Source organism: Streptomyces sp. NPDC021212 (assembly GCF_044332925.1).
GTDB lineage: Bacteria > Actinomycetota > Actinomycetes > Streptomycetales > Streptomycetaceae > Streptomyces.
Genome location: NZ_JBIRPZ010000012.1, coordinates 112,744 through 316,323 on the forward strand (window position 1 = coordinate 112,744; position 203,580 = coordinate 316,323).

Consider the following 203,580-nt stretch of genomic DNA (forward strand, 5'->3'; position numbering starts at 1 on the left):
GCGGCCGCCGTCGAGAGCGGACCGGAGCTGACGCGGGCGCTGGCGGAGCTGAAGCCGGACGTGGCCGTGGTGGACGTACGGCTGCCCCCGTCGTTCACCGACGAGGGCCTGCAGTGCGCGCTGGAGGCCCGGCGGGAGCGGCCGGGGCTGCCCGTGCTGGTGCTGTCGCAGCACGTGGAGCAGTTGTACGCGCGGGAGCTGCTGGCCGACGGGAGCGGCGGGATCGGCTATCTGCTCAAGGACCGGGTCTTCGACGCGGACCAGTTCATCGACGCGGTGCGGCGGGTCGCCGAGGGCGGTACGGCGATGGACCCGCAGGTGATCTCGCAGCTGCTGTCCCGGCGCTCGCAGGACCGGCCGATGGGGCATCTGACGCCTCGGGAGCGCGAGGTGATGGAGCTGATGGCGCAGGGGCGGTCGAACGCGGCGATCGCGGCGCAGCTGGTGGTCACCGAGCGGGCCGTCGCCAAGCACACCTCCAACATCTTCGGGAAGCTGGGCCTGCCACAGTCCGACGACGACAACCGCCGGGTGCTGGCCGTGCTGGCGTACCTGGACCGGGGGCGTACGGAGGCAAGCGGGGGCTGACAAGCGCTTCCCCCGGCGCGCGCGCCCCATTGCTCCCGCCCCGCATCGCTGGTTAAGTGCCCTGCGCACTACAACCGTTGGCTTTGTCCGTTGGGGGGCGCATGAGCGACCTGAGCAGACGCACGCTGATCGGAACCGCCGGAGCACTCGGGGCCGGTGCCGCGTTAGGGGCCCACTCCCCCGCGCTGGCCGATACGCCACAGCCACCACAGAACGCCGCACAGGACACCGCCGTGACCGCCTTCTCCACCGCGCCCGCGCACGCCGCGCTGCGACGGCTGCTGCCCGAGCACGCCGGGCAGTTCCGGCTGGAGGCGCTGCCGAAGGGGACGAAGGAGCGGTTCGAGGTCACGGGGTCGGCGGGGCGGATCACCGTGGCGGGGACGAGCCCCGCGGTGCTGCTCACCGGCGTCCACTGGTACCTCAAGTACACCTGCCACGCCCAGATCACCTGGGCGGGCGATCAGCTGGAGCTGCCGAAGCGGCTGCCCGCGCCGGACGCCACCGTCGAGCGGTCGACCGCGCTGCCGCACCGCTTCGCGTTCAACGACACCCACGACGGCTACACCGCCCCGTTCGCCGACTGGGACCGCTGGGAACACCTGATCGACGTCGCGGCCCTGCACGGCTGCAACGAGCTGCTGGTCACCGCGGGCCAGGAGGCCGTCTACCACCGGCTGCTCCAGGACTTCGGCTATACGGACGCGGAGCTGCGCGCCTGGCTGCCCACCCCGGCCCACCAGCCGTGGTTCCTGATGCAGAACATGAGCGAGTTCGGCGGCCCGGTGTCCACGGCGCTCCTGGAGAAGCGGACCGACTTGGGGCGGCGCATCGCCGACCGGCTGCGGGAGCTGGGCATGCGGCCCGTCTTCCCCGGCTACTTCGGCACCGTCCCCGACGGCTTCGCCGACCGCAACCCGGGGGCGCGCACCGTGCCGCAGGGCGACTGGAACGGGCTCCGGCGGCCCGACTGGCTCGACCCGCGCACCGACGCGTTCCACGAGGTGGCCGCGGCCTTCTACCGCCACCAGCACGACCTGTTCGGCGCGTGCGACCTGTTCAAGATGGACCTCCTGCACGAGGGCGGCAACGCCGGTGACGTCTCGGTGCCGGACGCCGCGCGCGCCGTCGAAAAGGCCCTCCAGACCGCCCGCCCCGGTGCCATCTGGGTGATCCTGGGCTGGCAGGCCAACCCCCGGCGCGACCTCCTGGACGCCGTGAACCACGACCACATGCTGGTCGTGGACGGTCTGTCGGACCTGGACACGATCACCGACCGGGAGAAGGACTGGGGTTCGGTGCCGTACGCGTTCGGCACCATCCCCAACTTCGGCGGCCGTACGACGGTCGGCGCCAAGACCCACATCTGGGCGCAGCGGTTCACCGTCTGGCGGGACAAGCCGGGCAGCAAGCTGGCAGGCACGGCGTACATGCCGGAGGCGGTCGAACGCGATCCGGCGGCGTTCGAGCTGTTCAGCGAGTTGGCGTGGCGGGATCAGGCGGTGGACCGGGACGAGTGGTTCCGTACCTACGCCGATGTCCGCTACGGCGCGCCGGACGGGAAGGCGCGGGAGGCGTTCGCGGCGCTGCGCGACACCGCGTACCAGATCAGCAGCAAGGACGGCCGCCCCCACGACTCCGTCTTCGCCTCCCGGCCCTCGGTCGCCGCGCGCTCCGGCACCTACTACGCCACCCATGTGCCCGCCTTCGACATCGCCCGCTTCGACGCGGCCCTGGCGGCGCTGCTGGGGGTGCGGGCGGGGCTGCGCGACAGCGACGCGTACCGCTACGACCTCGCCGACACGGCGCGGCAGGCGCTCGCCAACCGCTCCTGGCAGCTCGCCCCGCAGCTCTCGGACGCGTGGGCCCGCAAGGACCTGGAGACCTTCCGGGCGCTGTCCCGGCTGTGGCTCAAGCTGATGCGGCTGAGCGACGACATCACCGGCACCCACCGGCGTCTTCTCCTCGGCCCCTGGCTGGAGGACGCCAAGCGGATGGCCTCGGGCGAGGAGGAGGCCGTACAGCTGGAGTACGCGGCGCGCGCCCTCCTCACCACCTGGGCGGACCGGGGCGCCGCGGACGGCGGCAAGCTCGCCAACTACGCCAACCGCGACTGGCACGGCCTCATCGGCGACTTCCACGTGCCCCAGTGGCAGACCTACCTGGACGAGCTGGAGGACGCGCTCGCTCAAGACCGCGCGCCGCGCGCCTTCGACTGGTACACGGTCGAGGAGCCGTGGACGCGGGAGCGCAAGAGCTATCCGGTACGGCCGGTGGCGGACCCGTGGCGTACGGCGCGCCGGGTGCACGACGTGCTGGCCAAGGCCCCGTACCAGGGAACGCTGACCGTCGGCACAGAACCGGGGACGCTGCCACCGGGCGGCGCCGCGGTCATCACCGCGACCCTGCGCAACGTCAACGGGCTGCGGGCCACCGGCCGCGTCGACTTCGACCTGACCGTGACCACCCTCGACCCGGCGCCGCAGGGCCCCACCTCGCTGCCGTCGGTGCCCGCGGCGGGCAGCGGCGAGGTCCACTGGCGGGCCACCGCGCCCGACGACCCGCCGGCCGATCCGCTGAAGCCGTATCCCTACGAGCTGGCCGTGCAGTACGGGCCGCGTGGCGAGGACCGGGTGCGGGCGGTGCGCACCGGCTCCCTGTGGGTGGCGGGTCCGCTGGCCGACGGCTGGAAGACGGTCACCAACAACGGTGCGGTCTTCGGGCAGTTGGGCGAGCGGTTCGCGATCGACGGGGCGGGCCAGGACCTGTGGAAGGCCACCGCGGAGTTCGGCGCGGCGTACCGGGAGGGCGTGCTGCGGACGGGGGCGGCGGTGACGGTGAAGGTGGACGCGCAGGCCGTCACCGGGCCGTGGGCCCGCGCCGGGATCATCGTCCGCAACGCGCTGGCGACGGCGGGCTCGCCGGGGTTCCTGAACCTGTCGGTCACGCCCGCCAACGGGGTCGTCCTGTCCTACGACGCGAACGGTGACGGCACGCTGGACACCTACCAGCGGGTCACGGGCGTGAAGGCGCCGGTGCTGCTGCGGCTGACGCGCGCCTCCGCCACCTCGTACACCGGCGAGCTGTCGACCGACGACGGCGCGAACTGGCGCAAGGTGGCCACGGTGACCGTGCCGGGCGCCACGGCCGCGCAGGACGCCGGGCTGTTCATGAGCGCGGCCCACGGCGGCAGCGGGGCGCGCGGCACGGTCGAGTTCAGCGGCTGGCGCGTGAGCTGACGTAACGCTCACCCTCAGGGCTCCGCCGCCGCTTCCGGTGGCGGAGCCGCCCGCTTTGTGACCTACTCGTATGGCCGCTCGTTTACGCCACGTGGAGCAGCAGCAGGCGACAGCCATCCCCGACGATGACACCGATGCCGACACCGCGGGCCCGATCGACGTCGAGCAGGCCGAGGCCGCCATCGTCGAGCACTATCCGCGGCTGGTGCGGCTCGCGTATCTCATCCTGCCGCCCGGAATGGGCCGCACCCGGCGGGTGCTGGCCGCGCACGCGCTGGCGCAGCGGGCCCTGCCGCGCAACCAGGGCAGGCCCGACGCCCAGGAGGTCGACCTGCCGTGGCAGCGCGGCACCAAGGGGTCGGCGGGCGACGCGGGGTACGCCTATGTGCGGCTGCGCGTGCTGCGCTCCGCGCTGCGAGCCGCGCGGCCGCGGCGCCCGTGGACGCTGTCGGCGCCGCTGCCCGTGGTGTGGGGGCTGCGGCTGTTCCCCCGGTCCGGCGGGGCCGATGAACTCGCCCTGGACAAGGCGCTGTCCGAGCTGTCGGGCCCCGGCCGCGCCGCGTACGTGCTGCGCGAGCTGGAGCGACTTGACGACCGCGAGGTGCGGGCGCTGCTCCACGCCGCGGGCGTCGAGGACGCGCGGGACGCGCTCGACGAGGCGGACGAGGTGCCGGAGCCGGCGGGCAGCCGGGACGACGGTTCGCTGCTGGAATCGGCCGAGTTCGACCCGTGTTCGCTCCAGGCGCGCCCCACCGATCTGATGCGCCGCCGCCAGCATCTGCGCGCCCTGCTGGTGGCCGTCGTGGCGCTGGTGGTGTGCGGGTCGTTGCTGGGGATGCCGGGCGAGGGCTGGGGGCGCGGCGGCGCGGCGGCACCGAGTTACGCCCGTAACCCGTCCTCCGAACGGGCCTTGGACCCGGACCGGTTGACGCGCGCCGAGCCCTTCGCGTGGCGCACCGCGACCCGCGCGGACTTCTCGTCCTGGCCCGCCCGCGGCGACCGGCTCGGCGACACCGCGCTGCTGCGCCGCGCGCTGGCGGTCTGGGCGCGGCCGGGGCGCTCTGTGCGGGTGTCGTCGACGGCGGGTACGCAGTCGGGGCCGCCGTCCGGGCCGCCGCAGCTGCTGTACGCGGGCGTGGTGGACCAGGCGGCGGTGGTGCTGCTGTACGACGGGCTGCGGGTCGCCCGGTACGCGGAGGGGAACGGCGGCGAGGGCGGCACGGTGGCGCTGGACCTCGCCCGCCTCGACGCGGCGGACGCGGCCGCGTCGACCGCGCTCGTGCTGGGCCGCGCGGACGGCAACGTCCGCTATCTGACCGCCCCCTGGGTGCGCCACGCCTCCGTACGGGATCTGCTGCACCCCGCCGGGCGGCCGCGCCCGGTGCGCCTGACCACCGACGGGGTGACCGACCCGGTGCGCACCGTGCCCCGGCTGCGCCCGTGCCGGGGCTGGCCCGCGCTGCAGCTCGGCTCGCGGCTGGTGGCCGACCTGGGCGAACTGGCCCCGGCCCGGCTGACGTACGGCACCCCCGGAGCCGCGGCGCGCGACGTGGCGGGCCGGGCGGCCCGGCTCGGCTGGGCGCGGACGGCCTGCCGGCTGCCGCTGATGACGGGGCGCGGGGTGCGGTCCGTGAACGTCTGGCAGTTCGGGACCCAGCGGCTGCCCGAGGCGGGCGGCCGGGCGGCCTGGCTGTGCACCCGGGCCGAGACCTGGCGGGGCGCGGGCAGCCGGGTGCTGGCCCAGTTCCAGCCGTGGAACACCCGCCGGGGCTCGGCGGGTGCGATCGCCTCCGCGGCGGACGGCTCCCCCGCCTGCGGGCCGCGTGAACCGCGCGTCCTGGCGGGCGTGCTGTGGAAGGCACGGTCCGGCCACTGGTTCCTGCTGGCCGCGGGCAGCCGCCAGGTGACCGCGATCGCGGCGAGCGGCGGCGTCCACGGCCGGTCCCACGGCCGCGCCCTGACCGTCCCCGCCAAGCCCGGCGCCCACGCCACCCTCAAGGCCCGCCTGACGAACGGCACCCACCTGGGCCCCCTGCGCTGAGCGACCTTGATTGGTTGTACGGGCTGACACCGTCCTTCGCCTCCCGTTGATCACCGATTTATTACCGACGGCATCTGGTCCCCGTTGCTAAATTGGGAGTCCCGCCGCGTGCGCGCGGGTTGGCGGTATCCGCTTACGGGGGAGGCGCGATGAGCCACGAAAATGCCGGGGCCGGAAGCGCGGAAGAGGACGACAAGGCGGCTCTGGCGATGGCCCGGCACCTGGTCGAGCACATGGCACCCGGCGAGCTGCCGCTGTTCGAGGAGACCGCGGCGGCTCTGCGCCGGGAACGGCGAGCGAAGGCACGCCGGGAGGACCCTCTCGGGTTCGGCGTCATGGAAACCTCCTCGGTCCTGCTCACCGCCGTGGCCTACGGCGTCACCCAGGAGGTCGTCAAACGCCTCGCCGAGAACGCGGGTCGGCAGACGGTGACCGGCCTGCGGGGATGGCTCCGCGGGCGGCGGCGCGGTAACGCCACGACTGAACCGGGGCCCGACGGCACGGAGCCCACGGCAGCCCTGCCGCCCCGCCTCCTCGCCGAGGTTGAGGGCATCGCGCAGCGCAGGGCCGTTCTGCTCGGTCTGCCCCCCGACCGCGCCGATCTGCTGGCGGAGGCTGTCGTCGGGTATCTGCGCGAGCAGTCCGGCGCGTCGGACTGACCCGCCGTGGACACGGGACGCCGTGCGCGTGCGCACGGGCGGCCGGGGCCGGTCCCGACGGGTATGGCAGCCCTGGAGCGGCGCTCACTGCCGTTCCTGCTGCCGTCCGCGACCCTGACCGCCTTCGTATTGCTGATCGTCGCCGTGCTGGCCTTCACGGTGACCCTGCACCCGGACTACTACAACCTCATCGCGGGGAACGCCGGCACCGGTTCGCTGCACGACTGTCAGGGAGCGGCCGTGGCGCGGGCCGGGGGAATCGACGCCGCCGCGCGCCAGTGGGTGGCGGGCGGCCGGGTGCCGGGGTTCGCGGCTTGCGGCACCTCCGACCACTGGACCGCTTCTTATCTCATCGGGTGCGGGCTCCTGTGTACGGCGACCGCTCTCCACTACTGGTTCCGTTCCGGCCGTCGCGCCCGCCGGGGCGGTGTGCGGTCCATCGGCCCGGATCTGCTGCCGGAACTCCATGGCGAACTGCTCCGGCTGGCGGACCGCACGGTCCCCGGAACACATGTGCGCTTCCTGCTCGACCTGCTGGACCCGGCCGCGAGCGGAGTGGCGTTCGGCCGCGCGCGCAGACGCCATGTCCTCCTCGGCAGGGGTGTGATCACGCTGCGCGAGCGCGACCCCGACGCGTTCGAGGCGCTGGTCCTGCATGAACTGGCGCATCTGCGCAACCGCGATGTGGACCTCACGCTGATCACACTCGGTTTTCTGCGTGCCTACGCCGTTCTGGTCTTCCTTCCCGTCGCCCTCGGCAGGCTGCTCGCCCTCGCTCTTGACTACCGTCCGCTGCTCTACGGGGCGAGTGCCGCGCAGCTGGCCGGACTGGCGGCTCTGCTCGTGGTCGCCCGCGGTCAGGTGCTGCGGATCCGGGAGTACCAGGCCGACGCGCGGGTCGTTCGATGGCAAGGGCGCTCCGAGCCGCTGCGCCGCCTCCTCACGGTCGCCCACGCCGAAGCCGGGGCGCGGGCGGCCCACCGCGCCGGGGTGCCCCGCCCGGCGGTCCGGCGACGCACAGGGACCTGGCTGAGGCGGGTGACCGGCCTGCACCCCACCGCCGCGTCGCGGGCGGCGGCACTCGACGCACCCGCTCCGTTGATGTCCCCCGGGTTCGGCTTCGCGCTGGTGCTCGGCGCGTGCCTGACGCTGGTCTGGGACCCCAGCGCCTCGCCCACGGCCCACTTCAGCGTCGGCGAGGTGTGGGACTGGTGGCGGCCCGAACCGTTCACGATCCTGCTGATGACCATCCTCGCGCTGGCGACCCTGCGCGCCACGATCTACCACTGCGCCTGCCTCGGGAGACCCGCGCCGCCGCCGCTGCTGCGGCTGCGCTTCGGTCTGCCGCTGGGCTTGCTCACCGGGATCGCCGTGGCCCCGAACCTGACTGCCCAACAGACGATGATGCCGAGTTCCTTGGGTGTCGAAGTGGGCTACGGACTGCTCCAAGCCGGTCTCGCCTGGCTGCTCGTCATGTGGAGCGAATACCTGGCTCAAGCGTGGGCGGAGGCCGTGGCCACGGCCCGGCGGCCCTGGCTGACCGCCCTCGTTCCCTGTGCCGCGGTCGGGGCCGTGGTGCTGCTCGCCCTGCCACCGGTGTACGAGCTGCACGGGCAGCTCACCTTCTCCTTGCATTCAGGCCAGGTGATGAGCGGGCTTCCCGGGCCCCTGCGCGTGCTCTTCTGGTCCGAAGCCGTCTTGTCGACTCAGTACTTCATCCACACCGGGTGGGTGCTGGGTGCCTCGGCGCTCCTGCTCGGAGTGCCGGCTCTGGGCCGGTACCTCGGCCGTCGGGCACCGGGGCCGGTCACCGCGGTGGCTCCCGGTCCCTTACCGGGGCCCCACCCCCTGCGGCGCAGGCTCACGGCGGCCGGGGTCGGCTGCCTGACGTTCTTCGCCACGTCGTACGCGATCGTCTGCTACTTCGACGTCATGTTCGGCCTGCTCCCGCAGCCTGTGGGTCTGGTGGTGGCCGGTGCCACCGCGGCGGCGGGCGCTGTGGCGGCCGTACTCGCCCGTCGGCACCGGGTGTTGCTCCCCATGGCCGTGTCGGCCACGACTGCCGTCGGGCTGGTCTACGCCGTCGATTCCTCCTCCCTTGCCCGGCCGGGCCTATGGGCGGCCTACGGCATCCAGGGCGCACTCGCGGCGTCCCTCGTCCTGTCCGCCGTACCGCATATCGCACAGGCGCTGCGTGGCCGCGCCGGCACGACCAGGCCGAGCGCCCGGTAGCCGAAGGGCGCCGGTAGCCGAAGGGGCGGCCCCGGGCGCCCCTTCTCCCCCGCTATCCCCCGGCGAAGACCGCGACCGTGCGGGCTGGGACCGTGAAGGTGCCCGACGGCCGGTCGTACGAGGAGGTCTTCACCATGGCGTCGGAGCCGTGGGCCTGCACCGGGTGGAGAGCGTACGGCGTGCCCGCAAGGGCCGGGACGCGCTGGGACCGCCGGTCCGGGGTGGCGTTGAAGACCACGAGGAGCCGATCGAGCCGCATGGTGATGACACCGGGTGTCTCCCCGGTCCCGGACAGCGGGAAGGACAGCGCGTCCTGCACCCCTTCCGCCGTGGCCCGGCTGAACGCCTTCTCGGTCGTGCGGATCCGCAGCAGATCCCGGTAGGCCCCCGAGACGCCCGTGATCTCGGGGCAGCCGGGGCGTACTGCGGGGTTGGTCAACAGGGGCTTGGAATATGGCCACTTGGGCTCGTTGTCGGCCGCCGGGGGGAGTCCCCGTCCGAAGCCGTTGCCGGACCCGCAATCCCAGTGAAGGGCGTTGAACCAGTCGCCGCTGTCGTAGGAGTTGCGGTCCAGCGACTTGGAGCGCAGCAGATCGGTGCCGGCCTGGCTGAGTGCCGGGCCCTGGGAGAGGGTGGCGGTGGCGAGGGCCAGGACCTGCGCCCGGGCCCGGTCGGCGGCCGGGGTGGTGGCGGGCAACTTGTAGGCGAGCGCGTCGTAGAGGGTCTCGTTGTCGTGGGCGTCGACGTAGGCGAGCGCGTCGCCGGGGGCGGCGGCGTAACCGGCCGGGGAGCCGTTGTAGTCGACCTCGGAGCCCTTGACCCGGCGTCCGCCGGTGTCGGTGAAGGTGTAGTCGGCGAGGTTGCCGGAGAGCCCGACCTTGATCAGGTCCTGTGCGTGCAGCAGCCGGGCCCGCTGCTCGTCAGGGGTGCCATGAGCGGGTGAGCCGTTGGGGTCGGTGAAGAGGCCCGAGGCGAAGCCCTGGACGCGGGGGTCCTCGTCGAACGGCCCGCCGCCGCGCACCGCGTCCCGCGCCCGGTCGCTGAAGGTGGCGATGCCGGTGCCGGCCATATGGCGCTGGGTGGCCTGGACGAAGCGGGCGTCGTCGGCCACTTCGCCGAAGTTCCAGCCCTCGCCGTAGAGGATGATCGACTTACCGTCCACCCCGTCCTTGGCGGGGGTCAGCGCGTCGAGGGCCCTGCGTACGGCCAGGATGTTGGCCTTGGGGTGGTGGCCCATGAGGTCGAAGCGGAAACCATCGACCTTGTACTGCCTGGCCCAGGTGACGAGGGAGTCCACCACGAGCTTGCCCATCATCGCGTGCTCGGGCGCGGTGCCGGGACAGCAGGTGGAGGTGGCCACGCTGCCGTCGTCCAGCAGCCGCTGGTAGTAGCCAGGCACGATCCGGTCGAGGACCGACTTGTCGTCCTGTCCTGCGGCCACGGTGTGGTTGTAGACCACGTCCATGACGGTGCGCAGCCCGGCGTGGGCCAGCCCCTGCACCATCCGCCGGAACTCGCGGGTGCGGGCCGGGCCGTCCGGGTCGCTCGCGTAGCTCCCCTCCGGCACGGTGTGGTGCAGCGGGTCGTAGCCCCAGTTGTAGCCGTCCCTGGCGGCAGTCGCGGCCACGCACTTCTGCTGCTGGTCGGAATCGGCGGGCAGGGCAGCCAGCTCGCAGCCGGGCCGGGCCTGGTCGGACCGCCGCTCCGGGACGGTGCCGAAGTCGAAGGCGGGCAGGAGGTGGACGTACGAGGTGCCGGAGCGCGCCAGCCGCCGCAGGTGCCGCATCCCGTCCGAGCCCTGGTCGGTGAAGGCGAGGTACTGGCCGGGGTGGGCGCTGGTGCGGTCCGCGATGGAGAAGTCGCGGATGTGCAGCTCCTGGACGCGGGCGTCGCGCAACGGGACGGCCCTGGGCTTCTTCAGCGAGTCCCAGCCGGCGGGGGCGAGCCGGGGATCGGCCAGGTCGGTGACCAGGCTGCGGGCGGAGTCGGCGGTCAGGGCGGTCGCGTAGGGGTCGGTGACTTCGTTGGTGACGGTTCTCCCGACGCTCGGCGCCCAGACCCGGACCCGGTAGCGATAGGGCTTGTCCCGCCAGCCGGAGGTGCCGGTCACGCTCCACACCCCGCTACGGGCGTCCCGCCGCAAGGCGACGGTGTGCCCGTCCAGGTCGAGCGAGACGTTTTGGGCAGTCGGCGCCCAGACGGAGAGGGTGGGGCGGCCCTTGTGGAAGACCGGGCCGAGTCGGGCCCGGCGGGCCCGGGCGGCGTAGAGGTCGTCCAGGACACCGGGGATCTGCACCCCGGTGCGGTGCAGTACGTGGCCGTCGGCCGCGCGCTGCACGGCGGCGAGGGGCCCGCGCAGCGCGGTGGCGGCCTTGTCGCGGTCGCGCGGGTCGAGGCGATACGCCGGGCGACCGGCCAGGTGGGGGTACGCGGCCTTCTGGTCGTCGGTCAGGGAGGCCGGGGCCAGCCGCAGGGTGCCGCCGCCCGCGTAGCGCAACTCCTCGGCGGTCGCGGCGGTGTGCTCGACTTTCCAGACGACGGTGGCCCGGTCGATCCACTGCGCCTCAGCGGCGGGCACCGCGGCCCGGGCGGTCCCCGACACGGGGGGCAGGGCCGCCGCGCCCAACGCCAGGGCGGCGAGCGCGACAACGGCGCGAAGAAGGGGCACTTTCACGACTCCTCGGCCGATTCACAGTCACGCGCATCCACGTGCAGTGCCACCGCCGTGTTCGCGGCCAGTGTGGCGGTGAAGCGGCCCGAGGAGTCGACCGTGACGGTTCTGCCGCTCTGCACGTCGCAGTAGCCGCCCGGCGGCAGCGAGGTCCGGAAGGTCCGGGTGAGGGAGCCGCTTTCGTGGTTGATGGCCACGTACGCCTTGTCGCCGCGTCCGAAGGCGATGGCGTCGTTGCCGTTGTCCCACCAGTCGGTCACCGGCGTGCCCCGGGCCGTGTTGCGGAGGGCGACCATGCTGATGATCTCGGGCCACTTGTGCTGGCACTTCCAGCCGTCCTGGTAGCAGGCGCCCACCGTGCCCCCGCCCGGCGGACCGGCGTCGTTGTCGCTGAACTCGTAGCCGGAGTGGACGTCCGGGGAGCCGTAGGGCCAGGCCAGCATGAAGACGACTCCCAGGGTGTAGTCGGCGCCGTCCTTGTAGCTGAGGGTGGAGCCGTTGCGCTCGGTGTCCCAGTTGTCGACGAAGACACCGGACTGGCCACTGGCCGTATATCCCCAGCCCTCGCCGAAGTTCTTCAGGTACGCCAGCTTCTCGTTCCGGAACACCCGTTTGAGGTCACGGCCGTAGCGGAACTCCTGCACATCGCCGGTGCCCAGGTACTCCGTCGGGGAGACCGCCTCGCCCTCGCCGTGAATGACCTCCTGTTTCCAGTACACGCCGGGGTCGCTCAGCCGGCTCTTGATCGCGGCCAGGTCCTCGGCCGGGATGTGCTTGGCGGCGTCGATACGGAAGCCGTCCACACCGAGCGAGAGCAGGTCGTCGAGGTACTGCGCGAGCCGGGTCCGGACGTAACTCTCACCGGTGTCCAGGTCCGCGAGGCCCACCAGCTCGCAGTGCTGCACGTTCCAGCGGTCCTGGTAGTCGCTGATCTGCGCGGTGCAGTCGTCCATGTCCTGGGGCTGGTAGATCCCGGGGTAGGTGTACTTGGTGTACGAGGAGCCGCCGGTGCCGGTGCCGGATCCGGCGGACATGTGGTTGATGACGGCGTCGGCGACGACCTTGACGCCCGCGGCATGACAGGTGTCGATCATGTTCTTGAAGGCGGTGCGGTCACCGAGCCGCCCGGCGATCCTGTAACTGACGGGCTGGTAGGACGTCCACCATTGGCCGCCCTGGATGTGCTCGGTGGCCGGGGACACCTCGACGTAGCCGTATCCGGCCGGGCCCAGGGTGCCGGCGCACTCCTTGGCGACGGAGGCGTACGTCCACTCGAAGAGTTCGGCGGTGACGTCCTTGGGGCCGGGCGGTGCCGCCCGCGCGGTCTGCGGGGGTACGGCGACGAGCGCCGTCGCGCCCGCCGCGAGGGCGAGCGCGGTGGCGAGGGAGGTGCGGCTGCCGGTCATCGTTCCTCCGTGGGGGGAGTTGCGTACCGTGGGGGGAGTCTCGTCATGACTTGGTCGCTCCGGCCGTGAGCCCCGCCACCAGATGGCGCTGCACCCAGGCGAACACCAGCGCCGCCGGGGCGGCGATCATGACGGCGGCGGCGGTCATGGAGCCCCAGTCCGAGGTGTACTGGTTGACGAAGGTCTGGAGGCCCGCGGCGAGCGTGAGGTTGTCCTCCCCCGTCATGAAGGCGGAGGCGTAGGCGACTTCGGCCCAGGCGGTGATGAAGGTGTAGAAGGCGGTGACCGCGATGCCCGGCTTGGCGAGCGGGACGACCAGCCGCCAGAAGGCGCCGAAGGGGTTCAGCCCGTCGACCCGCCCCGACTCGTCGATCTCGGCCGGGATGGTGTCGAAGTAGCCCTTCATCATCCAGGCGCAGAACGGCACGGCCACCGTCAGATAGGTGACGATGAGCGAGATCGGCTGGTTGAGCCAGCCCAGCGTCGACATGATGGTGTAGAGCGGCACGATGAGAATGGCCACGGGGAACATCTGGGTGATCAGCAGCAGCCACATCAGCGGGCGCATCCCGGGGAAGCGGAAGCGGCTGACGGCGTAGCCGGTGGTGGCCGCGATGAACACACCCAGCACGGTCGTGCAGCCGACGACAAGCAGTGAGTTGCCGAACCAGGTCGGGAACTCCGTGTCGCCCAGCACATGGCCGTAGTTCCCCAGCGTGGGGTCCTTGATCACGTCGGTGCTGAACGCCTCGCCCTTGGGCTTGAACGAGGTCGCCAGCAGCCACAGCGGTGGGAAGACCGCGACGGCCGAGGCGAGGATCAGGGTCGTGTGCAGCCCGATCGAGGCGAGCGGGCCGCGTCGCCGGTCGCGCATGGCGGTCACACCTCTCCCTGCTTGCGGAGCGCGCGGCGGTAGACCACCGCGAAGAGCATGAGGATGAGCAGGATGAGGACGCCCCAGGCGGAGGCGCCCGCGTAGTCGCGCGGACTGTTGACGAAGGAGATCCGGTACGCGTACGTCACCAGGATCTCCGTGGTGTCGCCGGGCCCGCCCCGGGTGAGCAGGTAGATCACCGGGAACATGTTGAAGGTCCAGATGGTGGAGAGCAGGACCACGGTGGAGGAGACCGGCCGCAGCCCGGGCAGGGTGATGTGGCGGAACCGCTGCCAAGGGCTCGCGCCGTCCATCTCGGCGGCCTCGTACCGCTCGCCGGGGATGGACTGGAGCCCGCCGAGCAGGGCGACCAGCATGAACGGCACCCCGATCCAGACGTTGACGGCGATCACCGAGACCTTGGCCAGGGTGGGGTCGTTCAGCCAGGGCACGGCGTCGATGCCGCCGCCGTCGAGCAGCTTGTTGAGGATGCCGTTGCGCTCGTTGTAGAGCAGCCGCCAGGCGAAGACGGACACGAAGGCGGGCACCGCCCAGGGCAGGATGAGCAGCGAGCGGTAGACGGCGCGCCCGGCGAAGCGGCGGTTCAGCAGCACGGCGAGGCCGAGGCCGAGCGCGAAGGTGACGGCGACGCAGGAGACGGTCCAGGTCACGGTCCACAGGAGCCGGTCGAGGAAGACCTCGTCCTTCAGGACCGCGGTGAGGTTGTCGAGGCCGATGAAGCGATAGGTGGCGGGGAGGTGGTTGATCCCGATGGTGCGCTCGACATTGGTCTCGTCGGCGTCGGTCAGCGACAGATAGACGCCGCGGCCCAGCGGATAGCCGATGATCAGGCCAAGGACGATCACGACGGGCGCGACCATGGCCCAGGCGTACCAGTGGCGGGCCAGTGCGGTGCGGATCCGGCCGGTGTCGACGGTCATCGTCACCGGCCCTACTTCCAGTCGCCCTTGAGGAGCTTGCGGTACGCGTCCCCGACCGATGTCGCGGCCTTCCTCGGCGACGTCCTGCCGGCGAGCACGTTCGGCAACTGGACCAGGATCGCCTGGAAGAGGCTGTTGCCCTCGGGGATCCACGGGCGCTCGACGGCCTTGTCGACGGCGGCCTTGAAGAACTTCACGTTGGGGTTGGCCGCGACCGTCTTGTTCCGGTAGACGGAGGCGCGGGTGGGCAGCAGGCTCAGCTTCTCGGTGGTCTTCGCCTGCACCTCGGCCGAGCTCATGTAGCGGGCGAAGGCGTACGAGGCGTCGAGGTTCTTGGAGCCCGCGTAGACGGTGAGGTTGTGGCCGCCCTGTGGGGCGCCCTGGCCGCCGCTGCCGGCCGGGACCGGGACCACGCCGAGGTTGGACGGGTCCTTGAAGGCCTTTCCGGCGAGGGTGTCCTCGATCGCCCAGGGCCCGTTGACGGTCATCGCCACGTCGCCGTTCTTGATGGCGTGCTGCATGGTGTCCCAGCCGTCGGTGGCGTCGGTCTCCGCCGCGCCGGAGGCGACCAGGTCGCGGGCGGCGGCGAACGCCTTGACGCCGGGCTCGTCGTCGACGGTGACCTTCTTGGCGCGGGTGTCGAGCAGATCGCCGCCCTCGCCGTAGAGGAAGGGCAGATACCAGTAGGCGTCGTCGCCACGCAGGTAGAGCCCGGTCTTGCCGGTCTTCTGCTTGATCTTCTTGGCGGCGGCCTTCAGCTCGGTCCAGCTGGTGGGCGGTTGCACCCCGGCCTCCTTCAGCATCTTCTTGTTGTAGAAGAGGCCGAGGGTGTCGATGACCTGCGGTACGCCGTAGGTCGCGCCCTTGAACCTCGTCCCGGCGGCCGCCTTGGGCAGATAGTCGGACTGGTCGGCGAGGGCGGGGGTGCCGTCCAGCTTGGCGAGATAGCCGATGTTGGCGAGGTCCTGGGTCCAGGCCACCTCGGCGCGCAGCACGTCGGGCGCGCCCGAGCCGCCGGAGCCGGCGGCGTTCTTGAACTTCGCCAGCGCCTCGCCGAACGGGACGTTGACGTAGTTCACCTTCACGTCCGGGTACTTCTTGCGGAAGCCGAGGGCGAGCTGTTCGTACGTGCCCTTCTCGGCCTCGTTCGATGTGTCCCAGTAGGTCACGGTGCCGGAGATCTTGCCGTCGGATCCCTTTCCGCCGCCGTCCCCGTCGCCACCGCCGCACGCGGTCCCCGTGAGCGCGATGACCGCGACGAGCGCGGTGGCCGCAATGCCATGTCGCATCTGAACCCCTCCCCGAGCCGACCGGCGGCGCCATGGCGGCCGCCGGATTGCGCAGGAACGTAACAGCGCCAGGGGTCCCCGGAAAGACCTCCGGAAAGAACTTGCGAAGGATTTCTGCAAGCGAATCGGATCGTTACGCCCGCGTGTCCCGTCGGTGGCCGCTCAGGCGCTTGACAGGGCGCCACAAGGCCCCGTAGTGCGCCTTTTGGGTGCCCTCCACTCCTGCAAGCTCTTCCGCAAGCCATTGCAGAGCTGTTACGTTCACCGGCATGACCCAGGAGCTCACGACCTCCCCCCAGGCCGGCCTCCGGACCGGGCCGGCGCGATCGTCCGAGGACACCAACTGGTGGCGGGACGCCGTCATCTACCAGGTGTACGTCCGGTCCTTCGCCGACAGCGACGGCGACGGCATCGGGGATCTGCGCGGCGCGCGCGAGCGGCTGCCGCACCTCGCCCGGCTCGGAGTGGACGCCGTCTGGCTGACGCCGTTCTACGCCTCGCCGCAGGCCGACGGCGGCTACGACGTGGCGGACTACCGTGCCGTCGATCCGCTCTTCGGCACGCTCGGGGACGCCGACGACCTGGTGCGCACCGCCCATGAGCTGGGGCTGAGGGTGATCGTCGATGTCGTCCCGAACCACACGTCGGACCGCCATCCGTGGTTCGTCAGCGCGCTCGCGGACCGGCCTCGGGGGGCGGCCCGCGAGCGGTACCACTTCCGTCCCGGCCGGGGCGCGGACGGTGAACTGCCGCCGAACGACTGGGAGTCCGTCTTCGGCGGCCCCGCCTGGACCCGTACCACCGGCCCGGACGGCAATCCGGGCGAGTGGTATCTGCACCTGTTCGCGCCCGAGCAGCCCGACCTCAACTGGGACTGTCCGGAGGTCCGCGAGGAGTTCGACTCGGTGCTGCGCTTCTGGCTGGACCTGGGCGTGGACGGATTCCGTATCGACGTCGCGCACGGCATGGTCAAGGCCCCGGGGCTGCCCGACATCGGCCGCACCGAACAGGCCAAGCTGATCGGCTCGCAGGTGCTGCCGTTCTTCGACCAGGACGGGGTGCACGAGATCCACCGCGGCTGGCGGCGGCTGCTGGACTCCTACCCGGGGGCACGGATCGGCGTCGCGGAGGCGTGGGCGCCCAGCGCCGAGCGGCTCGCCCTGTACGTACGCCCGGACGAGCTGCACCAGGCGTTCAACTTCCAGTTCCTCAAGTGCCCGTGGGACGCGGCCGCGATGCGCGAGGTGATCGACGAGTCGCTGGCGGCCACCACCTCGGTCGGCGCCCCCACCACCTGGGTGCTCTCCAACCACGACGTGGTCCGGCACACCACCCGGTACGCCGACGGCGGCCCCGGGCAGGGGCTGCGGCGGGCCCGGGCCGCGGCCCTGCTCACCCTGGCGCTGCCGGGTTCGGCCTATCTCTACCAGGGCGAGGAGCTGGGCCTTCCCGAGGTGACCGACCTGCCGGACGAGGCCCGCCAGGACCCGGCGTTCTTCCGCACCTCCGCCGAGGGCCAGGACGGCCAGGACGGTCAGGAGGGCCGGCGCGACGGCTGCCGGGTGCCGCTCCCCTGGTCCCGTTCGGGCCCGTCGTACGGGTTCGGGCCGGGCGGCAGCTGGCTGCCGCAGCCCGCCGGCTGGGGCGCCGCTTCCGTGGAGGCGCAGACCGGCGACCCGGAGTCCACACTGGAGCTGTACCGCGCCGCGCTCGCGCTGCGCCGGGAGCTGCCGGGCCTGGGCGACGGGCCGATGAGCTGGCTCCCGGCCCCGGCGGGGGTGCTCGCGCTGTCGCGTCCGGGCTTCGTGTGCACGCTCAACACCCTCGGGGAGGAGGCCCGGCTGCCGGTCCCGGGGCGCGCGCTGCTGTCCTCCGCGCCGCTGGCGTACGACGCCGGTACGGTGCGCGTTCCCGCCGAATCCTGCGCCTGGTGGGTAATCTGACATGCGACCGGTAAGGTCCCGGCACATGACCGCACGGCTTGCTGACATCGCAGCCCAGGCGGGGGTCAGCGAAGCCACCGTCAGCCGCGTCCTCAACGGCAGGCCGGGGGTGGCCGCGGCCACCCGCGAGTCCGTCCTCGCCGCCCTGGACGTCCTCGGCTACGAGCGGCCGGTGCGGCTGCGGCAGCGCAGCGCGGGGCTGGTGGGGCTGATCACGCCCGAGCTGGAGAACCCGATATTCCCCGCGCTCGCCCAGGTGATCGGGCAGGCGCTGACCCGGCAGGGCTACACCCCGGTGCTGGCCACCCAGACCCCCGGCGGCTCGACCGAGGACGAGCTGACCGAGATGCTGGTGGACCGGGGCGTGGCCGGGATCATCTTCGTCTCGGGGCTGCACGCGGACACCTCGGCCGATATGCAGCGCTATGACCAGCTGCGCGGGCAGGGCGTGCCGTTCGTGCTGGTGGACGGCTTCTCGTCGAAGGTGCGGGCGCCGTTCATCTCCCCCGACGACCGGGCGGCGATGCTGCTGGCGGTCACCCATCTGGTCTCCCTCGGACACACCCGGATCGGGCTCGCGCTCGGGCCCAAGCGGTTCGTTCCCGTGCTGCGGAAGATCGAGGGCTTCCAGCACGCGATGCGGGACCGGCTGGGGGTGCCGCCCGAGGAGTCCGAGGAGCTGATCCAGCACTCGCTGTACACCCTGGAGGGCGGTCAGGCGGCGGCGGGCGCGCTGATCGACCGGGGCTGCACGGCGGTGGTGTGCGCGAGCGACATGATGGCGCTGGGTGCCATACGCGCGGTCCGGCGGCGGGAGCTGCGGGTCCCGCAGGACGTCTCGGTGGTCGGGTTCGACGACTCCCCGCTGATCGCCTTCACCGACCCGCCGCTGACCACCATCCGCAAGCCGGTGCAGTCGATGGGGCAGGCGGCGGTGCGGGCGCTGCTGGAGGAGATCGGGGGCACTCCGGCGCCGCCCAGCGAGTTCGTCTTCCTGCCCGAACTGGTGGTCCGGGGGTCCACCGCCTCGGCGCACGGCGACCGCTCGTAACGGGACATAAGCGCACCCCGTATCGGACATCTCTGGCAGACTGTTGCCCTATGGGTGAAGCGACATCTCGGACCGCGATGGACCGGCTGCGGACGCCGCGGCGGCCCCGGCTCTGGTTCGAGATCGTCCTGATCGCGGCCGCCTACTGGACGTACTCGTTGATCCGCAACGCCGTCCCGGAGCAGCGCGCCAAGGCCCTGCGCAACGCGGGCTGGATCTGGGACTGGGAGCACCGGCTCGGGATGGGCTTCGAACGCGGCGTCAACCATGCGAGCGACTCGATCAGCTGGCTGATCGTCGGCATGAACTACTACTACGCCACGCTCCACTTCATCGTGACGCTGAGCGTGCTGGTGTGGCTCTACCACTGGCATCCGGGCCGCTACGCCGCCATCCGGCTGGCCCTCTTCGCGACCACCGGCGTGGCCCTGCTCGGCTACTACCTCTTCCCGCTGGCCCCGCCCCGGCTCATGCACGGCGGGCACTTCATCGACACGGTCGTGGCGCACCACACCTGGGGCTCGATGGCCTCGGGGAACCTGGCCGGCATGTCCAACCAGTACGCGGCGATGCCCTCGATGCACATCGGCTGGTCGCTGTGGTGCGGCCTCACCATCGCCACGCTCGCCCGCCCGGTGTGGGTGCGAATCCTGGGACTGCTGTACCCGACGGCGACGCTGCTGGTGATCGTCGCGACGGCGAACCACTTCTGGATGGACGCGGTCGGCGGCATCATCTGCCTCTCCTTCGGCTTCGGGCTGTCATACGCCTGGTACGGAGCGCTGCCGTACCGGCTGCCGAAGCAGGTGGCCGGGCGGCGGCGGGCGCCCGAGGGCGAGCTGCGCCCGGCCTGACCGACAAGACACCCCCTGGCGCTGATCGGCGCCTGCCTGCACGGTTTGATCGTCTCCGGCCGACCCGCCATTCTGATGCACCGTGTACCTCACCGACGCCACATCCGCCCCTCCCGCCCCTGCCGTACTGCCGCGCCCCCGGGCCGCGGGCCCGCGCTTCCGGCTGGTGGCCACCGACCTCGACGGCACCCTGCTGCGCGGTGATCTGACGGTCTCGCCGCGCACCCGTGCGGCGCTGGCCGCCGTGGGCCGCGCCGGGGCACGGCATCTGGTCGTCACCGGGCGCCCGGCCGCGTCCTGCCGGGAGTTCCTGGTGGCGATGGACTACCGGGGGCTCGCGGTGTGCGGACAGGGCGCGCAGCTGTACGACGCGACCGCGGACCGGCTGCTGGTCTCGGCCGCGCTCGACCGCGACCTGGCCCGGTCGGTGGTGAAGCGCACCGAGGAGGCGCTGGGCGCGGGCCCGCTGGAGCTGGCCGTGGTGACCGCCGCACCGGAGAACCGCTTCGTGGTCACGGCCGGGTTCGCCGAGCGGCGGCGGCCGGGGTGGGACGCGGTGGTGGCCCGGGAGGCGCTGTGGGCACAGCCGATCGAGAAGGTGCTGATGCGCCACCGGGAGGTGGCGGACGACCGGGTCGCGGCGGCCGCGGCACGGGTGGGCGCGGGCGAGGTGTCGGTGACGCACTCGGAGAAGGGCATGATCGAGGTGCTGCCCGCGGGCATCACCAAGGCGGTGGGCCTCGAGCTGGCCGCGGAGCGGATGGGGTTCGCCCCCGCGGACACGATCGCCTTCGGCGACATGCCCAACGACATACCGCTGCTGGGCTGGGCCGGATACGGGGTCGCGATGGGCAACGCGCACCCGGATCTGATCGCGCTGGCCGACGAGGTGGCGCCGCGCAACGACGAGGACGGGGTGGCGGTGGTGCTGGAACGGATGTTCGCGCACGTCGCGCCCGCTTGAGCGGGCCTTGTTCCCGGGTTGTCTCCCGCTTGAGCCGCCCCCAGGAGCCTTGACGGTTGTTACACAACTAAACAGAATGTCCAAGGTGCGAGCCGAACCACATTACGCAGACGAGCGCTCCGGCGCCTCGTATCCGATCGACGAGCCGCGCTGGTGCGGCGACGACGGCGCACCGCTCACCGTCTCCGCGCTGCCCGGCATCACTCCCGCGCAGGTGGACACCGGGGCCCGGTCGCTGTGGCGCTACCGAGCGGCCCTCCCGGTGCGCGTCGACGCCCCGGTGTCCCTGGGTGAAGGATGCACACCGCTGGTCGAGAAGGACTGGGGCGAGGGTCGGGTCCACTTCAAGCTGGAGTGGTTCAGCCCCACCGGCAGCTTCAAGGACCGCGGCACCAGCGTGATGATCTCCCTGCTGGCCCAGCGCGGCGTCCGCGAGGTCATCGAGGACAGCTCCGGCAACGGCGGCGCCTCCGTCGCCGCGTACTGCGCCGCCGCCGGGATCCGGGCCCGGATCCTCGTCCCGGAGTCGACGTCCCCCGCCAAGGTCCTGCAGAGCCGGGCGTACGGCGCCGAGATCCAGCTCGTGCCCGGCGACCGGGACGCCACCGCCGCCGAGGCGCTGCGCCAGTCGGCCACCACGTACTACGCGAGCCACAACTGGCACCCCTTCTTCCTCCAGGGCACCAAGACCCTCGCGTACGAGCTGTGGGAGGACCTGGGCTTCACCGCCCCCGACGCCGTGGTGACGGTGGCCGGCGCCGGATCCACCGTGCTCGGCTGCGACCTCGGCTTCGGTGAGCTGCTGGCCGCCGGCCAGATCGCCCGCCGGCCACGGCTGCTGGTCGCGCAGCCCGCCAACTGCGCCCCCATCCACGCCGCGTTCCACGGCGAGACGGCCGCCCCCGCCTTCTCCCCCACCATCGCCGAGGGCACGGCCATCCGCGAACCCGTCCGGCTGCCGGAGGTGGTGAGCGCGGTCCGCCGCTCGGACGGCGACATGGCCGCCATCCCCGAGGACGCCATCGTCGCCGCGGTCCGCAGGCTGGCCGCGACGGGGCTGTACGCCGAGCCGACCAGCGCGACCGCCGCCGCGGCGATCGACGTCTTCCGGGCCCGTGGCGCGATCCGCCCCGGGGAGACGACCGTCGTCGTGCTGACCGGCTCGGGGCTGAAGGCGCCGACGGTGATGGGCGCCCTGTTCGCCCCCGAGGGTGGTGAGCCGCGATGACCGAACAGCAGGGGTGCGGCAGCGCCGAGGACGACGTGCTGCTGCGCGAGGCCGAGAAGATCGTCACCGCCCTCGGCCGGATGTTCCCCGGGCTGTGCGAGGTGGTGCTGCACGATCTGCGCCGCCCCGACCGGGCCATCCGCGCCATCGAGTCCAATCTCTCCGGCCGGTCGGTCGGCGACCCGGCCACCGAACTCGGCCTCGCCCGCATCGAGGACCCCGAGTTCCCCGGCATCGTCCAGAACTACTCCAATCGCTTCCCGGACGGCCGCCCGGCCAAGAGCACGTCCATCGGCATCAAGAACAGCGCGGGCACCTACATCGCCGCCATCTGCCTCAACCTTGACGTCTCCCTCTTCGCCAGCGTCACCCGCAGCCTCAGCAACCTGATCCGCACCGACGATCAGGAAGCGCCCCTCATGGAGACCCTGCGAGCCCGGACCGTCACCGAACTGCGCGCCGTCGTCGAGGAGTTCGCCGCCGCCCGGGGCCACACCCCGCGCGGGCTCGGCACCGCCGCCAAGAAGGAACTCGTCCGCTCCCTCCAGACCCGAGGCTTCCTCCAGGTCAAGCACTCGGTGCGGGTGGTCACCGAACTCCTCGGCGTCTCCCGCGCCACGGTCTACAACTATCTGCGCGCACCGTGAATCAGTCCGGTGCGGCCGTGCACTGTTCGGACGGCGGGTGGTCGTCAGGCCAGGCCAGCTTCTCGAACTCGATGTGCCGGTCCTTCCTGGGCGACAGCTTCACGATGGCCACCGCCTTGTCGTACGGCGTCCCATAGCCGTTGAGGCAGATCCAGCCGCTCGCCCCGCGCACCATCTGGTCCCCGTGCAGCCGTGGCCACGCCGCCGCGATGGAGTCCAGGCCGGGCACCTGCCCCTTGGTGGTGGTGCGGTTGCGGATGCCCGCGATGGCCGTCGTCGCGGAGTCGTAGGTGGTGATCGTCCGGCCGTCGGCGAGCCCGGTCGGGCCGATGTCGCCGGCCGCGGAGGACTTGGCCCCGTCGCCCACCAGCTTGCTCAAGCCCCGGAAGTCGGCGGCCGAACCGCCCGTCGCGGGCGGATTGCCGGTGGTCCAGGCGCTCTCGTGGGTGATGGTCGCGTACTCGACGGTCAGCCCGGCGCCGTAGGAGAAGGCGCCCCAGTCCATCGAGGGGTCGTACGCCAGCGTCGACGCGCCCGAGACCGTGACCACGCGGTAGTGCCGGTCCGCGCAGCCCCGCTTGCCCAGTGCCCTGATCAGCTGGGCGAGCGCGGGCGGGCGGCCGGAGAAGTAGACCGTGGTGGCGCGGGAGTCACAGAGGTTGTTGACCATCTGGACGAAGTCGTTCGGGATGGCCTTCGACGAGTCGTACTGCTCGGAGTACGGCGTCCCTTGCGTCTCCGCGCGGAAGGCGGCGCGCAGCGACCTCGCGTAGAGGTCGTCCGCGTGGGTGTCCTCCACCAGGAAGGTGTCCCGGGACCTCACCTTCAGATGGTGGGTGAGCGCCCGCGCCTGGTCGCGGTTGGACGGGACGACCTTCGCAAGTCCCGGGTATCTCCGGGGATGCTCACGGTCGTTGCCCAGGTCGTCCGCGGTGATCGGGCCGCCGACCACCGCGATGCCCTTCTCCCTGGTCAGATAGGCGATGGTCTGCGCGGTCCGGGTGACGCTGAGGTTGAACCCGAACACCGCGCGCAGCCGGTCCTTCCCGGAGTGCGCCATCTCCGCGAGCTGGTCGGACACCTCCTTCCAACGGGTCATCTCGCGGCCGGGGTTGGCGAGCACCAGACGGATCGGCGGTTCGTCGCCGCTCTCGTGGTTCGCCCGGTACTGCGCGAGATAGGCGCCCTGGACCTCCCGTACCACCTGGGCGCGCTCCGCCACGTCGTCCTCCGTGAACGTCATGGGGATCATCAGGGCGACGGTGGCGTACGCCTTGCCGCTCCGAGTGACCTTCGTGTTCTCGGCCTTGATGCGGTCCGACACCGGGCCCAGTGCGGCCATGAAGGCGTAGCCGCCGTCGGTGACGCCCGTGCACTCGTCATCGCCCGCGCGCTTGTCGACCCCGGCGCCGCACGAGTGGTCGGGCGTCAGCGTGACGATGCCCACCGCCACGAGACCGGCCGCGACCAGCCCGACCAGGGCCCAGTTCAGGACGCGGCGGATCGGCGGAAGGGCCGAGTGCCAGTTCCGGACACCTCTGAGGGGACGGGCCAGGGAATGGGTCACGGCACGGCTCATCGGCTACTTCCCTTGACTGGGAGATCAGGGGCCTGCACCCCGCTGACCAGGGCGGCGATCCAGCCGCCGTCGGCGACGGCGTCGACGTACGCGTTGTACGCCCGCTCGCGGCGCGGGCTGCCGCCGTAGTCGGAGCACAGCGCTTCCAGCGCGGTCCGCACATGCACCAGATCGGCGTCCCCGTGGCCCGACGGCACCGCCGACAGCGGCGCGGACAGCCGCCATACGGTGGCCAGCAGCAGGCGGATCGCGGCGTGGACGCGCTGAGCGGCATCGCCGGACTCACAGGACGCGCAGACGGGCACATCGTCGTCAAGCGGATCCTCGGGGGCGAACCCGGCCCACGCCCGGGGCGCGGCCGCGATCAGATTGAGATCGCCCAGCCACTCGGCGGGGGTGCGGTGCAGATAGCGGTGGTGCATCGCCCGCACCACCAGGGTGTCGATGCGGCCCTGGGCGAGCGCGTGGTGCAGATAGCGCGGATCGTGCCGGTCCGAGTCGCGGGCCCGCACATCGCCGTCGTTGTAGCGGGCGGCGGGCAGTGCGTGCAGACGGGTCCAGGACGCCTCGTCGGCCCCGGCTCTCAAGCAGTGCAGCAGAAGCGCGCGCAGCGCCCGGTCGGTGATCAGCGGCGCCGGCCCGGAGCGCGCCGACGGCCAGGGCCGATGGTCCCAGTACGGCCGCTCCAAGGTGGTGTCCCGCAGCCGTCTGACGCGCAGCTCGGGGCTGAGGCCGGGCAGCGCCGCCCGGTCGGCCCGGAGCAGCCGCGCCGCCGCCTCCGCGTCCAGCGCGGGCGCGAGCCGCAGCACCTCCTCCCGTACGCCCCCGTCGGGCAGCAGCCGCGCCAGCAACCGGGCGCCCACGGGTTCGGCCGAGCCGGGCGCCGGAAGGGACAGCAGCTGATCGAGGGCGAAGGGGCCCGGCTCGCGCAGCCGCGCCGTAGCGGCCCCGGCGAGCGCCAGGGCGTCGCCCGTACGCCCGCCGCTCAGCCGGGCGATGACGGTGGGCAGCGACGGCGGGTACGCGGCGTCGCCGAGCATCGAACGGATCTCCGCCTCACCGATCCTGGGGATGCCGAGCCGCAGCAGCCACGCGTGCGGCGGGCACCGCTCCGGCATCGTCCACGGGGGCGCGTCGGTGGTGAGGGACGTCGGCGCGGAGCCGTCCCCCAGCGAGGTGGCGAAGACGACGGGGAGCATGACGCGCCCGCGCCCCCGCCACTCGCGGGTCTCCCGCGCGTACCGCTCGACGAACGGGTGGAGGAAGCGCTCGCGCAGCGCCTCGTCCACGTCGTCCAGCAGGATCAGGGGCGGATGCTGGGTCCTGCGTGCCCAGGCGCCGTACGCGCCATTGATGTCCGCCAGCAGGGCGGCGATCAGATCGGCCTCCACCTCGGCCCGGTCCGCTCCCCCTCTGCGGAACTTCCGCACCAGCGCGAACAGCCGCTGCACGGCGTCGCCGTCGATGCGGTCCAGATGGGTGCGCCACCACGACGAGCCGTCCCGGCCGTCGTCGCCCCGCGCGAGCAGGGTGTCGGTTGCGGCGCTCAGCACCTCCTGAAGGCCCGGCACCCCGGGCAGCAGCCCCGCCACGACCCCGCCCAGCGCGTTCAGCCAGCGCCCGATGACCACCTTGCGCGCCTGCGGGTCGGGGTTCCGCTGCCCGAGGATCTCCCCCAACTCCTCCTCGGCCGCCACCAGGTCGGCGGGCGCCACGTCGTCCCCGTCCCGGCCGTCACGGTCCTGGGCCTCCGGCCGCCAGGCGCTGATCACCAGCAGCGCGGGCGAGAGCCGGGGGAAGGTCAGGACCCGCTTGTTGCCGTCACGTTCGTAGCCGAGCTGATGGGAGACGGTGAAGAGCAGATTGGTCACCGGGGACGCGTTCGCGGTGTCCAGCCGGGCGCGGTCGCCCTGATCGTCGGCCGAGTACGGGGCCTCCCCCAGATCCACCCGGGCCGTGGGCACCCAGGCGTGGTAGCCGTCGTACAAGGCGTCCAGCAGCGCCGTCTTGCCGGTGGCCCGCCCGCCGACGACCTCCACCACGGGCTCGCCCGCCGGAAACCGCCGATTCACCCACGGCCCGCCGCCCGGCGGCATCCCCAGCAGCGCCGGGGCCAGCGTGTCCATGACGCGGCTGAGGTTGTACAGGCCGCTCCCCATCGTGCCCCCCGTGGCTCGCCCTATCCACCCGCTATACCCGGGAACGCCCCGCCATACCCGGCCTCAGGTACGAACCATCAGGCGATCCAGCGGTAGCGGTGCTCGGGGCGGCCCGTGCCGCCGTAGCGCAGGGTGACCTCGGCCTGGCCCGTATCGGCGAAGTACTCCAGGTAGCGGCGCGCGCTCACCCGCGAAAAGGCCCCGGCCGCGGCGCATTCGGCGGCGGACAGCCCGTCGGCGTGGGCCCGCAGGGTCCGCTCGACGAGGTCGGCGGTGTGCGCGGCCAGCCCCTTGGGCAGCTCGCGGGAGGCGCGCGGGCGCCCGCTGAAGATCTGGTCCACGTCCTCCTGGCGCGCCTCGCCGAGGGTGTCGAGCCGGGCCCGCAGGGCCGCCGCGTGCCGCAGCTGGTGCTCGAGCGCGGCCCGGTCGAACGGCTTGATGAGGTAGTGCAGCGCCCCCGCGCGCAGTGCCTCCCGCACGACGTGCGCGTCCTTGGCTGCGGTCACGAACAGGGCGTCCACATGATGCCCGGTGCCCCGCCTCGCGCGCAGCTCCCGCAGCACGCTGATGCCGTCCATGTCCGGCAGATAGATGTCGAGGAGCACGAGGTCGGGGCGCAGCTCCTCGGCGGCGCGCAGCGCCTCGGCCCCGGTGTGCGCGACCCCGGCGACCGTGAAGCCCTCCGTGGCCGCCACATAGCGGCTGTGCAGCTTGGCGACCATGAAGTCGTCCTCGACGACCAGCACTGATGTCACCGGCCGGCCCCTTTCCCGCGAACAAGCCCGCGGCACACCCGCGAACTCAACGACCTCAACGTCTTTTAATACCGGAAGCGAGACAGCCCGGTAACCCATAGGCAACATGTGGCCCACCTCACACGCAAGTCCGAAAGGTGGTGTCACCAGGTGCGACAGCGACCGAGTCTGCCGCTGCCTTCCGCCCTCCGCACCCCGATCGCCGTGCTCTCGGCGGCCCTGCTCGTCCTCCTCGCGCCACCGCTGCTCAGCTCAGGGGACGGCTCCGCGGGCGGCACCCACATTCCGGGCCTGCGCTTCATGGTGCCCAACACCCCGGGCGGTGGCTACGACATCACCGCCCGTACGGCCGCCAAGAGCGCCGAGGACGCCGACCTCGCCAACAACATCGAGGTCTTCAACCTCCCCGGCGCCGGCGGCACGGTCGGGCTGAGCCAGCTCGTGGCCGAGCGCGGCAACGGCAAGCTGGCGATGTCGATGGGGCTGGGTGTCGTCGGCGCCGTCCAGACCAACCACGCGCCCTCCTCGCTCGCCGACACCACGCCCATCGCCCGGCTCACGGAGGAGCCGGACATCGTGGTCGTCGCCAAGAACTCCAAGTACAAGACCTTCAAGCAGCTCCTCGCGGACTGGCGCAAGAAGCCCCACGGGCTCCCGGTGGGCGGCGGCTCCTCGCCCGGCGGCCCGGACCACATGGCGCCCATGCTCATGGCCAGGGCCGCCGGGATCGCCCCGAAGACCGTCAACTACATCGCGTACGACGGGGGCGGCGAGCTGCTCGCCTCCGTCCTCGGCGGCAAGGTCGCCTTCGGCGTCTCGGGCATCGGCGAATACCTCGACCAGATCAAATCCGGCGACCTGCGGGTGCTCGCGGTCACCAGCGCCGAGCGGCCGAAGGGACTCGACGCGCCGACGCTCAAGGAGTCCGGGCTGGACGTGACCTTCACCAACTGGCGCGGCATCGTCGCCCCGCCCGGTCTGAGCGACAGCGAACGCGACAAGCTCAGGGGCCTGATCTCCAAGCTGCACGCCTCCCAGGAGTGGAAGGACGCCGTCAAGCGCAACCAGTGGACCGACGCCTACCTGCCGGGCGAGGACTTCGGGCGCTTCCTCGACGCGCAGGACAAGCGCGTGGACACCGTGCTGAAGGAGCTGGGACTGTGACCGACACCCCCAACGCGCCCACTGTCGCGGAACGCCTGCGCGGCCGCTCCGAACTCGGCGTCTGCGCGCTGCTGCTCGTCCTCGGCGTCCTCGTCCTCACCGACGCCCTCACCATGGACACGAGCTTCGCGCAGCGCGGCCCGGTCGGCCCGAAGACCGTGCCGATCGTGGTCGGCGCCGGGCTCCTCCTCGTCGCCGTCCTCCTCGCCGTGGACGTCCTGCGCGGCGGCCGCGGCGAGGCCGAGGGCGGCGAGGACATCGACCTGAGCGCGCCCGGCGACTGGCGCACCGTGCTCCTCCTCGGCGGGGTCTTCCTCGGCAACGCCGTCCTCATCCAGCCCCTCGGCTTCCCCATCTCCGGCGCGCTGCTCTTCTGGGGCTCCGCGTACGCGCTGGGCAGCCGCTCCTTCCACCGTGACCCGATCGTGGCGGCCGTCCTGTCCGTGGTCACGTTCTTCGTCTTCGACCGGCTGCTCTCGGTGCCGCTGCCCGGCGGCCCGCTCATGGGGGTGCTCTGACCCGATGGATTCCCTGAACCACCTCCTCGACGGCTTCGGCACCGCCCTCTCCCCCATCAACCTGCTGTGGGCGGCCGTCGGTGTGCTCCTCGGTACCGCGATCGGCGTGCTGCCCGGCATCGGCCCGGCGATGGCGGTCGCGCTGCTGCTGCCCGTCACGTACGGGCTGGACCCCACGGCCGCGTTCATCATGTTCGCGGGCATCTACTACGGCGGCATGTTCGGCGGCTCCACCACGTCGATCCTGCTCAACACCCCGGGCGAGACGGCGGCCGTGGTCGCCGCCATGGAAGGCCACCCCATGGCCAAGTCCGGGCGCGGCGCGCAGGCCCTCGCCGCCGCCGCCATCGGGCACTTCGCGGGCGGCATGATCGGCACGACCCTGCTCGTCTTCCTCGCCCCGACCGTCGCCGACCTCGCCGTCGACATCGGCGCCCCCGACTACTTCGCCATCATGGTCCTGGCGTTCGTCGCCGTGACCTCCGTCCTCGGCAGCTCGCGCATCCGCGGCTTCGCCTCCCTCCTCATCGGTCTCACCCTCGGCCTCGTCGGCCTGGACCGGCTGACCGGGCAGCAGCGGCTCACCTTCGGTTCGCTGCAACTCGCCGACGGCATCGACGTCGTGATCGTCGCCGTCGGGCTCTTCGCCATCGGCGAGGCGCTGTGGGTGGCCCTGCACCTGCGGACCCGCCCGGACAAGCCCATACCCGTCGGCCGCCCCTGGCTCGGCAAGGCCGAACTGCGCCGCACCTGGCGCCCCTGGCTCCGCGGGCCCGCGATCGGCTTCCCCTTCGGCGCCATCCCCGCGGGCGGCGCCGAGATCCCCACCTTCCTCTCCTACGTGACCGAGAAGCGGCTCTCCAAGCACCGCGACGAGTTCGGCAAGGGCGCCATCGAGGGCGTCGCGGGCCCCGAGTCGGCGGCCTCCGCGTCCGCCGCGGGCACGCTCGTCTCGATGCTCACGCTCGGCCTGCCCACCACGGCCGTCGCCGCGGTGATGCTCGCCGCGTTCCAGCAGTACGGCATCCAGCCAGGACCGCTGCTCTTCGAACGCGAACCGGACCTCGTCTGGGGGCTGATCGCCTCGCTCTTCATCGCCATGGGCCTGCTGATCGTCCTCAACCTGCCGCTGGCCCCGGTCTGGGCCAAGCTGCTCCGCATCCCCCGGGCCTACCTGTACGCGGGCATCCTCTTCTTCGCGGCCGTCGGCGCGTACGCGGTCGGCGGCGAGCCGCTGGACCTGGTCATCCTGCTCATCATCGGCCTGCTGGGCCTGCTCATGCGGCGCTACGGCCTCCCGGTACTGCCCGCCGTCATCGGCGTGATCCTCGGCCCCGGCGCGGAACTCCAGCTGCGCCGCGCGCTCCAGATCAGCGACGGCAGCCTCACGGGCCTGGTCAACACGCCCTTCGCGGTGACCGTGTACGTGGTGATCGCGCTGATCGTGGCCTGGCCGGGGATCCGCACACTGCTCCCGCGCGCGAGGACGGGGGCCTGACGGCCGCTGCCGGGTGGCGCGGTGACGGTCTTGCCGCTCGGAGCGGACCGAGGCAGCATCCCGAGCCATGGGACACCCTGCCGAAACGCTCCGCAGCGGCCAGGTCGAACTGCGCCGCTGGCGCATGAGCGACCTCGAACCCCTGCGCCGGGCGATCGAGGAATCGCTTGATCACCTCAAGCCGTGGATGCCCTGGGCCGCCGTCCAGGAGCGGCAGCGGACGGCCGCGTACCTGGAGCGCAGCGAGCGGGAGTGGGAGGCGGGCGAGTCCTACGGCTACGCCATCATCACGGAGGGCACGGTGATCGGCGCCTGCGGGCTCATGCGCCGGATCGGTCCCGGCGGGCTCGACATCGGGTACTGGCTCCATCCCGCGTGGACGGGCCGGGGCCTGGCCACGCTGGCGGTGGCAGCGCTGGTCCGGCAGGGGTTCGCGCTGCCGGGGATCGACCGGCTCGAGATCGTCCACGACGAGGCCAACCGGCCCAGCGCCGCCATCCCGCGCCGTCTGGGCTTCACCGAGGTCGCACGCCACCAGGTCCCCGGCGGCCCGACCGCCCCCGGCGAGGTGGGAGTGGATGTGATCTGGCGCTTGCACAAGCCGGTCACCGCGTGAGCGGAACGGACCCCATACCCATCGCTTCTCGCCACGAGAAGAACCAGCTCTTGGACTTATACCTCTGACCCTCGCCACTCTGGAACACGTGGAGACAACAGGGGACTTCAGAGACGCGATCGCGGCCGAACGGCGGGAGCTGGCCGACCTGTTGGACACCCTGACCCCCGCACAGTGGGACGCCCCCTCACTGTGCGCGGGGTGGCGGGCGCGGGAGGTCGCGGCGCACATGTCGCAGGGGTTCCGCTACCCGCTTCCCCAGACGCTGCTCGAACTCCTCAAGGCGCGCGGCAGCCTGCACCGCATGACCGACCGCCTGGCCCGCGCGGACGCGGCCACAGCGTCGACGGATCAACTCTCCGCGTACCTGCGCGACAACGCCCACCACCCCTGGAAGCCGCCGGTCGGCGGCATCACGGCGGCGCTGGGCCACGACGTCATCCACGGGCTGGACATCACGGTCGCGCTGGGCCTGGACCGCCGGGTCCCGGAGGACCGCGTACGGGCCCTGCTGGATGCCGTCAACGCCAGGACCCTGAAGTTCTTCGGCGCCGACCTCACCGGCGTCCAGCTCCGCGCCACCGACCTCGACTGGTCCTACGGCACGGGCGCCCCCGTGACCGCCGCCGCCCAGGACCTCCTCCTGCTCGCTTACGGCCGCAAGCTCCCGCCGGGCCACCTCCACGGCGACCCCGGCGCGCGCTTCGTCACCGCCTGACCCACGGGCGCCTCCGTCCCCTTCGGCGGCGTACTGCTGGGGCGCGTGGAAAGAGGACAGCGGGCCGGGCTTCCTGAGCGGCGAGGCAGCGGAGGAGGACAACGCCGACCGCACGTCCGAGGAGACCGCGCCGGCTCCGGAGCGGCAGCGCGGCCGGTGCACCGTCGCGCTCCACGTCGAGGACGTCAGCAGCAGCGGCGAGAAGAACGTCGACGAGACCGAGATCAGGGTCAGTTACGGTCCCGCGCCCAAGGATGCCGCGCGGCGCATGAAGTGGGCCGCCGGATATCTCAGCGGCCGTGCGATGCCACTGCCGGACGGGCTGCCGGGCGTCGCCGACGGCAAACACGCGCTGTTGGTGCTGCCCGAGCGGTGCGACACGGGTGACGGCCGGCCGACCGCCGTCACACTGGACGCGAAGGCGGAAACGACCTGGAGCGATGGCACGCTGCCGACCGACCCGGGGCTCGGCGGCACCCGCTCCGTGGCCGAGTTGCTCGTAGCGGCCGCCAACCGGGGCATGGAGGCGGCGGGGTGCGCCGGGTCGAAGCCGCTGCGGGTCGTCTCGCCGGTGCTCACCCTGCCCAAGGACGCGGAGTCCTACCGCTCCCCCATGTGCCGGATCAGGGGACTGGACCTGGGCAAGGCGGCGGAGTACCTGGAATACCAGGTCGGCGCGGTCACCCGGGACCTCCAGCTCTGTTCGGTGCGGACACGGCCCGGCGGGGACCAGTACTTCGATGCCCTGATGGTCGCCCAACCGCGGCTCTCCGCGCTCTTCGACGGCGCCACGGGCGGCAAAGCGCCCGCGCGTGGCTGGCGCGGCACGGGGGTGTTCGCCGACGACTACAAGGTCGTACGGGCCGACTGCGCGGGGCGCCCCGCCACCTTTCTGATGCTGGCCCCGTCCCTGCGGCGCCAGACCGCACCGCACTTCGTCAGCTTCACCAACGCCGTGACGCAACGCCTCGGTTGCGCACCCGTCGCACCCGGGGGGTCCGGCCGATGACCGACGCCGAGGACACAGAGAGCACAGAGGACGGCCGGTGGTGGCACTGGCGGACCCTGACCCGCGGGCGGCTGCGGCTCGCCGTGACCACGGGGGTGGCCGGAGCCGTCGCCGGGGCGCTGCTCGGCGGCGCGGGGGTGGCCTGGCAGGCGGCGGCGGGTCCGTTCGCGGACGACCGGGCCTGCTGGGGCGCGCTCGGCCGGGACGATGTGGCGGCGCTGTTCGACGGCAAGACGGACATCGAGACGTCCGAGGTACCCCTCACCGTCGGCCGCGCGGGCAGCGAGAGCCCGTCGGGCATCTGCCGTCTCACCTCGCCGCGTGGCTGGCGGATCACCGTCCAGGCGCACCGGCTGGACCCCCGGTTCGGCGGCGCGGGCGACCGATGGGCCGATGAGTACTTGTCCTCCCGGCTCACCCCGCTGGGCGGCGGGCTGCTGGGCATGGCCTCGGACACCCGGGCCTGGCTGGCGGTGCCCGAGGGCTGTGCCGGCCGACAGAGCGATATCGACGGCCCGGTCGTGATCGACATGGATGCCGGCTGGACCATCTACGACGGCGAGATCAATACCGCGGCCCGCGATCAGCTGGCCCGCGCCGTCGTGAAGCTCGTCAACGGCTACATGGCCGACCAGGGATGTTCCGGCGCCCTCGCCGACCCGGTGGACCGGTTGCCGAAGCCGGCGCGGTTCCTGGACGAGAAGCCGGGCGCCCTGTGCGGCATCGAGGGACTGCGCGTCCCGGGCGAGCGCTATGCGCTGGCCCGCCCCATGGTGACCCGGGGCGCGGGCCCGGTGCGCACCTGCGACCGCGATGTGGTCTTCGGCCACCCCGAGCTGCGGCTGATGACGGTCGAGGATCCACGGCTGGCCGCGCTCTACCAAGGTCTGTCCCTGAAGGGCGCCGCCCACCGGATCAAGGCCCGTGATCATGACGGAACCGGGTTCGTCCGCGACGACATGGGCCTGTTCCAGGCCGAGTGCCAGACCGGTCAGGTCACCTTCCTGGTCCGGGCGGACGACGGCAGCCGCCCCAAGGACATCCGTACGCTCCTCCCTCGCTACGTGGCCGCGGAAGCCGACCGCATCGGCTGCGGTCCGCTCCGTATCACCGTGCCCGGGGACGCCTGACGGGCCAGGACTCCGGGGCCGGACCTGCCGCGGCGCGGGGTCGGTCGCTTAGGCTCGGCTGCGGGCCTTGATCACGGCAGGGCGTGAGACGCCAGACACGGGACGGAGGCGGCACGCATGGCCGTACCGCAGGGACGCAGGAGCAGCACCTTCACCCGGCTGCTCCGGCACGGCTTCACCGACCCCTCCGCCGCTCAGCGGCTGCTGGACTCGCCCGAGGTGGCGGGCGTACGGGCCGACTCGGTGCTGCTGGACGCGCTCGGCGGGACCGCCGATCCGGATCTGGCGCTGCTCGGGCTGGTGCGGCTGGTGGAGGCGCTGCCCGAGGAGGCCGGGGACGGGGAGGAGACGGGGTCGCGGCAGGCGCTGCTGGACACGCTGGTCACCGCCAAGCCGCTGCGGGACCGGCTGCTGGGGGTGCTGGGGGCCTCCGAGGCGCTGGGTGATCATCTGGCGCGGCATCCGCAGGCCTGGCATTCGCTGGTGACGTACGAGCCGGCGGATCTGCATCCGACGACACCCGAGTTCGAGCAGGCGCTGGCCGAGGGGATCTGGGGCGGGCCGGGGGCGGGGATGCCGCGGCCGGACGCGCTGCGCGTCGCCTACCGCCGGGCGCTGCTGGCGATCGCGGCGCGCGATGTGTGCGGGACCACCGATGTCACGCAGGCGGCGGCCGAGCTGGCGGATCTGGCGACGGCGACGCTGCGGGCGGCGCTGGAGATCGCGGCCGAGGAGCAGCCCGAGGACGCCGCGGCGTGCCGGCTGGCGGTGATCGGGATGGGGAAGTGCGGCGGGCGCGAGCTGAACTACGTCTCGGACGTCGACGTGATCTTCGTGGCGGAGACCGTGGACGGCGTGGAGGAGGGCAAGGCAGTGCAGGCGGCCACCCGGCTGGCCGCGCGGCTGATGCGGATCTGCTCGGATGTGACCATCGAGGGCACGATCTGGCCGGTGGACGCCAATCTCCGGCCGGAGGGGCGCAACGGGCCGCTGGTGCGGACGCTCTCCAGCCATCTGGCCTACTACCAGCGGTGGGCCAAGACCTGGGAGTTCCAGGCGCTGCTGAAGGCCCGGCCGGTGGCGGGCGACGGCGCGCTCGGACAGGCGTACGTGGACGCGCTGGCGCCGCTGGTCTGGCAGGCATCCGAGCGCGAGAACTTCGTCCCCGATGTGCAGCAGATGCGCCGCCGCGTCGTCGAGAACATCCCGGTCGCGGAGATCGACCGGGAGCTGAAGCTGGGCCCTGGCGGCCTGCGGGACGTCGAATTCGCCGTGCAGATGCTCCAGTTGGTGCACGGGCGGTCGGATGAGTCGCTGCGCAGCGGCACCACGCTGGACGCGCTCGCCGCGCTGGCCGCGGGCGGCTACGTGGGGCGCTCGGACGCGGCCGCGCTGGACGAGGCGTACCGCTTTCTGCGCTCGATGGAGCACCGGATCCAGCTGTACCGGCTGCGCCGCACCCATCTGGTGCCGGAGGACGAGGCGGATCTGCGGCGGCTGGGCCGGTCGCTGGGCTTCCGTACGGAGCCGGTGGCCGAGCTGGGGACGGCGTGGCGGCGGTACGCACGCGAGGTGCGGCGGCTGCATGAGAAGCTGTTCTACCGGCCGCTGCTGGACGCGGTCGCCCAGCTGGAGCCGGGCGAGGCCCGGCTCAGCTCCGAGGCGGCGCGGCAGCGGCTGGTGGCACTGGGCTACGCGGATCCGTCCGGCGCCCTACGTCATTTGGAGGCTTTGGCGTCCGGTGTGACCCGGAAAGCGGCGATTCAGCGTACGCTACTGCCCGTGCTGCTGGGCTGGTTCGCCGATTCCGCAGATCCGGACGCCGGGCTGCTGGGCTTCCGTAAGGTCTCGGACGCCCTGGGCAAGACGCCCTGGTACCTGCGGCTGCTGCGCGACGAGGGCGCGGCCGCGGAGAATCTGGCGCGGGTGCTCTCGGCCGGCCGCCTCGCCCCCGATCTGCTGCTGCGCGCCCCGGAGGCGGTCGCCCTGCTCGGCGATCCCGGGGGGCTGCGGCCGCGCGGCCGGGACCATCTGGAGCAGGAGGTGCTGGCCGCGGTGGGCCGCGCGGACGGCGCCGAGCAGGCGGTGGCGGCGGCGCGCGGGGTGCGGCGGCGGGAGCTGTTCCGTACGTCGGCGGCGGATGTGATCGAGAGCGCGCGGCTGGCCAACGGGGCGGTACGGTCCACCGTGAGCTGGCCGCCGCCGGGCGAGGAGACCGGCGCGGCCGCCAAGGCCGCCACGTCCACGGGTGCGCCGTCGAAGGCGCCCGAGGTGCCGCGCGCGCTGCGCGACTCGGAACCCCACGTTCCGGCCCGCCCCGCCGGCCATGCGGCGCCGGCCGAGGAGCCGGCGCCGGACGCGGCGGCGCTGGCCGACATGGTCGGCGACGCCGTCTCCGACCTCAACGCGGCGACCATCGCGGGCGCGCTGCGCGCCGCGGTCCGCGACACCTGGGGCGATGAGCTGCCCACCCGCTTCGCGGTGATCGGTCTGGGCCGGTTCGGCGGCCATGAGCTGAGCTACGGCTCGGACGCGGACGTGCTGTTCGTCCACGAGCCGCGCGAGGGCGCCGACGAACAGGAGGCCTCCCGGGCCGCGTTCGCCGTGGCCAACGAGATGCGGCGGCTGCTCCAGCTGCCCACCGCCGATCCGCCGCTGCTCATCGACGCCGATCTGCGCCCGGAGGGCAAGTCCGGCCCGCTGGTGCGCACCCTCGCCTCGTACGCCGCGTACTACCGGCGCTGGTCGCTGGTCTGGGAGAGCCAGGCGCTGCTGCGCGCCGAACCGGTCGCGGGCGACCCGGAGCTGGGGGCGCGCTTCATCGACCTGATCGACCCGCTGCGGTATCCGGCCGAGGGGCTGGGCGAGGACGCCATCCGCGAGATCCGCCGCCTCAAGGCCCGGATGGAATCCGAGCGCCTGCCCCGCGGCGCCGACCCGACCACCCACGCCAAACTGGGCCGCGGCGGGCTCAGCGACGTGGAGTGGACGGTTCAGCTGCTCCAGATGTGCCACGGCTGGGCGGAGCCGGGGCTGCGCACCACCCGCACCCGCCGGGCCCTGGCCGCGGCACACGCGGCCGGGCTGATCGGCACCGAGGACGCCCAGACCCTGGACGAGGCCTGGGTGCTGGCCACCCGGGTCCGTAACGGCGTGATGCTGGTCCGCGGCCGCCCGGGCGACACCTTCCCCAGCGACTCGCGCGAACTGGCCGCGGTGGGACGCTACTTGGGCTACGGACCGGGGCATGTGGGCGAGATGCTGGACGACTACCGCCGCACGACGCGCCGTGCGCGGGCGGTGATGGAGCGGCTGTTCTACGACTACGAGGACTGACCCGCCCCGCGGGTGAGCGGGTGGGCGTCAGCCCGAGGCGCCCGCCTCGGAGCGTTCCCCGTCCGACCGGGCCGGGGGCTTGACGGCGACGACGGGGATGGGGCTCTGCAGCAGCAGCCGCTGGCTCACGCTGCCCAGCAGGGCCTTGCCCACCGCCGAGCGGCGCCGGATGCCGATGACGAGCCGGTCGATGCCGGGGCGGGCCTCGATCTCGTCCAGGACGGCGTCGACGGGGTCCCGGTCGCCGGGACCGCTGCGCTCGACGAGCGTGATGGTGACGTCGTCGGGCAGGCCGGAGTGGTCCAGCGCCGACAGCCGCAGGTTGACGACCACCAGATCGGTGCCCAGCAGCCGGGCTTCGGCGATGCCCGCGACCAGCGCGTGGTCTCCTTCGCGGCCCTCCGCGACGGCAGTCATGACGGTCATGATGGGTGAACCCTTCTCTCACAAGGGGATGGATCAGGAGTAACGCGCGCGGAAGTGGTCCTCCAGCTCCTCCAGCGAGCGGTCCTTGGTCTCGGGGACGCAGGTCCCGATGAAGATGAGGGCCAGCACGCCGAAGGCGGCGAAGGCGAGGAAGGTGTTCGCGATGCCCAGGGCCTTCACCACGGGCGGGAAGCCGAGGGCGACCAGGGCGTTCGCCATCCACAGCACGAAGATGCTGATGCCGATGGCCATGCTGCGGATCTTCAGCGGGAACATCTCGGAGAGGATGAGCCAGACCAGCGGGCCGATGGTGGCCTGCATGGAGAAGACGAAGAGCACGACGAACACGAGGATGAACCAGGCCTTCGCGCCGCCGTCGGGCATCAGCATCGCGGAGAGGCCGACGAGCAGGTGGAACGTCGTGGTCAGGGCGAAGCCGCCGAGCAGCATGGTGCGCCGCTTGATCTTGTTGATGACCGCCAGGCCCACGGTGATGCCGATGACGCTGAAGGCGCCGTTCAGGGTGTTCGCGATGATGGCCGAGTTGCCCGAGAACCCGGCGTCGCCGAGGAGCTGGGTGCCGTAGTACATGACCGAGTTGATGCCGGTGAACTGCTGACAGATGCCCAGCGCGGCCCCGATCAGGATGAGTACGCGGACCCAGCGCACCCCGAGGTCCACCGCACCGGCGGTCTTGGACGCGCGCTCCTCCTCGGCGAGCCGGTGGACCTCGGCCATCTCGGCCCGGGCGCGTTCGGCGGTGCGGACCTGGGAGAGGACCGCGAGCGCCTCGTCGTCCCGGCCCTGGGCGACCAGCCAGCGCGGGCTCTCCGGCAGCCGCAGCATGCCGATGAACAGCCCGATCGCGGGCAGCACGGCGACCAGCAGCATGAGCCGCCAGATGCCGTCGGTCTCGCCCCAGACGTTGAAGATGAGCGCGTTGATGACGAACGCGGCGAACTGACCGCTCACGATCATCACCTCGTTGCGGGTGACGATGCTGCCGCGGCGTTCGACCGGGGCGATCTCGGCCAGGTAGACCGGCACCGTCGCCGAGGCGCCGCCGACGGCGAGCCCGAGGATGAACCGGAAGAGCGCGAGGACCTGCCAGTTCGGTGACAGGACGCAGCCAAGGGTGCCGAGCATGAACACCAGGGACAGCATGATGATGTTGTGGCGGCGGCCGTACTTGTCGGACAGCGAGCCGCCGACCATGGCTCCGAAGGCGGCGCCGAAGACCAGAATGCTGACGACCACTCCCTCGGTGAAGGCGGTCAGCCCGAGGTCGGCGGTGAGGGGTTCGAGCGCGCCGTTGATCACGCCGGTGTCGTAGCCGAACAGCAGGCCGCCGAAGGTCACGATGACGGAGACCAGGCCCAAACGTCGCGAGTGGGGCCCCGGTGCGTCCGGGGGCAGTCCGTGGGAGGTGGGGCTCGGGCTGGTCCTGGTCATGCCTGTGGCTCCTCTGGGGACGTTCGTGAGGGAGGGCGAGGGTCTCCGGGGCGCGGGAGGGGAACCGTTCGTTCCACGGCGCCGTCCGGGCTCGGGGCAACAGCGGTGAGACGGCTGGCCTCGACGGGTGCGGTTGTCCCGGTGCCGCGTGGGTGCGGGCATGGTTCAGCCGCAGCAGACAACGCCCACGCGTCGTGTGTGACGAACTACCGGGCGCTTGTTCGTACTACTAATACGTACTAGTCCCCGGTACTATGAGCCGCGGTGTTATGCATGTCAACACCTGAAGCGGGAGGCGCACATGCGGGATCCAGGGGTCACCGACCGTCCGGGCGAGCCCGATTCTCCTCCAGCGCGCCCGAAACGCCCCACCATGTCCGATGTCGCGGCGCGCGTCGGGGTCTCACAGGCCCTCGTGTCCCTGGTGTTCCGCAATCAGCCCGGCGCGAGTTCCCAGACCCGTCGGCGCGTGTTCGAGGCGGCCGAGGAGCTGGGCTACCGCCCCGACACCGCCGCCCAGCTGCTGCGCCGCACGCGCAGCCGCCAGCTGGGCGTGCTGTTCACCATGCGCCACCCGTACGACGTGGACTTCGTCGAGGCCCTCTACCCGGCCGCCCAGAAGCACGGCTACAACCTCGTGCTCAGCGCCATGAGCGACACCCGTGACGAGCGTCAGGCCGTGGAACAGCTGCTCGGTCTGCGCTGCGAAGCCATCATCATCATCGGCGCCGCGTCCAGCCCGCGGCACCTGGTCACGGCCGCCGGTCACACACCGCTGATAGAAATCAGCCCGCGCACGCGGGCCGCCGGTGCGGACGTCGTCCGCACCGCCAACAGCCTGGGGATACGCAAGGCCGTCGACCACCTCACCGGACTCGGCCACCGCGCCATCACCCACATCGACGGCGGCATGATGCCCGCCGCCGACGAGCGGCGGCGCGGATACCGCAGCGCCATGCGGCGCCATGGGCTCGCCGAGCACATCCGGATCATCCCCGGCGACTACACCGAGGAGTCCGGAGCCCGCGCGGCCCGGGAACTCCTCCGGGACGGCGAGCTTCCCACCGCGGTCCTCGCGGGCAACGACCGCTCCGCCCACGGCGTGCTCACCACGTTCCTGCGCGCCGGACTCACCGTGCCCTCGGACGTGTCGATCGTCGGCTATGACGACAGCCGGCTCGCCCGGCTGTCCTTCATCGACCTCACGTCCGTACGCCAGGACGCCCCCGAGGTGGCCGGACACGCCGTCCAGGCGGCCGTCGAACGGCTCGACGAGGGGCGCACCGCCGACCGGGACATCATCGTCAACCCCGTCCTCGTCGTCCGCGGAAGCACCGGCCCGCCCCGCCTGCAGTGACCCCGCCGCCGTGCCGTGACCCCGGCGCGGGCTACGGCACGGCGGCGGGCGCGGACTACAGCACCGGCAGGTTCTTGCGCAGCTCGAAGGGGGTGACCTCGGAGCGGTACTCCTCCCACTCCTGCTTCTTGTTGCGCAGGAAGAAGTCGAAGACGTGCTCGCCCAGCGTCTCGGCGAGCAGTTCGCTGCGCTCCATGAGGGTGATGGCCTCGCCGAGGTTCTGCGGCAGCGGCTCGATGCCGAGCGAGCGGCGCTCGGCGTCGGACAGCGCCCAGACGTCGTCGTCGGCACCGGCCGGGAGTTCGTAGCCGCCCTCGATGCCCTTGAGGCCGGCGGCCAGCAGGACGGCGTAGGCGAGGTAGGGGTTGGCGCCGGAGTCCAGGGAGCGGACCTCGACCCGGGTGGAGCCGGTCTTGCCGGGCTTGTAGAGGGGGACCCGGACGAGGGCGGAGCGGTTGTTGTGGCCCCAGCAGATGTACGACGGGGCCTCGCCGCCCGCGCCCGCGGTGCGCTGGGAGCCGCCCCAGATGCGCTTGTACGAGTTGACCCACTGGTTGGTCACGGCGGAGATCTCCCCGGCGTGACGGAGCAGCCCGGCGATGAAGGAGCGGCCGACCTTGGAGAGCTGGAACTCGGCGCCCGACTCGTAGAACGCGTTGCGGTCGCCCTCGAAGAGGGAGAGGTGGGTGTGCATGCCCGAGCCGGGGTGCTCGGAGAACGGCTTCGGCATGAAGGTGGCCTGGACGCCCTGCTCCAGCGCGACCTGCTTCATGACCAGGCGGAAGGTCATGATGTTGTCGGCGGTGGAGAGCGCGTCGGCGTAGCGCAGGTCGATCTCCTGCTGACCGGGGGCGCCCTCGTGGTGGGAGAACTCGACCGAGATGCCCATCGATTCGAGCATGGTGATGGCCTGGCGGCGGAAGTCCATGCCGATGTTCTGCGGGGTGTGGTCGAAGTAGCCGGAGGAGTCGGCGGGCACCGGGCGGGTGCCGTCCATGGGCTTCTGCTTGAGCAGGAAGAACTCGATCTCGGGGTGGGTGTAGAAGGTGAAGCCGAGGTCGGAGGTCTTGGCGAGGATGCGCTTGAGCACGTAGCGCGGGTCGGCGAAGGAGGGGGAGCCGTCCGGCATCAGGATGTCGCAGAACATCCGGGCGGTCCCGGGGGCCTCGGCGCGCCAAGGTAGGATCTGGAAGGTGCTGGGATCCGGCTTGGCGATCATGTCGGACTCGTAGACCCGGGCGAAGCCCTCGATCGCGGAGCCATCGAAGCCGATCCCTTCGTCGAAGGCGCCCTCCAGCTCGGCGGGTGCGACGGCCACGGACTTGAGGAAGCCGAGGACGTCGGTGAACCACAGCCGCACGAACCGGATGTCGCGCTCTTCGAGGGTACGGAGCACGAACTCCTGCTGCTTATCCATGGTCCCCTATCCTTGCAGGTCAAGCGGCTCTTTCGACGGGCACGGGGCACATCGACGGCCCCAGTATCACGCGGCGGGGTTTCGGCGAGGTTTCGGACCCGCACGGACCCGCTCCTCGCGCTCCGACACGATGTGTGCATCGTACTTTCATGGGGCCCGCTCACGGACCCGTCCGTTCGCGGCACGGGGACGCCCCGGCTCCGCCACGCCCACTTTTCCACCCCCTTGGGGATAAAATGCCCCGTATTATCACGATCATCAGAGGATGAGACCGGGGAGGCGGCGGTGCGCGAACGCCACCGGCTGCTGGTGCGGCGCATAGAGCGGCGCGTCCACCCGCTTCCCGCCCCGATGCGGCGCGGGACGCGGCGGACGCGCGGCCGCCCATGCGCACATTTCCCACCAGCATTGGGGTGCTCTCACTCATGCACGAACCCTCTCGCCTGCACGAACCCTCTCGCCGCGCCGTGCTCGGCGCGGGAGTCGCCGCCGCGGGCGGCGGTCTGCTCGGCGCCTGCAGTTCCCCGGGCGGCGAAAACGGAATGGACGACTCTGGGCTGGGAGGGCATGCGGGACCGGCCGCGGCGACCCCGTCGGAGTACATCTCCCCGCACGGCACGGAGGTCCAGGACCGCGAGCGCCGGCGGGGGCCCGGCCCGGTCCGGCGGCTCCAGCTCACCGCCACCGCCACCACGCTGGACCTCGGCGCCCGCAAGGTGAAGTCCTGGGCGTACGAGGACCAGGTGCCCGGCCAGGCGCTCCGGGTCACCGCGGGCGAGACCCTCGCCCTCACCCTCGTCAACCAGCTGCCGCAGCCCACCACGCTGCACTGGCACGGCGTCCGGCTGCGCAACGACATGGACGGCGTCCCGGGCATCACCCAGCCGCCGATCAAGACCGGCACGGCCTTCGACTACCGCTTCACGGTGCTCCACCCGGGCACGTACTGGGTCCACCCCCACTCCAGCGTCCAGCTCGACCGGGGGCTGTACGCGCCGCTGATCGTCGAGGACCCGCGGGAGCCGCTGGCGTACGACAAGGAGTGGATCGTCGTCCTCGACGACTGGCTCGACGGGGTGGGCGGCCGCACCCCGGACAAGGTGCTGCGACAACTGAACGGCGGCCGCCCCATGGCCCACGGGACGGACGCCATGACCCACGGGGCGACGACGGGCGCGAGCGGCCCACCGCCGATGTCCCGGCACGGCGGCAGGCCGACCCCCTCCCCCACCGCACCGTCCCGCCCGCTGACCGGCGCCACGAGCGAGCTGCTGGGCGGCGAGGCGGGCCATGTCGCATACCCGTACTACCTCATCAACGGGCGCACCCCCGACTCCCCGCAGGTCTTCCGGGCCAAGCGCGGCGACCGCATCCGGATCCGGATCATCAACGCGGGCAGCGACACCGCCTTCCGGGTTGCCCTCGGCGGCCACAAGATGACCGTCACCCACACCGACGGCTACCCCGTGCGGCCCACCACCACCGACGCGCTGCTGCTGGGCATGGGCGAGCGGTACGACGTGCTGGTGACCGCGAAGAGCGGGGTGTTCCCGTTCGCCGCCCTCGCCGAGGGCAAGAGGCGGTCCACGCTGGCCGTGCTCCACACCAGCGGCCAGGGTGCCAGGAAGTTCAAGCGCCCCAAGGAGCTGAACGGCAAGCTGGTCCAGGCCGGCCGGCTGAAGGCGGCGGAATCCGTACGGCTGGAGCCGCGCCTGCCGGACCGCACGCTCCGGCTGCGGCTCACCGGCTCGATGCGGAAGTTCGACTGGGCGATCAACGGCAGACCGTACGACCCGACGCAGCGCTACCCGGTGCGGGAGGGCGAGCGGGTGCGGCTGACCTTCATCAACGGCACCGACATGTGGCACCCGATGCATGTGCACGGCCATACCTACGCGCTGCCGGACGGCGGGCCGCGCAAGGACACCGTGATCCTGCTGCCGCACCGGAAGGTGACCCTCGACTTCGACGCGGACAATCCGGGGCTGTGGATGGTCCACTGCCACAACGTCTACCACTCGGAGTCGGGGATGATGACCATCCTCGGCTACCAGAAGTAACCACGGCCCGCCGGGTCCCGGCCCGTCCGGGTGCCCGGGCCGGGACCTGGCCTTGTGAGATGTGGGACACGCACCGGCCATCGCGTCAGACAGACGATTACACTGGGCGCCGTGCCTCAACTTCGCCTCGCTCTGAACCAGATCGACTCGACCGTCGGTGACCTCGCCGGAAACGCCGAGTCGATAGTCCACTGGACCCGGCACTCCGCCGAGCAGGGCGCCCATCTGGTGGCGTTCCCCGAGATGGCGCTGACCGGGTACCCCGTCGAGGACCTCGCCCTGCGCTCCTCCTTCGTCGAGGCGTCGCGCGCCGCGCTGCGGGCGCTCGCCGAGCGGCTGGACGCCGAGGGCTTCGGCGAGCTGCCGGTGATCGTCGGCTATCTCGACCGCAGCGAGCGGGCCCGGCGGTACGGCCAGCCGGCCGGCTCCCCGCAGAACGCCGCGGCCGTGCTGCACCGCGGCTCCGTCGTCCTCACCTTCGCCAAGCACCATCTGCCGAACTACGGCGTCTTCGACGAGTTCCGCTACTTCGTGCCCGGCGACACCATGCCCGTCGTCCGCGTCCACGGCATCGACGTCGCGCTCGCCATCTGCGAGGACCTGTGGCAGGACGGCGGCCGGGTGCCCGCCGCCTGCTCCGCCGGGGCCGGACTGCTGCTGTCGATCAACGCCTCGCCGTACGAGCGCGAGAAGGACGACACCCGGCTGGACCTCGTCCGCAAGCGCGCCCAGGAGGCGGGCTGCACCACCGCGTACCTGGCGATGATCGGCGGCCAGGACGAGCTGGTCTTCGACGGCGACTCGATCATCGTCGACCGCGACGGCGAAGTGATCGCCCGCGCCCCGCAGTTCGCCGAGGGGTGCGTCGTGGTCGACCTCGACCTGCCCGCCGCCGACCCGGACGCGGTCCCGGAGGGCATCGTGGACGACGGCCTCCGCATCGACCACCGCACCCTCTCCGCCGCCCCCCTCCCCGCCTACGACCCGGAGCCGGGTCTCGCGGGCGGCGAGGCCGAGCGGCTCGGCGACGACGAGGAGATCTACACCGCGCTGGTGGTGGGCCTGCGGGCCTATGTCGCCAAGAACGGCTTCCGCAGTGTGCTGATCGGGCTCTCCGGCGGCATCGACTCCGCCCTCGTCGCGGCGATCGCGTGCGACGCGGTGGGCGCGCAGAACGTCTACGGCGTCGCCATGCCGTCCCGCTACTCCTCCGAGCACTCGGTCGCCGACGCGACGGAGCTGGCGCGGCGCACCGGGCTCAACTTCCGCACCGTCCCGATCGCCCCGATGTTCGACGCCTACATGGGGTCGCTGCACCTCACCGGGCTCGCCGAGGAGAACCTCCAGTCGCGGCTGCGCGGCACGATGCTGATGGCGATCTCCAACGAGGAGGGCCACATCGTCCTCGCCCCGGGCAACAAGTCCGAGCTGGCGTGCGGCTACTCGACGCTCTACGGGGACTCGGTCGGCGCGTACGGCCCCATCAAGGATGTCTACAAGACGTCCATCTTCCGGCTGGCGAAGTGGCGCAACCGCGCCGCCCACGAGCGGGGCCAGACCCCGCCCATCCCCGAGAACTCCATCACCAAGCCGCCGAGCGCCGAGCTGCGGCCGGGCCAGGTCGACACGGACTCCCTCCCGGACTACGACGTGCTCGACCGCATCCTGGAGCTGTACGTGGACCGCGACCAGGGCCGCCAGGAGATCGTCGCGACGGGCTACGACGATGAGCTGGTGACGCGGATCCTGCGGCTGGTCGACACGGCGGAGTACAAGCGCCGCCAGTACCCGCCGGGCACGAAGATCTCCGCCAAGGGCTTCGGCAAGGACCGCCGCCTCCCCATCACCAACCGCTGGCGCGAACGGAGCTGATGTCCCCGGGGGCTCCGCGGGGTGCGCTGCGCGGTCGCTGGGGTGGTGGGTGCCGGGTGCGGCGCCTCCGGGGCGGCGCCCTGGACCCCCGCCCCACGGCCCGGCTCCGCTCCGCCCCCCTCGCTTCCCTTGGCGGCTACCGGCCCGGTGGCTCCGGCGCTTGTCCGGTTTCGGGGTACGCCGAATCCAGCCCCCAGGGGACACCGCCTGGCGTTAGCGGGGCCGGACGAAGATGCCCCTCCCGCAGCCTCTCCGGCGCTTGAGGAGCAGGGTCCGGGCGGCGATGCCCCACCACCCAGCCCCTCCGGCGCTTGAGGAGCGGGGGTTTGGGGGCGGAGCCCCCAACCGGGGGCCGGGGCTTGCCCCCCCCACGCGGCGGAGCCGCATATCCGGTGCTGCGGGAAGGGGCGGGTGGGGGAAGAACCGCCCCTCCCCTACCAAGCCATCGGCACCGGCGGCGGCAAAGGCGCGGGAGGGTCGGTGGGGTGGGCCTGGAGGGACTGGAGCAGCAGGGCCACCAGTCGGCGGGAGGCGGCCCGCGCGGCGGCGGGGGACTCGGCGCCGACGCCTCCGTTGGCCATGATCAGCAGCTTGATGTCGTCCGGTACGAAGTCCCGGCGCAGCTGTCCGCTTTCCTTGGCGCGCCGCGTCAGCTCGGCGAAGCGGCGTACGTGGTGGTCGCGGAGGCGCGCGAAGTCGGTGGCCAGCGAGTCGGGAAGGGTGGCGAGGAAGGCGGCGGTGAAGCCGCGGTCCTCGGCCTGCATCGCGCAGACCTTCTCGATGAACGTGCGGAAGCCGTGCCAGGGATCGGGGTCGGCGAGGGCGGCGTCGAGGGTCGCCACACAGTGGGCGAGCTGATCGGCGAAGGTTTCGGCGACCAGGTCTCCCTTCGCGGGGAAGTGGCGGTAGAGCGTCGCGGGTCCGACCCCGGCGCGGCGGGCGATCTCGCGCATCGGCACATCGAGTCCGTGGGCGGCGAAGGTCTCGGCGGCGACCTCGATGATGCGGTGGCGGTTGCGGCGGGCGTCGGTGCGCTTCCGAGACGGTTCGTCGATCACCTCTCTCACTTTACGTGCAAACGGACGCCCTGTTCCGGTTCGTTGTTAACGTCGGCCACATGTTTGCGCTTCAGTACTCAGAACTGGGCCCGCCGGACGTTCTCACCGTCGGCGAGGCCGAGGAGCCGCACGCCGGGCCCGGTGAGATCCGTATCGCCGTACGGGCCACCGGCGTCACCCCGGCGGACTGGAAACTGCGCTCGGGGGCGATTCGGAGCGAGTTCCGGCCCGACCTGCCGCTGCCGCACATTCCCGGGATGGACGCCGCGGGGGTCGTGGACGAGATCGGGGAGGGCGTCACCGGGGTCGCGGTCGGCGATGCCGTCTTCGGGGTGGTGGACCTCGCCAAACTCGGGGGCGCGGCGGCCGAGTTCGCCGTGCTGGCCGCCTGGGCGGCCAAGCCGGACGCGCTGAGCTGGGAGGAGGCGGGCGGGGCGGCCGGCAACGTGGAGACCGCCACCCGCGCCCTGGACCTGCTGGGCGTCACCGCGGGGACGACGCTGCTGGTCGAGGGCGCGGCCGGGGGCGTCGGCACGGTGACGGTCCAGCTCGCGGCCGCCCGCGGGGCCACCGTGATCGGGACGGCCCGGGAGGCGAACCACCACTTCCTCACCGGCCTCGGGGTGACGCCGACCACGTACGGCCCCGGCCTCGCGGAGCGGGTGGCGGCGCTGGCGCCCCAGGGGGTCGACGCGGTGCTGGACGTGGCGGGTTCGGGCTCGCTGCCGGATCTCGTCGCCATCGCGGGGGAAGCGCGCCGGGTGGTGTCGGTGGCCGACATGGACGCGCGGGAGCACGGCGTGCACCTGACGTGGGCCGGTAGCGGCGACGCGCCCGGCCTCGACGGGCTGGCGGTGGCGGCGGACCTGGCCGCCGAGGGGCGGTTCACGGTGCCGCTGGGCGGGGTGTTCCCACTGACGGACGGGGCGAAGGCGCATGAGCTGAGCGCCACCGGTCACGTCCGGGGGAAGATCGTGCTGACGGTGCCGTAGACACGTATGCGCCCCCGCCGTGCGGCGGGGGCGCATACGTACGGAAGAAGAGGCTCAGCGCACCTCGGACAGCGTGGGCACCGAATCGCTGCTCGCGACGACCCGGGACTTCTGCGAGGACGCGCGGTCCAGGAAGCCCGCGGTCACCGCTATCGCCAGGCCGACCACCGCGAGGACCGCGCCGACCAGGGTCGGGGAGGTCCAGCCCCAGCCGGCGGCGATGGCGACGCCGCCGATCCAGGCCCCGCCGGCGTTGGCGAGGTTGAAGGCGGAGTGGTTGGAGGCGGCGGCGATGGTCGGGGCGTCCTTGGCCTTGTTCATGACGAGCATCTGCAGCGGGGTGGTGGTCATGAAGCCCACCGCGCCGAGCAGGACGACCGAGACCAGCGCCGCCCACTTGATGTGCACGGTGAAGTCGAACACCACGAGCATCACGGCCAGCGCCGCCAGCGACCCGTACAGCGTGGGCCGCAGCGCGCGGTCGGTGAGGGGCCCCGCGACCAGCGCGCCCAGGGTCATGCCGATACCGAAGAGGGCGAGCACGATCGTGACGGAGGACTCGGCGAAGCCGGTGACCTCGGTCATCATCGAGGCCAGGTAGCTGTAGACGGCGAAGACACCGGCGAAGCCGAAGACCGCCGTGAGCAGGCCGAGCAGCACCTGCCGGTTGCCGAGGGCGCGCAGCTCGCGGGCGAGACCGCCGTGCTGGTCCTGCGGCACCTGCGGGACGAGCCGGGCGAGCGAGGTCATGGCCAGGACGCCGATGCCGGTGACGACCAGGAAGGTGGCGCGCCAGCCCAGACCCTGGCCGAGCGCCGTGCCCACCGGCACGCCGACGATGTTGGCGATCGTCAGGCCCAGGAACATGGTGGCGACCGCGCGGGCCTGTTTCTCCTCGCTCACCAGCCGGGAGGCGACCACCGCGCCGACGCCGAAGAACGCGCCGTGCGGCAGCCCGGCGAGCACCCGCCCGGCGAGCAGCAGGCCGAACGAGGGGGCCAGCGCGGAGGCGAGGTTGCCGACCGTGAAGAGCCCCATCAGCAGGACGAGCATGCGTTTGCGCGGGATGCGCGCGCCGAGCGCGGCGAGCAGCGGGGCGCCGATGACGACGCCGATGGCGTAGGCGGAGACGAGGTGGCCAGCGGTCGGCACCGAGGTGCCCAGATCGTCGGCGACGTTGGGCAGCAGGCCCATCATCACGAATTCTGTGGTGCCGATACCGAAGGCAGAGATCGCGAGAGCGAGCAGTGCCAGGGGCATGAGAGACCTTTCACAAGCGGAAGGAGGAGGACGTGCGTATGTTCGCTACCGGAACAAAGTCTCCCACGCGCTTTATTTCCCGTGCACCATCCTCAAGGTGAACAGCTTGTTAGATCTTCGATCGGCAGGCTCAGAACGTGACCGACGCCGCCACCGGAAGGTGATCACTGCCGGTCTGCGGCAATGTCCATGCCGAGACGGGGTTCACCCCGCGCACCATGATCTGGTCGATGCGGGCCATCGGGAACGAGGCGGGCCAGCTGAAGCCGAAGCCGTCGCCCGCCGCGCCCTGCGCGGAGCGCATCTGCGAGGTGACCGGGGCCAGCGCGCGGTCGTTCATCGTGCCGTTCAGATCGCCGAGCAGGATCACCTTGTCCAGCGGCTCGTCGCGGATGGCCTCGCCCAGCGCCTCGGCGCTCCCGTCGCGCTGCCCGGCGGTGAAGCCCGCGTTGAACTTCACGCGCACGGAGGGGAGGTGGGCGACGTAGACGGCGACCTCACCGCTCGGCGCGGTGACCGTGGTGCGCAGCGCCCGGGTCCAGCCCATCTTGGTGTCGACCGGCTTGGTCCCGGACAGCGGGTACTTGCTCCACACCCCGACCGTGCCCTGCACGGCGTGGTAGCGGTAGGTGCCCGCGAGCGCCTTCGCGTACGTCGGGACGGCCTTGGCGGACAGCTCCTCCAGCGCCACCACCTGCGCACCCGAGGCGGCCACGTCCTTCGCGGTGGTCACCGGGTCGGAGTTGTCGGCGTTGACGTTGTGGGAGACGACGGTCAGGTCGCCGTCGCCGCCGGACTTGTCGGAGAACATCAGCCCGCCGAAGAGATTCAGCCAGACGGTGACGGGCAGTACCAGCGCCACCAGGGCGCTCGCCGACCGCCGCACCAGGCCGAGCACCAGCAGCACCGGGAGGAACACCCCCAGCCACGGCAGGAAGGTCTCCAGCAGGCTGCCGAGGTTGCCGACGCGGTTGGGAATGTCGCCGTGGAAGACCATGATCAGCGCGAGCAGGATCGCGAACGCCGCGAGCAGCAGACCGCGCCGCCAGATTCCGCGGTCGCGCAGGCGGTCGAACCGGGAGCCGGTCCACTGGGGGGCGCCCCCGGACTGTCCCGTTTCCTGCGTGTACGCCTGCACCATGCGTTGCCCGTCCCTCACTTGCCGCTGCCCGCCTATCGGTCAAGACCCTAGGCGATGACCAGGGCATTCCCGACGCCCCCACCGGGCGTCCCTGCCCGGTGGACGCCCCTGCGGTACGCACGGGTTCCGCATCCCGCGACAACGGGGGCGGTTGTGACGCAACAGGCACAAAGACATAGGGATGCGCGGTCGGTTTCAGCCGTCCGTCCTACGCTCGCATACGCCGTCCCGGCCGCGTGCCGAGACCCCCTCCAGAACGGTGTCCACGATCCGCTCGGCCAGCCCCTCCGGCAGCTCCCGCCACTCGTGCAGGATCGCGCGGGACAGCATCGGCCCGGTGAACAGATCGGCCAGCAGCTCGGGATCGGTGTCCGGCCGGATCTCACCGCTGGCGACGCCCCGCCGCAGCACCGAGCGCAGCAGTTCCCGGCGGACCTCGATGACCTTCTCGTCGTACGCCCGCCACAGCTCCCGGTGGGCGTGCATCTGGGCCAGGACGCTGCGCAGCAGGGCGGAGTTGCGCTTGGCCAGCCCGCGCCGCCGCATGAACTCCAGGATGGTGACGAGGTCGTCGCGGACCGAGACCCCGGCCGGTTCGGGGCCCGGCTCCTCCAGCGACCGCAGGACGTCCAGCATCAGCGCGTCCTTGCCGGACCAGCGGCGGTAGACGGTGGCCTTGCCCACACCCGCCGCGCGGGCGATCCCCTCGATGGACAGCGCGCCGACGGATGAGCCCTCCTCCAGCAGCCGCAGCGCGGCCTCGATGATCGCGGCGTCGGTGGCGGCGCTGCGCGGCCGCCCGCGCGCGGGGACACCGGCCGGGGGTGCGCTCATCGGTCGGCCCCCGCCCCGGCCTTCTGCCGCGGCTGCCCGCTGCCGGGGCCGCCGCCGTTCCCCTCCTTGCCGGGCAGGAAGGCCGCCACGACCAGCGCGCCGAACAGGGCGACACCGGACGAGCCGAGCGCGGTGAGGTGCATCGCGTGGATGAAGGAGTCGTGCGCGGGGCCCACCAGGGCCCGCCCCGCGGGCCCCAGATGCTGGGCGAGGCCGAGGGTGGCCTCGACGGACTCGCCCGCCGTATGCCGTGCGGAGCCGGACAGCCCGGGGACGGCGGCGAGGGTGCTCTGGATGCCCTCGCGGTACGTGGCGGAGAGCACCGAGCCGAGGACGGCGACCCCGAGCGCGCCGCCGACCTGCCGGAAGGTGTTGTTCAGGGCCGACCCCGAACCGGCCTTCTCGCGCGGCAGCGCCTGCATGATCGCGGTGGTGACCGGCGGCATGATGTGCGCCATGCCCGCGCCCTGGAAGAAGAACAGCACCTCCAGCACCCACAGCGGCGAGTCGGTCTCCAGCAGCAGGAACCCGGCCATGGTGGCGGCCACCAGCAGCATCCCGCCCGTGCACACGGCGCGGGCGCCGAACCGCTCCACGACCAGCCGGGCGCGCGGCGCGAACAGCAGCTGCGCGGCGGCCAGCGGCAGGAGCAGCAGCCCGGAGTCCAGGGCGCTGAAGCCGCGCACGCTCTGGATGTAGAAGACCATGAAGAAGGTCACACCCATGAGCGCGAAGAAGACCAGCGCGACGGCGGCGATGGCGGCCGAGAAGGCGGGGTTGCGGAAGTAGTCGACATCGATCGCCGGATGGTCGCTGCGCTTCTCGTGCCAGACGAACAGGCCCAGGACGAGAAGTCCGGCGCCGATCGTGGACAGCACCTGGGCGTCGGTGAAGTCGGCGAGCTGGCCGCCCTTGATGATCCCGTACACCAGCAGCACCAGGCCCACGACGGACAGCAGCACGCCCAGCGGGTCCAGCCGGCCGGGCGCCGGGTCCCTGGAGTCGGGGACGAGCAGCACCATCGCGATGATTCCGGCGGCCACGACGGGGACGTTGACGAAGAAGACCGAGCCCCACCAGAAGTGCTCCAGCAGCAGACCGCCGGTGATGGGCCCGATGGCGATGGCGAGGCCGACCGCGGCGACCCAGATGCCGATGGCCTTCGCCTGCTCCTCGCGCTCGAAGACGTTCACCAGGATGGCCAGGGTGGCGGGCATCACGAAGGCCGCGCCCAGGCCCATCAGCGCCCGGAAGCCGATCAGCTCGCCGGGCGAACCGGAGAACGCGGCGAGCACCGAGCCCATGCCGAACACGGCCATGCCGCCGAGCAGCACCTTCTTGCGGCCGAGCCGGTCGCCGAGGAGCCCTGCGGTGAACAGCAGCCCCGCGAAAACCAGCGTGTAGGCGTTGATGGCCCACTCCAGCTGGCTCTGAGTGGCGCCGAGCCCGGTGGGTTTGGGGGTGGCGATGGTCTTCATCGCCACGTTGAGTATGGAGTTGTCCAGGACGACGACCAGGACGCTGATCATGAGGACGACCAGGATCGCCCACCGTCTGCGGTGGACCGCCTCGGCGGTCGGTACTGCTGCCATGCGGCCCAGGCTAAGACCGTTTCGATACGGTCCCGTCTCGTATGGGAAAGACTTTGCGAGCCTTTGTCCATCGAATGTCCATCCGGGTACGAATGTCCCCACTTTCGAAGCGTCGGGAGCCGTGCCAGCATGGGAGTGGTCCGGGGACGCCGTCAGGGCGCCTCGAGATGACGAACAGGAGCCGTCGTAATGACGCACGTCAGCCCTGCGCACAACCAGTCGCCGAAGGCGCTGTACGGGGGGACGAGTTCCCGCCGCATCACCGTCCGTGACATCGCCGCCGCCAAGGAGCGCGGCGAGAAGTGGCCCATGCTCACCGCCTATGACGCGATGACCGCCTCCGTCTTCGACGAGGCGGGCATCCCCGTCATCCTGGTGGGCGACTCGATGGGCAACTGCCATCTGGGCTACGAGTCCACCGTGCCCGTCACGATGGACGAGATCGCCCTGCTGTCCGCCGCCGTCGTACGCGGCACCAAGCGCGCCCTCGTCGTCGGCGACCTCCCCTTCGGCTCGTACCAGGAGGGCCCGGTCCAGGCGCTGCGCAACGCCACCCGGCTGGTCAAGGAGGCCGGGGTGGGCGCGGTCAAGCTGGAGGGCGGCGAGCGCTCCGCCCACCAGATCGACCTGCTCGTCCGGTCCGGCATCCCGGTCATGGCCCACGTCGGCCTCACCCCGCAGTCCGTCAACGCGTACGGCGGCTACCGGGTGCAGGGGCGCGGCGAGGAGGCCGCGCAGCAGCTGCTGCGCGACGCCAAGGCCGTCCAGGACGCGGGCGCCTTCGGCGTCGTCCTGGAGCTGGTCCCGGCCGAGCTGGCCGCCGAGGTCACCCGCTCGCTGACCATCCCGACCATCGGCATCGGCGCGGGCGCGGAGTGCGACGCCCAGGTGCTGGTGTGGACGGACATGGCGGGCTTGACCAGCGGCCGGGTGCCGCGCTTCGTCAAGCAGTACGCGCAGATGCGGGAGGTGCTGGGCGACGCGGCCCGCGCCTTCGCCGAGGACGTCGTCGGCGGGGCGTACCCGGCCGAGGAGCACTCGTTCCACTGAGGCACAAGAGCCATCGCGGTACATCGACAGCCCGCCGACCGTCCCCCGTCGGCGGGCTGTCTGCCGCTTGTCGGTGATCTGTCGGCAGCGGGTGTCACTCTGACGACATGACGCGACAGGAACACAAGATCAGGGACGGCAACGCCGTCGAAGTACGGGGGCTGGTCAAGCACTTCGGCGACACCAAGGCGGTCGACGGGGTGGATCTGGACGTTCCCGAGGGCACCGTGCTCGGTGTGCTCGGCCCCAACGGAGCCGGGAAGACCACCCTCGTCCGCTGTCTGTCCACCCTGCTGGTGCCGGATGCCGGCACCGCCGTCGTGGCGGGGTACGACGTGGTGCGGCAGCCCCGGCAGCTGCGCCGCACGATCGGCCTGACCGGGCAGTACGCCTCGGTCGACGAGAAGCTTTCCGGCTGGGAGAACCTCTACATGATCGGGCGGCTGCTCGATCTGTCCCGCAAGGACTCCCGGGCGCGCGCGGACGCCATGCTCGAGCGGTTCTCGCTGACGGAGGCGGGGAAGCGGCCCGCGGCCACCTACTCCGGCGGCATGCGCCGCCGGCTGGACCTGGCCGCCTCCATGATCGGCCGGCCCGCGGTGCTCTATCTGGACGAGCCGACGACCGGTCTCGACCCGCGCACCCGCAACGAGGTGTGGGACGAGGTCAAGCGCATGGTCGCCGAAGGCTCCACGGTGCTGCTGACCACCCAGTACATGGAGGAGGCCGAGCAGCTGGCGAACGACCTCACGGTCATCGACCGCGGCAAGATCATCGCCGAGGGCCGGGTCAACGAGCTGAAGGCCAAGGTCGGCGGGCGCACCCTCCAGATTCGCCCCTCCGATCCCGGTGAGCTGAACCGCATGGTCGGCGCCCTCGCGCAGGCCGGGCTCGACGGCGTCGGCGGCGCGACCGCGGACGTGGAGGAGGGCCTGGTCAACGTGCCGATCGTCAGCGACGAGCAGCTGACCGCGGTGATCGGGCTGCTCGGCGAGCGCAACTTCGCGATCGCCGGGATCGACACCCATCTGCCCAGCCTGGACGAGGTGTTCCTGGCCATCACCGGCCAGAAGACCTCGACCCCCGAGGACACGACGAAGGACGACAAGTCCCTTGAGGAGGTTGCGGCATGAGTGCGGCAACGATGACCGCGCCCACCAAGGATCTGCCCGGCGAGGGGCGGATCGGGCTGCGCGCCAATCTGCGGCACATCGGCGCGCTGGTGCGCCGTAACGCCCTGCAGATCAAGGCGGACCCGGAGTCGATGTTCGACGCGCTGATGATGCCGATCATCTTCTCGCTGCTGTTCACCTACGTGTTCGGCGGCGCGGTGTCGGGCGGCGACCGCAGCCAGTACGTCAACTACTTCATCCCCGGGATGATGGCGATGGGCGGGCTCAACATCGCGATGTCCGTCGGCACCGGAGTCAACGACGACTTCCGGAAGGGGGTGATGGACCGCTTCCGTACGATGCCGATCGCCCGCTCCTCGGTGCTGATCGCCAAGCTGATCGTGGAGACCGGGCGGATGCTGGTGTCCACCCTCATCCTGCTGGCCATGGGCTTCATCATGGGCTTCGAGCTGAAGACCGGCCCGGCCGAGCTGGCGATCGCCGTGGTCCTGGCACTGGCCTTCGGGTCCTCGCTGACCTGGGTCTTCATGCTGCTGGGGCTGTCGCTGAAGACGCCGCAGGCGGTCCAGGGCATCGGCTTCATGGTGATCATGCCGCTGCAGTTCGGCTCGTCGATCTTCGCGCCGACCAACACCATGCCGGGCTGGCTCCAGTCCTTCACCGACTACAACCCGCTCTCCCAGCTCGCCGACGCGGCGCGGTCGCTGACCAGCGGTCACGGCCCGCTCGCCCATCCGGTGACCGTCGCCCTGGTGTGGGCGGTGGCCATCACGGTGGTCACGGCGCCGCTGGCGGTGCGCAAGTTCCGCACCAAGACCTGAGCGGCGGTACGCAGTGGTTCAGACGAGGGCGGCGGCCTCCTGCACGGTGAGGCCACCGCCCTCCGCGTACGCCCGCTCGTAACTCCCCTCGTCGAGCCAGGCCCGCACCGCCGCCTCGCCCGCCTCCCGCTCCGCCCGCTCCTGGACGGGGACCCGGTTGACACCGGGTCGCAACGCGTCGTACGTGCCGATCAGCCGCGCCGCGATCCCGGCCCGCTCCGCGCCGCCGAGGGCGGCAAGCGCCCGCGCGGCCGTCATCAGCTGGACCACGGGCAGATGCGGGGCGACCACCTCGGTCAGGTAGTCGCCGGTCTTCGCCAGCGCCCCCCGGATCCCGGTGAGCGCCTCCGCGGGCCGCCCGTCGATCAGGTCCAGCCAGGCCATCATCCCCTCGACCATGCCCTGGAACAGGTCCAGCGCCCGGCTGCCGAACTCGCCGTGCAGCACCGTCAGATGCTCCCGCGCCTCGGCCACCCGGCCCGTGAGGCCGCACCGCTGGGCCAGGTGCATCCGGACGTACGACGCGGCCTCGGCGCCCGCCTGCGGCGGCTCCGCCAGCAGCTCGCGCAGGATCCGCTCGCCCTCCGTCGCCTCCGTCTCATCCCCGTACTCGGTGTACAGTCCCGCCAGCCGGGCCCTGAGCAGCGCCACCTGGGCGTGCGCGTCCAGCTCCTCGGCGTACCGGATCGCCGCGCGGTAGTCGTCGGCCGCGCCCCGGCCGTCGCCGATCAGCTCCAGGGTCTCGCCGCGGCCGGACAGCGCCTCGGCCACGCCCCAGGCGTCGCCGAGGCTCCTGAACAGCTCCAGGCTCTCGTCGGCGTCCCTGCGCGCCTCCTCCCCGTGGTCGCTGCCGCTGCCGCGGCGCTGTGTCATCACCTTGGCCCGCAGCTGGAGCGTGAAGGCCAGCTCCCAGGTGTAACCCAGCTCCCTGCTGGTGCGCACCGCCGCGTTGGCGACCTCCCGCATCAGGGCGAGGTCACCGGTCAGCAGCACCGCGAAGAACCACATGACGCCGGGGACCCGGCAGTTCTGTGGCAGCCCCGGCCGGTAGGACTCGACGATGCCGCGCATTTCCCGCTGGGATGCCTCGTCGTCCATGGCGCGCATGTCGCCTTCGAGGTTGGCCAGGGCGAGCAGCCGCACCCCGCGCCGCGCCTCCTCCAGCACCTCGGGTTCCATCGGCGGCGGTTCGGCGGTACAGCTCTGGTACAGCGGGGGCGCCGGGGTGACGGGCTGCTGGAACGGGTTGGGGCCCAGCCGCGCCGCCGCCGTCGCCCAGTGACGGGCGTCGCCGCGGTGGCCGCGCAGATTCCAGAACCAGCCGAGCGACAGCACCAGGCACAGCGCCTCGTGCTCGTCGCCCGCCGCGACGGCCCGGCGCAGCGCGGTGCGCAGGTTCTCGTGCTCGGCCTCCAGCCGGGGCAGCCAGACGCGCTGTTCGCGGCCGCGCAGCAGGGGGTCGGTGGTACGGGCCAGCTCCCGGTACGCGACCAGGTGCCGCCGTTCGACCGCCGCCCGCTCCCCCGCCTCGTCCAGCCGCTGCGCCGCGTACTCGGCGACGGTCTCCAGCAGCCGGTACCGCATCTCGCCGTCCGCGCCGGGCGCGGCGACCACCAGCGACTTGTCGACCAGGGAGCCGAGCAGCGCGGCGACGTCCCGGGGGTCGACCGGGGTCCGGTCGTTCGGGTCGCCGCAGACCGCTTCGGCCTCGGTGAGGTCGCAGCCGCCCGCGAAGACGGAGAGGCGGGCGAGGACGGTGCGCTCCCGCGCGTCCAGGAGGTCCCAGGACCAGTCGACCACGGCGCGCAGCGTCTGCTGGCGGGGCAGCACGGTGCGGCTGCCGCTGGTCAGCAGGCGGAAGCGATCGTCCAGGCGGTCGGCGATCTGCCGTGGGTTGAGCAGCCGCAGCCGGGCGGCGGCCAGTTCGACGGCCAGCGGCAGCCCGTCGAGGCGGCGGCAGATCTCGGCGCACGCCGCCGGATCGTCGTCGGTGCGGAAGCCGGGGCGGGCCGCCGCGCCGCGCTCCTGGAACAGCCGCAGCGCGACCGGGTCCGGCAGCGGCTCCACCGGGCGCACCAGCTCGCCGGGGACGGCGAGCGGTTCACGGCTGGTGGCCAGGACGGTGACGCCGGGGCAGCGGGCCAGCAGGGAGTCGGCGAGCCGGGCCGCGGCCTCGACCAGGTGCTCGCAGTTGTCGAGCACGATCAGCATCCGGCGCGGTTCGCAGTGCTCCACGAGCCGCGCGAGCGGATCGTGGGCGGTCAGGTCGGCCGCGGCGCGCAGCCCCTCGGCGGCGCTGCCGCGGATGACGGTCTCGCGCGCGCCGAGCGCGGTGAGCACCGTCTCGGGCACGGTCTCCGGGTCGTCCACGGGGGCGAGTTCGGCCAGCCACACCCCGTCCGGCCAGGCGGCCGCGACCGACTCGGCGGCCTCCTGGGACAGCCGGGTCTTCCCCGCGCCGCCGGGCCCGAGGAGGGTGACCAGCCGATGCGCGGACAGATCGGTGCGCAGCGCCGCCAGGTCGGCCTCCCGGCCGACGAAGCTGGTGAGCCGGGCACGCAGATTGCCGCCGCGCGCGGGGCGCTCCGGGAGCCCTGTCCGTTCCTGCCGCTGGAGCAGCGGGGGCTTCGGCGGTTCGGTGTCCAGCAGCTCCGCGTGCAGGGCGCGCAGCTCGGGACCCGGGTCCGCGCCCAGCCGCTCGGCGATCTCCACCCGGATCGCCTCGTACGCCGCCAGCGCCTCCGCCGGGCGGCCGGTGTCCCGCAGGGCGCGGATGCGCAGCGCGTGAAGCGGCTCGTCCAGGGGGTGCGCGTCGCACAGCTCGGCGAGCGCGGGGAGGGTCTGGGCGGCGTTGCCGAGGGCGAGACCGGCGGCGATCCGGCCGCGCCGCGCGTCCAGCCGCTGCGCCTCGGCACGGGCGGCCGCGGCCATCCCGTCGGGGAGGTCGGTGAGCGCCGGGCCGCGCCACAGGGCGAGGGCGTCGTCGTAGCGTGCCGCGGCCTTGGCCGGGTCGCCGTCGGCGAGGGTGCGGGCGCCCTCCTCCGCGAGCCGTACGAAGCGGTGCAGATCGACGTCGTCGGGCTCGGCGCACAGCCGGTAGCCGCCGGGGCCGGACGCGATCGCCTCCCTGCCGATGGCCCGCCGCAGCCGCCCGACGAGGGCCTGCAGCGCGCCGTTCTCGTCGGCGGGCGGGTCGGTGTCCCAGACCTCGGCGATGAGCGCGCCGTTCGTCCGCAGCCGCCCCGGGGTCAGCGCGAGCGCGGTCAGCAGGGCGCGCAGCCGTGCGCCGCCGACGTCGACGGGGGTGCCGTCGTCATGGTGGGCCTGGGTGGTGCCGAGGATGGCGTAGCGCACGGCCCCATTGTTGTCGATGCCCCGTGCGCCAGGGGCATCCGCCTCAGGACCGCACCACCCGCACGAACTCCGATGAGTCGAGGACCAGTGTCTGGTCGTCCACCGGGATCTCGATCTTCTCGCCGAAGTCGCCGGTCACGGTGTGCCGGTAGGTCCCGTCCTGCGGGCGGGTCAGCAGCGTCCAGCGGGCGGTGAGCACGTTGACGACGAGGTACGCCTCGATACCGCGCAGTGCGTAGTGATCGGCCTTGGTGCTGTAGTCGCGCTCCTCGCTCTCCGGGGAGACGATCTCCACGACGAAGCGGAGCAGATCTTCTGGGAACGCACTGGCGTCCCAGGCCATCTGGCCGCTGGGAACGGCGGACAGTCCGGTTCCGGGCTGTGGCCCTCCCGCGGCGGGAGCACACCAAACCTGCCTATAGGCGTCCAGCCCGCCAGGCGTTCCTCGATCTGGTTCGCGATGCGCCACTCCGTGCGCAGCTGCGCCTGGGAGGGCGGGACCCACGTCGGGCCATCCCGTGTCAGCCGAAGCCGAGCGCTCTTCGGAACCCCGGCTGGTCTCTTTGCGGCTCGCACCCGGCCAACCTAGCCGCTGGAGACCCCGCGCGCGTGGCGCTGATCACGTCTGTTCTCTCATGCCCGGAACTCCGCGCACACTGATCATCGTTCTCCCGTCAGTGCCCACTACCCCGTACGGAGACCTCACTCGATGACCACCGCCATCAGCCGCCGTGAGCGGCGGATCAGCCCCGTCTTCCTCGGTCTGGTCGCCATCATGGCCGTGTCCGCGTGGGCGGTGTGGACGGACTACTCCTCCAGCCCCGGCTTCGCCGTCTTCCTCTTCGTGGTCTCCGGCTGGGTCGTCTCGCTGTGTCTGCACGAGTACGCGCACGCCCGCACCGCGCTGCACGGCGGTGATCTGTCGATCGAGTCGAAGGGCTATCTGACCCTCAACCCGTTGAAGTACACGCATGTGGCCCTGAGCATCGTGCTGCCCGTCATCTTCGTGATCATGGGCGGGATCGGGCTGCCGGGCGGGGCGGTCTTCATCGAGCGGCACCGGATCCGGGGCCGCTGGCGGCACAGCCTGATCTCGGCCGCGGGACCGCTGACGAACGTGCTGTTCGCCGCCGCGCTCACCGCCCCGTTCTGGCTCGGCAGCGCGGAGCAGGTGCCGCTGGTCTTCCGCTTCGCGCTCGCGTTCCTGGCGCTGCTCCAGGTCACCGCCGCGATCCTGAACTTCCTGCCGGTGCCGGGGCTCGACGGCTACGGGGTGATCGAGCCGTGGCTGTCCCACCGGATCCGGCGGCAGGTCGAGCCGTACGCTCCGTTCGGGCTGCTCGCGGTCTTCGGCATCCTGTGGATACCCGAGGTCAACCAGGTCTTCTTCGACGCGGTCGACGCGATCATGCGGGGGCTCGGGGTGACGCCGTTCGAGACCTACTTCGGCCAGGAGTTCTTCCGCTTCTGGCAGGGCGCGCCGCAGTTCCCCGGGATCAGTTCGTAGCGCCCGTGGCCTCGCGCTCGGCCTTGGCCTTGCGTACGGAGAACCAGGCCATGTTGGACGAGATCCCGGCGAGCAGGACCCAGACGACGCCGAGCCAGCTGCCCCGCGCGAACGAGACGACGGCCGCGGCGACGGTCAGGGCGCAGACGAGGAGGGCGTAGACGGCGAGGCGGGGCATGGGGGTGGCTCCTGTGGGGTCCTGTCGGGGGGCACGCTTCCGACATTGTCGCCCATGCCCCGCGCGCCCGGGGCGTACGGGTCGCCCTCGGACGTCCGGCTCGTACGTCCCGCTCAGACGTCCGTGACGCGCAGGCCCGCGTGGGCCTTGTAGCGGCGGTTGACCGAGATCAGGTTGGCCACCAGCGACTCGACCTGGTGGGCGTTGCGCAGCCGGCCGGCGAAGACGCCCCGCATTCCGGGGATGCGGGCGGCCAGCGCCTGCACCAGGTCGGTGTCCGCGCGGGACTCGCCCAGCACCATCACATCCGTGTCGATCTCCGCGATCTCCGGGTCCTGGAGCAGCACGGCCGACAGATGGTGGAAGGCGGCGGTGACCCGGGAGTCCGGGAGGAGGGCCGCGGCCTGCTCGGCGGCGCTGCCCTCCTCCGGCTTGATCGCGTACGCGCCCTTCTTGTCGAAGCCCAGCGGGTTGACGCAGTCGACGACGAGCTTGCCGCTCAGCTCCTCCCGCAGCGACTCCAGCGTCTTGCCGTGGCCCTCCCACGGGACCGCGACGATCACGATGTCGCTGCGCCGCGAGCACTCGGCGTTGTCCGCGCCCTCGATGCCCAGCTCCGCGCCGCCCAGTTCCTCGGCGGCGGTCCGTGCGCGCTCGGCCGCGCGCGAGCCGATGATCACCTTCTGGCCGGCCCGGGCCAGCCGGTAGGCCAGGCCGCGGCCCTGGTCGCCGGTGCCGCCGAGCACGCCGACGACCAGGCCGGAGACGTCCGGGAGGTCCCAGGGGTCCTTGGCGGGGGCCTTCTTGGCGGGGGCTTCGTTCGTGGCGGTCGTGCCGTCAGGAGTAGTCATGACAGCGATACTGTCACGCCCACGTCAGGCCTTCACGCTCCCCTCCGTCAGCCCCGTGCGCCAGTACCGCTGGAGGACGCCCATCAGCACCATCAGCGGCAGTACGGACAGGAACGCGCCCCCGACCGTGTACTGGTACAGCTCCGGCTGCCGGTCCGCGTACCCCGTCCAAGAGGTCAGGCCGAGCTGGATCGGATAGAGGTCGGAGTCGGAGAGCATGACCAGCGGCAGAAAGAAGTTGTTCCAGATGTGCACGAACTGGAACAGGAAGACGGTGACCAGGGCCGGGGTCATCAGCCGCAGCCCCACCGTGGAGAAGATCCGCGCCTCGCCCGCCCCGTCGATCCGCGCCGCCTCCATCAGCGAGTCGGGGACGGCGGCGGCCGCGTAGATCCGGCAGAGGTAGACGCCGAAGGGGCTGACGACGCTGGGGATGAGGACGGCCCAGTAGGTGTTGGCCAGGCCGATGCGGCTGAAGAGGAGATAGAGGGGCAGCGCGAGCGCGGTGCCGGGGATGAGGACCCCGGCCAGGATGACGTTGAAGATCCCCTCCCGCCCGGGGAAGCGGAACTTGGCGAGGGCGTACCCGGCGGCGGCCGACAGCAGCGTGGCGGCGAGGGCGCCGACGCCCGCGTACATCAGGCTGTTGGCGAACCACCGTGCGTAGATGCCGTCGTCGTACGTCAGTACCTGGTGCAGACGGCCGAAGAGATCCGGGTCGTGGAGCCAGAAGCCGAACGTGCCGAAGAGGTCGCTGCTGGACTTGGTCGAGGAGACGACGAGCCAGTAGACGGGCGTGAGGAAGTACACGGCGGCGACGCCGAGCAGCGAGACGGTGATGATCCGGTACCGCAACGCGGGCCGCTGACCGCGCTCCGCGCGGCGGCGGTCCGGGAGTGCCGAGCCCAGTGCGGGGCCCTCACCGGGGCCCGTCCCGCCCACGGCGGCGTTCCCGGTAACAGCCGGGGCCGTCCCGGCCATCGCGGCCACGCCCGTCGCGGCCAGGTCCGTCGCCGGGCTCTCCCGAGCCGAGGGACGCCCGGCCCTGGCCTCGGGAGGGCCACCGCAGTGCGCGTCCCGACCCGCGTCGGCTGTCCGACCGCCGCGCTCGCGCCCCGGGGGTCCATCGCTCGCGCTCGCGCCGTCAGCGTTGCCCGCGTCGGCCGGGCCCGCCGCGCGAGCGGGCGGCTCGGAGGCGCCCGTGTCCGGGCCGGCCGATGCCCCCGGCGCCTCGCCCGGGGCGGTGGCCGATTCCGCGCCGGTCCCGGGACGGGGCCGTGGTGCGGGCACAGCGGGCACGTCCCCGGGGCGTCCCGGGGGGGACGCCTCCGGGGGCCGGGCGTCCCGCGGCTCGGCGCGCTCGGGGCCGCCGGGCCCCGGTGCGCCGCGTCCACCCGGGTCGTTCGGCCGGCTCACCGGTCCTCACCGCCCTTCCCGCGCCGGCCCACCAGCCGCAGGAAGCCGAAGGACAGCACGCACGCCACGAGCGCGAGCAGCACCGCCTCGGCCGCGGCGATGTGCTGGTTGTTGCTGGTGAACGCCTCGTTGTAGGCGGCCAGGTTGGGGGTGTAGCCGGAGTCGATCGAGTTGCTGAGCGGCTTGAGCACCTTGGGCTCGGCGAAGAGCTGGAGGGTGCCGATGAGGCTGAAGACCGTGGTGAGGACGAGGGCGGGCCTGATCAGGGGGAGCTTGATGTGCAGGACGGTCTGCCAGGCGCTCGCGCCGTCGATCTTCGCGGCCTCGTACAGCTCCCCCGGTACGGCCCCCAGCTGGGCGATCAGCACCAGCATGTTGTAGCCGGTGAACTGCCAGGTGACGATGTTCGCGATGGACCACAGCACGGTGGAGCGGCCGAGGAAGTCGACGTCCCAGCCCGCCGAGTGCGCCATCTCCACCAGCGGGCTGATCCCCGGTACGTAGAGGAAGCCCCACAGGATCGAGGCGATCACCCCGGGCACCCCGTACGGCAGGAAGAACGCGGTGCGGAAGAAGCCGACCCAGCGCGCCGACGCCGCCTCCAGCAGCAGCGCGAGCGCGGTGGCGAACGCGATCATCACGGGGATCTGGACCGCGCCGAAGAGCAGCACCCGCCCGAATCCGGAGGTGAAGTGGCCGTCCTGGAGGGCGTGGATGTAGTTGGACAGGCCCGCCCAGACGTCCTTCGTCTCCCCGCCGAGGCCGAGCGGCCCGGTGCGCTCGACCTTCAGCAGGCTCTCGTAGAGCGCGAAGCCGATGGGGGCGATGAAGCAGAGGAGGAACAGCGCGAGGAACGGCAGCAGGAAGCCGGCCGCCGCCCGCGCGCCGCGCGCCTCGGCACGCGTCATGCGCCACACCCGGCCCGAGGCGCGGCCCGTCATCCGGCCTCCGCCTTCAGGCCCTTTTCCTTGAGGTCGCCGATCGTGTCCCGCTGCACCTTCTTCAGCACGGACCGGAACGACGACCCGTCGCCGATGGCCGCCGTGAAGGCGTCGCCGAGCCGCTGGTAGAGGGTGTCGGTGGCCGGTCCCCACTTCCAGCTGGTGTCCACGCCCTTGCTCGCGTCGTCGAACACCTTGCTGTACGCCTGGCCGCCGAAGAAGTCCTTGTGGACGTCGAGGTCGGAGGTGGCGTAGCCCTGCTTGGCGCCGGGGGTGCCGTAGCCGTTCTCGATCAGCAGCTTGATCGACTCGGGGTCGGTGTTGAGCCAGACCGCGAAGGCCAGGGCGTCCTTGGGGTACGTGGACTTGGCGAAGACGGCGGTCGTGGAGCCGCCCCAGTTGGCGTACGCCGCATCGCCCCGCTTCCACTGCGGCATGGGGACGACCCGCCACTTCCCGGCGGTCTTGGGGGCGTTGCCGACCAGCAGCGCGTCACCCCAGCTGGCGCCGAGCCAGGAGGCCATGGCGCCGGTCTGGACGTCCTTGTACCAGGCGTTCTGCCGGTCCGGGATGGTCTTGATCAGCTTCTGCTTGACCAGCGCGTCCCAGTAGTCGGCGACCTTACGGGTCGGTTCGTCGTCGATCGAGACGGTCCAGGTGTCGCCCTGGGCGCCGAACCAGCGCGCCCCGGCCTGCCAGGCGAGGCCCGCGAAGCGGTTGCCGTTGGTCGCGGAGAACGTCTCGATCCAGGCGCCCTTCTTCCGTATCGCCTTGGCCGCCGCCTCGTACTCGTCCCAGGTGGCGGGCGGTTCGACGCCCCACTTCTCGAACAGGTCCTGACGGAGGAACAGCCCCATCGGCCCGGATGCCTGCGGCACGGCGTACACGCCCTTGCCGAACACCGACTGCTGCCACTGCCAGCCGACGAACTTGTCCTTGTACCGGTCGATGCCGTACTTGGTGAGGTCCAGCAGCCCGTTGTCGATCAGGAAGCTGGGCACCACCGGGTACTCGATCTGGCCGAGGTCCGGCGGGTTGCCCGCCTTGATCGCGGCGTGCATCTTGGCGTACTGGGCGCCCTCGACCGCCGACACCTTCTCGACCTTGACCCGGACCTCGGGATTCTTGCTGTTCCACAGGTCCACGGGCTTGTCGATGCCCGGCACCCAGGACCAGAAGGTCAGGGTGATCTTCTGGCCCTTCTTACGGCCCTTGGGCTCGTCTTCCCCGCCGTCGTCCCCGCCGCATCCGGTGAGGGCGAATCCGGCCGCCGCGGCGGCCGCACCGCCGAGGACGGCACGCCGCCCCGGCCCCTGCACACCTGACCGCATTTCTGACATGCTCATACCAGCTCCTCCACCGGAATGCGCCGGAATGTGATGGTCGAGTAGGCGCTGAAGTCGCCGGTCTCGTAGAGCAGTCCGACCGTGTCCTGATCGATCCTGACCAGGTCGGAGTAGGCAGCGGGCAGCCCGTCCACGGTGTGCACCGGCTGCCAGGTGACCCCGCCGTCGCGGCTCGCCCGCACCGTCATCAGGGCCCGGAAGCCGGGCGCGGCGGGACCGGAGTACAGCAGGAGATCCGGGTCGCCGAGGTGCAGAACGCAGCCCTCGACCACGGGCGTCACCAGCCCGGCCTGCGGCCGGAAGGGGGTGGCCAGGGTCTCGCCGCCGTCGCAGGAATAGGCATCGGCGCGGGTGCCGGGCGCGGTCGCGTCGTTACGGGTGTTGAAGTAGACCCGGCCGTCGGGGAGTTCGGCGGCTGTCGTCTCGTTGACGTTGATGTAGCCGTCCGGGTTGTCGTCCACGTACCCGATCCGCCAGGTCTCGCCGTCGTCGTCGCTCAGCAGGTCGTGCCCGCCGTTGTACCGGCCCTCGGTGCCGATGTCGCCGGGGGCCGTCGGGGGGAGGGAGTGGTTGGCCGGTACGACGATCCGGCCCGCGTGATCGCCGTGACGTAACCGCAGCGCGTGGCCCGGGGTGGTGGCGTACCAGCGCCACTCGGGGCGCTTCGTCCGCTCGGTGATCTCACGGGCCGCGCTCCAGCTGACGCCGTCGTCGTCGCTGTACGTCAGCCACACCCGCCGCCCGTCCTCCGCGGACACCTCACCGCGCCGGATCCGGCCCTCGGTCGCGGAGGCGGCGCTGCGGACGTGCACCAGGACGACCCGTCCCGCGTGCGGCCCGTCCTCCAGCACCACGGGCGCCGGATTCCCCGCCGTGCCGTTCCCGTTGCGCGCCACGACCTCGGGCGCGCCCCAGGTGCGGCCCCCGTCGGCGGACCGCTTCAGTATCAGGTCGATGTCCCCGTGATCGGCGGACGACCCCACCCGCCCCTCGGTGAAGGCCAGCAGCGTCCCGGCGCGCGTCACCACCACCGCCGGAATCCGGTAGCTCGCGTATCCCCCGGCCCCGGCCCGGAACGGGACGGAGACCTCGTACGGGCGTGCCATGCGGACCCTCCCGATGCGCCGTTGCAATCGATCGAGTGCTCAGCCGGAAAAAGGGGACGTAGGACGTCCCTTGTGTCCGGCGACCATAGGGTTTGCCTCACAGAGCGTCAAGAGACGGCGCAATGAACAGTTTTCGGCGTGCGCGACGGATACCGCCGGGCGGATGCCCCCAAAGGGGTGAGCGTCCCCCCGAACCCCGGCCACCGGGACCCCGGCCACGGCAGGATCCGGGTGTCATGGACGCCGTACGGGTCGCGCTGCTGCGCGAAGTGCTCGCCGGAACCGAGTGGTTGCAGTCCACCCGCCGCTTCGCGGGCTCCCTGCGGGCCTCGGTCGGCTCGCGCGAGAGTGGATTACTGCTCGTGGGCAGCGAGGAGTACGAGCCCTGGCACTTGGCCGCGCACCTCGACGACGAGGCCGCCTGGTCCGGGCTGCCCGAGCTGTCCCCCACCCTGGTCCGCCACCGGGTCCCCGCGGACCGCGCGGTCCCGGCCCACCTCGCGGTCGGCCTGGGCCGCCTGGAGGCCGCCGGACGCGGCGAGACGCTCCTCGTCGTCACCCCCGGCGACCCGGGCGCCGGACTGCTGGAACGCGTCAACGACGCCCGCCGAGGCGGCGCCACCGTCCTCGCCCTCGACGGCGGCGACCCCGAACTGCACGCCCTGGCCCACGACGCGCTCTCCGCCCCCGAGGGCGCCGATCTCGACCTCGACACGGTCCAGCACCTGGTCAGCGCGGCCGCCGGAGAGAACAGCCTCCCACCCCGCCCCGGCCGCCGCCGCTTCCGCGACCGCCTGGCCCGCCTGGCCGACCAACTGACGTCGCCGCCCCCACCCGGCTGGTGAGCCCCGCCCCTCCCCGCGGCATCGGCGGCTCCGCCGCGTGGCAGGGGCTCCGCCCCGGCGCCGGACCGGTCGGCCGCCGCGCCACCCCCGGCGCCTCTGCGGTGGGCCGCCGGGCCGGCCCGTCCGCCGTGCCCCCGTCGAGACGGCCGCGCAGAACGTCGGCGCCACCGGCGACCAGGCGCGGGCGGTGTCTCCGCCGGACGGGCCGCAGACGCAACGAGTCCGAGCCGCGGGCATGGGGCCGCCGTCGCGCGGGCCGATTCGGGCCGGGCCGGGGGTAATTCGGTTGCCGCGTGGGGCGGCGCGCCCGGACCATGTGCACTCGTGACCTTGACCGACGAAGACGGCCAAACCGCGCCAGAGCCCCCGCGCCGGAGGCGTACCCGCGCGCTGCTGCCCGACCTCGCGCCCTGGCGCTCCTCCCGCGACTTCCGGCTCATGTGGACGGCGGGCCTGGTGACCGCCTTCGGGAGCTTCCTGACGGTGGTGGCGTTGCCGCTGCAGATCAAGGAGCTGACCGGTTCGACGGTGGCGGTGGGGGCGATCGGTGCGGTGGAGCTGGTTCCGCTGATCGTCTTCGGCCTGTACGGCGGGGCGCTCGCCGACGCCGTCGACCGCCGGAAGCTGATCCTGGCCACCGAGGCCGCGCTCGGGCTGCTCTCCGTCCTGCTGCTGGTCAACAGCCTGCTGCCGGACCCTCTGCTGTGGCCGCTGTACGTCGTCGCCGCGCTGAGCAGCGCACTGATGGGGCTTCAGCGCCCGGCCCTCGACGCGGTCGTGGCCCGTATCGTCCCGCACGACCAGCTCACCGCGGCGGCCGCGCTGAACTCCATGCGCTGGCAGCTGTCGGCCATCGCGGGCCCCTCGCTCGCCGGTGCGGTCGTCGCGTACGCGGGTCTGCCGCTCGCCTACGGCCTCGACCTGCTCACCTTCATCGCCTCCTTCCTCCTCGCGCTCGGCCTCACCCCGGCCCCGCCCGCCCATGACGCCGATCCGCCATCCCTGCGGGCCATCGCGGAGGGCGCGCGGTACGCCTGGCGGCGCAAGGAGCTGCTGGGGACGTACGCGGTGGACATGGCCGCGATGTTCTTCGCCTTCCCGAACGCGATCTTCCCCTTCCTCGCCGACGACCTGGACGCCCCCTGGGCGCTCGGCCTGATGTACGCGTCGGGCTCGGTCGGCTCGGTGGCGGTCAGCGCGACCAGCGGCTGGACGTCCCGCGTTCACCGCCACGGCCGGATGGTGGTCCTGGGCGCGGCGGTCTGGGGCGGGGCGATGGCCGCCGCCGGGTGGCTGTCGAACGTCTGGGTGGTGCTGCTGTGCCTGGCGGTGGCGGGCGGCGGCGACATGGTGAGCGGGCTGTTCCGCGCCACGATGTGGAACCAGACGATCCCCGACAAGCTCCGGGGCCGCCTGGCGGGCATCGAACTGCTCTCGTACGCCACCGGCCCCCAGCTGGGCCAGGTCCGCGCCGGAACCGCGGCCGGTGTCATGGGCGTACGGGCCGCGGTGTGGTCGGGCGGAGTGGCCTGCGTGGCCTCGGTGGCCCTGCTGGCCCTGGCCCTGCCGCGGCTGATGGCCTACGACGCGCGAACGGACCCCCACGCGCAGGCCGTCCGCGCGACCACCCCCGCGACGGGCTGATCCCGCCCCCCCTGGGCCCCCGGTCAGCCGCGATCGGTGGGGGCGTCGTCCTGCCAGCGGGGGTCGTTCTGCCACTGGGCGTTCCGCTCCTGCGCCGTCTCCAGGGCGCGCGCCGCCTCCTCGGGGCTGCCGTACGGGCCCAGGCGGTCCGCCGCGCGGCATTCCGGGCCCTCCTCGACCTTGTGATGCTTGACGCAGTAGTACCACTCGCCCGGCTTTCCGACGGGACCCTTCCTGAACAGCGCCATCCCGGCCTCCTCTTCCTCGCGGCCATGGTGCCCGATCCGGCGCCGATACACTCGCTGATATGTCTGGCCAGTCACTCCTTGTTCCGGGGGACATCTCCCCCACCCGCCCCGTCCCCGCCTCGATCCCGCGGCCCGAGTACGTCGGGAAGGAGGGCCCCGCACCATACGAGGGGCCCGAGGTGCAGGACGCCGAAACGATCGAGCGGATGCGGATCGCGGGGCGGATCGCCGCGCGGGCGATGGAGGAGGCCGCGAAGCTGATCGCGCCGGGGGTGACGACGGACGAGCTGGACCGGGTCGCGCACGAGTACATGTGCGACCACGGCGCGTACCCGTCGACCCTCGGCTACCGCGGCTTCCCGAAGTCGCTGTGCTCCTCGGTCAACGAGGTCATCTGCCACGGCATCCCGGACACCACCGTCCTGCGCGACGGCGACATCGTGAACCTCGACGTCACCGCCTTCATCCACGGAGTGCACGGCGACAACAACGCCACCTACCTGTGCGGCGACGTGGACGAGGAGTCGCGGCTGCTGGTGGAGCGGACGCGGGAGTCGCTCAACCGCGCGATCAAGGCGGTCAAGCCGGGCCGGAAGATCAACATCATCGGCCGGGTCATCGAGTCGTACGCCAAGCGCTTCGGCTACGGCGTGGTCCGCGACTTCACCGGCCACGGCGTCAACACGTCCTTCCACTCCGGCCTGATCGTTCCGCACTACGACAGCCCGCACCACACGACCGAGATCAAGCCGGGCATGACGTTCACGATCGAGCCGATGCTGACGCTCGGCACGTACGAGTACGACATGTGGGAGGACGGCTGGACGGTCGTCACCAAGGACCGCAAGCGGACGGCTCAGTTCGAGCACACACTGGTGGTGACGGACACCGGGGCGGAGATCCTGACACTCCCCTGAGCCGGGAGGGGGTTTTGCCGACAGGGCGTCGGGAAAGGGTGGGGTCAGGTCGCCCTCACCCACCACGGAGGCCGTTTTGGACGCCCCGCCCACACCGTTCTCCGCACTCCTCCGCGCCGCCTCGCACGAGCAGCACACCCAGGTCGCCGGGTCGGCCTTCATGGGCGACCTGCTCGGCGGGCGGCTGGGCGTGGACGCGTACCGGGAGTACACGGAGCAGCTCTGGTTCGTCTACCGGGTCCTGGAGTCGACCCCCGCCGGTCTCGCCGAGGACCCGGTCGCGGGCCCGTTCCTACGGCTCGACCTGGCCCGCACCGGGGAGCTGGAGCGCGACCTGGCCCACCTCGGCGGCCCGCGCTGGCGCTCCGGCCTGGAGCCGCTGCCCGCCACCGCGGCGTACGCGGCCCGGATCGAGGAATGCGTGCGGGACTGGCCCGCCGGGCTGGTCGCCCACCACTACACCCGCTACATGGGCGACCTCTCCGGCGGTCAGATCGTCCGCGGGATGGCCGAGAAGACGTGGGGCTTCGACCGCAAGGGCGACGGGGTGCGGTTCTACGTCTTCGAGTCGATCGACAACCCGGCCGCCTTCAAGCGGGAGTACCGGGCCCTGCTGGACGCACTGCCGGCGGACGACCTGGAGAAGCACCGGATGGTCGACGAGTGCAAGCACGCCTACGGCCTCAACACCGCGATCCTCGGCGAGCTGGGCCGCCGGTTCCCGCTCAGCGCCTGAGCCGGGCGACACCGCCACAGCAACGTCACGTGACGATAACGCCTTCATAACGAGACCCGGTCATTTGGCCGAAACTTTGCCATGCGATAGCCGATCCTTGGAATTACTCAGGCTTCGCACAGGCAAGGCTCAGTTAAGTTAGGTCCGCCTTATCGGGGCAATGACGCACCCTGCCCTGATGGGCCCGTCCCGTCCCTGAGCCCCGTCTGGAGCCTGCATGCGAGCCGCCCGCGCCACCGTCGTCGCCACCATATCGGCGGTGACGGCACTCACCGCCGTCTCCGGCTGCGCCGAGAAGTCCGACGCCAAGGGCTCCGACGCCGTCCAGGTCACGGCGTCGGACAGCGCGTGCAAGGTCTCCAAGACGTCCTTCCCGGCCGGGCACGTGAAGCTCGCCGTGGAGAACAAGGGCTCCAAGGTCACCGAGGTCTATGTCTACGCCCCCGGCGACCGGATCGTCACCGAGCGGGAGAACATCGGGCCCGGCACCAAGGCCGTGATCAACGCCGAGGTGAAGACCGGTTCGTACGAGATCGCCTGCAAGCCCGGGATGAAGGGCCACGGCATCCGCCAGAAGGTGTCCGCTACGGGTAAGGGCGCGGCGGCCGAGCGGGATCCGAAGCTGGACAAGGCGGTGGCCACGTACCGCGCGTACGCCCAGAAGCAGGCCGACGAGACGCTGCCGAAGGCCCAGGCGTTCGCCGACGCGGTCAAGAAGGACGATCTGGAGGCCGCCAAGAAGGCGTACGCGCCCTCCCGCGTCGGCTGGGAGCGCACCGAGCCGGTCGCCGAGTCCTTCGGTGACATCGACCCGAAGGTCGATGTGCGCGAGGACGGGCTGGAGAAGGGCCAGAAGTGGACCGGCTGGCACCGGCTGGAGAAGTCGCTGTGGCAGACGAAGAAGATCACCAAGGCCGACCATGACCTCGCCGACCAGCTGATCAAGGACCTCAAGGACTGGCAGAAGCGGGTCGGCACGGCCGAGATCACCCCGACCAGCATGGCGAACGGCGCCAAGGAGCTGCTGGACGAGGTGCAGACCGGCAAGGTCACCGGCGAGGAGGAGCGCTACAGCCACACCGACCTGGTGGACTTCGAGGGCAACGTCGAGGGCGCCCGGACCTCGTACGAGCTGCTCAAGCCCGTGGCCGGGAAGAACGACCCCGCGCTGGTCAAGGACCTGGACCGGCAGTTCTCCGCGGTGACGAAGCTGCTGGACAAGTACCGCGAAGGCGACGGCTTCGTCTCGTACGACACCGTCTCGGAGAGCAAGCGCAAGGAGCTGTCGGACGCGGTCAACGCCTTGGCCGAGCCGCTGTCCAAGCTCGCCGCCGCCGTCGTCTCGAAGTAGGAGAAGGGTCATGACCGACGAGGCCACGACCTCCCATTCCCGCCGCGCCCTCCTCGGCTGGGGCGGTGCCGGGCTCGCACTCGGCGCCGCGGCCGCCGGCGGCACCGCCGCCGCGCTGAGCGGCGGCGACGAGCCCCGGCCGGCGGCCGACAGCGGCGGCGCGGTCCCCTTTCACGGGGCCCACCAGGCGGGCATCGCCACCGCCGTCCAGGACCGGCTGCACTTCGCGGCCTTCGACGTCACCACCGACGACCGCGCCGAGCTGATCGATCTGCTCAAGGAGTGGACGAAGGCGGCGGCCCGGATGACGCAGGGGCGCGCGGTCGGCGACGGCGCGGTCAGCGACCTCGTCGAGGCGCCGCCGGACGACACCGGCGAGGCGCTGGGCCTCAAGCCGTCCCGGCTCACCCTCACCTTCGGAGTCGGGCCGAGCCTCTTCAAGGACAAGAAGGGCAAGGACCGGTTCGGGCTCGCGGGGCGCCGCCCCGAGGCGCTGATCGACCTGCCCGCCTTCCCCGGCGACAACCTCGACGCGGCCCGCAGCGGCGGCGATCTGTGCGTACAGGCGTGCGCCGACGACCCGCAGGTGGCCGTGCACGCGATCCGCAACCTGGCCCGCATCGGCATGGGCAAGGTCGCGGTCCGCTGGTCGCAGCTGGGCTTCGGCAAGACGTCCTCGACCACCCCGGACGCGCAGACGCCGCGCAACATGATGGGCTTCAAGGACGGCACCCGGAACATCCCCGGCACCGACGCCGCCGCCCTGAAGAAGCACGTGTGGGTGAGCGAGAAGGCGGGCCCGGCCTGGCTGGCGGGCGGCTCGTACCTGGTGGCGCGCCGCATCCGCATGCACATCGAGACCTGGGACCGCACCTCGCTCAAGGAGCAGGAGGACGTGTTCGGGCGGGACAAGGGCGAGGGCGCGCCGTACGGCAAGCAGCACGAGCGCGATACGCCCAACCTGAAGGCGATGCTGCCCGACGCGCACGTCCGCCTCGCCCACCCGGACTCCAACGGCGGCATCCGCATCCTGCGCCGCGGCTACTCCTTCACCGACGGTACGGACGGCCTGGGGCGGCTGGACGCGGGGCTGTTCTTCCTCGCGTACCAGCACGACGTACGCGAGGGCTTCGTACCGCTCCAGCAGCGGCTGGCGCGCAGCGACGCGCTCAACGAGTACATCCAGCACGTGGGTTCGGCGCTGTTCGCCATCCCGCCGGGCGTCCGGGACGCGGACGACTGGTGGGGCAGGGCGCTGTTCACCTGATCTCCCACAGCGCAGGACAGAGAACGAGAGGAAGGCGAACCCCGTGTTCGGCAACTACCTGATCGGGCTGCGCGAAGGGCTCGAAGCCAGTCTGATCGTGTGCATCCTGGTCGCTTACCTGGTCAAGACGGACCGCCGGGACGCGCTGCGGCCGGTGTGGCTGGGCATCGGCGCGGCGGTCGCGCTGGCCCTGTCCTTCGGCGCGGCGCTGGAGTTCGGCTCGCAGGAGCTGACGTTCGAGGCGCAGGAGGCGCTGGGCGGCTCGCTGTCCATCATCGCGGTCGGCCTGGTGACCTGGATGGTGTTCTGGATGCGGCGCACGGCCCGCCATCTGAAGAGCGAGCTGCACGGCAAGCTGGACGCGGCGCTCGCCATGGGCACCGGCGCGCTGGTGGCCACGGCGTTCCTCGCGGTGGGCCGGGAGGGCCTGGAGACCGCGCTGTTCGTGTGGGCCGCGGTGCGGGTGGGCAACGACGGCTCGGCGGACCCGCTGATCGGGGCGGCCCTGGGCCTGCTCACCGCGGTGGTGCTGGCGTGGCTGTTCTACCGCGGCGCGCTGCGGATCAACCTGGCGAAGTTCTTCACCTGGACGGGTGGCGTGCTGGTCGTGGTGGCGGCGGGCGTCCTCGCGTACGGCTTCCACGACCTCCAGGAGGCGAACTGGCTTCCGGGGCTGCACTCCCAGGCGTTCGACATCAGCTCCACGATCTCGCCGGACACCTGGTACGGCACCCTGCTCAAGGGCGTCTTCAACTTCCAGCCGGACCCCACATGGCTCCAGGTCACAGTGTGGCTGCTGTATCTGGTCCCCACGCTGACCTTCTTCTTCGCCCCGGGTAGGGTGGCGCCGTCCAACGCAGCCCCGAAGGAGCCGCAGCCCCATGACACGCAGGTCACCCCGTCGGCCGTCCGTCCTTCCGACCACAGCGGCGGTACTGGCGCTGGGGATGACGCTGACGGGTTGCATGACGGTGCACGGCGAGCGGGAGAACATACCGTCCGTGGACAAGGCTGAGGCCGCCGAGGCGCTCAAGAAGTTCACCACCACGTACAACAAGGCGTACCGCGAGCTGGATCCGTCGGTGGCGAGCGAGGTGGAGACCGGTCCGCTGGAGGCCATCACCACGGCCGATCTGAGGGCGCAGCACTCCAACTCGCCGCAGGGCAACCCGAAGTACCCGGCGCTGAAGCTGTCCGACGCGAGCTTCCACATTCCCCGGCAGATCGGGTGGCCGAAGTTCTTCGTGGCGGAGACCGACAGCAACCGGGACTCCAACCGGTGGCTGGTGGTCTTCACCCGGCAGGGCGCCGACAAGCCGTGGAAGGCCGCGTATCTGTCGATCCTCAGCCAGGACGAGGTACCGGCCTTCGCGACCGACAAGGACGGCTGGGCCAAGCCGGTCAAGGCCGCGGGCGCCGCGCCCCGGCTCGCCGTCCGGCCGGACAAGCTGAGCGGCGCGTACGTGGACTACCTGATGACGGGCAAGGGCGACACCTTCGCGGACGGCTCGTCGACGTCGGGGCTGCGGGACTCGCGGGCGAAGTTCAAGAAGACGCCGAAGTTCTGGACGCAGTACATCGACACCCCGGCGGCCGGCGGCGGCTCCGAGGCCCCGGTGGGTCTGCGGACGAAGGACGGCGGCGCGGTGGTCTTCTTCACCTCGCACCACCGCCAGAAGCAGACGATGGCGAAGGGCTTCCGGCCCAACCCGGACCCGCAGGTCAAGGCGCTGATGACGGGCGAGGCGAAGCGGGCGGTGACGCTGACCCGGGTAGCCGAGTCGGCCGTCCGCGTCCCCGCGAACGACGCGGCCGATCCGAAGGTGGTCTTCCTGAACCGCCTGGAAGGTGTAACAGGAGCCAAGGGCGAGTAACGGGGGGGGGGAGGAACGGGTGGGCACAACCCACCCACCGGCCCGCACCCGGCAACGAAACCTCAGACCCCGAAAACCGCTACCGCCCTATGGGCCAGGCGGCCGACGCATGGTCGTCCTGGTCCTCCTGCGCGGCCAAGCGCCCCGCGTCCGTCAACGCCTCCAGCAACGTCAACGGATCCGGAAGAGGCCGCTCCGGCCCGAGGAGCCACGCCACCCGCCCATCCCCCGGCAGCCGCGCCGGCGGCACGAGCACATAGCTGCCGCGGCAGTGCCACCGCAGCCCCGGATGCTCGTCCATCGTCTCGGGGTGGCAGTCCAGCTCGCACGGCCACCACTCGTCCTCGTCGTCCGGCGTACCGCGCGTCGCCGTGAAGAACAGCATCCGCCCCTGCCCCAGGTCCGCGCCGCTCGTCGCGACCGGCCCGACCTCGACCTCCGAGGCCCCGAGCCGCTCCAGGGCCTCCCGCCCCACGTCGACGGGGACGTCGAGTACATCGTGGACGAGGCCGGTGGCGGTGATGAAGTTGGCCTGCGGATCGGCGCGCAGCCACCGGACGACCTTGTCCGGGTCGGTCGTGGCCTGGGTCGCCCAGGCGAAGGAGACGGGGTGCCGGGCGGGGGTCGGACAGCCGATGCGGTCGCAGGAACAGCCGTAGCCGGAGGGGTACGCGGCGGGCGCGAGCGGGAATCCCGCGGCGGCAGCGGCCATGAGCAGGTCCTCGCGGGCGCTCGCGGCGACCGCTCCCGAGCCGCTATCGCCGCCCGTCGCGCTCCTCGGCCGGCGCAGCCACTGGGTGAACCTGCTCTTGCGTTCCATCTATCGCCTCGCTTCACCGCCGTGACCGGCGGCACCGCCGGTACCCGATCAATGCTGCCACCATCCTGCTCCCGAGGTGGCCGGTGTCCGCATCCGGGGTGACGCCGGGACCCACGTCCGGGTGCCGATATCAGGACATAACCGAACGAGCACCCCTAGCGTTCCCTTTATGATCACCAGGTATTTTCTGACCGGTGTGGCGGTCCTCACCCTTTCCATACCTGCGGCCGTCCTGGCGCACCCCGCCGTCCGCCCGCCGGAACGGCACCTCGGCGATCAGCCCGCAGCCGCCCCCGAGGCCGCCGAGGCCACCCCGGCACCCCCGCGGATCATCTACACGGCCCACCGCGGCGGCGCCCTCGAAGTGCCCGAGAACAGCATGACCGGGCTGACCACCGCCCTCGGCCGCAAGGACGCCCAGGTCCTCGACTTCGACATCCGCACCCTGCACGACGGCACGCTCGTCGTCATGCACGACGCGACGCTGGACCGTACGACGTCACAGGCCGGACCCGTGAACGCCCTGACCGCCGCCCAGTGGCGCACCGTACGGCTTCGCCCCGCCCCCGCCCTGCGCGGCGCCTGGAAGCCCGAGCGGCCGCCGACGGTGGCCGAGGCGCTGGACCGGCTCGGCGGCCGCACCACGCTCATGGTCGAGACGAAGGACCCGGCCGGGCTGCCCCGGCTGGCCCGCATGATCCGCGACCGGGGGCTGACCCGCTCGGTCTACGTGAACTCCAACCACCCGGACGTCGCCCGCGAGGCCCACCGGATGGGGCTGCTGGCCCAGCTGTGGCGGTCCGCCGGGCAGATGCGCCACGACCGTCCGGGCGAGTGGCGCGGGGTCGTGGACCTGCTGGACATCGACTACCGGGCGCGGGACGCGGACATACGACGGGCCGTCGCCTCCGGCGTGCCCCATGTGTGGGCGCACACCGTCAACACCCCCGGGCAGCGCGACCGGATGGTCCGGCTGGGATGCGACGGGATCATCACGGACGCGCCGAGCCTGATGATCACCACTCCCGTACGGGCACAGCTCAGCGGGAGCCTCAGCGGGGGCTGAGACCGCTCAGCGCCATCTCGACCACGGTGTCCGCGTACTCATGGCTGAGCGGCAGCGTCCGCAGCAGCCAGCGGGCGGTGATCGGGGCGGTGATCAGCTCCAGGGCGATCCGCGGATCGAGGTCCGCCGCGACCTGCCCGGCCGCCTGCGCGGCGCGCAGCCGCTCGACGTAGAGCTGGAGCGGGGGCTCCAGCACCCGGCTCACGAACTCCGTGGCGATCTGCGGGTTCACCATGCCCTCGGCCGCGAGCGCCCGGTACGGCAGGTCGTACGTGGGCGACAGCAGCTCGTCCACCGTCGCCCGCAGCACGAGCTTGAGATCGGCCTCGAGGTCGCCGGTGTCGGGGAACGCGTACGGCTGCTCGCCCCCCGCCTCCCGCGCGGCCCGCTCGCCGAGGGCGACGAACGCGTCCAGGAGGACAGCCGCCTTGGAGGGCCACCAGCGGTAGATCGTCTGCTTGCCGACCCCGGCGCGGGCGGCGATGGCCTCGATCGTGAGTTTGGGATAGCCCACCTCGGCAACGAGTTCGAGTGCGGCGTCGAGGATCGCGCGGTGCGAACGTTCACTGCGGCGGGTCGCGTTGGGAGCCATGCCGGTCAATGTAGCGGCCCCCTTTCGACCCCGTAGAATCCAGGGAATGCACGCCCCGCACGCCGCCCCCACCGCCGAGACGCTGCGCGCCGCGCTCGCCGGGCTCCTCGACGGACTGCCGCCCCGCCAGGCGGCCCAGGCGGTCGACCGGCTGATCGCCAACTACCGGGGCCGCACCCCGACCGACGCGCCCGTGCTGCGCGACCGCTCCGACGTCGCCGCGTACGCCGCGTACCGGATGCCCGCGACCTTCGAGGCCGTACGCGCCGCCCTCGACGCCCTCCGCGAGCGCGCTCCCGAGTGGGCACCCGCCTCGCACCTCGACATCGGCGGCGGTACGGGCGCGGCGAGCTGGGCCGTGGCCGCCGCGTGGCCGGACGGCGGCCACACCACCACCGTCCTGGACTGGGCCGAGCCCGCCCTCGCCCTCGGCCGCGAACTGGCCGGGCAGTCCCCCGCCGCCCCGCTGCGCGACGCCCGCTGGGAGCGCCGGGCCCTCACCGTGGACCTCACCCTCCCCGACGCGACGGACCTCGTCACCGTCTCCTACGTGCTGGGCGAACTCACCCCGTCCGACCGCCGCGCGGTCGTCGCCGAGGCGGCCCGGACGGCCCAGGCGGTGGTGCTCGTCGAACCCGGCACCCCGGACGGCTATCTGCGCATCCGCGAGGCCCGCGACCAGCTCGTATCGGCCGGCCTGAATGTCCTGGCCCCCTGCCCGCACAGCGCCGCCTGCCCCATCGAACCGGGCGCCGACTGGTGCCACTTCGCGGCCCGGGTGAGCCGTTCGTCGCTGCACCGCCAGGTGAAGGGGGGCTCGCTGGGGCACGAGGACGAGAAGTTCGCGTACGTCGCGGCGACCCGCTTCCCGGCCCCGGTCGCTCCGGACCGCGTCACCCGCCACCCGCAGACCCGCAAGGGCCAGGTCCTGCTGGATCTGTGCACCCCCGACGAGGGCCTCACCCGCCGCACCGTCACCAAGCGCCACGGCCCCCTCTACCGCGCCGCCCGCGACGCCGCCTGGGGCGACGCCTGGCCGCCGCCCGGCGACTGACCTAGAGGGCGCGGGCCAGGGCGGTGGCCGCCGCGGCGCGCGGCGTGCTGTCGGCGGGGCGGCGGCGGGGGTGGACCGTGGTGGCCAGCAGGATCAGGTAGCAGTCCCGGGAGCGGTCCAGGACCAGGCTGGTGCCCGTGAACCCGGTGTGCCCGGCCGCGCCGCGGCCCGCCAACTCGCCCATGAACCACGGCTGGTCGACCTCGAAGCCCAGCCCCGGGGCGGTCAGCAGCAGGTCCACGGAGGCGGGTGAGAGCACCGGTCCGCCGCCCGCCAGCAGGGCGCGGCACAGCGCGGACAGGTCGGCGGCGGTCGAGAAGAGCCCGGCGTGGCCCGCGACGCCGCCGAGGGCGTACGCGTTCTCGTCGTGCACGACGCCCCGCAGCATGCCACGGTCGAGCTTGCCCCACGGGAGCCGCTGGTCCTCGGTCGCGGCGATGCGCAGGCGCCAGGACCGGGGCGGACGGAAGCGGGTGGACGCCATGGCCAGGGGGCCCGTGACGCGGTCGTGGACGAGGTCGTCGAGCGAGCCGCCGGTCACCCGCTCCAGCACCCGCTGCATCAGCAGCAGGTTGAGGTCGGAGTAGCGGCGGGCGGCGCCGGGTGGGGTGGCGGGCGGTTCGGCGTACAGCCGGGCCCAGCGCTCCTCGTGGCTGACGTACTCGTACAGCGGCAGCTCCGGGATCAGGCCGGAGCGGTGGGTGAGCAGGTGGCGCACCGTGATGCCGTGGTGGGCGGCGGCCGTGCACTCGGGGGCGTAACGGGCGACCGGGGCGTCCAGCTCGATCTCCCCGCGCTCCAGCGAGCCCACCGCCACGATCGCGGTGAACAGCTTCGTCAGCGAGGCGAGGTCGAAGACCGTATCGGCGTGCGCGGGGACCCACTCCCCGCGCGGCAGCTCGCGGTCGTGCGCGGCGTACCGCACCGCCCAGCCGAAGGCGCCCTCGGCCAGGGGCCCGGCGCCGGTCCCGGCGGTCACCACCGCGCCCGCGCACCAGGGGCGCTCCCCCTCGGGGAGCGCCTCCACGGTGCGCAGGAGGAGGCTCAGGCCACCTTCATGCTCTGCCGGGGGTGTCGCTGCCACGGGCGGCAGAGTCCCATGAAGCAGGCCATGGCGGCCAGCGCGCACACCAGCTGGACGACGGCCATCGGCACCGCCGTGGTCTCGCCCGCGATCCCCACCAGCGGCGAGGCGGCGGCCCCGAGCAGGAAGGTGGAGGTGCCGAGCAGCGCGGACGCGGAACCGGCGGCGTGCGGGGTGCGCATCAGCGCCGAGGCGTTGGTGTTCGGCATGACCAGGCCCATCGACGACATCAGCACGAACAGGCAGGCCGCGACCGGCACCAGACCGGCCTCGCCGAAGACCCCGGCGGACAGGGCCAGCAGGACGGTCGCCGCGAGCGCGGTCAGCGTCAGGCCCACGGCCAGCACCTTGTCCATGCTGACACGGCCGACGAGCACCCGGCCGTTGATCTGGCCCGTGCCGATGAGGCCGATCGAGTTGAGCCCGAAGAGCAGGCTGAAGGTCTGCGGCGAGGCGCCGTAGATCTCCTGGACGACGAAGGACGAACCGGAGACATAGGCGAAGAGGGCCGCGAAGGCGAAGCTGCCCGCGAGCATGTAGCCGGTGAAGACGCGGTCGGCGAGCAGCCCGCGCATCGTCCGCATCGTCTCGCCGAACCCGCCGTCATGGCGGCGCTCGGCGGGCAGGGTCTCGCGCAGGAAGCGCCAGACGACGAGGGTGAGCAGGGTGCCGATCACGGTGAGGACGACGAAGACGCCGCGCCAGTCGGTGAAGCGCAGGATCTGCCCGCCGATGACGGGCGCGGCGATGGGCGCGACGCCGGAGATCAGCATGAGCGTGGAGAAGAAGCGGGCCATCGCGATGCCGTCGTACAGGTCGCGGACGACGGCGCGGGCGATCACGATCCCGGCCGACCCGGCGAGCCCCTGGAGCAGCCGGAACCCGATGAGCAGCCCGGAGGTGGGCGCGAAGGCGCAGATGGCGGTGGCGATGACGTAGATCACCATGCCGATGAGGAGGGGGCGGCGGCGGCCCCACTTGTCGCTCATCGGGCCGACGACGAGCTGGCCGAGCGCCATGCCCATCAGACAGGCGGTGAGGGTGAGCTGGGCGGTGGCGGCGGAGCTGTGGAGCGCGTCGGTGACCTCCGGCAGGGCCGGGAGGTACATGTCCATCGAGAGGGCGGGGAGAGCGGTGAGCCCGCCGAGGACGAAGGTGACGAGGAGGCTCGTACGGCGCTGCGCGGTCAGTGGGGCGGTGACCTGGGGCGCGGCGGCGGAGGAGGGAGAAGAAGAGGGGGCGGGTCTGTGAGCCCGGGAGGGAGCGGCGGCCGTGGGGCCGGGCTGCTGCATGCTGACCTTCCATGAGTCGTTGAATCGTTGTCTATGCTCTCAGCTGAATTGGTGTGCTCACGACCGAATAAGCCAGGGGTGAGGATGTCCGGACCGAAGGCGGAGCCCGTGCGGTGGGGAATCCTCGCGACCGGCGGGATCGCCGCGTCGTTCACCGCGGACCTGCTGGACATGGCAGACGCGCAGGTCATGGCGGTGGGATCGCGCAGCCCGGAGTCGGCGAAGCGGTTCGCCGAGCGGTTCGGGATACCCCGCTCGTACGGCGGCTGGGCGGAGCTGGCCGCCGACGACGACATCGACGTGATATATGTCGCTACCCCGCACGCGGCCCACCGCGCCGCGGCCGGCCTCTGCCTGGAGGCGGGCCGGGCGGTGCTGTGCGAGAAGGCGTTCACCCTGAACGCGCGCGAGGCGGGCGAGCTGGTCGGCCTCGCCCGTTCCTGTGACCGCTTCCTGATGGAGGCGATGTGGACGTACTGCGATCCGGTCGTCCGGCGCATGGTCGGCCTCGTCCGGGACGGCGCGATCGGCGAGGTCCGCGCGGTGCACGCGGACTTCGGTCTCCCCGGCCCCTTCGACCCCGCTCACCGGCTGCGCGACCCGGCCCAGGGCGGCGGCGCGCTGCTCGACCTCGGGGTGTACCCGGTGTCCTTCGCGCAGTTGCTCCTGGGCGAGCCCGCCGACGTACGGGCCCGCGCCGAGCTGTCCCCGGAGGGCGTGGACGTGAACACGGGCCTGCTGCTGGGGTGGGACAGCGGCGCGGTGGCGCTGCTGAGCTGTTCGATCACCGCCGATACCCCGATGACGGCGGCGGTCACGGGCTCGGCGGGCCGCATCGAGTTCCCGCGCGGCTTCTTCCACCCCGAGCGCTTCGTCCTGCACCGGCCGGGCCGCGACCCGGAGGAGTTCACGGCGGCGGACGGCCTGCGCGCGTACCAGCGCGAGGCGGCGGAGGTGATGCGCTGCCTGCGGGCGGGCGAGCGCGAATCGCCGCTCGTGCCGCTGGCGGGCAGCCTGGCGGTGATGCGCACGCTGGACGCGGCCCGGTCGGAGATCGGCGTCCGCTATCCCAGCGACGGCTGATACCCCGGCGACGGCTGAGCCCGCGGCGCCGGTCGCGGCGCCGCGGGCCCCTAGTGTCTTGCCGGTCAGACCTGCTGAAGCCCGGGGTTCCCGGCTTCGCTGACGAACGACGCCGCCGTGGTGAGCGGTGCGCCCGGGGTCGTGACCGCGGAGACCGTCTTGTAGTCGGCCCGCGCCTGAGCGCCGTCCAGCGTGACCGTCACATAGCCGCGCCGGCCGTTGTAGAACTTCATGTGCGGGTTGGCGGCCGTCATCGTGGACCAGTTGGCGGGCTTGTCGGCGCCGTCCTTCCCGCTGGTGATCGACGTGCCGACGAACTCGACGCCCAGGGTCCGGGACGACGGGTTGTTGAAGTCCTTCTTGATGTCGAGGGCGTAGTGCACGTGGACGTCGCCGGTCAGGACGACGAAGTTCTCGATGCCCGCCTGTTCGACACCGGCCAGGACGCGGTTCCGCGAGGCGGGGTAGCCGTCCCAGGCGTCCATGGAGAGCTTGGAGCGGTCGGCGGTGGTGTTCTTCCGCTGCGAGAAGGTGACCTGCTGCGGGAGGACGTTCCAGGTGGCGGTGGAGCGCTTGAAGCCGTCCAGCAGCCAGCGCTCCTGGGCCGCGCCGGTGAGCGTGCGGGAGGGGTCCTCGGACTCGGGTCCGGGGTACTGCCAGCCGTCGCCGTACGCCTGGTCGGAGCGGTACTGGCGGGTGTCGAGGATGTCGAACTGGGCGAGCCGGCCGTAGTGGAAGCGCCGGTAGAGCCGCATGTCGGGGCCGTCGGGCCGCTGCGGCATGCGCAGCGGCATGTTCTCCCAGTACGCCCGGTAGGCGGCGGCCCGGCGGATCAGGAACTCCTCGGGCGGGTCGTTGTTGTCGTCGATGTCGCCCGCGTAGTTGTTCTCGGTCTCGTGGTCGTCCCAGGTGACGAACCAGGGGAAGGCGGCGTGGGCGGCCTGGAGGTCCGGGTCGGACTTGTAGAGCGCGTAGCGCAGCCGGTAGTCCCCGAGCGTCATGGTCTCGGTGTTGAAGTGCGCGGGGAGGGTGCGGTCGGTGTAGTTGCGGGCGCCGCCGACCGCGCTGACGGCGTACTCGTACTGGTAGTCGCCGACGTGGAAGACGGCGTCCAGGTCCTCGGCCGCGAGGTGCTTGAAGGCCGTGAAGTAGCCGTCGTGGTATGCCTGGCAGGACACCAGGCCGAACCGGACGTCACGGACCTTGGCGCCGGTGGCCGGGGCGGTGCGGGTACGGCCGACGGGGCTGATCCACTTGCCGGCCTTGAAGCGGTACCAGTGGACGCGGTCGGCCTCGAGGCCCTTGGCGTCCACGTGCACGGTGTAGTTGAACTCGGCGTGGGCGGTGGCGGTTCCACTCCGGACCACCTTGCCGAAGTGCTCGTCCCGGGCGATCTGCCACTCGACCCGGACGGCGCCCTCCTCGGGCAGTCCGTTGCCCGGCTCGTAGGCGCGGGGCGCGAGTCTGGTCCACAGCACGACGGCGTCGGGCAGTGGATCGCCCGAAGCCACGCCGAGTGTGAAGGGGTCTTCGGTGAGCGCGTCCGTGCGTACCTGCGCCGCCTGGGCGGTGGGCAGGTTGGTGGAGAAGGCCAGTGCGGCGGCTGCTCCGGTGACGGTGAGGAAGCGGCGGCGGCCCAGGTGTGCTGCCGCGGCTCGTATCGCCTGCTGGTGTGCGACGTGTGCCATGTGCTCTCCCCTGGCTCGTGGCGTCAGAGGAATTGGAGTGTCAGGGAGCGGCCACACACTTGCCTATACACGACGCACACATGTCGGCTGGGTGAGGTCCGTTTCCGGATAGGACGTTTGCCGCCATATACCTTCGCTGTGCAGGCATGTGACGTGGCGTACGCTGCCGCCCCATGAACGGAACCGAAGGTGTGCCGGTGGTGTCGAGGGTCGCCGTGGTGACGGGCGCGGGCTCCGGGATCGGCCGGGCGGTGGCGCTCGAACTGAGCGATTCGGGCTGGTCCGTGGTGCTCGCGGGGCGCCGCGAGGAGACCCTGGCGGAGACGGCGCGGCGGGCGGGCGACGGTCCCTCGGTCCTCGCCGTCCCGACGGATGTGAGCAGGCCGGCGCAGGTGGACGCGCTCTTCGCGGCCGTACGGGACCGCTTCGGCCGGCTCGATCTGCTGTTCAACAACGCGGGCAGCTTCGGCCCGCGCGGGGTGCCGGTGGAAGACCTCCGCCCCGAGGACTGGCAGGCGGTCGTGGACACCAATCTGACGGGTGCCTTCCTGTGCGCCCAGGGCGCCTTCCGGCTGATGCGAGATCAGGATCCGCAGGGCGGAAGGATCATCAATAATGGCTCGATTTCCGCCCATGCTCCCCGACCGCACAGCGTCGCCTACACGGCGACCAAACACGCGCTGACCGGGCTGACCAAGTCGCTGTCGCTGGATGGGCGGGCGTACTCCATCGCCTGCGGTCAGATCGACATCGGCAACGCGGCGACGGAGATGACCGGGCAGATGCAGACCGGTGTACTCCAGGCGAACGGGGAGGTGGTGGCCGAGCCGGTGATGGACGTGACGGACGTGGCACGTACCGTGCGGCACATGGCTTCGCTGCCCCTGGAGGCGAACGTGCAGTTCGCGACGGTACTGGCGACGGCGATGCCGTACATCGGTCGCGGCTGACGGGCGATGGTTCATCACCGATCGTAGATAACCCCCGGCTCGATCGAATAATGTGGCCGAGCGGAAATTCACCCCAAGAGATCAGCCCTGCCCGTAGATCCAACCGGATCCGAACATCCCACGATCGAAGAAGACCGCATTGCGTTCTCTCCCGCTCACCCTGGTCGCCCGCATACTGCCCGTCGCCGTCCTCGCCGTGGCAGGCGTGGCCATGACCTCCCCCGGGTCCGGCGACTCGGACGACACGCGTCCCCAGGCGGGCGACGCCTCCGCCTCCCCGTCCGCCGCCGCTCCGACCGGGGGCGGGGGCGGGGCAGCGCTCACCCCGGACGGGGGCGGGGGCGGCGCGAGCGCGGCGGGGCGCTACCCCAAGGCGCCGGCCGAGGCCTGCGCCACGATTCCGGACGCCACGGTCAAGAAGCTGGTGCCGGGCGCGAAGACCAGCGGAAACGAGCTGAAGTCCAGCGACCTCTCCCGCCGTTCCGGCTGCTCCTGGAACGCCCTGGACGGCTTCGACTACCGCTGGCTGGACATCACCTTCGACGTCACCGGCAAGGCGTCCGCGGGCTCCGGCGACCCGGTGCCAGGACTCGGCGACAAGGCGACCGTCACCGACAAGCTCACCAGCGACGACGACCAGAAGGTCCGCGAGGCGGTGGTCACCGTCCGCAAGGACAACGCGACCATCGTGGCCACCTACAACGGTGGCGACTTCGAGAACCACACGGCCCCCTCGTCCAAGGTGGTACGCGACGGAGCGATCAGCGCGGCGAAGAATGCGCTCTCCTCGCTCGATAAATGACCACTTTTGCGCAAGTCGATGAACATGCGCCGTGCTTCGACAGGACACCGCGGCGACTGGTTACGATCACCGCACCGTAACCAACCCCCTGGAGTTCCGCCGTGTCCGCACCACGCCTGGGCGTCGCCATCCTGACCATGGGCAACCGGCCCAGAGAGGTGGCCGCCCTGCTGGAGTCGGTCGCGAAACAGGACGTGGCGCCCACCCGCATCGTCGTCGTGGGCAACGGCTCCCCGCTCCCCGAGATGCCAGAGAACGTGACCGCGGTCGAGCTGGACGAGAACCTCGGCGTCTCCGGCGGCCGCAACGTCGCCTGGCAGCGGCTGCGCGCCTTCGGTGACGTCGACGTCGTCATCGACCTCGACGACGACGGGCTGCTCGTGGACGCGGACGTGTTCCGCACCGTGCGCGACCTGTACGCGGACGATCCACGGCTGGGCATCGTCAGCTTCCGCATCGCCGACGAGACCGGCGAGACCCAGCGCCGCCACGTCCCCCGGCTCCGGGCGGGCGACCCGATGCGCGGCGGCGAGGTGACCACGTTCCTCGGCGGCGGACACGCCCTGGCCGTGCCGATGCTGGACCGGATCGGCGGCTGGCCGGACGAGTTCTTCTTCACCCATGAGGAGACGGACCTCGCCTGGCGGGCGCTCGACGCCGGGTGGAAGGTGCTGTACGCCCCCGAACTGCTCCTCCAGCACCCCCGCACCTCCCCCGCCCGGCACGCGGTCTACCACCGGATGACGGCGCGCAACCGCGTCTGGCTCGCCCGCCGCCACCTCCCGCTGCCCCTGGTCCCCGTCTACCTCGGCAACTGGACCCTCCTCACCCTCGCCCGCACCCGCGCCCTCGACGGGCTGCGGGCCTGGGCGGGCGGCTTCCTGGAGGGCGTCCGCACCCCGTGCGGCGACCGGCGGCCCATGCGGTGGCGCACGGTGTGGCGGATGACCAGGCTCGGCCGCCCGCCGGTGATCTGATCACACTGACCCGTCGGGCTCCGACGCCTCCAGCAGGGCGGTCACCTCCTCTGCGGACGTCTCCCGAAGCTCCTCGCCGACGAGCAGCCAGCGGGTGATGCCGACCGACGTGAGGAACGGCAGGTCGTGGCCGGCGATCAGCAGCGCGCCCCGGTAGGACGCGAGCGCGCTGGTCAGCTGGCGCACGCTGGCCAGGTCGAGGTTGTTGGTCGGCTCGTCCAGCATCAGCAGCTGCGGGGCCGGGGCGGCGAGCATGGTGGCCGCGAGGGCGGCCCGGAAGCGCTCACCGCCGGAGAGGGTGCCCGCGGGCTGTTCGGCGCGCGCTCCCCTGAACAGGAACCGGGCGAGCTGGGAGCGGATGTGGTTGTCGGTGACGCCGGGCGCCATGCGGGCCACGTTCGCCGCGACGCTCAGCTCGTCGTCCAGCACGTCCAGGCGCTGCGGCAGGAACCGCAGCGGTACGAAGGCCGTGGCCTCGCCGGACAGCGGGTCCAGCTCCCCGGCCAGGGTGCGCAGCAACGTCGTCTTTCCCGACCCGTTGCGGCCGACCAGGGCGACGCGTTCGGGGCCGTGCACCCGGAGGTCGCCGCCGCGCAACCGGCCGAAGCGGGGGCGCAGCGCGCTGAGGCTCAGCACGTCACGGCCCGCGGGGACGGCCGTATGCGGCAGGTCCACGCGGATCTCGACGTCCTCGCGGACCCCCTCCGCGGCCTCCTCGCGCCGCTCGCGCGCCTCCCGCAGCCGGTCCTCGTGCAGTCCGCGGAGCCCGGCCGCCGACTCCTGGGCGGACCGTTTGCGTTCCCCCGCGACGATGCGCGGGGCCCGCCGCTGGGCGTCCATCTTCTTGCTGTACCGCTCCCGGTGGGCCACCTTGACCTGGGTTTCCGCCAGGTCGCGCTTCTGGCGGCGGACATCCGCCTCGGCGGCCCGCAGCCGGCGCCCGGCCGCCTCCTGCTGGACGGAGAGGGCCTGCTGGTACGCGGACCAGCCGCCCCCGTACCAGGCGACCTCCCCGGACCGCAGCTCGGCGATGCGGTCGACCCGCTCCAGCAGGTCACGGTCGTGGCTGACGACGATCAGCACTCCGGAGCGCCAGGAGTCGACGGCCTCGTAGAGCCTGCGGCGCGCGAACAGGTCGAGGTTGTTGGTCGGCTCGTCGAGCAGCAGCACATCGGGGCGCTCCAGCAGCAGCGCGGCCAGCCGCAGCAGTACGGTCTCGCCGCCGGACATCTCGCCGACCGTGCGGTCGAGGCCGAGGCCGCCGAGTCCGAGCGAGCCGAGCGTGGCCAGCGCCCGTTCCTCGACGTCCCAGTCGTCGCCGACCGTCTCGAAGTGTTCCGCCGCGACGTCCCCGGCCTCGATGGCCCGCAGCGCGGCGCGCCGCCCGGCGATGCCCAGGGCCCGGTCGACGCGGAGTGCGGTGTCGAGGGTGATGTTCTGCGGCAGATGGGCGAGGCCGCCGCTGACGGTCACCGACCCGCGTCCGGGGCGCAGTTGACCGGCGAGCAGCCGCAACAGGGTCGACTTTCCGCTGCCGTTGGTGCCGACAAGGCCGGTGCGGCCCCGGCCGACATTGAGGGACAGTCCGTCGAAGAGCGTCGTGCCGTCGGGCCACTGGAAGGAGAGGTTGGAGCAGGTCACGGCGGCGCCGGTGGTATCGGTCATGGTGATTCTCGCAGTCGTCAGCGCTGGGTCAGGGCGTCGTATGCGAGCACCACGCGGCGGCCGGGCCGGGAGAAGCGAGGGAGTGCGGGGCCTGTCGGGGTGAGGGACGGCTCATGCACCGAGGTCGCATCCACGCGTACGGCAACGCCGTACCGCGCGATGATCGCGAACCTCAGATGCGCAACGTCCACCTCTATCGGAGACAACAGGACGCGGGAACTGTACCGCGGCCGGCCCTGCCGGGGGATGTGTTTTACCGCGGATGGGTTTTTCCGCGACCGGGTCTTCTGTCCTCCGGCCGGAGGACAGAAGGCCCGGGGAACGACGTCCTACCAGGTCCACAGGTGGTTGGCGTCCGCGTTGCACGGCTCGATGGCCAGTGAGGCGGCGGGGTCACCGGTACCCTTGTCGCCCTTGACCGCCAGGCACTGCTGGTTGCTGGCGTAGTTGTGGATCCAGAACTTCTTGTCGCCCCGCTTCTCCAGCCACCACAACTGGTTGTCGTTCGTGGTGCCGTCGCAGCGGAACTCCGTGACCTTCTGGCCGCTGCCCGCACTGCCGTAATACGGCAGGTCCATGCAGTAGCCGTCCTTGGCGTTGCGGATCTGGAAGAGGTTGGTGGAGTGGGGCCCCTGGGCCTTGTACCGCACCTCGAAGTTCCAGACCTGGTTGTCGGCGTCCGTGCCGTCGCAGTCGAACTGCTGGAGCGGACCGTCCACCTTGCCCTTGCCGTAGCCAGGGATGTCGGCGCACTTGCCGGTGGTCACGCTCTTGAGCACGTGGTTCTTGGAGTTGGAGTAGTCGATCGGGGCCAGGGCCCTCTTCGGCGAAGCCTTCTTGCCCTTCTTGGGGGCAGGGTCGGACTTCTTCCCCTCCTTCTGCGCCTCCTTCGCGCTCGGACTCGGCTTCGCCGGGCTCTCGGGGGCCTTGGCCTTGTCCTCGTCCTTGGGCTTGGCGCTCGACTCGTCGTCCGACGGCGACTTGGGGGCGTAAACCCCGGGGGCTTCGTCCTGGTCGTTCGCCGACATGGTGTGGGACGACGCCTTCCGGGCCATCCCCGCCGGTTCGCTGTCGTCCTTGCTGTTGGTACCGGCGACCAGGAACGGTATGGCGATCAGCAGCGCACCGCCGATCCCCGCCGCGGCCAGCAGCGCCTTGGTCGGACGGCCCGAGGGAGGCTCGTCGCCGCCCTCCCCGCCGTCGCTCTTGGACGCGCTGCCCGGGGGGTCGCCGCCCTCGGTGGCCACCAACGAGCCGACGTCGGCGTCTGCCTGCTCGTCGCTCCGCTTGGCGGAGGGCGAGGCGGCCGGCTCGGACGTGGCCTTGTCCGACGACGCCTTGGCCGACGAGGACCTCACGGCGGCCGTCACCGTCGCGGCGGAAGCCGCTTCGGAGCCGACGGACTTCTCCGGCTCGTCGGCCTTCTCGCCCTCGGTGGCCTTGGGCTCGGTGGCCTTGGGCTCGGTGGCCTTGGGCTCGGTGGCCTTCGTGATCTCCTTGGTCTCGTTCGCCTCGTCGGGCTTGTTCGCCTCCTCGGATTCCTTCTCGTCCTTACGCCCCGCCCGGGGACGGAGCGCGGAATCCGGATCGGCCATCGTGCCAGGCATGCTGACGGCACGGCGCACCGTGGGGCCTATGGGCCCCGAGCGGTCCTGATGGGGCATCGAGTCTCCGTTTCTGTAGTGCTGGATCGGTGGTTCAGGAGGCCGCCGACCGGTCTGCGGCACGTCCCAGCGGACCGTCGCACAAGGCCGGCCAGCTGAAGGGTCCCGGCGCCACCGGGTGGCCGCCCAGCGCCTGCTCCAGCCGGCCGAGCGCGGCCCGGTCGTCGGCGTCGAGCTCCACGGCACCATGCGGGGGCTGCGCGCCCGGCGTGAGAAGGATCTCGCGCAGCAGGATCAACGGTGTTCCGTCGTCCTCTCGGACGTCGAGCACCCGCAGCACCGTGCCCGGGGAGAACACCACCTCGTCCCGCGCGGGGACCGTCCCCGGACGGTCGGTCAACTGACGCACCCGCCGCCCGGTGACCGACCAGACCGCGTACCGCGCACCGCGCGGGCGCGGCGCGCCGGCCGCGAGCGGCAGCGCGCACACCGGCGCAGGATCCCGCAGCAGGTCCCCGGGCGCCAATCCGCCGTCGATGCCCTCCGCCCCGGCGCCGCGCAACGCCACACCGCGGTACGAGGGCAGTCGGCGCAGCCCCGAGGCGAGGCAGGCGGCGTACGGCAGCAGCGGCTTGTCGCCGTCGCGGAGCGCGCGCGCCAGTTCGTCGTGGCCCAAAGGTCCTTCGGGGGTGTGCAGATAGAGATGCAGCGCGATCAGGTCCGCGCGCGCCGCCTCCTGTTCGTGCCCGCGCAGCGCGGGCATCCGGGTGAGCATACGGCCCACTGCGGTCCCGTGCCGGTCCCACACCGTGTCCGCGAGCGCCCGGAACGCGCTGCGTTCGGCCTCGGTACTGACGTGGCCGGGCTGCACCGGAACCGGCGCCAACGGAGCCACCACCCGCCGCACCGGCGGTGCCGGTTCCGGCTCCGGTTCCGGTTCCGTGGCAGGCTCCGGCTCCGGGGCAGGCTCCGGCTCCGGCTCCCGCTCCGGCTCCGGCTCCGGCTCCGGCTCCGGCTCCGGGGCAGGCTCCCGCTCCGGCTGGGCGGGCTCGGTGGGCTCGGTGGGCTCGGGCTCAGTGGACTCGACCCGCTTCTCGTCCGGGTCCCCGGAGCCGGAGGACACGCTCATCATCGGCGGACGCGCCGGGGCCGGCGGCGGCTCGGGCACGCTCTCGGCGGGCTCCGACTCCGACTCCGACTCCGACTCCGACTCCGCCCCAGGCGTGGACGTGACGGACACCGGCGGGGTCCCGGGCTCCGGGGGCGAACCCGCGTCGGTGTCCGCACCGGACCCCGCGTCCCCATCGGGAGGCGGGACGGAGTCGGACGCCGACGACGTGTCGGGAACCGAGAACGAGCCGGCCGCGGCCCAGGAATCGGGCCCGAACCGCGGTCCCGATTCCGGATTCACGCCGGGGGACGGAGTCCGACCGGGCGCGGGCCGTCCACCGATCCCGGAGGGGCCGGGCCCGGGCCCCGTACGGGATGCCGAGGGCGCGCCGGTTGCCGGAGCCGGATCAGTTGTGGACCGCGCACCGTTCGTCGGGAGCGTCCCGGAGGCCGGAGTGGGCCCGTCCGGGCCGGGACGCGGCGCACGAGGCGCACCCGGCCCCGAGGGCGCGTCGACCGACGGGAACGGGCCGGACGCCGGGCGCCCACCAGGCTCCGGAGAGGGACCGGACGCGGACCACGGACCAGGCCCCAGCCTCGGCCCCGGGGTCAGGTCCGCGCCAGGCGGCAGCGGCCTGCCCGGCACCGGGCGGTCACCGGGCGCCGGGGCCATGCCGGGGGCCGGCGGTGCGTCACCGGCCGGACGCGGACCTGCCGGGCGCGGGCCGGGGTTGTGGCCCGCACTGGGTTGCGGGCCGGAGCCGGGGGCCGGGCGGCTGCCGTGCGGTGGGGGTGTGCTGCGGGCCGGACGCGGACCGGCTGCCGAGCCCGTGGCGGCGGCCGCCGCGGCCGTGCCGGTCGCGGAGACCCCGGTGACCGGGCCGGTCACGGAGGCCCCGGTGGCCGGGCCGGGCTCGGCGGCCGCGCGAAGGCCCAAGGGCGAGGGTGCGCCGACGGCAGGGGCGGGGTGGGTGCCGGTCGTGGGGCGGGCGACCGGGGGTGGGGCGGTGCTCGATGTCGGGCGGGGGGTTGCTGCCGGGGCCGGGCGGGGGGTGAAGCGAAGGGTCCGGACGCCGTGCCGCGCCGCGATCGCGCGCAGTTCGCGGCCGCCGTCCGTGGCCGTGCCGTGTACGTACAGCCGCGCCCGGCCGCGCAGATCGGCCCCCAGGCTCTCGAAGAGCCGGGTGAGTTCGGGCCACAGGGACGGGTCCAGCTCTTCGCCGGGGCGGCCGATCTCGATGGCCGGGCCCTCGGCGTCCACCGCACGGGTCGAGCCGGGGGGCGCCTGGCCGCCGCGTTCGGTGATCCACAGGCCCGCCCGGGTCACCGCGGCCTGCCATCGGTCGGAGAGCCGTACGATGCCGTGCTCGACGTTGCCGGGGCCCGGCAGCGGCGGGCTCCAGCGCAGCAGGCGCGGGGCCGGGATGGGCCCGTCCTCGGAGGCCGGGGCGCACACCACGGCGTCCACGAAGGGCCGCCAGCGCGGGTTGCCGTCGGCGCCGACGAGCACCGCCCGTGCGGTGCCACGGTCCGCGGGGCCGCTGGGTGCCAGGAGCGGCAGGCCCGTGTAGACCACGATCTCGGTGTCGAGGATCTCGGCGGCCAACTGACCCGTGCGCAGGATGTCCCGGGGGCTCCCAGGGGCGAGGCGGACCCGGGACCACAGGGACACGGGGAGGGCCGACAGCACCTCGCCGACGTCGGACGCCGAGACGTCCCCGCCCTCGGGGACGCCGACCAGTACGGTGGGCCCCCGGGGGTCGACCGGCACCGAGTAGCACAGGTCGCCGCGCTGCGGCGCGGTGGCGTGGGGTGAACGGGCAAGGAGCCCCGCCGGGATCTGCTCGACGACACATCCGCTGTCGGTCTGCGCGGGCACCTGCTCGACGCCGGGCTGCCACGCGGGGGCGGGCTGACGCGTGCCCAGGGCCACCGGCTGCACACCCGGGGAGAAGCTCCACCAGCCCCTGCGCTCCTGCGGATCGGGCTGGACGAAGAGCGAACCGCCGGGGACCATCTGGACCTCACCGTCCGGGGCGATCACCTCCAGCTCCCACGCGTCGGCGACCCGCCGGGCCACGGAGGGGCGGTCCGGCCGCTCCTCCCCCGCGCCGGACATGACGAGCCGTACGGTGCCGGTGCCCGCCTCGCGCAGCGAGTCGAACACCTCCCCCAGGCGCTGCCAGAACTCCTCCGCCGGGGCGCCGGAGGCGGGCACTTCGCCGGTCACGACGGTGGCGATGCCTGTCTCGGAGCCCAGCAGATCGACCAGTTCGTCCAGGTGCGTCTGGCTGATCGTGGTGTCCCGGGCCGAGCGGAGCAGGATGAGCGCGCCGTACTCCTCGGCGAGCAGCACCTCGTCCGGCTCGGCTTCGGCGGCCTCGGCGCCGAAGCCACCGTTCGGGTCGGGGGCGGGGGCGGCGGCGCGCTGTTCCTTGCCGCGACCGCCGAACCACCGCGACCGGCCACCGGAACGGGTCACGTCGTCTCTCCTTCGCACCTGAGCGTGTCACTCATGCCGTTGTCACCTGGTGGCCGATGGGCTGAAGTGGCCTGCCATACCAGCGGGCTTGGAGTGTACGCAGTGAATATGGCAAACGGATGTCCGTGTCCAGCCGACGGCCGAACAACTAGACGTTCCCCTCGTGGTCATCACCGGCACGACACCGTTGGATCTCGAATCGGGTGCTGTCGGCCACCGCCGGGGAAGCCTTCCGGCGGCGCTCGGCGGTGTCGTCCGCCTCGGTCACCGGCTCTCGCCCTCTCCGGAGTCGGGCAGCTCCACGTCACTGACGCGCTTGCGGCGGGCCGCCGCCTTGCGGGGCGCCGCCGTACCGCCCGCCGTCGCCTCGGCCGCCGCCGGGGTGTCCTGCGCCGGGCCGTCCTCCGCCGTGGCCGGTGCCCCGGCCTCCTGCGCGGTGGCCTCGCGGGTCACCATCGTCGGCCACTCCGCCTCGGAGTTCTCCTCCGCGGCCTCATCGGCGGGCGCCTCGGCCGCGGCCGCCATGATGTCCGCCAGGCCGTCCGTGGTCATCACCATGCTGACCGGGGCGGAGCTGTTGATGCACAGGCTGTGCCCCTCCGGCAGCCGGTCGAGCAGCGCGGGCACCCGCACCCGCTCGAAGCCCAGACGTCCGGCGGCGTGCAGGTAGGGCGGCGAGGTGAAGATCGGGACCACCGCCGTGCCGTCCGGTGCCGACGCGCTCACCGGTTCGCCGTTCGCCGTGACCAGCACCGCGACCTCCGCCTTGGCCAGGGCGGCGGTGACGTCCTCCGCCGGGCCGTAGCCGGTGGTGGCGAGCTGGATGGCGGCGTCCACGTCGTCCTCGGGCTCGGGCCAGCCGAGCGCTTCCGGGGAGGGCTGGTAGTTCTCGTTGTCCTGCCACTCCACGATCTCGCCGTCGTCGTCGGAGCGCCACTGGCCCACCACGGCCCAGTCCGGCGGGGGGCCTTCGCCCTGCCACGCGGGGTCGGTCAGGTACAGCCAGTGGTTCGGCGCCAGCTTGGCGGCCTTGACGAACTCCTCCGGCGGCTCCGGCACTTCGGTGTCGTCGGTCGCCCCGGTCGCCGGGGCTTCGGCGGTCGGCTCGAACTCCGCGAAACCGGTCGACGGCTCGGCCGATTCGGATGGGGTGACCGCGGCGGAAGCGCCGTTGTCGCTCATGCTGTCCTCGCTTACTGGGCCGGCTGGCTCACTGCTGGAAATGCTCGGCATGGTGGATGATGTGGGCGCACCCGTGCGGGGTTGCCCGGTGTACCTACTCCGTCCCCCGAGGCGCGTCGCGCCCGTTCCACCCAGCTCTCCCGCAACTCACTCTCCGGTAAGGCCCGGGCCACCGGGGCGGAGGAGCTGAGGTACACCAGATCCCGGTCCTCGGGCAAGCGACCGAGGAGATCGGATACCCGCATCATCACATGGGCGGGCAGCATCTCGTCCATCAGCTGAGCGGATCTTGAGATTACGGCCACCACCGCGTGGCCGCCCGTGCGTTGCCGAAGCCGCCGTGAACCGACCTCCGGGCCCCTCACCGGCCGGGCCCCCCGCGGCCGGTGCGTACGGGGTTACGGGGTGGGCTCGTTCACCGTCACCCACGGCAGTGGCCGCGGCCCGCTGAGCGTTCCGGTCCAGCAGCATCTGGGTTCTGTTCCGCAGCGATTCGGCGGGCTCGTTGAGGGAGACGGACATGTGCCCGGCCGACGGTCGGGGCCGAGACCGCCGGGGCCCTGAGCGGTCAGCGGTTGGCCCCGTGGGTGGGCGCCGGTGTCCCGTACGGGCCGGTGGCCGGCTCCCAGGCGCGCAGGCCGGCGTACCGCTGGGTCAGGTCGAACCCGGACAGCTCCAGGACCCTCCCGAGGGAGCCGGCCGCCGAGACCATGGCGAAGGGCAGCGCCTGCGGCAGCGGCGGCATCTGGGTCCCGAGTCCGGCGAAGTACGCCCCGACCGCCTGCCGCAGGCCCCGCCACGTCAGCGGGGAACGGTCGCCCCGCAGCGCCCGCTCCTCGTCCAGCGCCCGGAAACCGTGCAGCAGCGCCTCGAACGCCGCGGTGTCCTCCTCCAGCATCGGCCCGTAGACCAGCCGGATCGCCCGCACCCACCGCAGCACGTCCCCGGCCCGCCCGCGGTCACCCGTCACCCGCTCCGCCAGCCGGACCCGCTCCGTCGACGACAGCTCCGGACGGAACCCCACCCACCAGTCACCCTCGGCCAGCTGGAACCGCGGGCCCAAACGACCGTCCCCGGGGACGATGACCGGCCGGCGCCCACTGCCCGTGGCCCACACCCAGCCCGCCCAGTTGGCCAACCGCTGGCCCGCGATCGGCCGCTCCAGCGGATCGAACGGCGCCGGACCCGCCACATCCGCACCCGTCACCACGACCGCCGTCTCCGCGTCCAGGGCAACCAGATCGGGATCGGCGGCGTACAGGAAGTCCACACCCCGGGCGTAGTCGAACGCCTTGCCCGAACCGTCCCGCATCCCCAGCTCGGCCAGCGCGCCATCACCACCGATGTCCACGAGATACGCCTTGGCGAAGGGCAGCGCGAGCGGATCGCTCTCCGGCACCACCACCCCGTTCGGCGTCTGATACGCCTGGGACCGGAGCTGATACGTGAACTGACGCACTTGGGGCAGCAGTCCGTAGGTGTTCTCCCGGCCGTCCCGGTCCCCCGCCGGACGCGAGGAGAAGGCCACCGGCTTCCCCTCCCGGTCCCGGTGCTTCACCCCCTCCATCTGATCCACCGGCACCCGCGTGCCGTCCGCCGCGACGATCTCCGGGGCCATCGGCACCACCGGGGGCGTCCGGGAGGGATCGGCGAGGATGTGCAGCGCCTGCCACGCGCCCTCGACGGTCTGCCGGACCTGCGCCTGCTCCCCCGGGGGCACCTGGCCGAGGACGTCGGCCGCTGTGCGGACCACGTGTTGGAGCCACCGGTGTCCGTCGGCCGTGAGCGGGGTTCCCAGGGCGTAGGAGCCCAGTCGTTCCGCGGCGGCCTGGGTGTCGGAGACGGACAGCAGCTTCCGGGCCGGGCCGCCTGCCTGCGGCACACCCGTCCGGGCCAGGTTCAGGAAGGGGAGGAACGCCCGCACCACGGGGTTGGTCAGGATGCTGGTGACGGCGAGGCGCAGCACCTCGGGGGAGAGCGGAGCCGAGTGCCTCAGCGCCCGCTCATAGGACTTCCGGATCAGCACCGACAACTCGACGACGGCTCGGCGTATCTCCTCCCGGGTCATGAACTGGTTACCGAACCCGTAGTGCCGCAGCTCGTCCAGGAGCAGCGCGACCGCCAGCCGGCCTTCGTCGGTGTCCAGGACCGGGTAGTCCTCCATGCCGACGGTCTGGTACTGGCCGACGGTCTTCCCCTCGGAGGTGCGCCCGGTCAAGGTGGCGGTCAGGTGCTCGCGGGGCGCGGGGGCGTCGGCGGTCGGGGTGTCGAAAACCCCGTCCTCGATCTGCTGGCGGAAATACCCCTGGTAGGTGTGCAGGACCGAGGTCAGCGCCTCCGTGAAGATCTGGGTGATCTCGTCGTGGTGGGCGTCGAGGAATTCCCGTGTGCGCGGCCGCAGGGCCCGCAGCACGCGGTCGAACGGATGCCGGCCCGCCACCGGCAGCAGGTTCTTGGTCAGCATCGCCGGCGGTGGCCACATGTCGGCGGCCGGCCGCGCGGCGACATGGCTGAACAGCAGTCCCCCGTACCCCCAGATCTCGTCGACCTCCGGAATGGCCGAGAGGAACGGAAGGAACGGGAAGTAGTCCGCCGGGACGCCGCCCCCCATGACGTCGCGCAGGTAGTCCGTGGCGATGAGCTGTCCGAAGTTCCTCGCCGTGTCGACCACCGGCCGGTACACCTCCACCGACAGCCGCTTCGCGGCGAGCTCCTGAAGCGCTCTGAGGCCGATGGTCGGAACGCCCGGGGTGGCCTGGGTGTACGAGCGGTGGTGGTGATCCGGGGTGTGGGGGGCGACGACGGTCCGCCGGCCGACGTCGGTGACCTCCCATCCGTCGAGGTCCGCCAGGAGGTCGGGGAGCGGTGTGAAGCCGCGCTCGTTGGTCCGGTCCAGGGCGCGCATGGCCACGTCGAGCCTGGCCAGCGCCTCCTCTTCGGACTGCCGGCTCTCTCCCCCGAGCATGGCCATCGGGTCGAGGACGAACTCCGTGATGTAGTGCTTCTCCGGGACGGGCTGCGGCGCTCCCGGCGCCACCTGGGGCTTCCGCTCCAGCAGACGCCCGGTGGCGGGGTCGCGCCAGAACGTCATGCTGTCGGTGAAGAGGGCGACACCGGGCCCGAAGGCCAGGAGCTCCGCCCCGGTGCCCTCCTTGAGGACGAGAAGATCGGGACGGTCCGGGAGCTGGGGGACGATTTTCATCGACTGACCGGACTCGGTGGCCTCCCAGCCCGGCATGCCGTCCAGAAGGGCCGTCAGCTTGATGGGGTCGTCGAAGTCGTGGACGCCCAGGTCGCGCAGCGCCGACTGGGACCGGGCCAGCGCCTCCTGCGGTGACATCACCGGCGCTCCGGCGGGGGCGGCCGTGGGATCGGCGACGATCCGCGCGAAGTAGTAGTCCTCCGGGGCGGTCCCCAGCGCTCCCTGCGGCTCCTCGGGCGGCTCCGGGCTGATCTGCCCGGTGTCGGGGTCCCGCCAGAATCCCTTGGCGTCCATGACGAGCCGGACACCGGGGCCGGTGGCCACCGTCCTGGGCCCTTCCTCGGGCGCGATGAGGAGGATGTGAGCTTCCTCGACCTCCAGGCCGAGGGCGCCGTACTCGTGCTCGACGGGCCGGTCGACCAGCGCGTGGCCGAGGGAGGTCGACTCGGTGAACCCGGGCAGCGCGTTCTCCAGGACCCGCCCCGACCGGTCGATCACCACGGCCTGGGCCTGGAGGGGCGCCATGTCCGGCGGCGTCGCCGACACCCGGCGGCCCTCGCGGGCCGACGGGTCCAGCGCCACCACACGGTTCCGCCCGCCCAGGTTGTACGCGGCCCATACGTGCCCCAGCGCACCGCCCTGACGCCGCGCCAGCACCAGCGCCACCGCGCCCGGCCCGGCGTTCGCCACCGCGCGCGCCACCTCGTCCCACGCCCGCACCGGCCGCCAGCCCGGCCCGGCCACCAGGCTCCTCGCCGCCGCGCCCGGGCCCGGGACGGTCGCCGCGTCGTCGACCGTGCCGGCGATGCGCACCCCGCCCAGGTGCAGCGCGTCCCGGAGAGCGGCCACCAGCCGCAGGCACCGCTGTACGGACAACGGCCCCGCCGGAATGGTCGCCGCCAGCCGGTCCGCCACTCCTGTCAGCTGCCGCCGGGTCAGCACCGGACGGGCCACGACGGGGGTGACCAGCCTGGTGCCGGCGGTACGGTCCGGCGCCGGCTCGTTCCGCGGGGGCGTCACCACGGTCTCCGGTACCGGCTCGGTCACCTCGACCGACGGCACCGGCAGCTCGGAGGCCCAGCCGTGCAGCGGGCCGGGGGTGAAGGGCAGGTGGACCGGGCCGCCGAGGGTGCGCAGGACGAGTTCGACGCGCCGCTGTGCGGCGTCGGCGGCGCGGGCCGCCCCTTCCAGGGCGAGCCGGATGTCGGCGGGGAGGGTGACCCCCCGGGTGTTCAGGGCCTCGTCGGAGTCGACGCCGTCCAGCAGCGCCCGGCGTACGGCGATCAGCGTCCGCCGGGTGTCGGCCGTGACCTCGCCCGCGTCCAGCCACACCTGCGGCCGCGCGTCCTGGCCGGCGAAGCCTTCGGCGAGCCGGAGGCCGATCGTCTCGGGGCGCTGCGCCCGCCAGTCGCCGATGCCCCGTTCGGCCAGGGCGGCCGGGGCGTCGTAGACCCCCTGCGACGGGCGGGCCGGGGTGATGCCGAGACCCAGGACGTCCTCCAGGGTGGGGCGCAGCACCAGGTTGCCGGTGACCCAGCGGGTGCCCTTGGGACCACTGACCTCCAGGACGGTGTGGGCGGTGAGGGTGTAGCCGAGCACACCGCTGTCGTCGGGCTCGCCCTCGGGGTTCTCCGAGGTCGGCGTGCCGTACTTGAGGATTTCGCGGCGCAAGCTCGTGCCCCCGGTGGCCTGGCCCAGGGCGGTGTTCTCCCCCGCTACGGGCACGGTCCCGGCGAGGGTGTCGGTGTTGTCGCCGGTCAGGCCGCCCTTGACCGGAGCGGTCACCGACGGGCTGAGCGTCCGGCTACCGGTGGTCGCGTAGGTGGCGACGGTGGTGCGCAGCCGCTGGGACAGCACGTCCCGGCTGGAGGTCTCCATCTGCGGCCGGTACAGCGCGAGCCCGATCCGGGCGGAGCCGCCGGAGGGCTGCTTGCCGGTGTACCGGGACGCCTGGGCGGGCGTCAGCTCGATCTTGCCCCGGCGGATGAGGTCGCCGATGCGGCGCATGGTGTTCTCGGCAGAGGTGGAGGTCTTGGGCAGGCCCTCGCCGCGCAGTTCCGGGTCGACCGCGCGCAGCGCGTCGGCGAGTTCGTCCATCGCGTCGAAGTCGTAGACGGTGATGGGCTGCGTCGGCGTCCACCGGTCGGTGCCGGACAGCCGGTCCCGTTCCGGATCGCCCACCGGGGCGGCGGTGGGCCGGGGATCGGCCCGGTGGACGTCCGGCGTGATGAGGACCGGCGGCGGGGCGGGCAGCTCCGGGGTGCCGTCCTCGCGCCGCCGCGGGGCCTCGCTGCCGGGGAAGCGGAGCGTCACGGTGGCGGGCGTGCCGGGCGCCGGGGCGGGCGCCGGAGGGGCCGTACGGGCGGCCCCGTCGCGGCCGAGCGCCCGGTCCATCCAGCGGGTCAGCCCGGCTGTGTCGGCCGCCGACACCGCGCCGTCCAGCAGCCGCTCCACCAGCTGGCCCACCGAGACGGCCCGGTTGGCCAGGAAGCCCAGCGCCGAGTCGTTCAGCCGGGTCGAGGTGACCTCCACCCGGAACTCGTACGGTACCTCGAACTGCGCGGTGGGCCGGAAGGTGCGCGGCCACTCCTGGTGGTTCCTGGTGACGGTGCGGGAGGTGCCGCGGGTGCCGGCGGAGGTGAAGGAGGCCGTGCCCCCGGCACTGCCGGTCCGCTCCGTGCCCGGCGTGAGGGTGAAGCCGCCCGTACCGCTGAGGGTGAGGGTGAAGCCGGTGCTGCGGGAGGCGGCGACGGTGAGGGCACTGGCCGAGGCGGAGTTGATGTTCTCCATGCCCGAGTAGGCCAGCAGCGCGCCGCGCAGCGCCGCCAGGTCGGTGCCCGGCGCCGGGCGGGCGTTGAGCGCCACCTCCACCAGGTGCAGACCGGTGCGCCCCCGGTAGGGGAAGTGGAAACGCCGCCAGTGACCGGCGCCCGAGGACGCCAGCGACCGCATACCGGTCACGGCGCCGGCCTCCGCGATGCGGGTGTCGAGCCCGCGGACATGGCGGCCCATCCCCGGAATGAGCGAGCCGGGCGCCTCGCCCTCGACGGCGGAGCGGATCGCCTCGGTGAACTCGTCCAGCGAGCCGGCCGGCAGCGCTTCGGGCACGGTGGCGAAGCCCAGCGACCGGCCGCCGGCGCGGGCGAAGTACCGCGGCATCAGCCGGTCCATGGGCAGCCGCAGCGGTTCCAGACCGGCCAGCGCCGCGAGCCGCGGATCCTGCCGGACCAGGGTTTCGGTGGCCCAGAACACCACGCCGCCGGGCACGGTCACGGCGTACGCCACCGAGCTGTGCGGGCCGACGCCGACCGCGTTCGCGACCGCGTTGCGGTGGCCCTTGCGCAGCAGGACGAGGTACGTGGCGTCCACCCGGAAGCCGTGGAACCGGTCCTTGGCATGGGCCTCGGCGGTGATCCGGTCGGTGAACGCGGCGTCGGTGTCCGTCCGGCTCTGGGTCACCGCGGTGTTCCGGCCGCCGCTGCCGGCGACGCTGCCGGGCCGCTCGCCGGTGTGCGAGCCGGTCAGGCTGGTGCCGATCTGCTCGGAGCGGCCGGAGGTCGTGCCGCGCCAGGAGGAGTCGGTGCTGGTGAGGTCGTTCTCCGCGTAGGTGGCGGCGTCGGGGTTGTCGCTGGGGCGACCCGTCCCCTCGTAGACCGCGTTGTGCAGGTAGCCGCGGATCTCGCCCTGGATCTCGGTGCCCACCAACGAGCCCGAGGCGTCGGCGTCGACGACGTAGACGCCGCGGAAGATCTGCGGCGAGCGGGAGATCAGACTGGTCGACGACGACGCGGCCCGCAGCATCTCCTGGACCGGGCTCTCGGCGTCCGTCATGGACTTGCCGACGGTCATGTCCTTGAGCCAGTGGGCGGGTTCGGCGAACGCGGTGATGGCCGAGGGCAGCTTGTCGATGAGGTCGGAGCCGTGGGAGGCCGCCCACTGGAGGATCCGGGCGAGCGCGCCGGGCTCCTTGGCCTCCGGGTCCACGCCGCCCAGCAGCTGCCGGAACGCCGTGGTCAGCGCGCCACTGCCCATCGCGAGGTTGACATGGGCCTGGCCGGGGAGCAGCACCACGTCCTGCGGGCGGTTGCCCTCGGCGTCCGGTGCCATCCGCGCCTTGCGGAAGTCCTCGCCCTTGGCCCGGCGGATGGTGACCGGGCCCAGCGGGGCGGGCGGGGCACCGAGGGTGCGGCTCAGCGGGACGGCGAGGGAGACGATGCCGTCCGCGGTGAACGTCGCCAGCGGGGTGTCGCCGTTCTCCGAGTACACCGGCATGGTGAAGGTTCCGGGGATGTCGAAGACCCCGAGCCCGGACTGGGCGTAGGTGAGCAGGTCCAGGCTGTACCCGGCGGCGGACCCGGAGGTGTCGCCGGTGATCTGGCGGGTGGCGGAGGCGCTGGCGGGGATGCCGCCCGCCACCGTCCAGTTGTGCGGGGCCGGGCCGCTGATCTCGGCGGAGACGTTGCCGAACAGCGACTGGCTGGAGCTGCTGGACTCACTGCCCGCGACCCCCATGCCATTGGCGTTCATCAGCGACCAGCCCGGCAGGTTCTTACGGTGGACGGGGGACGTGCCGGCCTGCGGCACCACGGACAGGTCCGCGTTGACCCGCCAGACGCCGTATTCCAGGGGCAGATCGAAGTAGAGCGGATGACCGCCGTCCATGATCGTGCCGAGCGCGCCGCGCAGCCCGATCTGGGAACGCGCGATGGTGAGCTTGGAGGCGTTGGCGAGCCACGCCATCAGGATCGCGTTGTCGTTCAGCCAGTCCAGGCGCTGCGGAGTGGAGGGCGCCAGGAAGCCCATCTTGCGCAGCAGGGTCTCCAGCTGGTCGAAGAGCGGCTTGGTGCCGGTGACCTTCAACGGAGTGGCGTCGACCCCGAGGGCGCGCAGGGCCGCCAGCTCCGGCGGCAGGTACTGCTCCTGGCCGGGTTCCACGGGGGTGCCGGTCACATCGGCCTGCGTCGGCACCCGCATGGACTGCCCCCGGGGGCTCGGCAGCACGAAGGGCGCGGTCCGGCCGCCCTTGGGGAGCACGAGCGTGGCGGTGTACGTGATGTCCGCGTCCGTCAGCAGATGCGGGTTCTCGCTGACCAGGCTGAACCAGTCGTACGCCGTGCCGCCGGAGTTGAAGGTGCGCGACCGCTGGTGCTTGTAGCCGCCGCCGAAGACGAAGTTGCCGTCCGGGCTTGCGGCGCCCTGGAAGGTGGTGGCGAGGGTGAACTCCGCCTTCTCGGCGTTGGAGACCGTCAGCGTGGTCTTGGCGCCGACCGTGTGCAGCAGGTCGCTTTCCAGGACCAGTTTCTTGCTGCTCCTGGCCAGCGCGTCGGGGCTGAAGGAGTTGATCCGCGCCGAGACCTCCAGAACGCCCAGCGGCGCACCGCTGTGGTCCAGCAGGATCGGCGAGGGGTACGCCCCGGCCAGCATCAGCAGCAGGCCCGGGCGTCGGCTGCTCTCGCCCAGGAACGACCGCAGCGCGGCGGCCGACTCGTCCGACATGCGGCGCAGATGCGGACGCAGCTGCGGGGCGGCGAGGAACGCGTCGAGCAGCTCCGACGGGTCGTGGATGGTGTCCATCCGGTGCAGCGGCAGCTCTTCGGTGACGGTCCGCGGGTCCGCGGGGATGTCGTGCGGGGACACCGGGCCGAACGGGCGCGGCGGCATGGCCTGGGTGAGGTAGTGCGGGAACCACGCCGTGACCCGGCCCGGCGAGGTCTCGGCGTCGCTCCAGTCGTCCTCGGCGTGGGGCGTGGGCGCCGTGGCGGGCCCGGCCAGTACGGCCGTGAACTGCCAGCTCATCCCGTAGTCGTAGGCGTGCGAGGGCTCCGAGGAGAACGCCAGCGCGGACATCGCCGTGTAGTTCTCCGGGACCGTCATGGTGACGGTCTGCTGATTGTGGGTCAGCGTCAGCTTCGGGGTGAACGTCTGCGAGGCCACGGCCGGGTTCCTGGGGTCGTGGACCAGCCAGGTGCGGCCGTAGGAGAGCGGCAGGCTCCGGACGTTCCCGGTGCTGCTGGTGTCGCCGGCGTCGACCGCGGTCCGGTTGCGCTCCTCGATGTGTACCCGGCGGCCCTCGGGCGTGTCGTCGGCCATCGTGGGGGCGGGCCGGTGCCCGAAGAGCTCCAGCCGCGGCGACACCTGGTACCTCCGGCCCCGGTAGGTCACCGTGCGGGACATCCCCTTGCCGCTCAGCAGGTACGGCAGGGCGTCCAGCACCTCGTCGCCGGAGTACTGGGCGGCGATGTCCTCCTCCAGCGCGGCGATGTCCTGCGGGTCCTGCGCCTCCAGCTCACCCTGCCGGAGCTGGGCCGCGGCCTCGGCCCGGACCGTCCGGCTCAGTTGCGCGTGCACCCAGGTGAGGGTCTCCTCCGGGAACGGCATGAGGTGCACCGACCCCAGGAGCCCCCGGTGGCCGCGGCCGAAACCGGTGACGAGGGGACTCTCGTCGTCGGGTTCCTCGGACGTGTCGGAGTCCGAGTCCGACTCCGCGCCGGAATCGGAGTCCGAGCCGGAATCCGAGTCGGGGTCCGGGATCGGCTCGGGGTCGGAATCCGGGTCCGAGTCCGGCTCGGAGTCTGGGTCCGAGTCCGGGTCCGAGTCCGGGTTCTGATCAGCGGCCGTGAGGACGGCCGGGGGCGTCGCCGGGATCCCCGCCGCGAGAATGGTCACGGGCGGCAGCGTGTCCAGGCCGACGGAGCCCTCGGCCTCCACACCGGCTGGGTCCTGTCCGTCCTGCCCGTCCTGCCCGCCGTCCGCGAGCTCCCCGCTCGGGGGTGGCGTCTGCGGGCGCGTCCGGGGAACCGTCAGGCGGGAGGGGCCGCCGCTGGCCACGGGTGGGACCGGGAGCGGACCGTCCGTGGGGGGCATGGGTTGCGCCGGTTCCTTGATGTGCCAGCTCTTGGCGGTCGGCTTGGCGTTCCGCGGCGAGGGGGACAGGGACAGCACCGGGTGCTGTGTCCCGCCGGGGCGGGCGATCCCCGTCAAGCCGAGGGTGAACGTCACGGGGTGGCCGAGCCGCCTCCTCAGCATGTCCGCCAGTCGGGAGCTGTAGAGGCCGGGGATCTCCAGCACCAGGGCGCCGTTGAGTTCCCGGTCCAGGAGGTCGGGGTGGTAGGACATCAGCTCCACGAACTCCGCGAACGGCACCCGGAAGACGCGTGGCTGGCTGCCGAAGCGCACCCGGAGGGCCCCCGGGTCCGTCGGCTCGTAGGCCGCCCGCACCACGAAGGGCTCGGCCCGGCTCTCGCCGTTGGTGTCCTTACCGGTCCACGGGGCGTCGACGAGGCCGTCGGGTGTCTGGATCCTGGAGGTGTCCAGACGGCTGATCTTCGTGCCGAGGGACCAGTCGTTCCCGACGTTCTCCCCGTTCAGCAGCGGGTCCGTCAGCCGGTTGGCCGGCGCGAAGGGCCCGAACGTCTCCAGGTGGAACGCGGCCAGCACATCGGGATCGGCGGCGTCGCGGCCGCGCGCGAACGCCTTGCCGACCAGCCTCCACAGCTCGTCCCGGCGCGCGTCGCTCACCGGGTCGGCCGCCTCCAGGTGGAGGGCCTTCCGGGCGAGCCCGTCGAGGTCCGGACCGGGCTGGTCCAGCAGCTCGTGGGTCTTGACCCGGGCCCAGAACGCCCGGGAACGGTGGCTGTCGTCAAGGTTGGGGGCGGTGACCCCCAGCATGGTCTCGACTGCGTCGTCCCAGTCCGCGTTCGTCAGACCGCTCTTCCAGGAACTCGCCGCGTCCACGGCGGGCGGCAGCGTCACGAAGTCGCTCAGGCGCATGCCCTCGGCCGCGTTCGCCGCCTCCAGGAGCACCGCACGGTAGTCCGCCCGGCGCGCTTGCGTCCGGCCTGCCGGGAGCTTCGCCGCGACGATCCGGTGGAAGAGGTCCATCGTGAACGGGCCCGACGCACGGAACCGCCCGTCGGCGTGCCACATCCGGTCCAACGCGGCGGCCCCGCGCAGCAGCCTGGCGTACTCGGGGTCCTTCTCGATGCGTACGGCGTCGTCCACCTCGTTGCCCAGCACCAGCTTCAGCGCCCGCACCAGACGCAGCGTCCGGTGCCGCTGCCGTCCGGACACCCGTCCGTTCGGGCCGCTGAGACCGATCGCCCGCGCCCGGCGGTTCAGCTCGGCGGCCCTGGGCTCGGGGAAGAACTTCACCCGCGCGGACCGCCGCCCCTCGGCGTCGGTGTACATCAGGCGGTAGTAGACCCGCTTCTGGTCGCCGTCGTGTGTCAACGCCACGATCCGGACGGTGCAGCGCACCTTGCGGCGCAGGCCGTTGGCGTAGAGCTGCCCGACGGGCACGTCCTCCAGCGGGTCGGCGACGAACGGTCCGGGGAACCCCTCGGCGGCATGGTCGCCGCGGGGCACCCGGGCGTCGCGGGGCGAGCCCGCCCAGCAGATCTCCAGGTCGGCCCACCACTCCTTGGGGAAGGCGGACAGGCTGTTGCGTCGGGCGCGGGCATACCGCTGGGTCTCGGGACCGTCCAGCGTGCGGCTACCGCCGCCCCGCAGCGGCACGTCGATGCCACCCGGGTATCCGTGGACGCTCTGGTAGACCGCCGGGGCCGCCTCGTCCGGGTCCGCCGGGGTGAAGCGCTTGGAGTAGACGCCCGTGGCGGGGTTGTAGTGGGCGAACGCCGTCATCTGGTCGATGCGGCGGAGGTATTCCTCACGCTCTCCGGCCAGGTCGGAGGGTTCGAACGCGGCGCGTCCGACCTGCTTGTGGGTCAGCTTGCTGACGATGGCCCAGGTCTCCACGTCGTGGTGCCAGTCGGGCACGTCGTCGACGGAACCGGGGTCCAGGTCGGGGGGGTTGGGCACCCAGTCGCCCTGAGGGGCTCCCTCGTGGTGGACCACCCGGACCTTCGCCGGCTTCCCCGGGTCGCCGATGAGCTCCACGTCGCCACTGTGCGCGTACACCAGGCGGCCGGTGCGGAACGCCAGCCGGCGCGCCAGGTACAGGAGGCCACGGCCCACGTACGGGACGGCCAGCACGATCGGCACGTCCTTCGTCAGCTTCGACAGCGCCGGGTCGTTGGCCAGCAGCTCGGCGAACTCCTCGACGCCCAGCTCCCGGGTGGTCCCGTCCGGCCACGGCACCACGATCTTGTCCCGGTCCCCCGGGGCGGCCACGACGTAGGAGGGCTCGTCGAACTCCCACGGCTGGTCGTTCAGCCCCAGGCCGGTGATGTTGCCCTTCTTGTCCTTCTCGGCCAGATCGACCGTGACGGTGTCCAGCTCGCGGGTGCCCGAGCCCGTCCAGTTCAGGCCCGCGTGCTGGCCCGGGCGCAGGGAGTCGGTGAACCGATGCCGGTCATCCAGTACGCCCTGCTGCTGGGCGTGGAACGCGCCCAGCGCCGCCAGGCTGGTCGCCCGGCCCGCCTTGTCCGCCTCCAGCACCAGGTCGAACAGCTGGTTCCGGACGTCCTGGTCGACGGCCGCGCTCTCGGGCAGGTGGAGGATGCGCCTGGCGAGTGCGGGCACGTCCATCGGCCCGTGGCGCAGGCCCCTTTCCCGGCGGCGCAGCAGGTCCAGGGTCTCCGCCGCTTTGGCACGGGGCGCGGTGGTGATCCGGATGAGCGTGGGCCGGGGGGCCGTGGAGACGTTCTTGTTGGCGGGGACGTCGGGAAGGCCGTGCTTGCGGATGCCGAAGTGGTGCGGGCCCAGGCGCGGGCGGCCGGCCGGTATGTCCTGCTGGAGGGTGGCCAGCGCGATGCCCAGCTCCTGTACCAGGTGCCCGTACACGGCGCGGGCGCGTCGCTCACCCCGTATCCGGGCCATCTCCTGACGGGCCGGCAGCTCGGCTCTGGACCGTACGTCATTGCCGAAGCCGGTGATGACGAGCTCCGGCAGCGGCGCCCCGGCCTGATGGTTCCGCCAGCCGGCCAGGGCGAGGCGACGGGCCAGCAGCCGCACGTCCGCCGGGGCGGTATCGGACAGCGCGGTCGATGACCGTGCGAACCACACCCCGGCTTGGGGCGGCAGCGCGGTACGGGAGGCGGGCTTCGACGCCGGCGCGGAGCTGTCGGAATCGGAGCCGGAGTCGGAGTCGCTGTACTCGGACGCGGACGACGGGGAATCGTCCGAGAACAGGCTGTCCTCGGAATCGGACGACTCAGAGGACTCGGAGCTTTCGGAGGACTCGGACCCCGTCTCGTCCGGGGCGTCCGGGGCGTCCGGCATGTCGTCGTCCGACTCCGACTCCGACTCCGACTCCGACGACGTCTCGATGTCCCGCATGTCGATGTCCGACGACGCCCCGGACGACGCCGCCACCGGCCGGGGGCGGGGTGCGGGCGCGGTGGCCTCGGTCCAGCGGGGCCGCAGGCCCAGCTCCCGCCGCAGTGTGTCGGCCAGTTCCACGGCCGACCGGGCGTCCGGCCCGTGGTCGAGCAGGTGCTCGGCGACGTCCCGTACGGCCTGACGGAACGCGTCCCCGGCGTAGCGGGCGTCGGCCTGCGCCGAGGGCGCCGGGACGGGAAGCAACAGGAAGGCGGCGAGCTCCCAGGCGCGGGCGGCGTCCAGTGCCGCGCCGTCCGGGGCCCCGGTGCCGTCCTGCGGGGCCGCGTCGTCCTGCGGGGCCGTGCTCTCGCGCGTCGCGGTGGCCGCCGCGAACGCCTCGTACGCCGACCGCCACAGCCGCCGCGAGACGTCGGCCGCGACCACGTCGAGCCCGTCCGGCCCCGGGCCGGGCCGGCGCAGCAGCAGCCGCACCTGGTCCAGCGGGGACACGCTCCGCGCCTGGAACCGGCCGCCGCCCAGCACGGCTTCGAAGTCCTGTGCGGGCGTCAGCTCGCCTCCGGCGTCGCGCAGTTCCTCGGGGGTGACGAACTCGGCCGGGTCCAGCCGCGGCGCGCCGCTGCCCAGGTCCTCGGCCTCCACCTGGCCGGCGAGCCATCCCCGCAGTTCGTCGCCCAGGGCCGGGGCCAGGTCCGTGGCGGTGTCCCCGGGCGTAGTGGCGGCGGCCAGTTCGGCCGGCGGGAGGCCGAGGTCGTACAGCCGCGTGACGGCGTCCTCCAGCCGCGCCAGGGCGTCCTCCAGCAGCTCCGCAGCGGCTGCTCGCTCCGGGGCGTCCGGGCCGGTGGCCGTGGCGGCCCGGACGGCTTCCGTGGCCTCGGCGAGGAGTTCCAGCGCCTGGGTGTGCTCGTCCCGGGCGAGCGCGATGGTCTCGGCCTGCTGACGGCCGTCGTCGAGACCGTCGTCGCGGCCGTCATCCGGAAGCGGCGTGGCGGTGGCGTCCTCGGCTTCCTCGGTGGCCGTCGGCAGCGCGGCGGGGGTGTCGGCGGGCTCCACGGTGCCCGTTGCCCGGCCACCGATCCCGTAGGTGTGCCCGGGGCCGCCCCCGGGCGGCAGCGCCCAGGCGGGCCGCGGGGTGGGCGGCGTGAGGTCCCGCGGTGTGATGAGGCCCCAGTCGGACGCCAGGGGCCGGCGCCCCGACGCGTCCGGCGCCACGTAGACGGTGAACGTCCGGGACCCCGGCCGGCGGTGGATGCCGGTCCGGCCGTACGTGGCCCAGACCGCGCGGGCCGAGTTCCGGGCGCCCTCCCCGGGGAGGGAGTCGGCGACGGGCACCCCGGCCGGGGGCCGGGCGCCGTCCGCGACCAGCAGGATGTCGGCCCCCAAGGGCGCGCCGTGCAGGTCGCGGTCGCGGAAGACCAGTTCGCCGAACTCCTGCCGCGGCACCGGCGCGCCCAGGAAACCGTCGTCGAAGACGTACAGGAACGGGAGCGGGCGGTCCGGTGCGTACCAGGGGGCCGGGGCCGTGCCGACCTCGATGAGCGACCCGTCGGGCGCGTAGTCCATCAGGGTGACGACACTGGCGTCGAAGTCGCCGTCCAGTCCGGCGGAGCCGTGGCTCAGGTCCCGGCCGTTGATCGCGCCGACGGTGTTCTTCCCGAGCGTACGGTCCGACAGGGCGCCCTGGCTCTCCAGGTGGTCGGCGGCCAGCTCGGGGAGGGAGAGGCGGCCCACGGCCAGCCCCTTGCGCACCAGCGCGACCGCCTCGTCGAACCGCGCCGGGTCCGGGCGGTCGAGGTGCAGGACGTCGGCGGCGAACTCCGCGCCGTCGACGATGGTGTCCAGCAGTTCCAGCAGCTTGACCTCGGTCCACAGCAGCCTGGACAGTTCAGCCTCGCCCACCGGCTGCCCGGGCTCGGTTCCCAGGACCTCGCGGGCTATGGCCTCGGCCGCCGGCGTGCCGGCCGCGGGCAGCCGGTTCAGCGCGGTGGACAGGTGGGGCAGCGCGACGATACTGCCGAGCGGCCGCCCGGGCCCGGCCTGCCACGCGGCGTCGGCCCGGGCCAGCACCTCCTGGATGTGCTCGGCGCCGCCGGGCCGGATGCCGGGGCGGCTCGGCGGGTACGCGCGCACCACCCGGTGGAACAGGTCCAGGGTGAATTCGCGGATGCCGTCGCGGTCGAGGGCGGGATCGCGCTCACGCATGCGCTCCAGCGCGCCGATACCGCTGAGCAGGTCCGGGTAGTCCGGCCGGTCGTCCACATCCGGGTCGTCGAAGACCTCGCGCAGCGCGCGCACCAGCCGCAGCGCCTGGTAACGCACCGCCTCGGAGGCGGGGCCGGGGCCGCTGTGGAGTCCGGCCATCCGGGCGCGGTCGTCGAGCGCGGCGCCCTTCGGCTCCGGGCGGAACTTCACCAGCGAGGCGCCTTCGCCTCGGACGTTGGTGAACACGGCCACGACCAGGGTGCCGTCCGCGAGCACCGGCGTGGAGATGCGGTAGCGGGGGCCGAACACCGTCGCCCCGGTCTCGGTGGACTGGTCCTGCCCGACGGAGACCACGGCGAGCGGGTCGGGGACGAACGGCAGCGGGCCGTCGTACTTTCCGGCCGCGACGACGCCGCCGACGCCCGGCCGCGCCGCGGAGAAGCAGATCAGCAGCGCCCGGGGGCGGCGCGGCGACACCTGTGCCAGGGAGGACCAGCGGACCAGGGCGCGGGCGTGGTCACGGCTGTTCGTCTCCCGGAGCCCGTCCCTCGTGGTCCAGAAGGCAGTGCCCGGGAGGCCGTGCTGGCCGGTGAAGACCGTCCCGCCGAGCGGCCAGGGCACGTCCCGCTTCTCGCCGAACTCGTCGAGCTGGGCGTTGTAGGTCACGAACGAGGTCACCGTCGGCAGCCGCGAGGCTTGCAGAAGCCGGTTCCGGCCGCCGTCGGCGTCGGCGCCGAGGTCGACCGAGACGAAGCCCGTCACCCAGCCCTCGCCGTCGGGGATGGGGAAGACGTCCGCGTCCCGCACCCAGTCGTCCGCCCCGGTGTCCGGGAGCACCGGTGCGGGCTGGGACATGAAGAAGTCGCCCCGGGGCCGCCCCTCGTCGTCCATCAGGCCGAGGACCCGGTGGCCCGCCCGGCCCGGAAGCTCCATGACGGCCGGGACGCCGCTGGTGGACACCACATTGTGGTTGTGCCGGGTGGCGAACATCCGGGGCCGGGCGGCGGAACGGCCGAAGCCGGGGATCATCACGGCCACCATGACGTCCCACGGGAGGGCGGCCAGGACCGGGTCGAGGGCCATCAGCTCGTTGAACACCTCGAACGGCACATGGCGTTCGAAGCCCGCGCGGCCCCGTACCAGGATCCGGTGCTCGCCCGAGGTGACGAGGAGGTACGGGTCGGGGCGGCCCGGCCCGGAGGCCCACAGCGCCGACCGGACGTCGTTGACGGTGCTGCCCTGGTCACGGCGGACCTGCACGGCGGTGGTGCTCAGGTCGAGGTCGGCCGGGATCCGGCTGTCGGTCCAGTTGATCCCCCGTGGACGGCCCTGGGGGTCGATGACGCGGAAGCGGTCGTCGAACACGCCCCGGTCCGCGAGGTACAGCGCGCTCAGGCCCGCCAGGCTCGTCACGTTCCTGGCCTCGGGCGACGACGCCAGCCGGATCAGCTCGGCGCGCCGGTCGCCGGTCACCCGCTCCTCGGGGGTGAGCAGCAGCACGCGGCGGGCGAGCCGGTTCATGTCCAGCGGGCCGCGGCGCAGCTCGGGGTCGGCCTTCCGCAGCCGGTTGAGTTCGGTCCGGGCGGTCAGCTCCTCGGGCGTGAGCTGGACCGCGGGCCCGGGCGCGTATGGGCGGCGAACGGCGCGGTCGTGCCGCTGCCGCCCACTGCCGGGCCGTCCCCCGGAGCCCCGCCGCGACCCGTTCCCGGGCCGGTACCGGTCCGTCCGGCCCGGCCGTCCCGGTCCGGGCCGGTGCGTGTCACGGGGCGCGGACCCGCCGGGCGCGGGGCGGCCGGTGTAGGTGGGACCGGGCTCCGTGGACGGGCCGGCGGGTGCCGTGGTGGGAGGCGTGGTGGGGGCGAACCGGGGGGTTGCGGTACTGCCCTCGTAGTGCTCGGTGCCTCCCTCGGGGCGTCCGGCCGGGCCGACCTGGTTGCCGTAGAAGAGCTCGATCTCCCATGTGGCGCTCTCCGGGCCGATCCCGCGCCGCATGCCGCGCTGCACCGTCCGCCCGTCGGCCCGGCGGTTGGACCAGGCGATGTCGATCCGGGTGTCGAAGGCGTGGGCCAGCAGGTGGGGGAACGCGTCGCCGATGTCGGAGTTCCAGCGGTTGCTCCAGTCCAGGACGGCGGCGCGCAGCCCGGACAGCTCCCGGTCGTCCAGGGGGGTGTGCCGGAGGACCAGGTCGCCCAGCTCACCGCGCAGTTGCGCCGTGTTGGGGAACTGGCGCTGGTCCGGTACGGGGACGCCCAGCTCGGTCAGCCGGGTCACCAGCTCGGTCTCGTCCATCCGGTCCACGGACGCGGCCAGTCCGCCGGGCACCGAGTTGCGGTACTGCAGGACGATCTCGACCGGCAGCCGTCCCCGGTTCGCGGTCAGGTGGTCGGCGACGAACCGCCGCATGGCGGCGAGGACATGGCGGTCCGAGCGGCCGGGCACACCGCCGCGCGCCAGTTCGGCGCGGACCCGTGCGGGGTCCGACAGCCAGGCGTACGCGTCCCGGTCGGCGGTGGACCGGGCGTCCGCGGTCAGGCCGGGCAGACTGTCGCGGACCAGCAGCGGGTCGCTGGCCAGGAACGCGTGCAGCAGGCAGGAGCCGTCCTTGGCCACCGGCAGCGGGCGTCCCCGGGCCCAGCCGGTGGTGCCGCCCACCGGGGACGTCATGATCGGCCTCCGGGGCGGCGCCTTGGGCAGCTTCCCCTTGGGCGGCGTCGAGCCCTTGGGCGGTGTTGCCTCCGGCAGCGGCTTCGGGGGTGTCCCCTCCGGTGCCGATCCCTTCAGCAGCGGCGCCGGGGCCGGGGGCATCGTGGACGGCTCCCCCGTGCGCGACCGCTTGGCGGGCGGCCGCACCGCTCGGAACGGCCGGGCCCGCCGCTTGACCCCGGCCCGTGGGCGGGGCCGCTTGCGGCCGGTCGCCGGGCGGGTGGGGATCGTGTCGTCGGCGCTCGGGCCGGCGGAGACGAAGTCGGCGGCGGTGCGCTGCCGCCCGTGCCGGTCGGGACCCAGGGCGACGGTGGTCCGGCCGTTCTCGTCGGTGAAGAACTCCGCCATCCCGTACGCGGTGTACACCTTCACGCCCGTGCTCCGCGTGGCCGCGTCCAGCAGCCGTTCGACGGCGGGCCCCGCCGTCGCGGGGTCGGTGCGAGGGAGCAGCAGGACGATCTGGCTGCCCCAGGGGCGTTCGGGGTCGATGGTGAGCAGGTGGGCGACGTCCTCCGCCGGGACCCGCCCGGACAGCAGCCCCTCGCCCAACGGGCCGTTGAGCCGGACCACCCAGGGCGCCGGGCCCTCCGGCCGGTCCCAGCGCGCCGTTTCGGTGGTGTCGAAGGTGAGCTTCCCGTCGGGCCCGACCCCGACCAGGGTGACCTCGCTCAGGTCCAGGTCCAGGGCGTCGAGGCGCTGGTCCCCGTCGCGGCCCACCGCCGAGCCGTCGGGGCGCCGGATGACCCGCTCCGGGGCGAACAGGCCCCCGGTCGCCAGGCGGAACGTGGCCAGCCGCGTGCTCCGGCTCACGTCGATCCCGACGGCAGTGGCCCGTTCCAGCAGCCGCACCAGTTCCCGGCGCCGGGCCGGGTCGGGGGCGTCCAGGTGCAGGACGCGGGCGGCGAAGGCGTCCACGTCGTACCCGAAGTCCCGGACGACGGTCACCCCGCGCTCCGCCAGGCCGAACCCGGCCAGCACCGCGAGACTGGGCGCGGCGGCCGTCTCCGGGGCCATGGCGAGGCGCAGCAGCTCGTCCCGGTGCGCCCCGGTCACGGGCGTGTCGGGGTCGAGCAGCAGCACATGGCGGGCGAGCGCGTCCATGTCCAGCGGGCCGTCGGCGAGTTCGGGGACGTCCGCCCGCAGTGTGTCCAGCCGGTCCAGGGCCTTCCGCAGGTCGCCCGGGCGTACCAGCGACCGGCCCTCGGTGTCGGACCGGCTCCCGGTGTCGGCCGGGGGCGTGTCCAGGCCGAACGGCAGGCCGTCGTTGACGGGCCGCCGCCGTTCCCGGCCGGTCGGCGGGGGCTTCGGCGCGCCCTTGCCACCGGGCGGCCCGGCCGGGGGCAGGGCGGTCACCGGCGGGGCCGACGCGGGCCGGGTGGGCGGCTCGGGCCGGGTGGGCCGCGGCGGGGCCGGCTTGGTGGTGCGGAAGTTCCAGGGGCCCCGCGGGTTGCGCGCCCCGCGGGGCGTCGCCGCGAGGAAGTCGCCGCCGCGCTCGTACAGGACGATGGCGTTGTCCCCGTCGGGGGACGCGGTGCCGAAGGTGTCGATGGTGCCGTTCTCGTGCACGTAGGTCACGTGCAGGTCCATGTGCTCCGCCACCAGCTGGGCGGCGAGCAGGGCCGTCTCCCGGGTCCAGCGGCGGGAGTTCCTCAGATGGGCGCGGATCAGGCGCTCCCGCACCCAGTCGGGCGGCGTCGGCCAGGACGCGGGCAGCCGGCCGCCGCCGCGCTCGAACTCCCGGCGCCGCTCGGGGTTCAGCGGGCGGTACCCGGCCTCGTACAGGTCGTCCTCGGTGAACGTGGCCCGGGGGTCGAGCCGGGCCGTCCGTGGCAGCGGCACGGTGTCCATCAGCTCGGTCAGATCGTCGACCACCCGGAACCCGCGGCCGCCCATGGGGTCCGCTCCCAGGGCGACGGCGACGGCGGAGTAGAACTGGTTCCCGTCGCCGACCTGCGGGGCGACCAGATCGTAGGCGTAGCCGTCGGGGTCGGTCAGCGTGTGGACGTCGGTGGCCGCGTCGAACTTGGGCTGTTCCGCGTACGTCGCGTCCAGGCCCTCCCACGTCCACGGGCGGGTGGCGTAGGCGGTCAGCAGGGAGTCGTCCACCGGCGGCTCGGGCTTCGGCGGCGGGGGCGGGCCCTCGGCCACGGCGGCCGCCTCCACGGCGCGGAAGTGCCGGTCCGCCAGGTACAGCACGACGCGCTCCGCGCCGGAGCGCAGCGGACGGTCGGGGTGGGGCGAGTAGTCCTGGTACGTGCCGTCCTCGCGGACGACGCGCACGCCCACGCCGTACATGCGCGCCGCGAGCACGGGGAGCACGTCGGCGGCGCTGTGGTCCCAGCCGGTGTCGTCCGTGGCGTTCGCGGCGCGCCGCAGCTGGGCGGCGGCGAGCGCGCGGCGCTGGGCGGGACTCAGGGGCTGGTGGCGCCGGTCGGGGGTGGGGCGGTCGCCGGCCGAGTGCGGGATCACGCCGAGGGAGTCGAACTCCCGGCGCTGCGGGGTGTCGGTGCCCAGGTCCAGGGCCGCGGCGTCCAGTTCGGCGGAGACGAAGGTGTCCGTCTCGTCCGGGGAGAGGTACGCCAGCAGCGGCGAGTCGTCCGGCAGCCCCTCCACCGCGTCCGCGAACGCGCCGCGCAGCCCGGCGGCGTCGAGCGGGGCGCCGTCGGCGCCGGTGCGGGCGGCGGGCAGGGCGCGCTGGAAGGCGCGGAGGAAGGAGTTGTCCGCGGGGACGTCCAGCAGCCGATGGGTGGTCCCCTCCGGGGACTTCAGCGCGGGCGCGCCGTCGCCGAGCGCGGTCACCTCGGTGTACCGGGGCGGCGTGCCGGAGGTCTCGGGCTCCTCCCGGAACATCTCGTCCCGGGAGTCCTCCCGCCGGTCCGTACCGGGGTCGCGGGTGTCCGTGCGGGAGGTGTCCGTGCCGGTGTCGCCCCCGGTGCTCTCCGTGCCGGAGGTGTCCGACCCGGAGGTCTCCCGCTCGGACAGTTCCTCGGGCGTCTCCTCGGCGATGGAGCCCAGCCCTGTCGGCCGCGCGCTGCGCGGCGGTCGCGGCCGCCTGGCCGGCTTCGGCTCCGCCGACGGCTCCTCGGTGATGGAACCCAGCTTCGGCGCCTTCGCCAGCTTCGGCCGGTCGGAGTGCTTGGCCGGGTTCTCCGTGCGCTCGGTCTTCCCCGGCTCCCAGTCCGTTACCCGCGGCTCGGGCAGCCCGGCGCGGGTCGGGACCGCGCCCTCCTCGGCGCTGGGCGGGTCCTCGGGCAGCCGGTGCCAGCGGGTGAGCCGGTCGGTCTGGGCGCGCAGGTGGTGCAGGGCGTCCGCCGCGTCCTCGGCCTTCCGCTGCTGGCTCTTCACCTCCGCGATACGCGCCTCCACCGCGCGCTCGGCCGCCCGGAACGCCTGGGCCGCCGCGTGGGCCGCGTCCCGCGCACCGGCCACGCTCTCCTCCGCCGCGGCCGTACGCCTGTCGAAGGCGGCCCGCGCCTCCGCCGCCATCCGGTCACGCTCCCGGCGCCGGATGGAGTCGACCAGGGCGTCCGCCTCGGACAGCGCCTGCCGGGCGCTCGCGAGCCGGGCCTCGGCGGCGGCGCGCTGGACGGGCGTGGCGGTGTCCGTCAGGTCGCCCAGCAGGGCGCCCTGGTAGGACTGCCGAGCCTGCGCGGCCAGTTCCGTCGCGGACCGCAGCTCGTCGCCGACCGGGGCCGGGAAGTCCACGGGGTCCTGCCGGAGCGCCGCGTCGGCCGCGGCCCTCGCCGCCGCGAAGTCCCGCCGCGCCGCCGAGGACTCCGCCCCCGCGGCGTCCTCGGCCTGCCGGCGCAGGCGCCGGGCCACCGAGCGGGCCACCATGGCGGCGGCAGCGGCCTCCCGCAGATCGGGCAGGTCCCGGCGCAGCTCCCAGTACTTCGCGTCCTCGTCGGCCCAGGTCTTGGCCGCGTCCTTGACCTTGTCCCAGGCCTTGGCGACGGTCTCGGGGAAGTTGTCGTCGGTGATCAGCCCGAGTTGGCGGGCGACGTCCTCGCGCACCCAGGCCATGACGTGGGTCTGCGCCTCGACGGTCTGCGGGCCCGGTTTGACGCCGCCGAGCGAGCCCAGCAGGTGATTGCGGATCCACCTGCTGGCCGGGAGCTCCTTGAACTGCCGGTGGACGTCGGCCACGCTCAGCCAGGCGGTGGGGATGGCGAACGCGAACACCCGGCCCGTGCTGGGCTTGACGTTCACCTGGCGGGCCTGATCCCCCGCGATCACCCGCCCGTCGCTGTCGGAGGTGTCGGCGCCGGTGCCGGAGGCGCCCGGGTTCGCCGCGCCGACGGTGTCCGACTTCAGGGCGGGCGCCGCGCCGAAGACGGTGTTGTGGTCACCGCCCTGGGAGGCGGTCGCGTTGTCGCTCTGGGTGACCCGGATCGAGGACTCCATCCGGGCGCCGTCGGCCACCGCCATCAGCTGCGCACCCTCGAAGTCCGGCCGGGAGAAGACCCGCAGCGCGCCCTCGGAGCGGTCCGCGAAGCCGTTCTCCACCAGGCCGGCGGTCTCGTAGCCGTCGTTGCCGGAGGCGTGCTCGAAGAACGCGGAGAGCGCGCCGGCCCCGTGCGAGTCCTCCAGCACCTGGGCGGAGCCGGTGCCTTCGGCGGTCAACGGGGTGATCCGCGCGGTGCGCAGGGCCCGCTCCAGCGCGTCCCCGGTGAGGGCGCCCGAGGTGGTGGCGAGCCGGTTGTCGTACGCCTTGGCCAGCGCGATGGTGCTGGCCGCCAGGATGCTCTCGGCGCCGATGATGTTGCGGACGTGGAAGCCGTTCCGGGGCGGGATGAACGGGCCCTGTGTCCCGTCGGGCAGGGTGATGGCGCGCCAGGAGTCGAAGACGCCGGTGATGTCACTGGTCTTCCCCAGCGGGGAGTCTTCCCCGGTGAGCACGTTCACCGCGGCCGGCTCGTCGCCGATCTCCGGCGGGGCCAGCGGGTCGGGTCCCTTCGTCGGGGCGGTGCCCGGTCCGGCGTCCGGCCGCATCAGGCTGAGCGGGACGATCTCGCGCTGGATGCCGACGTCCCCGCTGTGCTCGATGCGCCGGGCCCGCGGGTTCCGGGGCTCGTCCCCCTTCTTCCGGCCCATCTCCATGGTGATGCGCAGCCGGTAGCGGGTGGCGAACTCGGCGTGCGGCTCGCTGGTGTACGAGGTCCACAGCCGGCCCCGGACACGGGCGTCGGTCGCGGAGACGTTCTGCCGGTTGGAGCCGGTCTCGGCCATCGACGGGCCCGCCATCGGCACATTGGTGTCGCCGGTGTGGACGCCCTCGTTGACCTGGGTTCCGGCGTCGCTGCCCCGGCCGCTGGCGAAGGAGTCGCTGAAGCTCTCCACCGCCCAGCGATGGTCCTCCAGCTCGGTACGCGGCCACAGCTGGACGAACCGCTCCGTCCCCACGGGTTCGAGCTGGGCCCGGATGCGTACGTTGCGCCCGCCGACCCGGATCTGCTTCCAGCCGGGGCCGCCGATCCTGGCCGTGACCGCGGAGCCCGTGCCCATCATCTCCCGGCGCAGCGCGCGGGTGACCCGGGCCGAGGTCAGCCGGTGGATGGCCTCGCGGCTGTCGTCGTCGATGGCCAGGTCGTTCAGCTGCCGCTCGAACTCCTCCACCACCTTGGAGGTGTCCAGGGAGTTGACCGGGTACGTGGCGAACGGGGCCTTGCGGAACCAGCCGGGCTGGAGCCAGTTGCGGCGGGTGTACAGCGGGCCGCCGCCGAGTTTGTCGCCCTGGATGAGGCCGAGCCGGTGGGCGATCCGCTCGGGCAGGTGGCCCAGCCAGCCGCCCTTGATGACCTGCCGCTCCCCCGCCCAGTCGCGCAGCGTGCGTACCACCGCGCCCAGCGGCGAGAGCACACCGGAGGAGCGCATCTCGGCGACCACCTCGTGCTCGGCGTCGCCGGTGGTGAGCACCTGGTGGCCCTGGTCGACCCGGTTGATGTCGGAGGTGACCGTGCGGGTGATGGTTCCGCCGGCGCCCCGGGAGCGCCACCACGGCCGCCAGACCAGACCGTAGTTACCGGTCACACCCGGGCCCTGCGGGTGGGACTGGCCGTAGACGGCCGTGAAGCCGGCCGACTGGGTGAAGGACTTGCTCTGCACCCCCGACGACTTGTTGCTGCCGCCGACCGTCATCTCGGTCTCCATCGGCTGCGGCCGGGTCAGCGCGCGCAGGTTGGTCACCCGCATCCGGTGCACGACGGTGGCCAGCCAGTCGAGGTAGGGCCCCTTGCCGAACAGGCCCGTGGTGCGCGATCCGGTCGCGCTCGCGTTCTGGTCGACGTTGGCCGTCAGGAACTGCGGCTGCTCCGGACGTACGGCGGCGTCGTGCGCGGGAGCGCCGACCCGGGTCAGCTGCCACCTGTTGTGGGATGCCTTGGCCAGCACCCGGTCCACGATCCCCGGCGACTCCTTCCCGGCCACCACCGAGAGGGTCTGGTGGGGCAGCCCGTCCAGCGGCCCGGCGTCCCGGTCGTCCTCGACGGAGGAGTCGAGCAGCTTCCTGGCCTCGTCGCGGGTCATCGGGGTGCGGGTGACCGGCTTCGGGTCCAGGTACGGGTTGTCGGCGCCCGGCGCGTGCGGGTCGGTCTTCGGGGCGTGCTCGGACGGAACGCTCAGCAGCACCTTGCCCCGGATGGCCGGGACCTCGGAGTTGCCGCCGATGATGTCGCCCCGGCCCTTGGGGCCGCGGACGAAGAGGGACGTGCCGAGGATGCCGAAGCTGACCAGGCCGCGCAGCAGGCTCCGGGGCCGCCAGTAGCCGCCGGTGCTCAGAGTGAGGGAGAAGTCGTAGGAGTACAGGTTGCCCGGCTTGGTGCTGATCGACATCTGGTCGAACGTGGCGGTCGCGCCGTAGTTGGACTCATCCCGCGTCTGCCAGGCCGCCTGGTAGCCGAACTGCCCGGTCATGGCGTGGGTGGGGAACCCGATGTTGTCGACGGTGGTGTCCCGCAGCGACCCCAGCGCCTCGAAGCCGAACTCGGCCCCCTGCACCCCGTACTGGCTCTCGTCCAGGGTCATGGCGCCGGGCGCGCTGTGGCGCAGGATGGTGTCCGTGGGGGACACATAGGTGCGGTTGGTCAGCTCCACGTCGAGCCAGATGTGGTAGTAACCGCGGGTGAACCGGCCGGGGTTGACCAGGCCGATCCGGATACCGGTCCGGTTCGTCGCCTCCAGGTTGCCGGCCATGCTGTGGTGCGAGAGCGCGTTGATCACGGTCAGCGTGTTGTGCAGCACCATCTGGTAGTGCGCGTGATTGCGCCACCGGCCGTCGTTCGGGTCGCCGAGGTCCTCCAGCGGGGCCACCATCTTGGGGTACTTGCGGGCGACGGCGGTCAGCGCCTGCCGGGTGACCGAGTCCAGCCGGGTGCGCTCGGCGAAGGTGACCTCCGGGCTCACCTGGTTGGCCGGGCCGGCGGCGATCGCGGGCACGGTGCCGGTCCCGCCGTCGGTTTCGGGGATGGGCTGGAGCGAGGTCCCGGCGCTGGTGTCCTCCTTCTTGGTGACCGCCGCGAACTTCCGGCTGTACCGGCCGTTGGCGTAGAGGAACTGCACCGGCCGGGCCATGCCGAGGGTCGGCGGGCGGTCCGCGGTGAGGTACGCGGGGGCGAACGGCTCGGTGGCGCCGAAGGTGTTCTCGTCCTCCATCCCGGCCAGGCGGCGCGCCTCGGTGCGCGTCATCCGGTCCAGGCTCCAGGTGGTGAACGGCGTCGCCTGCGCGTCCCCGGTCTTGCGGACCCAGATGGTCTTCTCCACCCGGTACAGGTCGCTGGTGACGTTCTTGGCCCGGCCGACCGTGCGGACCGCGCCCGAGCCGCCGGTCATCGCCGAGCGGCCCCGGGTGTGCGCGTAGCGCCAGCTGGGGCCGAACTGGATCCGGGGCTTGATCCGGTTCATCCAGTCGGAGATGACGCTCTGGATCCCGAACGTCGGCAGGTTGAACGTGGGCCCGACGACGAGGGAGACGTCCTTGGCGAACGCCTTGGTCTGCTTGCGGGTGTTCTGCACGGTCAGGAAGGCCGAATCCCGCAGCTCCGCCTTGTCGGTCTCCTGGTCCAGCACGGCCCGCCCCGGGACCACCCGTTCGATGACGAAGGCGCCCAGCGGGGTGCTCTTCTTGTCGTCGGCGAACAGCGGCTTGCCGGGCACCGAGGACCGGGATATCCGCCCGGCGAGCTGGTGGAAGTTCCGGGAGGAGAAGAACCTGTCCAGCTCGCGGTAGGCCGAGGAGTCGGGTTCGGCGCCGATCCGGTCCACCGCCCAGTCGCGGATCTGGGTGACCGGGCCGAAGTCCTCGGTGATGACGAGCCGGTAGTCGGACTCGGGCCCCAGCCGCAGCGTCTTCGGGGTCCGGCGGACCGTGGACTCCTGGGTCGCGCTCTCCGGCAGCCGCGCCTTGAGCCCGTGGCGCACCCCGAACGCGAACTCCACGTCCGGGGCGGCCACGGTGGCCGGCTTCGCCCGCCAGCGGGTGCCGAGGACGCCCTGCTTGGCCGGGCGCGGCTTTTCGGCGTCGGTGATGCGCACCTCGATGTACGCGTCGTCCAGGTACGGGTGCGAGTTGGTCCACATGCGGGTCTCGCCCACGCTCAGGACCTGGTCCTGCATGGAGTAGTTGACCTCGCGGACGCGGCCCAGCCGGGCGCCGATCCGGCCGAACGCGGAGAACATCGTCGACTGCGGCCCCAGCGGCACCGTCGGGGCGAACTGGCGGGTCTGGCCGACCGTCTTGGAACCGCCGATGCTGGCCTGGGAACGGTACGCGTTGTCGACCTTGGTCGGGGAGGCGCCGTCGGTGAACTTGGTCCACTCGCCGTAGTTGTGGATCTTGATGTGCAGCCTGCGCAGCCGCCCCGACTCCGTGCGGTACACGAACTCGCGGCCGTCCCCGGCGAAGGTCTGCGGGCGCTCGCGCATCGCACGCTGCATCCGCCGGAAGACGGACTCGTCGATACCGCCGCCGCGCACCCGGTGGCGCTTCGACGGTTCCTCGCCCGAGGCCGTCTCCTCGCCGTCCGCCTCCATCGCGGCGTCGATGTGCTCCGCGATCTGCTCCCAGCCGCGGATGTAGACATCGCTCTGCCCGAACGCGATGGGCATGGCGGTGTCGTCGGACTCGTCGCCGGGGAACGCCAGGAAGCCGTCGACATAGCCCGGCATCCTGCTGTCGTCGGTGAACTTGCTGGCCCGGTGCACCCGTGGCGGCGGCAGCATCTCGGTGTCGACGCGCGGCCGGCGGCGCTCCTCCAGCTCCTCGTCGATCTGCACCCCGGCCGGCCTCGGCCGGGGGTTCTGGCCGGGCGGCGGGGTGGGCCCGAGGGTCGAGGGCCGCGAGGGCGGGGGCGGCGGCGGGGGCGGCGGGGCCTCGGTGAGGGCGGTGGTGAGGTCGGGCAGGGGGTCGTCGAGGCCCGGCACCCGGCCGCCGAGGTCGGGCAGCGGGTCGTCGAGACCGGGCACCGGGGCGTCGGGGTCCAGGGTCGCGGTGGTGCCGCGGCCGTCGCCGCGTGAGGTGCCGGTGTCGGGGGTGTCGGCGTCGACCGGCGGGGGCGGCACCGGCGCCGGCATGCTCACCGAGTCCAGGGTGCGGGGAGCGGTCACCCGCAGGGCGGCGGCGGTGGGGGGCGCCCCGGCGACGGGCGAGGGGTGCAGGGAGAACACCGGGTGCGCGGCCCCGTCGGCGGTGTGCTCCCCGACGGGGAACTCGGTCGAGTACATCTCCCGGCCGATGCGCTGGGCCAGGTCCTGCGCCAGGTCCGGGGCGAGCCGGTCCAGTTCGGAGACGGCCAGGAAGACCGGGACGGCCGAGTCGAGGGTCAGCAGATCCGGGTCGCCCGCCACCAGTTCGATGAACTCCCCGGCCGGCACCCGCCGGGTCACCCCGTCGTACGACACGAAGAGGTGGGTCGGGTCGTTGCGGTCCAGCTCGGCGCGGACCACGTACGGATGCGGCCGGTTCCGTCCCTCCGCGGTCTTCCCGTGCCACGGGGCGTCCACCGTGCCGCCGGGGGTGTGGACCTTCGACAGGTCCACGGCGGTGTCCGCCTGCGGCGTGGCCAGCAGGTGGCGTCCGGCCGCCGGGTCGCCGGCCGTGATCGGGGGCATGGATGTGGCGTCGGACAGGGCCTGATCGATCTCCAGGTGGTAGGCGGCCACCTGGTCCGGGTCGGCCCCGTCGCGGCCGACCGCGTACGTCGCGGCCGTCACGTCCCGCGCCCGGTCCCGCCGTGCGTCGTCCACCTGCGAGGGGTCCAGGTGCAGCACCCGCGCGGTGTACGCGTCCAGGGCGGCGGCGTCGAGGGCGTCCAGCGCCTCGTAAGCCTTGACCCCGGCCCAGAACACCTGCGAGCGCTCGTCCTCGCCCACCTCGTCCGTACCGGGCAGCCGGAGGACGTCGGCGATCGCCCGCGACACGTCCGGGCCGCCCAACCGGGCGACCGCCCGGTCCACGGCCGACGGCAGCGCCACGAAATCCGCCAGCGGCGTACCGGGGCCGCTCGCGAGTGCCTGGGCGAGCACCGCGCGGTAGTCGGCCCGGCGCGGCCCGTCCTGTCCCGGGGGCAGCTTCGCGGCGACGACCCGCTGGAAGAACTCCAGGGTGAACGGGCCCGCCTGCCGGAAACGCGGATCGTCCCGCCACATCGTCTCCAGCGCGGCGGCCCCGCGCAGCAGTTGCGCGTACTCCGTGTTCTCCTCGATGCGGACGTCGTCGTCGATCTCGTTCCCGAACGTCAGCTTCAGCGCCCGCACCAGCTCCAGCGTCCGCTGCCGCGCTTCCTCGGACACCTCCTCCGGGCCGCTGTGCAGCCCGATGGCGCGGGCGCGGCGGTCCAGCTCGCCGGTCTCCGGCTCCGGGAAGAACTCCGCGTACGACCCCCAGCGCCCCTGCGGGTCGGTCACCAGGGCGCGGACGTATTCGCCATTGAGGAACAGGACGCCGGAGCGGACGGTGGCGGCGCTCACCTTGTTCCGCATCTCGTTCGCGTAGTGCTGGCCCTGGGGGACCTGCCTGAGCGGGTTGGGCACGAAGGCGCCCGGGTTGTTCCGCCCGTAGCCGCGACGGGGCGGGACGGCGCTGTCCTTCGGGGAACCCGACCGGCACGACACCAGGCCGAGCCAGTCCTCCTGCTTGTTCCGCAGGAGGCCGGTGAAGCTCTTGCGCTTCCTCAGCCACTTGGCCCCCGCGTCCCCCCATGCCCGGTGGGTGGTCCCGTCGTTCAGGGCGAAGGACGTGGAGCCCGCCCCGCCGTGGGCGGCGAAGAACGCCTTCAGCTTCCCCCGGGCGGCCGGTTCCAGCGGGAACGTCCCGGAGTACGTGCCGGTGGCGAAGTTGAAGTGCACGTACTTCGTCACCTGGTCGAGGTGGCTGTACGCGTCCTCCCGTACGGCCAGCTCGTGGGGCTGGAAGGAGGCGCGGCCGATCTGCTGTCCGGTCAGCTCACTGCCCAGGGGCGAGGACAGCACGTCCTCGTACCAGTCCTCGCCGGGCGTCTGTCCCTCGTCGCCGGAGTCGGTGTCGGTGTCGGGCAGCATGCCGGGCGGGACGGGGAACCACGTGCCCACCGGGCGCCCGGCAGCCGTGAAGACCGCGACGGTCAGACGGCCGTCCGGTGCGGTCGTCAGCCGTACGTCGCCGCTGTGCGCCCATACGGTGCGGCCCGTCCGGTCCGCCAGCAGCCGCGCCACGTACTGTCCGCCGTCGCCGGCGAACGGCATGGCCAGCACGATGGGGGCGCCCGCGGGGAGCTTCGCCAGGTCCGGGTCCTTCAGGACCTCCTCCACGAACCGCTCGACGGACACGGACCGGGTCGTGCCGTCCAGCGCCCGGATCGCCACCCGGTCACCGTTCACGGTGGCCGCCAGCAGGTACGGCGTGGGGCCGCCGCGCCACCTCGGGAGCTTCGAATCGAGGATCTTGGGGGTCTTGCCCGGCCGCGGCTCCAGGAGGCCGATGGTGTCCGCGTACAGCTCGCCGTCGGGCAGGCCCGTCCAGTTCAGGCCCGGGACCCGGGTGCCGCCCGTGGTGAAGCGGTGCCCCGCGTAGCGTTCCGCGTCCTTCTCGGTGTGGTACGCCGCCACCTCCGCCAGACCGGCCGCCCGGCCGTCCCTGATCGCCAGGTCGGTCACCGCGTACAGGTCCGCGCGCAGGGCATTGGTGACCGGCGTGGCGTCGTCCAGGCCCAGGACGCGCCTGGCCAGGGCGTCCGGGTCGAACGGGCCGTCCCGCAGACCGGGCTCGGCCTGCCGCAGCTCGTCCAGCCGCTGCGCCGTCGCCGAGTTCCGGGGGGCGTTGATCCCGATCGTCACCGGGGCGGAAGCGGCGCCCGGTGGCGTCGTGCCGCTGGTCATCACGAGGATGGAGAAGTCGCTCGCGGACAGGCCCTCACCGGCCGTGCCGAGCGCGGTCAGCGCCCGGTCGAGGTGGCGCCGGAACACCGCGGCCACCGCGTCGGCCCGCGAGCGGGCGAGCTGCCGGTCCGCTCCGGTGCCGTGTCCGGTGATCCGGATCGGGGACCTGGGCAGCTTCGCCCGCTTGTTCCGCAGGCCGGTCTCGGCCACCCGGGCCGCCAGCCGCGCGATGTCCGCCTCCTGCTCCGCGGACACCTCGGCGGACTGCCCGTCGAACGCCACCGTGGTCGACCGCGGCAGCACGGCCGGGGCGGCGGGCGCGGCGGGCGCGGACGCGGCGGGCGGCGTCGTGGCCACCGGGGCGGCGGGCGGACCGCCGACGGGCACGGTGTGCACCGGGTCCGAGTCGATCCGGGCGGCGAACTCCGCGATCCGGTCCGCGGACAGGCGCGCGGGCGGGGCCGCCGACGGCCGCGCGGACCCGGCGGCCGACGCCTTCGCCAGGGCGGAGCGGAGCGCCGGGGGGAGCGCCGGCATCGGCGCCCAGGCCATGGACGGGAACTGCCCGGCGCTGCGGGGGGCCGAAGCCGGCACCGGGCGCGGGGCGTTGCCGGGCGCGTTCGGGGCGACGGGCCGCGTCTCGCGGAAGTCCGCGACCGTCGGGGCCGGGGCGCCCGGATCCTGCGTCAGCGCCAGCACGGGGCTCTGGGAGCCCTGGGGCCCGGACGGCGTGTGCCGGTCCAGGGGCAGGGACGTCGAGAAGACCGGATGGCCGATCCGCTGGGCGAGCCGTCGTGCCAAGCCGGGGAAGTACCGGTCGAGCTCCGGGACGTCCAGGACGACGGCGGCTTTCCGTGGCGTGACCAGCAGGTGACGGTCGTTGGCCAGCAGCTCGACGAACACCGCCTCCGACACGCTGTGGTACGAGCCGTTGATGAGCAGCTGGAGGCGGCCCGGGTGGTACCGGTCCGCCGAGGCCCGCACCACATAGGGAGCCGGCTTGTCGTTGCCCTGCGCGTCCTTCCCCGCCCACGGCGCGTCCACGAGACCGGCGGGCGTCCATAGCTTCGACAGGTCCGGATCCGGGGTCTGCGGCGCGGCCACGTAGTGGCGCCCGGACGCCAGGTCCGACAGGTCCCCCGAGTCGTCGGGGAGGAACACGCCGGTGTCCTCCTCCAGAGCGCCCAGGCCCTCCAGGTACCTCGACCTCACCGTGACGGGGTCGGCCCCGTCCCTCCCGACCGCGTACAGCGTGGTCATCAGCCACTGGGTGGCCACGCGCAGGTCGTCGAAGGGCGGCAGGCCGAAGACCTCACGGGTGAGCCGGTCGAGGTCGGCGCCGGGCGCGGCCAGGGCCTCGTACGTCTTGACCCGGGCCCAGAAAACGCGGGAGAGCTCGGCGGTTCCCACGTTCTGCGCATCGCTGAGTGACAGGTAGGTGGCGGCCTCCGCGGCCGGGTCCACACCGCTCCACCACGTGGCCGCCTCGTCCAGCGCCCCTGTCAGCTTCGGGGCGAAGGACGCCAGGGGCGTGCCGTCGGCCGCGGCCGCCGCGGCGGTGAGCACCGCGCGGTAGTCGTCGTGACGCGCCTCGGCCTGCCCCTGGGGAAGCCTGGCCGCGACGACCCGCTGGAGGAGGTCCAGCGTGAACGGGCCCTTGCCCTGGAACCGGGGGTCGCTCTCCCACATCCGGTCCAGCGCGGCGGTCCCGCGCAGCAGCTCCGCGTAGGCGGGGTCCTGCTCGACGCGGATGTCGTCGTCGACGTCGTTCCCCAGCGTCAGCCGCAGCGCCCGCACCAGACGCAACGTGCTCTGCCTGGCCCACTCGGACACCTCCCCCTCGCCCGTGTGGTACCCGGCCACGCGGGCCCGGCGGTCCAGCTCGGCGGAATCGGGCTCGGGAAAGAACGTCACGATCGACCCGAGCCGCCCCTGCGGGTCGGTGTAGATGGTCATGACGTGTTCGCCGTCGTGGAACGCGGTCCCGACCGGCCCGAAGACGGCGCTGACCTTGTGCCGGGTCTCGTTCGCCACGTGCTGGGCGGTGGAGATGTCGGCGAGCGGATCGGGGACGAAGGACGCGGACAGGGCGTGCAGCGCCCCGGGGAAGACGCCGTCCCGGTATCCGATGCCCGGAACGGCACGGTCCGTGGGAGAGCCGTTCCAGCACGACTCCATGTGGATCCAGTCGTCCACGCGGAGGTTCCGCACACTCTTACGGCTCGCGAGATACCGGGGTCCCTCGACGCCGTAGGCGTAGTAGGTCGTGCCGTCGTCGAGCTCGAAAGCCATCCAGCCCGGCCCGCCGTGCCCGTCCCAGGTGTAGGTCCCGCCCCGGCGCGGCAGCGGGATCTTCTTCGAGACGACGTCGCCCGAGACGACGTTGACGTGGATGTAGTGCGTCATCGTGCCGAAGTGACGCTGGTCGTCCTCCATGGTCCACCGCGAGACCTCGGCGTCCGGCATACCGGAGCGGCCGGCCTGGCGCTTCGACACCACGTCCATGATCGTCCGGGTCAGCACCTTGCGGTACCACTCCGGGAGGCCGGGTTCGCGGTCGGGCGCCATACCGGGCGGGCTGGGGATCCAGTCGCCCTGGTGACGGCCCTCCTCGTGGAGCACGCCGATGGACATCAGGGGCTGTTTGCCGTTGGTGAGCGCGTGGCCGGAGTGTGCCCACACCGTCCTGCCGGTCCGCTCGGCCAGCAGCCGCGGCAGATCGAGGCCCTGGTCGCCGGCGAACGGAACGACCAGCACGATCGGGTGGTCCTTCGGCAGGCTTTCCCGTTCCAGATCGCGCGCGACCAGCTCGATGAACTCGCCGATCGACAAGTCGCGGGTCGTACCGTCCGGCCACGGCACGGCGACCTTCTCGTGGCTGCCGGTCGCCGCCACGACATAGGGCCTCGGCCCGCCGCGCCACTCGGCGTCCTTGGTGTCGGCCACCACGAGGCGGCCGTCCGGCCGTTTCCGGATGATGTCGAAGGTGTCGGTCAGGAGCTCTGTGACCTTGGTGGAGCCCCAGTTGAGGCCCGGGACGCGGGTGCCGCCCACCGCGAAGTAGCGGTCCCGGTTCGGGGCGATCGCGCCCTGCTGGAAGACGTGGTACGCGCCCAGCGACCCCAGGCTGTCCGCCCAGCCGTCCACGGCGGCGTTGGTGATCAGCGCGTACAGCCGCTCGCGGACGTCCGCGTCCACCGGGGCGTCCGGGGCGAGATGGAGGACGCGGCGGGTGATGACGTCGCCGTCCAGCGGGTCGTTCACCAGATCCGGGTCGGCGAGGCGGAGTTCGGTCAGTTTCGCGGCCGGGTCGGCGAGTTCGATCGTCACCTGCCGGCGCAGCGCGGCCACGTCCGCGTCCGGGGTCGCGCCGGTCTGCCCCACGTCCGCGCCGCGGCCACGCCAGACGATGTGGAAGTCGTCCGCCGTGATCCGGCTGTCCATGGGGACGTGTCCCTGGAGACGGTCCAGCGCGTCGTCCAGGTCGTCCATGAACCGCTCGTACATGGCGGCCGCGCGCCGCAGCGCCTCGGCGTCCGCGTCCTGCGCCGTGCCCTCGCCGTAGCCGAGGATGGTCGCGCTGGGCTTGGCGACGCCCCGGCCGTGGTGGTCAAGTCCGGTCCGGGCCACCTGGTCCGCCAGGTCCCTCAGCGTCGTCCCGGCGTCCTCGGACAGCGTGCCGGACCCCGGCGCGAAGAGCACCCGCGTCGGTGGCGCGGGGGTGGACGCGGCGGACGGGGGCGTGACCGGGGCGACGTGCACCGGCAGGGTGACCTGACCGCCCACTCCGGGCATCGACGCCCCGGGCGCCGACCGGACCGTCGACCCGGGCTGCGGCTGTGTCTGCGCCTTGGCGTCCGGTACGTCGGCGGGGTCGGCCAGGTCGGCGGACGACTCGGTGTCGGATTCGGGCTCGGTGTCGGAGCCGGGGTCGGAGGCCGGGTCGAAGACCGAGTCGATGTCGGTGTCGGTGCCGGAATCGCTCCCGGTGTCGAAGAGACCCGACTCGGTGTCCGGCGCCATCGGCGTGGTGAGTTCGATGGTCGTCTGCCGCAGCACCTCCGGGTCCGTACCGGAGCCCACGTCCCCGCCACGGCCGCGGGCGGTGAACGAGAACTGCTCCGCCCTGAGCCAGTCCACCCACGGGTCATCCGTCTGAAGCCGTATCAGCGCCTCATCCAAGTGGTCCTCGAACCACTCGCGGACCGTCTCGGCCCGCTCCTGCCCCATCTCCCGCGCCTGCTCCGTCGGCCCCTCACCGAACCCGGTGACCACGAAGGACGGCAGTGGCCGCCCCGCACGCCACTCCGCCAGCACCGACGGCGCCACCTCACGCGCCAGATCCTCGATGTCCGCCACATCATCAACGGACAAAATGGTCTCACCCGGCTCGAACCGCACCGTGAGCTCCCGCCCCGCCGGAGCCGGCGCCGCCTCCGAGGAGGACCGGGTGATGGGGGGCGGAACCGGGAGGGGGGAGGTCTCCGGGTTCTGCGGATCGACGGGGTCCGTGGCACGCCATTCCAGGGCGGTCCGGCCCGCGACGTTCCCGGCGGGCGGGCTCAGGGTCAGCACCGTGTGCACGGCGCCCTTGGGCTTCATCTGGCTCGGGACGGCGGCCGTCGACCAGATCTGCCGGCCGAGTCGCTGGGCCAGCTCCCGCGCCAGTCCGGGCAGGTGGCGGTCGAGTTCGGCGATGTCCAGCAGGACCGGAACCGCCAGCTCCTGGCTGAGCAGCGCCTCGTCGCGGGCCAGCAGCTCGGCGAACTGCTCGGGCGTCAGGCTCCTGGTGACGGACCGGTACGTGACCGTCAGCCGGTTCGGGTCCTTGAGGTCCACCGAGGCCCGCACCACATAGGGACGCGCCTTGCTCCGGCCCAGCGCGTCCTTCCCGGACCACGGCGCGTCCTCCAGCCCCGCGGAGGTCCAGACCTTCGACATGATCGGGAACGGGTCCCCGGCCCCGGACCGGAAGTGGCGCCCGTACACCATGTTCGGAGCGTTGAGCGGGTGCAGGGCGGTGGTGTCCGCCAACGCGCCCTGGTTGTCGAGGTGGTACGCGAACAGCGCGTCCGGGTCGGATCCGTCGATCCCGACCGCGTACGCCGTCATGACCAGCTCGCGGACGAAGTTGCGGTGTGCGGGCTTCACGTCGGCGGCCGAGGGCAGTGCCAGGAGCCGCGCGGCGAGCCGGTCGATACCGGACTCGCTCCACGCCTCCAGCATCTTGACCCGCGCCCAGAACATCCGGGACCGCTCGGCGTCACCCACCTCGTCGGGGCCGTCCAGGAGCAGCGCCTCGACGGCCGCGTCGACGACGTCCTCGGTCTTCAGCCAGCGGGCCGCGCGGTCCAGCGACGCGGGCAGGGACACGAAGTCGTCCAGCTCCGTGCCCGGCGGGTTGTCCGCCGCGGCGATCAGCACCTCCCGGTAGTCGTCCTGGCGCGCCTCGGTGTCCTCGGGAAGCGTCGCCGCGACGACCCGCTGGAAGAAGTCGAGGGTGACCGGGCCCGCACCCCGGAACCGCGGGTCGGCCTGCCACATCCGGTCCAGCGCGGCGGCCCCGCGCAGCAGCTCCGCGTACTCCGGGTTCCGCTCGATCCGTACGTCGTCGTCGATCTCCTTGCCCAGCGTCAGCCGCAGCGCCCGCACCAGCCGCAGCGTCGCCGCCCTGGCCTCCTCCGACACCGGACCCGGACCCGTGTGGTAGCCGATCGCCCGCGCCCGGCGGTCGAGCTCCTCGGCATCGGGCTCCGGGAAGTACTGCTCGTAGGACCCACGCCGCCCCCGGGCGTCGGTCTCCATGTACCGGACGTATTCGCCGTCGTAGTACGCGGTGGCGTCGGTGCGGATGGTGCAGTTCGTCTTGTGCCGGGTCTCGTTCGCGAAGTGCTGCCCGACGGGGATGTCCGCGAGCGGGTCGGGCACGAAGGAGCCGGGGAAGGCGTCCACCCAGCGGTCCGTTCGGTACCAGCCGGACGGCACGGCACGGTCCCGGGGCGACCCGGCCCAGCAGAGCACCAGCTCGATCCAGTCGTCCTTGCCGAGCTGCTGCACGCTTCTGCGGTGGGCGACGTACCGCGGTCCCTCGGCGCCCCAGGCCGTGTGCTTCTTGCCGTCATCGAGCCGGAAGTCCATGTAGCCGGGCCCGGCGTGCCCGTCCCAGTAGTACTTCTTCGCCCCCGGTGCGCCCGGTTCCGGCCGGGGGAGCTTCTTGGAGACGACGTCGCGCGTGGCGATGTTGTAGTGGACGTAGTTCTTGACCGAGTCGAGGTGGCGCTGCTGGGCTTCCAGCCCTTCCTTCCTGGCGACCTCCTCCGGGCCGATCGCGGTGCGGCCGAACAGCCGCCCCGTGCGCGCGCCGACGAGGGTCCGGGTGACCACCTTGCGCCACCAGGCCGGGGTGTCCGCGGTGCGGTCGGGTGCCAGACCGGGCACGCTGGGGATCCAGTCCCCCTCGATGTCGCCCTTCGCGCGGACCTCGCCGGCGGCGTAGGTGTCCGACCCGATGAAGCCGAGTGTGGCGTTGCCGCTGTGCGCCCACACCGTCCGGCCCGTCCGCTCCGCCAGCAGCCGCGGCAGGTCCAGCCCCCGGTCACCGGCGCGGGGAATCGCCAGCACGACCGGAGCGTCCGGGGGCAGGCCGGACCGTTCGAGGTCACGCGCGACCAGCTCCACGAACTCGTCGACGGTCAGGTCCCGGGTCGTACTGTCCGGCCAGGGCACCGCCACGCTGTCGTGGCCGCCCTCGGCCGCCACGATGTAGGGCCGCGAAGCGCCCTTCCACGGGGCGTCCTTCCAGTCGATCACCTCTTCGCGGCCGTCCGCACGCCGCCGTATCACCGCCACCTTGCTGGTGCGCAGCGCACGGACCTTCTCCGGGCCCCAGTTGAGGCCCGGGACGCGCTGGCCGCCCACCGTGAAGTAGCGCTTCCGCTTGCTGGAGAGCACGCCCTGCTGGGCGACGTGGTACGCGCCCAGCGCGCCCAGGCTGTCCGCCCAGCCGTCCAGGTACGCGGAGGTCACCAGCTCGTAGAGCTGATCGCGGACATCGGCGTCCACGGTGGCGTCCGCGGGGAGGTGGAGGAGGCCGCGGGCCATGGCGTCCACGTCCAGTGGGCCGTGCCGCAGGCCGGGATCGGCCGTGCGCAGGTCGTTCAGCAGCTCCAGCGGCGCAATGACCTCGGCCGTCACCTGGCGGCGCAGCGCCGTCACGTCCGAGCCCTGCGGGAGGGGCTGCCCGACGTAGCGGCCGAGGCCGCGCCATTCGACGGTGAAGTCGTCGACCGTCAGCGGAGTCGTGCCGGGGGCGGCTTTGGACTGGAGGTGCTGTAGCGCGAGTTCCAGGTCCTCGGTGAACTCGTCGAACGCGGCCGCGGCGCGCGCTTCGGACTCCGCGTCCGCCTGATCGTCGGTGCCCTCGCCGTACCCGGTAAGGATCACGGAGGACGGCGGGAGCCCCCGGTCACGGTTGGCCAGGGCGTCCTGGACCACCTGGTAGGCCAGCCGTCCCAGCGTCCTCTGGACGCCCTTGGACAGGTCGGCGGAGTTCGCGGGGAAGGACATCCGCGTCATCCGGGGCGCGGTGGTGGTGGGCGCGGCGACCGGGCTCGTGACCGGCGCGGTGCGCACCGGCAGGGTGACCTGCTCGCCCAGTCCGGGCATCGCCTGCCCGGACGACGCCCGGGTCACCGGCCGGCCCTCGGGCAGTGTCCGCAGCTTCGGTTCCGGCTCGGCCGGAGGCACTTCGTCGCCGCCGAAGAACGACGCGACCTCGGAGTCGATGCCGAAGGCCGTATCGAAGACGGACTCGGTGTCGGTACCGGTGTCGGTGTCGGTACCGGTGTCGGTACCGGTGTCCGGGTCGGTAACGGAGTCGGCGTCGGGTACGGACGGGACGGTGTCCGGCCGCGGAAGGGCGGCGGTCGCGCCACCGGCCGCCAGGGGCGGCTGCGCCGGGGACTGCGCCGGCGGCGGCGCGTCAACCGGACGCTTGGCGGTGAAGCTCTTGGCCGTCGGCTCTTCCGCGAGGTGTGCCGAGGGCTTCAGCGTGAGGGCCGGGGGCCGCTGCGGGCCGGGCTGGGACAGCCCGATGGGGTACGCGGTCGAGTAGAGGACCCGGCCGACCCGCTTGGCGATGCGCGTCGCCAGGTCGGGGGCCAGCCGGTCGACCTCCGAGATGGCCAGCAGGACCGGGGTCGTGAGGTCGGTGTTGAGCAACCGCCGGTCGTTGGCCAGGAGTTCGATGAAGTCCTCGACCGGAACGCGTCGCTTCACCCCGTCGTAGTACAGCCAGATGTAGTGGGCCGGATCCCTGGGGTCCAGCGCGGCGCGCACCACATAGGGCGTGGTGTTCTCGGCTGCCCACTCCGGTGTGGAGATTCCGCCCGGGGTCGTGATCCGGGTCAGGTCGATGAGCGGCGCCTTGCGCTTGGGCGAGTAGTCCCGGCCGACGCGCCCCCCGCCGTCCCGAAGCCGCATCTCGGTATCGGCGGAGAACGCGCCCTCGTTCTCCAGGTCGTACGCGGCCAGTGCCACAGGGTCGGCCCCGTCACGGCCCACGGCGTACGCGACAGTGGTCAGAGACCGGAGGCTCTCGCGCCACTCGTCGTCCACCTCGGCCGGGTCCAGGTGCAGCGCGCGGGCCGCGAGCGCGTCCAGATCCGGGCCGGGCTCGGGCAGCGCCTCCTGGGCCTTGACCCGCGCCCAGAACATCCGGGAGAGCTCGGCCTCCCCCGCCTGGTCCGGTCCGGACAGCCCCAGGGCCTCCGCGGCCGCGTCCGCCATGTTCGCCCGGCTCGCCCCGACGGCTGCCCGGTCCACCGACGCGGGCAGCGTGACGAAGTCGCTCAGAGGCGTGCCCGGGACGACGCCCGCGGCCGCGGTGAGCACCGCGCGGTACGCGTCCTCGTCCGGGTCCGGCCCGCTCTCCGGCCGGGCCGCGACGATCCGTTGGAACAGGTCCAGGGTGAAGAGCTTGGTGCCGGCGGCCCGCGGATCGGCCCGCCACATGTGGTCCAGCGCCGCCGCACCGCGCAGCAGCGTGGCGTAGCCGGGGTCGTTCGCCACCTGAACGCCGTCGTCCACCGCGTTGCCGAGCGTGAGCTTCAGCGCCCGCACCAGACGCAGTGTCCGCTCCAGCACCGCCGGGGTCGGCTGCCCCGGCCCGCTGTGGAATCCGGCCACCCGCGCCCGGAGCGCCAGTTCCCCGGCGTCGGGCTCCGGGAAGAAGTCCACCTCCGACGATTCGTTGCCCTGAGGGTCGGTGTACAGCAGCCGGACCAGTTCCGCGTCGTGGTACGACAGCGCCGCCAGGCGGGTGGAAGCGCTCACCTTGACGCCGAGCTCGTTCGAGAAGAGCTGTCCGATGGGAACGTCCGCGAGCGGATCGGGCACGAAGGCGTTGGGGGCGGCCTCCGTGTGGGAGCGCAGCGCCGGCAGGCCGCGGTCCACGGCGGTACCGGCCCAGCAGGCCGGCAGGATCAGCCAGTCGTCCTTGCCCATGTCCGAGAAGCTCTTGCGCCTCTTGAGCCAGCGCGGCCCCTCCCGCCCCTCGGCGCTGTGCGTCTTCCCGTCTTCCAGCTGGAAGACGACGTAGCCGGGGCCCCCGTGCAGGACGAAGGTGCGGATCCTCGCCCCCGGCTTGATCTTCCGCTCCGTGCGGATCTTCGGGGAGTAGGTCTTCGTGACGGGGTTGAAGTGGGCGAACTTGTTGATCCGGTGGGCACGCCGGAGGGCCGGTTCGTAGTCGGCCAGTTCGCCCGGCGCGAGCGAGGTACGTCCGATCTGCCTGCCGGTGCGGCTGCTGATCGCCGGCGAGGACACCACCTTCCGGTACCAGTCCGGAAGGTTCTCGCCGGGCTCGGGCGCCATGTCGACATCGCTGGCGCTCCAGTCTCCCTCCGCGGCCCCCTCCCGGAAGGTCAGTTCGATGACGGGCCGCCCGTCGTCGCCCGGCGTGGCCGTCACCTCACCGCTGTGGGCCGCCACGACGCGGTCGAAGCGCGCGGCGAGCTTCCGCGGCAGTTCCACGTCACGGTCGCCGGCGTGCGGGATGACGAGTACGACCGGCGTGTCCTCCGGGAGCCTCGCCAGCTCCGGGTCGTACGCCATCAGCTCGACGAACTCGTCGATGTCCAGGTCCCGGGTCGTGCCGTCCGGCCACGGCACGGTGACCTTGTCGTGGGAACCGGCGGCGGCGATGACATAGGGGCCGTCCGGCCACGGGGCATCCGCCCATTGCTCGGTCGGCGTCCCGGTCTTCGGGACCCTGGTCGTCCTGATCCGGGCGGTGGACAGCTCCTTGTCGGGCAGCCCGAGCCAGTCGATGCCGGTGAACCGCCGGTTCTGGCCCTGGGAGCCCGGGGCCTGGAAGCGGTGGCGCGATCGGAACACGCCTTGCTGGGCGGCGTGGAACGCGCTCAGCGCCGCCACACTGGTCGCCCGGCCACCCCGGTGCGCCTCGACGGCCAGGCCGTACAGCTGCGCGCGCGCCGCGTCGTCCACCGGGTTGTGCGACGGCAGGTGCAGGACGCGGCGGGCCAGCGCGTCCACGTCGTACGGGCCGTACCGCAGCGCGTGGTCCTCGCGGCGCAGCCTGTCCAGCAGCGCCGCGGGCGAGACGACCTCGATCGTGGTCTGCCGCCGCAGCTCGTCCCGGCTCGCCGTACCGGGCGCGGCATGACGCCCGACGTCGCGGCCGCGAACGCGGTCCATGAAGTCGAAGTGCTCGACGGTGAGCCGGTTCGCTGCCGGCACGCCCTCCTGGAGCTCGTCCAGCGCCTGGTTGAGCTGGTGCATGAACTCGTCGAGCACCGTCTCCGCGCGGTCCTCGCCCCTCTCCTGCGCCTGATCGGCCGGGCCCTCGCCGTAGCCGGTGATCACGCCGGCGGGCATCGGCAGCCGCGCACGCTGGTTCCGCAGACCGGCGGCGGCCACCTCGTACGCCAGCTCCGAGATCTCGTCCACGTCGTCCTCGGACAGACTGGTGGACCCCGGCTCGAACCGGAGCGTGGTCACCGGCGCCGGCTCGGGCCCCTGCCCGGACGCCGGACCGGTCACCGGCACGGTGTGCACCGGCAGCGAGAACTCCTGGCCCACGCCGGGCATCTGCGCCCCGGAGGAGGACAGGCCGATGGGGTCGCCCGGCGTCGGCGGACTGCGGTCGGCCGATGCGGAGTCGGTGACGGAGGCGGTGTCCGACGCGCTGTCGTAGCCGGAGTCGGTGTCCGACGCGTCCACGGGTCCGGTGGCCTTGGTGGCGGGCGGAGCGCCCTGTGTGACGACCGACAGGGGAGGATGGTTCGTGGTCAGCGCGGGCGGCTCGGTGCGTCCCCAGTCGTCCTTCGCGCTCGACTGCGCCGGGTCCCCCGTCAGCACGAGCACGTTCCGCTTCGACGTGCTGTCGGCCACCACCGCGGCGGGGTGCTTGGGCATCAGCACGGTCCTGGCCGTGCCCTCCCGGGCCGCCAGGGCGTCCGCCATCCTGGCGGCCCGCGGACCCGCGCCCGGTCCGATCAGGACGATGGGAGCGGTGAGCGGGGTGGTGCGCGTGGCCTGCTCGATGAACGCGACGATCTCCTCGAACGGCACCTTGCGGGTGGTGCCCCCGGGCCAGGGAACCTCTACGGGGTCCTGGTCGCCGTCGACCATCAGCACGAACGCGTTCGGGTCCACGGCGGTGCGGCTCTCACCGCCCGTCGTCGTGCCATCGGGCGATATCCGGTAGGCGTCCGTGGCCAGCGGGCCGCCGAGGGGTTTGCCGGTCAGGTTGAGTCCCGTCACCGCGCCGGTGGGTGTGGTGATCGCGGTGGCCGGGGAGAACAGCCCGTTGCGCTTGAGGTGGTACGCGGCCAGGGCGACCGGGTCGTACACGCTGACGCCGGTCAGCGCGGCCCCGGCCATCACCCACAGGGCCATCCGCCGCAGTGCGCCCAGGTCCGGCTGAGCACCGCCCACGTGCAGCATCCGGGCCGCCATGGCGTCCGAATCCGGGCGGGTCATCAGCGCCTGCATGGCCTTGGTGAGCGCCCAGAACACCAGGGGCCGACGGGGGTCGCCCGGGGCGGGAAGCGATTTCAGTCCCATCGCGCCGAGGCTCTGCGGGTTGAGGTTCCGCATCATGGCCGTGGCCTGGTCGAGGAGCGTGAGCGGCACGAAGTCGTTCAGGGCGACCGGGCCGGAGGCGCCCTGCAGCCGGCCGTGCGCCTCGCCCAGCACCCGCCGGACGGTGTCCCGGAGTTCGGCGGCATCGGCGAACGGGGCCGGCTTCGGCTTCGGCGTCCCCTGCTGTTCGAGGCGGGCCCGCACCACGAAGTCCAGCAAGTCCGGGCTGAGCACGCCCGCCTCGGCCGGCTTCGGATCGGCGCGGCGCATGGTCTCCAGCGCGCCGATGCCGCGCAAAAGCTTCTGGTACTCCCCCGACGGATCGTCCCTGTCGGCCTCGACCTCGTGCCCGAAGACCCCGCGCAAGGCCCGTACCAGCAGCAGGGCGGTGTCCCGGTCGGCCTCCGACACCGGGGCGGAGTCCGGCAGGTCGAAGGCCACCCGCGCGAGCCGGTCGAGCACGTCCGGTGCGGGCTCGGCCCGAAGCTCCGACCACGCCCCCAGCTCGCCCCGGGACGTGGCGTTGATGGCATGGACGGTGATACCCGTCGCGCTCTTCGCCGCCAGGGCGTGCACCCGGTTGGGAACGATCAACGGGTGGTCCTCGCCGAGCGCGTTGACCGCCTTCTGCGCCTGGGAAATGGTCGTCCACGGGTTCGACACGAAGGGCGCGTCGATGCCGTCGTGCAGGTTGAGGGGAGGGCCCCCGAAGGCGGCGTTCGCCCAGCACGCCTCCACCACGATCGGCGCTCCCTTGGGGAGCGCCCGCACACTCGGGCGGCGCTTCAGGTAGCCGCCGACCTGCTCGCCGGGGGTGGTCTTCGCCTCGCCGTGTCCGTCGCCGGCCGTGGCGTCCACCATGAAGAACCAGCCCGGGAGGCCGTGCAGCACGAAGTGATACGCGTCCCGGTCCTTCCACGGCGGGTCCTGCTCAGCGGTGAGGGGCCGTTTGGTGACCGGGTCGACGTGTACGTACTGGGCGTTCTGGAGGTCCTTGAGGAGGTCTTCCCGCTCGATCAGGTCGATGTCGGCGAAGATCGCACGGCCGCTGGGCCGGTTGGACCCGGGCGTGGTGAGGGTGACGCTCTTGACGTCCCGGTCCATCAGCTTCGTGCCGTCGGCCAGGACGATGAACCCGTTCCCCTCCTTGGCCCACGCACCGTCCGGGCCCAGATCGTCGGGGCCGATCGTGATCCACCTGCCCAGCGGCTCTCCCTGTGTCCGCCGGTCCACCGGCGGCATGCGGTACCGCTTCGTGCTCGGGTCGAAGAACATCTGAGGCGTGCCGCTGTGCGCCATCAGCCTCCGCCGGATGGTGGCGGAGATGCCACGCGGCATCTCCAGGCCGCGGTCTCCCGCGTGCGGCACCACAAGCGTCACCAGGGCCAGAGGACCGCGGCCGGCCAGCTCTTCATCCATGGCGAGCAGTTCGGCGACCTCGTCGCCCGGTACCCGGCGCGTCGAACCGTCCGGCCATGGCACCTCGATGTGGTCCCGCCCGCCGTCCGCCTCCACGAGGTAGGGACGGTTGCTGCCGGCCTGGTCCGGCCCCTTGACGGCCGGCGGCGGGGGCTGATTGCCCTTGAAACTCCGGCCCACCACCGAACCGTCGTCCGGGGAGAACACCAGGGTCCGCTCGGACAGCACATCGCCCCGCCGGACGAGGTGGAACGCGCCCAGAGACGCGAGGCTCTTGTCCCGCCCCTCGGCCATCGCCTCGCCCACCAGGGCGTACAGGTCGTCGCGCACCGCCGCGTCCACGGGGGTCGACGCGTCCAGGTGCAGGATCTTGCGCGCCAGCGGAACCGGATCGAACGGACCCTCACTCAGCTCCGGGTCGGCCTGCCGCAGCTCGTCCAGCCGCTGCACCGCCGCCGTCCCGGACGGCAGCTCGAACTCGACCACCACCTGCCCGGCCTCGCCCTGCGCGGCGGCGTCCCCCGGCTTCCGGCCGGACGAAGCGACCGTGAACGTGCCCTCCGCGCCCGGCCGCTGAAGCCCGGCACGGTACGCCTCGGCGACCGCCGCCGCACGCCGCCCCGCGGCCCCCGACTCCGACACCTGACCGCTGTCGTCATAGCCGGTCACCACCAGGCGCGACCCCGGAAGACCCGCGAGCACGTTACGCGCGCCCGCCTCGATCGCACGCCCGACCAGCTCCCGCACCCGGGCCCGCTGGTTGTTGCTGAGCTTCTCCGCACCCTCCGTGAAATTGATCCGGCTCGACACCGGCAGCACCGACTCGACGGGGCCCCAACTCCGCTCCGCACTCCCCTGCTCGGCCGGCGAAAGGGAAGCCATCCCAGCGGCGGGAGCGGTGACCGGGGCGGCGGATTCCCCAGCCGGGCCCGCGACCTGCTTGTTCTTCGCCCCGGCACCGGACTTCTTCTTCTTACCGGCGTTGGTGACGAACCTGTCGAAGTGCGGCCCTGCCCACACCCCGGCCACGGTGCGCATCGCGGGGGGCGCGGTGAACTCGACCGTCGTGCGCGGCGTTTCCGGGCTCGTGCCGCCGGGCGCGGCGGCCGGCCCGGGGTTCCCGGCCTGGCCTCGGCCGGCGACGGTGAGGTGGCCGGCGGTGAGACGGTCCTCCGGCGATACGTCCGCCTGGAATCCGGCCAGCACCTCGTCCAGGCGCCCCAGGAACCAGGTGCGTGCCGCCTCCGCGCGCGCCTGACCCATCTCCAGAGCCTGGGGCGCCGGGCCCTCGCCGTAGCCGGTGATCACACCGTCCGGCAGCGGCCGCCGCGCGTACCAGGTGTCCAGAGCGTCCAGCGCCACCTCGTGCGCCAGGACGTCGAGGTCCGCCATGGCGTCCTCGGACAGCGCGGTGGACCCCGGCGCGAAGTCCAGCCCGGCCGACGGCAGCGCCGCGGAGGGTGCGGGACGGGCCGTGGAACGCGGCGCCTGGGCCGGCGCGGCGTGCACGCCCGCGGCCGACTGCTGGGCTCTGCTCCACGAGCCGAGCATCCTCGTCAGCGTTTCCTTGGACACCGCCGGGTCGAGGCCCCGTTGCCCGGCGTACGCCGCGACCGTCTGCTCGAGTTCCTTCCATGTCACGGGGCCGGCGCCCTGGCGTGCCCGCTCCCACGCGGCGAAGCCCTGGATCAGCGCCTGGAATTCCGCGGCCCGCTGCGGAGCGGTGTCGATGTCCGGGCCGTGCGTCTCCCGCAGAGCCCGCACCCACCGCAGCATCCGGGTGGTCCGCTGCGGCAGGTCCGCAGGCAGCCCCGCGCGATCGGCCCAGGCGTTCAGTTCCGCCCACTGCGGATCGGGGCGGAACTCCAGGATGCGGTATGTGGGCCGGTCCGGATCGTCGAACTTGATCAGCCGCGGGGGCATGTCCCCTTCGGCCGTCTCCACCGTGGTCTGCGCCTCCATCGCGAACACGGTCCGCCCGGTCTGGTTCGCGAGTTCCTGCGCCGCAAGAGTGCGTGACAGCCGGTCCCTGCCCGGCGCGGCCATCGCCATCTCGCACCACAGCAGCCACACCGGCGCGTCCGGCGGCATCGCCCGGAGCACCGGGTCCCGGGCGAGCAGCCGCCCGGCCTCCTCGGGCGGCACGACGTGGTTGTTTCCCGTGCTCCGGACCGGCACCACGACACGGCCCGTGTTCCCGTGCCCGACCGCGACGAACGCGCCGGTCAGCGACCGGGGCAGGGTCCGCAGTCCGCTCTGCCGGGCGCGGGCGACGCCCGGGAGCCCCTCGTCGTAGTCCGTGTAGTGCGCCACCGCCGACACGGTACGAAGGGCGTCCTCCAGGAGTGCCATGTCCGTCTCGTTCAGGAAGGCCCGCCCGGTCAGCGCCTGTCCGTCGATCGTGGTCAGCGCGTACGACTGGATGTCGTCGTCCTGGAACACCGTCCCGTTGGTCGCCGTGATCTGGCCCTTGGGACCCGGGATCACCATGCCCGGATCGTGGGGGTACCACGTGCCCACCGGCTCCCGGCGCGGGTTGTCATTCGCCAGGGCGAGCCCCCGTCGGCTGGTGCCGTCGCCCAGGGGCTGCAACCGGAAGTCGCCGTCGGTGGACCAGACCCGCGCCTGCGAACGGTCCGCCACAAGCCGCTCGAACTCCATCGTCCCCAGACCGGTGGCGCCGGGCACCAGCAACAGCACCTGGGCGCCTTGCGGCCGGGCCGGGTCGTGCGCCACGAGTTCCGCGAACTCCTCGTGGTCCACCTCCACCGTGGCGCCCTGGCCGTCGCGCACCATGAGCAGGCCGGAGTCCGCCGTTTCCGCGAAGACCAGATGAACCGGCCGGCCGCTCCAGGGTGCGGGCCTCGCGTCCCACCCACCGGTCTCGGTCCTCTGGGCGATGTCGTCGAGGTGCAACTCCGGAAGGGCCCGCCCCATCCAGTTCCGTGCCGTGAACCGGTTGTCAGGGGCGTTCAGCGCCGTGGCATCCGCCAGGGTCCCTCTCGTCCCGAGCTCATACGCCGCCACCGCCGCCAGGCTTCCCGCCCGGTTCCGCCGTGCCGCGCTCGACACCATCGACAGGAGCTGGAAGGCCGTCTGAGGGGGGACCGGGGCTGAAGGGGGCAGGTGCAGCACCCTCCGTGCGATTCCGTCCAGATCGATCGGTCCGGACCCGAACCGGGCGTCCCTCGCACGGGCCGCGTCCACCACCGCCAGCGAATTCATCATCTGCGGGAACATCTGATGAGAGGCCACGTCCGTGCCGAACTTGGCTTCGAGTACGGTCCGCAGCTGCTGCTGGTAGTCCGACCCGCTCGCCGGCGGCGGGTGGGGCAGGGAGCTCGTCGCCACCGCGCTCGCCGCCGGGGCGGGGGCGGACGCCGGATCGGTATCGGGCACGGGGGCGAGGTCGTGGGGCTGCGGCTGGTGGGTGCCCTCGGCGCGGTCCCAGAACGCCCGGTACCCCTCGTAGACCCAGTTCTCCTTCCGCGGGCCGGCGAGCTGGTTCGCCGGCCGCGCGTGCACGGCCTCCGGGTCGGGCCCGTACAGCCGCTCCAGCAGCGGCAGCAACGCCTTCTCGTGCTGCCGCACCCAGGCAGGACCGTTGTTCCGCCGCTGCTTGGTGAACCCGTCCCTGCCGCCGTTGGTGCCCAGGTAGGCGTTGGTGACCTGGGCGAAGTACTCGTATTCGTCGAGGGACGAGTAGTTGGGCCGCTTGCGCTTGCCGGAAGGGTCGCGCAACGGGCCGTCCGGCCAGACCGCGGCGTCCCCCTGGGCCAGCTTGGCGTGGTACGCGTCCCGGATGCGCTGCTGGTCGGCGGGCGAAAGCCCGTACTTGTGGAGGGTGTGCGCGAACTCGTGGGTCGTCGTGGAGTAGCCCTCCGGGTAGGAGCGCCGCTCCGCGGGCGCGGACGTCACCTCACCGAGCAGGTTCTCCTCCGTCACCCCCGCGGTGAGCATCCCGGCGCCACGTACCTCCTCCCACGGGCGCCCGTCGGCCGTCGTGGTCCCCGCCAGGTGACGGAACGGGTCCAGCGCGGTCATCGCCTCGCCCTTCGGCACCACGACCACGCGCGCGCCGTCCTTCAGCAGCTTCACCGCCACCTCGGAATCGCGCATCATGCGCGCGATCTGGTCCAGCACCTCGCGCCGCGCCGACACCGGCTGGTCCACCCCGGCCGGGATCTGCACCATGAGCTGGGCGGCGGTCCGGGCGAACTCCGCACCGGACAGTTTCTGGTGCAACGTGTCCACCAGCGCGGGGTCGGACGCCAGCCGCTCCCGATCGGCGGACGACAGCAGCGACAGCTCCCGGGCCCGGTCCTCGGGCGCCAGATCCGGCAACCGCAACGCCAGGTCCGCGGCCACCGGGACGGTACGCGTGGCATCCGCGGTGGCGGGAACGTCGCGGTCCGGGGTGCCGGGTACGGCCGCCGAGGTGTCGGTGGTGGGCCGGTCCGGGGTGAGCACCGGGTCGGCCGGGAGGTCGGTGGACGTGGTCGCGGTCGGCTTCGGCGGGAGCGGGGCGGCCGGGGCCTGCGCCTCGGTGGCCCCCGTGGTGGCGCCGCGGACCAGGGGGGTCCGGCCGAGGTTCTTCCGGAGCGTGTCGGCGAGCGCGAGGCCCGACGGCGCGTCCGGTCCGTTCCTCAGCAGATGGTCGGCGACCTGGCGTACCGCGTCACGGTAAGTGCGCTCGGCGTGGCGGGAGTCGGCCAGGACGGGGGCCGACGCCAGCGGCAGCACCAGGGCGACCGCCTTGTCCCAGGCCCGGTCGACCTCGGCCTCGGTCGGCCGCGGTGTGGTGGTGGTCTGCGGTGTGGTGGTCTGTGATGCCGCCGCCGGGCGCGGATCACCGTTCGACGCCGCGTCCTTGAAGTCGGCGTACGCCCCGTCCCACAGGCGCAGCGAGGCGTTGGCCGCCACGGTGTCGACCGCCGGCGGCCAGGGGCTGGGCTGCGCCATGAGCAGGCGGACCTGGTCGACGGGGTCCAGCGCGCTGACGGCGATCCCGTCGCCCGGGGGCACCGTTTGGTGCTCGGGGTCCAGGGTGATGCCCGCGTCGCGCAGCGCGGCCGGGGTGACGGTGGCGTCCGGGCCGTGGAGCTGGAGCAGATCTTCCGTCAGGCCGTCCGGCAGGTCCTCCGCCGTGACCTGGTTCGCGATCCACTCGCGCTGGGCGTCGTCGCGCTGGGGCTGGGACGGGGTGTGGCCGGGTTCGCTGGGGCCCGCGGTGTGCGGGGGGACGCCGAGGTCGCGCAACCGGGACGTGGCGTCGAGGAGTTGCTCGTGCGCCTGCTGGGCGCGGGTCCGGGCGTCCGTGAGTGCGCCCGTGGTGTCGGCCTCGCCGTTGCCGAGTTCGTCGACGGTGTGCATGGCGTCGGCGTACGTGGTGAGCGCGTCCGCGTACGTGTCGCGCGCCCGGACGATGTCCTCCTGGCGCTGGGCGTCCGGAACGCCGCTTCCGGGAGTGCGCGGCGTGTCGCCGAGGTGGGGCGCGTCCTTGTCGGCGCCCGGGGTGGCATCGGTGCGCGGACCGGTCTGCGTGTCCTGCTGCCCCGGTGCCTGCTCGGGGCGGGGCTGCCCGGCGGGGGTGTGCTGCGGGAGGGAGCTGGGGACGGGGGTCTTGCCCGGCGTCCCGTTCTGGGACCCGGTGTTGTTCTGCGGGGTGCCCGCGGATGTTTCGGGGGAGTCCTCGGTTTCGGGGGAGTTCTCGGCGGAGTCGAGGTCGCCGTAGTCGGTGAGTTCGCTGTCCGATCCCGAGACGGTCGGGACGTTCGACAGCGGAGTGTTCAGCGCGGCGGGGTTGTTCAGGGTGCCCGGGCCGGTGATGGCGCTCGGGTTGGTCAGCAGGTCCGGCGTCTTCAGCGCGTCCGGGCCGGTGAGCGTGGTCAAGGGGTCCGGCGTGTCCAGCACGGACGCGATGTTCTGGAACTCCGGGGACGTGTTGAGGGAGGTCGGGTCCTTGAGGAGGTCCGGGCTCTTCAGATAGCTGTTCGCCGTCCCGGGGGCGATCAGGCTGTTCGGCGATGTGATCGAGGACGGGTTCGTGGCGAACGAGCCCGGCGTGTCGCCGACGGTGCTGCCGTCGTACGAGGTGACCGACGAGGTGTCCGAGAGGTCCGAGACCGAGTCCCGGTCGAAGATGGACGGCTCGTACGACGAGACGGATGAGGTGTCCGTGCTGTCGTAGTCGACCGGACTGATCTGGGGCGAGGGCGTGTTGCCGGTCCCGGGGGCTGGGGTGTACGGGGCGGGCGGGACCGAGGAGCCCACGGTCGTGGGAGGGGTGGCGGGGGAAATGGGCGTGGGGGCGGGCTTGGAGTTCGTCGCCCCCGGGCCCGAGGTGACCGTGGAATTGTTGCCGGCGCCTTCGCTGAGGCGCTTGTTCAGGATGTCAGTGGTGTTCTGCTGGAACTTGGTGAAGACGTTCCCGTCGGGGAACATCTTGGTGTGCAGGGACTCGGAACTCTGCTGCACGGGTCCGTGCATGAATATCTCGGACACCCCGCTGAGGCCGGAGCCGACGAGGTCCATCCAGTTCCATTTGCCCAGCACGATGGCCGTGGCGATGGTCTCGCCGAAGCCCTCGGCCACGAAATTCGACGGGATGTCGAACATCGCGTTGTTCACGTTGTTCTTGTTGAACAGGTTCTTGAAGTTGATCTCGAACTTGCCGAAAACATCCTTGGCGAAATTGTTCTTGAAGACGTTCGACAGGACGTTCTTGAGGTTGAATGCCCCAGCACCGAAATGACCGATGAAGAATCCGGCCAGTCCGCCGACCGCCGCCGAGATGCCGACGTCCTTCCAGTCGATCCCCCCGCCCTGCATTTCGGGGGGATTGATGGACATGGCGACCAGCTGAACGGCGAGGCTCTGAATGGCCTCCTCGATCGCCTCGGACAGCGACGGGAAGAACTGGATGTACCGCAGGAGACGATCCACCGTCATCAGGATCGCCAGCCTGGCCCTCATCCGGGCCAGGATCATCTCCGAGGCCGAGGCACCACCGGTGAACACGGAGACCGCCGCCAGGATCGCCAACTCCAGGATCAGCGCGATGATCTCGGCGATGATCTCGAAGTGCGCCTTCTGGATCTGCAGGGACAGCTTGCCCTGGTTGTCGACGTACTGATCCATCTGCTGCGAGAAGCGCTGAAAGGCGTCGCCGCCGTTTCTGTTCACCAACTGGGACAACGACTGCTCATAGGCGTCGGCCACATTCGGCGGGAGGGAGTCCCTCACCTCGTCGATCGAGTCCAGAATCCGCTGACGCATGTCGAGGACCCACGAACCGAGCTCCGTGTAGAGGTCACGGCTGACCCAGGCCTTGCCGGCCTTCGCCTGCAGCGGCTTTGTGCCGAGCAGGGCGAACAGCATGCCGTCGACCTCTTCGGGATACTCGATGTCGTACATCTAGCGCTTCCCGTGGCCACCGTTACGGTAGTTGTCCGCGTTCACCTTGGCCTCGTCGATCCTGTCCTGGACCGCTCCCTGGGTCTGCCCGATGCTGCGCAGACTCTCCTGTACGGCCGACTCCAGTCCGATCATGAACTGGCTCACACCGTCGATGAACCCCTCGCAGCTCTCGTTCTGAGCCAGCCACTGCGAATTGGTCTCCTGGAAGAACTCGTCGGAGTGTCCGTTCCACCCCTCGACCCCATCCTTCAGGCGAGTGAACCGGGCCTTCGCCTCTTTCGGTGCCTCCGCGTTCCCCCGGATCCCGTCAAGGGCCCGCTTCATGCCCGAGGGATTCGCCTCGTAATTGTTGTAGTAGCCGCTCACTGCGGATCACCTTCCCCACGCGTCAGTCGGTGTCTTCGTCGATCTCGTCGCGCAGCCGGTTCCTGCTCGAACGGCTGGAACCGGCCCGCTCGCCGCCACTGAGCGCCGATCCGAAGACGCGGTTCCAGTCGAGGTCGACTCCCCGGCGCATCGAATCCTCAGGGCCCGGCCGGGTGAAGGGCTCGAAGGTGTCCATCACCCGGCGGGCCATCTGTGCACGTCCTTGCTGGACGGCCTCCATGATGGAGGCGGCCAGTTGGGGGCCCGTCAGGTTCTGGTGCTTGTTGTCGAGGAACTTCAGCCCCGTCAACTCGCCCTGGCCACCGATGGTCGCCTCCACCACCCGGTCGTTCGAGCGCACCGTCGTTGAAGCCTGACGGAGATCCGCCTCCGCCCGCGCGACGGCGGCCTGGGTGGCCTGGAGCTCGGCCATGGCCTGGGCGATGCGCTCCTGTAGCGGTTCGGTCAACGGATACTCCTGCGTAGGTCAGATGTCGATCATTCTGCAACATCGTGGGGACAAAAGGAATTTGGGCTCGGTCAGCGTCCGATCACGGCGGGCGAGCCGCCCTCGTCGGTGCCCCAGACGTCGTCCTCCTCCGGCTCCCAGACCTCGCGCTCCCGGTCGCTGCTCTCGGTCTCCGTCTGCCCGGGCCCGCCGTTGCCGCCCATCCCCGGCAGGAACGGGTTCCCGCCGCTGGTGCTGACGGCCTGCCGGTCCTCGTACAGGCCGCCCTTGCCGCGCGGGGCGGGGGCGCCACGGCGGTTGCTCACCACGTCACCGCCGTCGATCACGTTGCGGACGCGTTCGGAGGCGCCGCCTTCGCCGCCCTTGCCTCCTCCCATACCACCCATGCCACCCATACCGCCCATCGGCATCCCGCCCATCGGCATCCCGCCCATCGGCATACCGCCGGAGTTGCCGCCCATGGCGCTGGGCATCGGGCCGCTGTTCAGCGGAGTGCCGCCACCAGCGTTCGGGGAGCCGCCGCCGGACTGGCCGGGATTGCCGAGCGAGGGTTCCTGGTACGGCTTGTCGTCGTACAGCTCCTCCTCGTAGGAGGGGTCGCCGTAGTCGTAGGAGGGCGGGTTGTTGAGAGGGCCGCCCGGGTGGGAGCTGCCTCCGGGGCCGTTGGCCTGGTAGTCGGGGAGCGCGTTGTCGGGGTCGTTCAGATAGCCCGTGGTCGTCGTGCCGTCCGGGCTGGTGATCGAGGTGGCGCCGGTGTCCGGGTCCACCCGGGAGGAGCTGCCGTCGGGGTAGTCGGTGACCACCTGACCCTGTGGATCCAGGTGGGTGGTGCTGCCGTCGGGGTTGGTCAGGGAGTCGCCCGCGTTGAGCGGTCCGGAGTAATGGCTGCCGTCCGGCCTGGTGATGGTCGCCGTCTGGGTGTGCGGGTCGATCTCGGACTTGCTGCCGTCCGGGAAGTCCGTCACGACACGGCCCTGGGAATCCAGGTGCGACTGGCTGCCGTCCGGGTTGGTCAGCGAGTCGTCGCCGTTGACCGGTCCGGAGATGTCCGGAGAGAGCTGGCTCAGGTCACCGTTGTTGAGCTGGCCCAAGTCGCGGTTGCCAAGCTGGTTCAGGTCGCCGTTGTTGAGCTGGCCCAAATCGCCATTGTTGAGTGAACGGTTGAGCTTGAGCTGTTCCTTCTGGTATTGGTCCTGCTTCTGCTGCTGTTGCTGCTGAAGGTCTTCCTGCCGCTTCTGCTGCTCTTGCTGGAGCTTTTCCTGCTTCTGCTCCGCCTCGGCCTGCTTCTGCTCGGCCTGCTTCTGCTGCTCCTCCTGCTTCTTCTCCTGCTCCTGACGGACCTCCTCCTGCTTGGCCTGCGCTTCGGCCTGCTTCTGTTCCGCCTGCTTCTGCTGCTCCTCCTGCTTCTTCTCCTGCTCCTGACGGACCTCCTCCTGCTTGGCCTGCGCTTCGGCCTGCTTCTGCTCGGCCTGCTTCTGCTGCTCCTCCTGCTTCTTCTCCTGCTCCTGGCGGACCTCCTCCTGCTTCTGCTCCGCCTCGGCCTGCTTCTGCTCGGCCTCCTTCTCCTTCTCCTCCTGCTTCTTCTCCTGCTCGGCCTGCTTCTGCTCCTGCTCCTGCTGGACCTGTTCCTGCTTGGCCTCCTGTTCCGCCTGCTTCTTCGCCTGCTCCTTGTCCCGCTTGTCCTGCTCGGCCTTCTGCTGATTGACCTGCTGGACCTGGAACGCCTGAGCCTGCTTCTGCGCCTCGTCCTGCTTGGCCTGCTGCTCGGCCTGCTTCTGCTCGGCGACCTTCTGCTGTTCTTCCTGCTTCTGCTCCTGCTCCTGGCGGATCTGCTCCTGCTTGGCCTCCTGCTCCGCCTGCTTCTGCTCGGCCTCCTTCTCCTTCTGCTCCTGCTTGGCCTCCTGTTCGGCCTGCTTCTGCTCCTGCTCCTTCTCCTTCTGGGCGGCCTTCTCCTCCGCCTCCTTCTCCTTCTGATCCTGCTTGGCCTGCTGTTCGGCCTGCTTCTGCTCGGCCTCCTTCTCCTTCTGCTCCTGCTTGGCCTCCTGCTCCTTCTCCTTCTGCTCCTGCTCGGCCTTTTCCTCTTCGTACTTCTTGTCGGCCGCCGCCTTGTCCGCCGCCGCCTTGTCATCCGCGGCCTTCTTGTCGTCGGCGTACTTCTTGTCCGCCGCGGCCTTGTCTGCCGCCGCCTTGTCCTCAGCCGCCTTCTTTTCGTCCGCGTACTTCTTGTCCGCGTCCGCCTTGTCCTTCGCGGCCTTGTCCTCGGCGTCCTTCTTCTCCTTGTAGGCCTTGTCCTCCTGGTACCCCTCGTTAAGGCCCTTGTCGCCCTTGGTCCGAATGGAACCCAGGTCGAAGTGCGACGACCCCCAGGCGGTCGCCAGATCCTTCAGTGCCTGCTCGGCAGGGTCGATCAGATCAGTCTTGACCTTCGCTTCCCACCGGGTGATGGCCTCGTCGCCGACCTTCTTCCAGGTCTCCAGCTCCTTCATGTCGCCGTACGTCTTCAGCTTGGCGTCATAGGCGTCCTGCGAGAAGCCCGCCGCCGTGCTGTAGTCCCAGTAACCGCTGCTGGTGTAATAGCCGCCGGTATACTCCCAACTGGCGTTGATCTTGGTCAGATTGCGGAGCCAGGCCTGGTCGGCTATCTCCCCCAGCAGGTCGACGAGCGGCCGCAGCGGGTTGCCGTTGGCCATTTTCCAGTCGTCCCACTTGTTGTAGATGTTCCGGGCCTGTTTCTCCAGGTCGTCCCCCGCCTGCCGGAGCGCCTTGCCCTGTTTGGACACTCCGCCGATGGCCTCCATGTCATCGGCGTAGTGCCCGTATCGGCGGCCGAGTTCATGGATGAGGTCCCAGAAGACGCCGGCCGCCTGTCCCTTCCACGCCTCGTTCTGGTCCTGGCCCACCTTGCTCTGCCACTCGGCCATGGTGGCATTACTGTCCCAGAAGAACTTCGCGACCCGGTCGAAGGCGTCCGCCGCCATGTCGAAGGACGCCAGACGGACGCCCTTGTCGAGCGGGATCTCAGGCTTGCCGCCCCAGGAGAACCCGAGGGTTCCGTTGGGCTCCTCCAGCAGCGCCTTCAGCGCGTTGCCCGTCCCGTAGGCGTAACTGGTCAGGTCGAAGGTGTTCCAGGTCGTCCCGTTGTCGCTCGGCTTGAAGTGGCCGTCTTCAAGCTCCTTGCCGTACTTGCTCTTTCCCTCACCGCCCACGACCTCGCCTTCGCTCGGGCCATCCCCGGACTTGAAGCCGAGCAGTGTAAAGCGGGCCTTGTAGTAATGGACGGTGCCGCCGTCGCTCGTGTAGAACGGGATGACGAAGTCGGTGTTGTTGATGTCCCAGCCGGCATTCTCGACCATCCAGTTGAAGTCGCTCGCGTCGACGGTCTGGACGGACCCCTGCTTGGAGATCTCGACCTTCATCTGCTTGATGCCGGCGTTGCCGACCATCTGGTCGAACAGGGTGTGCTTCGCGGGCGCCTCGTAGCCGGTGAAGAGCTTGACAGCTTTCGCCCAGTAGTCGTCGTACTCTTTGTCATCGGCCATGGCAGGCGAGGCTCCATCAGAAGGGGTGTCTACAAGCGGGAAACGACGTAACGGCGCCGGTGTCTACTTGTCCTTGTCCTCGCCTTCCTGGTCCGGCGGGGTCGTCAGGTCGGCGTCGACGTCCTCCCAGATGTCGACGAACTTCTGGCCGTCGACAGCGGCCAGGCTCTCCCCCTGCGTCTTGAACAGGCTGTCGATGGTCTCACCGAGGGCGTCGTCAATGTCCTTGAAGAGCGTCAGATGGTTTTCCAGGATTCCGTCGAGGGTCGTCACCATTTCCACCACGGCCCCCTTGACCGCCTTTCCGTGCGTGCCCGCGTCCTCCGCCAGGTTTCCGATCGCCAGCGGAACGGGGGTGCCGAACGGGAGCCCGGGAACGCCTTCGTCATCCCCCTTCAGGGCTTTCATCGAGGGAATCGGCTGGTCCCCCGTGCCGTTCTCGGTCACCGTTTTGAGCGCCTTCCGGAAGTCGGCCAGGTCGACTTTCCGGAAGTTCTCGAGCCACGCCTTGTCGAGCTGTGTCACGGGCTGATTGCTGTCGGCCATTCCCTCGCCCTTTCTTCACTGTCTCACTGCGGGATGACACAGCGGGCGGCCGCTCCACGGAGGTACGCATGTGGAACGGCCGCCCGCATGGCGCTGTGGTCAGCCGCCAATCTTCACGTCCTGCCAGCTCTGCGTCTGGCTCTTCTCGTTCTGCGTGTACATGTTGCGGATATCGTCGAGCGTCTTCGCGTTGTCGCCGAGCCACTTGCTCATGTTCTCGACGGCCTGATTCCAGGCCTTCTGCTTCTCGTCGTAGGCCTGGCGGTCGTCACCTTCCCAGGACTGCTGCAGCTGCTGGAGTTCGTCGTTGAGGCTGTTGATGATCTTCGCGATTTCCTGGGTCTGCAGACGCATGTCATCAACGGCGTTGTCGACGTGCGCGTAGCTGACGTAGATATATCCGTCAGTGAGGTTTTCGGACATCGGTGACCTCGTCTCGCCGTGGGGGTATGAATTCGGGGGAAGCTGTTTCGGCCTGCGTCAGCCGATGCCGGGCCGGTGGGACCACGGGCCCCTGACGGTCACCGTCCGGCGGTGCTCCCCATCAGGCCGTCGAAAATCGTCTGCGACTGGGAGTACGCCTGGTTGATGGCCTCGTTCGACGACCCCTGGGTCATGCCCTGGGCGCGGAGCGTTTCGTTGAGCTGGTTGATCATGTCCTGCAGGTTCTTGGAGATGATTTCCGCGTGCTCGTCCCAGGAGTCCAGCAACTTCTGGAATGCGCCACCGTCGCTGCCCTGGAGCGCCTGCATCATGCCGTTCTTGGTGCTCTCGACGTCCTGCCGACGGCTCTGGACACCCGAGAAGGCCATCTCAAGGGCCTGGATGCCGTTCCGTGTGGCCTGTTCTTCTGCCCGCTGCATGCCTGCCATGGGCACTGCCCCTTTCCGGTGGATTTCCGCCGCCAGGCCCGATGCGCTGGCGTGGCTTGCGTAACCGGAGTCGGCAGCACCGACATCCAGTTGGTCCAGACATGGATGGTAAGAGGATGACCAAGCGATGAGCAACGCTTAACGGCAAGAAACGATGTAACACATGCGTTTCCATAAGTCTCCCTAGTTTTGGAGCAGTTGCCGCGCTTCACGCAAGCTCAAGCCATCCTCAAATGTCGATTTCCTGATGCGGAAGACGGCCAATTGTTCTCATTGGTTGAGCGTCTTCTTGTTGTCTTCACCACACGGTGGCGTGGTCGCCTTGCCCCGGCCGGACACCGCTGCCGCGGGCGTCAGATCCGGGCCCGTCGGCAGCATGGACAGCAGCGACGACGGAAGCCGCTGCGCCTGGCCCGTCGTGTAACCCAGCGCCTCCAGCGACTTGGCCGTCGGCACCCGGTACTTCACCCCGCTGTCCGTCACCAGGTACACGGTGCTGCCGACGCCTCTGCCGTCCGCGCCGAGGGTGTGCACCAGGGCACCGCCGCCGGGGGGTGTCACGATCCGGTTGACCGTCACACAGGCCGGGGTCAGCCCTTCCGGCGGCGCCTGTGCGGCGGGGCCGAGTTGACCGCTCGTGGCCAGGGTCACGCCCACGCGCGTACCGTCGTCGTCGGACTGGATGCCCACGCACGGGGTTTCGTCCTCGCCGAGATCCACCGCCTTCGGCGGGCTCGGGGGCAGGTCCTCGGTCGTGTCGGCGTCCTCGGCGCCGGGCGCCAGGTGGCCGATCACCGCGTCGGCGCCCAGGGTGACGGCGCTGACCGCCCCGCCCGCGTACGCCTTCTGCTTGGTCTCCGGGTTGCCCAGGAGCAGCGCGGCGACGGTGGCGCTGACGGGGGTCAGGCCCTCCTTGCGCAGCACGTAGTACCGCTCGTCGCCACCGGGCGCGGAGACCTGGAAGACCTGGCCGATCCTGGTCTGGCCACCGCCCAGGGACGGTCCCTGGCCGCCGCGCAGCGGGATGTCGGGGGCCACCAGATCGGGGCCGGTGGGCAGCGAGTTGAGCAGTGCCGCGGACACCTTCACCGAGGTGCGGGAGGCGTAGCCGAGGGCTTCGCGGACGCGGCCACCGGTGTCCATGCGGAGCTTGCTGCCCCGCCACACCAGGTAGTCGGCCTTGTCGGGCCCCGTGACCAGCAGGCCCTCCGAGTCGCCGAGGCCACTGCCGTCGATGTCCTTGCCGACGGCCAGGGCGGTGGCGGTGGAGCCGTCGGTGGAGCCCGCGCACACCTGCCACGGGTCGGTGGTGAGGCTGCCGCCGTCCGGCAGGTCGTCGGGGGCTCCGGCGATGCCGACGGGCGCGCCGTGCGGCGTGCCGCCGAGCGACTTGCTGCCGACGGAGGCGGTCTTCATCTTCGCGCCGAGGAGCAGCCGCGCCGAGGTGTAGTTGCGCACCGGGCGCAGCCGTCCGCCGAGGTAGAGGTACCGGCCGCCGGTCTCCTTGTTGACCACCAGCGTGTCCTGGGCCCGCCAGGAGTCCTTCGCACCGGGCTTGATCAGGCCGAAGACGAAGGATCCAGCGGCGATCAGGATCGCGATGATCACGCTGATGGCCACACCCCGGTTGGTCCGGCCCTGGGGGCTCTCCGGGGCGTCGGGGTCGGCGCGCAGCATGCCCGAGGTGAGCCGCCCCATGATGAACATGTGCGCCTGGACCTGGTCGCGCTTGGACTGCACTTGTGCGTTCCTCCGGTTCGGGCGGTCAGCCGTTCAGGCCGCGCAGGGCGCTGTACACCCCGAGCACCCACAGGGCCAGCGGCAGCAGGGCGATGGCGGCGGCGGTGTGCAGGATCTCCGCCGCCCGGCCCCAGTACGGCACGAGCCGTCGCCCGGGCACGGTCCACGAGGCGATCGCGATGCCCGCGGTGGCCGCGAGCAGGCCGGCGGCCAGCAGCAGCCGACCGCCCGGCGAGTAGGACAGGGCGTTGAAGAGGGCCAGGAGGAGAAAACCTCCGGCCCCGGGGAGGAAGAGGGAAAGCCGCTGCCATACGTTCCCCAGACCGCGTCCGTGCAGCAACAGCAGCAGCGCGAGCACGACGGACATGATGACCTCGGGGAGTCCGCCGTCGTGGGTGAGCACGGCCAGGCAGACCGCGCAGGCGGCGCCCACGGCTCCGTACAGCGAGCTCATCCAGCCGTCGGCGAGCACCGCGCGGGCGGCGACCACCGAGGTGGCGTGCGGCTCGATGCCCTCCTGGAGCTGCTGGGCGTTGGTCGGCAGCGGCGGCATGCGCATGCCGGACATCCGGAAGGCCAGCGAGGGGACGAACGCGCCGAGGATGACGGCCACCAGGGCGAGGATACCGGCCACATGGGCCGGTCCCAGGTCGGAGATGACCATCAGGGCCCCGGCGAGGGTGCCGAAGACCATGACCACGGCGAGGCCGAGGAAGACCGCCGCGAAGGAGGCCACGGCCGCGAGCGCGACGATCGCGCCGCCCGCGCCCGCGGCGCAGGCGGCCAACAGCCGGGCGCCCAGGACCTCGTGGCTGTGCGGGCCGCCGAAGTCACCGCCGGGCAGCAGCCATCCGGCGAGCGCGAGGTACGGGCCGACCATGAAGCCGAGGGCCGCGCCGGCGGCGGCGTCGCCCACCGCGCGGCTGGCCGAGCCCGCCCCGGCGAGCAGCAGCACTCCGGCCGCCGCCGCGCACAGGGCGCGCAGCCAGGGGGAGCCGCCGGGCAGGGCGAGCGCGGCGAGCCCGGCCACCAGGGCGGTCACCGCGAAGCCGCGCAGCAGCCGGGTGCTGGCGAGCGGGGACCAGCCGTGCGGCCGGTCCTGCATGGTGGTGGAGATGCCGTCCACCAGGTCGTCGAGATGGACCTCGGGGAGCGCGTCGATGCGCGGCCGGAGGTAGAGCGTCTCGCCGTCGCGCAGGTCGTAGGAGTCGAGGGTGCGCTCCTCGTCCATCGGTTCGCCGCCGAGGCGTTGCAGCACCCAGCCGCCGTGGTCGATGCCGGTCTCCGCGAGGTCGTCCCCGCTGTAGCCGAGGACGGCGGGCAGCAGGTCGGCCACCGGGACGTCGGAGGGGACCGCGAGGTCGATGGTCTTCGCCGGCGCGCGTACGGTCAGGCGGCACAGACCGGCCACCTGGTTATCGGTCATCGGGCTGGCTCACGCTTCTTCCGGGGGTCTGCGAGGGGGGTTCCCGGGTTTCCGTTGTGACGGAATGATGTGGGACGGGACGATGCTGATGAGGCACCAGCTTATGTGCGTACCGAATGTGTCTCCGGGGAGGGTGCACATTACTGGCCCCGTCCATGTACTGGTATACCGAGTTGCACACTTGTTGTATTCCGGTTGTCTGTGCGGACGTGACGATACGCCACCGACCGAGAGCGTTGCCCCCACCGTTGTCCCATCCGTGAGGAGACCATTCCTTGAGTGTGGTCCTGTTCCGCCGCCCGGCCCGTCGGCGCGGCCCCGAAATGCCCGACGGCGAGCTGAAGCTGCAGGAACCTCCCACGCTGCCCGAAGTGGTGCCGGACAGCTCCGCCATCTGGACCTATCTGCCCATGGCGCTCATGTCGGTGTCCATGATGCTGATGTTCATGAGACCGGGCATGAGTGGCGGCGGCAGCAGCCACTTCATGTACCTGGCCATGGGTCTGATGGTGCTGTCCTCGGCCGCCATGATGCTCGGTCAGATGATGCGCAAGACAAGCGAGCGCAAACAGCGTCTGAAGGGTGAGCGCCGCGACTACCTGCGCTATCTCACCCAGATCCGGCGCAAGGTCCGCACTGCCGTGACCGATCAGCAGAAGGCGCTGGCGTGGCGGCATCCGCCGCCCTCGGCCCTGTGGTCGCTGGCGGGCACCACCCGGCTGTGGGAACGCCGCCCGCAGGACGAGGACTTCGGCGAGATCCGCGTGGCCGTCGGCGAGCAGAAGCTGGGCCTGCGGCTGACGCCCACGGCCACCACCCCGGTCGAGGACCTGGAGCCGCTGACGGCGCACGCGCTGCGCAGCTTCATGCGGGCCTACTCCACCGTCCCCGAGCAGCCCATCGCCATCTACCTGCGGGCCTGGGCACGGGTGCTGTTCCGGGGCGACGAGGAGCGGATACGTTCCCTCGCCCGCGCGATCGTCGCCCAGCTCGCGACCTTCCACGCCCCGGACGACGTGTGGGTGGCGGTGTGCGTGTCGGACGAGCGGCGCGCGGACTGGGAGTGGATGAAGTGGCTCCCCCACAACCTCCACCCCCAGGAGAACGACGGCGCCGGGTCGGCCCGGATGTTCGTCTCGGCCCTCAACGAGCTGGAGGACCTGCTCGGCGCGGAGTTCATGGAACGGCCTTCTTTCGACCCCGACGCGTCGACCGGGCGTGACGAGCCGTTCACCGTGATCGTGGTGGACGGCGGCGCCGTCCCCGGCCGGCACCGGCTGGACGGGGCGGGCTTCCGCAACTGCGTCGTACTCGACCTCACCGGCGCGCTGACCTGGCGCCCGGGACGGGTCACCCTGCGCTTCGACGTCAGCGAGGACTCCTTCGAACTGGTCCGCACCGACCGCGAGCGCAAGGAGCAGACCACCCGGCTCGGCCGCCCCGACGCCTTCGGGCCGGTCGGCGCCACGGCCCTGGCCAAGCGGCTCGCCCCGTACCGGATGGGCATGGGCGGCGGCGACTCCGCCGAGCCGCTGTCCTCGGACGTCGAACTGACCACCCTGCTGGGCATCTCCGACCTGTACCGCCACGACGCGGACAGCCTGTGGAAGCAGGCCACCGGGTCCAACCGGCTCAAGGTGCCGATCGCGGTCGGCCCGGACGGCACCCCGGTGGAGCTGGACATCAAGGAGTCCGCGCAGGGCGGCACCGGGCCGCACGGCATGCTCATCGGGGCCACCGGATCCGGCAAGAGCGAGCTGCTGCGCACCCTGGTGCTGGCCCTCGCGCTGTCGAACTCCTCCGAAACACTCAACTTCGTCCTGGTGGACTTCAAGGGTGGCGCCACCTTCCTCGGCCTGGACGAACTGCCCCACACCTCCGCCGTGATCACCAACCTCGCCGGGGAGGCCGCGCTGGTCGGCCGCATGCAGGACGCCCTGCACGGTGAGCTGATCCGCCGCCAGGAGCTGCTGCGCTCGGCCGGCAACTACACCTCCGCCCTGGACTACGAGAAGGCGCGGGCCTCGGGCACTCCGCTGGAGCCGCTGCCCAGCCTGTTCGTGATCGTCGACGAGTTCAGCGAACTGCTCGCCGCGCATCGCGAGTTCATGGAGCTGTTCGTGATGATCGGACGGCTCGGGCGCAGCCTCGGCGTCCATCTGCTGCTCGCCTCGCAGCGGCTGGACGAGGGGCGGATGCACCAGCTGGAGAGCCATCTGTCCTACCGCATCGGTCTGCGCACCTTCTCCGCCATGGAGAGCCGCGGTGTGCTGGGCGTGCCCGACGCCTACCAGCTGCCGCCGCAGCCCGGCAGCGGCTACCTCAAGTCGGGTGTGGAGGCGCTGACCCGGTTCCGCGCCGCGTATGTCTCCGGCCCGTACCAGCAGCGGCGCAGCCGGGCGAACCAGGCCCGGGTGGCCAGCCAGACGGTCCCGTGGACTTCCGGCTACGTGGTGCCCCGCCAGTTGCCCGACGTCCCGGAGCCCGAGCCGGAGCCGGAGGAGGAGACCAGCGACACGCTGCTGTCGGTGGCCGTGGAGCGGCTGGTGGGCGCCGGGCCCTCCGCCCACCAGGTGTGGCTGCCCCCGCTGGACCTGCCCGCGACGCTGGACCAGGTGCTGCCGCCGCTGACGCCCGATCCGGAGCTGGGGCTGACCACGGTCGGCTCGCCGATGCGCGGGCGGCTGACGGTGCCGATCGGCATCGTGGACAAGCCCTTCGAGCAGCTGCGCGACCTGCTGACCATCGATCTGTCGGGGGTCGGCGGCCACCTCGCCATCGCGGGCGGCCCGCAGAGCGGCAAGAGCACCATGGTGCGGACGATCCTGACCGCGCTGGCCCTCACCCACACCCCGCGCGAAGTGCAGTTCTACTGCCTGGACTTCGGCGGTGGCACGCTGGCGCCGCTGGCCGAGCTGCCGCACACCGCCGGGGTCGCGGCGCGGCTGGACTCCGAACGGGTGGGCCGTACGATCTCCGAGGTCACCTCGCTGCTGGCGGAGCGCGAGCGGTTCTTCCTGACCCACGGCATCGACTCCATGGCGACGTACCGCCGTCGCCGGGCCGCGGGCGAGTTCGCCGACCAGCCGCACGGCGATGTGTTCCTGGTGATCGACGGCTGGTCCACGGTGCGCCAGGACTACGACCGCAACATCCAGACGTTCGCCTCCATCGCCGCCCGCGGCCTCAACTACGGCATCCACCTCATCGTGACCACCGCCCGCTGGGTGGAGCTCACCGCGGCGGTGCGCGACCAGGCGGGCACCCATCTGGAGCTGCGGATGGGTGACGCCATGGACTCCGAGATCGACAATCGCCGTGCCGCCACCGTGCCGCGGATCCCGGGCCGCGGGCTCACCCGGGAGAGCAAGCTGCACTACCTCACCGCGCTCCCCCGCATCGACGGGATGGAGTCGGCCGAGGACCTGTCGGACGGGGTGTCCGGTCTGGTGTCGGCGATCAAGGAGAGCTGGCCGGGCCCGGCGGCCCCGCGGGTGCGGATGCTTCCGACGGAGCTGCCCGCCAAGCAACTTCCCCCGTCCGGGGGCGACTTCCGGGTGCCGATCGGCCTGGAGGAGGAGCGGCTGTCGGTCGTCTGGCACGACTTCAGCGAGAGCCCGCACATGGTCGTGGTGGGCGACACCGAGTGCGGCAAGACCAACCTGCTGCGGCTGATGGCCAAGTCCATCACGGACCGGTACACCCCCGCCGAGGCGCAGATCCTGCTCGTGGACTACCGCCGTGACCTGGTGGAAGCGGTGCCGGAGGAATACCGGCTGGGCCACGCGGTGTCCATGAGCGCCCTGAAGGACATGCTCGAGGGGACCGCCCGCGCCGTACAGACCCGGGTGCCGGGCCCGGACATCGCCCCGGGCCGGATGAAGCAGGCCGACTGGTGGTCCGGGCCACGGCTGTTCATCCTGGTCGACGACTACGACATGCTGGGCGCCGGCATCGGCAACTCGCCGTTCGACCCGCTGCTCAACCACCTCGCCCTCGGCTGGGAGGTCGGGCTGCACATCATCGTCACCCGCTCCGCGTCCGGCGCCGGGCGCGGGCTGAACGAGATGCTCATGCGGCGGCTGCTGGAGGTCAACACACCCGCCCTGCTGATGTCCTGCCCGCCCTCGGAGGGCTATCTGCTGGGCAACGTCAAGGGCCGGACCCTGAACCCCGGGCGGGCCGTCCGGGTCGCCCGCCGCAAGACCACTCAGGTCCAGACGGCGCTCGTGGACACGTCGGCCACGTAAACCGGTCAACCGGCCATATAAACCGGCCAAGAGGAGTAAAACCCGTAAACGATTCCGCCCCCGGTGCACGGCACCGGGGGCGGTTCCGGTTCTCGGCGAGGGATTCCGGCCGGGGTATCCGGTGGGGTATCCAGCGGGGCACCGGACGGGCATTCTCCGGATTTCCCGTCGGCTTATCCGGTCCGGCCCGCGGAATGTCCGGCCGCGAAAGTCTAGGGGAATCCCCAGAAACGCGCGGGCGTTCTCAGACCGCCGGCCGGTTCTCCTCGCCCGCCGGGCGCCAGCCCCGGGCCCGGCCGCGCGGGATCACCACCGCCGCGGCCGCCACCAGCAGCACCACCCCGCCACCCGCGCCCGCGATCATCAGCGCGCGGTTGAGCGGCTGCGGGGAGGCGGCCGGGGGGATCTTCGCGGGGGCCGGACGGGGCGTGGTGCCCTGCTTGTCGGTCAGAACGGCGGTCAGCGCCGCGTACGGGTCCAGCCGCGGCGGAACCGCCGGATAGCCCGCCGTGACCAGCTGGCGGGACACCTCGGCGGCGCCCATCCGCGGGTGCCGCGAACGCACCAGCGCCGCCGCCCCGGCGACGTTCGCCGCCGCCAGCGAGGAGCCGGAGCCGATGAAGTGGCCGGAGCCGTTCGGACCGACGCTGACCACCGCGTCCCCCGGCGCCGCGAGGTCCGCCCCCTGCTTCTCCGGCGCGTTGTCCGGGCGGGTGCCGTCCGGGCCGTAGTCCATGACCGACAGCACCCCGGGCGCGTCCGCGGGCCAGTACCAGGGCGCGGGCTCGGCCGGCTTGTTGGTCTCCGGGTCGTCCGGCATCGCGTCCGGGGCGAACGGGGCGACGACCAGGGCGTCACGCTTGGTCGCGTACGCCACGGCGGCGGTCAGCAGGGCCTTGCCGGTGGGCACCGCGCGTCCCACGTAGACGACCTTCGCGCCGCCGTCGACCGCGGCGCGGATCCCGGTCGCGAGCTGCTCCGCCGTGGGGTTGCCGCGGGTGTCCGTACCGCGCACCGCGAGGATCCGCGCCGCGGGCGCCGCGCCCGCCACGCCCGAGCCCTTGCCGGGTGCGGCGGCGATCAGGCCGGCGGCGAAACTGCCGTGCCCCACGCAGTCGGTGGCCGCGCCGCCGGCCGCGGTGACCCGGCCGGTCAGGGCGGGGATGTCCGTCCCCACACCGGTGTCCACCACCCCTACGGTCACGCCGTGGCCGTCCGCCAGCTGCCAGCCGCGGCTCAGGCCCAGCGCCTGCCGCGTCCACGGCTCGTCGCGGGCCGTCTCGCCGGACGCCTTGGTACACGGCTTGTCGGGGGCCAGGACGGCCGGGATGGCGGGCAGTTCGACGGAATCCGCGGTGGCGGGGGGAGCCTGGGCGGCCAGGGGGACCGTGGTCAACAGGGCGGCGGCCACCGCCCGTGCCGCCGTACGGCGAGGAGAACGAGCACGTCGCATGGCGCGCACGATACGCGCAGGACACCACCAGGCGGTAACGTTCCCCGGGTACCAACTGCCGTGCTCCGACCCGGGAGCGGGTTCGCGGCCGGTCCCGCGGACCGGCGCCAAAGGCACCTGGATGACGGCGCCGCGGTTCCCGTAGCCTTTCCCCGCGTGCTCGTCCCTCCCCCTCCCAGGTTTCCAGCAGGCCCGGGCTTCGGGCACCGAGGGTCGGCAGCGGCATCACAACGAGGAGGTCCCAGCGTGTCACGGCAGTTGCTCACGGTCGGTCCGGACCAGCCGGAGGGCTTCCGGACGATCGGCGAGGCCCTGGAGAAGGCGCGCACGGGAGCGGTGATACGCGTCCGGCCCGGCCGTTACCGCGAAAACCTCACGGTCCGCACGCGTATCACCATCGCCGGTGACGGGGAGCGCGGCAGCGTGGAGATCTGCCCGCCCCGTGGCACCGCCGTGGTGCTCGTCGCGGACGCGGTGATGCTCACGGACCTGACCCTGCGCGGCGGCAACGAGGACCTGCCCGTGGTGGACGCGCCCCGGGGCCAGGTGGCCATGGACGGCTGCACCGTCGTGGGTTCGGGCTGGACGGCCGTCCTCGCCCGCGAGAACGGCTCGGTGGCCATCCGGGACTGCCGGATCTCCAACCCCGAGGGCGCCGGGGTGGTGGACACCGCGCCCACCGGCAGCGTGGTCGCCGACTCCGTCTTCGAGCACCTGGGCACCTCCGCCATCGTCCTCGGCGAGCAGGCCCGCACCACCGTGCGCGGCTGCCGGGTCCGCGACGCCCAGGGCAACGGCATCCTGGCCAACGGCGAGGCGCAGGGCCGGGTGGAGGACTGCGACGTCACCGCCACCGAGAAGCCCGCCATCGCGCTGGAGGGCAAGTGCTCCACGCACGTATTGCGCGCACGGGTGCACGACACCTCGGTCGGCGTCTACATCACCAGCAGCTCCCGGCCCACCCTCGAAGAGGTCACGGTCACCGACACCTCCGGCCCCGGCATCGTCCTCTCCTCCGGTGCCGACCCCGAGCTGCTGCGCTGTGTCACCTCCCGCACCAAGGGCAACGGACTCGCCGTCACCGAGCGCTCCCGGGGCACCTTCCAGGACTGCGCGTTCGACACCGCGACCGCCCCCGCGATCCGGGTCATCGGCAACAGCGCGCCACTGCTCACCGGCACCACCGTGCGCGACTGCGCCGACAGGACCGCGTCCGTGCTGCTGGCCGAGGGGTCCTCGGCGGAGTTCGACCGGCTTGAGGTGGCCGACGCCGCCGGCGTCGGCATCTCCATCCGTACCAACGCCAACCCTCTGCTGAGCCGGGCGCGGGTGGCCGACGCCCGCGGCCACGGCCTGGAGGTGGCCGAGGACGGCCGAGGACGGCTGGAGGTGTGCACGGTCGAGAACGCGGAGGGCGCCGGTATCCGCATATCCGACGGCGGTGCCCCCGACATCCGCGACTGCGCGGTGCGCGGGACCACCCTGGCCGGGATCGTGGTCGGCTCCGGGGGCCGCGGCACCCTCAGCGACTGCGAGGTCCGCTCCAGTGTCACCTCGGCCCTGCACGTGGAGGGCGGCGGCGAGTTGACCGCACACCGCCTCCACCTGGCCGAGTCCGGCGCGCACGGCGTCCTGGTCGCCGAGGGCGCCCGGGCCACGCTGGAGGCCTGCCAGATCACCGGCAGCACCGGCGACGGCATCCGGGTCGACAGCGCCGAGAAGGTCACCCTCACCGGCTGCACCACCCGGGACAACCGTGGCGCGGGGCTCAAGCAGTCCCGGCCCAGCGACCGGCTCACCGTCGAGGGGCTGGACAGCAGCGGCAACGCCGCCGAGGACGCCTGGGGCGAGACCGCCGGCGGAACCGGCGCCGAGACGGCCCCGGGCGGCGCGGGGAAGGCGCCGGAGGGCCCGCTGGAGGAGCTGGAGTCGCTCATCGGCCTGGCCGACGTCAAGCACCAGGTCCGCACCCTGATCAACCTCAACCAGCTCGCCCAGCGCCGCGCCAGCCTCGGCATGCCCGCCCCGCCGATGAGCCGCCACCTGGTGTTCTCCGGCCCGCCCGGCACCGGCAAGACCACCGTCGCCCGGCTCTACGGCGGCATCCTCGCCGACCTCGGTGTGCTGCGCTCCGGCCATCTGGTGGAGGTCTCCCGGGCCGACCTCGTCGCCCAGATCATCGGCGGTACGGCCATCAAGACCACCGAGGCGTTCAACGAGGCCTTGGGCGGTGTGCTGTTCATCGACGAGGCGTACACCCTGCTCTCCGACGGCAAGGGCTCCGGTGCCGACTTCGGCCAGGAGGCCATCGACACCCTGCTGAAGCTCATGGAGGATCACCGCGACGACGTGGTCGTCATCGCCGCCGGATACACCGACCAGATGAGCACCTTCCTCGGCTCCAACCCCGGCCTGGCCTCCCGGTTCACCCGCACCATCGAGTTCGCCAACTACTCGGTGGACGAGCTGGTCACCATCACCGAGTCCATGTGCGGGGCCCACCGGTACGAACTCGACCCGAGCACCCTGGGCGCCCTCGGCCGCCTCTACGAGCGGATGCCGCGCGACTCCACGTTCGGCAACGGCCGCGCGGCGCGCCGGGTGTTCGAGGAGATGGTGGACCGGCAGGCGTTCCGTCTGGGGTCGATGGCGAACCCGGCCGAGGCGGACCTCACGCTGCTGCTGCCCGAGGACGTCGCCGACGACGCGTCCGTCAGCGGCGCGGACAGCCCCCGTAACTCCAAGGACCTGCTGGCCGAGCTGGACGCGATGGTCGGCCTGGGCGCGGTCAAGCGCGAGGTGACCGACCTGGTCAATCTGCTGGAGGCCACCCGGCAGCGGCAGGCCGCGGGCCTGCCCACCCCGAAGATCAGCCACCACCTGATCTTCTCCGGCCCGCCCGGCACCGGTAAGACCACCGTCGCCCGGCTCTACGCGGACCTGCTGCACTCCCTCGGTGTGCTGAACACCGGTCAGCTGGTGGAAGTGGCCCGCGCCGATCTGGTCGGCCGCTACGTGGGACACACCGCGCAGCTCACCAAGGAGGTGTTCGAGCGCGCCTTCGGCGGGGTGCTGTTCATCGACGAGGCGTACACCCTCACCCCGGAGGGCTCGGGTTCGGACTTCGGCCAGGAGGCCGTCGACACCCTGCTGAAGCTCATGGAGGACCACCGCGACGAGGTCGTGGTCATCGCCGCCGGATACACCGAGGAGATGCGCCGCTTCCTGGCCTCCAACCCCGGTCTGGCCTCGCGCTTCAGCCGCACCGTCGAGTTCGAGCACTACGACTCGGAGGAGCTGGTCACCATCATGCGCGGTTACGCGGCCACCTCCGGCTACGACTGCCCCGAGGACACCCTGGCGGCGCTGCGCGCCTACGTGGACCTCATCCCGCGCGACCGTTCCTTCGGCAACGCGCGCACCGCCCGCCAGCTGCTGGAGGCGATGATGACGCGGCAGGCCCGGCGCATCGGCACCATGGCCGCGCCCGGCCTGGAGGACCTGCGGCTGCTGCTGCCCGACGACCTTCCGGCGGGTTCCGCGCAACCCGCCGGCTGATCGGCGCCGCCGCTACGAGGAGGCCGTCTTCGCGGAGACGGCCTCCGTGTCCTCCCCGGGGGCGGTGGCCAGGATGAACTCGTACAAGTCCTCGTGCGTCAGCCCCCGCTCACCGGCGTCGACCCTGGCGTTCCACCGCTCCACCAGGTCCAGGTGCTCGCGCCAGGCCGCCCGGTTGCGCATGATGTCGCGCCGGTAGGTGGTCAGGTCCATGGTGGCGAGGTTCCAGGAGTCCGGGCCGCCGCACAGGGTCTTCGCACGGATGCCCACCGAGCCCTGGTCGAGCGCGGCCGGGAAGGTGGCGCACACCATGGGCCGGTGGACGTACGCGCCGCACCGGGCCTTGCCGGGGGCGATCTCCATCAGGAACACGCACCCCTTGGTATCCGGCCGGTGCCGGAGGTGGAGGTCGTACAGCGGACCGCCGGGCCGGAAGCGGAAGTCGCTGTTGTCCTCCTCCTTGCCCTCCTTCAGGTAGACGAACTCCCTGGGGTGGACGGCCATTCCGGACGCCAGCCTGCGGACGTCGGCGATGGTCACATGGACGTTGTACTCCCGGCAGCACCTGCCCCCGCAGTCGGCGCAGCCCGCCAGGTTCGCTCCGCCGCCGTTCACGCGACCACGTCCTCGGGCCAGGGCGTACCGGCCTCGCGCGCGGCCTGCGCCTCCAGCAGATAGCGCTGGAAGTCCTCGACGTCCGGCGGGGTTTCGGCCTTGCCGGCCAACTCGTTCCAGCGGGCGACCAGCTCGAACCAGTGGTCGCGGTCGGCGGTCCACTGGCGCTCCGCCTCGGCCAGTTCCTCCTCGTCGAGCCGGTGTCCGGGCCCGCCCGTGCGCTCGGCCTTCCCGCCGGGCAGCGAGGGGAACATGCGGCAGGACACGGGCGCGAGTTCGCCAAGACCGCAGCGGCCGGTTCCCTCCAGGGTGCGTATGTGGAAGACGCAGCCGTGGGCGGCGTTGGCCACCCGGACGTTCACCCGGCGCCGCGCGTTGTCCAGCACCACCCCGGTCGGATCGTTGGCGGCGGCCGGCGCGGTCTGCGTGAAGTGCCACGGCTCAAGGGCCAGGGTGCGGGCGATACGGACGAGGTCCGCACCGGTGACGTAACGCGGTCCGCGATAGCACAGCGCCTTCGCTCGGGAGGTCTGCCACTGGGCTTCGGGGCCCGCGATGCTGTCGACTGTCAATCCATCGTCCTCTTCGAACGGGGCGGAACGAGAAGCTTTTCAACGTAGTCGCCAGTGAGCGTAGTCGAACGGATCTGTGAATCCCCCTCGAAAAGTGCCGTACGGTCGCAGGTCCTCAGCCCGGCTCGGCCATCGCCGCGATGCGGCGGGCGAGGCGGGCGGCGGCCTCGCGCAGCTCCGGGGGCTCCAGCACCTCCGCCTCGAAGCCCAGCCTGGCCATGTGGACGGCGAGCCAGTCCAGGTCGTCGCCGCCCGCGACGAGCACACACCACCCGTCGCGGTCGTCCTCGACGCGGCCCACCTGGGGCGGCACCAGCTCCCGCACCCGGTCGGGCGGGGCGTGCAGCCGCACCCGGGCGACGTACCGGTACGGCGCCCCGGTCACCGACCGCTGTACGTAGGCCACCGGGTCCGGGTGCTCCCTCGGCCGGAAGCGCCACGTCGTCGCCGCCACCTCGCGCATCCGGTCCAGCCGGAAGGTGCGCCAGTCGTCGCGGTCGATGTCCCAGGCCATCAGGTACCAGCGGCGGCCGGTGGTGACCATCCGTACCGGCTCGACCGTGCGCTCGCGCTCGTCGCCGCCGCGGGTGGCGTACCGGAACCGCACCCGCACGGCGTCGCGGCAGGCCCGCGCGAGGGTCACCAGCAGCTCCGCGTCGATCTCCACGCCGGGGCCGACCAGGGTCTCGGTGGCGCCGTGCACCGCCCGTACCTCGGCGCGCAGCCGGGGCGGCATCACCTGGTCGAGCTTGGCGAGCGCCCGCAGCGCCGCCTCGCCCGCCCCGGCGACCGTGCCGCCCGACGCCAGCCGCAGGGACACCGCCGTCGCGATCGCCTCCTCGTCGTCGAGGAGCAGCGGCGGCAGCCGGGTGCCCGCGCCGAGCCGGTAGCCGCCGCCGACGCCCGCCGTCGCGTGGACGGGGTAGCCGAGCGCGCGCAGCCGCTCCACGTCGCGGCGCACCGAGCGGTCGGTGACGCGCAGCTCGGCGGCGATTTCGGCGGCGGTCCACGACGTCCGCCGCTGGAGCAGCGCCAGCAGCCGCAGCACCCGTTCGGTCGTCCCCTCGACGGTCATGCGCTCATCCTTCCACCGATCGCGGAACGATCCTGTCCGCTATCTGCGCCAGGCTGCGCTCATGACCGACCAGACGTGGAACCCCCTGCTGCGAGACCAGCTCGCCTGGCACTGGACCCATCAGCTGCGCGACCGGCTCGACGGACTCACCGACGACGAGTACTTCTGGGAGCCGGTGCCCGACTGCTGGAACGTGCGCCCGCGCGGCACCGGCACCGCCCCGGTGCAGGCCGGATCCGGCGCGATGACCATCGACTTCGCGATGCCGGAGCCCGACCCGCCGCCGTTCTCGACGATCTCCTGGCGCCTCGGGCACGTGATCGTCGGCGTCCTCGCGATGCGCAACGCCTCGCACTTCGGCCGCACGCCCACCGACTACCAGTCGTATCCGTACGCCGCGACCGCGACCGAGGCGCTGGCTCAGCTCGACGCGGAGTACGCCACCTGGCAGGCCGGGGTCGAATCCCTCGGCGAAGACGGGCTCGCCCGCCCCTGCGGGACGGCGGAGGGACCGTACGCCGATCTTCCGATGGCGGCGCTCGTGCTGCACATCAACCGCGAGATGATCCACCATCTGTCCGAGGTGTGTCTGCTCCGCGATCTCCATCTGCACACCCACCGGACCCGACGGGAGGCGAGCTGACATGGCCCGCGACGTTCAGATCACCTTCGACTGCGCCGACCCGGCCGCGCTGGCCGCGTTCTGGGCCGAGGCCATGGGATACAGGGTGCAGGACCCGCCCGAGGGCTTCGACTCATGGGACCAGGCGCTGGAGGCGATGGGCGTGCCGCCCGAGCGGCGCAACGACGCCTTCGCGCTGCTCTCCCCCAACGGCTCCGGGCCGCGGGTGTTCTTCCAGCGGGTGCCGGAGGGCAAGCGGGCCAAGAACCGCGTCCACCTCGACGTACGGGCCGCCCCCGGGCTTCGGGGCGACGCGCGGATGGCGGCCCTGGAGGCGGAGGCCGCCCGCCTCGTCTCCCATGGCGCCACCCGGCTGGAGCGCCATGAGCCCGCTCCCCCGCTCGGCACCGGGCACATCGTGATGGCCGACCCCGAGGGCAACGAGTTCTGCCTCGACTGACCTGGTCAGCCCTGGGGCGGCGACTCCGGGCGGGGCGTCGCGGGGGCCACGGCCGCGTCGATGACCTCGCCCAGGGTCGCCCGGGAGCGCTGGAGATCCCCGATCATCCGGTCGATGCGGTCACGCTCCGCCAGGAGGTCGGTGACCAGCCGGGCGTCGGCGGTGGCGGAGGGGCCGCCGTCCGCGTCCCGCACGCATGGCAGCAGCTTGGCGATCTTGGAGCTGCACAGCCCGGCCGCGTACAGCTCCTGGATGCGGACCACGCGGTCGACCGCGCCCTCGGAGTAGTCGCGGTGGCCGCCGGGGGTGCGCTCCGCGGTCAGCAACCCCTGCTCCTCGTAGTAGCGCAGGGACCGCTCGCTCACCCCGGTACGCCTGGCCAGCTCCCCGATCCGCATGACGCACCTCACAGCCTTCGCGGTTGGATCCGGCACCGATGTTAACGACCCCGTCGCCGGTGCGGCCCGGGTCAGCCGGCCGGGATCAGCTCCAGGACCCGTACGCCGTACGCGTCCAGCGCGACCTCCGCGACCGGTTCGCCCGTCGCGAGGTCGCGCGGCTCCCCGTCCGCCGCCGGGCGTACCGTCAGCGGCTCCGCCGACTGGCTGACCAGCCATACGAACCGCCGCCCGTCCTCGTGCACCAGCACATCGGCCCCGACGTACGGGGTGTCGACGGTCACCGGGCGGGGCGCACCGGCGAGGTCGGCGAGGGCCGCGTACAGGCGGTGCGTCTGCTCGGGGTTGGCGCGGGCGGTGCGCGCCGCCATGTGTTCCAGCGGGTACGTGGCCAGCACGGTGCGGCCGCGGCCGGTCTCGTGGACCAGGAGCGCGGCCGCCACGCCTGCTCGCTCAGTCCGGCCTGGTCCAGGTGGGGGCGCAGGCGCGCGAGTTTCTTCCCGCCACGCACCACCCGCACCCGGCCCGCCGCCCAGTCCGCCTCCACCCCGGCCAGCCGGGCCCGCAGCGCGTGCAGGCGGCGGGACTTGGCACCCCCGTCAGCTCCCTCTTCCTCACCGCCCAGCTCTGACAGCCGTGCTCCAGACCCTGCCGGGAACGCACCGCCAGATCACCCGCGGCCAGTCCACCGAGAAGGACGGCCCGCGAGAGCGCCCTGCACCATGTCGCCCACGGCCTGACCCCTTACCAGGCGGCGGACCGGCTGGCCGCCTGAAGCCGCAGTTGGCGGCGTGGAGGTGTCGACAGGGCGCATCGCGGAGGAGCGGCGCACACAATCCGCCCCGGCACGACGGCGCCCGACGACGGTCCACGGGAACGGCACGGGGGAGCATCGTGCGCTCGGCTGTCCGGTTGATGTCGCCCGGTCGGCGATTGTCACCCGTTCGACGCTGTGCATCACTGTGAGCAGGAGAACCGGCGGGGTGCCCTGGGCTCGCGTTCTTCGCCCGGGGCCGGACTTCCCGGCAGTTTTGCCCTCGGAGAGGACCCCATCATGTTGCTCTTGGCCGATTCCCGGACCCTGTCGGCGACCGACGCCGTCGCACGGCGAAGCACCCTGCTGCTGACGCCGTCCGTTGCCACCATCCCGGTCGGCAGCTCGCCGTTGGGCGTGACGCTGACCCCGGACGGGGCACGGGCGTACGTCTCCAACCAGGGCTCGAACGACATCAGCGTCATCGACACCGCCACGAACACCGTCACGCTGACCATCGCCGCACCCGGTGGACCGAGCCTGCTGTCCGTCTCGCCGGACGGCACCCGCGCGTATGTGCCCCTGTTCAACGCCGGCAGCGTCGGTGTGATCGACACCGCCACCAACGTCCTCACGACGACCATCCCGGTCGGTGCCGGACCCGTCCAGGCCGCGTTCACACCGGACGGCACCCGCGCCTACGTCACGTGCCAGACCGCCGGTTTCGTCGGCGTCATCGACACCGCCACGAACGCGGTCACCACCACCGTCACCGGTCTCAGCCTTCCGACCGGGGCAGCGGTCACCCCGGACGGCACCCGGGTCTACGTGCCCAACGCCGGCGACGGCACCGTGGCCGTGATCGACACCGCCACCAACACCGTCAGCGCGAGCATCCTCACCGGTGACGTGCCCATCCTCGTCGCCCTCACCCCGGACGGCACCCGCGCCTACGTCAGCGTCGCCGGGGAGAACGCCGTCAAGGTGATCGACACCGCGACCAACACGGTGACCGCCTCCATCCCCGCGGGCGACGGCCCTCGTGTGGTGGCCATGAGCCCGGACGGGACCGCGGTCTACGTGGCCGACCTCAACGCCGACACCGTCACGGTGATCGACACCGCCACCAACACCGCCGTCGACAGCATCCCGGTGGGCAACAGCCCGATCGGCGTCGCGGTCTCCCCCGACTCGACCCGCCTGTACGTCACCAACAGCGCCGACAACACCGTCAGCGTGATCGCACTGGCCCTGATGCCTGGTCAGGGCACCACCGCGGGCGGGACCATCGTGACCATCCGCGGCCACAACCTCGCTCCGGCCACCGCGGTGCACTTCGGCGGCACCGCGGCCACGATCCTCTCCAACACCGCGACCTCGGTCACCGTCAGAACCCCGCCCGGAACGGGCGCGGTCCCGGTCACGGTCACCACCCCCGGTGGCACCGCCGGTTTCGGCACCTTCGTCTACCGCCCCGCCCCGCTGCTGTCCGGCATCAGCACCACCAGCAACCCCTACGGAGGGGCAGGACCCGCCATGGGTCCCGTGGGCGGCGGAGGCACCGCGGTCATCACCGGAGTCAACCTCTCCGGCGCCACGGCCGTGCGCTTCGGCTCCCGTCAGGCCGTCATCCAGTCCGTCACCGACACCGCGATCACCGTCACGGTCCCCAGCGCCTCCGCCCCCGGCCCCGTACCGGTCACCGTCGTCACTCCCGGCGGAACCGCGGGCGGTCTCACCTTCACCTACGTAGCCGGACCCACCGTGTCCGGTGCGGTCCCCACCACCGGACGCACCGCCGGGGGCACCGAAGTCACCCTCACGGGCACCGGCCTGGCCACCACGCACCAGGTCACCTTCGACGGCGTTCCCGCTCCCTTCACCGTCGTCTCCGACACCACGGTCACCACCATCGCCCCACCCCACACCGCCGCCGACAACATCACCATCACGGTCGCCACCCTCGGCGGCACCACCTCCTGGAGCGGCTTCAGCTACCAGGACCCCACCATCTGACGTGTCCGAAGGCCGCTCTCCACGGCCGACCCCGTCCGCGCCGGCCCCGAACCGACTCCATGCCGTCGGCTCGGGCGGGCCGTCATCGCTGCCCCCTGACGTGAACATCGCGGGCCGGGGAGGTCTGCTCGAACGGGTCGCGCTGCTTCGGGAAGCTCGCGGCGCATTCGCCCGGGCAGGCGTAGACGACGCCACCACCGGCACTCGCGCCGTACCCGATCGCGACGACGACCGGCCTGCCCGTCGGCCGCTGACAGCGAGCGCAGATCTGGATCGTCACCGGTCCACCGCCTCCTCGGCGGCGACCGCCCGGGCCATGGCCAGGCGCAGCAGGTGGGGGTCGGTCGTCAGGCCCCTGTCAGGGCTCGCCGGAATCCGCCAGTGCAAGCGCGGACCCTCCATCCAGTCCGCAGGCGGAACGCCGAGGTAGGTGACCTCAGCGCCGTGCGCACCAAGAGCGTGGATGCCCTTGTGGAGACGCCCCCAGTACTGGGCGTGGCCCGAGGGGATGAACCAGTACATCAGGCCGTAGTCCGCGATGACCCCGCCCGACGAGTGTGCTGCGGAACGATGCGACGGGCCGCCTTCAGCGACTCCAACGCATCGCGCGCCAGCCCGGACCACAGTTGGGCACGGGCCGTCTCGATGTAGAACCCGCTCCGGCGTTCGGCAGGCAAATCCCGCGGCGGCGCCCACTCAGCGGCGACGGTGAGGGCCCGGTGGACGTGATCGCCCCCGAGACTGACGGCGAGAGATACCTCGTGGATGCGGACACTGTCGGGCCCGAAGGCCGTGCCCCGGTAGATGCCTTCAGGTACGGCGTCCCCCAAGCGCCGAGCTTCCACGAGGTGATGGTCGGCAGCCTCCACTAGACCGGCGCGCCCCGCGATCACAGCCGCCCGCATGTGCAGGGAGCCGAGGGCGGCGATCCCCGCATCATCGCGGCTGGCGGGAGTGGCGTCGATCGCGGTCTGTAACGCGTGCAGTCCCCGGGCGAACGCGCGGGCGGCGAGGAACGTCTCGGTGCGAACGTAGGCTACGGCTGCCTCAAGCAGGGGGTCTTGTGTGTGCGGCACTGCCCACCTCATCAGATCCACGAGGCGGGCAGACAGGTCTCGGGAGCCGTACTTGTACGCCACAGCGTCCGCCGTTCGTACGGCAGCGACCAGCAGACCAGCAGTCTCTGCTCGCTCCTCCTCCGGGGCGAGGTGGAACGCCCGGAGCAGCTCGCCGATGAGCGCAGGCACCTGACGGGCGATCCGGACGTATTGAGCCGCGAGACGCCAGGTCACAGCCTCGTCTGCCGCTGTCCGCAGGCCGGCCAGTGGGCGGGCCGGCCCGTCGTCCGGTACGTCGTACGCGGCGATGACCGCCGACAGGGTCGGCATGGCGGCATGGACCCGGGCGTCGGCCCGGTCCCGGCTCCCCAGCAGGCGGGACATGTCGATTCCGAGCGCAGCAGCCAGCGCCTCCACGACGCCCTCGCCGGCGCCCCGAGCGCCGCGCTCGATCTTCCGGACGGTGCCGACGTGGACATCAGCCGCGTCGGCGAGTTCCTGCTGCGTCATGCGTGCGACGAGGCGGTGGTAGGCCAGGCGGCTTCCGAAGGCGCGTGCTTCTGCTGTGGGCATACTGCTGCTCCGTTCGGTGTGTTCACTCCGAACGGTAGCGAGCGGAACTGCAACAGCGGGTCCGCTCGCCGTCATCCAGCAGCGAGTGGCACGAGATCGTGCAACGAGTCGATCTGCCAGTCGGCATCGGCTGCCTCGGCTGTGCCTGACCAGAGATAGCCCCATGGCCCGCGACGCAGGTGCGCGGCACGCAGACCCGCTGCTTTCGCTGGGTGGGTGTCGTTGGCGGGGTGGTCCCCCACATACACCGTCTCGCCGGGGGCGGTCCCCGTGAGCTCCAGGACACGGGCGAAGAAACGGGGGTCGGGCTTGGCGACACCCCACTCTCCGGAGGTGGCAATCCCGTCGATCGGTAGGTCGAGATCCCGCAACAATGCGCCGGCCCGCGCGGTCTGATTCCCCGCGATCACGACCCGAGCGCCCGTCTCGCGGAGCGCGGCGAGGGCTGGGCGTACATCCGGATAGAGATCAACCTCATCCAGTCGTTCACCTCGGCCGACGGCCTCCATGGCGGCTCGCTCAGCAGCGATGTCGATGTCTGGCCGGATGAGCCGTAGGGCTTCTGCATTGTCACGGGCTTGAGCAACGACCGCGCCGACGAGGGCCGAGAGGGTGTGCCGGGGAATGCCCAGCCAGTCGGCCCAGGCAGCCCATCCACGGTCGTCCCGGATCAGGGTCTCGCCGACATCGAGGGCCACAGCGCGGATCATGCGGGCAGCCTAGGACAAGACCAGAGAGCGGCAGACGACCGGCTTATGATCCGCCGACGGACACGGCGACGAGCAGGCCGCCCAGTGGGAGAAGTGGTTCGACGCCGCATCCTCCGGTCACGCTTTGGGGCGGCACCGTCAATGCACGATGATCGGCGGCCCGGCGTCAATGGTCAGGAGCGGGACCTTGCCGGTTTGGGCGCAGAGGAAAGGTGTCCCGGCGGTGTTGGCGCACACGTTCCAGAGATAGACCCATACTCCATAGGTCTGTCCCGGACGCCGACCGAATGCGAATAAGCCCCCTGCGGGGTGACCGCCACAGACACGTCCGTCTGAGCCGTGAGGAGGAAGCCGAAGCCGTCACCGGAAGCCTGGTCGCCCCCGAGGAGCGCCATGTGTCCGTCGAGGTGTGACAGGCCAAGCCCAAGGCCCGTGTGCCAGCTGAAGTCGTACGGGGCGGCGACTACGTGACTGCCTGGGTGAATGTCCACGCTGAGCGGGGTGATTTCTGGGCGAAGCCGGTTGATGAGGCCCTCGATCATCTCGCTCTTGGACGCTTCCACGGTCTCGCCGTCACCGATCGGTGGTGAGACGCCTTGTTCGAGGTCGGCGGGATACTGGCGATGACTCCGAATCTCCGCCAGCTGAGTCTCCCCGAACTCGGCCAGGGACTGCTGAAATCTCTTCACCGAAAGATTCGCGAGTCGCCTCGTCCGGGGGAACTCGACTGATCGGCCGGGTGACTTCACGGGTGGGTGCTTCAGTCATGGTGTCACCTCGAGTTTCTGCCAGCATCGACGGTAGGGGGTGTGAAATCGCTGTGCGGCCTCGTTCTTGCCTTGTGCAGCGACGTGATGGATTCCTTGTTCCCGGAGTGCGCGCATCGTTCCGAGGTCGCCAGGCGCCGGAGAAGCCAGCGGGTCGGGAGGCATGCGAGACGGTCACCGCTGTGGCGAGTCGACGGCCGTCGTCAGCACGCGGTCGAAGGCGATCACACGAATCCCCAGGCGAGGTCCAGCCACCGCCCATCTCCGGCCCACTGGCCATGGCTACGCTCGGGGCTACTTACGTAACCGCGCGGCACAAGAAAAGGGCCCTTGACCAGCGTTTTCGCTGGCCAGGGCCTTTGGCGGCGGACGAGTCGGCCTGTACGCCGGGTTCTGTCTCTCGTGGGCCTTGCGGCCCGCGAGGAGGCGGCCATCCATCTAGGGCCGACGTTGCCGCCGGCCTCGTGCGGTCTACCCGCGGACTCGGGCGGGCAGCCCTCGATCATCCGCGCAGAGCCGCCTTGCGGTGGCTCCTCTTGACCTTGCTCCGGGTGGGGTTTACCTAGCTGCCCAGGTCACCCTGGGCACTGGTGGTCTCTTACACCACCGTTTCACCCTTACCGGGCGCCTTGCGGCCCCGGCGGTCTGTTTTCTGTGGCACTGTCCCGCGGGTCACCCCGGGTGGCCGTTAGCCACCACCCTGCCGTGTGGAGCCCGGACGTTCCTCGGCGGGACCCCGAAGGACCCCGACGCGACCGCCCGGCCGGCTCGTCCGCCGTAGTGACCATGGTACCGGGCCTGGTGGGGCGGCTCAGACGAAGTCCGTCGTCTCCAGCGAGAAGGAGAACGGAGCGGGCAGGTCGAGCTGCTTGCCGAAGGGGACCGTGACGTGCTGGCGGTAGTCGGCGCCCTCCGGGTCGCTGAAGAGCGTCACGTCGCTGTTGTCCCGGTCGATGAGGAGGTAGAGGGGGATGCCGCCGCGGGCGTAGCAGTGGCGCTTGGCCTTGCGGTCCCGGTCCGGTTTGGTCGAAGTGACCTCGACGACCATGGACACGCCCTCGCAGGGCATCCAGGACTCGGCGCCCCGGAACAGCCGGAGCTCCCTGGGGGCGAAGGTGCCGTCAGGGATCACATGGTTGCGAACGCAGAGCCCGCCACGCGGGACCTTGAGCCCCTTGTTGCCTCTCGTCGTCGATCAGCTCGACCCGGAAGCCTTCCGGTGTCTCCAGCTCCAGGAACCCCTCGAGCACCACTTCCGCGTGGGAGGAGGGCATTTCGCGCGCCATTTCGCCAGCGTAGGCAGGGGGAGGGGCGGCGCCCGGCGGAAAGAGTGTTCCTCATTCGATCGTGGCACAGAAGCCCGCACGCCGGGGCGGCTCCGGCGGGCGATCTTGCCCTCTCGACAGACCGCGCCGCGGCCGGGGAGACTGCCTGGACGGCTGGGCCGCGTACCGCACACCCCACCACCGCGAGGACACCGTGAGCGACGACCCCGTGAACAGCGATTGGTGGCGGCAGGCCGTCGTCTACCAGGTCTATCCCCGCAGCTTCGCCGACTCCGACGGCGACGGCATCGGCGATCTGCCCGGGGTGACCAGCCGGCTGCCGTACCTCGCCGGGCTCGGCGTGGACGCCGTCTGGCTGAGCCCCTTCTATCCGTCCGCGCTCGCCGACGGCGGCTATGACGTGGCCGACTACCGCGACGTCGATCCGCGGCTCGGCACCCTCGAGGACTTCGACCGGCTGGTCGCGGAGGCGGACCGGCTCGGGCTCAAGGTGATGGTGGACATCGTCCCCAACCACACCTCGGATGAGCATGAGTGGTTCCAGGAGGCCCTGCGGGCGGAGCCCGGCGATGCGGCCCGCGAGCGGTACGTCTTCCGCGAGGGGCGGGGGCCGGGTGGGGGGCTGCCGCCCACCGACTGGGTCTCGTGCTTCGGCGGGCCCGCGTGGACGCGGGTGCCCGACGGGCAGTGGTACCTGCATCTCTTCGCCCCCGAGCAGCCCGATCTCAACTGGGACCACCCCGAGGTGCGCGCCGACTTCCTCACCACGCTGCGCTTCTGGTCCGACCGGGGCGTGGCCGGTTTCCGGGTGGATGTCGCGCACGGGCTGGCCAAGGACCTGGCCGAGCCGCTGCGCGACATCGGGGACGTGCCCGGTTACGAGCCGGAGGACCTGCCGGAGGACGGCAGCCATCCGCTGTGGGACCGCGACGAGGTGCACGGGATCTTCCGCGAGTGGCGCACGGTGTTCAACGCGTACGACCCGCCGCGGATCGCCGTCGCCGAGGCGTGGGTGCGCAACTCCCGCCGGGTGTCGTACGCCCGGGCGGACGAGCTGGGGCAGGCGTTCAACTTCGACTTCCTGGGTGCCCCGCTCCATGCCCCCGCCCTGCACTCCGTCATCGACGGCGCGCTGTCCGCCGCCCGGGAGGCGGGCGCCTCGGCCACCTGGGTGCTCTCCAACCACGATGTGATCCGGCACCGCAGCCGGTTCGCCCTCCCGGACGACCTGACGGGCGCGGGCCGGGACGCCTGGCTGCTGGCCGACGGCCGGGACCCGGAGATCGACCTCGCGCTGGGGCTGCGGCGGGCCCGTGCGGCGACGCTGCTGATGCTGGCCCTGCCCGGTTCGTCGTATCTCTACCAGGGCGAGGAGCTGGGGCTTCCGGAGGTCGCCGACCTGCCCGTGGACGTACTCCAGGACCCGACCTGGGAGCGCAGCGGCCACCGGGTCAAGGGCCGCGACGGCTGCCGGGTGCCGCTGCCGTGGACGCGCACCGGCCCGTCGTACGGCTTCGGCGCGGGCGGCGCGTGGCTTCCGCAGCCGCGAGGGTTCGGGGAGTTGTCGGTCGAGGCGCAGGACGGGCAGGCCGGTTCGACGCTGGAGCTGTACCGGGAGGCGCTGCGGCTGCGGCGGGCGCTGCTGCGAACGGACGAGACGGTGGAGTGGCTGGGCTCGGTCGCGGAGCTGAGCGCCGGGGTGCTGCACTTCCGCCGGGCCGGCGGCTGGCACAGCGTCACCAACCTGTCGGCGTCCGCCGTACCGCTGCCCGCCGTGGGCGAGGCGGTGCTGAGCAGCGGGCCCCTGGCGGACGACGGGCTACCGCCGTACACCACGGTGTGGCTGCGGGAGGCGGGCGCGTAGGCCGTAGGCTGCGGGGCCGGGGTGGGGCCACCGGCACCGCCCCGGTGCCGTAACGCCGACGCTTTCGAGGAGAGACCGTGCTCGTCCTGCTGCCGCCGTCCGAGGGAAAGGCCACGGGAGGCTCCCGGTCCCCGCTGGACCTGGGATCGCTGTCGCTGCCGGGGCTGGGCGAGGCCCGGGCCCGGGTCCTGGACGAGCTGGTCACGCTGTGCTCGGGCGACGAGGCGAAGGCGGCCGAGGTGCTGGGGCTCAGCGCGGGGCTGCGCGGCGAGGTCGCCAAGAACGCGGCGCTCCGGTCGGCCGGGACCCGGCCCGCCGGGGAGATCTACACCGGCGTGCTGTACGACGCGCTCGGCCTCGCCTCCCTCCCCGCCCCAGCCCGGCGCCGCGCCGAACGCTCGCTGCTGGTCTTCTCGGGGCTGTGGGGCGCCGTACGGATCGACGACCGCATCCCGTCGTACCGCTGCTCGATGGGCGTCAAGCTGCCGGGCCTCGGCGCGCTCGGCGCCTTCTGGCGTACGCCGATGGCCACCGTCCTCCCTGAGGCCGCCGGGAACGGCCTGGTCCTCGACCTGCGGTCGTCGGCGTACACGACGGCGTGGAAGCCGAAGGGGGAGGTCGCGGAGCGCACGGCGACGGTGCGGGTGCTGCAGTCGAAGATCGTGGACGGGGTGGAGAAGCGGTCCGTGGTGAGCCACTTCAACAAGGCGACGAAGGGCCGGATGGTGCGCGACCTGCTGACGTCCGGGGCCGAACCGGGCGGCCCCGGGGAGCTGGTGGAGGCGCTGCGGGGGTTCGGGTACGTGGTGGAGGCGACGGCTCCGGAGCGGGCGGGCCGGCCGTGGGCGCTGGACGTGGTGGTGACCGAGCTGTAGCGCTCGTGAGGCGCGGGACCACCGCGCGGTCACGCCCCGGCACCGCCGGGAGGCGCACCGGCAGTGCCGGGGCGCGGCGGCGGGCCCGGGGCAGGGGGGCCTGGCACATCGGCGCCGGCTGCGGCGGCGGGTGACCGAACAGCCCCGGCCGACACCCACACAGCGTGCGTCATTGCATATCCCGCAACGAGCGTTGCGGGTCGTGCCACGCACCCGCAGAATGGTCCCGTGACTGACACCGCGCCCTCCCCCTCCCTGCTCGACCTCGCCCCCGTCATCCCCGTCGTCGTGATCGACGACGCGGCCGACGCGGTGCCGATGGCCCGCGCCCTGGTCGCGGGCGGTCTGCCCGCGATCGAGGTCACCTTCCGCACCCCGGCCGCCGCCGACGCCATCCGGGCGATCGCGGCGGAGGTGCCGGAGGCGATCGTCGGCGCGGGCACGGTGCTGAACCCCGGCCACGTGGACACCGCCGTCGCGGCCGGGTCCCGCTTCCTGGTCAGCCCGGGGTGGACGGACCGGCTGCTGGGCGCCATGCGGGACTCGGGAATTCCATCGCTCCCGGGGGTCTCGACGACGTCGGAGGTCGTGGCGCTGCTGGAGCGCGGGGTGACCGAGATGAAGTTCTTCCCGGCGGAGGCGGCCGGCGGTACGGCCTACCTCGGCTCCCTCGCCTCCCCGCTCCCGGACGCCCGCTTCTGCCCCACCGGCGGCGTCAACGCGGCCCGCGCCCCCGGTTATCTCGCGCTCCCCAACGTGGGCTGCGTGGGCGGCACATGGATGCTGCCGGCGGACGCGGTGGCGGCGGGCGACTGGGCGCGCGTCGAGTCCCTGGCCCGGGAGGCGGCAGCGCTGCGGTGAAGGCGCGGGCCCCCTACCGCAGGTGGGACGTGTCGTTCAGGAGGCGGACGGAGGCGTTGCCGTCGGCGTAGTAGGCCACCGCCGTCAGGGACGCCGCCGAGAGTTCCATGCGGAACAGGGACTCCGGCGGGGCGCCGAGGGCCAGGCGGGCCAGGGTCTTGATCGGGGTGACGTGGGTGACGAGGAGCACCGTGCGGCCCGCGTAGCGGGCGATCAGCTTGTCGCGGGAGGCGGCGACGCGGCGGGCGACCGTGGCGAAGGACTCGCCGCCGCCCGTGGGGGCGGCCTTGGCGGAGGCGAGCCAGGTGTCGAGGTCGTCCGGGTAGCGGTCGCGCACCTCGGCGAAGGTCAGGCCCTCCCAGGCGCCGAAGTCCGTCTCGCGCAGCCCGTCGTCGACGCGGACGTCGAGCCCGAGGCGGGCGGCCACCGCGTCGGCCGTCTCGCGGCAGCGCTTCAGGGGCGAGGTGACGATGGCCTGGATGGTGCCGCGCGCGGCGAGTGACGCCGCGACCAGGTCGGCCTGGCGGCGGCCGATGTCGGAGAGGCCGGGGTCGGTGCCGCCGCTGCCGGAGAAGCGCTTCTCCGGGGTGAGCGGCGTCTCGCCGTGCCGGAGCAGGACGAACGTGGTCGGCGCGCCGAGGTCGGCGGAGCCCCAGCCCACGGCAGGGGCGGCGGGGGCCGCCGTGGCGAGGGCGTCGTCGGCGGGGGCCTCGGGGGCGGCCGTCGCGAGGGTGCCGCCCGGCGGCACCTTCGGCTGCCACTGTTCGCCCCGCTTGCCCGCGTCCATGGCCTCGTTGGCGAGCCGGTCCGCGTGCTTGTTCTTCTCGCGCGGGATCCAGCCGTACGTCACCTGGCCGGGCGGCAGCAGCCCCTTGGCCTCGGCGGCGAGCGGCCGCATGTCCGGGTGCTTGATCTTCCAGCGGCCGGACATCTGCTCGATGACCAGCTTGGAGTCCATCCGCACCTGGACGTCCGCCTCCGGGTCGAGGGCGTGGGCGGCCCGCAGGCCGGCGATCAGGCCCTTGTACTCGGCGACGTTGTTGGTCGCGGTGCCGATGTACTCGGCGACCTCGGCGAGCGGTTCGCCGGTCACGGCGTCCAGGACGACCGCGCCGTAGCCGGCGGGCCCCGGGTTGCCCCGGGAGCCGCCGTCGGCCTCGACGATGAAGCGACGCCGCGCCATGCGGCCTAGAGCCCCGACTCGGGCGTACGAACCAGGATCCGGCGGCAGTTCTCGCACCGCACCACGGTGTCGGGGGCCGCCGACCGGACCTCGTTCAGCTCGGTGATGGCCAGCTCCTGGCGGCAGCCGTCGCAGCGCCGCTGGTAGAGCCGGGCGGCGCCGACGCCGCCCTGCTGCTCGCGCAGCTTGTCGTAGAGCTTGAGGAGATCGGCGGGGATGGTCCCGGCGATGACCTCGCGCTCCTTGGTGATGGTCGCGATCTCGGTGTCGATCTCCTCGGCCGCCGCGTCGCGCCGCGCCGTGGCGTCGGCGATCTTGGCCTGGAGGGACTCCACCCGGCCCGCCAGCTCGGTGGCCCGCTCCTGGGCGGACTCCCGGCGCTCCATGACCTCCAGGACGACGTCCTCCAGGTCGCTCTGGCGGCGGGCGAGGGAGGCGATCTCGTGCTGGAGGTTCTCCAGGTCCTTGGGCGAGGTGACGGCCCCGGAGTCGAGACGCTTCTGGTCGCGGTCGGCGCGCTGGCGCACCTGGTCCACGTCCTGCTCCGCCTTCTTCTGCTCGCGGGCGGTGTCGCTCTCCTCGGTCTGGGACGCGACGAGGAGGTCGCGCAGCTGGGTGTGGTCGGCGTTCAAGGTGTCGAGTTCGGCGTGCTCGGGCAGCGTCCTGCGCTTGTGCGCGAGCTGCGAGAGCCGTACGTCGAGGCCCTGGACGTCGAGCAGGCGGATCTGGTCTGCGGGCGCGGCGTTCAGCGGGGGGCTCCAGAGGTGGTTGTAGGGGACGGAAGGGACCTAGGCGAGTGAAGCCGAGGCGGGGTCGGGCACGAAGGCCCGGAACGGGGCGGCGGCAGCGGCGTGGGCCGTCCAGGGGTCGGTCACCTTACGGGAGACATGGGTGCGCAGGTCCCAGCCGTGCCGGTCGGAGATCTCGTCGAGCTGCGCCGCGGCCTGCTCGGTCCACGGCCATTCGGTGGCCCAGTGCGCGGCGTCCACCAGCGCGAGGTCGCTCTGTTCGCGCGCCTCGGAGGCCGGGTGGTGGCGCAGGTCGGCGGTGAGGTAGGCGTCGACCCCGGCCGCACGCGCCTCCGCGAACAGGCCGTCCCCGGAGCCGCCGCAGACGGCGACGGTACGGATCGTACGGTCCGGGTCGCCCGAGGCGCGGATGCCCTGCGCGGTGGCGGGCAGCCGGGCGGCGGCGCGCTCGGTGAACTCGCGCAGCGTCTCGGGGCGGTCGAGTTCGCAGATCCGGCCGAGCCCCTGGCGTCCGGTGGGGTCGGCCGGGTCCGGCACCAGCGGGCGGACGGTCCGCAGGTCGAGCGCGCCGGCGAGGGCGTCGGAGACGCCGGGGTCGGCGCGGTCGGCGTTGGTGTGCGCGACGTGCAGCGCGATGTCGGATCGGATCAGGGTGTGCACCACCCGCCCCTTGAAGGTGGAGGCGGCGACCGTGGTCGTGCCCCGCAGATAGAGCGGGTGGTGAGTGATCAGCAGATCGGCGCCGAGCGCCACCGCCTCGTCGGCGACCTCCTGGACGGGGTCGACGGCGAACAGGACGCGGCTGACCTGGGCATCGGGGTCCCCGCAGACCGTCCCGACGGCGTCCCACTGCTCCGCCCGCTCGGGCGGCCAGAGGGCGTCGAGGACGGCGAGGACATCGGTGAGAGCGGGCACGGGGCAAGGCTACCTCCCAGATCACCAGGAAGCCTTGCCCCGGCCTTCACCCAGCGCGACGGCCGCTCCATGACCGGCCTGAAGCATGACCGGCCTGAAGGGGGATCAGCGAACCAGGTAGCCGCGGAGGTCGTCCAGCACCCGGTCGGCGGCGGTGACGCCGAGGCCCAGGTACCAGGTCTCGTCCTTGACGTTCTTGGCGTGGCCCGCCTTGACCGCCTCGAGCTTCTTCCACAGCGGATTGGACTCCGCCTGGTCCCGCTTGGTGGCCTTGGGGTCGCCGTAGACCCCGGTGAAGATCCAGTCGGCGTCGGCCTCCTTGATCCGCTCCGGGCCTATCTCCGTGGCCAGGTCGTCGACCTGCTGGTTCTTGGGCCGGGGCAGGCCGACGTCCTGGAGGATCGTGCCGATGAAGGACGCCTTGGCGTAGAGCCGGGTGAACTCCGGCATGAAGCGCAGCATGGTGACGGTCGGCTTCTTCGGGCCGATGTCCTCGCCCAGCTTCTTCGCCTTCGTCTCGTACGCGTCGAGGTTGCGCTTGGCGTCGGTGGTGCGGTCGAGGGCCGCCGCGTTGAGGAGGTAGTTCTCCTTCCAGGTGAAGCCGGGGCGGATGGAGAAGACGGTCGGGGCGATCTGCTTCAACTCGTCGTACAGCGGCTCGGCGCGCAGCTTGCTGCCCAGGATCAGATCGGGGTGGAGGGCGTTGATGGCCTCGAGGTTGAGGTTGTTGATGGTGCCGACGTTCTTCGGGTTCCCGGCCTCCTTCTTGAGGTAGCCGGGTATGGCCTGGTCGCCCTCGGAGGGCGCGTAGCCGACGGGCTTGATGCCGAGCGAGACGACGTTGTCCAGCTCGCCGACGTCGAGCACCACGACCCGCTTCGGCTTGCTCTTGATCTCCGTCTTCCCCATGGCCTGCGTGATGGTGCGCGGGAACTGGCCGGGCTTCGCGTCGGTGCCCATCTTCGCGGTCTGCTCGGCGGCCTTGCCGAAGTCCTTGCCGCCCTGCGCGACGGACTTCCCGCCGCCGCCGTTGCCCTTGGCGCCGTCCTTGCCGCTGTCGGACTTGCCGCAGGCGGCGAGGGAGAGGGCGCCTGCCAGGGCGAGGGCGAGGGCGGCGCTGCCGCGGCGGTGTACGGACATCTTGCGCTCCAGGATCAGAGGTGGGCACTCGGGCTGGTGAGGCACTTAGGTGTGCCTTACTTTAATCGCACCGCGGATCCGTCACTTACAGCACATTCATGCGTGACCTCTCAGGCAAATCAGTCAACAGCCACACGTAAGGGTGGAGCCGACCTCTTATCGGCCACCGGGAGGGGGTACGAAATCTACGTTCAGTGGCCGGAGGTGACTGAACGATGACCGCCTGTGCCTTCGACTCCACCCTCATCACGGGAGTCAGCGCCCGGCCACGAGAAAGGTCCACGGATTTCACCATCGCCCCGGACCGTTCGTACGGCGCCCGGCTCGCGCTCAGCGGCGACACCGGCTGCTGGTTCCCCGAGCGCTGGACGCTCGACGGGCCCGAGCCGTACGCCGTGCCGCTGCCGGGCACCCAGCCCGAGGAGCCGGACAGCGACGTGCTGCCGCTGTCCGACGGGCAGGTGCTGATCCACCGCCGGGTGGCCGGGCACCACGCCTTCTCGCTGCTCTACCCCACCGGCCCGGGGACGGGCGAGCGGGTGCTCGGCGGCATCGACCGCGCCGACGTCTCGCTGCTGCCGCCCGCGCCCGGCGGCACCTGCGCGTACGCGCTGGGGCGCGGCCCCCGCTCCACCTCCGTCTGGCTGATCCACGGCGGCGCCCGCGGCCTCCAGCACCTGGCCGAGGTGCCCGGGCGCTGCACGGGCGGCGCCTGGCTGGACCGCATGGGGCGGCTGCTCGCGCTCGACCGGGAGTTGGAGGGCCGCACGAAGACCATCGTGGTCGACCTAGGGCGCGGCGGCGAGACCAGCCCACTGCTGCAGATCACCGAGCGCAGCAACGACCGCCTGCTGCTCGCCGACCCCGACAGCGGTCTGCTGCTCGTACGGTCCGACGCGCCCGGCGACGAGCGGCTGGGCTGGGGCGTCCTGGGCAGCACCCTCCCGGTCCGCTTCCCGGACTGCCTCCGCCCGCCCGCCCAGGCGACGGCCGCCCCCTTCGCGATCCAGCCGGGGCAGATGCTGACGCCGGAGGCGTGCGCGGTGGCCTTCCGCATCGACGCCGCTGCGGGCGGGCGCCCCTGGGTGGGCGTATGGCGGCCGTCCGAGCGGCGGTTGCGCCAGTTCTCGGCGCCGGATGGCTGGCTGGCCGGGGCCGGTCTGTGGAGCCGGGACGGTGAGCTGTGGCTGCCGTACGCGACGCGGCAGGTGCCGTGCGGGCTGGCGCGGGTGTGGCTGCCGGAGTCCGCGGCGCCACCGTCGGCCGCCGCCCCCCGAGTGATCCGCCGGGTCGCCCGCCCGGCCGCCCGCCCGGCCGCCCGCCCGGCGGAGACATCGGGGATCACGCCCTGGCGGCAGGTGAGCGGCGGGGGCGCGGCCTCGGAGACGGTCACGCACGCGGGAGCGGGGGCGGGCGTGCGGGCGGGCACGGACCCGCGGTTGGGGTGGGGTACGGGCACGGCGCCGGATGCGGACCCGGGCCCGGGCGGCGGCGGATTGCGCGCGGACGCGGGCCCGGGCGCGGGTGTGCGCTCGGGCGGGAACATCGAGGTGGGCCACGCCCAGGGCGCAGGCGTGCGCTTGAGCGCGGGCAGGGGCGCGGGCACGGACCCCAGTGCGGGCTTGAGCGTGGGAGCGCGCTTGGTGTCGGGCGCGGGTACGGACCCGGGGCTGAGCGCGGGCTTGAACTTGGGCAGGGGCACGCCCCTTGGGGCGGACACGGACCCGGGTGCGGGTGCGGGTGCAAGCCCTGCCGCGGGCGCGGGCCTGAGCTTGGGCAGGAGCACGGAACTGGGTGCGCGCAGGGGCGCGAGCGCGGGCATGGGCACGGCCCCGGGCGCGGGCATGAGCGGGAGCGCGAGTGCAAGCCTGGGCGCGGGCACGGCTCCGGGTGCAGGCACGGGCACCCACGGGGGGCCGGGCGCGGGCCTGAGCTTGGGCAGAGGCACCGACTCGGGCACGGGCTTGCCCGCGGGCGGGGGCGCTACGCCCGGTGCGCGCGCGGGCGCGGGCGCGGGTCCAGGCGCGGGCGCGGGTGCGGGGCCAGGCGCGGACGCGGGCTTGGATGCGGGGGCGCGCCTGGGCATGGGCGCGGGCGCGGGCCTGGGCTCGGGGATCGGCGTCTCAGCGGTGGAGTCCGGGGTTGAGCCGTGGGTGGGGACGGGGTGCTGGCCCGGGGTCGAGCAGGAGACCGGCCAGGAATCCGAGCTGACCGTGGTCGCCCCGCGGCCCGTACCGCTCCAGCAGGCGCCTCTCGCCAGGTCACCGGAGCCCCGGCCACCCCGCTGGGTTCGCGATCATCGCTCTGGTTAGACTCGGTCGCTGGGGCTGGCGTAGCCGGTTGGCAGCGCGTATCGACGTTGTGGCGGGCCCCTCGCGCAGAGTACGGAGCGAACTTACCGGGGTGACTTCCCACATGTCCGAAGCCCGAACCGACATGCCCCAGGCGCGCCCGCAAGAGGCTGCCGAGGCCGATGCCACAGCAAGCCAGGGCAAGCACCGGGGGCAGCAGGCCGCGTCCGAGGAGCCGCAGGCTCCGGCGCACGGCCGCCACCGCCGACCGAGCGAGAAAGCCTCGTAGGCGGTCGGGAACGCGCAACACCCCACCCCTCCCTCTCCCGCAGCAGTCGTTCACGGCTGCGGGAAAGGGAGGCGTGGGCGTCGTTCACCCCGGCGTCGTTCACCCCGGCGTCGTTTACCCCGGCGTCGTTTCACCCCCGCTTCAGGCTCAGCACCTCCAGCGCCGCGAACCCCTCCCCGCGCCGCTCGCCGAAGTACGGCGTGAGCAGGCCGTCCAGCTCCTCGAAGCCGAAGACGTCCCCCGTCGCGTCCAACTTCGCGGCCACCCGCGGCCGTTCGACGATCGCCACCATGCCCCCGTGGACCACGAACACCTGGCCGTTCACCCCCGTCGCCTGCGGGGAGGCGAGGTAGCCGACGAGCGGGGCCACATGCTCCGGGGACAGCGGGTCGGGGCGGCCGTCCGCCGCGAAACCGGCGTCGGGGAAGACGTCCTCGGTCATCCGGGTGCGCGCCCTCGGGCAGATGACGTTGGCCGTCACGCCGTACTTGGCGAGCGCGCCCGCCGTGGAGAGGGTCAGGCCGACGATGCCGCCCTTCGCGGCCGCGTAGTTGGGCTGGCCGGGCGATCCGGCGAGGAACGCCTCGGACGAGGTGTTCACGATGCGGCCGTGCACCGGCCCGCCCCCGGTGGCCTTGGAGCGTGTCCGCCAGTGCGCGGCGGCGAAGCGGATGGTGTTGAAGTGGCCCTTGAGATGGACGCGGATGACCGAGTCCCATTCGTCCTCGGTCATCGAGAAGACCATCCGGTCGCGGAGGATGCCCGCGTTGTTGACCAGGATGTCCAGCGCGCCGTACGCGTCGACCGCGAGCCGCACCAGTTCGCGCGCCGCGTCGAAGTCGGCCACGTCGCCCACGTGGGCCGTGGCCCGGCCGCCCGCCGCGCGGATCTCCTCGGCCACCTCCTCGGCGGGGCCGGAGGATGCCTCGCCCGAGCCGTCGCGGCCGCCCTGCCCGTAGTCGTTGACGACGACGGCGGCGCCCAGCCGGCCCAGCTCCAGCGCCTCGGCGCGGCCGAGACCGCGCCCGGCGCCGGTGACGATCGCGGTCTTCCCGGCCAGCGGGCGCTTCAGATCTCGATGCATGTGCGCAGCGCCTCCCCCGTCCGCATCTGGTCGAGCGCGTCGTTGATCTCGCCGAGCCGCACCCGGTGGGTGATGAGCCCGTCGAGGTCGATGCGGCCCGCCCGCCACAGCGCGATGGTCCGTTCGTACGAGCGCAGCACATCGCCCCCGCCGTACAGGGACGGCAGGATCCGCTTCTCGTCGAAGAACAGCTCGAACATGCTGAGTTGGAGGAAGTCGTCCACCGCGCCCGCCCCGACGACGCACAGCGTGCCGCCGCGCCGCGTGGTCTCGTACGCGCGGCGCGCGGTGGCGGACGTGCCGACGACCTCGAAGACGTAGTCGAAGCCCTCGCCCGCCGTGACGCTGTTCTTGGCGTCGTCGAGCCCCTCCGGGGCGACCGCCTCGGTGGCGCCGAAGCGCAGCGCCGCCTCGCGCCGCGAGGTGACGGGGTCGACGGCGACGGTGTGGGCCGCGCCCGCCGCCCGGGCGCCCTGCACCACGCTGATGCCTACCCCGCCGCAGCCGATGACGGCGACCGACGAACCGGCCTCCACCCGCGCCGTGTTGAGGGCCGCGCCGAGTCCGGTGGTGACGCCGCAGCCGATGAGGGCGGCGATGTCGTACGGGAGGTCGTCGGGGATCGGCACGGCGCAGGACGCCGGGAGGACGACCTCCTCGGCGAAGGTGCCGGTTCCGGCCATGCCGAAGACCTGGTCGGCGCCGTCGCCCGCGCGCTTGAAGTTGGCCGTTCCGGCGTTCATGAACCCGGACAGACACAGCTGGCTCTGACCGCGCTTGCAGGACGGACAGCTGCCGCACGCGGGCAGCCAGCACACCAGCACCCGGTCGCCGGGGCTCAGCCCGGTCACCCCGTCGCCGACGTCCACGACCTCGCCCGCGCCCTCGTGGCCGGGGACGAACGGCACGGGCTGCGGCAGGACGCCGCTCATCGCGGAGAGGTCGGAGTGGCACAGCCCGGTGGCCCGCATGCGCAGCCGGACCTTGCCGGGGCCGAAGCCCACCGCCTCGATGTCGTCGAGGACTTCGAGCTTGTCCTGTCCCGTCTCGTGCAGTACGGCTGCGCGCACAGCGGCTCCTCAGGGTGAGTGGTTCGTGGATTCGTCCGGCTCAGGAGTGCTCGGCGTATGCGACGACCGTGTCACCGAGGACGGGCGCGTCGTCCCGCTCGACGGCGCTCGCCGTCACCTGGACGCGCCCCTCGCCCTCCCGCCACATCCGGATGCGCAGGGTCTCGCCCGGGTACACCACCCCGGCGAAGCGCGTGGTGTACGAGTGCACCCGGGCGACGTCGCCGCCCAGCTCGGTGTCCACGACCGCCTTGAGGACCATGCCGTACGAGCACAGCCCGTGCAGGATCGGCTTCTCGAACCCCGCGAGCTTGGCGAACCCGGGGTCGGCGTGCAACGGGTTCCAGTCCCCGGAGAGCCGGTAGAGCAGCGCCTGATCCTCCCGGGTGGCCCGCTCCACCGTGCGGTCGGGCTCGCGGTCGGGGGTCTCCAGCCGCTCGGAGGGGCCGCGCTCGCCGCCGAAGCCGCCCTCGCCGCGGACGAAGATGCGGCTGTCGCAGGTCCACAGCGGGCCGTCCGCGTCGGCCGCCTCGGTGCGCAGGACGATGACCGCGGCCTTGCCCTTGTCGTACACCGCCGCGACCCGGGACGTCTGGGTGGCGTCCCCGGTCACCGGGATCGGCCGGTGCAGCTCGACGGTCTGGCCGCCGTGCAGGACGGCCGCGAGGTCGACGTCGATCCCCGGCCCGTTCAGCCCCCCGGCGAGCGCCATCCGGCCGCCGGCGACGGTGGCGAAACTGGGCAGGACGTGCAGCTCGCTCTCCAGGGTGTAACGCAGCTCATCGGGGTCGGTGGCGGGGATTCCGGCGCCGATGCCCAGGTGGTAGAGCTGGATGTCCTTGTGTCCCCAGGCGAGGGCGGCGGTCCGGGGCTCGGCCGAGACGGCCGCGGCGGCATCGATGGGCATAGGGCGACAGCACTCCTTGGCGGGAGGGGCGGGAAGACCCCGGCCCGCCCGTCCGCACCGTCGGCCGCGCCGGGGTCGTCACTGGTCGGCAGGGCCGCGCCGCGTTTAGAACGCGTTCTAGCCGATGGCACCCATGTATAGCCCAATCCCCCTGGAGGGGGAAGACTGCTGACGGGTCGTCAGTTTCCATGCGTGCGGCCCTGAAGGGGCCGTTCGTCACCGCACCCGGGACAAATGTCATGGCCATTCCCCGACATCCGCATCTGCCCCGTTCACGCCGACTTCCATAAGGTCGGATCCATGTACGCGACCGCCGCGCAAATCGAGCGGCTCAAGCCGCCGGGCCGCATGGCCTTCCTGCCCTGGCTGTTCATGCTCACTTCGGACGTCAAGCACCTCGTCGAGGGCAAGGCGCCGCTGCCCTGGCTCGGTGGCCTCGGTCTGGTGGCCTTCGTGGCCCTCTATGTCACCACCGTCTACGCCGGCCTCGACCCGCGGCGCCGCCTCACCCGTACCCCGGTCCTGGCCCTCGCCGGGCTGGCCGCGGTCACCCTCGCCCTGGGCATCGGCTACGCCGGGAACTGGCTGCTGTGCTTTCCGCTGCTGTCCCTGGCCACCGGGATCGTGCTGCGGCAGCGCAGGCAACTGGGGCCCGTCATCCTCGGCTTCGCCGTTTCCGCCGGAATCATCGCGAGCCTGCGCGGCGGGGCCTCGGACTCGTTCACGGTCGGATACGGCACCGTCCTGTCCGGCCTGGTGACGGCGGCCGTCCTGTCCCTCTTCGAGACCGTCGCCCAGCTTCGCGCGACCCGCCAGGAGCTGGCCCGTACGACGGTGGAGAAGGAGCGGCTGCGCTTCTCCCGCGATCTGCACGACCTCCTCGGGCACACCCTGTCGGTCGTCGTGGTCAAGGCGGAGGCCGTGCGCCGCCTGGCCCCGCGCGATCTGGAGGCCGCGCTGGGCCAGGCCGCGGACATCGAGGCGGTGGGCCGCCAGGCCCTGACCGAGATCCGCGAGGCCGTCACCGGCTATCGCGAGGGCAGCCTGGACACCGAGCTGGACCGGGCCCGCTCGGTGCTCGACGCCTCCGGCATCGAGGCCGGCGTCCACCGCTCCGGACCGCCGCTGTCACCCCAGGCGGAGGCGCTGCTGGGCTGGGTGGTGCGGGAGGGCGTCACCAATGTGGTGCGGCACAGCGGTGCGGACCGCTGCGAGATCGACGTCCGCGGGGGCGTCGACCGGGTACGGCTGGTGATCACCGACAACGGGCACGGCGTAGGCTCCCGTCCGGCCCGCGAACCAGGGCGTGGCGCGATCGGCGGTACGGGCCTCAAGGGGCTGGCCGAGCGGCTGGCCGCGGCGGGCGGTTCGCTGGAGTCCGGCCCCGACGGGCGCCGGGGCTTCCGGCTCGTCGCCGAACTGCCGGTGGATACGGAGGCGGAGGATCCGATGGAGACCACCAAGGGGGTCCGTACGGCGTGATCAAGCTGCTGCTCGCCGAGGACCAGGGAATGATGCGGGGCGCACTGGCCCTGCTGCTCGGCCTGGAGGAGGACTTCGAGATCGTCGCGCAGGTCGGCGACGGCGACGAGATCGTGCCGCGCGCGCTGGAGGCCGAACCCGATGTCGCGCTGCTGGACATCGAACTGCCGGGCCGCAGCGGGCTGGACGCGGCCGCCGAGCTGCGCCGTGCGCTGCCGGGCTGCCAGGTGCTGATCCTCACCACCTTCGGCCGCCCCGGCTATCTGCGCCGGGCGATGGAGGCGGGGGCCGCCGGGTTCCTGGTCAAGGACGGGCCGGTGGAGGAGCTGGCGGTGGCGATCCGCCGGGTGCTGGCGGGTGAGCGGGTGATCGACCCGGGCCTGGCCGCGGCCGCGCTCAGCGCGGGCCCCAACCCGCTCACCCAGCGCGAGCGCGACGTGCTGTCGGCGGCGGTGGACGGCGCCACGGTGGCCGACATCGCGGCCAAGGTGCACCTCTCCCCCGCCACCGTGCGCAACTACCTCTCCTCGGCGATCGGCAAGACCCAGACCCGTAACCGCATGGAGGCGGTCCGCGCCGCCCGCCAGAACGGCTGGCTATGAACCCGTAGGGCTCGCGGCGGGCGTACGCGGCAGGGCCACGGCCATCAGCACCACCGCGGTCGCGATGATCCCCGTGGCCACGACGAACGCATGGCCGTACCCGGCCGCCAGCGCCTCCGGCCCGCCCCCGCCGCGGGCCGCGATCCGCTCGGCCGCGACGGTCGCCAGTACGGTCAGGCCGAGCGCACCACCGATCTGCCGCGAGGTGTTGACCAGCCCCGACACCAGCCCGGCCTCGGACGGGCCCGCACCCGAGGTGGCGGAGGCGGCGAGCGGGGTCATCATCAGCCCGGACCCGAGCGACATGATGATCGCGGGGCCCAGCACCGTACCGACGTAGGTGCCGTCCGCGTCCATCCGGCTCTGCCACGCGTAGCCGACGACGGCCAGCGAACCGCCGGCGAGCGCCAGCAGCTTGCCGTCCAGCCGGGCCATCAACCGGGGCGCGAGCTTCGAGCCGAAGACGATCGACAAGCTGTGCGGAAGGAAGGCGAGACCGGCCTTGACCGGGCTGTAGTGCAACACGTTCTGCAAGTAGAGCGACATGAAGTACCACATGGCGAACATGCCGCCGCCGCACACCACCATCACCGCGTTCGCCGCCGTGACCGCCCGGATCCGGAAGAGCCGCAGCGGCATCAGCGGTTCCTCCGTACGCGCCTCCACGGCCACGAAGACCGCGAGCAGCGCCAGCCCGGCGAGCAGCGACCCGAGCGAGGCGGCGGCGCCCCAGCCGTACGGCTCGGTCTGCACGATGCCGTACGCGAGCGCCCCCACGCCCGCCGTGACCAGCACCGCGCCCGGGACGTCGAGCCGTCGCGCCACCCCGGAGCGGCCCTCGGTCAGCCACAGCACCGCGAGAGTCAGCACCACGACGCCCACCGGCACGTTGACCAGCAGCACCCAGCGCCAGGACAGGTACTCGGTGAGCACCCCGCCGACCAGCCCGCCCGCCGCTCCCCCGCCCGCGCCGACCGCCGTCCAGGTGCCGATGGCGCGGGTGCGGGCCGCGCCGTGCGGGAAGGCGGTGGTGAGGATGGTGAGCGTGGCCGGTGAGAGCACGGCCGCGCCGAGGCCCTGGAGGGCGCGGGCCGCGACCAGTTGCCAGGGTTGCTGGGCGACGCCACCGGCCAGGCTGGCGGCGGTGAACAGCCCGAGCCCGGTGAGGAAGACCCGCTTGCGCCCGAAGAGGTCGGCCGCGCGGCCGCCGAGCAGCAGGAACCCGGCGAAGGTCAGCGCGTAGGCGTTGACCACCCACTGCAACGCGGTCTCGCCGAGCCCCAGGTCCGCGCGCATGGACGGCAGGGCGACGTTGACCACCGATATGTCGAGGACGACAACGAACTGTCCGGAGCAGGCGGCCAGCAGCACCGCCCAGACCGGCGGCGAGGCGCGCGGCGGGCGCGTGGCGGAGGCGGCTGCGGAGGAAGGGGCAGGCGGAGGGGGAGTCGGGGTGGGCATGGCGGTGATGCTTGCATTCCGCACGGACCCAACGCATCGGCATTTCTGCGCAATTTGCGGTCGGCGCCGGTCCTAGGACCACCGGCGGACGACTCTGTCCGGTCGCTCCAACCGGTCGCTCTATCCGGTCGGCGCCGGGTCGCGGGGCAGGCCGAGCAGCCGTTCCGCGACGACGTTCAACTGTACCTGGGTCGTACCGCCCGCGATGGTCAGACAGCGCGACATCAGGAAGCCGTGCAGCGCCCGCTCCCCCGCGCCCTCGCACACCGCGCCGCCGGGCCCCAGCAGTTCCAGGGCGAGTTCGGCGACCTTCTGCTGGTGGGCGGTCTGGACGAGCTTGCGGACGCTCGCGCCCGCACCCGGCTCCACCCCGGACACCTGGCGCAGGGTGGTGCGCAGCCCGATGCAGGCGAGCGCGTGGGCCTCGGCCATGAGCCCGCCGACCCGCTCACGCTCCGGACCGGTGTCCGGAACGTGAGCGATCAGCGCCTCCAGGCCGGTGTCGAAGGTCAGCTGGTCGGCCATGTGGACGCGTTCGTTGCCGAGGGTGTTGCGGGCGACCGCCCAGCCCGCGTCCACCTCGCCGACCACCGCGTCCGGCGGGAGCAGCACATCGTCCAGGTACACCTCGTTGAAGAGGGATTCCCCGGTGATCTCCCGCAGCGGGCGGATGGTGATCCCGGCCGTCCGCTTCATGTCGACCAGGAAGTAGCCGAGCCCCTTGTGCTTGGGTGCCGTGGGGTTCGTACGGGCCAGCAGGATGCCGTAGTCCGCCGTCCGGGCCCCCGACGTCCACACCTTCTGCCCGTTCACCCGCCACCAGCCCTCCGCCGCCCGTTCGGCCCGGGTGCGCAAGGCGGCGAGGTCGGAGCCCGCGTCGGGCTCCGAGAACAGCTGGCACCAGCGCAATTCGCCGCGGAGCGTCGGCAGCAGGAAGCGCTCGCGCTGGGCGTCCGTGCCGTACGCGATGAGCGAGGGCACCACCCAGGTGGCGACGCCCAGATCGCTGAGCACCACGCCGGCGTCGCGCAGCTCGCGCGCGATGGCGAGCTGATGCAGGGGGCTCGCGCCGAGGCCGTACGGGGGTGGCAGATGGGGTGCGGCATACCCGGTGGGCGCCAGCACGCGCCGGGCGGCACGCGGGTCCAGCCCGCGCGCCGTCGCGATGGCGGCACGGGCGCCGCGGCGGTGGGTCTCGGCCTCGGGCGGGAGGTCGAGCCGCAGTTCGCGGCGGGCGCCGGTGGCGGCGAAGCGGGCGGCGCGTAAGCGGTGGTGCGAACTGGTACCGAGCAGCGCACGGGCCGCCGTCGCGCGACGCAGATGGAGGTGGGCGTCGTGTTCCCAGGTGAAGCCGAGGCCGCCGAGGATCTGGATGCAGTCCTTGGCGCAGCCGTACGCGGCGTCGAGCGCGGTGGCGGCGGCGAGCGCGGCGGTGAGGCCACGTACGGCGGGGGGCTCGTCGGCTGCCCGGGCCGCGTCCCACGTGAGGGCGCGGGCCTGCTCGACGCGGACGAGCATGTCGGCGCACAAGTGCTTCACGGCCTGGAACTGCCCGATCGGCCGCCCGAACTGCTCCCGCACCCGGGCGTGCCCGACCGCCGTGTCCAGCGCCCAGCCCGCGGTGCCGCACGCCTCGGCGGCGAGCAGGACGGACGCCAGGTCCGTCACGAGCGCGGGGTCGATGTCCAGCACCCGGCCCTCGGGGACGGCCACGCCGGAGGCGCGTACCTCGGCGAGCGGGCGGGTGGGGTCGGCGCTGTCGTGGACGCGGAGGGCGAGGGCGGCGGTGTCGACGGCCAGCCATACGGTCGCCGCGTCCTGCGCTGCGGCGAGGACGATCACGTCGGCGTCCCCCGCGCCCAGGACGGGCGGCGCGCATCCGTCGAGGATCAGCCCGCCGTCCGGGCCGGGTGCGGCGGTGAGCGACCCGGCGCCGAACGCGACGGCGGCGGCGCGGCTGCCGTCGACGAGGCCCGCGACCAGTTCGTCGCGTCCGGCGCGGTGCAGTACGGCGGAGGCCAGCACGGTGGGCAGATACGGCCCGGGCAGCGGGGCCCGCCCGGTCTCCTCCAGGACGACGGCGAGGTCCACCAGCCCTCCGCCGCCTCCGCCCCGCTCCTCCGGCAGATGCGGGCCGAGCAGGCCCTGTGTGGCCAGCCCGGGCCAGTGTGCGGCCCGGGCGCCGCCCTCGGGTGCGGCGTCGAGGGCCTTCCGGACCGCCTCCGGTGGCACCGCGCGGCCCAGCCACCCTCGCACCGCGCGTGCCAGTTCCTCGTGGTCTTCCGTGACGGCGATGCCCATGGGCGGATAGTAGAACGCGTTCTAGCTTGACGGAAGGTCAGGGGCGGGTGTGTGCCGGGGGCTCTCTTTCCCCACCCCGCCCCTTCCCGAACCGGGGGCAAGCCCCCGGCCCCCCGGTTGGGGGCTCCGCCCCCAACCCCCCGCCGGGGCTCCGCCCCCGGACCCCGCTCCTCAAGCGCCGGAGGGGCTGGGTGGTCGGGCATCTCCGCCCCAGGACCCCGCTCCCCAAACGCCGGAGAGGCTGGGCGGTGGGGCGTCACCGCCCCAGGACCCCGCTCCTACGCCGGAGGGGCTGGGGGATGGGGCGTCACCGCCCCAGGACCCCGCTCCCCAAACGCCGGAGAGACTGGGTGGTCGGGCATCTCCGCCCCAGGACCCCGCTCCCCAAACGCCGGAGAGGCTGGGGCGTCGGGCGTCACCGCCCCAGGACCCCGCTCCTACGCCGGAGGGGCTGAGAGGTGCCCCTGGGGGCTGGATGGTGGAGCATCTCCGCGATGCGAGCCGGTTTGTGGGCAATCGTCCCGCGGAGGGGGTACCTCCCAGCGGTAGCTGGGGGAGGGACAGGTGGGCACAACCGGCCACCGGGGCGCACCGGGGAACGAAACCCCCGGCCCCGCCGGCCCGCACCCGGCGGCGAAACCCCAACCCCCCTACGGCAGGATGACCGCGTGACTCACCCCGCCACCGCAACCCTCAGCGCCTTCGAGCGCGCCAAGGGCTTCATGCCCACCGACGAGGGCCTGACCCTGTACGCGGCCGCCGCCGACGCCGGCGCACGGCTGGGGCTGCCCCTGCTCGAAGTGGGGACGTACTGCGGCCGTTCGACGATCCTCCTCGCCGACGCCGCCCGCTCGGCGGGCACCGTGGCCATCACCGTCGACCACCACCGCGGCTCCGAGGAGCAGCAGCCCGGCTGGGAGTACCACGACCCGGACGTCGTCGACCCCGAGGTCGGCCGGATGGACACGCTGCCCACCTTCCGGCGCACCCTGCACGCCGCGGGCCTCGAAGACCACGTGATCGCCGCCGTCGGGCGGTCCCCGCAGGTCGCCGCGGTGTGGGGAAAGCCACTCGCGCTCGTGTTCATCGACGGCGGGCACACCGATGCGCACGCGGCCGCCGACTACGAGGGCTGGGCGCCCCACGTCGCGCCCGATGGGTTCCTCGTCATCCACGACGTGTTCCCCGACCCGGCCGACGGCGGGCAGGCCCCGTACCGGATCTACCGCCGCGCCCTCGCCTCCGGCGCGTTCACCGAGGTCTCCGCGACCCGCTCGCTGCGCGTGCTGCGCCGCACCGGGACCGCGCCGCTCGCCTGACCCGCAGCCGCTACCATCGCCCACGTGTCCAACGGCAGCTTCTTCTCCGCCCCCGGCCGCCGCGGCGGCACCCTCACCCTCGTACTCGCCGCCTTAGCACCCGTCGGCCTCGGCGGCTGGCTGCTGTGGGACAACCTGGGGCAGGACGACAACGGCGGCGGCGCACCGGCATCCTCCCTCCCGACCGTCTCGTCCACCTCTTCGCCGCTGCCCCCGCAGCCGTCGCAGTCACCCAAAAGGGAAAGCGACGGCGAACCCCTCACCGGCAAGGTCGTCGTCCTCGACCCCGGCCACAATCCGAACAACCGCGATCACACCTCCGAGATCGCCCGGCGCGTCGATATCGGCACCGACGAGAAGGAGTGCGACACCACCGGCACGTCCACCGACGCCGGCTACGCCGAGGCGACCTTCACGCTCGACGTCACCCGCCGCGCCCGCGCCCTCCTCGAAGCGCGCGGCGCGACCGTGAAGTTCACGCAGGACGGCGACCGCTCGTTCGGGCCGTGCGTGGACGAGCGCGCGCGCATCGGGAACAGCGCGCACGCCGACGCCGTGGTGTCCGTTCACGCGGACGGCGGCGCCTCCGCCGGGGAGCGCGGCTTCCACGTCATCCTGCCCAAGTCCGTGCGCGGCGGCGGCGCCGACACCGCGAAGATCGCCGCACCTTCCCGGCGGCTCGGCGAACGCGTGCGCAGCGAATTCATGGATGCCACCGGCAGTGAGCCCGCCGACTACATCGGCGACGGCAGCGGGTTGAATGTCCGCGGCGATCTCGGCGGCCTCAATCTCTCCACCGTTCCGAAAGTGTTCATCGAGTGCGGCAATATGCGCGACTCCAAAGACGCCGCGGAACTGACCGATCCGAAGTGGCGTGAGCGCGCGGCCCTCGGGATCGCGCAGGGCATTACGGACTTCTTGAACGGGTAAGTCTCCAACAACCGAACGCGAGGTCACGACCGGGATACCGATGCCCCACCCCCGGTCTCATCAGCTAGCTTCCCCCGTACGATGGGTCCACCCCCGACGCCTTCGCGCCACCGCGCCTGGCGGCAGCGTCCGTACACGAGAAAACAACAAAGGACTCACGTTGAACATCCGCTCTCTCACTCGAGGCGACGGCGTGGTGATCGGAGCAGCGGTGTTGCTCTTCATCGCCTCCTTCCTCGACTTCTACTCGGCCGATTGCGGCGGCGCCTCGTACTGCGACAGCATCGACATGCCGAATGGCTGGGACACGGACACGCTCCTGGTCGTCCTTCCGTCGGTGTTCCTGATCGGGCTGATCGGCGCGGGGCTGGTCATCGCCGGGCGGTTCCAGCCCGAGAGCCGTAAGGTCAGCGGGCTCACCCTCGACCAGTGGGGCTCCGGCTTCGTCGTGGTCGCCGCCTGGGACTCGCTGTGGTCGCTGATGGTGACGCCGGACAAGGGCAGCCCGGGTGTCGGCGCCATCCTCGCGCTGGTGGCGACGCTCGCCAGCGCCGCGGCGGTCATCGCGACCCCGCGCGTCCCGGCCCTCAAGGCGCCGCTGATGCCCGCGGCCGGTCCGGCCGCCCCGTCCCCGTACGGCGCCCAGGCCCCGTACGGTGCGCAGGCCCCGCAGCCGGGCTACGGCTACCCGGGCCCGGGCGGCGCCCAGCCCGGTCAGCCGCAGCCGCACGGCGGCCAGCCGGGTCAGCCCTCCTTCGGCGGTCAGCCGGGCCAGCCGGCCCCGGCCCCGGCGGCGGGCGGCTCCGACTTCGCGCCGTTCTGGTTCGCGGTGCCGGTGGCCCGGCCGCTGTACGCCGAGGACGGTTCGTCGAGCACCATCGCCGAACTGGCCCCCGGCACCTGGTACCTGGCGGTCGAGCAGCGCGGTCAGGCGCTCGTCGCGCAGACGCAGGACGGGCGGCGTGGCGTCCTCCAGGACACCACGGGGATACAGCGCGGCTGACACAGCACAGCTGACACGGCCCCTCGCCCCCACCACGGGGGCGGGGGGCCGTTGCCATGTGCGCACTCCGGCCGTACAGTCCAGGCGGCATACGGTCTGACTTACCGTCAGGGAGGGGTTGTCATGCGGCTCGGCCTGGCGCTCGGCTATTGGGGCCGCGGCCCCGACCCCCGCCATCTGGAACTCGCCCGGCTGGCCGAGGAGCTGGGCTACCACTCCGTCTGGACCGCCGAGTCCTGGGGCTCGGACGCCTTCACCCCGCTCACCTGGATCGCCGCCCACACCTCCCGCATCAAGCTCGGCACGGCGATCGCGCAGATGGCCGCGCGCACCCCCACCGCCACCGCGATGCAGGCGCTCACCCTCGACCACCTCTCCGGCGGGCGCATGATGCTCGGCCTCGGCCTGTCGGGGCCGCAGGTCGTGGAGGGCTGGTACGGACGGCCGTTCCCCACGAGCCCGCTCACCGCCACCCGGGAGTACGTCGACGTCATCCGGCAGGTGCTGCGCCGCGAGGGGCCCGTACGGCTCGACGGGCGCTATCACGCGCATCCGTACGCCGGGCCGGACGCCACCGGCCTCGGCAAGCCCCTCAAGCCCATCGTCCATCCGCTCCGCCCCCACCTCCCGGTACTGCTCGGCGCCGAGGGGCCCAAGAACATCGCCCAGACCGTGCGCATCGCCGACGGCTGGCTGCCGCTGTACTGGTCGCCGCAGCGGACTCCGCTGTACGAGGCGGTCCTCGCCGACGCGCCCGACGGCTTCATGGTGGCGCCGATGGCCCAGGCACGGGTGTGCGACGACATCGCGGAGGGGCTGGTGCCGGTGAAGGCGATGCTCGGTTTCTACATCGGCGGCATGGGCCACGCGGCCCGCAACTTCCACGCCGATCTGATGGCCCGCATGGGCTACGAGGACGAGGCGCGCCGAGTGCAGGAACTCTTCCTCGCGGGCCGCCGCGACGAGGCGATCGCGGCGGTGCCGGACGCCTTCGCCGACGAGGTGTCCCTGATCGGCCCGCGCGGGCGCCTCGCGGAACGGCTGGAGCTGTGGCGCAAGGGCCCGGTGACGGACCTGCTGGTGATCGCGCCGGACGAACGGACGCTGCGAGTGCTGGCGGAATTGAACACGTGAGTGGTTTGGAGCCGCACGCCGGGGCAACACGTCCGGTCATGTCCCGAAGTTATCGCTACGGAAACAACCAGGCGGCGACCGTCGTGATGGTCGTCGCGGACATCACCGCCGTGATCCTCGGTCTGTGGATCCTCTTCGCCCTTCTGGGCGCCAACCCCGCCAATGACCTCGTGACCGTGGTCCGCGACGCGGCGGGCTGGCTCGCGGGCTGGTCCCACGACCTGTTCACGATGGACACGGACTGGCTGCGGACGGTCCTCAACTACGGTCTGCCCGCGGTGGTCTACCTGTTCGTCGGCCACGCCGTGGCCGGCCGCATCCGCCGCGGCTGAGGCTCCGTAGGGCCTACGCGCAGCAGTCCGAGTCCAGCCCCCTCGGCAGGTGCTCGCCGCCGAAGACGGCCGTGGTCGCCTCGTCCCCGCCCAGCGCGGCCACGGCCAGCAGCAGCGAGCCCGCGGTCCAGGTGGTGCGCTCCTCGGGCCAGATGGCGTCGTCCTCGTAGACGTACCCCGTCCAGTACATCCCGTCGTCCGCGCGCAGCCGCGGCTGGATCCAGCGCAGGATCTCCACCGCGCGGTCGGACTCGCCCATCACCCACAGCGCCAGGGCGAGTTCGCAGCTCTCGCCGCCGGTGACCCAGGGGTTGGGCGCGACGCAGCGGATGCCGTGGCCCGGAACGACGAAGCGGTCCCAGCCCGCGTCGATGCGGGAGGTGGCGGCGGGGCCGGTGAGGGCGCCGGCGAGGACCGGGTAGTACCAGTCCATCGAGTAGCGGTTCTTGTCCAGGAAGCGCTCGGGGTGGTGGCGTATCGCGTGGCCGAGCAGCCCCGCCGACAGCTCCCAGTCCGGCTGCGGGTCCTCGCGGTGTTCGGCGATGGCGAGCGCGCAGCGCAGGGCCTGGTAGATGGAGGACGAGCCGGTGAGCAGGGCGTCCGGGTCGATGCTGTCGTCGGCCTTGCGCCGCCAGCCGATCTGGCCGCCGCTCTGCTGGAGCTTCAGCACGAACTCGACGGCGGCGAAGACGGTCGGCCACAGCCGGTCGAGGAACGTGTCGTCCCCGGTGGCCAGATAGTGGTGCCAGACGCCGACGGCGACGTACGCGCAGAAGTTGGTCTCGCGGGCGCGGTCGGCAGGGGCGTCGGCGGCCACCCCGTCCGGGGTGTCGGGGTAGGCGGCGTACCAGGAGCCGTCGGCATTCTGGTGGCGTGCGAGCCAGCGGTACGCGGCCTCGGCGCGCTCGTGCTCGCCCGCCGCGTCCAGCGCCATCGCCGCCTCGACGTGGTCCCACGGGTCGAGGTGGTGGCCGCGGAACCACGGTATGGCGCCGTCCGTGCGCTGGACGGCGGCGATGCCCTCGACGGTGCGCAGGGCCTCCTCGGCGGTGAGGACGCCCGGCAGCGCCAGCCGTTCGGTACGCGGGCCGGGGCGCGGGCCGCGCGCCGTCACGCCTGGGTCCCGCGGGAGGCGTGGGGCTTGGTCGCGTACGCCACGAAACTCTTGCCGATCAGCGGGTTCAGCGCCTGCTCGGCGAGCCGCGTGGCCAGCGGCTTCTTCATGATGTCCCAGACCAGCAGCTTGTGGTACGCGCGCACCGGCAGCGGAGCCTCTTGACCGTCCTTGTCGACGCCGAAGGCGCACTTGAGCCACCAGTACGGGCTGTGCAGCCCGTGCGCGTGATGGGTGCCGTACGGCCGCAGCCCGGCCTCGCGCATCCGCTCCAGAAGCTCGTCGCCGCGGTAGATGCGGATGTGGCCGCCCTCGACCTCGTGGTACGCGTCGGACAGCGCCCAGCACACCTTCTCGGGCCCGTAGCGCGGCACGGTGACGGCGATCCGGCCGCCGGGGCGCAGCACCCGCACCATCTCGGCGAGCACGCCCTTGTCGTCGGGTATGTGCTCCATCACCTCGGAGATGATGACGACGTCGAAGCTGTCGTCCGGGAACGGCAGGGCCAGCGCGTCGCCCTCCATGGCGGTGGCGGTGGCCCCGGCGGGGGCCTCACCGGCCTCCTTCATGGCGGCGAACCACTTCGCGACCTCGCGTATCTCTTCGCCGTTGCGGTCGAGCGCGACGACCCGCGCGCCGCGCCGGTAGCACTCGAAGGCATGGCGCCCGGCGCCACAGCCCAGGTCGAGGACGCGATCGCCGGCGGCGAGGGGGAAGCGGGAGAAATCGACGGTCAGCACGGGGGGTCTGCTTTCGTCAGGCGGGGTCGTGGGGGTCGTGGAGGTCGTTCCAGATCACATCGGCTCAGCGCGCGGCGCGGGTCCGCGCGGCGACGCGGGCTTGTGCGCCGATCGCCGCGCGGTAGTGCTGGACGGTGCCGCGGGCGGCCTGCTCCCAGGTGAAGCGGCGCAGCACCCGGTCCCGTCCGGCGGCGCCGAGGCGCCCGCGCAGGTCCGCGTCGGCCAGCAGCCTGCCCAGGGCGGCGGCGAGCGCGCCCGCGTCGCCGGGCGGTACGGCGAGGCAGGTCTCGCCGTCCGCGCCCGCGACCTCGGGTATCGCGCCGCCGGTGGTGGCGACCAGCGGGGTGCCGGTGGCCATGGCCTCGGCGGCGGGCAGCGAGAACCCCTCGTACAGGGAGGGCACGCAGGCGATCTGGGCGCCGCGGATGAGGTCGACCAGTTCGGGGTCGCTGATGCCCTTGACGAACTCGACGGCGCCCTCGAGCCCGTAGCGGGCCATGGCCGCGGCCACCGGCCCCTCCTCGGGGCGTTTGCCGACGACCACGAGGTGGGCGTCGGGGTTCTCGGTACGGACCTTCGCCAGCGCCTCGACCAGGTGGCCCAGCCCCTTGAGCGGCACGTCGGCGCTGGAGGTGGTCACGATGCGCCCGGGGATCACCGGCACGGCGGGGTCGGGCGAGAACAGTCCGGTGTCCGCGCCGATGTGGACGACGTGCACGCGCCCCGGCCGTACGCCGAGGTGCTGGACGATCTCCCGGCGCGAGGAGCCGGAGACGGTGAGCACCGAGGGCAGCTGCCGGGCCACCCGTTTCTGCATGCGCGTGAAGCCGTACCAGCGGTGTACGGAGAGGCGGCGCTTCCAGCCCTCCGCGGCGTCCAGCTCCAACTGGCGGTCCACGGTGATCGGGTGGTGGATGGTGGTCACCAGCGGGAAGCCGGCCCGCTCCATGCCCAGCAGCCCGTAGCCGAGGGTCTGGTTGTCGTGGACGACGTCGAACTCGCCGCGCCGGGCGGCCAGATGGCGGCGGGCGCGCAGGCTGAAGGTGAGCGGTTCGGGGAAGCCGCCGGTCCACATGGTGGCGACCTCCAGGGCGTCCACCCAGTCCCGGTACTCCTCGATCCTCGGGTTGCGGAACGGATCGGGCTGGCGGTAGAGGTCGAGGCTGGGCAGCCGGGTGAGGGTGACGCCGTCCTCGGCGTCGAGCACCGGGTACGGCTGGGCGCCGATCACCTCGACGGTGTGGCCGAGCCGGGCGAGTTCGCGGGAGAGATGCCGTACGTAGACCCCCTGGCCTCCGCAGAACGGGTTCCCCTTGTAGCTCAGCAGCGCGATGCGCAGCGGCCGGTCGCCGCCCCGGGCCCGGCCCTCCGCGAGGGCGGTGGGGGGCGCCGGCCGAAGCGGGTCGACTCCGGTCTCCTGCGCGGCCTCTGCGGTCACTCGCGCCCCCTCCTTGATGCACTTCAGCGGGAGCGTAGCCGCTCACGATTATTTAGAACAAGTTTCACTAACGCATAGCCCCCGGAGTCTCGAAGATACCTGGCGAACCTCTCACTTCCGGCGCCGGGACGGGTGATCCCTACCACTCGGTAGCCCCCCTCTTCGTGGCGGCCTGCCGAGGAGTCAGGACCATATCGGCGCGAGCCCGACATACGCCGCTATACGGGGAGACGGTCGCCGCGGACGCGGCAACCCGCCCCAACTGCGCAGACGACGGACCGCGGGCTCAAGCGACACGCGACCCTAGAACGAGTTCCACTGACTCGCGCCCCTAGGCCGACCCTGCCATCATGCACGGTGTCCGTTTGTCAACCGCAGCGCAGACACTATGCATCCGAAGTGAGACAAATGACCGCAGAAGTCAAGCCGGCCTCCCTGCAGCTGACCGAGCGGCAGGAGGCGCGCCGCCGGCGCATCCTGCACGCGAGTGCCCGGCTGGCCAGCCGCGGCGGCTTCGACGCGGTCCAGATGCGCGAGGTGGCCGAGCACTCCAGCGTGGCGCTCGGCACCCTCTACCGCTACTTCCCGTCCAAGGTGCATCTGCTGGTCGCGACCATGCAGGACCAGCTGCAGCACATGCACGAGACGCTGCGCAAGCGCCCGCCGACCGAGGAGGACCCGGCCACCCGGGTCGCCCAGACCCTGATGCGCGCCTTCCGCGCGCTCCAGCGCGAACCCCATCTGGCGGACGCGATGGTCCGGGCCCTCACCTTCGCCGACCGCTCGGTGAGCCCCGAGGTGGACATGGTCTCCCGGCTCACCACCGCGATCATCCTCGACGCGATGGGCCTGGAGGGCCCGCCGACGGCCGAGCAGTTGTCCGCCGTGCGGGTCATCGAGCACACCTGGCACTCGGCGTTGATCACCTGGCTGTCGGGGCGGGCCTCGATCGCCCAGGTCAAAATCGACATCGAGACGGTCTGCCGACTGATCGATCTGACGGCGCCGACAGAGCACAACTGACCGTTCCTATTGACTGAGTGGGTGAAGCTCCTATAGATCGTCAAGCGGCTTGCTTGAACTGGTCAGCGGTGATGTGAGGGTGGGGTAGATGCCGGTAGACCTCGCGGG

123 protein-coding genes, 1 other RNA gene and 3 pseudogenes (1 of these 127 only partly in view) are annotated in these 203,580 nt (G+C 72.4%); 60 read left to right on the top strand and 67 right to left on the bottom strand.

The genetic code is table 11. The annotated features are described in order from the left end of the window. The 5 genes from ACH4SI_RS30190 to ACH4SI_RS30210 form a co-directional block, all read left to right on the top strand. Positions 1–588, top strand: the 3' portion of a protein-coding gene (locus ACH4SI_RS30190) for a LuxR C-terminal-related transcriptional regulator (RefSeq protein WP_398301159.1). The gene continues 81 nt to the left of window position 1, outside the view; the window shows 588 of its 669 coding nt (coding positions 82–669); its start codon lies beyond the left edge, outside the window; it ends in the stop codon at positions 586–588. A gap of 101 nt (positions 589–689) precedes the next feature. Then, positions 690–3,827 (top strand): alpha-N-acetylglucosaminidase TIM-barrel domain-containing protein, encoded by a 3,138-nt coding sequence (locus ACH4SI_RS30195; RefSeq protein ID WP_398301161.1) that lies wholly within the window; start codon positions 690–692, stop codon positions 3,825–3,827. A gap of 70 nt (positions 3,828–3,897) precedes the next feature. Further along, positions 3,898–5,868, top strand: coding sequence for a hypothetical protein (locus ACH4SI_RS30200; RefSeq protein ID WP_398301163.1), 1,971 nt, complete (start codon positions 3,898–3,900; stop codon positions 5,866–5,868). A 149-nt stretch (positions 5,869–6,017) separates the two neighbouring features. Continuing rightward, entirely contained in the window at positions 6,018–6,527 is a 510-nt protein-coding gene (locus ACH4SI_RS30205) for a hypothetical protein (protein ID WP_398301165.1), read from the top strand. A gap of 63 nt (positions 6,528–6,590) precedes the next feature. Continuing rightward, the gene (locus ACH4SI_RS30210) at positions 6,591–8,759 is read left to right on the top strand and encodes a M48 family metalloprotease (RefSeq protein ID WP_398301167.1); all 2,169 of its coding nucleotides are present in this window, start codon (positions 6,591–6,593) and stop codon (positions 8,757–8,759) included. A 52-nt stretch (positions 8,760–8,811) separates the two neighbouring features. On the opposite strand, the gene pulA is transcribed toward ACH4SI_RS30210, so the two are convergent. Genes pulA through ACH4SI_RS30235 form a run of 5 tightly spaced genes read right to left on the bottom strand, consistent with a single transcriptional unit; the run spans position 8,812 to position 15,940 of the window. Next, complete coding sequence (gene pulA / locus ACH4SI_RS30215; protein ID WP_398301169.1) at positions 8,812–11,427, bottom strand: pullulanase-type alpha-1,6-glucosidase; 2,616 nt, start codon at positions 11,425–11,427, stop codon at positions 8,812–8,814. Between the two features lie 2 nt (positions 11,428–11,429). Continuing rightward, positions 11,430–12,836, bottom strand: coding sequence for an alpha-amylase family protein (locus ACH4SI_RS30220; protein WP_398301171.1), 1,407 nt, complete (start codon positions 12,834–12,836; stop codon positions 11,430–11,432). A gap of 43 nt (positions 12,837–12,879) precedes the next feature. Next, positions 12,880–13,710, bottom strand: coding sequence for a sugar ABC transporter permease (locus ACH4SI_RS30225; RefSeq protein WP_398301173.1), 831 nt, complete (start codon positions 13,708–13,710; stop codon positions 12,880–12,882). A gap of 5 nt (positions 13,711–13,715) precedes the next feature. Next, the gene (locus ACH4SI_RS30230) at positions 13,716–14,651 is read right to left on the bottom strand and encodes a carbohydrate ABC transporter permease (protein ID WP_398301414.1); all 936 of its coding nucleotides are present in this window, start codon (positions 14,649–14,651) and stop codon (positions 13,716–13,718) included. 11 nt (positions 14,652–14,662) lie between these two features. Further along, positions 14,663–15,940: an extracellular solute-binding protein gene (locus tag ACH4SI_RS30235; protein ID WP_398301175.1), complete on the bottom strand. Its 1,278-nt coding sequence runs from the start codon at positions 15,938–15,940 to the stop codon at positions 14,663–14,665. Between the two features lie 269 nt (positions 15,941–16,209). On the opposite strand from ACH4SI_RS30235, the gene ACH4SI_RS30240 reads away from it, so the two are divergent. From ACH4SI_RS30240 to ACH4SI_RS30265, 6 genes are all read left to right on the top strand, one after another. Next, on the top strand, positions 16,210–17,883 hold the full coding sequence (locus ACH4SI_RS30240) for a glycoside hydrolase family 13 protein (protein WP_398301177.1): 1,674 nt from the start codon (positions 16,210–16,212) through the stop codon (positions 17,881–17,883). Between the two features lie 25 nt (positions 17,884–17,908). Next, positions 17,909–18,934 carry a LacI family DNA-binding transcriptional regulator gene (locus tag ACH4SI_RS30245; protein ID WP_398301180.1) on the top strand — a complete coding sequence of 342 codons (1,026 nt, stop codon included), beginning with the start codon at positions 17,909–17,911 and terminating at the stop codon, positions 18,932–18,934. A 50-nt stretch (positions 18,935–18,984) separates the two neighbouring features. After that, positions 18,985–19,788 carry a phosphatase PAP2 family protein gene (locus tag ACH4SI_RS30250; RefSeq protein WP_398301182.1) on the top strand — a complete coding sequence of 268 codons (804 nt, stop codon included), beginning with the start codon at positions 18,985–18,987 and terminating at the stop codon, positions 19,786–19,788. Between the two features lie 82 nt (positions 19,789–19,870). Further along, a complete protein-coding gene (locus tag ACH4SI_RS30255; protein ID WP_398301184.1) occupies positions 19,871–20,752 on the top strand; it encodes an HAD family hydrolase in 882 nt (293 codons plus the stop codon). A 76-nt stretch (positions 20,753–20,828) separates the two neighbouring features. Beyond that, positions 20,829–21,980 carry a pyridoxal-phosphate dependent enzyme gene (locus ACH4SI_RS30260; protein WP_398301187.1) on the top strand — a complete coding sequence of 384 codons (1,152 nt, stop codon included), beginning with the start codon at positions 20,829–20,831 and terminating at the stop codon, positions 21,978–21,980. After that, positions 21,977–22,627 (top strand): transcriptional regulator, encoded by a 651-nt coding sequence (locus ACH4SI_RS30265; RefSeq protein ID WP_398301189.1) that lies wholly within the window; start codon positions 21,977–21,979, stop codon positions 22,625–22,627. Before ACH4SI_RS30260 ends, ACH4SI_RS30265 begins: the two co-directional genes overlap by 4 nt. Position 22,628: 1 nt before the next feature. On the opposite strand, the gene ACH4SI_RS30270 is transcribed toward ACH4SI_RS30265, so the two are convergent. The 3 genes from ACH4SI_RS30270 to ACH4SI_RS30280 form a co-directional block, all read right to left on the bottom strand. Continuing rightward, positions 22,629–24,206 carry an ABC transporter substrate-binding protein gene (locus ACH4SI_RS30270; protein ID WP_398301192.1) on the bottom strand — a complete coding sequence of 526 codons (1,578 nt, stop codon included), beginning with the start codon at positions 24,204–24,206 and terminating at the stop codon, positions 22,629–22,631. Continuing rightward, complete coding sequence (locus ACH4SI_RS30275; RefSeq protein WP_398301195.1) at positions 24,203–26,365, bottom strand: hypothetical protein; 2,163 nt, start codon at positions 26,363–26,365, stop codon at positions 24,203–24,205. Before ACH4SI_RS30275 ends, ACH4SI_RS30270 begins: the two co-directional genes overlap by 4 nt. Before the next feature lie 77 nt (positions 26,366–26,442). Then, the gene (locus ACH4SI_RS30280; protein WP_398301197.1) at positions 26,443–27,120 is read right to left on the bottom strand and encodes a response regulator; all 678 of its coding nucleotides are present in this window, start codon (positions 27,118–27,120) and stop codon (positions 26,443–26,445) included. Between the two features lie 150 nt (positions 27,121–27,270). Between ACH4SI_RS30280 and ACH4SI_RS30285 the strand changes: the two genes are divergently transcribed. The 8 genes from ACH4SI_RS30285 to ACH4SI_RS30320 all read left to right on the top strand — a co-directional run bounded on the left by ACH4SI_RS30285 (position 27,271) and on the right by ACH4SI_RS30320 (position 37,109). Next, on the top strand, positions 27,271–28,284 hold the full coding sequence (locus tag ACH4SI_RS30285) for a Bug family tripartite tricarboxylate transporter substrate binding protein (RefSeq protein WP_398301200.1): 1,014 nt from the start codon (positions 27,271–27,273) through the stop codon (positions 28,282–28,284). Next, positions 28,281–28,802, top strand: coding sequence for a tripartite tricarboxylate transporter TctB family protein (locus tag ACH4SI_RS30290; protein WP_398301202.1), 522 nt, complete (start codon positions 28,281–28,283; stop codon positions 28,800–28,802). Before ACH4SI_RS30285 ends, ACH4SI_RS30290 begins: the two co-directional genes overlap by 4 nt. A 4-nt stretch (positions 28,803–28,806) precedes the next feature. Next, positions 28,807–30,300: a tripartite tricarboxylate transporter permease gene (locus ACH4SI_RS30295; protein ID WP_398301204.1), complete on the top strand. Its 1,494-nt coding sequence runs from the start codon at positions 28,807–28,809 to the stop codon at positions 30,298–30,300. Positions 30,301–30,367: 67 nt separating this feature from the next. Continuing rightward, positions 30,368–30,916, top strand: a complete 549-nt coding sequence (locus ACH4SI_RS30300; protein WP_398301207.1) for a GNAT family N-acetyltransferase — start codon at positions 30,368–30,370, stop codon at positions 30,914–30,916. An 88-nt stretch (positions 30,917–31,004) separates the two neighbouring features. Further along, complete coding sequence (locus tag ACH4SI_RS30305; RefSeq protein WP_398301209.1) at positions 31,005–31,634, top strand: maleylpyruvate isomerase family mycothiol-dependent enzyme; 630 nt, start codon at positions 31,005–31,007, stop codon at positions 31,632–31,634. Between the two features lie 268 nt (positions 31,635–31,902). After that, positions 31,903–32,643, top strand: a complete 741-nt coding sequence (locus tag ACH4SI_RS30310) for a hypothetical protein (protein ID WP_398301212.1) — start codon at positions 31,903–31,905, stop codon at positions 32,641–32,643. Beyond that, positions 32,640–33,773, top strand: a complete 1,134-nt coding sequence (locus ACH4SI_RS30315; RefSeq protein WP_398301214.1) for a hypothetical protein — start codon at positions 32,640–32,642, stop codon at positions 33,771–33,773. The genes ACH4SI_RS30310 and ACH4SI_RS30315 overlap by 4 nt, the downstream gene beginning before the upstream one ends. Positions 33,774–33,890: 117 nt before the next feature. Further along, positions 33,891–37,109 carry a bifunctional [glutamine synthetase] adenylyltransferase/[glutamine synthetase]-adenylyl-L-tyrosine phosphorylase gene (locus ACH4SI_RS30320; RefSeq protein ID WP_398301216.1) on the top strand — a complete coding sequence of 1,073 codons (3,219 nt, stop codon included), beginning with the start codon at positions 33,891–33,893 and terminating at the stop codon, positions 37,107–37,109. 27 nt (positions 37,110–37,136) lie between these two features. Here the strand turns inward: ACH4SI_RS30320 and ACH4SI_RS30325 are convergent, their stop codons facing one another. After that, entirely contained in the window at positions 37,137–37,526 is a 390-nt protein-coding gene (locus ACH4SI_RS30325) for a universal stress protein (RefSeq protein ID WP_398301219.1), read from the bottom strand. A gap of 42 nt (positions 37,527–37,568) precedes the next feature. Continuing rightward, positions 37,569–38,987: a sugar porter family MFS transporter gene (locus ACH4SI_RS30330; RefSeq protein ID WP_398301221.1), complete on the bottom strand. Its 1,419-nt coding sequence runs from the start codon at positions 38,985–38,987 to the stop codon at positions 37,569–37,571. A gap of 373 nt (positions 38,988–39,360) precedes the next feature. Here ACH4SI_RS30330 and ACH4SI_RS30335 point away from each other — a divergent pair, with 373 nt between their 5' ends. Continuing rightward, on the top strand, positions 39,361–40,344 hold the full coding sequence (locus tag ACH4SI_RS30335) for a LacI family DNA-binding transcriptional regulator (protein ID WP_398301222.1): 984 nt from the start codon (positions 39,361–39,363) through the stop codon (positions 40,342–40,344). A gap of 55 nt (positions 40,345–40,399) precedes the next feature. Here the strand turns inward: ACH4SI_RS30335 and glnA are convergent, their stop codons facing one another. Continuing rightward, positions 40,400–41,761: a type I glutamate--ammonia ligase gene (gene glnA, locus ACH4SI_RS30340; RefSeq protein ID WP_398301224.1), complete on the bottom strand. Its 1,362-nt coding sequence runs from the start codon at positions 41,759–41,761 to the stop codon at positions 40,400–40,402. Between the two features lie 425 nt (positions 41,762–42,186). On the opposite strand from glnA, the gene ACH4SI_RS30345 reads away from it, so the two are divergent. Together ACH4SI_RS30345 and ACH4SI_RS30350 are read left to right on the top strand one after the other, a co-directional pair. After that, a complete protein-coding gene (locus ACH4SI_RS30345; RefSeq protein WP_398301227.1) occupies positions 42,187–43,821 on the top strand; it encodes a multicopper oxidase family protein in 1,635 nt (544 codons plus the stop codon). A gap of 102 nt (positions 43,822–43,923) precedes the next feature. Then, positions 43,924–45,693 carry an NAD+ synthase gene (locus ACH4SI_RS30350; RefSeq protein ID WP_398301416.1) on the top strand — a complete coding sequence of 590 codons (1,770 nt, stop codon included), beginning with the start codon at positions 43,924–43,926 and terminating at the stop codon, positions 45,691–45,693. A 434-nt stretch (positions 45,694–46,127) separates the two neighbouring features. On the opposite strand, the gene ACH4SI_RS30355 is transcribed toward ACH4SI_RS30350, so the two are convergent. Further along, on the bottom strand, positions 46,128–46,751 hold the full coding sequence (locus ACH4SI_RS30355; RefSeq protein ID WP_398301229.1) for a TetR/AcrR family transcriptional regulator: 624 nt from the start codon (positions 46,749–46,751) through the stop codon (positions 46,128–46,130). A gap of 59 nt (positions 46,752–46,810) precedes the next feature. Here ACH4SI_RS30355 and ACH4SI_RS30360 point away from each other — a divergent pair, with 59 nt between their 5' ends. Continuing rightward, complete coding sequence (locus tag ACH4SI_RS30360) at positions 46,811–47,743, top strand: NADP-dependent oxidoreductase (RefSeq protein WP_398301231.1); 933 nt, start codon at positions 46,811–46,813, stop codon at positions 47,741–47,743. Between the two features lie 54 nt (positions 47,744–47,797). Here ACH4SI_RS30360 and ACH4SI_RS30365 read toward each other — a convergent pair whose 3' ends face one another. From ACH4SI_RS30365 to ACH4SI_RS30380, 4 genes and pseudogenes are all read right to left on the bottom strand, one after another. Beyond that, the gene (locus ACH4SI_RS30365) at positions 47,798–49,003 is read right to left on the bottom strand and encodes an MFS transporter (protein WP_398301233.1); all 1,206 of its coding nucleotides are present in this window, start codon (positions 49,001–49,003) and stop codon (positions 47,798–47,800) included. Positions 49,004–49,133: 130 nt separating this feature from the next. After that, positions 49,134–50,094, bottom strand: a pseudogene (locus ACH4SI_RS30370) (endonuclease/exonuclease/phosphatase family protein). Between the two features lie 245 nt (positions 50,095–50,339). Continuing rightward, positions 50,340–50,978 carry a TetR/AcrR family transcriptional regulator gene (locus ACH4SI_RS30375; protein ID WP_398301235.1) on the bottom strand — a complete coding sequence of 213 codons (639 nt, stop codon included), beginning with the start codon at positions 50,976–50,978 and terminating at the stop codon, positions 50,340–50,342. Next, entirely contained in the window at positions 50,975–52,570 is a 1,596-nt protein-coding gene (locus ACH4SI_RS30380) for an MFS transporter (RefSeq protein ID WP_398301237.1), read from the bottom strand. Before ACH4SI_RS30380 ends, ACH4SI_RS30375 begins: the two co-directional genes overlap by 4 nt. A 189-nt stretch (positions 52,571–52,759) precedes the next feature. Here ACH4SI_RS30380 and panB point away from each other — a divergent pair, with 189 nt between their 5' ends. The 3 genes from panB (at position 52,760) to ACH4SI_RS30395 (ending at position 55,574) form a co-directional block, all read left to right on the top strand. Beyond that, the gene (gene panB / locus ACH4SI_RS30385; protein WP_398301238.1) at positions 52,760–53,620 is read left to right on the top strand and encodes a 3-methyl-2-oxobutanoate hydroxymethyltransferase; all 861 of its coding nucleotides are present in this window, start codon (positions 52,760–52,762) and stop codon (positions 53,618–53,620) included. Positions 53,621–53,727: 107 nt separating this feature from the next. After that, positions 53,728–54,753: an ATP-binding cassette domain-containing protein gene (locus tag ACH4SI_RS30390; RefSeq protein WP_398301240.1), complete on the top strand. Its 1,026-nt coding sequence runs from the start codon at positions 53,728–53,730 to the stop codon at positions 54,751–54,753. Next, positions 54,750–55,574: an ABC transporter permease gene (locus ACH4SI_RS30395; protein WP_398301242.1), complete on the top strand. Its 825-nt coding sequence runs from the start codon at positions 54,750–54,752 to the stop codon at positions 55,572–55,574. The genes ACH4SI_RS30390 and ACH4SI_RS30395 overlap by 4 nt, the downstream gene beginning before the upstream one ends. An 18-nt stretch (positions 55,575–55,592) precedes the next feature. Here the strand turns inward: ACH4SI_RS30395 and ACH4SI_RS30400 are convergent, their stop codons facing one another. Both ACH4SI_RS30400 and ACH4SI_RS30405 read right to left on the bottom strand, forming a co-directional pair. Continuing rightward, a complete protein-coding gene (locus ACH4SI_RS30400) occupies positions 55,593–58,928 on the bottom strand; it encodes a BTAD domain-containing putative transcriptional regulator (protein ID WP_398301244.1) in 3,336 nt (1,111 codons plus the stop codon). A 43-nt stretch (positions 58,929–58,971) separates the two neighbouring features. Continuing rightward, entirely contained in the window at positions 58,972–59,271 is a 300-nt protein-coding gene (locus tag ACH4SI_RS30405) for a Uma2 family endonuclease (protein WP_398301246.1), read from the bottom strand. Positions 59,272–59,637: 366 nt separating this feature from the next. Between ACH4SI_RS30405 and ACH4SI_RS30410 the strand changes: the two genes are divergently transcribed. Beyond that, positions 59,638–60,435, top strand: a complete 798-nt coding sequence (locus ACH4SI_RS30410; protein ID WP_398301249.1) for a site-2 protease family protein — start codon at positions 59,638–59,640, stop codon at positions 60,433–60,435. Here ACH4SI_RS30410 and ACH4SI_RS30415 read toward each other — a convergent pair. The 6 genes from ACH4SI_RS30415 to ACH4SI_RS30440 all read right to left on the bottom strand — a co-directional run bounded on the left by ACH4SI_RS30415 (position 60,425) and on the right by ACH4SI_RS30440 (position 66,273). Continuing rightward, complete coding sequence (locus tag ACH4SI_RS30415) at positions 60,425–60,613, bottom strand: hypothetical protein (protein WP_398301251.1); 189 nt, start codon at positions 60,611–60,613, stop codon at positions 60,425–60,427. The two genes, ACH4SI_RS30410 and ACH4SI_RS30415, sit on opposite strands and share 11 nt — an antisense overlap. Before the next feature lie 113 nt (positions 60,614–60,726). Beyond that, positions 60,727–61,464 (bottom strand): NADPH-dependent F420 reductase, encoded by a 738-nt coding sequence (npdG, locus tag ACH4SI_RS30420; RefSeq protein ID WP_398301253.1) that lies wholly within the window; start codon positions 61,462–61,464, stop codon positions 60,727–60,729. A 24-nt stretch (positions 61,465–61,488) separates the two neighbouring features. Beyond that, positions 61,489–62,445 (bottom strand): carbohydrate ABC transporter permease, encoded by a 957-nt coding sequence (locus ACH4SI_RS30425; RefSeq protein ID WP_398301418.1) that lies wholly within the window; start codon positions 62,443–62,445, stop codon positions 61,489–61,491. Positions 62,446–62,876: 431 nt separating this feature from the next. Further along, a complete protein-coding gene (locus ACH4SI_RS30430) occupies positions 62,877–63,821 on the bottom strand; it encodes a carbohydrate ABC transporter permease (protein WP_398301255.1) in 945 nt (314 codons plus the stop codon). Continuing rightward, entirely contained in the window at positions 63,818–65,161 is a 1,344-nt protein-coding gene (locus ACH4SI_RS30435; RefSeq protein WP_398301420.1) for an ABC transporter substrate-binding protein, read from the bottom strand. Before ACH4SI_RS30435 ends, ACH4SI_RS30430 begins: the two co-directional genes overlap by 4 nt. A 2-nt stretch (positions 65,162–65,163) precedes the next feature. Next, a complete protein-coding gene (locus tag ACH4SI_RS30440; RefSeq protein WP_398301257.1) occupies positions 65,164–66,273 on the bottom strand; it encodes an exo-alpha-sialidase in 1,110 nt (369 codons plus the stop codon). Positions 66,274–66,509: 236 nt separating this feature from the next. Here ACH4SI_RS30440 and ACH4SI_RS30445 point away from each other — a divergent pair, with 236 nt between their 5' ends. Both ACH4SI_RS30445 and ACH4SI_RS30450 read left to right on the top strand, forming a co-directional pair. Next, the gene (locus tag ACH4SI_RS30445) at positions 66,510–67,118 is read left to right on the top strand and encodes a hypothetical protein (protein WP_398301259.1); all 609 of its coding nucleotides are present in this window, start codon (positions 66,510–66,512) and stop codon (positions 67,116–67,118) included. 330 nt (positions 67,119–67,448) lie between these two features. Then, on the top strand, positions 67,449–68,762 hold the full coding sequence (locus tag ACH4SI_RS30450; protein ID WP_398301261.1) for an MFS transporter: 1,314 nt from the start codon (positions 67,449–67,451) through the stop codon (positions 68,760–68,762). Positions 68,763–68,785: 23 nt separating this feature from the next. Here the strand turns inward: ACH4SI_RS30450 and ACH4SI_RS30455 are convergent, their stop codons facing one another. After that, on the bottom strand, positions 68,786–69,010 hold the full coding sequence (locus ACH4SI_RS30455) for a hypothetical protein (protein ID WP_398301263.1): 225 nt from the start codon (positions 69,008–69,010) through the stop codon (positions 68,786–68,788). 59 nt (positions 69,011–69,069) lie between these two features. Here ACH4SI_RS30455 and map point away from each other — a divergent pair, with 59 nt between their 5' ends. The 6 genes from map to ACH4SI_RS30485 all read left to right on the top strand — a co-directional run bounded on the left by map (position 69,070) and on the right by ACH4SI_RS30485 (position 75,155). After that, positions 69,070–69,927: a type I methionyl aminopeptidase gene (map, locus tag ACH4SI_RS30460; RefSeq protein ID WP_398301265.1), complete on the top strand. Its 858-nt coding sequence runs from the start codon at positions 69,070–69,072 to the stop codon at positions 69,925–69,927. 76 nt (positions 69,928–70,003) lie between these two features. Next, complete coding sequence (locus ACH4SI_RS30465) at positions 70,004–70,663, top strand: heme oxygenase (biliverdin-producing) (RefSeq protein WP_398301266.1); 660 nt, start codon at positions 70,004–70,006, stop codon at positions 70,661–70,663. A 217-nt stretch (positions 70,664–70,880) separates the two neighbouring features. Beyond that, complete coding sequence (gene efeO / locus ACH4SI_RS30470; protein WP_398301268.1) at positions 70,881–72,014, top strand: iron uptake system protein EfeO; 1,134 nt, start codon at positions 70,881–70,883, stop codon at positions 72,012–72,014. A gap of 10 nt (positions 72,015–72,024) precedes the next feature. Continuing rightward, the gene (gene efeB / locus ACH4SI_RS30475; protein WP_398301270.1) at positions 72,025–73,281 is read left to right on the top strand and encodes an iron uptake transporter deferrochelatase/peroxidase subunit; all 1,257 of its coding nucleotides are present in this window, start codon (positions 72,025–72,027) and stop codon (positions 73,279–73,281) included. A gap of 43 nt (positions 73,282–73,324) precedes the next feature. Next, entirely contained in the window at positions 73,325–74,296 is a 972-nt protein-coding gene (gene efeU / locus ACH4SI_RS30480) for an iron uptake transporter permease EfeU (protein WP_398301272.1), read from the top strand. Next, a complete protein-coding gene (locus tag ACH4SI_RS30485) occupies positions 74,283–75,155 on the top strand; it encodes a hypothetical protein (protein ID WP_398301274.1) in 873 nt (290 codons plus the stop codon). Before efeU ends, ACH4SI_RS30485 begins: the two co-directional genes overlap by 14 nt. 79 nt (positions 75,156–75,234) lie before the next feature. On the opposite strand, the gene ACH4SI_RS30490 is transcribed toward ACH4SI_RS30485, so the two are convergent. After that, on the bottom strand, positions 75,235–75,975 hold the full coding sequence (locus tag ACH4SI_RS30490) for a bifunctional DNA primase/polymerase (protein ID WP_398301276.1): 741 nt from the start codon (positions 75,973–75,975) through the stop codon (positions 75,235–75,237). Positions 75,976–76,144: 169 nt separating this feature from the next. On the opposite strand from ACH4SI_RS30490, the gene ACH4SI_RS30495 reads away from it, so the two are divergent. Then, positions 76,145–77,041: a glycerophosphodiester phosphodiesterase gene (locus ACH4SI_RS30495; RefSeq protein WP_398301278.1), complete on the top strand. Its 897-nt coding sequence runs from the start codon at positions 76,145–76,147 to the stop codon at positions 77,039–77,041. On the opposite strand, the gene ACH4SI_RS30500 is transcribed toward ACH4SI_RS30495, so the two are convergent. Continuing rightward, the gene (locus tag ACH4SI_RS30500) at positions 77,028–77,633 is read right to left on the bottom strand and encodes a TetR/AcrR family transcriptional regulator (RefSeq protein WP_398301280.1); all 606 of its coding nucleotides are present in this window, start codon (positions 77,631–77,633) and stop codon (positions 77,028–77,030) included. The genes ACH4SI_RS30495 and ACH4SI_RS30500 overlap by 14 nt on opposite strands. A 46-nt stretch (positions 77,634–77,679) precedes the next feature. Between ACH4SI_RS30500 and ACH4SI_RS30505 the strand changes: the two genes are divergently transcribed. Further along, a complete protein-coding gene (locus ACH4SI_RS30505; RefSeq protein ID WP_398301282.1) occupies positions 77,680–78,687 on the top strand; it encodes a small ribosomal subunit Rsm22 family protein in 1,008 nt (335 codons plus the stop codon). 1 nt (position 78,688) lies between these two features. On the opposite strand, the gene ACH4SI_RS30510 is transcribed toward ACH4SI_RS30505, so the two are convergent. Beyond that, a complete protein-coding gene (locus tag ACH4SI_RS30510; RefSeq protein WP_398301284.1) occupies positions 78,689–79,771 on the bottom strand; it encodes a serine hydrolase domain-containing protein in 1,083 nt (360 codons plus the stop codon). Further along, entirely contained in the window at positions 79,732–81,063 is a 1,332-nt protein-coding gene (locus tag ACH4SI_RS30515; RefSeq protein WP_398301286.1) for a multidrug effflux MFS transporter, read from the bottom strand. The genes ACH4SI_RS30510 and ACH4SI_RS30515 overlap by 40 nt, the downstream gene beginning before the upstream one ends. An 84-nt stretch (positions 81,064–81,147) precedes the next feature. Between ACH4SI_RS30515 and ACH4SI_RS30520 the strand changes: the two genes are divergently transcribed. Further along, positions 81,148–82,146: a Gfo/Idh/MocA family protein gene (locus ACH4SI_RS30520; RefSeq protein ID WP_398301288.1), complete on the top strand. Its 999-nt coding sequence runs from the start codon at positions 81,148–81,150 to the stop codon at positions 82,144–82,146. A gap of 65 nt (positions 82,147–82,211) precedes the next feature. Here ACH4SI_RS30520 and ACH4SI_RS30525 read toward each other — a convergent pair whose 3' ends face one another. Next, a complete protein-coding gene (locus ACH4SI_RS30525; protein ID WP_398301290.1) occupies positions 82,212–83,834 on the bottom strand; it encodes an alkaline phosphatase D family protein in 1,623 nt (540 codons plus the stop codon). A 173-nt stretch (positions 83,835–84,007) separates the two neighbouring features. Between ACH4SI_RS30525 and ACH4SI_RS30530 the strand changes: the two genes are divergently transcribed. From ACH4SI_RS30530 to ACH4SI_RS30540, 3 genes are all read left to right on the top strand, one after another. Further along, positions 84,008–84,784: an SDR family oxidoreductase gene (locus ACH4SI_RS30530; RefSeq protein ID WP_398301292.1), complete on the top strand. Its 777-nt coding sequence runs from the start codon at positions 84,008–84,010 to the stop codon at positions 84,782–84,784. A gap of 139 nt (positions 84,785–84,923) precedes the next feature. After that, positions 84,924–85,586, top strand: a complete 663-nt coding sequence (locus ACH4SI_RS30535) for a hypothetical protein (RefSeq protein WP_398301294.1) — start codon at positions 84,924–84,926, stop codon at positions 85,584–85,586. 101 nt (positions 85,587–85,687) lie between these two features. Continuing rightward, positions 85,688–86,563, top strand: a complete 876-nt coding sequence (locus ACH4SI_RS30540; protein ID WP_398301296.1) for a glycosyltransferase family 2 protein — start codon at positions 85,688–85,690, stop codon at positions 86,561–86,563. Here the strand turns inward: ACH4SI_RS30540 and ACH4SI_RS30545 are convergent, their stop codons facing one another. The 13 genes from ACH4SI_RS30545 to eccD form a co-directional block, all read right to left on the bottom strand. Further along, on the bottom strand, positions 86,564–88,228 hold the full coding sequence (locus tag ACH4SI_RS30545; protein ID WP_398301298.1) for an ATP-binding cassette domain-containing protein: 1,665 nt from the start codon (positions 88,226–88,228) through the stop codon (positions 86,564–86,566). Positions 88,229–88,557: 329 nt separating this feature from the next. Further along, positions 88,558–89,823, bottom strand: a complete 1,266-nt coding sequence (locus ACH4SI_RS30550) for an RICIN domain-containing protein (protein ID WP_398301300.1) — start codon at positions 89,821–89,823, stop codon at positions 88,558–88,560. A 103-nt stretch (positions 89,824–89,926) separates the two neighbouring features. Beyond that, positions 89,927–93,424: a hypothetical protein gene (locus ACH4SI_RS30555; protein ID WP_398301302.1), complete on the bottom strand. Its 3,498-nt coding sequence runs from the start codon at positions 93,422–93,424 to the stop codon at positions 89,927–89,929. Positions 93,425–93,688: 264 nt separating this feature from the next. Next, positions 93,689–94,606, bottom strand: coding sequence for a type VII secretion system-associated protein (locus tag ACH4SI_RS30560; protein WP_398301304.1), 918 nt, complete (start codon positions 94,604–94,606; stop codon positions 93,689–93,691). A gap of 568 nt (positions 94,607–95,174) precedes the next feature. Continuing rightward, positions 95,175–146,237 carry a lonely Cys domain-containing protein gene (locus tag ACH4SI_RS30565; protein ID WP_398301306.1) on the bottom strand — a complete coding sequence of 17,021 codons (51,063 nt, stop codon included), beginning with the start codon at positions 146,235–146,237 and terminating at the stop codon, positions 95,175–95,177. Further along, positions 146,238–146,606: a hypothetical protein gene (locus tag ACH4SI_RS30570; RefSeq protein ID WP_398301308.1), complete on the bottom strand. Its 369-nt coding sequence runs from the start codon at positions 146,604–146,606 to the stop codon at positions 146,238–146,240. It abuts the gene before it with no gap. A 22-nt stretch (positions 146,607–146,628) separates the two neighbouring features. Beyond that, complete coding sequence (locus ACH4SI_RS30575) at positions 146,629–147,075, bottom strand: YbaB/EbfC family nucleoid-associated protein (RefSeq protein ID WP_398301310.1); 447 nt, start codon at positions 147,073–147,075, stop codon at positions 146,629–146,631. A gap of 71 nt (positions 147,076–147,146) precedes the next feature. Further along, entirely contained in the window at positions 147,147–150,614 is a 3,468-nt protein-coding gene (locus ACH4SI_RS30580) for an AAWKG family protein (protein ID WP_398301312.1), read from the bottom strand. A 63-nt stretch (positions 150,615–150,677) separates the two neighbouring features. Beyond that, positions 150,678–151,160, bottom strand: a complete 483-nt coding sequence (locus ACH4SI_RS30585; RefSeq protein WP_398301314.1) for a type VII secretion system-associated protein — start codon at positions 151,158–151,160, stop codon at positions 150,678–150,680. Between the two features lie 99 nt (positions 151,161–151,259). Next, positions 151,260–151,583 (bottom strand): WXG100 family type VII secretion target, encoded by a 324-nt coding sequence (locus ACH4SI_RS30590; protein WP_398301316.1) that lies wholly within the window; start codon positions 151,581–151,583, stop codon positions 151,260–151,262. 98 nt (positions 151,584–151,681) lie between these two features. Further along, positions 151,682–152,032: a hypothetical protein gene (locus ACH4SI_RS30595; protein WP_398301318.1), complete on the bottom strand. Its 351-nt coding sequence runs from the start codon at positions 152,030–152,032 to the stop codon at positions 151,682–151,684. A gap of 270 nt (positions 152,033–152,302) precedes the next feature. Then, positions 152,303–153,772: a type VII secretion protein EccB gene (gene eccB, locus ACH4SI_RS30600; RefSeq protein ID WP_398301320.1), complete on the bottom strand. Its 1,470-nt coding sequence runs from the start codon at positions 153,770–153,772 to the stop codon at positions 152,303–152,305. 25 nt (positions 153,773–153,797) lie between these two features. After that, on the bottom strand, positions 153,798–155,198 hold the full coding sequence (gene eccD / locus ACH4SI_RS30605) for a type VII secretion integral membrane protein EccD (RefSeq protein WP_398301322.1): 1,401 nt from the start codon (positions 155,196–155,198) through the stop codon (positions 153,798–153,800). Positions 155,199–155,479: 281 nt separating this feature from the next. On the opposite strand from eccD, the gene eccCa reads away from it, so the two are divergent. Further along, entirely contained in the window at positions 155,480–159,448 is a 3,969-nt protein-coding gene (eccCa, locus tag ACH4SI_RS30610; protein WP_398301422.1) for a type VII secretion protein EccCa, read from the top strand. A 244-nt stretch (positions 159,449–159,692) separates the two neighbouring features. Here eccCa and ACH4SI_RS30615 read toward each other — a convergent pair whose 3' ends face one another. After that, positions 159,693–160,901 carry a S8 family serine peptidase gene (locus ACH4SI_RS30615; protein WP_398301324.1) on the bottom strand — a complete coding sequence of 403 codons (1,209 nt, stop codon included), beginning with the start codon at positions 160,899–160,901 and terminating at the stop codon, positions 159,693–159,695. Between the two features lie 246 nt (positions 160,902–161,147). Here ACH4SI_RS30615 and ACH4SI_RS30620 point away from each other — a divergent pair, with 246 nt between their 5' ends. Next, a complete protein-coding gene (locus tag ACH4SI_RS30620) occupies positions 161,148–164,459 on the top strand; it encodes a right-handed parallel beta-helix repeat-containing protein (protein WP_398301326.1) in 3,312 nt (1,103 codons plus the stop codon). A 12-nt stretch (positions 164,460–164,471) separates the two neighbouring features. On the opposite strand, the gene ACH4SI_RS30625 is transcribed toward ACH4SI_RS30620, so the two are convergent. The 3 genes from ACH4SI_RS30625 to ACH4SI_RS30635 all read right to left on the bottom strand — a co-directional run bounded on the left by ACH4SI_RS30625 (position 164,472) and on the right by ACH4SI_RS30635 (position 166,721). Continuing rightward, positions 164,472–165,074 (bottom strand): YkgJ family cysteine cluster protein, encoded by a 603-nt coding sequence (locus ACH4SI_RS30625; protein WP_398301328.1) that lies wholly within the window; start codon positions 165,072–165,074, stop codon positions 164,472–164,474. Further along, positions 165,071–165,646, bottom strand: a complete 576-nt coding sequence (locus tag ACH4SI_RS30630; protein WP_398301330.1) for a hypothetical protein — start codon at positions 165,644–165,646, stop codon at positions 165,071–165,073. The genes ACH4SI_RS30625 and ACH4SI_RS30630 overlap by 4 nt, the downstream gene beginning before the upstream one ends. A 115-nt stretch (positions 165,647–165,761) precedes the next feature. Beyond that, positions 165,762–166,721 (bottom strand): helix-turn-helix transcriptional regulator, encoded by a 960-nt coding sequence (locus ACH4SI_RS30635; protein WP_398301332.1) that lies wholly within the window; start codon positions 166,719–166,721, stop codon positions 165,762–165,764. Between the two features lie 61 nt (positions 166,722–166,782). On the opposite strand from ACH4SI_RS30635, the gene ACH4SI_RS30640 reads away from it, so the two are divergent. Further along, entirely contained in the window at positions 166,783–167,364 is a 582-nt protein-coding gene (locus ACH4SI_RS30640; RefSeq protein WP_398301334.1) for a DinB family protein, read from the top strand. Position 167,365: 1 nt separating this feature from the next. After that, complete coding sequence (locus ACH4SI_RS30645; protein ID WP_398301336.1) at positions 167,366–167,803, top strand: VOC family protein; 438 nt, start codon at positions 167,366–167,368, stop codon at positions 167,801–167,803. Positions 167,804–167,808: 5 nt separating this feature from the next. Here the strand turns inward: ACH4SI_RS30645 and ACH4SI_RS30650 are convergent, their stop codons facing one another. Continuing rightward, positions 167,809–168,201 carry a MerR family transcriptional regulator gene (locus ACH4SI_RS30650; RefSeq protein ID WP_398301338.1) on the bottom strand — a complete coding sequence of 131 codons (393 nt, stop codon included), beginning with the start codon at positions 168,199–168,201 and terminating at the stop codon, positions 167,809–167,811. Between the two features lie 71 nt (positions 168,202–168,272). Continuing rightward, positions 168,273–168,710 (bottom strand): annotated as a pseudogene (locus ACH4SI_RS30655) (beta-mannosidase); the annotation flags it as partial. Between the two features lie 545 nt (positions 168,711–169,255). Here ACH4SI_RS30655 and ACH4SI_RS30660 point away from each other — a divergent pair. Continuing rightward, a complete protein-coding gene (locus ACH4SI_RS30660; protein ID WP_398301340.1) occupies positions 169,256–170,971 on the top strand; it encodes an IPT/TIG domain-containing protein in 1,716 nt (571 codons plus the stop codon). Positions 170,972–171,053: 82 nt separating this feature from the next. Here the strand turns inward: ACH4SI_RS30660 and ACH4SI_RS30665 are convergent, their stop codons facing one another. The 4 genes from ACH4SI_RS30665 to ACH4SI_RS30680 all read right to left on the bottom strand — a co-directional run bounded on the left by ACH4SI_RS30665 (position 171,054) and on the right by ACH4SI_RS30680 (position 173,312). Further along, a complete protein-coding gene (locus ACH4SI_RS30665; protein WP_398301342.1) occupies positions 171,054–171,251 on the bottom strand; it encodes a hypothetical protein in 198 nt (65 codons plus the stop codon). Next, on the bottom strand, positions 171,248–171,493 hold the full coding sequence (locus ACH4SI_RS30670) for a hypothetical protein (RefSeq protein ID WP_398301344.1): 246 nt from the start codon (positions 171,491–171,493) through the stop codon (positions 171,248–171,250). Before ACH4SI_RS30670 ends, ACH4SI_RS30665 begins: the two co-directional genes overlap by 4 nt. Next, on the bottom strand, positions 171,493–172,602 hold the full coding sequence (locus ACH4SI_RS30675) for a helix-turn-helix domain-containing protein (protein WP_398301346.1): 1,110 nt from the start codon (positions 172,600–172,602) through the stop codon (positions 171,493–171,495). Before ACH4SI_RS30675 ends, ACH4SI_RS30670 begins: the two co-directional genes overlap by 1 nt. 71 nt (positions 172,603–172,673) lie before the next feature. Then, positions 172,674–173,312, bottom strand: a complete 639-nt coding sequence (locus ACH4SI_RS30680) for an HAD family hydrolase (RefSeq protein WP_398301348.1) — start codon at positions 173,310–173,312, stop codon at positions 172,674–172,676. A gap of 287 nt (positions 173,313–173,599) precedes the next feature. On the opposite strand from ACH4SI_RS30680, the gene ACH4SI_RS30685 reads away from it, so the two are divergent. Next, complete coding sequence (locus ACH4SI_RS30685; RefSeq protein WP_398301350.1) at positions 173,600–173,725, top strand: hypothetical protein; 126 nt, start codon at positions 173,600–173,602, stop codon at positions 173,723–173,725. A 720-nt stretch (positions 173,726–174,445) separates the two neighbouring features. On the opposite strand, the gene rnpB is transcribed toward ACH4SI_RS30685, so the two are convergent. Both rnpB and ACH4SI_RS30695 read right to left on the bottom strand, forming a co-directional pair. Beyond that, positions 174,446–174,850, bottom strand: an RNA gene (gene rnpB, locus ACH4SI_RS30690) — RNase P RNA component class A. Positions 174,851–174,890: 40 nt separating this feature from the next. Continuing rightward, positions 174,891–175,365, bottom strand: a pseudogene (locus ACH4SI_RS30695) (Uma2 family endonuclease). 193 nt (positions 175,366–175,558) lie between these two features. Between ACH4SI_RS30695 and ACH4SI_RS30700 the strand changes: the two are divergent. From ACH4SI_RS30700 to eda, 3 genes are all read left to right on the top strand, one after another. After that, positions 175,559–177,229: a glycoside hydrolase family 13 protein gene (locus ACH4SI_RS30700; RefSeq protein WP_398301352.1), complete on the top strand. Its 1,671-nt coding sequence runs from the start codon at positions 175,559–175,561 to the stop codon at positions 177,227–177,229. 77 nt (positions 177,230–177,306) lie between these two features. Beyond that, positions 177,307–178,104, top strand: a complete 798-nt coding sequence (gene yaaA, locus ACH4SI_RS30705; RefSeq protein ID WP_398301354.1) for a peroxide stress protein YaaA — start codon at positions 177,307–177,309, stop codon at positions 178,102–178,104. Between the two features lie 228 nt (positions 178,105–178,332). Further along, a complete protein-coding gene (gene eda, locus ACH4SI_RS30710; RefSeq protein WP_398301356.1) occupies positions 178,333–178,965 on the top strand; it encodes a bifunctional 4-hydroxy-2-oxoglutarate aldolase/2-dehydro-3-deoxy-phosphogluconate aldolase in 633 nt (210 codons plus the stop codon). Between the two features lie 13 nt (positions 178,966–178,978). Here the strand turns inward: eda and ACH4SI_RS30715 are convergent, their stop codons facing one another. From ACH4SI_RS30715 to ACH4SI_RS30730, 4 genes are all read right to left on the bottom strand, one after another. Continuing rightward, positions 178,979–180,148, bottom strand: a complete 1,170-nt coding sequence (locus ACH4SI_RS30715) for a bifunctional RNase H/acid phosphatase (protein WP_398301358.1) — start codon at positions 180,146–180,148, stop codon at positions 178,979–178,981. Positions 180,149–180,153: 5 nt separating this feature from the next. Then, positions 180,154–180,897 carry a zinc ribbon domain-containing protein gene (locus ACH4SI_RS30720; RefSeq protein WP_398301424.1) on the bottom strand — a complete coding sequence of 248 codons (744 nt, stop codon included), beginning with the start codon at positions 180,895–180,897 and terminating at the stop codon, positions 180,154–180,156. Positions 180,898–180,936: 39 nt separating this feature from the next. Further along, positions 180,937–181,812, bottom strand: coding sequence for a Nif3-like dinuclear metal center hexameric protein (locus ACH4SI_RS30725; RefSeq protein ID WP_398301360.1), 876 nt, complete (start codon positions 181,810–181,812; stop codon positions 180,937–180,939). A gap of 105 nt (positions 181,813–181,917) precedes the next feature. After that, positions 181,918–182,952 carry an ABC transporter substrate-binding protein gene (locus tag ACH4SI_RS30730; protein ID WP_398301363.1) on the bottom strand — a complete coding sequence of 345 codons (1,035 nt, stop codon included), beginning with the start codon at positions 182,950–182,952 and terminating at the stop codon, positions 181,918–181,920. Between the two features lie 215 nt (positions 182,953–183,167). On the opposite strand from ACH4SI_RS30730, the gene ACH4SI_RS30735 reads away from it, so the two are divergent. Beyond that, the gene (locus ACH4SI_RS30735; RefSeq protein ID WP_398301365.1) at positions 183,168–185,264 is read left to right on the top strand and encodes a hypothetical protein; all 2,097 of its coding nucleotides are present in this window, start codon (positions 183,168–183,170) and stop codon (positions 185,262–185,264) included. A gap of 103 nt (positions 185,265–185,367) precedes the next feature. Further along, on the top strand, positions 185,368–185,532 hold the full coding sequence (locus ACH4SI_RS30740; RefSeq protein WP_398301367.1) for a hypothetical protein: 165 nt from the start codon (positions 185,368–185,370) through the stop codon (positions 185,530–185,532). 130 nt (positions 185,533–185,662) lie between these two features. Here the strand turns inward: ACH4SI_RS30740 and ACH4SI_RS30745 are convergent, their stop codons facing one another. Genes ACH4SI_RS30745 through ACH4SI_RS30755 form a run of 3 tightly spaced genes read right to left on the bottom strand, consistent with a single transcriptional unit; the run spans position 185,663 to position 188,593 of the window. After that, complete coding sequence (locus ACH4SI_RS30745; protein WP_398301369.1) at positions 185,663–186,616, bottom strand: 3-oxoacyl-ACP reductase; 954 nt, start codon at positions 186,614–186,616, stop codon at positions 185,663–185,665. Beyond that, positions 186,601–187,686 (bottom strand): Zn-dependent alcohol dehydrogenase, encoded by a 1,086-nt coding sequence (locus tag ACH4SI_RS30750; protein ID WP_398301371.1) that lies wholly within the window; start codon positions 187,684–187,686, stop codon positions 186,601–186,603. The genes ACH4SI_RS30745 and ACH4SI_RS30750 overlap by 16 nt, the downstream gene beginning before the upstream one ends. Positions 187,687–187,726: 40 nt before the next feature. Further along, positions 187,727–188,593 (bottom strand): MaoC/PaaZ C-terminal domain-containing protein, encoded by an 867-nt coding sequence (locus tag ACH4SI_RS30755; protein ID WP_398301373.1) that lies wholly within the window; start codon positions 188,591–188,593, stop codon positions 187,727–187,729. Between the two features lie 300 nt (positions 188,594–188,893). On the opposite strand from ACH4SI_RS30755, the gene ACH4SI_RS30760 reads away from it, so the two are divergent. Both ACH4SI_RS30760 and ACH4SI_RS30765 read left to right on the top strand, forming a co-directional pair. Then, on the top strand, positions 188,894–190,075 hold the full coding sequence (locus ACH4SI_RS30760; protein WP_398301375.1) for a sensor histidine kinase: 1,182 nt from the start codon (positions 188,894–188,896) through the stop codon (positions 190,073–190,075). Beyond that, positions 190,072–190,677 (top strand): response regulator, encoded by a 606-nt coding sequence (locus tag ACH4SI_RS30765; protein WP_398301377.1) that lies wholly within the window; start codon positions 190,072–190,074, stop codon positions 190,675–190,677. Before ACH4SI_RS30760 ends, ACH4SI_RS30765 begins: the two co-directional genes overlap by 4 nt. Here the strand turns inward: ACH4SI_RS30765 and ACH4SI_RS30770 are convergent. Continuing rightward, positions 190,672–192,138, bottom strand: coding sequence for an MFS transporter (locus ACH4SI_RS30770; protein WP_398301378.1), 1,467 nt, complete (start codon positions 192,136–192,138; stop codon positions 190,672–190,674). The genes ACH4SI_RS30765 and ACH4SI_RS30770 overlap by 6 nt on opposite strands. A gap of 120 nt (positions 192,139–192,258) precedes the next feature. Further along, positions 192,259–194,439, bottom strand: coding sequence for an acyl-CoA dehydrogenase (locus ACH4SI_RS30775; protein WP_398301379.1), 2,181 nt, complete (start codon positions 194,437–194,439; stop codon positions 192,259–192,261). Between the two features lie 722 nt (positions 194,440–195,161). Between ACH4SI_RS30775 and ACH4SI_RS30780 the strand changes: the two genes are divergently transcribed. The 5 genes from ACH4SI_RS30780 to ACH4SI_RS30800 all read left to right on the top strand — a co-directional run bounded on the left by ACH4SI_RS30780 (position 195,162) and on the right by ACH4SI_RS30800 (position 199,157). Beyond that, positions 195,162–195,758, top strand: a complete 597-nt coding sequence (locus ACH4SI_RS30780; protein ID WP_398301426.1) for a class I SAM-dependent methyltransferase — start codon at positions 195,162–195,164, stop codon at positions 195,756–195,758. Positions 195,759–195,782: 24 nt separating this feature from the next. After that, a complete protein-coding gene (locus ACH4SI_RS30785; RefSeq protein WP_398301381.1) occupies positions 195,783–196,688 on the top strand; it encodes an N-acetylmuramoyl-L-alanine amidase in 906 nt (301 codons plus the stop codon). 160 nt (positions 196,689–196,848) lie between these two features. Continuing rightward, complete coding sequence (locus ACH4SI_RS30790) at positions 196,849–197,691, top strand: hypothetical protein (protein WP_398301383.1); 843 nt, start codon at positions 196,849–196,851, stop codon at positions 197,689–197,691. 123 nt (positions 197,692–197,814) lie between these two features. After that, positions 197,815–198,825: an LLM class F420-dependent oxidoreductase gene (locus tag ACH4SI_RS30795; RefSeq protein WP_398301385.1), complete on the top strand. Its 1,011-nt coding sequence runs from the start codon at positions 197,815–197,817 to the stop codon at positions 198,823–198,825. A gap of 38 nt (positions 198,826–198,863) precedes the next feature. Next, entirely contained in the window at positions 198,864–199,157 is a 294-nt protein-coding gene (locus ACH4SI_RS30800) for a hypothetical protein (protein ID WP_398301388.1), read from the top strand. Positions 199,158–199,170: 13 nt separating this feature from the next. Here ACH4SI_RS30800 and ACH4SI_RS30805 read toward each other — a convergent pair whose 3' ends face one another. From ACH4SI_RS30805 to ACH4SI_RS30815, 3 genes are all read right to left on the bottom strand, one after another. Continuing rightward, positions 199,171–200,271, bottom strand: coding sequence for a prenyltransferase (locus tag ACH4SI_RS30805; protein WP_398301390.1), 1,101 nt, complete (start codon positions 200,269–200,271; stop codon positions 199,171–199,173). Next, positions 200,268–201,011 carry a methyltransferase domain-containing protein gene (locus tag ACH4SI_RS30810; protein ID WP_398301392.1) on the bottom strand — a complete coding sequence of 248 codons (744 nt, stop codon included), beginning with the start codon at positions 201,009–201,011 and terminating at the stop codon, positions 200,268–200,270. Before ACH4SI_RS30810 ends, ACH4SI_RS30805 begins: the two co-directional genes overlap by 4 nt. 64 nt (positions 201,012–201,075) lie before the next feature. After that, the gene (locus ACH4SI_RS30815) at positions 201,076–202,449 is read right to left on the bottom strand and encodes a glycosyltransferase family 4 protein (RefSeq protein WP_398301394.1); all 1,374 of its coding nucleotides are present in this window, start codon (positions 202,447–202,449) and stop codon (positions 201,076–201,078) included. 408 nt (positions 202,450–202,857) lie between these two features. On the opposite strand from ACH4SI_RS30815, the gene ACH4SI_RS30820 reads away from it, so the two are divergent. Continuing rightward, entirely contained in the window at positions 202,858–203,472 is a 615-nt protein-coding gene (locus ACH4SI_RS30820; RefSeq protein WP_398301396.1) for a TetR family transcriptional regulator, read from the top strand. The last annotated feature ends 108 nt before the right edge of the window (positions 203,473–203,580 follow it).

Excerpts from the sequence above, each read along its gene's own strand:
- ACH4SI_RS30410 (WP_398301249.1), top strand. The coding sequence starts at position 59,638 with ATGACCACCGCCATCAGCCGCCGTGAGCGGCGGATCAGCCCCGTCTTC.
- ACH4SI_RS30315 (WP_398301214.1), top strand. The coding sequence starts at position 32,640 with ATGACCGACGCCGAGGACACAGAGAGCACAGAGGACGGCCGGTGGTGG.
- eccD (WP_398301322.1), bottom strand. The coding sequence starts at position 155,198 with ATGACCGATAACCAGGTGGCCGGTCTGTGCCGCCTGACCGTACGCGCG.
- ACH4SI_RS30525 (WP_398301290.1), bottom strand. The coding sequence starts at position 83,834 with ATGGCACACGTCGCACACCAGCAGGCGATACGAGCCGCGGCAGCACAC.
- ACH4SI_RS30335 (WP_398301222.1), top strand. The coding sequence starts at position 39,361 with ATGTCCGATGTCGCGGCGCGCGTCGGGGTCTCACAGGCCCTCGTGTCC.
- ACH4SI_RS30640 (WP_398301334.1), top strand. The coding sequence starts at position 166,783 with ATGACCGACCAGACGTGGAACCCCCTGCTGCGAGACCAGCTCGCCTGG.
- ACH4SI_RS30380 (WP_398301237.1), bottom strand. The coding sequence starts at position 52,570 with ATGGCAGCAGTACCGACCGCCGAGGCGGTCCACCGCAGACGGTGGGCG.
- ACH4SI_RS30530 (WP_398301292.1), top strand. The coding sequence starts at position 84,008 with ATGAACGGAACCGAAGGTGTGCCGGTGGTGTCGAGGGTCGCCGTGGTG.
- ACH4SI_RS30560 (WP_398301304.1), bottom strand. The coding sequence starts at position 94,606 with ATGAGCGACAACGGCGCTTCCGCCGCGGTCACCCCATCCGAATCGGCC.
- ACH4SI_RS30205 (WP_398301165.1), top strand. The coding sequence starts at position 6,018 with ATGAGCCACGAAAATGCCGGGGCCGGAAGCGCGGAAGAGGACGACAAG.
- ACH4SI_RS30235 (WP_398301175.1), bottom strand. The coding sequence starts at position 15,940 with ATGCGACATGGCATTGCGGCCACCGCGCTCGTCGCGGTCATCGCGCTC.
- ACH4SI_RS30505 (WP_398301282.1), top strand. The coding sequence starts at position 77,680 with ATGCACGCCCCGCACGCCGCCCCCACCGCCGAGACGCTGCGCGCCGCG.
- ACH4SI_RS30300 (WP_398301207.1), top strand. The coding sequence starts at position 30,368 with ATGGGACACCCTGCCGAAACGCTCCGCAGCGGCCAGGTCGAACTGCGC.
- ACH4SI_RS30565 (WP_398301306.1), bottom strand. The coding sequence starts at position 146,237 with ATGTACGACATCGAGTATCCCGAAGAGGTCGACGGCATGCTGTTCGCC.
- ACH4SI_RS30580 (WP_398301312.1), bottom strand. The coding sequence starts at position 150,614 with ATGGCCGATGACAAAGAGTACGACGACTACTGGGCGAAAGCTGTCAAG.
- ACH4SI_RS30520 (WP_398301288.1), top strand. The coding sequence starts at position 81,148 with ATGTCCGGACCGAAGGCGGAGCCCGTGCGGTGGGGAATCCTCGCGACC.
- ACH4SI_RS30310 (WP_398301212.1), top strand. The coding sequence starts at position 31,903 with ATGAAGTGGGCCGCCGGATATCTCAGCGGCCGTGCGATGCCACTGCCG.
- ACH4SI_RS30515 (WP_398301286.1), bottom strand. The coding sequence starts at position 81,063 with ATGCAGCAGCCCGGCCCCACGGCCGCCGCTCCCTCCCGGGCTCACAGA.
- ACH4SI_RS30740 (WP_398301367.1), top strand. The coding sequence starts at position 185,368 with ATGTCCGAAGCCCGAACCGACATGCCCCAGGCGCGCCCGCAAGAGGCT.
- ACH4SI_RS30430 (WP_398301255.1), bottom strand. The coding sequence starts at position 63,821 with ATGACGGGCCGCGCCTCGGGCCGGGTGTGGCGCATGACGCGTGCCGAG.
- ACH4SI_RS30820 (WP_398301396.1), top strand. The coding sequence starts at position 202,858 with ATGACCGCAGAAGTCAAGCCGGCCTCCCTGCAGCTGACCGAGCGGCAG.
- ACH4SI_RS30230 (WP_398301414.1), bottom strand. The coding sequence starts at position 14,651 with ATGACCGTCGACACCGGCCGGATCCGCACCGCACTGGCCCGCCACTGG.
- ACH4SI_RS30445 (WP_398301259.1), top strand. The coding sequence starts at position 66,510 with ATGGACGCCGTACGGGTCGCGCTGCTGCGCGAAGTGCTCGCCGGAACC.
- ACH4SI_RS30405 (WP_398301246.1), bottom strand. The coding sequence starts at position 59,271 with ATGGCCTGGGACGCCAGTGCGTTCCCAGAAGATCTGCTCCGCTTCGTC.
- ACH4SI_RS30210 (WP_398301167.1), top strand. The coding sequence starts at position 6,591 with ATGGCAGCCCTGGAGCGGCGCTCACTGCCGTTCCTGCTGCCGTCCGCG.
- ACH4SI_RS30265 (WP_398301189.1), top strand. The coding sequence starts at position 21,977 with ATGACCGAACAGCAGGGGTGCGGCAGCGCCGAGGACGACGTGCTGCTG.
- ACH4SI_RS30795 (WP_398301385.1), top strand. The coding sequence starts at position 197,815 with ATGCGGCTCGGCCTGGCGCTCGGCTATTGGGGCCGCGGCCCCGACCCC.
- ACH4SI_RS30680 (WP_398301348.1), bottom strand. The coding sequence starts at position 173,312 with ATGATCCGCGCTGTGGCCCTCGATGTCGGCGAGACCCTGATCCGGGAC.
- ACH4SI_RS30675 (WP_398301346.1), bottom strand. The coding sequence starts at position 172,602 with ATGCCCACAGCAGAAGCACGCGCCTTCGGAAGCCGCCTGGCCTACCAC.
- ACH4SI_RS30745 (WP_398301369.1), bottom strand. The coding sequence starts at position 186,616 with ATGCATCGAGATCTGAAGCGCCCGCTGGCCGGGAAGACCGCGATCGTC.
- ACH4SI_RS30770 (WP_398301378.1), bottom strand. The coding sequence starts at position 192,138 with ATGCCCACCCCGACTCCCCCTCCGCCTGCCCCTTCCTCCGCAGCCGCC.
- ACH4SI_RS30365 (WP_398301233.1), bottom strand. The coding sequence starts at position 49,003 with ATGCCCCTGGCACTGCTCGCTCTCGCGATCTCTGCCTTCGGTATCGGC.
- ACH4SI_RS30590 (WP_398301316.1), bottom strand. The coding sequence starts at position 151,583 with ATGTCCGAAAACCTCACTGACGGATATATCTACGTCAGCTACGCGCAC.
- ACH4SI_RS30800 (WP_398301388.1), top strand. The coding sequence starts at position 198,864 with ATGTCCCGAAGTTATCGCTACGGAAACAACCAGGCGGCGACCGTCGTG.
- ACH4SI_RS30330 (WP_398301221.1), bottom strand. The coding sequence starts at position 38,987 with ATGACCAGGACCAGCCCGAGCCCCACCTCCCACGGACTGCCCCCGGAC.
- ACH4SI_RS30735 (WP_398301365.1), top strand. The coding sequence starts at position 183,168 with ATGACCGCCTGTGCCTTCGACTCCACCCTCATCACGGGAGTCAGCGCC.
- ACH4SI_RS30650 (WP_398301338.1), bottom strand. The coding sequence starts at position 168,201 with ATGCGGATCGGGGAGCTGGCCAGGCGTACCGGGGTGAGCGAGCGGTCC.
- ACH4SI_RS30635 (WP_398301332.1), bottom strand. The coding sequence starts at position 166,721 with ATGACCGTCGAGGGGACGACCGAACGGGTGCTGCGGCTGCTGGCGCTG.
- ACH4SI_RS30250 (WP_398301182.1), top strand. The coding sequence starts at position 18,985 with ATGGGTGAAGCGACATCTCGGACCGCGATGGACCGGCTGCGGACGCCG.
- ACH4SI_RS30455 (WP_398301263.1), bottom strand. The coding sequence starts at position 69,010 with ATGGCGCTGTTCAGGAAGGGTCCCGTCGGAAAGCCGGGCGAGTGGTAC.
- ACH4SI_RS30415 (WP_398301251.1), bottom strand. The coding sequence starts at position 60,613 with ATGCCCCGCCTCGCCGTCTACGCCCTCCTCGTCTGCGCCCTGACCGTC.
- ACH4SI_RS30550 (WP_398301300.1), bottom strand. The coding sequence starts at position 89,823 with ATGGCCGATCCGGATTCCGCGCTCCGTCCCCGGGCGGGGCGTAAGGAC.
- ACH4SI_RS30715 (WP_398301358.1), bottom strand. The coding sequence starts at position 180,148 with ATGGCGCGGCGTCGCTTCATCGTCGAGGCCGACGGCGGCTCCCGGGGC.
- npdG (WP_398301253.1), bottom strand. The coding sequence starts at position 61,464 with ATGACTACTCCTGACGGCACGACCGCCACGAACGAAGCCCCCGCCAAG.
- ACH4SI_RS30320 (WP_398301216.1), top strand. The coding sequence starts at position 33,891 with ATGGCCGTACCGCAGGGACGCAGGAGCAGCACCTTCACCCGGCTGCTC.
- ACH4SI_RS30260 (WP_398301187.1), top strand. The coding sequence starts at position 20,829 with ATGTCCAAGGTGCGAGCCGAACCACATTACGCAGACGAGCGCTCCGGC.
- ACH4SI_RS30775 (WP_398301379.1), bottom strand. The coding sequence starts at position 194,439 with ATGGGCATCGCCGTCACGGAAGACCACGAGGAACTGGCACGCGCGGTG.
- ACH4SI_RS30375 (WP_398301235.1), bottom strand. The coding sequence starts at position 50,978 with ATGAGCGCACCCCCGGCCGGTGTCCCCGCGCGCGGGCGGCCGCGCAGC.
- ACH4SI_RS30685 (WP_398301350.1), top strand. The coding sequence starts at position 173,600 with ATGCGAATAAGCCCCCTGCGGGGTGACCGCCACAGACACGTCCGTCTG.
- ACH4SI_RS30220 (WP_398301171.1), bottom strand. The coding sequence starts at position 12,836 with ATGACCGGCAGCCGCACCTCCCTCGCCACCGCGCTCGCCCTCGCGGCG.
- ACH4SI_RS30195 (WP_398301161.1), top strand. The coding sequence starts at position 690 with ATGAGCGACCTGAGCAGACGCACGCTGATCGGAACCGCCGGAGCACTC.
- ACH4SI_RS30425 (WP_398301418.1), bottom strand. The coding sequence starts at position 62,445 with ATGGCCGGGACGGCCCCGGCTGTTACCGGGAACGCCGCCGTGGGCGGG.
- ACH4SI_RS30755 (WP_398301373.1), bottom strand. The coding sequence starts at position 188,593 with ATGCCCATCGATGCCGCCGCGGCCGTCTCGGCCGAGCCCCGGACCGCC.
- ACH4SI_RS30595 (WP_398301318.1), bottom strand. The coding sequence starts at position 152,032 with ATGGCAGGCATGCAGCGGGCAGAAGAACAGGCCACACGGAACGGCATC.
- efeO (WP_398301268.1), top strand. The coding sequence starts at position 70,881 with ATGCGAGCCGCCCGCGCCACCGTCGTCGCCACCATATCGGCGGTGACG.
- ACH4SI_RS30275 (WP_398301195.1), bottom strand. The coding sequence starts at position 26,365 with ATGGGGAGCGGCCTGTACAACCTCAGCCGCGTCATGGACACGCTGGCC.
- ACH4SI_RS30545 (WP_398301298.1), bottom strand. The coding sequence starts at position 88,228 with ATGACCGATACCACCGGCGCCGCCGTGACCTGCTCCAACCTCTCCTTC.
- ACH4SI_RS30645 (WP_398301336.1), top strand. The coding sequence starts at position 167,366 with ATGGCCCGCGACGTTCAGATCACCTTCGACTGCGCCGACCCGGCCGCG.
- ACH4SI_RS30760 (WP_398301375.1), top strand. The coding sequence starts at position 188,894 with ATGTACGCGACCGCCGCGCAAATCGAGCGGCTCAAGCCGCCGGGCCGC.
- ACH4SI_RS30395 (WP_398301242.1), top strand. The coding sequence starts at position 54,750 with ATGAGTGCGGCAACGATGACCGCGCCCACCAAGGATCTGCCCGGCGAG.
- ACH4SI_RS30495 (WP_398301278.1), top strand. The coding sequence starts at position 76,145 with ATGATCACCAGGTATTTTCTGACCGGTGTGGCGGTCCTCACCCTTTCC.
- ACH4SI_RS30490 (WP_398301276.1), bottom strand. The coding sequence starts at position 75,975 with ATGGAACGCAAGAGCAGGTTCACCCAGTGGCTGCGCCGGCCGAGGAGC.
- panB (WP_398301238.1), top strand. The coding sequence starts at position 52,760 with ATGACGCACGTCAGCCCTGCGCACAACCAGTCGCCGAAGGCGCTGTAC.
- ACH4SI_RS30225 (WP_398301173.1), bottom strand. The coding sequence starts at position 13,710 with ATGCGCGACCGGCGACGCGGCCCGCTCGCCTCGATCGGGCTGCACACG.
- ACH4SI_RS30585 (WP_398301314.1), bottom strand. The coding sequence starts at position 151,160 with ATGGCCGACAGCAATCAGCCCGTGACACAGCTCGACAAGGCGTGGCTC.
- ACH4SI_RS30390 (WP_398301240.1), top strand. The coding sequence starts at position 53,728 with ATGACGCGACAGGAACACAAGATCAGGGACGGCAACGCCGTCGAAGTA.
- efeB (WP_398301270.1), top strand. The coding sequence starts at position 72,025 with ATGACCGACGAGGCCACGACCTCCCATTCCCGCCGCGCCCTCCTCGGC.
- ACH4SI_RS30295 (WP_398301204.1), top strand. The coding sequence starts at position 28,807 with ATGGATTCCCTGAACCACCTCCTCGACGGCTTCGGCACCGCCCTCTCC.
- ACH4SI_RS30670 (WP_398301344.1), bottom strand. The coding sequence starts at position 171,493 with ATGTACTGGTTCATCCCCTCGGGCCACGCCCAGTACTGGGGGCGTCTC.
- ACH4SI_RS30240 (WP_398301177.1), top strand. The coding sequence starts at position 16,210 with ATGACCCAGGAGCTCACGACCTCCCCCCAGGCCGGCCTCCGGACCGGG.
- ACH4SI_RS30660 (WP_398301340.1), top strand. The coding sequence starts at position 169,256 with ATGTTGCTCTTGGCCGATTCCCGGACCCTGTCGGCGACCGACGCCGTC.
- ACH4SI_RS30730 (WP_398301363.1), bottom strand. The coding sequence starts at position 182,952 with ATGTCCGTACACCGCCGCGGCAGCGCCGCCCTCGCCCTCGCCCTGGCA.
- glnA (WP_398301224.1), bottom strand. The coding sequence starts at position 41,761 with ATGGATAAGCAGCAGGAGTTCGTGCTCCGTACCCTCGAAGAGCGCGAC.
- ACH4SI_RS30270 (WP_398301192.1), bottom strand. The coding sequence starts at position 24,206 with ATGAGCCGTGCCGTGACCCATTCCCTGGCCCGTCCCCTCAGAGGTGTC.
- ACH4SI_RS30345 (WP_398301227.1), top strand. The coding sequence starts at position 42,187 with ATGCACGAACCCTCTCGCCTGCACGAACCCTCTCGCCGCGCCGTGCTC.
- ACH4SI_RS30325 (WP_398301219.1), bottom strand. The coding sequence starts at position 37,526 with ATGACTGCCGTCGCGGAGGGCCGCGAAGGAGACCACGCGCTGGTCGCG.
- ACH4SI_RS30200 (WP_398301163.1), top strand. The coding sequence starts at position 3,898 with ATGGCCGCTCGTTTACGCCACGTGGAGCAGCAGCAGGCGACAGCCATC.
- ACH4SI_RS30245 (WP_398301180.1), top strand. The coding sequence starts at position 17,909 with ATGACCGCACGGCTTGCTGACATCGCAGCCCAGGCGGGGGTCAGCGAA.
- ACH4SI_RS30500 (WP_398301280.1), bottom strand. The coding sequence starts at position 77,633 with ATGGCTCCCAACGCGACCCGCCGCAGTGAACGTTCGCACCGCGCGATC.
- ACH4SI_RS30615 (WP_398301324.1), bottom strand. The coding sequence starts at position 160,901 with ATGCGACGTGCTCGTTCTCCTCGCCGTACGGCGGCACGGGCGGTGGCC.
- ACH4SI_RS30440 (WP_398301257.1), bottom strand. The coding sequence starts at position 66,273 with ATGGCACGCCCGTACGAGGTCTCCGTCCCGTTCCGGGCCGGGGCCGGG.
- map (WP_398301265.1), top strand. The coding sequence starts at position 69,070 with ATGTCTGGCCAGTCACTCCTTGTTCCGGGGGACATCTCCCCCACCCGC.
- ACH4SI_RS30435 (WP_398301420.1), bottom strand. The coding sequence starts at position 65,161 with ATGTCAGAAATGCGGTCAGGTGTGCAGGGGCCGGGGCGGCGTGCCGTC.
- ACH4SI_RS30360 (WP_398301231.1), top strand. The coding sequence starts at position 46,811 with ATGTTTGCGCTTCAGTACTCAGAACTGGGCCCGCCGGACGTTCTCACC.
- ACH4SI_RS30780 (WP_398301426.1), top strand. The coding sequence starts at position 195,162 with ATGCCCACCGACGAGGGCCTGACCCTGTACGCGGCCGCCGCCGACGCC.